We start from the raw sequence: 223,378 nt of genomic DNA, 5'->3' as shown, positions 1-223,378 counted from the left end.
CGGAGGTGGCCTGCTTGACCCGGTCGGCGCCCTGGTCGATGCGGGTGTGCGCCTTCGACGAGGTGCCCGTGTCCGTCTCCAGCGAGTCGGTCATGTGCTGATCGGCCATGGCCGGATTGGGCACGGGCGGGTTCAGGCCGGAGTCGCGCGGGGTCGATGAGCTGTGGATCGGGTTGGTCATGGCTTCGCTCCCGGTGGAGGTGACAACGATGCCGCTCAACTGGCGCGGCGGAAGAAGGCGATGATCGCAAGGATCAGGAAAATGACGAACAGGATTTTCGCAATGCCGGCGGCGGCACCAGCGATGCCGCCGAACCCGAGGATGGCAGCGATGATGGCGATGACCAAAAAGACAATGGCGTAATGCAGCATGACGGCTTCCTCATGGGTAGTTGACGATCCCCCGGGCCGGCCTGCACGGCCAGACGCGAGTCATTCATCCACAGGGGCTGCCATCTGCACGTGAAGAGGCGCGTGCCAGTGCGCCCTCCCGTTCACTTCGCATCCGGGTTGATCGCATAGGTGCCGGTCAGCGCAGCGCTCGCCAGCACGTGGCCATCCATCGCCGCGCGCAGCTGGTCGAGGCCGAAGCCGGTTGACAGGCCCAGGCTCGGGACGTCCAGTGCATGCAGTTCGAAGCGGTAGCGATGCACGCGTGCGTCGTTCCAGGGCGGGCAGGGCCCGTCGTAGCCGAGATAGGTGCCGGCCATCTGCGGATCGGAGGCGAACCAGCCGCTGTAGTCGTTCTCGCCCTGGTGGCTGCCGGCCGGACCGGTCGGCGCTCGCTTGCCATGCGGCGTGATGCCGTCGCTGCACGAGCCGTTGCCAAGCTCGCCGCAGTCGGCCGGGATGCCGGCCATCAGCCAGTGCACGAAGTCGGTGCGCGGGAGGTCGGCGCTGACGGTGCGCCCCGGCTGGTTGACGTCGTCGCCGCGGCTGGGCGCATCGCCATCGATGCAGGTGAGCACGAACGAGCGTGTGCCCGGCGGCGCGTCGCGCCAGGCCAGGTGCGGGTTGCGGTTGTCGGACAAGGCGACCGGGTCGCCCGGCTGGCCGAAGGCGCATTCGCGTGGGATCGGCTTGCCTTCTTCAAAGTCGTTGCTGCGCAGTTGCATGGGACTCTCCTCTGATCGAATTGAAGCTCCCTCTCCCCTTAAGGGGAGGGGATTGGAGTGAGGGGCCGCTGCGGCAACGCTGCCTCGCGAGCGCGTGATTTTTTTGCACGGAGATGTGGAAACCCTTGGGCAGGGTCAGCCTGTCGACGCGGCCCGGGCGGGCGCGGTGGACGGAGCCAGCAGCAGCACGAACAGCAGGCGCATGACGGCGCTCCTTGCGGCGCAATCGCCAGCGTAGCGCCAAAGCCGTGAAGCCGGAAAGGACGAGGCCGCTCCTGCTACCGTACGCGCCTCACGAGGGGGACGCATGAGCGAACTGGACGACCTGGCCACCCTGGTCCGCGCGACCACGCCGTTGCTGGTGATCGAAACCGTGGATGAGCAGCGCGTGATCGAGTGCTTCCGCCACGTGATCGCGCAATCGCTGCGGCCGCTGTGGCGCTGGACACTCACCGATGGCCTGGCACGGCTGGATTTCGCCCAGTCCGGCGATCCGGTCGCCCCGGACGCCAGCGCCACGCTGGACGCCATCCGCGCCGCGGACGAGCGCGGCGTCTACCTGCTGTTCGATTTCCATCCGTTCCTGCGCTATGCGATGAGCCTGCGCCAGTTGCGCGAGATCGTGCAGCGGCAGAAAAGCGCCGCGCACACGATCGTGCTGGTCGGCGCGAGGATCGAGTTGCCTGAGGAACTGGAAGCGCTCGCCATGCGCGTGCCGCTGGCGCTGCCGGACCTGAAGGAACTGGCCGGCATCCTGCGCGGCGAGGCGGCCGCGTGGCAGCGCGAACAGGGCCGCCGTCTGGAAGTCGACGGCGAGGCGGCGCGCACGCTGGTGCGCAACCTGGTCGGGCTGTCGGCGCCGGATGCGCGGCGGATCGTACGCAAGCTGATCTACAACGATGGCGCGCTGGGCGAGAACGACCTGCCCGAGCTGATGCGCGCGAAGTTCGACCTGCTCAACCGCTCCGGCCTGCTGCACTACGAGTACGCGACCGCGAGCTTCGCCGACGTGGCCGGGGTGGCGCGGCTCAATGCCTGGGTGCAGCGGCGGCGCGCGGTGTTCCTCGAGCCGCAGCCGGCGCTCGATCCGCCCAGGGGTGTGCTGTTGCTGGGCGTGCAGGGCTGCGGCAAGAGCCTGGCGGCCAAGGCCACCGCCGGCGGCTTTGGCGTCCCGCTGGTGCGGCTGGATTTCGGCACGCTGTACGACAAGTACCAGGGCGAGACCGAGAAAAATCTGCGCGAGGCGCTGGCCAGTATCGAACTGCTCAGTCCCTGCGTGCTGTGGATCGACGAGATCGAAAAGGGCCTGGCCAGCGGCGGCGGCGAGGACGGTGGCGTGTCGCGCCGCGTGCTCGGTTACCTGCTCACCTGGATGGCCGAACGCAAGTCCAAGGTGTTCGTGGTCGCCACCGCCAATGCGGTCGACCAGCTACCGGCCGAGCTGCTGCGTAAGGGACGCTTCGACGAGATCTTCTTCGTCGACCTGCCCTCCGCGGCGGCGCGCGCGGCGGTGTTCGAGTTGCACCTGAAGCGCCGCAAGCTCGACCCGGCGACCTTCGACCTGGCTCCCCTTGCCGTGGCCAGCGACGGCTTCTCCGGTGCCGAGATCGAGCAGGCCATCGTCAGTGCGCTGTACGACGTTCCCGGCAGCGGCACGCCACCGGACCAGGCCGCGCTGTGCCGGGCGCTGGAGCAGACCCGGCCGCTGTCGGTGCTGATGCGCGAGCCGGTGCAGGCGCTGCGCGACTGGGCGCGCGAGCGCTGCGTGCCGGCCGACTGATCGCGCGCCTCGCTCCCTCTCCCTCCGGGGAGAGGATTGGGGCGAGGGCCAGCTCCAGCGACGGGGCGGCTACAGAAGCGCGGCTCCGAACCGCTTTTTCCGCGAGCCCCGGCCCATCATCCCGGCCGTCTCCCAATCTCCCAAAGGGAAGAAGGAGCAAAGCGGCCTGCGCACTGCAAATGTTTCAGCGAAAGCGCAAATCTTGCGTCTGCGGTCATGGCGCGACCCGCACAAACCGCGCCGCCAGCAGGGGCATGGATCTTGCCGCCTTCGGGAAACTCGCGGCCGGTGCTCCCTGCCGGTCGTCTCCCTCCCCGAAGACGACACAAGGAACCAACCATGTTCGCTCACAACAAACGCCTGCAGTACACGGTGCGAGTTTCCGAATGCAATCCGGCGCTCGCCAACCTCATGCTCGAACAGTTCGGTGGCCCACAGGGCGAGCTCGCCGCGGCGATGCGCTACTTCACCCAGGCGCTGGCCGAGGACGATGCCGGCCGCAAGGACATGCTGCTGGACATCGCCACCGAGGAGCTCAGCCACCTGGAGGTGATCGGCACCATCGTCGGCATGCTCAACAAGGGCGCCAAGGGCAAGCTCGCCGAAGGCGCCGAGGAGCAGGCGCAGGCGTTCCGCGAACTGCAGGGCGCCGGCAACGATTCGCACGTGACCCAGGTGCTCTATGGCGGCGGTCCGGCGCTGACTAACTCCGGCGGCCAGCTGTGGACGGCCGGCTACGTCGACTCGATCGGCGAGCCGACCGCCGACCTGCGCTCGAACATCGCCGCCGAGGCCCGCGCCAAGATCATCTACGAACGTCTGATCAACCTCACCGCCGACGCCGGCGTGCGCGACGCGCTGGGCTTCCTGATGACGCGCGAGATCGCCCACCAGCAATCGTTCGAGAAGGCGCTGTACGCAATCCAGCCGAACTTCCCGCCGGGCAAGCTGCCGGGCAAGCCGGAGTTCGCCAACATGTACGTCAACACCTCGCAGGGCGAGGGCGACATGCGCGGCCCGTGGAACAGCGACGAGAATTTCCAGTTCGTCAGCGACCGTGAGCAGATGCTGGCGATGGGCGGTGGCAGCGGCATGCCGGAAGTTTCGATGGACGACCGGCAGCGCGCGGTGCTGATGCAGATGGCCGAGCGCACGCGCTCCAATCCCTCGATCAACCCGGAGACCGGGGCCGAGCTGGGCCGCACGGGCGGCCAGACGGAGGGCACCCGCCACTAGACCGAGACCGTGGACTTCAACCGCCGGGTTCGCGACGAACCCGGTGGGTTGAGTCCGACGGGCGGGCGTCAGCTGAACGCGGTGTCCAGCATCATCATCAGCACGAAGCCGACCATCAGCCCACCGGTGGCAAAATGCTCGTGCCCCTGCCGGTGCGACTCCGGGATGATCTCGTGGCTGACCACGAACAGCATGGCGCCGGCGGCAAAGCCGAGGCCGACGGGCAGCAGCATCGGATAGTCGATCACCACCCCGGCCCCGACCAGCGCGCCGACCGGCTCGATCAGGCCGGACGCCATGCCCACCGACACCGCCCAGCGCCGCCCGTAGCCGGCCGCCATCAGCGCGATCGCCACCACCAGCCCTTCCGGCAGATCCTGGATCGCAATGCCGGTGGCCAGCGCGATACCGTGCGCCAGGCCGGGCCCGAAGCCGACGCCGGTCGCGAGGCCTTCGGGCAGGTTGTGCAGGCAGATGGCAAACACGAACAGCCAGGCCCGCTTGAGCCGCAGCGAGGAGTGCCCTTCGGGTCCCTTGATGAAGTGCTCGTGCGGCAGCACGCGTTCGAGCAGCACCAGCGCGCCAGCCCCGAACAGGATCGCCACACCGACCCATGCACCGGCCGCCCACGGCCCCTGCCCCTGGCGCTGCGCCTCGTGGATGCCAGGCAGCGCCAGCGAGAACGCGCTGGCCGCCAGCATGACGCCGGCGCCGAAGCCGAACATGGTGTCCTGCGTGCGCTGGTCGATGTTGCGCGCGAACAGCGCCGGCAGGGTGCCCAGCGCAGTGGCAGCGGCTCCCGCGCAGCCGCCCAGGAACGCGGCAAGGACCGGCGTCAGCGCCATCGACGGGTCCTGCGCGTGGCTGGGGGCGTGGCGGGCATGCGGTCCTGCGCCTGGTCGGGCCGACAGCATGGCGCCCCGCCGGCGCCGGTGGCGTGAACGCCGTTGACCCTCCGCGCCGGGCCACCCATGCTGGACAGCCGCTCCATCTTCAGAGACCTGCATGAGCACGCCGCCGCCCTTCCACCTCGCCTTCCCGGTCACCTCGCTGGCCAGCGCGCGCGCGTTCTACGGCGGCCTGCTCGGCTGCCCCGAGGGACGCTCCAGCGAGGACTGGGTCGACTTCGATTTCCATGGCCACCAGATCGTGGCCCACCTGGCACCGGAGCAAGCCCGCCCGGCCAGCGCCCATGACGTGGACGGCGACGCCGTGCCGGTGCGTCATTTCGGCCTGGTGCTGCCGATGCCCGAATGGGAGGCACTGGCCGCGCGCCTGCGCTCGGCGGGCACGCGCTTCGTCATCGAGCCGCACGTCCGCTTCCAGGGCCAGCCAGGCGAGCAGGCGACCATGTTCCTGCTCGATCCCTGCGGCAACGCGCTGGAGTTCAAGGCGTTCGCCGATCCGGCCAGGCTGTTCGCGAAGTAGCTCGCCTGGACGATCAGGCGCGGATCGAGTTGAAGCGCGCGGCGATGTATTCGTCGGTGAAACTGGTCATGTCCGCACCGCGTATGAAGCCGCAGTGCCCGCCGTATTCGGCGATGTCCAGCTCGACGCTGGGCGGCAGCTCGAGTTGCTCGAAGGCGCCCACCGGGATCACCGGATCGTCGCGCGCGGTCAGGATGGTGGCGGGGATGGCCATGCCGGCAAGCGCATCGCGCGCCACCGAATAGCCGTCCAGATAGGCCTCCAGCGAACCGAAGTCGGTGTGCCGCAGCACCAGCGCCTCGGTCAGCCCGCGCAGGCTCTGCTTCAGCTCGGCCAGTTCGAAGTACTGCCGGTGCGGAAATGCCTGCTGCTTGGCCTTCAGCGACTGGCGCCACTTGCGCATGAAGTAGGCCTGGTAGAACCACGGCGCGCTCTGCTCGAGCGAGAACAGCCCTTCGCTTGGGTCGATGATCGGGCACACCGCCAGCGCATAGTCCAGCGGAATGGACTCCGCCGGCGCGCGCAGTGCGGCACGTAGCGCGAAGTTGCCGCCGAGCGAGAAGCCGGCCAGTACGGTCACCGGTCGCGGCCAGCGCCGCACGATGTCGCCCAGCGCATGCACGACTTCGTCGATGCGGCAGGAATGGAACAGCGCTTCGTTCAAGTGGTGGCTGGCGCCGTGGTCGCGGAAATTGAGCCGGAAAACGTCCCACCCATCGCGCAGCAGGCGGCTGCCGGTCTGCAGCACGTAGGTCGAATCGACGCTGCCCTCCCAGCCATGGAACAGCACGGCCAGGCCGCGTGACGCACGGCCGGTCCGCTGTGCGGTGAAGGCGCCGGTCAGGCGCACGCCGTTGCCGCCGTCGACCACTACGTCCTCGGCATGGTCCGCCACTTCGCGCGCGCTTTTGGGCAACAGCAAACGGCGCACGCCGCTGGAGGAAAGCATGGTCTGCACATGGCCGCTGGTCAGCGGCCAGGGGGGACGGAAATCCTTTCCGCGCGGCAGTTCGCTCATGCGTGGGCGTCTTCCAGGGCGGCGCCGATGCGCTCGCGCGAGAGGTCGGCCATGCGCCGGCGCGCGTCGGGCATCGCCGGCACCGGCGCGAGGAAATGCACCTCGGCATCCAGCGGCGCCTCGCCGAGCATGCGCAGCAGGTTGCCCATGAAGTTCTCGCCTTCACGGAAGCCGGCGTCGACCACCCGCTTGCCGTTGCGCGCGAAGCGCAGCGCCACCGGCTGCACCGGCACCCGCGCGTCCAGCGCGGCCTGGAAGATGCGCGCGTGGAACACCTTGAGCACGCCGTTGTGGCCGGTGCCGCCCTCGGGGAACACCGCCACCGAGCGGCCGCCGCGCAGCCGCTCGACCATCGCCTGCATCACCGCCGCCAGCGAATGGTTGCTGCCGCGCCGATGGAAGATCGTGCCGCCGGTGGCGGCCATCCAGCCGACCAGCGGCCAGCGCGCGATTTCGGCCTTGGCCACGAAGCAGGCGGCGCGCTGGCTGTGCAACAGTTCGATGTCAATCCAGGAGGTGTGGTTGGCGACGAACAGCACCGGGTCGGGCAACGGCGTGCCGACGCGCACCGAGCGCAGGCCGAAGATGCGCATCAAGACGGTCGACCACCAGCGGATCATGCGGTGCACGAATGGCTCGCGGCCATCGACCATCACGCGGTGCCTGTTCCAGCTCAGGACCAGCGAACACAGCAGGATGCCGAGCACGATGTGCAACAGCAGCAGCGGTACCCGCCAAAGGTAGCGCAAGGGTCGCCAGGGATCGCGTTCGGGGGTGGGGGCGGTATCCATGAGCTGGGTAGTTTAGCGTCTGCGGGGCCCTGCAAGGCGTGCACACGGGCTGTGCCGACCGGTATGTATCACCGGGCCTTTCGCCTTCGCGGCCGTCGGCGACGGCCGTGTCGGGCCCTCTCCTCGCAGGACCCATGCCCATGCCGGGAAACCCGCCCGCGGAACCGCATCCCAGCCAGCCCACGTTCCTGTCCGGCGGCGGTGGCATGGGTGAGCGCATGCGCGCGCTGGACTGGTCCGCCACGCCGCTGGGGCCGGTCGCCGGCTGGCCGGAGGCGCTGCGGTCGGCCACCAACATCATGCTCAACTCGCGCTTTCCGATCGCGCTGTACTGGGGCGAGGAACTGGCGCTGCTCTACAACGACGCCTGGAGTCCGATCCCCGGCGGCAAGCACCCCCGGGCGCTGGGCCAGCCTGGCCGCCAACGACCACCGCCAGGTCCAGCTGGCCTGGACCATCGACGCCGGCCGGTTGCGGCTCGCCTGGCACGAGCGCGGCGGCCCGCCGGTGCAGCCGCCTCCACGCCGGGGTTTCGGCTCGCGTCTGATCGAGCGTGGCCTGGCGCATGAACTGGATGGCCGGGTGCGGCTGGACTACGCCAGCGATGGCGTCGTGTGCGAGATCGACATGCCGCTGCCGCAGACCGCGCCACAGCCGGTCTGAGCAGCTGCGGTCCCGCGGTCGCCGCCGTTGCTTCGCCCGGGCTCCAGCGCATCCGCCCGATCAGCCCTCCAGCTGCCCCAGCGGCAACGACGGCGAACGCTTGACGGTGCGCAGCACGAAGCTCGAATTGGCGTCGGCCACCCCGGCGTCATTGAGCAGCCGGTCGAGCAGGAAACGCGAGAAGTGCGGCAGGTCCGCCACGTACACGTGCAGCAGGTAGTCCATGTCGCCGGTCAGCGCATGGCAGGCGACCACCTCCTCCCAGCCGTTGACCTTTTCCACGAAGCGCTCGATCGCGCCGGCCTCGTGCCGCGCCAACTGCACGCGCACGAACGCCTGCAATCCCAGCCCCACCGCCTGCGGGTCGACCTGCGCTGCGTAACCGGTCAGCACGCCCTCGGCCTCCAGCCGCTGCAGCCGCCGCAGGCAGGCCGAGGGCGACAGGCTGACCCGCTCGGCCAGCTCGGCGTTGGTGATGCGCCCCTCGCCCTGGAGCACGGCGAGCAGGCGCAGGTCGGTGCGATCGAGCTTGGGCATGGCAGCTTGCTCCGCGGTTCGTGCGTCCTGCGCAAGAATACTGCGCCGCCTCACGGGTGATTCACAACAAACGCAACCTTCGTGCGGGATGGACGGCGTATTCTTGAGACGTGAAGGCGCGTCGCGCCACCACTCCGCCACGGAGCCGCCATGCAGACCGCCACGCCGCGCAAGATCGAACACCAGCAGACCGACCGCGGCTACGTGCCGGTCTACGCCACTGGCGTGGTCGAGCAGCCCTGGTCGAGCTACACCCGTACCGACCACGAGGTGTGGGACACGCTGTTCGCGCGCCAGTGCGAGATGCTGCCGGGGCGCGCCTGCCAGGAATTCCTTGACGGCGTGGCCAAGTTTGGCCTGGGCGACGGCGGCATTCCGAAGTTTTCCGACCTGAACCAGGTGCTGGGCAAGGCGACCGGCTGGGAGCTGGTGGCGGTCGAAGGCCTGCTGCCCGACGAGGTGTTTTTCGACCACCTGGCCCATCGCCGCTTCCCGGTGAGCTGGTGGATCCGCAAGCCGGAGCAGCTCGATTACCTGTCCGAGCCGGATCTGTTCCACGACCTGTTCGGCCACGTGCCGCTGCTGCTCAACCCGGTCTTCGCCGACTACATGCAGGCCTACGGCCGCGGCGGCATGAAGGCGCACGCGATCGGCCCCGAGGCGCTGATGAACCTCACCCGCCTGTACTGGTACACGGTGGAGTTCGGCCTGATCGATACGCCCGAAGGGCTGCGCATCTACGGCGCCGGCATCGTCAGCTCCAAGGGCGAGTCGATCTACAGCCTGGATTCGGACGCGCCCAACCGGATCGGTTTCGACCTCGAGCGCGTGATGAACACGCGCTACCGCATCGATACCTACCAGCAGACCTATTTCGTGATCGACAGCTTCGAGCAGCTGTTCGAGGCCACCACGCCGGACTTCACTCCGATCTACGCGCGCCTGCGCCAGAGCACCGCGCATGCCGCCGCCGATGTGCAGGAAGCGACCGATCGCGTCTTCCATTATGGCAGCCATGAGGGCTTCGCCAGCATGGGTGATGCCTGACAACGTTCGCGCGTTGGACTGGCCGCTCTGCTTTCAGAGCAAGCCGCGCCGCGCCAGCCAGTCGCGTACCACGCCGGTCCATAGCGCGTAACCCTCGGCATTGAGGTGCAGCCCGTCGACGTCGAACCAGCGCGGGTCCGCCTCGCCATCGGCGCCAAGCATCGGCGCATGGACGTCCAGGAAGTCCACGCCACGCTCCTGCGCGCAGACCCGGATCAGCGCGTTGGCCGCGCGGATCTGCGGCAGTTGCCTGCGCCGTGCGAGATTGGGCTTGATGGAGAGGTAGGCCATCGGCACCCGCCCCGCCCAATGGTGCGCCTGGTTGACGAATGCGCCGAACGCGTCGCGCACTGTCCGGGCGATTTGCCGTCGGCAAGATCGTTGCCGCCGGCGTACATCACGATGGCCCTGGGATGGTACGGCCCGATCAACTGCTCCGCGAAGTAGGCGCTATCGGCGATTTCGGAGCCACCGAAGCCCCGGTTGATCGTGGGCAGCTCGGGAAAATCCGCCGCCAGCGTATGCCACAGCCGGATGGAGGAACTGCCGGCGAACAGCACTGCGCCGGCCGGAGCGGGGGCGAGCCTGTCGATCGCGGCGAACGCCGCGATCTCGGTCTGCCATTCGATGAATTCGGCGGCCTCGCCGCCGGAAGGGGAGGGCTGGTCAAGCATGCCGTCTCCACGGGACGCTGGTGGCCCGACCCTAGATCATGGACGATCAAGGCGGCGTGGGTGACGCCCATGCCGCGGCTTCGGCGCTGCGGGGCAAAGCCTCAGGGTGGGGCGTCCAGCGTCCTGTGCAGCCAGGCCCGTACCAGGCCCGTCCACAGGCGATAGCCCTGGCGGTTCATGTGCAGGCCATCGGGGCCGAACCACTTCGGCTGCGGCTGGCCGTTCGTCCCGAGCATGGGCGTCAAGACGTCCAAATAGCCGACACCCTTCTGGCCGTGCGCGTACTCGCGCACCAGCGCGTTGGCCTGGCGGATCTGCGACAGCAGACTTTTGCGCGCCATGCTGGGCTTGATCGCGATGAAGGCGATCGGCACGCGCGCATCCAGCGACCGCGCGCGCTGCACGAAGGCGGCGAAGGCATCGCGCACCTGTTCCGGCGTGCAGCCTTCGGCCAGGTCGTTGTCGCCGGCGTAGAGCACGATCGCGCGCGGGTGGTAGGGCGCCACCAGCCGATCGGCGTAGTAGGTGGCGTCGGCGATGCGCGAGCCGCCGAAGCCGCGGTTGATCACCGTGCGACCGCGAAAGTCGGCAGCCAGCGAGCCCCACATGCGGATCGAAGAGCTGCCCACGAACAGTACCGGGTGCGCAGGCGGCGGATGCGCGCGGTCGGCCGCGGCGAACGCGGCAATGTCGGTGCTCCATTGACCGGGCCGGTCCGCACAGGCCTGCGCCAGCGATGGCAGCAACGCGAGGGTGAGCAGCAGCCAGATGGTCTTCATCGGCCCAACCTACCACCGTGCGGGGCGACGGTGGGGCGAGCGCCCCCGCTACGGCCGCTTGAGCTCGCTCACCTGAAGCACTTGCGCGATGCGCGTACCGTCCCAGCGGTAGATGAGGTGCTGCGCCTGGACGCAGGGCGCCACCACATCCGGATAGAACGCCGCGACGCATTCGCCGCCCGCGTGCCGTGCACTGTCGTAGACGATGCCGTTGGAACCGGCCTCACGCAGCGTGCGGGCCAATGCCCTGCTCGCTGCGTAGTCGTCCGGATCATGTGCGGCCGGCCAGCCGCCGCGCAGGTCGTGCAGCTTGCAGTCGATGCTGGTGCGGTAGCAGCGCATCTGCAGCTCGCAGGCCGGCTCGGCAGTAGCGGCGAGGAAGCGCTCGCGGTGGTAGGCGGTTTCTTCTACCACCGTGGCCACGCTGTGTGCAGCGTAGAACACGCCCCAGCTGCCGTCGGAGAAGCGGCTGCCTTCCGGGTTGAGGTGGGTGAAGGCGGCCATCACCGGCGTGCTGCCCGGACCACTGATGCGTCGTCCCGGCGGCACCAGCTTCAGCGCGCCGGCCTCCTCGCGCAGGCGTGGGTTGGTCATCGCCTCGATGGCGAACAGCGCGTCCAGTTCGCCCGGATCGGCGATGCGGTCGAACACGCCCACCGGCGGGAAACGGCTGGGCACGATGCGGTAGGCGTGGCTCCAGCGGATGCGTTTGAGGGGCGGCAGCTCGGGCGACATCGGCGTTCCGGGATCATGGGCCGCCGGCGCGCTCGCGCGCGGGTGGTGGCTGCCGGACATGGTGACGAGCGCGGGTGTCGCCGTTTGCGACGCCGGTCAGTTCCAGCCGCGTTGCGCGTCGAGGTACTGGCGTACCACGTAGAGATCGCCGACGTTGCCCGACAACATGCGGTCGAGCGCCGACTGGCCGCCGAACAGCGGGGCCTGGTTGGGCTTGCGCAGCCAGGCGTCGGCCTGTGCCGGATCGGGAAACAGGATCTGCAGCGACTTCCAGATGCCCAGCAGATAGCTGATCCGCTCGACCACGTCGCGGCCGGGATTGCCGTGCTGGTCGCGCTTCCACTTGAAGAAGGTCGATTCGGCCGGGTCGCCGAGCAGGCGGCGCTGCTCTGCGATGCGCAGTTTCCAGTGCTCGGCCAGGCGGAAGAAGGAGCGCAGCGCGGGGCCGCCAAGGTCGCCTGCGGGGGCCTGTTCGGGGCGGGGATGGACCAGCATGCGGGACTCTCCTTTTGGAGTTCGCACTTAATCTACTGCAGATATGCAGTCGCCGCAAATTGCTGGAGATGGGCCTCCAGCCGGCCATTCCATCATTTGCTATCGCCGCCGTAGTCCGGTTCCGGGCCACCCTCGGCAATGAAGCGGTCGATGCGCTTCTCCAGCACCGGCAACGGCACCGAGCCCAGCTGCAACACGGTGTCGTGGAAGTGGCGCAGGTCGAACTTGCCGCCGAGCGCCTGTGCGGCCCTGGCCCGCAGCTCGCGGATCTTCAGGTAGCCCAGTTCGTAGGACAGCGCCTGCCCCGGCCAACTGATGTAACGGTCCACTTCGTTGGCGATCTCGCGGGCCGAGAGCGCGGTGTTCTGCGTGAGGTAGTCGATCGCCTGCTGGCGGGTCCAGCCCAGGTGGTGGATGCCGGTGTCGACCACCAGCCGGCAGGCGCGCCACATCTGGTAGGTGAGGTAGCCGAAGCGCTGGTAGGGCGTCTGGTAGATGCCCATCTCGTTGCCCAGGTACTCCGCGTACAGGCCCCAGCCCTCGCCATAGGCGGAGATGTAGCCCTGGCGGCGGAACTCGGGCTGGCCCTTCTGCTCGGCCGCCAGTTCCAGCTGCAGCGCGTGGCCGGGATAGGATTCGTGCAGGGTCAGCGCCGGCATGTTGAACAGCGGGCGCGACGGCAGGTCGTAGGTGTTGACCTGATACGCGTCCGCACCACCACGGCCGGAGGTGTAGTACGGCGCGATGTCTTCCGGTACCGGCACGATGGCAAAGCGCGCGCGCGGCAGGTGGCCGAAGAAGCGGCTGATCTGGCCGTCCACCTGCTTGGCCACCCAGGCGGTGCGGCGCAGCAGTTCGTCGGGCGTCCTGGCGTAGAACTGCGGGTCGGTGCGCAGAAACGCGAGAAAGGCCGGGAAGTCGCCCTTGAAGCCGCTCTCCTTCATCGTCTGGAGCATCTGCGCGTGGATCTTCGCCACCTGTTCCAGGCCGATGCGGTGGATGGTGTCCGGGTCCAGGTCCAGCGTGGTGTATTCGCGAATCTGCTGGCGGTAGAACGCCTTGCCGTCCGGCAGCGCCTCGGCCGCCAGCGTGGTGCGCGCGTGCGGCACGTAGGTCTGGCGGAAGAACGTCAGCAGCCGGGCGTAGGCGGGGATCACCTCATCGCGGATGCGCCGCAGCGCCTCGCCCTGCAATGCCTGCGCCTGGTCGGCGGGGATCGCATCGGGCATGGCCCCGAACGGCTTGTAGAAGCTGCTGGCAGTGGGATCCTTGATTTCGGCCACGGCGGCGATCGATAGGTCACGCCCGTCCAGCACGGCACGCGGCACGCTGAAGCCACGCTTCAGGCCCAACCGCATATTGGCGATCTGCTGGTCGAAATAGGCCGGGATCTGCGCCAGCCGGTCGAGGTAGCGGCGGTAGTCGTCGGCCGTGCGCAGCGGATCGCCGCCCAACTCGTAGCCGATGTCGCTCCAAAAGGCCGAGTCGCTGTTGAACGGCATCTGCCAGGTCTCGAAACGCTGATCGGCCAGCAGGTTGGCGATCTGTGCCTGGTAGACGGCGTAGTTCACCTGGTTGGCCGGCGAGAGCCGGGCCGCGTCGATTGCATCGAGCTTGGCCAGGACCTGCTGCCATTGTTCCAGTCGCCGCTGCTGGCTGGCCGCGTCGACGTTGTCCAGCCGGCCGTTGTCCGGCTGCGGCTCGCCCGAGGTGCTGATGTCGCCCTGCCCGGTACGCCAGGCCCACTCGTGGGTGTAGATCGCACGGAAGCGGTCGTCGGTGTCGTTGGCATGCACGGCCGGCGCGAGCATCAGGCCCGCGGCGAGCAGGCCGCCCAGCAAGTGGTTCATCGGGAGGCTCCTAGCGAGGGGAAAACGGTGATCATCGCAAAGAAGCCATGCCGGCGAATGCCTTTGGCGCCGAATGCGCGTGCCAGCCTGGAGACCCTTCGAGCCGGGCTCGCGGCGTGCGCGCTCGGCGACCGGTCCTCAGTCGTTCGTGCTGGGCTCAGGTGCGCAGCACCGCAGCCGAAGCACCGCCAGGAGCAGATCAGACGCCGGCGTAATAACCGCGCATGGCGTCCAGATAGGCGTCCAGGTTGCGCCCTTCGCCGGCGGAAAAGCATTCGCCGGTTTCGTCGAACTGCTCGATGCGATCGGGACGGAAGTTACGGAATGCACCGCGCAGGCGGCACCAGGTCCCGAGCGTCCACTTGCCGCCCCAGAACGCCAGGCACAACGGCTCGACGTCGCGCGTGCTGGCCAGGCCGGCCTCGTCGCGATAGACCAGCCGCAGCACGTGCTGCGATTCGATCGCCGCGTGCAGGCGGTCGATCCTTGCGGCGAAGGCGAGCTGAAACTCGTCGCGCCACACCGGCGCATAGATGCGCGTGCGCGCCGCTCGTTCGCGCAGTTCCGGCGGCAACACCGCCTCGATCTTCATCAGCGCCGCCTGCGCGCCCTCGGCCAGGCGCTCGCCGGCGAAGGCGCGCACGAAGCGCGTGCCGACCACCAGCGATTCGAGTTCCTCGGCGGTAAACATCAGCGGCGGGATGTCCGCGCCCTTGCGCAGCACATAACCCACGCCCGCCTCGCCCTCGATCGGCACGCCGGAGAGCTGCAGATCGGCGACATCGCGGTAGACCGTGCGCAGCGATACGCCCAGCGTCTCGGCCAGCGAGCGCGCCTGCAACGCCGTGCGCCGGCCGCGCAGGGCGTGGATGATGAGGAACAGGCGGTCGGCGCGGCGCATGCACGCATGATCGCCGAGGCGCGGTGCCCGAGCCAGTGCGGCACCGCCATCGACCGCTCAGGCCTGGCTGGCGAGAAACTGCGCATCCTTCGCCTCGGCCCGCTGCATCGCCGGTCGCGCGCGAACGCGGTCGATGTACTCGCGCACTGGCGGCAGCTCGGGTACCAGCTTGAACATTGTGGTCCAGTGGAGCGCCGTTCCCCACAGCACGTCGGCGGCGGTGAAGCGCTCGCCGAGCAGCCAGGGCCCGGGCGTAAGCTGGGTGACGATGGCGTCCAGCACCTCCTGCCAGGTGCCGTAGGGCGAGGTCGCATGCGGCGCCGGTTCACGCTGCATGGAATGGTCGACCAGCGCCGGCTCGAAGCAGGAGCCGTAGAACACCATCCAGCGCAGATACGGCCCACGCAGCGGATCGCCGATGGCGGGCGCCAGGCCTTTTTCCGGATAGAGGTCGGCCAGATACATCATCACCGCGGGCTGCTCGGTGACCATGGCACCCTCGTGGCGGACCGCCGGCACCTTGCCCAGCGGATTGAGCGCGAGGTAGGCCGGGTCCCGCTGCGTGCCGGCCTTCAGGTCGATCAGGTGCAGGTCGTAATCGACGCCCAGCTCCTCCAGCAGGGCCAGCGTGCCGCGCGAGCGCGACTGCGGGGCATGGAAGAAGGTCACCTTCGGTGCTTTCATGGCGTGGTCTCTGGCGGCAGATGGCAGACCGCCTCGAGGTTGTGCCCGTCCGGGCCGATCACGAAAGCGGCGTAGTAATGCGCGTGGTACTGCGGTCGCAGGCCCGGTGGGCCATTGTCCCGCGCGCCGGCGGCCAGGGCCGCGCGGTGGAAGGCATCGACCTGCGCGTGGTCGGCCGCGGCGAAGGCCAGGTGCAGCGGCGTGGGCACGTGGCCGGCGCGGCTCAGCCAGAGCTCCTGTTCGTCCTTGCGCGCCCGGCCGGCAGCGAGGCCCACGGCATCCGGAAAGGCTTTCACCACGCGGATGCCGAGCGGCTGCAACGCCTGTTCGTAGAACCGGCGCGCCTGTTCCAGGTCGGCGACGGGCAGGCCCACGTGATCGAAGATCATGGCGCGCGCTCCTAGAGGTAGCTGGTGATGGCCGGCGGGTTCATCCAGTTGTCGTGGCGTCCGTCGAAGTAGCGCACCGGCGCGTCGGCCAGTTCCTGCGGCGTGGCGTCGTCCAGGCAGGCCAGGTTGACGCTGACGAAGTCGCCGCCCAGCTGCTCCAGGTGCCCGCTGCCGAAGGGCTGGATGCCGCAGTGCCGGCAGAACCGGTAATGCATGCTGTGGGTGCCGAACTGGTAGTCGGCCAGTGCCGCTTCGCCCTCCAGCAGGCGGAAGGCGTCCGGGCTGACGATCGCGCCCCAGCGGCGCGTCTTGCTGCAGATCGAGCAGTTGCAGCGGCCGGTGCCGGCCGAGAGGTCGATATCGGCGGCAAAGCGCACCGCGCCGCAGTGGCAGCTGCCGTGGTAGGTCTTGCTCATGCGTGCCCCCGGGGCGTGGTGGATGCGGGTGCCGCATCGCGCAGCAGCGAGCGTTGCGTGGGCGCCAGGCGCAGGATCTGCGGCATGGCGTCGAGGCGGCGAATCCAGGCGCCGATGGCCGGATCGGCCGCTGCGGCGGCCTCACGCCGCGCCTGCGCTGCCGTATCACCGAACGCGGCGAACCAGACGAGCACGCATTCGCCCTCGCGCACCGGCAGGCGCGGGTAGGTGTTGCACGCCGGCTCGGTGACGAACTGTGCCAGCACCGGTGTGCCATGTGCTTCCAGTGCCGGCCGTACCTGCGCGTCGAAGCTGCGCACGAGCGCCGCGGCGTCGCCCGGCGGCAACGGGCAGATCGTGGCGGTGAGCAGGCCGGCGGGAGCCCGCTCGTCCGCGGTGGGGCGCACCAGCCCGTCGAGCGCGAAACCGTGCACCGGACGCAGCAGCAGCACGTCGTCCGAATCGAGCATGGTGGCGTTGGCCGCCTCGCGGTGTGCGCGCCAGACCGGGCCGTCATAGAAAGCGGCCAGCGCGGCGGCGCGCGCTTCCATGTCCGCGAAGCTGCGCAGCCAGACGAACCGGTCCGGATCGTCCAGGTCGCGGAACTGGCCCGGCAGACCGATGCCGAGCGCTTCCTGCGCTTCGACGAACTCGCGCTCGAACAGCTCGATCAGCAACGCGCGCTGGCCGGAGCGCAGCGTGTACTGGCGCAATTCGAAAACGCTGTGGCCGCTCATGCGCGCCGCCGGAGCAGCACGCCCAGCAACGCCACGAGCGTCATGCGGCGAGGCGGCGGCGGTGACGTCGCGGGCAGCGTGTGCGGCCCCTCGACCAGTCGGTTGCGCGAGGCGAGCGGGCCGTAGGCGCTGGCCACACGGTGCAGGATCGGATGCATGGCCGGCCTCCTCACGCCGCCACCGCTTCGCCCACGCACCACGGCGGCAGCTGGGCGTGCTTGAACAGGCGGTACCAGTGCTCGCGGTCGTTCGGGTTGTAAAGGTCCAGCGTGCGGATCACCTCGCGCGCGAACTCGACGCTGCCCAGGTGGCTGGCGGTGATGGTGCCGCCGTCGCTGACCGCCAGCGCCGAGGCATCGTACTGCGCACTGCCGGCATAGCCGGGCACCTGCGCATCGATGTGGCCGGACCAGTTGCCGGTGTGGCGGCAGCGGTCGAGCAGGCCTGCCCGGGCCAGCGCCAGCACGCCGCTGTCGATGCCGGCGACCACCGAACCGGCCCCGTGCAGCTGGCGCAGCGCCGCCACCGCAGCGACGCCCTCGCCGCGCTGCCACAGGTGCCCGCCGGGCACGATGGCGAGCGCGGCGCGGGCGAAGTCCAGCTCGGCCAGGCTCAGTTCCGGCTGCACCGTGAGGCCGCCCATCGAGCGCACCGGCGCGCGGGTAAACCCCACCGTGGCCACCTGCCAGTCGCCCGGCCGGCGCACCTCGCACAGCGCCAGCGCCGCCTGCCAATCCGCAAAGCCATCGAACACCAGGAAGTAGATCGTGTCGCGCATTGCCTTCGCCTCCTTTGCAAGGTGTGCAGGATGGGGCGGGGCTGCTGCCAGCGTGATGTCAGCAGTGGGGCGAATGGCAGGCCCGTTCGCTTCTGGACGCCGGCATGGCTGCGGACGGCCGCGGGGTTTGTTCGCCCGGGACGACCGCCGGACGCGGAGGTGGCATTCACGCGCACGCCGTAGAATGCGCGTTCCTCCTGCCACGGACCCGCCATGAAGCCTGTCTCGCTGATCCAGTTCCTGATCGAGGAACGCCGCGCCGGCCGCATCAACGCCGAGCTCTCGCTGTTGATCGAGGTCGTCGCGCGCGCCTGCAAGCGCATTGCGGTGGCCACCAGCAAGGGGGCGCTGGGCGGCGTGCTGGGCAATGCCGGCAGCCCGGGGTCATTGAGCATGAACGTGCAGGGCGAGGCGCAGAAGAAGCTGGACGTCATCTCCAACGAGATCCTGCTGGAAGCCAATGCCTGGGGCGGCCACCTCGCCGCCTGCGCTTCGGAGGAGATGGAGGATCCGCAGCCGATCCCGGACATGTATCCGAAAGGCAACCACCTGCTGCTGTTCGATCCGCTGGACGGATCGTCGAACATCGACGTCAACATTTCCGTCGGCACCATCTTTTCGGTGCTGCGCTGCCCCGAGCACGTCACCGAACCGAAGGTCGAGGACTTCCTGCAGCCGGGCACGCAGCAGCTGGCCGCCGGCTACGTGGTTTACGGCCCGGCGACGCTGCTGGTGCTGACCTTCGGCCACGGCACGCACGAGTTCACGCTGGACCGCGAGGTCGGCAGCTTCATGCTCAGCCGGCGTGACATCCGCATCCCGGTCGACACCGCCGAGTTCGCCATCAACATGTCCAACCAGCGCCACTGGGAGGCACCGATGCAGCGCTACGTCGGCGAGCTGCTGGCCGGCAAGGAGGGTCCCCGCGGCAAGGACTTCAACATGCGCTGGGTGGCCTCGATGGTGGCCGACGTGCATCGCATCATCACCCGCGGCGGCGTGTTCTTCTATCCGCTGGATGCCAAGATCAAGGCCAAGGGCGGCAAGCTGCGGCTGATGTATGAGGCCAACCCGATGGCCTTCATCATCGAGCAGGCCGGCGGCGCCGCGACCACCGGGCGCGAGCGCATCATGGAGCTCCAGCCGACCGGCCTGCACCAGCGCGTGCCGGTATTCCTCGGCTCCAGGGGCGAGGTCGAGGTGGCCACCCGCTACCACCGCGAGGCGGATGTCGCCTACGCCTGAGCGGTACGGGCAGGCGCCCGTGCGCCTGCCCCGCCGCGCCCCGGTTTCGCCATCGTCCTGACCCACGCTTCCCGCCGACTCCCCACGAACTGCCGACGATGGCCCGATGCCTGCGCCTCCTGTTGCTGCTCGCCGTGGCCCTGGCCGGTTGCGCGCCCGTGCGCACGCCGCCGCCAGCCGACCCTCCGCTGACGCGCAGGCTGGTCGTCGGACTGGCGCTCGGCGGCGGTGCGGCCAAAGGCTTTGCGCACATCGGCGTGATCAAGATGCTGGAAGCCAGCGGCATCCACGTGGACGTGGTCGCCGGCACCAGCGCCGGCAGCGTGGTCGGTGCGCTCTATGCCAGCGGCATGGATGCCTTCGCGATGCAACAGTCAGCCATTTCGCTGGACGAGGCTTCGCTCCGCGACGTGCGGCTGTTCAGTGGCGGCCTGGTGCAGGGACGCAAGCTGCAGGATTACGTCGACGGTCTGGTCCGCCAGCGCCCGATCGAGCGGCTGAAGCTGCCCTTCGCCGCGGTCGCCACCGAGCTGGAGACCGGCCAGCGCACCGTGTTCCGCCACGGCGACACCGGAGCGGCCGTGCGCGCGTCCTGCAGCGTGCCTGGCGTGTTCGAGCCGGCGGCGATCGACGGCCGGCATTACGTCGATGGCGGCGTGGTCAGCCCGGTGCCGGTCGATGCCGCGCGCGAGCTGGGTGCCGATTTCGTCATCGCGGTGGACATCTCCGCGCGCAGCGACGGCAGCCTGCCAACGGACATGTTCGGCATCGTCGGCCGCTCGGTGGTCATCATGGGCCAGCACCTGGGTGCACAGGAGCTGGCGCGCGCCGACGTGGTGATCCGTCCGCAGGTGAACGGCCTCGGCGCCGCCGACTTCACGCAAAAGGACCGCGCCATCATGGAAGGCGAGAAGGCCGCGCTGGGAGCTATCCCGCTGATCCGCGCGCGCCTGGCGGCGGCGCGCCAGATCCCATCGGCCGTCGCCTCGCACTGACCGCCGGCTCCGCGGGAGCCGCGCGCGTGCCCTCGCAGATCGGCACGACGTGACCGGCCGCACTGGAGGGATGGCCGGCGCACTGCTAGCGTGGCGGTTTTCCCCGCCAGAGCAGCCCATGCCCCCTTCCCTGCGCCTCCTGCCCCTGCTTGCCCTGGCCTTTGTCCCGCTGGCGTCCGCCACGCCCGGCAAGGTCGACCCGCGCATCGACCAGCTGCTCGACCAGCTCGGCAAGGTCCGCGCGATCCACGCCGTGCAGCTGTCGCCCGATGGCCAGCGGCTGGCCTGGGTGGTCGATACGGACGGCAAGCCGAAGATCCAGGTCGCCCATGCCGACGGCAGCGACGCGCATGGGCTGGCAATGGGCAACGCTTCGTGCCGGCAGGAGGAAATCGCCTGGGCGCCCGACTCGCGCCATCTCGCCTTCCTGACCGATTGCGGCGGCAAGCCTGGCGACATGGACGTCTATGCGGCCGATGCCGGTGGCCAAGCTGCGCCGCGACGACTGGCAGACCTGCACGGCTACGCCCACGACCTGGCCTGGTCCGCCGACGGCCGTGCGCTGGGTTTCCTCTACGTCGAAGGCGCCACCCGCCGCGCCAGCGCGGTGGCCGCGGCCAAACCGCAGGTCGGCGAGGTCGGCATCGACGGGCTGGAAATCCAGCGCGTGGCGACGCTGCCCGCTGCTGGCGGCACGCCGACGCTGGTCACCCCGGCGGCCACCTACGTCTACGAGTTCAGCTGGTCGCCCGACGCGCGCCAGCTGGCCTATGTCGGCGCGCCCGCACCGGGCGACAACAACTGGTGGATCGCCAGGCTCTATGCCCAGGATGCCCGCGCCGGCGCCACGCCGCGGGTGCTGGTCGATCCCGTGCACGAGACCGGCCCGCTGCACCGGATGCAGCTGGCGCTGCCTCGCTGGTCGCCCGACGGCAAGCGGCTGGTCTTCGTCGGTGGCCTGATGAGCGACCAGGGTGCCACCGGAGGCGACCTGTATGCGGTGCCGGCCGCCGGTGGCGCGACGGTGGATCTCACGCCGGGCATCCGCGTGACGCCGTCGTGGTTCGCCTGGACCTCGCCTCGCACGCTGCTGGTCAGCCAGGTCAGCAACGGCCAGAGCCAGCTGGCCGACTACGCGGTCGACAACCACCGCGCCACCCAGCAGCGCGTGCGCTTCACGCTGCCGGCCAGCGTCGGCGACGGCAGCGCTTCGATGGGCATGTCGCTGTCGGCCGACCACAGCCGCATCGCCTTCGTGCAGAGCTCCTATGCCGCCGCGCCGGAAGTCCATGCCGGTCCGTTCGGCGGCAGTGCACCCCGCGCGGTAACTGCAATCAATGCCGCGCTCAAGCCGAGCTGGGGCAAGGCCGAGTCGGTCGAGTGGGACCACGACGGCCGCCACGTGCAGGGCTGGCTGCTCTACCCGGCACAATACGACGCCACCCGGCGCTATCCGATGATCGTCAGCGTGCACGGTGGCCCGGCCAGCGCCGTGATCCCGCGCTGGCCCGGTGTGGGCTACGGCAGCGTGCCGTTCTCCGAACTGGGCTACTTCGTTTTCATGCCCAACCCGCGAGGCAGCTTCGGCCAGGGCGAGGCCTACGTGCAGGCCAACCGCAAGGATTTCGGCTACGGCGATCTGTCGGACATCCTGGCCGGCATCGACGCGATCGAGAAGAAGCTGCCCGTGGACGACAAGCGACTGGGCCTGACCGGCTGGAGCTACGGCGGCTTCATGAGCATGTTCGTGCCCACGCAGACCCAGCGCTTCCATGCCGTGGTGGCCGGCGCGGGCATTTCGAACTGGCAGAGCTACTACGGCGAGAACCTGATTGACCAGTGGATGATCCCGTACTTTGGCGCGTCGGTGTACGACGACCCGGCGGTGTATGCCAAGAGCTCGGCGATCGATTTCATCAAGCGCGTGAAGACGCCCACGCTGATCGTGGTCGGCGACCGCGACGCGGAGTGCCCGGCGCCGCAGTCGTTCGAGTACTGGCACGCGCTGCGTGCGCAGGGCGTGCCGACCTCGCTGGTGGTGTACCCGAACGAGGGCCACCACTTCGTCGACCCGGGGCACCAGCGTGACGTGCTGCAGCGTGCGCTGGAGTGGTTCGCGAAGTACCTGCCGGCCAGCTGAGCCGATCCAATCGCGACCCGGCCGGGAAGCAAGCTTCCCGGCCTACTTCGGCGGATCGCGCCGCTGGGTGTGCTTGACCGCGCCGAGGATGCCCAGTCCGAACACCACGATCACGCCCGCGCCGATCCATTGCAGCGGCACGTGCACCAGCCAGGCGATGTACGCCAGGCCGGCGATCAGCACGATGATGCCGACCAGATAGAGCGAGAACGAGGACATCGCGCGGCCTCCGCCTAGGGTTCCCCGGCAAGCAGAGCGGCTCGGCGATCACTGGCGCGTGAAGCGCGCATCTTCCCGGAGCGCGGCAGCATCCCCCTCCACTTCGACCTGCGCTGCGCTCAGGGCGACGGTGTGGGCGTTTCGGCATAGCAGCCCGATGGCCCTTTTTAGGGGTGGCGCGAAGCCCCGTTGTAGGCCGCAGGGCCGACGTCGAAGCCGCCGGCCACGGCCCGCACCGTGCGGAAGCATGCCCCGTCGGGCGGTTATATCCGAACTGGGACGCCGCTTTTGCATGCCGCAGAGCCCATCCCTTCCTGTCCAACCGGCGTTGGGGTGATGGCATCCGTGGCTGAGCAACGGGCGGGTTGCCCATCGGTCCGGGCGAGCGGGCTGTCGCTTGCATGAGAGGACGACGGCATGGCCGTGATTCCACGCTTCATCACCGTCAACCGGCTCATGCGCGACTTCGGCCTGCCGTGGCAGCGTGCCGAAGCGATCATCCGCGAGCAGACCATCCGCAACCGGCGTTATCCGATCTTGGTGTCGTGCTACCTGGTGGCTTCCTGATAGGTGGCATTGGCGTGCCAATGCTGGTGCCGCCGACGCGTGGCGCGCTGGCGATGATGCTGCGGCTGGGCTGCCTGGCGGCGATGGTATCGGGGTTGCTGCTGGTGCGCGTGCTGGCCCGCCAGGCGATCCTGGATGCGGCGACCGCCGGGCGGTGCCGCGGCGGATGAACATCCCGGGCGGGCTGCTGGCGCAGGTCGTCGCGGCCGCCACGCAGCGATGGCCGGCCGTCGCACGAAGGCGCATCGCCGCCAGATCGCGCGGCCCCGTTGACGCCCTGTTGCCGCCGCCCGCTCCACGCTGCATGAAGTCGCTGTGTCCGAGCGTGGAGCCCAAAGGCGTGAACGAAGCCACCCGTCTGTCCCGCTATGCCCGGATCGGCGCGTTCCTGCTGCGCTACCGCAAGGCCGGCTTGTTCAGCGGGCTGGAGCTGGATATCCAGGAAGCGGCGCTGGCCGACGAAGACGAAGCGGTCAAGCCGGGGCAGCCCAGGCAATTCGTGGACGACCTGGAAGCGCTGGGGCCGACCTTCATCAAGGTGGGCCAGGCGCTTTCCACCAGGCCGGACATGGTGCCGGCACCCTACATCGCCGAGCTCGAACGCATGCAGGACGACGTCGCGCCGGTGCCGGTGGCGGAGATCCGCACGATCGTCGAGGCCGAGCTGGGCGCGCGCATCGGCACGCTGTTCGCCACCTTCGACGACGTGCCGCTGGCCGCCGGGTCGGTCGCGCAGGTGCACGCGGCGACGCTGCACGACGGTCGCGAAGTGGTGCTCAAGGTGCAGCGGCCGCACATCGCGCAGACCCTTCGCGAGGACCTGGCGATCCTGGAACGGCTGGCCGGCGCCGCCGACCGCATGACCGACGTCGGCCGCCGCTACGGCTTCGTCGGGCTGGTCACCGAGCTGCGCCACAGCCTGGCCAATGAGATCAACTTCGAGCTGGAGGCGGAGAACCTGCGCCGCTTCGCCGAGAACCTTCGCGGCTACGACACGCTGTACGTGCCGCTGCCGCTGGCCGACCTCACCACCACCCGCGTGCTGACCATGCAGCGCGTGCGCGGCATCAAGGTCACGCATATCCCGCCGCTGCGTCGCATCGAGCATCCGCTGCACGAGCAGGCGCGCGAGCTGCTGCGTGCCTACCTCGACCAGGTTTTCCTGCACGGCCTGGTCCATGCCGACCCGCACCCGGGCAACGTGCTGCTGATGGAAGACCACCGGCTGGCGCTGTTCGACTTAGGGATGGTGGTGCGACTGGTGCCGCGCACGCGGCATCAACTGCTCAAGCTAATGTTGGGTGCCATCTCCGGCAACGGCGACCAGGTGGCGGACATCAGCGAAACCATGGGCATGGCGCTGGAGGATTTCCGCCGCAACCTCTATCGCCGCCAGGTCGAGCAGCTGGTAGCCAGCTACGTCGGCCTGCACAACTCCAGCCGGCAATTCTCCGAGGGCCGGCTGGTGCTCGAGCTGGCGCGCGTGGGAGCATCCTGCGGCCTGCGCCCGCCGCCCGAGCTCAGCATCCTGGGCAAGACGCTGCTCAACCTGGAGGCGGTCACCAGCGCACTCGATCCGACCATCGACACCCGCCGCGTGGTCGAGCAGCACCTGCAGAAGGTGCTGCGGCGGCAGGCGCTTGGCACGCTCTCCCCGGCCAACCTGGCCAGCGAATGGCTGGACCTGCAGGACCTGGCGCGGCACACGCCGCAGCACGTGGCGGCGATCCTGCGCACGCTCGCGCAGAACCGCCTGCGCGTGCGCGTGGACGGGCTGGAAGAGTCGCACATGATGGAAAGCCTGCAGAAGATCGCCAATCGGATCAGCACCGGCGTGATCGTCGCGGCGCTGGTCATCGGCGGCGCGCTGACCGCACGCATGCAGACCGGGCCGACGCTGTTCGGGCTGCCGGTTCTGTCGATGTTGTTCATCATCGTGGCGGGCGTGCTTGGCTTGAGCCTGATCCTCAGCGCCTTGCGGCGGGACGGCAAGGTGGAGCGGGCGGCAAACCGGCCGCCGGACTAGGCAGCAGCGCGCTGCGTCAGAACAACGAACCTTGCGGCGAAGCTTCCCGCGGCGGCACGAAACGCGAGGTGTCCAGCTGCAGTTCGCGCGCACGCCCGAAGCCATGCTTGCGGCAGGCCACCTCGAAGCGACGCTCCAGCAGTTGTGCGAACACGCCCTGCCCGCGCATGCGGGTGGCAAAGTCGCTGTCGTAGTCGCGCCCGCCGTTCATCTGCCGGATCAGGCTCATCACGTGCTCGGCGCGCTGCGGCGCGTGCAGCGCCAGCCATTCGCGGAACAGCGCCTTCAACTCGTAGGGCAGGCGAACCACAGTGTAGCCGGCGCAACGCGCACCGGCGGCGTGTGCCTGCTCCAGTACGGCCTCCATGTCGCGGTCGTTGAGTGCCGGGATGATCGGCGCCACCAGTACGCCCACCGGTACGCCGGCCGAGGCCAGGGCCCCGATCGCCTTGAGCCGCCGGTGCGGCGCGCTGGCGCGGGGTTCGAGTTTGGCCGCCAGGTGGTTGTCCAGCGAGTTGACCGAGACCAGTACCTGCACCAGCCGCTCGCGCGCCATCGCCGCGAGCAGGTCCAGATCGCGTTCGACCAGTGCATTCTTGGTGACGATGGTGCAGGGATGGTGGCAATCGGCCAGCAGCTCGAGCGCCGCGCGGGTCAGCCGCCAGCGCTTCTCTACCGGCTGATAGGGATCGGTATTGCTGCCGATGTTGATCGGCTTGGGCATGTAGCCGCGCCTGCCCAGCTCCGCGCGCAGCACTTCGGCCAGGTTGGTCTTGGCACGCAGGCGGGTTTCGAAGTCCAGCCCGGGCGAGAGGTTGAGGTAACCGTGTGAGGGTCGCGCATAGCAGTAGATGCAGCCGTGCTCGCAGCCCCGGTAGGGATTGATCGCCTGCGTGAAGGCGATGTCGGGTGAATCGTTGCGGCTGATCACGCTGCGCGCGCGTTCCTCGGTCACTTCGGTGCGCGGCCGCGGTGCGGTTTCGTCGAGCAGCGCGCTCTGCCAGCCGTCGTCCTCGGCCTGGTGGCGCAGGGTCTCGAAACGCCCCTCCGGATTGGAGGCGGCGCCGCGACCCTTGATGGCAGGCGACGGTGGTTGCGACATCGGGCGAATCTAGCGCGCCAGCGTCTCACTCCGCGCGACCGGCGCACCGCCGCGGCGGCGACGCTACACTTGGACGTCCAAACCGCGCTACCGAGGAGATGTCCCCATGTCCACGCTCCATCCGGTCCAACCCGCGTTCGCCGCCAGGGCGCGCATCGGCGAGGCGGACTACGAACGGCTGTACGCCGAGTCGGTGCGCGATCCGGAAGGCTTCTGGGGCCGCGTGGGCACGCGTCTGGACTGGGCGAAGGCGCCGACGCAGATCAAGGACGTTTCCTTCGATCCAGCCAGCCTGCACATCCGCTGGTATGCCGACGGCACGCTCAACGTGGCGGCCAACTGCCTGGACCGGCACCTGGCCGAGCGCGGCGAAAAGACGGCCATCATCTTCGAGGGCGACGATCCCGGCGAGTCGCGGCGCATCAGCTACCGCGAGCTGCATGTCGAAGTCTGCAAGTTCGCCAACACGCTCAAGCACCTGGGCGTGGCCAAGGGCGACCGCGTGGCGATCTACCTGCCGATGATCCCGGAGGCGGCCGTGGCGATGCTGGCCTGCGCACGCATCGGGGCCATCCACTCGGTGGTGTTCGGCGGGTTCTCTCCCGATTCGCTGGCCGGACGCATTGCCGATTCGCAGTGCAAGCTGGTGGTGACCGCCGACGAGGGCATGCGCGGCGGCAAGCACATCGCGCTCAAGGCGAATGTGGACGCCGCGCTGGAGCGCCCTGGCACCAACAGCGTGGAGACCGTGGTGGTGGTCCGTCGCACCGGTGCGGCGGTGCCGATGCAGTCGCCGCGCGACCGCTACTGGCACGTGCTGATGGAGGGCCAGAGCGCCGACTGCCCGGCCGAACCAGTGGAGGCCGAGCACCCGCTGTTCATCCTCTATACCTCCGGTTCCACCGGCAAGCCCAAGGGCGTGCTGCACACCTCCGGTGGCTACCTGGTTTTCGTCAGCTACACCCACGAATGCGTGTTCGACCTGCGCGAGGACGACGTCTACTGGTGCACCGCGGACGTCGGCTGGGTCACCGGCCACAGCTACGTGGTGTACGGCCCGCTGGCCAACGGCGCGACCACGGTCATGTTCGACGGCGTGCCGAGCTACCCCGACAGCAGCCGTTTCTGGCGGGTGATCGACAAGCACCAGGTGACCCTGTTCTACACCGCGCCCACCGCCATCCGCGCTTTGATGCGCGAGGGGGAGGCGCCGGTGAAGGCGACCTCGCGCGCATCGCTGCGCCTGCTGGGCACGGTCGGCGAACCGATCAACCCGGAGGCCTGGGAGTGGTACTGGCGCGTGGTCGGCGAGGAGCGCTGCCCGGTGGTCGACACCTGGTGGCAGACCGAAACCGGCGGCATCCTGATCACCCCGCTGCCGGGCGCCACCGCCGCCAAGCCGGGCTCGGCCACGCTGCCGTTCTTCGGGATCAAGCCGGCCATCGTCGATGCCATGGGCCAGGTGCTGGAAGGGGCGGCCGAGGGCAACCTTCTGCTCACCGATTCCTGGCCCGGGCAGATGCGCACGGTCTACGGCGACCACCAGCGCTTCATCGACACCTATTTCAGCGCCTACCCCGGTAACTACTTCACCGGCGACGGGGCACGACGCGACGGGGACGGTTATTACTGGATCACCGGCCGCGTCGATGACGTGATCAACGTCTCCGGTCACCGCATCGGCACCGCCGAGGTGGAAAGCGCGCTGGTGGCGCACCCGAAAGTGGCCGAGGCGGCCGTGGTCGGCTGCCCGCACGAGATCAAGGGCCAGGGCATCTATGCCTACGTCACCCTGGTCGCCGGGGAGGAAGGCAGCGACGCGTTGCGCAAGGAGCTGGTCGCCTGGGTGCGCAAGGAGATCGGCCCGATCGCCACGCCCGACTACCTGCAGTGGGCACCCTCGCTGCCCAAGACGCGCTCGGGCAAGATCATGCGGCGCATCCTGCGCAAGATCGGCGAGAACCAGCCTGACCAGCTGGGCGATATTTCCACGCTGGCCGATCCGGGCGTGGTGCAGAAGCTGGTCGACGAGCGGCTGGTGAGATAATCATCCGTCCCGAACGCGCTCCGGCCTCGCCCGCAGCACGTGGGGCAAACGGCGGATGCTACCGTTTGCCCATGCCAATCCCGCTCACCGACGTCCCCGCCATCGCCGCCCGACTGGATGACGCGGCACTGCACGTATGGCGGCTGCGCTATGACCCGCGCCAGGGGCGCGCGCCGCTGCGCGCCTTGCTGGGCGCTTACCTCGGCTTGCCGGCCGATGCGGTCGAGCTGGTGGCGGGCTCCCATGGCCGCCCGCAACTCGCTGGGGCGCAGCAAGGCGACACGCTGGATTTCAACTGGACACACAGCGGCGATTGCGCACTGGTCGCGCTCGGGCGACACGCCAGGCCGGGCATCGACGTGGAGCGCCGTCGCGCACGCCCGCGCGGGCTGGAGATCGCACGGCGCTACTTCGCTCCCGGGGAGGCCGACTGGCTCGCTCGGCAGCCACCGGACCGACAGGACGAGGCGTTCCTGGTCTTGTGGACGGCCAAGGAGGCCGTGCTGAAAGCGTTGGGGCGCGGACTGGCGTTTGGCCTGCACCGGCTCGAAATCGACACATCCGGGGCAGCGCCACGCCTGCTCCGGCTTGAACAAGAGGACCCGGCCGCCTGGCAACTACAACCGCTGGAGGTCGACCGCGAGCACGTGGCGGCGCTGGCGTGGCGGGGCACGCCGCGGTGCATCTGGCAATGGGTACTTGCCGGGGACGACTGATCGGCGCAGTGTTGCCGGTCCCGTTCTTCCCCTGGGGCGTCCATGACCCTGCTCAGCGTCAACCTCAACAAGATCGCCGTACTGCGCAACTCGCGCGGCGGCAACGAACCGGACATCCTGCACGCCGCGCATACCTGCCTCGACGCCGGATGCGGCGGCATTACCGTGCACCCGCGGCCCGACCAGCGCCACGTGCGGCCGGACGACGTGCGCGCGTTGGCCGCCGTGCTGCGGGGCAAAGCCGAGTACAACATCGAGGGCAACCCGTTCGCACCTCCCCGCGGCACCTACCCCGGACTGGTCGAGCTGGCCCGCGAGGTGCGCCCGACGCAGGTCACGCTGGTGCCGGACAGCGATGGCCAGATCACCTCCGACCACGGCTTCGATCTGGCCGCCGACTGCGAGCGCCTGCGTCCGCTGGTCGCCGAGCTGCGCGAACTCGGTTGCCGCGTCAGCCTTTTTGTGGATGCCGGTGCGCACGGCTTCGAGCAGGCGCTGGCGATCGGCGTGGAACGGATCGAGATCTACACCGGCCCCTACGCACAGGCCTTTGCCGAAGGTGATGCGCGCGCGGTGCTGGCGGCCTGCGCGGATACCGCGCGGCGCGCCCAGCAGGCGGGCCTTGCGGTCAATGCCGGACACGATCTCAACCAGGCGAACCTGGGGGGGTTCAAGGCCGCCATTCCCGGGCTGGCCGAGGTATCAATCGGCCATGCCCTGATCTGCGAGGCGCTCTATGACGGCCTGGCGCCCACGGTGCGCCGCTATCTGCAGATCCTGCGCTGATGATCCCCCAGCATTTCGTAGCGCGCGTTTCATTCCACCGTAGCTCACGAAACAAGAGGCGGTGGGCTGAAGTCCACCCCATGGCCGTCACAGGGCAAAGCCCGCAAAGCAAAACCCCCGCTTGCGCGGGGGTTTGCCGGTAGCGTTGATCCGCCTGAGATCATTGCCCTTCGGTGAAGCCGATCTTGGTCAATCCGTAGCTTTTGGCATCGGCCAGCACGCGTGCCACCGCCTCGTAGGCCACGCCGTCGTCCGCGTTGATCTGCAGCTCCGGCTGGTTGGTCTGCTGGGCGACGACCGCGATCTGCGCCTTCAGGCCCAGCTCGTCGACCGGCGTGTCGTTCCAGTACAGCGCGCCGGAGCGGTCGATCTTCAGACGGATCGGCTCGAGCGGGTTTTCCGGCTGGACGATGTTCGGGTTCGGCTGCGGAAGGTCGATCTTCACCTTGTGGGTGAGCATCGGCGCCGTGATCATGAAGATGATCAGCAGCACCAGCATCACGTCGACCAGCGGCGTGACGTTGATGTCGGCCATCGGGCCGCTGGTATTTCCGGAACTGAAAGCCATCGTCTTACTCCTTGCCGGTCGTCATGAAACCGACATGGACCATGCCTGCCGCCTTGGCATCGGCGAGGATCTTGCGGACGTACCGATATTCGGTGTCCTTGTCGGCGCGGAGCTGGATCTCCGGCTGCGGCGTCTTGGACGCCGCCACCGCGAACTGCGCCTTCAACTCGGCCTCGGTCACCTCGGCGTCGTTGAGATACATGCTGCCGTCCTGCTTCAGTGCCACGTCCATCGGCTCGACATATCCGGTGTCAGGCGTCTTGGGGTTGGCATTGGGCAACGGCACCGTAATGCGGTGCGACATCAGGGGCGCCGTAATCATGAAGATGATCAGCAGCACCAGCATCACGTCGACCAGCGGCGTGACGTTGATCTCCGACATCGGGCCGCCGGAATTGCCTCCGGTACTCATCGCCATGGCTTGAACCTCACTTCTGGGTCGGCGCCACGCCTTCGACACGCGAACCGGTGGCGAAGAAGTCGTGCAGGTCGTGCGCAAACTCGTCGAACTGCGCGTAGGTCATGCGGTTCGAGCGGTTGAAGAAGTTGTACGCGAGCACGGCCGGGATCGCGGTGAACAGACCGAAGGCGGTCATGATCAGCGCCTCGCCGACCGGGCCGGCGACCGCTTCCATCGAGGCGTTGCCGGAGGCGGAGATCTTGATCAGCGCGTGGTAGATGCCCCACACGGTACCGAGCAGACCGATGAACGGCGCGGACGAACCGACCGTCGCCAGCAGGGTCATGCCGGTTTCCAGGCGCAGGCTCTCGCGGGCCACGGCCTGGCGCAGGGCGCGGTCGATGAACTCCGAGCGGCTCAGCGACTCGGCCAGGCGACCGCCGCCAGCTGCGGCCGCGGTGGCCTGCTGGTGGTGGGCCACCGCGGAGGCGGCGTCCAGTGCGATCTTCGAGAACGGTTCGCCCTTGGGCTGGGCTTCCAGCTCACGGATCGCTTCCTGGGTCGAGGTGGTGCTCCAGAAGCCCTGGATCACCTTCTCGGCGCGCGAACGGACCATCGCATTGCGGATCGCATTGGCGATGATGAAGTACCAGGAGGCGAACGACATCACCACGAGGGTGACGAAGACGATCCAGCCGAGCGGGTCGAAGTTGTGGATCAGGTCCCCGAAGCCCATGTGCTTCATGGCTTCGGCGTTGGAGGTGCCGCCCTGGGTCGGTGCAGTTTGTAGGAACATCATGACGCTACCTTTAGAGATGTCAGGCGTGAACTGGTGGACTGTAACCTCGGGTTACAGCTGGTTGAGATTCCAGGCGACGGGAACGCGGACGTAGCCTTCGGTCTTCTGACCATTCTTGATGGCCGGATTGAAGCGCCATTTCCTGGCCGCTTCAATGGCTGCGCGATCCAGCTCGCGGTAGCCACTGGAGGTCTCGACCTTGATGTCCTTCGGCGTGCCGTCCGCGGCCACCAGGATCAACAGGGTCGTCGTGCCCTCGTGACGCTGGCGGATCGCCTGCGGCGGGTAACGGGGCTGGATGCGACTGTTGTAGCTGATGTCCTGGCTCGCCGTGATGTCCGACGGCGGCGCAGGCGGAGCCGGCGGTGCCGGCGGCGGCGCCGGGATCGCGTTGGTCGACTGCTCCTCCACGGCCGGCGGCGGCGCCGGCGGCGGCGGGGTCGGCGGCGGCGTCACCTGTTGGATGATCTTCGGCGGCGGCTGCTTCGGCGGTTCCGGCGGCGGCGGCGGCGGCGGCGGCGGCGGCGGCGGCGGGTCGATGAAGTTCACCTGGACGATGCGCTCCTTCTTCGCCTGTTCCTGCTTCGGCGGCGCCGGGGGCGCGATCAGCAGCAGGAATGCAAACGAATGCAGCGCGATGGCAACAGCCAACGCCCAGGTGCGCCTCCAACTGAACGGCGCGCGGCCGGTTTCTTCGTTACTCGAGGCCATCTGTCACTTTCTGGAGCTAGTCAATCGGGAAAGACGGGGTCGCAGCATGAACCGGCAAATCTCGCCCCTGGGGGTGACATCTGCCACTGGACATGCGCGGGAAAAGGGTTCTCAACGGTACAACAGGCCATGGCGTTTGTATAGCACCCGTGAGACCGCCAAATGGACGTCCATCCGGCCTCGCGGGCGCCTGCGCCAAAGCTTCTTACTTGCCGGCTCCTGCCTGCTTGAGCCACGCCTTGGCCTTGGCCGCGGTGTCGGGGTCCTGGGCCGCCTGCTTCATGGCGGCGACGGCGCCGGGCTTGTTCTTCAGGCCACGCTCGGCTTCGGCGAGCAGCATGTAGGCGGTGCCCTTGTGCTGCACGCCCTTGTCGATGCCCTGCTTGATCAGCGTCTTCGCCTCGCTGTACTTCTGCTGGCCGAGCAGCAGCTGGCCGGCGCGGATCGCCGCCTCGCCATCCTTGGCCATCGGCATGGCCTTCTTGTAGCTGGCGATGGCCTTGCTTTCGTCGCCCGCGATGTAGGCCGCGTCGCCGGCCAGCTTGAGGTTGTCGTAGCTGGAGGACACGACGCCCTTGGCCATGCCGTCATCGAGCACGGCCTCGGCCTTCTTCGCGTTCGGCTTGGGGTCGTCGCTGTTCTGGCCGGTGATCAGGTAGAGCTTGGCCAGGTTCACGTATTCCTTTTCGTCCTTCAGGCCGCCGCTGGCGCGCGCCTTCTCCATCAGCTGGATCGCCTCCGGATACTTCTGCGCCTGCATCATGACCGCGACGGCATTGCTGAGCGCCGTGGTGTCGTTCGGGTTGGCGGCGAGCTGCTGCTGGGCGAGCTGCGCGGCCTGGTCGGCCTGGCCCGACTCCGAATAGGCCGCCATCAGAATCTGGTTCCACGAGGCCTGCGGCTTGTCGGTCATCGACATGGCCTTCTTCATCGCGGTGATCGTCTCGGGATATTTCTCCAGGCGATAGTAGGCATTGCCTTCCAGGGCGTAGGACTCGGCGGTTTCACGCTTGCCCTCGGCACGCCACTTCTCGATGGTATCGATCGACTGCTGGTACTGCTGGTCGGCCAGATAGAACTGGGCCAGTTCGTACTCCAGCTGGAAGTACGTGTCGTTGGGCATCACGCCGATGTCGAGCGACTGCTTCAGCGTGGCGATGGCGCCCTTGAGGTCGCCGTCGTTGTACTTGAGGTTGGCGATGCCCTGCAGCGCAAGCGACTTGGCGTACTTGCTGCTGTCGTTGTCCTGGGCGATCGCCTGCAGCAGCTGCATCGCCTTGTCCTTGTCACCCGAGTTGACCGCCTCCAGACCCTCGTTGAGCTTCTTCTGCTCCTTGTCGCTGGTGAGGTCGAGCTTGGGTTCCTTACGCGTGGCGTTCGGATAGAGCGCCTGCTTGGCGTCCTTGGATCCGTGGTCGCCATGCCGGTCGCGGGCGATCGCCGGGCTGCTCACCAGGGCGAGCGCAAGCGTTGCGCCGCTCAACAGCTTGAGGAAGGGAGCATGCTTCATGGCAGTCCTCATGTAAGGTTTTTCGCACAAGCAGTGCGGGGGATCGCTGAGCGTACCGCGAGCAGGCAGGCGATAACAAGTCGCACTGCCGCATGGAAGCGTTATGCAAATCAATGGCTTGCAGGCAAGCTGCCACGCACGCTGCGAATTTTCCGGCAAATCCATGTCATGACGGGCAAACGCCCACTCTGCGGCCAGCTTGTCATCGCCAGTCGCATCTCGTATCAACGCGCTAGTGCGTTAGATCAGATCGCACAAGAAAACGCTGCCGCCCGTCGAGGACGGCAGCGCATCGTTCAGATGTCCAGGTTGGCGACCTTGAGCGCGTTGGCCTCGATGAAGTCGCGGCGTGGTTCGACGGCTTCGCCCATCAACATGGAGAACATCTGATCGGCGGCGATCGCGTCCTCGACGCCCACCTGCAACATGCGGCGGGTTTCCGGGTTGACCGTGGTCTCCCACAGCTGCTCCGGGTTCATTTCGCCCAGGCCCTTGAAGCGCTGGATGCTGCGGCCCTTCTTGGCCTCGTCCAGCAACCAGCTGCGCGCTTCGGCAAAGGTGGTAACGCCACGCGAGGCGTTGCCCCGGCGCGCCACCGCGTCCGGCTGCATGAGGCCGGCCAGTTGCTGGCTGACGGCCAGGATCGGACGGAACTCGGCGCTGCTGAAGAACGGTTGCGGCAGCAGCCAGGTATGCGACAGGCCGTGCTGCTCGCGCACCACCTCCATCGCTGCCGGCTGCTGTTCATGTGCCGGGCGCAGGGCTAGCCGATAGCGTGGCTTGCCCAGGCCACTGGCAGCCAGGCGCCCGGCCAGGATATCGAGCCAGCCTTGCATGGCGGCCTGGTCAGCCCAAAGCTGCGGCGCCAACGGCGGATGCTCGAGCATCGCCGACAGCACGTTGGCATCGAAACGGTGGCTCAGGCGCTCGATCTGGTCGAGTGCGGTCTGGTAATCGCGCAGCAGCTTCTCCAGCGCCTCGCCGGAGATGGCCGGTGCCTCCGGCGCGTACTCGAGCGCCGCACCGTCCACCGCACTGGAAATGAGGTAGGCGTTGAGCGCCGCATCGTCCTTCAGGTACAGCTCCTGCTTTCCCTGCTTGAGCTTGTACAGCGGCGGCAAGCCGATATAGACGTGGCCGCGCTCGATCAACTCGGGCATCTGCCGGTAGAAGAAGGTCAACAGCAGCGTGCGGATGTGCGAGCCGTCCACGTCCGCATCGGTCATGATGATGATGTGGTGGTAGCGCAGCTTGTCCGGGTTGTACTCCTCCTTGCCGATGCCGGTGCCCAGGGCGGTGATCAGGGTGCCGACCTCGGCCGAGGACAGCATCTTGTCGAAGCGCGCCTTCTCGACGTTGAGGATCTTGCCCTTGAGCGGCAGCACCGCCTGGGTCTTGCGGTTGCGGCCCTGCTTGGCCGAGCCGCCGGCCGAGTCGCCCTCGACCAGGAACAGTTCGCACAGCGCCGGGTCCTTCTCCTGGCAATCGGCAAGCTTCCCGGGAAGCCCGGCGATGTCAAGCGCGCCCTTGCGGCGGGTCATCTCGCGCGCCTTGCGCGCGGCCTCGCGGGCACGGGCGGCGTCGACCACCTTGGAGGCGATGGCCTTGGCCTCGTTGGGGTGCTCCAGCAGGAACTCGCCCAGCTTCTCGTTGACCGCCTGTTCGACCGCGGTCTTGACCTCAGAGGAAACCAGCTTGTCCTTGGTCTGCGAGGAGAACTTCGGATCCGGCACCTTCACCGACAATACCGCGATCAGGCCTTCGCGCATGTCGTCGCCGGACAGCGCAACCTTGGCGTTCTTGGCCAGGCCTTCCTTCTCGATGTAGTTTTGCAGCGAGCGGGTCAGTGCCGCGCGGAAGCCGGTCAGGTGAGTACCGCCGTCGCGCTGCGGAATGTTGTTGGTGAAGCAGAACATCGTCTCCTGGTAGGAGTCGGTCCACTGCATCGCCAGCTCGACCGTGATGCCGTCCTGCTCGGCGGACAGGCTGATCACGTTTGGATGCAGCGCCGTCTTCAGCTGCGCCAGGTGTTGCACGAAGGAGCGGATGCCACCCTCGTAGGCGTACGTGTCATGCCGGCCCTCGCCACGCTCGTCCTTCAGGTCGATCGTGACACCCGAATTGAGGAACGCCAACTCACGTAGCCGCTTGGCCAGAATGTCGTAGTGGAACTCGATGTTGGTGAACGTGTCGGGGCTGGGCAGGAAGCGCACCGTGGTACCCCGGCGCGTGGACTCGCCGACTTCCTTCAGCGGGTACAGCGGTTCGCCCAGCGAGTACTCCTGCTGGTATTCCTTGCCATCGCGATAAATGGTGAGCCACAGGTGCGAGGACAACGCATTGACTACCGACACGCCCACGCCATGCAGGCCGCCGGACACCTTGTAGGAATTTGCGTCGAACTTGCCGCCGGCGTGCAACACGGTCATCACCACCTCGGCGGTGGAACGGCCCTCTTCCGGATGGATATCGACCGGAATGCCTCGGCCGTTGTCGCTGACGCTGACCGAGCCGTCATCGAGGATAGTCACGGTGACGTGGTCGCAGTAACCGGCCAAGGCCTCGTCGATGGCGTTGTCGACCACCTCGAACACCATGTGGTGCAAGCCGGTGCCGTCATCCGTGTCGCCGATGTACATGCCCGGGCGCTTGCGCACCGCTTCCAGGCCTTTCAGAACCTTGATGTTGCTCGAATCGTAGGATGCGTTCATGCCCTGCCCGTCGCCGCGCCAACCCGCCTCCGGCAACACCGGAGCGGATAAAGCTATTTATTAATTATAGCAGAGGGCGGATTTGCCCCTGTTCCACGTGGAACAACCGGTGCGGGCGCGACTGCAAGGGCAGCGGGCACTCGGTACCCGTCACCAGCACCTGGGCCCCCACGGCCCCCAACCGCTCAACGACCGCGGTCTGGTGTGCCAGGTCCAGCTCCGAGGCCAGGTCGTCCAGGCAGACGACCGGCCATTCACCACGGCACTCCGCGTGCAGATCCGCCTGCGCCAGCAAGCAGGAAAGGGCCGTCAGCTTTTCCTGCCCACGTGACAGATGCTCCCGCAAAGGTGCGTGCTCGAACGAAAGCGACCAGTCCGCCCGATGGGCACCCGCCGTGGTGTGGCCCCGGGCCAAGTCCCTGCCCCGCTGGTCTGCCAGCAGCTCGGACAAACCCTGACCTTCCGCCCAGCCGCGCTTGTAACGCAGGGTGAGAGGGCCGAGTTCGGGGAGCAGAAATTGTGCGCTTGCCGAGAGTGCGGGGATCAATCGATCGAGGTAGGTCCGACGGTAGTCGTCAATCGCCGTGGCCATCTCGTCGAGTTCATGCTCCCAGGGCGCATAGAGCGCCTCGGGGCCCACGACACCGGTTCGAAGCAGGGCGTTGCGCTGTTTGAGCGCGCGCTGGTACCGACGCCACGCGCCAAGGAACCCATGTTCCACGTGGAACACGCCCCAGTCGAGAAAGCGTCGTCGTTCCTCGGCGGATCCGGCAATCAGCGCGTGAGATCCCGGCTCAAAGCACACCACGGCGCAGGCCTGAACAAGTTGACCGAGCGGCACGTCCTGCCCGTCCAACCGTGCGTCCCATCGCGTCCCCTCGCGACCCAGCCCCAACCGCGTTCTCGCGTCACCTACCCGCATCTCCGCGAAAACGGACAACGCTCGGGCTCCTCGCTGGAGCAGCGCTTCGCGCGCACCGCTGCGGAACGATCGCCCATGCGACAGCAGATAGGCCGCCTCCAGCACACTCGTCTTGCCGGCCCCATTGGGACCGACAAACACGTGGATGCCCTCGGCCAGCTCCACTGCCACGTCATCGAGGCAGCGCAGGCCCTGGATGCGCAGGCGCTCAAATCTCATGCGTTTGTCCGAACGAACAACGCCGGAGCGTCTCGCGACGGCTCCGGCGTCTCATGGGCGACTTCGCGTCGTCCGAACGTCACGCGATCAGAGTCGCAACGGCATGATCACGTGCCGCGATTGCTCGCTGTCGTCTTCCTGCACCAGGCAACTCGATTGGGCGTCACGCAGATTGAGCCGTGCGCGCTCGCCCTTCAGGGCGGCCAGGGCATCGAGCAGGTAACCCACGTTGAATCCCACGGCCAGGTCGGAAACCGAGGTATCGGCCTCGACCTCTTCGACCGCCTCTTCCTGTTCGGGGTTGTGCGCCACGATGCGAAGCTTGCCGGGCGACAGCTCAAGCTTCACGCCGCGATACTTCTCGTTGGACAGGATCGCGGCGCGCTGCAGCGCACCGCGCAACACCTCGCGGTCGAGCGTGGCACGTTTGTCCGCGCCCAACGGAATGACCGCTTCGTAGTCCGGAAAGCGGCCATCGATCAGCTTGGACGTGAACACGACATCGCCGCGTCGCACGCGCAGGTGATTGCGACCGAATTCCAGTTCGACCTGGCCATCGCCGGTTTCGAACAAGCCCACCAATTCGTTGACACCCTTGCGCGGAATGATGATCTGCCGGCGTGCGGCGACCTTGCTTTCCAGTTGGGTTTCCTTGAGCGCAAGACGATGGCCGTCGGTCGCGACACAGCGCAGCGTGTGTTCCTGCAAGTCCAGCAGCATGCCGTTCAAGTAGTACCGCACGTCCTGGTTGGCCATGGCAAAGGCAGTGCGCTCCATCAGGTCGCGCAGCACTTCTTCCGGCAAGCTCACGCGCTCGACCAGCTCGATCTCGTCAATCGTCGGGAATTCACTGGCCGGCAGCGTGGCGAGCGTGAAGCGGCTGCGGCCTGCCGTCATCGCGACGCGATCACCATTGAGCTTGAGGTCGATGCGTACGCCGTCCGGCAGCGCGCGCACGATGTCGAAAAGTTTGCGCGCCGGAATAGTGACCTCGCCGTCGGTGGTCTTCTCAGCGGCCGTCGTAGCCACCATTTCGACTTCGAGGTCGGTGCCGGTCAGCGAAAGACGGCCATCGCCCACCTTGACCAGCAGGTTGGCCAGCACCGGCAGGGTCTGCCGTCGTTCGACCACGCCCACGACCTGCTGCAGTGGTTTGAGCAAGGCTTCTCGTTGGATGCTGAATTGCATTGTCGGCTTCCCCTAACTGCTGTTCTGTTTTTTTAAAAAGAAGTACGGTAGTAGTGGTAGGAGCGGTGGATATCTCGATTTCGCCGTTTTTATGTTTGTAATCAAAATGTTGCCTAGATTTCCGGCTGTGCCCAACTGCACTGGTCGGCTGTGGGTCGATTGTGGATAAAGTCGGGCGCCGAGTCATCCACCTATTATCCACAGCTTGGCAAGCCGCTTTTCAAGCGGTTCCACCCGGAGCGTCAGCCGGTCAGCACGCGGATCAGCTGCTCCCAGTCCTGCCGCATGCGGGCATCGGTTTCGCACAGCTTGCGGATGGTGCGACAGGCATGCAGCACCGTCGTGTGGTCGCGGCCACCGAAGGCCTCGCCGATCTCCGGCAGGCTGTGCTCGGTCAGTTCCTTCGACAGCGCCATGGCGATCTGCCGCGGCCTGGCCAGCGAACGCACGCGCCGCTTGGACAGAAGATCCTGCAGGCGCACGTTGAAGTACTCGGCGGTGATCTTCTGGATGTTGGGCACCGTCACCGCCTGCGCGTGGGTCGCCAGCAGGTCGCGCAGGGTTTCCTCGGCGAAATCGGTGGTGATCGGCTTGCCATAGAAGTTGGCCCGCGCCGCCAGCGTGTTGAGCGCCCCTTCCAGGTCGCGCACGTTGGAACGGATGCGCTTGGCCAGCAGCATCGCCACGTTTTCGCTCACCGCCACGCCCTTGTCCTGTGCCTTGGACAAGAGGATCGCCGCGCGCGTCTCGAAGTCCGGGGGCTCGATCGCCACCGACAAGCCCCAGCCCAGGCGGGACTTGAGGCGCGGCTCGAGCTTGTCCACTTCCTTGGGATAGCGGTCGCAGGTCAGGATGATCTGCTGCTTGGATTCGAACAACGCATTGAAGGTATGGAAAAACTCTTCCTGCGTGGTGTCCTTGCCGGCGAAGAACTGGATGTCGTCGATCAGCAGGGCATCGACCGAGCGGAAGCGCTGCTTGAACTGGTCCATGTTCTTGGTGCGCAACGCCTCGATCATCGCGCCAACGAACTGCTCCGAGCGCAGGTACATCACCTTGCAACCGGCATTGCGCTCGCGCATAAGGTTGCCCGCCGCGTGCATGAGGTGGGTCTTGCCCAGGCCGGTGCCGCCGTAGAGCAGCAGCGGGTTGTAGGCGCGGCCAGGGTTCATTGCTACCTGCATTGCGGCGGCCTTGCCCAGCTGGTTGGATTTGCCCTCGACGAATGTCTCGAAGGTGTAGTGCGGATCGAGATTGTGCGGGAACGCCGGCGCAGGGGCTGCGTTTTCAACGGCAACGGACTTGGTTGCGACCGCCGGCCGCGCCGCACGTGGCGCGCTGGAGCCCACTTCCAGCCGCACCGGGCAATCACGCCCGGCCAGCTGCCCCAGCACCACCTCTATCCGCGGCAGGTAACGCTCGCGCACCGTGTCCAGCGTGTACGGGTTGGGCGCGAACAACTGCACGCCGATAGCGTCCTCGCGCGCCTGCAGCGGCATCAGCCAGGTGTGCAGCTCCTCGGCGCTCAGCTCGCTTTCCAGACGCTCAAGGCAGCGCCGCCACAAATCACTCATGGGATAGTTCTTGACCAACGCAGGGGCGCCTGAAGGCGCAGGGTGGACCGGCAAGTCTAGCAGCCAACCCCCAGCATATCCCCAGCGATGTCCACAGGCCGCATTAGGCCCGGTTTGACAGCCCGTGCACGCAAGCACCATAATTTCCAACCTTTTTATCGACTTTCTTCTGGAGCAACAGCCATGAAGCGGACCTTCCAGCCGAGCAAGCTCAAGCGCGCCCGCACCCACGGCTTCCGTGCCCGCATGGCGACCGCCGACGGCCGCAAGGTGCTCAACGCCCGTCGTGCCAAGGGTCGCAAGCGCCTGATCCCGTAAGCGGCGCAGCAGTCATGCCTGCCGCCGGCCTGCCGCGCGACGCGCGGGTTCGCCGTGCCGGTGACTTCGTCGCTCTGCGTCAAGCCAGCGGCCGCCTCGGCGGCCGCTGTTTTTCTGTGCGCTGGCGTCCCAACGGCCTGGATCACGCGCGGCTGGGCCTGGCCATTTCCAAGCGGGTGTCCAAGCGCGCGGTCGAGCGCAACCGGATCAAGCGGCTGGTGCGCGAATCGTTCCGCCGCGCCCGTCATGGATTGCCGCCGATCGATCTGGTCGTGATGGCGCGCGAAGCGGCCGCCGGCGTGCCCGGCACCGAATTGCTGGTCGAGCTCGACGCGCTGTGGCGCCGGCTGCCGCCGTTGAAGCCCATCGAAGGCACCGGCACAATCGCGTGTTGACCTCCCTTCTCTCCCGTCCCTCCGCGGCTCAGGCTCGCGGTGCCACCGGAATTGCCCCGCGATGAACCAGACGCGTACGTTTCTCCTTTTTGCCCTGCTGGCCGTGGCCTACCTGCTGTGGATGGCCTGGGAGAAGGACTACGCGCCGGTGCCGGCCCAGAACGCTCCGGTCGTTGCGGCCAGCTCGAATGCGCCGGCGGACAACGCGGTGCCGGGCGCAGGCAATGCGGCCACGCCGGCCATCGCCAGCGGAACTCCGCCGACCGTGACGGCGGCGGCGGGCCAGCTGATCACCATCAGCAACGACGTGCTGCGCCTGACCGTCGATACCCGCGGCGGCAGCGTGGTGCGTGCCGACCTGCTCGGCTATCCGGCCGAACCGGTCACCCGCAAGCATCCCAATCCGCCGCCGGTACGCCTGCTCGACGACGCGCAGAGCGATTATTTCGTGGCGCAGAGCGGCCTGGTCAGCGCCGGCAGCCCGGCACCGGACCATCGCGCACTGTTCCAGTCCGCGCAGGCCCACTATGAGCTGAGCAGCGGCATGCCCGAGCTCAAGGTCGACCTGACCTGGCAGCAGGGCGGCATCAAGGTCACCAAGACCTATACGCTCAAGCGCGGCCAGTACGTGGTCGGGCTGGACCAGCGCATCGACAATGCCAGTGCCACGCCATGGCAGGGCAATGCCTACGAACAGCTGCAACGCGCCCCGCGGCCGGCGCATACCAGCTGGCTGCAGAACATGACCGATCCGTCTTCGGCCAGCTTCTTCGGCGCCGGTTGGTACAGCCCGGACGACCATTTCCAGTCGCTCAGGTTCGACAAGTTCCAGAAGGACCCGCTGCAGCAGTCCTTCGCCGGCGGCTGGGCCGCCATGCTTCAGCATTACTTCTTCGCCGCCTGGATCCCGCCGGCGCAGCAGAAGGCCAGCTACAGCACCGACGTCGTCAACGCCAGCGGCGAGCACCCGACCTACCTCATCCGCACGGTCAGCCCCGGGATGACCGTGGCACCGGGCCAGAGCGCGAGCACCGGTGCACGGCTGTACATCGGGCCGAAGCTGGTCAGCACGCTCGACACGGTTGCGCCGGGCCTGGCGCTGGCGACCAACTACGGCGTGTTCACCGTGATCGCGCAGCCGATGCACGCGCTCCTGTCGTGGCTGGAGAAGGTCAGCGGCAACTGGGGCGTGGCGATCATCCTGCTGGTGCTGATCATCAAGGGCCTGACCTGGAAACTCACCGCCGCGCAATACCGCTCCAGCGCCAAGATGCGCAAGTTGCAGCCGCGCGTGAGCGCGCTCAAGGAGCGCTACGGCGACGACAAGCAGAAGATGCAGATGGCGATGATGGAGCTGTACAAGAAGGAGAAGGTCAATCCGATGACCGGCTGCTTCCCGGTACTGATCACCATCCCGATCTTCTATGGCCTGTACGAGGTGCTGCGCGAGAGCGTGGAGTTGCGCCAGGCGCCGTTCGTCGGGTGGATCCACGACCTGTCCGCACCCGATCCCTACTTCGTGCTGCCGGCGCTCTACACGCTGGTGATGCTCGGCCAGCAGTACCTGATGCCGGCCACCGGCATGGATCCGACCCAGGCGAAGATGATGAAGTTCATGCCGCTGATCTTCGCGGTGTTGTTCGCCTTCTTCCCGGCCGGCCTGTGCCTGTACTACGTGGTCAACGGCATGGTCAGCCTGGGCCAGCAGTGGTACATCACGCACAAGGTGGAAAACGGCGACGCCAAGGCGAAGGCAGCCTGACCACAAGTCGCCGGGCGGCCTGACCCGGCCCTTCGCTCGTTTGTCCGCACCGAGCTCGTTGCCCGGTTGCGGTGCACCTCGAGGTTTCGTCCATGGCCGATACCCAGACCATCGCCGCGATCGCCAGCGCCCAGGGCGCCGCCGGCATCGGTGTGGTGCGCGTGTCGGGACCGCACGTGCCGGCCATCGCGCAGGCATTGCTCGGCCGTGAAGCGCAGCCGCGACACGCGCACCTTGCCGCCTTCCGCCATGCCGATGGCGCGCTGATCGACCGTGGCCTGCTGCTGTACTTCCCTGCACCAAACTCCTACACCGGCGAGCACGTCCTCGAACTGCAGGGGCATGGCAGCGCAGTGCTGCTCGACCAGCTGCTGGGGCGGGTCTGTGCACTCGGCGCTCGCCTGGCGCGGCCGGGCGAGTTCACCGAACGGGCGTTCCTGAACGGCAAGCTGGACCTGGCCCAGGCCGAGGCGGTCGCCGATCTCATCGCCGCACGCTCCGAAGCCAGCGCCCGCGCCGCGCTGCGTTCGCTCGAGGGCGCCTTCTCGCAGCGCGTGCACGCGCTGCTGGAAGCGCTGATCGCGTTGCGCGTGCACGTCGAGGCGGCCATCGACTTCCCCGAAGAAGAGATCGACTTCCTCGCCGACCCGGCCGTCGCTCGCCAGCTGGAAGCGCTGCGCGCGCAGTTGATCGAACTGCTGGCCGAAACCCGCCGTGGCGTGCGCCTTACCGATGGCCTCAAGGTCGCCATCGTCGGCCGGCCGAACGCCGGCAAGTCCAGCCTGCTCAACGCGCTGGCGCAGAGCGAGCGCGCCATCGTCACGCCCATCGCCGGCACCACCCGCGATGTATTGCGGGAGACGGTACGCCTGGACGGCGTGGTACTCGACCTGGCCGATACCGCGGGCCTGCGCCACACCGAGGACGAGATCGAACGCGAAGGCGTGCGCCGCGCGCACGGCGAACTGGCGCGTGCCGACCTCGCCCTGCTGGTCACCGACGCGGCGCATGCCGACGCCGACCTCGTCCTGCTCGCCGGGTTGCCGACGTCCGTGGCGCGCCTGGTGCTGGTCAACAAGATCGACCTCGATGCCACACCCGCACGCGAGGAGACCCGTGCGGGCCTGCTTCACTTGTGGGTTTCCGCGCGCACGGGCGAGGGCCTCGATCGGTTGCGTTCCGAGCTCGGTGCCCGCGCTGGTGCGGGCAGCGGAGAAGGCGCGTTCAGCGCGCGCCGTCGCCACGTACAGGCGCTCGAACGCGTGCAGGGCGACCTCGACCAGGCCGCTTGCGCCCTCGCCGAACGCGCCGGCGAACTGGCTGCCGAAGACCTGCGCCAGGCCCAGCACGCGCTGGGGGAAATCACCGGGAACTACACCAGCGACGACCTGCTCGGCGCGATTTTCGGCAGCTTCTGCATCGGCAAGTAGCCGCCAGGCCAACGCTGCGCTGGAGCAGCCTTGCGCGGCCTTTGCTCGCTCGTTGCACCGGGTTCCCACGGTCGGGTTCATCCAGTGGCGGCGCGCCACACCTTGCGTGCCGGCCGCTGGAGGAGCCAAGAGCATCGAGACTGTCCCCAGCGTGCCTGCGAGGCTGCCGCACGCTACCGGGCGAGGAACGCGTCCAGTTCCTGCGCCCGCGGCATTCCCTGTTGCGCTCCCAGTCGCGTGACCGCCAGCGCGGCGGCAGCGCAGGCCTTGCGGACCGCTGCGGGCAGGCCTTCATGCAGGAATACCGCCAACGCGCCGTTGAAGGTGTCGCCTGCGCCGGTGCTATCGACCGCCTCGACGGCAAAGCCTGGCTGGTGCACCGGGTCGCCCTCCTCGCGGTACCAGGCGCCTTCGCTGCCGCGAGTGAGAACAATCGGGCCAGGCGCCTGGCGCATCAGCGCATGAAAGTCCTCGCCAGGGTCGGCGCCGAGCAGAGTCGCCAGCTCGTGCTGGTTGGGTGTGACGTAGCGGGCCAGGGCAAGGCATTCGGCAGGGAGGGGGCGGGCCGGGGCCGGGTTGAGGATCACCGGCACGCCCAGCCGCCGGCCCAGGCGCAGGGTCGCCTCGACCGTGTCCAGCGGAATTTCCATCTGCACCAGCACGGCATCGGCGCGCGAGAAGGCCTCGCGCGCGCCTTCCACGTGCGCCGGCGCAACGCGGCTATTGGCGGCGGGCACGACGATGATCTGGTTCTCGCCCGCGGCGACGGTAATCGAAGCGGTACCGCTGGCCTGCTGCTCCAGCCGTTGCACGTGCTGCAGGTCGACACCTTCGGCAAGCAGTCCCGCGTGCAGCCGATCACCGAAAGCATCGCGACCGAGCGCACCGACCAGCGCCACCTCGGCGCCCAGCCGCGCTGCCGCCACCGCCTGGTTGGCGCCCTTGCCGCCCGGCACGCTGACGAAGCTGTCGCCCAGCAAGGTCTCGCCCGGTTGCGGAAATCGCGGCGCCTGGGTGACCAGGTCCATGTTGATGCTGCCGACGACGACGATGCGGCGGGTCATGCGGGCTCCTTGCTTGGGGTCATCGGCAAGCATAGCGGCGCAATGACATCACCTGGCGCCGGGTGTCGGCATGCAAGGATGTCTGCGTCCCCTCTCGGAGTCGGCCATGTCCCCGCTTTCCGGCCCGGCCACCACCCTGCACCGCACCGTGCGGCTGGTTGCCTTGCTCAACCTGGCCTACTTTGGTGTCGAGTTCGCGGTGGCGCTGGGCATCGGTTCGGTATCGCTGTTCGCCGACAGCATCGATTTCTTGGAGGACGCCTCGGTCAACCTGCTGATCTTCCTGGCGCTCGGTTGGTCGCCCGGGGCACGGGCGCGGGTGGGCATGGCGCTGGCCGGGATCCTGATGTTGCCTGCGCTGGCCCTCCTGGGGGCGTTGTGGCGAAAGCTGCAAATGCCGGTCCCGCCGGCGCCCCTGCCGCTCTCGGCGACCGGGCTGGGCGCGCTGGGCGTGAACCTGTTTTGCGCAGGGTTGCTGGTGCGCTTCCGGCGACATGCCGGCAGCCTCACCCGCGCAGCGTTCCTGTCAGCGCGCAACGACGCGTTCGCCAATGTGGCGATTGTCCTGGCTGGCGGCCTGACGGCGTGGACCGGGTCGGTGTGGCCGGACGTCATCGTCGGCCTGGGCATTGCGGCGATGAACGCGGACGCGGCACGCGAGGTCTGGCACGCCGCGCGCGACGAGCACCGCACGTTGAAGGAAGCAGGTTAGGCAGACCTCGGTTCGACCCGGGACGGCCGAGCCGTGCGTCGTCCGATCAGTGCGCGCGGCCGATGCCCGAGTCGCCCTGCTCCAGCGGCGGCGGGGTGCCGGCCACGGCAAGCAGGGACTGCGCGTAGCCGTCTTCCATGCTGATCGTGGAAACCTCGTCCCAGCCGAAGAACGACGCCTCGCGCAGCCATTCGGCATCGGGGCTGATTTCCTGCAGGGTGAAACCGTCCTCTTCCACGCCGACCAGCCGGCCGATGTAGCAGACCTCGGCCTCTTCCTCGCTGTCCACGTGGACGCCGATCACCGGCGCAATGCGACCAGCCGCCTGCACCACCTCGCGGATGGAATCGAGCGGGAACCCGCGCGGGGTGCGCGGCAGCAGTTGCTTGAGCTTGAGTGCCTTCTCCATGAACTCGTGGTGCTTGTCCGGTGCTTCCAGCTCGGAAACGTCACGGTGGCGCATCACGTACATGCCGTCGTAGGTAATGCCGTCGCCGACCACCCACAGCAGGAAGAACTCGCGGCCCACGCCGCCGACGTAGCCGCAGAAGCTGCCGTGCTCGAGTTCGGCGCGCCACAGCCGGATCAGCTGCTGGTCCTGCTGCGCCTCGCGCAGCTGTGCCCGCTGACCGGTGGTTTTGAGTTCGATGACCTTGCCCATGACAGTAATTTTACCAGAGGGGTCTGTGTTGCTTGTTCAGAGGATGTAACGGCTGAGGTCCTGGTCCTTCACCAGCGAACCCAGGTTCTTGTCCACCTGTTCGGCGTCGATCAGGTATTTTTCGCCGGATTTGTCCGCTGCCTCGAATGAGATCTTTTCAAGCAGGCGCTCCATTACCGTGTGCAGGCGGCGTGCACCGATGTTCTCGGTGCGCTCGTTTACCTGACAGGCGACCTCGGCCAGACGGTCGACGCCCGAATCGGTGAACTCGATCGCCACGCCCTCGGTGCCCAGCAGTGCCACGTACTGCTTGGTGAGTGCGTTGTGGGGCTCGCGAAGGATGCGTTTGAAATCGTCGATGGACAGCGCCGACAACTCCACGCGGATGGGCAAGCGGCCCTGCAACTCAGGGATCAGGTCCGACGGCTTGGACAGCGAGAACGCGCCCGAGGCGATGAACAGCATGTGGTCGGTCTTGATCGGGCCGTACTTGGTCGCCACGGTGGAGCCCTCGACCAGCGGCAGCAGGTCGCGCTGCACGCCCTCGCGGCTGACACCGGCGCCGCCCCATTCGGAGCGTTGCGCCACCTTGTCGATCTCATCGATGAAGACGATGCCGTTCTGTTCTGCGGCCTCGACCGCCTGGGCGCGCACCTCCTCGTCGTTGAGCAGCTTGCCGGCCTCCTCGTCGACCAGCAGCGGACGCGCGGTCTTGATCGGCAGCTTGCGCGACTGCGTGCGCGCGCCGCCGATGTTCTGGAACATCTGGCGCAATTGCTGGCCCATCTCTTCCATGCCGGGCGGCGACATGATCTCCACGCCCACGTTCATGGCGAAGTCGAGCTCGATCTCGCGGTCGTCCAGCGCGCCCTCGCGCAGCTGCTTGCGCAGCTTCTGCCGGGTCTCGCTGTCGGCGGGCGCCACGGTGAGGTCGTGCGACCAGTCCGTGGCGGCCTGCCGGCGCGGCAGCAGCGCGTCGAGGATGCGGTCCTCGGCACGGTCCTCGGCCTGCGAGCGCACGCGCCGGGCGGCCTGCTCGCGGGTGAGCTTGTAGGACACGTCCGCCAGGTCACGGATGATCGATTCGACGTCCTTGCCGACGTAGCCCACCTCGGTGAACTTGGTCGCCTCGACCTTCACGAACGGTGCGTTGGCCAGCGTGGCCAGGCGCCGCGCGATCTCGGTCTTGCCCACGCCGGTGGGGCCGATCATCAGGATGTTCTTCGGCGTCACCTCGTTGCGCATTTCCGGATCCAGCTGCATGCGCCGCCAGCGGTTGCGCAGCGCGATCGCCACGGCGCGCTTGGCGTCGTTCTGGCCGATGATGTAGCGGTCGAGTTCGTTGACGATTTCGCGGGGAGTAAGTTCGGACATGGGCTAGCCGGATGGGGGAACAGGGAACAGGAAACCGGGAACGTCGAAGGCAGGGCGAGCGGAAGGCTTCACGTTTCCTGTTGCCCGTTACCCGCTCCCGCTTCGAGCTCCTCGATGGTGGTGCTGTGGTTGGTGTAGATGCAGATGTCGCCAGCGATCTTGAGCGCCTTTTCCACGATCTGGCGCGCATCCATGTCGGTGTTTTCCAGCAACGACAGTGCGGCTGCCTGGGCGTAGGGGCCACCCGAACCGATCGCGATCAGGCCGTGCTCGGGCTCGAGCACGTCACCGTTGCCCGAGATCAGCAGCGAGGCATCCTTGTCGGCCACTGCCAGCATCGCCTCGAGCTTGCCGAAGCGGCGGTCGGTGCGCCATTCCTTGGCCATCTCCACCGCTGCGCGGGTGAGGTTGTTGCCGTGTTTGTCCAGCTTCTGCTCGAACAGCTCGAACAGCGTGAAGGCATCGGCGGTGGCGCCGGCGAACCCGGCAAGCACGTCGCCCTTGCCGAGCCGACGGATCTTGCGCGCGTTCGACTTCATCACCGTGTTGCCGAGAGTGACCTGGCCGTCGCCACCCAGCACGACGCGTCCGCCACGGCGGACCGAGAGGATGGTGGTGGCGTGGAACGATTCCATGCGCTGATGCCTGTGGCTGCGGGAATCACCGGATGTGGGGCGCGGCGGCGGCGAACCCAAGGGAGAGGGAGGCAGAACGGCGGGCCTGCGGTTGACAAGCGCCGGCCCGTAAGTTGCTATTTCGAGCGAGGGCCCGGCGCAGCACATGCGCCCCGGGCCGGCGCCTCCCAGGGAGGTGTTCCAGCAGGAACACGAGGCGCCAGCACCCATTGGAGCAATCGACGGAACACCGCAGGAGCGCCCGATGGCGCGGAGTTCGGATCGATTTAAACGATTCCAATTTAGATCGATCCAAGCAACTGTAGATGTTCCTCGACGCCCCGGCCCTCGCCAGTGGCACTGCACGTGCAGTTTGCCAACCGCCGTTCGGGCACTGAGGGGAGATCCGAAAGCATCTCGAGCAGTAGCAAGTCGAAAAGGTCACCACTGTCCCGTCCGCTGCACCTGAGCGCCCTGGCGCTCGCGCTTGGCGGCATTCTCGGCACCGGTGCAGCGCTGGCGCAGTCCAATGCCTCCGGCGCCATCTTCGGTCACGCCGACGCGGCACCGGGCGCGACCGTGCGCACATCGAAAGCGCCGCCACCGGGTTCAGCCGCGACGTGCCGGTCGGCCAGGACGGGCGCTACCGCGCCGCCGCGTTGCCGGTGGGCAACTATCGCGTGACCCTGCAGCAGGGCGGACAGACCGTGCAGACGCGCGACAGCGTGCAGGTCAACGTGGGCAGCAGTACCGATGTCTCGTTCGACGGCACGGCCGATGCGGCCACGCGACCAACCTGGGCGGCATCAACGTGGTCGCCAGCGCAATCCCGGCGATCGATGTGTCCTCGGTGGACACGCGCACCGTGCTCACCGCCGCGCAGCTGCAGCGCCTGCCGCTGCCGCAGAGCGTCAACGCGGCCGTACTGCTGGCTCCCGGTTCGGTCAACGCCGACTCGCGCTACGGCAACGCGGTATCGCTGGGCGGCTCGTCGGCCGCCTAGAACCAGTACTACGTCAACGGCTTCCCTGTGACCAATCCGCTCACCGGCCTGGGCGCGACCACCCTGCCGTTCAATTCGATCGAGCAGGAACAGGTGTTCACCGGCGGCTCCGGGCCGAGTACGGTCGCTCCACCGGTGGACGTGGTGAACCTGGTGACCAAGCGTGGCACCAACCGCTGGCAGGGGGGCGTGCAGGTGCTGTACACGCCCGCAGGCCTGCGCGAAACGGAGCGCCCGACCTACCGTCCCGCCGACGGCGAGCAGATCACCGGCCGCGACAAGCACTCGGCCAAGCTGTGGGAGACCCAGTACAGCGCCTACGTCGGCGGCCCGCTGATCAAGGACAAGCTGTTTTTCTTCGGCTCGGCCGAGACCATCAAGTCGCAGAACAACACCTACTCGCTTGGCAAGAACGTCACCCGTTCCTACAACACCAACAAGACCGACCGTTGGCTGGCCAAGGTGGACTGGAACATCACCGACAGCAACATCCTCGAATTCACCGGGCTGAGCGACACCGCCTCCACCTACGCCACCCAGTTCAACTACGACGGCGTCGACGACATCCAGGGTTCGATGAAAGGCTGGCGCAGCCAGAAGAACCAGGGCACCGCCGGCACCTCGCCCGGCGGACAGGTCTACATCGCGCACTACACCGGCTACGTCACCGACAATCTCACCGTCGACGCGCTTTATGGCAAGGAGCACACCGACCATGTCGACCTGACCTCCGGCTCCAACTGCGTGTTCTTCGCCGACGACCGCGACAGCGTGCCGCCGTCGCAGCGTCTGCAGGGTTGCAACATCAGCAGCGGCATCGCCGCGCCGGGCGCCTATGACGAAACGCGTGGCTGGCACCTCAACCTGGACTACCGCCTGGATGACCACGACCTGCGCGCCGGCGTGGATCGGTATGAAGTGCAGTCGCTCAACGGTTCGGACACCTCCGGCGGGTTCGGCTGGTTCTACTACGACAATCCGGCCAGCGGCGTCATCGAGACGCGGGGCAACCTGCCGGTACCGCCCGGCCACACCGGCATCGTCGAGCGCTACGTGTTCCGCGCCATCGGCAAGGCGCGCGTGCAGCAGGAAGCGCAGTACCTCGAAGACCACTGGCAGGTCACCGACCGCTGGCTGGCCTACCTCGGCCTGCGCAACGAACAGTTCTCCAACCTCAACTCGGTCGGCGAGGTGTTCGCCAAGCAGCGCCACCAGCTGGCGCCGCGCCTGGGCGTGACCTGGGACGTGATGGGCGACTCCAGCCTCAAGATCTACGCCAACGCCGGCCGCTACCTCTGGATTCCCAACAACGTGGCGGTGCGCGGCGCGTCGGGCTCGCTCTATGAAACCCAGTGGGGCACCTACGACGGCGCGCCCAACACCAACGGCACGCCGCCGAACTGGACGCCGCTCGAGAACACCGTCTACGCCAATGGTGCCGACGGCACGCCGCCGGACCCGCGCTCGATCTGCGCGCGCAACCTGAAGGCCTACTACCAGGACGAGTTCATCGTCGGCTTCGACAAGCAGCTGGCGAGTGACTGGACCTGGGGGGCCAAGGTTCGCTACCGCAAACTGCGCAGCATCATCGACGACTGGTGCGACTCGCGCCCGTTCGTGGCGTGGGCCGCGGCCAACGGCGTGGCCTACCCGATCCATCGCCGACCTGCTACATCATCAACCCCGGCCAGTCCAACCGGTTCCTGGTCGACCTCAACGGCGACGGCACGCTCGAGGACATCAAGCTGAGCGCCGCCGACATCGGCCTGCCCAAGGCCAAGCGCGCCTGCTACGCGCTCGATGCCTACCTCGAGCACACCTTCGACGAGCACGGGTTCGGCCGGCTGGACTACACCTTCCCGCGCAGCTACGGCAATTCCGAAGGTCTGCTCAAGTCCGACATCGGCCCGCTCGATCCCTCGGTCACCCAGGATTGGGACCACAAGGAACTGATGATCGGCTCCAACGGGCCGGAGGCGAACGACCGCACGCACCAGGTCCGCGCCTATGGCTACTACCAGCTCAACCCGGAGTGGCTGTTCAGCGCCAACGTGCTGGTCGAATCGGGCCGTCCGAAGAACTGCATCGGCGTGTATCCGGGCGACTTCCCGCCGGATATCAACTACGGCAACTCGTACTTCTACTGCGGCGGCCAGCTCACCCCGCGCGGCAGCAAGGGCCGCCTGCCGTGGACCTATCGCCTGGACCTGGGTGCGCAATACCGGCCGGCGTTCGCCGACCACAAGCTCGCCTTCACCGCCACGGTCGTGAACGTATTCGACAAGCAGACGGTGATGAGCATCAACGAGCTTGGCGAAACCGGCAGTGGCGCGCCCAACCTGAGCTACCAGCAGCCGTTGTCCTACCAGACGCCGCGCTACTTCCAGTTCGGCGCGCGCTACGACTTCGACCTGTAACGGCAATCCACGGCGGCAGGGAAGCCGCCTCAACAACTCCCCGTTCGCCACCGACGCATCCTGCCCGGTGGCGTTTTTTTTCAGCCCTTGCGCCGGGCGCGCGGGTGCGCCGCGTCGTAGACCTTGGCCAGGTGCTGGAAATCCAGGTGGGTGTAGATCTGCGTGGTGGCGATGTCGGCGTGGCCGAGCAGTTCCTGCACCGCGCGCAGGTCGCCGGAGGACTCGAGCATGTGGCTGGCGAAGGTGTGCCGCAGCAGGTGCGGATGCACGCGCTTGGCGAAGCCCTGCGCCAGCGCCAGCTGCTTCAGCCGCGCCTGCACGGTGCGTGGACTGACCGCCGCGCTGGCGCGGCCACGGAACACCGGCGCCGCCGGCGTCATAGCCTCGGCACGACCGAGCGCGCGCAACGCGGCCACCGCATGGCTGCCCACCGGCACGATGCGCGTTTTCGAGCCCTTGCCGAGTACGCGCACCTCGCCCTCGTCCAGGCTCAGGTCGCCCCAGCGCAGGCCGGTCAGTTCCGACAGGCGCAGGCCGGAGGAATAGAACAGCTCGAGCATCGCGCGGTCGCGCAGCCCCAGGGTACCGTCGCCGGTGCTCTCCACCAGCGCGCTGGCCTCGTCCACATCCAGCACCTGCGGCAGCTTGCGGTGCACCTTGGGACCGCGCACGCCGGCGGCCGGGTCGTGCGCCAGCAGGCCTTCGCGGCTGAGCTGGCGGAACAGGCTGCGGCAGGAAGAGAGCAGCCGCTGCAGGCTCTTCGGCGACAACCCTGCGCGGTGCTCGGCGGCGACGAAGGCGCGCAGCCGGTGCGGGCCCAGGGCGGCGAAGTCGGCAACGCCCTGCGCTTCCATCCAGCGCAGCAACTTGTCCAGGTCGCGCCGGTAGGCGGCGACGGTGTGCGCGGAGGACTGGCGCTCGACGGCAAGCCGGCCAAGCCAGGCCTCGACCTGCGCGCGCGGACTGCCGTTCAGGCCAGGTCCTGCGAGCGGGTCAGCGCCGCACTCACGGTGGCGGCGAGCATCTTCAGGAACAGCGTGCCCATGCCTGGCTGGAAGTGGCCGGCGTCCGCACTGCCCAGCGCCAGCAGGCCCAGTTCGCCCAACGGCATCACCGCCGCGGAGTGGACCTCCGGGGCGTGGTCGCCGAACAGGCGGTACAACCGCTCGGCGGAAAGTCGCCCGACCAGCGGCTCGTGGTTCGCCTGGAAACCGGCGAACTCGGCCAGCGCGGCGCGACCGCCCGGCTCGACCACCAGCCACTCGGCCTGCGGCAGCCCGTAGGCATGGCCGAACAGCAGCAGTCGCACCTGCTCGATGCGGAAGTCGCTGGCCAGCCGGCTGATCACGCTGCGCGCCGCCAGCGCCGGCGTGGCCGCGCGCAGCATGGTCACGTTGAGCTCGTGCACGCGCTGCATCAGACGCTCGTTCTCTGCCGCGATGGTGATCAGTTCGGCGAGCCGGCGCTCCAGCTCGGCGTTCTTCTCGCGCAGCTGCTGCAGCTGGTACATCGCCAGCGAGGCGACCGGCCCTTCGCTGCGCGGCAGCGTGAGCTGCGCGGCGAGGTCGGGGTAATCGGCGAGGAAGTGCGGGTGGCGCTTGAGGTACGCCGCCACCGCGGTGGCGCCGGGGATCTCATCGAGCAGGGTGTCGGACATGGAACGACCTAGGGAAACGTCAGGCGGCGGATCGGCCTGGCCTGAGTGTGCGACGGCGGCGCGCGCGCATCAATGCACTACGGCCATCATTCGCTAGGCAGGCCACTGGCCCTCGAAGGCAAAGGCAGCCGGGCCGGTCATCCACAGCGTGTGGCCGGGACCGCTCCAGTCGACCTGCAGGCGGCCGCCGGGCAGGTCCACCTGCACGCTCTCGTCGACCTGGCCGCGGCGGCGCAGCACGGCCATGGCGGCGCACGCGCCGGTGCCGCAGGCCCGGGTCCAGCCTGCGCCGCGCTCGTGCACGCGCAGGCGCAGGTGACCGCGGTCGATGATCTGCACGAAGCCGGCGTTGGCGTTCTGCGCGAAGCGGGGGTGGCCGGTGATCTGCGGACCCAGCCGTTCCAGCGCAGGATCGGTCAGGTCCGCGACCACCAGCACCGCATGCGGGTTGCCCATCGACACCGCACCGACCTCGACGCTGCGAGTACCGAGCTCGAGCGGATAAGTGGTGCCGGAAACGTCCGCCTGGAACGGGATCCGCGCCGGTTCGAACACCGGCTCGCCCATGTCCACGGTGACCCGCTGCGGATCGAGCACGCGTACGCCGACCGGACCGGACGGGCTTTCGATGCGTACGGGCGCATCCAGCGCCAGCGCGCCGGCGCGGTGGAGCCACGCGGCCACACAGCGCACGCCGTTGCCGCACTGGCCGGAGGGGCTGCCGTCGGCGTTCCAGATGCCGTAATAGAACGCGCACGAGGGATCGCGCGGCGCCTCCACGCTCAGCAGCTGGTCGCAGCCGATGCCAGTGTGGCGATCGGCCAGCGCGCGGATCCGCTCCGGCGCAAGCGCCAGCGGCGACTGCCGCGCATCGACCACGACGAAGTCGTTGCCGATGCCGTGCATCTTCGAGAAGCGCATGGCGTCAACCGGGCAGCGAAGTGCTCGTGGCCGGGGCCGGCGCGGAGGCCGCCGGCGCCGCCGTGCTGCCCGCCTGGCCCGGCGGCAGCACCAGCGGTCCCTTGTTGCCGCAACCGGCGAGCAGGCACGCGGCCAGCAGCAGGACAGTGCACAGGATGGGTCGGCGCATCGGGCTTCCTCGGTGGGGCGGCGGCTATGATGGGCGCATCATAACGTCGCGGACTTGCCTTCGATGGACTGGGCCACGTTGCTGCAGCTGCCGAGCAGCCTGTTGTGGATCCTCGCCGCGCTGGCGCTGCTGTTCGCGCTGGTGCAGCTGGTGGCGCTGCGCCAGCGCCTGCACGCGCGACGCCCGCTGGCGGCGCTGCTGCGCACGCTGTTTCTGCTGGTTGGCGTGGGCCTCGCGCTGCTGCTTGCTGGCGCCGGCTGGAGCCTGCGTGGCTACCGCCTGCTCGGCGAGGAGGCGCCGGTGGTGGCGCTGGACGCGCGCATCCTCTCGCCGCAGCGCTGGGTGCTCACGCTGACCTGGCCCGACGGCCAGCGCCGCGAGGTGGACCTGGCGGGCGACGCCTGGCGCGTCGAGGCGCTGGTGCTCAAGTGGAAGCTGCCTGCCCTGCTCGCCGGGCTGCCACCGCTGTATCGGCTCGACCGCTTGTCCGGCCGGTATGACGACGCGGCCGACGAGATGAACGCGCCCCGCACGGTGATCGACTTCCGCCAGCCCGGCTGCTGCGACCTGGTCACGCTGGCACGCCGGCATCCCGACTGGCTGCCGATGGTCGACACGGTCTACGGCAGCGGCACCTACCTGCCGCTGGTCGACGGCGGCCACTACACGGTGAGCCTGATGCGTACCGGCGCCCTGGTGGCGCGGCCGGACGAGGAGACCGGCGAGCGGATCGCCCATCCGCTGTAGCGCCTGGGCGGCTTGCAAACGGCCGGCGCCAGGCATCCAATCGGCCGACCTGCCTGCCGGAGTGGAGCCATGCGCCTGTCGTGCCTGCTGCTCAGCCTGCTGCCCGCCGTCACCCTGGCCGCGACGCCCGCGGGCGGCCTCGATGCGATAGCCGTCTACGCGGGTTCCTGGCAAACCCAGATGCACCATCTGGACACGCCCTACAGCAAGGCCGGCAGCGAACGCACCCGCCTGCACAACCAGTGCTGGCGCGGCCAGGCCTTCTATGCCTGCGAGCAGGTCGTCGACGGCAAGCCGGTGGCGCTGGTGGTGTTCCTGCAGGACAAGGGCCATGGCGGGTACGTTACCCACGCGATTCCCGCCGACGGTGGTCGCGCCAGCGACGGCACGCTCGAGATCCGGGGCAACCGCTGGACATTCCCCTGGCAGTTCGACGATCACGGCAAGACCATCCACGCCCGTGTGGTCAACGTGTTCCACGGGCGCGACGCGATCGATTTCCGGCAGGAGTATTCGGCCGATGGCGAGCACTGGACCGCGATGGCGACTGGCCACGAGACCCGCGTGCGCTGAGCGCCTACGGCACCGCCAGCGGCTTCTCGTAGCGCCAGGCGTCGGCGCCGTCCTGGTAATAGCCTGCATAGAGGCCGATGCGCCGGTAGCCGGCGCGCTCGTACAGGCCGATCGCGGCGGCGTTGTCCACTCGCACCTCCAGCCGCAGCGCGCGGCTGCCGCGTCGCCGCGCCGCCTGTTCGGCAGCGGCCAGCAGATCCGCGCCGATACCGCGTCCGCGCGCGGCCGGTGCCGTTGCGATCGAGTAGAGCCGCGCCAGCGTGCTGCCCTTGCGAAAAAACACCAGCGCGCTGCCAAGCAGGCCCTCGTCCGCCGCGTCGGCGACCAGCACAGCCGCGTGGGGACTGACAAGGTGGCGGCGATATTGCGCACGGCTCAAGCGGTCGCCGGTGAAGGCGCGCAGCTCCAGCGCAACCAGGGCATCGAGATCGGCCGGCACGGCTGTGCGCACGGGCATGGAGGACGAATTGGGGGCCAAGCGATGCTCCGGTGGGGCGCATTCCGTAGGGTGGGCTTGAGCTCGCCGCCGCGCAATGGTGGACTCGGGCAAAGCGTCTCGCTGAACCGCCTCTTAGGCCTGCCCCGGCGCGCCGTTGCGCGCCGCGCCGCCTATGCCAAACTGCGCGCTTTGCGTCCCCCTGCCGCCTCGTTCCGCGCCGCGACGGCATTCCCTCCTGCGTGTAGCGAGGTGCCATGACCCGCCTGGTGATCGTCGTCGAGAAAGCCTCCGACTGGAGCGCCTACTACCCGTCCGTGGACGTCATGAGCGCAATGGACTACTTGCGCGAACCGGTCGGCGGCGACGACGAACGCACCCATGTGATCAACCTGTGCCGCAGCTACAAGTACCTGGGCACCGGTTACTACGTGTCGCTGCTGGCCGAGGCGCGCGGGCACAAGGTGCTGCCCTCGGTTCGCACCGTCAACGACCTGCGCCGCCGCTCGCTGTACGGCCTGGACATCGAGGACCTCAACAGCAAGCTGACCCACTTCCTGCCGGCCGGCGGTCGCGACACCACCGACTTCGGCATCCTCGTGTACTTCGGCGAGACCGCCTACCCCGCGTTGCAGGACCTTGCACGGCAGCTGTTCGAGATGTTCCCCTGCCCGCTGCTGCGCATCGAGTTCGAGCGCGAGCGGGTGTGGCAGGTCGCCTCGATCAAGCCAGTCGGCCTGCACACGCTGGACGATGCGCAGGAAGATGCCTTCGCCGCGGAGCTCGACCGCTTCTCGCGCAAGCTCTGGCGCAAGCCGCGCACGCGCAAGCTCTACCGCTACGACATCGCCATGCTGGTCGATCCCAACGAGGCGATGCCGCCGTCGAACAAAAAAGCGCTCAAGACCTTCATCGCCGCCGGCAAGGAATTGGGCATCGAGGTCGATCCGATCGGCAAGAACGACTACCCGCGCCTGGCCGAATACGACGGGTTGTTCATCCGCGAGACCACGGCTTCGGACAACCACACGTACCGCTTCGCCCATCGCGCGGAGAAGGAAGGCATGGTGGTGATCGACGATCCCACCTCGATCCTGCGTTGCACCAACAAGATCTTCCTCAACGACCTGATGGTTTCACGCAAGCTGGCCGTGCCGCGCACCGAAATCCTCTACCGCGACAACGCCAAGGCCTGGAAGGAAACGGCCGCCAAGCTCGGCTTCCCGCTCGTGCTGAAGATTCCCGACGGCTCGTTCTCGCGCGGCGTAGTCAAGGTGGAGAACGCCGAGGCGCTGGAGAAGGCCGCCGGCGAGCTGTTCTCGCACAGCGCGCTGCTGCTGGCGCAGGAGTTCGTCTACACCGAGTTCGACTGGCGCATCGGCGTGCTCAACCGCGAGCCGTTGTACGCGTGCAAGTACTACATGTCGCGTGGGCATTGGCAGATCTACAACCACGGCGCCAAAGGCACGGCCAAGTCCGGCGGCTTCGAGACGGTAGCCGTGCGCGATGCGCCGGCCGAGGTGGTCAAGCTCGCGCTCAAGGCCACCCAGGCCGTCGGCGACGGCCTTTACGGCGTGGATCTGAAGCAGGTCGGCAACAAGCCGGTGGTGATCGAGGTCAACGACAACCCGTCGATCGATGCCGGCGTGGAGGATGCCTACCTGGGCGTGGACCTCTACCGGCGCATCATGCAGGAGTTCCTGCGCCGCATGGAACACAAGCGGCTGGGCATCGGCCGTTAGGACCCTGGGCCGCAGAAGCCGCCCGGACTGCAAAGCCCGCTGTACGGGCCCATCTCCCCGCCGCTTCTTGACCCATAGCACCACTATGGGTCGGCGAATCGTCGGGAAGCTGGACCCGCACATCGGACTTTTCGCCTCGAGCGCTTCTACGCCCCAGGCCCCTAGCCGCTGGCGGCCTCGTTCGGTACGCGGATGGCCGCGCGCAGCAGCAACGCAGGCACCTGCTCCGGCGGCAGCGGCGGCACGAACAGGAAGCCCTGACCGACGTCGCAGCCGGCCTCGTGCAGCCACTTCGCCTGCGCCTCGGTCTCGATGCCCTCGGCCACGGTGGTCAGCCGCAGCTTGCGCGCCAGCGCGATGATCGCCTCGGTGATGTCGCGGTCGGCCGGATTGCGCCCGGCTCCCTGCACGAAGCTCTGGTCGATCTTGATCGTCTGCGTGGGCAGCTGGCGCAGGTGGCTCAGGCTGGAGAAGCCGGTGCCGAAATCGTCGATCGCCATGCGGAAGCCGATCGCCTCGAGTTGGCGCAACTGGCGCAGCGTGTGTTCGGCGTTCTTCATCGCCGCCGATTCGGTGATCTCGAACTCGATCAGGCTCGGGTGCAGGCCGAATTCGCGCAGCGTGCCGAGCAGCCCGCTGACGAACTGACCGTCCTGGATCTCCTGCAGCGACACGTTGATGGCCACCGGCACCAACGGCAGGCCGCGCGTGCGCCACTGCGCCAGCTGGCGCGCCACCTGGCGCAGCACCACCTCGCCCAGCCGGCCGATCAGTCCGCTGCCCTCGGCCAGCGCCACGAAGCTCTTCGGCAGCAGCAGGCCACGCTCCGGATGCGGCCAGCGCGCGAGCGCCTCCAGCCCGACCACGCGCCGACTTTCCAGCTCCACCTTCGGCTGGTAGTAGACGATGAGCTCCTCGCGCTGCAGCGACTCGCGCAGCTCGGCCGAAAGCAGCAGCCGGTCGCGCGCCTGCTCGCTCATGCGCGGCTGGTAGAAGCAGTAGCCGGCCTTGCCGTGTTCCTTGGCGCTGTACATCGCCAGGTCCGCATGGCGCAGCAGGCTGGCCGAGTCCTCACCGTCGCGCGGGAACATCGCTACGCCAATGCTGGGCGTGGCGCTCACGCCGTGCCCGGCGACCATCACCGGCCGGCTGACCAGGCTCAGGATCTTCTGGCAGATCGCCGCGAGATTGGCCTCGTTGCGAAAGCGCTCGAGCACGACCACGAACTCGTCGCCGCCGAAACGCGCCACGGTGTCGCGGCTCCGCACGCTGGCGCGCAGCGCGTCGGCGACCGAGCGCAGGAATTCATCGCCTACCTCGTGGCCGAGCGTGTCGTTGATCGACTTGAACCCGTCCAGGTCGATGAACATCACCGCGACCTCGAAGCGCTCCTCACGCGCCAGCGGCAGCAGCCGATCGAGCAGATCGAGCACGTTGGCTCGGTTGGGCAGGGCGGTGAGTTCGTCGTGGTAAGCCAGCCAGCTGAGCGCGTCGCGTGCCTGGCCCAGCTCGCGCGCGATCGCCTCGGTGTGCCGCTGCAGCTGTCGATGGGCCAGGCTCACGCCCAGCGTCAACAGCAGCAGCACGCCGGAAACCAGGCTGATCGCCAGGCCCAGGCCCAGCCCGTGCAGTCCGTCGTGTGCCTCAAGGCTTACCGCACCGGGCGCGAAACGCATCGCCGCCATGCCCAGGTAGTGCACGCCGGCGGCGGTGCCGCCCATGACCAGCGCGGCGAGCACGCGCAGCCACCAGCGGTGGCGACGCTCGCTGCGCCAGATCAGTCTGTGCAGGCGCAGCGCTGCGATCGAACCGCCGACGCCGAACAGCAGCGAGGCGACCGTCCAGGGCAGGCGCCAGGCGATCGCTGGCTGCATCTGGAGCGCATGCACGCCCAGGTAATGCATGGCGACCATGCCCAGGCCCAGGATGCAGCCGGCCATCACCGCACCGGCATGGGTCGCACGGCGCGCCAGCAACCATAGCGTGGCGCCGGTCGCCAGCACCACAGGCACCGCCGAAAGGGTGGTCAGCCGGCCCTCGTAGCCCAGTGGGATCGGCACCTCCAGCGCGAGCATGCCGATGAAATGCATGGCCCACACGCCCGAGCCCATCGCCAGTGCGCCGAAAGCCGTCCACAGCATGGCCGCCGGACCGCGCGAGCGCGCGATGCGGCCGACCACGCTGAAGGCGACGTAGGCGTCCAGCGCAGCCAGCGCGACCGACAAGATCACCAGCCACGCGTTGTAACCCACGGCCATCATGCTTGGCTTGCCGGCCCCCTGCCGCCAGACGCCCGCGTGTCGCGAGACGAGCGCGCGTTGTAGCACAACGAACGACCATGGCGGTGCCCGGCTGCCGCGAACGGCGCGCGGCTACCAGCACTTCGGTGAGCCGCGAGGCGCCCCCGCCATGGCCGAAGTCAGCCAGGCTGCACAGCCGCGGCATGGTCCGCCTGTTCAGGCCATCCCGCAGGCCAACCGACGCAGCCGCAGGCTGGCCAGCACGCACAGCGGTGCCAGCAGCAACCAGTACAGCGGTCCCCAGCCGAGCGCCTCGGTGTGCGCCGGCAGCGGTGTGAGGGCCAGCAGCAAACCGCCCAGCAACAGCCAGAGGCCGGCGCCGGCAGCAAGCTGAAAGGCGAACACGGGCATAGGGCGAACGATCATGGCAAGGCTCGGCAGGTCGACGATGCAGACAGCCTGATAGAGCCCCATCTCAGCGCCTGCGACGCGCCATCCGCCCGCCGGCAAAGGCCCCTAGAATGCGCGGACGCCGCCCACGACCGGACCGCCCATGCCCCACGGTACCGCCCTTCCCGCCCGCTACGCGGTCTTCGGTCATCCGATCGCCCATTCGCTCTCGCCGACCATCCACCGGCTGTTCGGCGAGCAATGCGGCATCGCGCTCGAATACGTGGCGATCGATGCCGTGCCGGAGAGCTTCGCCGACGCGGTGCATCGCTTCCTCGCCGCCGCGCACGGCGCCAACGTCACCTTGCCGCACAAGGCCGCCGCCTTCGCCCTGGCCGATGAACGCAGCGCCGCCGCCACCCGCGCCGGTAGCGCCAACGTGCTGACCCGTCGCGCCGATGGCCGCCTCGCGGCGCACAACACCGACGGCGCCGGCCTGGTGCGCGACCTCGTCGAGCGCCAGCAATGCGCGCTGCAAGGTCGCCGCGTGTTGCTGCTGGGTGCCGGCGGCGCCGCACGCGGCGTGGCCTGGGACCTGCTCGATGCCGGCGTGGAAGAGCTCACCATCGCCAACCGCACCGCCGATACCGCCGCCGCACTGGCCGGCGCGCTGGGCGTGACGCGCGCACGCGCACGCTACTGGCAGGACCTGGCCGAACTGGGCAGCTTCGACCTGGTCGTGCATGCCACCTCCGCCGGTGTGCTGGGCCAGCCGCTGCAACTGCCGGGCACGCTGGTCAACCCGCAGACGGTGGGCTACGACCTTTCCTACGGCGGCGGCGCGCAGAGCTTCCTGCGTTGGGCGCGCGAAGCCGGCGCCCGGGCCGCCTGCGACGGCCTGGGCATGCTGGTCGAGCAGGCCGCCGATGCGTTCGCGCTATGGCACGGCCCGCGTCCGCTGACCGATCCGGTCTACGCCACCATGCGTGCCGCACTGGCCTGACACACATCTGCCGCTGGCATCGCGCGCCGCCCCTGCGGCGGCTCGTTGCCGAGGTTGCCCGCCGCAACCAACGGCCCGCCCGAACAACGATCGCACGCGCCGCGTTGTGACGCGCGCACCTCACATCCAGCGCACGGGTGCGTGCTAGCCTCGCCGGCGCAGGGGGGTACTCGCACAGCGGGAGTCACCCATGGCGCAGAAAGGGAGGGTTGGTCGCGGCCTTTGCGGGCTCGGCCTGGTCTGGTTGCTGGCCGGCGTCACGCAGGCTGCGGCAGCGGATGCACGGTTCACCATCGGTTCGCCGGACGTGGCGGTCGCCGACCCGGGTGTGCCCACGCCGCCGGGCAAGGCCTGCGTGGTCGAGCTGTTCAACGACGTCACCTTCGACGACTTCGGCACGCGTCCCTACAGCTACGCGCCGCCGACCGGTTGCGGCCATGGCCACTGGAAGAAGGTGGTGCTGCAGGCGGACTTCTCGGTCACCGCCGGGCGCCAGTACGACCGCACCGCGACCTTCTGGCTGGGCGGCGTGAACGTCTATTTCGGCACCACGCAGGAGCCCTCCGCCGCCGTCTCGCCGCACTGGCGCGTCGAACGCGACCTGACCGACTACAGCTCGCTGCTGCGCCAGCCGGGGCAGGGCCAGGCGATCATCGGCAACCTGGTCAACGACACCTACACCGGGGTGATCCACGGCAGCGCGCGCTTGCTGTTCTATCCCGGTGGCGGCGCCGCGGACGTGCCCGACGAGGTCTATCCGCTGGGTGCCGATCCGGTCGGCAACACCTCCGTGCTCAACAGCGGCACCGACCAGCTGGCCAAGACACTCACCCTGCCGCGCAACGTGGTGCGCGCCTACCTGGACGTGTTCACGCAAAGCCAGGGCGGTGACGAGTTCTGGTACACCTGCGTGCCTGACCAGTACGCGGCACAGACGTTCGAATGCGGCGGCGGCAATTTCCGCGAGGCGCAGATCAGCATCGACGGCCAGCCCGCCGGTGTGGCGCCGGTGATGCCGTGGATCTACACCGGCGGCATCGATCCCTACCTGTGGCGTCCCACGCCCAGCGTGCAGACGCTCAACTTCATGCCCTACCGCGTCGACCTCACGCCGTTCGCCGGCCTGCTCAGCGACGGCGCGCCGCACCAGGTGGCGCTCAGCGTGGCCGGGGCGCACGGCTATTTCGCGGCTACCGCGGCGTTGCTGGTCTACCGCGATCCGCACGCGGCGCAGGTGACCGGCCATATCGTGCGCAACACGCTCGCCGGCCAGCCGCCCATACCGACCATCGGCAGTACACTGGCGACCGACGCCGGCGGCAACCTCAGCGGCGACATCACCACCCGGCTCAGCCGCCAATTCACCATCGAGGGCTACGCCGACACCTCGCGCGGACGCGTGCACAGCACGGTCAGCCAGACGGTGGGCTTCGACGACACCCAGGGCTTCCTGATCGACGCCTCCACCTACGACCAGCACACCCGGCAGCTGACACGCGTGGACAGCGTCAGCACGCAGCGGCGCGGCCCGCTGGTCGAGTCCTACACCCAGCACGTGCGCTACCCGCTGGACCTGGATTACCGCCAGGTGGTGGCCGACGACGGCAGCTTCAGTGCGGCCACCACGCTCAGCCAGGGTATCGACCAGCGCACGGCGCGTGGCCTGGAAGGCGTCACGCTCTATGCCACGCGCCTTTCCAACCAGATCGATGCGGCCGACACGCTGCTGTTCGACGCCAGTGGCGCGTTCACCGGCCATACCGGCCAGCAGAATACTCAGCACTACCGCTTCGACGACACCCGCGGCAGCTGCTACGAGGCTTCGGTGAGCAGCACCGGCGGCGTGCTATCGGCCTACACCCAGGGCCAGGGCTGCCCGGGCGGGCGCAACCATCTGAATGCCTACAGCCGTCCGGACGGCGCGCCAGATTCGCGTCAATTGGCACCGTTCTGATCGACCGCCAGGGGCGAAGGAGCGTCCCCTGACGCCGGCCGGTCACGCCACTGCAACAGGCCTTGGCTACGGTGCGCGCGCCGCGCCGGAGCGCGGGCCACTGGCGATGCCTGCATGTCGACGATATTTGCTCCCAGCCGCCGCACCTGGACGGTGGCAGGCGCCGCTCTGGTCCTGGTCCTGGTGCTGGTGCTGGTGCTGGCATGGCTGGGCCTGCGTGCCTGGCGTTCGGTCGCCGTGGCCGGACCGGCTGTAGCGGCCGATGACAGCGGGCGCGTCATCCTGCTGAACCTCGCCGACCAGGCCGTGCGTGACCATCGCCTGGTATCCCCGCAGGGGCGTAACGCCTGGGAGTTCTACCTCAGCGTGCTCGAACTGGAGCCCGACGATGCGGCCACGCGCGAGACGCTGCAGCGGCTGTTTCCCGCTGCCACAAGGGCGGTCGAACAGGCCATCGACCAGGGCGAGCTGGACCAGGCAGAACGCGAACTGCGCCTGCTGCATGAATTCGACAGCGGCAATTACATTGCGCTCCTGCTGGCCGGCAAGCTCGACGCGCAGCGGCAGCTGCGGGTGCGCCAGCACGAGGCGCGCGCGGCGATGCTCCAGGGTCGGCAGGCGCGCGATGCGGTTCAGCCGGCGAGATAGGTGTCCTTCAGCCGCACGTAGTGCTCGGCCGAATAGTGCAGCTGCTCGACCTGGCTGTCGCTGAGCAGGCGCACGCACCTGGCCGGATTGCCCAGCCAAAGCTCACGCTCGCCCACCACCTTGCCCGGCGGGATCACCGCACCGGCGCCGACGAAGCCGTGCTTCTTCACCACCGCGCCATCGAGCACGGTCGCGTGCATGCCGATCAGGCAGTAGTCCTCCAGCGTGCAGGCGTGCACCACCGCGGCGTGGCCGATCGTCACGCCCTCGCCGATCAGGCAGGGGAAGCCCGGGCCGAAGCGCGACTCGTGGCTGACGTGCACGATGGTGCCGTCCTGGATGTTGGTGTGCGCGCCGACGCGGATGTAGTGCACGTCGCCGCGCAAGACCACGCCGGGCCATACCGACACGTCGTCAGCCAGCACCACGTCGCCGATCACGCTGGCGGCGGGGTCGACGTACACGCGCTGGCCGAGGGTAGGCGTGATGCCTTTGTAGATACGCAGACGGTTCATCCCTGCGATTGTAGGCGAGCACGCATCGACGGTGCTGGAGCGGCTTGAATTCGCCCAGTCCGGTCGCCACGCTGGAAGCATCCCAAGGGAGTGTTTCATGGACCAAGAGAACCCGCTGCTGGCCGACCAGCCGCTGCCCGCCTTCTCGCAGATCAGGCCCGAGCACGTGGAGCCGGCGATCGACGCGATCCTGGCTGACTACCGCGCCGGCATCGACGCGCTGACCGCGCCCGGCGCAGCAAAGGACTTCGCCACGGTGATGCTCACCCAGGAGCGGCTGGAGCAACGCCTGGCGCACGCCTGGGCGCCGGTCGGCCACCTGCACGCGGTGGCCGACAGCGAGGCGTTGCGCGCGGTCTATGGGCCGGCCGAGGAAAAGCTCACCGAGCACGCCATCGAATTGGGACAGAACCGCGCGCTGTATGGCGCCGTGCAGGCGCTGGCCGATGCGCCAGGCTTCGCCACGCTGCCGCGTCCGGAGCAGGCGCTGGTCGAACACGCGCTGCGCGACTTCAGGCTCTCAGGCGTGGCGCTGGAGGAACCGGCGCGTTCGCGCTACCGCGAGATCGGCGTGACCCTCTCGCGCCTGTCCACCGAGTTTTCCAACGCCGTGCTGGATGCCAGCGAAGCCTGGCACGAACACATCACCGACGAGCGCGACCTGGCCGGCGTGCCCGAATCCGGACGCGCGGTGCTGCGCCAGTACGCCGCCGAGCAGGAGCTGGAAGGTTTCCTGGTCACGCTCAAGCAGCCCAGCGTGCAGGCGGTACTCACCTACGCCGACAACCGCAGCCTGCGCGAGCGCGTCTATTGGGCCTACCAGACCCGCGCCTCCGACCAGGGACCCGATGCGGGCAAGTTCGACAACAGCGAACGCATCGAACGGATCATGCGATTGCGCCATGAGGCCGCGCAGCTGCTCGGCTTCGCCAACGCCGCAGAGGAATCGCTGGCCACCAAGATGGCCGCCTCGCCCACCGAGGTGATGGAGTTCCTGCACGACCTCGCCGCGCGCGCGCGGCCGGTCGCGCAGCAGGAACTCGACGAACTGCGCGCCTGGGCGCAGGCCGAGCTCGGTCTGGACAACCTGGAGCCGTGGGACGTCGCCTACGCCGCGGAGAAGTTGCGCGTCCAGCGCTATGCGCTGGACGAGGAACAGCTGAAACCCTATTTCCCGCTGCCGGCGGTGATCGAGGGCTTGTTCGGGTTGACCGGCAAGCTCTACGGCATCACGCTCGCGCAGCGCGACGATGTCGACGTATGGCATCCGGACGTGTGCTACTACGACGTGCGCGATGCCGACGGCCGCGTGTTCGCCGGCGCCTACGTCGACCTCTACGCGCGCAACGGCAAGCGCGGTGGCGCCTGGATGGACGTCTGCCGCGCCCGCTTCGACGACACCGCGCAACACCAGTTGCCGATCGCCTTCCTCACCTGCAACTTCGCGCCGCCCACCGAGGGCAGGCCGGCGCTGCTCAAGCACGACGACGTGCTGACGCTGTTCCACGAGTTCGGCCATGGTCTGCATCACCTGCTCACCGAGATCGCGCTGCCCTCGATCGGCGGCATCGACGGGGTGGAGTGGGACGCAGTGGAACTGCCCAGCCAGTTCATGGAGAACTTCGGCTGGAACCGCGAGGCGCTGGATCTGTTCGCGCGCCATTGGCAGACCGGCGAGGCGCTGCCGGAGGAGCTCTACCAGCGCATGCTCGCCGCACGGCACTACCACGCCGGCCTGTTCCTGGTGCGCCAGCTCGAGTTCGCGCTGTTCGACTTTCGCCTGCACCTCGAATACGACCCGGCGCGCGGCGCGCGCACGATGGAAGTGCTCGAAGAGGTGCGCCAGCAGGTCGCGGTGCTGCATCCACCGGCGTGGCAGCGCTTCCCACATGCATTCACGCACATCTTTGCCGGCGGCTACGCGGCGGGCTACTACAGCTACCTGTGGGCCGAACTGCTTTCGGCCGACGCCTTCGGCGCGTTCGAGGAACTTACCGAGCATGGCGGCAGCGCGATCGACCGCGCCACCGGCGAACGCTTTCGCCGCGAGATCCTGGCCGTCGGCGCAAGCCGTCCGGCGCTGGAAAGCTTCGTCGCCTTCCGCGGCCGCAAGCCCGAACCGGAGGCGCTGCTGCGCAGCCACGGGCTGGCCTGAGCCGGCGTAACGCGCAGGCCCGTTTCATCCGCTCTGAATGCCCCGCCCGCGACTCTAGGGCGGTTTCCGCAGAAGGAAGACGAGATGGGCTTTCTGGGTTGGATGGCTGCTGCCGGCGTGCTGCTGCTCGGCATGTCGCTGGCCGCCGGGTGGATCCGCCCGCTGCCGCTCTCGCAGTTCGCGCTGTACCTGGCGGTCGGGGTGGTCATCGGGCCCTGGGGACTGCACCTGCTGGACGTCGACTTCCTGACTGACGGGGGCTGGTTGCTGCGGCTGACCGAGGTGGCGCTGATCATCTCGCTGTTCTCGGGTGGATTGAAGCTGCGCGTGCCCTGGCGCGCGCGGCCGTGGCGGGTGGCACGTCGGCTGGCATTCCCGGCGATGGCGCTGTCCATCGGTGGCACCGCGCTGGCGGCACATGCGCTGCTGGGACTCGATTGGCCGCTGGCATTGCTGCTGGCGGCGATGCTGGCGCCGACCGATCCGGTGCTGGCGAGCACGCTGGCGGTCGACAGCGCGGCTGACCATGATGGCCTGCGCGTCGCCCTGTCGGGCGAAGCGGGCATGAACGACGGCAGCGCGATGCCGTTCCTGCTGCTCGGCCTGGCCTGGCTGCACGGTGCGTTGTCATGGGACGCACTCGGCCACTGGGCGCTGGTCGAACTGCTATGGGGCGTCTTCGCCGGCATCGCCATCGGGTTCGCGTTTGGCTGGCTGGTCGGCAAGCTCAGCACGCGCCTGGTGACCATGGCGCGCGACCCGGGACCCGGGGCACTGCTCACCGCCGGACTGATCGCCGTCACCTATGCCGCCGCCGAGGCCGTCGGAGCGCTCGGTTTCCTGGCCGTGTTTGCCGCGGGCGTGGGTATGCGCAAGCTCGAAATCGGAGTGATGCAGGAGCATCCCCACCCGAGCCTGCCGGAGGTGCACGACCTGACCCGCATGCCACCGGCGGAATTCGTCGTACGTCCCGCGCTCGCCGGCGGGCCGGACCGCAACGAGCCGGTGGAGGCCGTCGGCCAGGTGGTTGCCGAGGCGCTCACCTTCGGCAGCGTGATGGAACACCTGCTCGGGCCATTGCTGGTACTGCTGCTCGGCATCGCGCTGGCGCGGCACTGGGAGCCGCAGGCGATGTGGCTGGCGGCCGTGTTGTTCGTGCTCATCCGGCCGCTCGCTACCTGGCTCACCACCATCGGCATGGGACTCCACTGGCGGCGCCGGCTGCTGCTCGGCTGGCTGGGCATCCGCGGCATCGGCGGACTGAACTACCTGGCCTATGCGCTGGTGCATGGCCTGGACGGTGGCGCCGCACGGCTGGTGGCCGGCGTGGTGGTGACCACCATTACCTTGAGCGTGGTGGTGCACGGCTTCAGCGCGCAGCCCCTGCTGGCCTGGCGGCGCCGGCGCCTGGCCACCGCGCGCAGGGCGGGCACGGACTGACCGTCGCCCGCGGTGCATCCCCTACAATGCGCCGATGAAAATCGCCTCATGGAACGTGAACTCGCTGAAGGTGCGGCTGCCGCAGCTGACCCAGTGGATGGCCGACGCGCAGCCGGACATCGTGGCGCTGCAGGAAACCAAGCTGGAGGACGGCAAGTTTCCCGTCGACGAGCTGGCCGCGGCCGGTTATCGCGCGGTGTTCTCCGGCCAGAAGACCTACAACGGCGTGGCCATCCTCGCGCGTGGCCACACGCCCACCGACGTAGTCACCGACATTCCCGGGCTGGACGACCCGCAGCGGCGCATCCTGGCCGCCACCGTTGGCGACCTGCGCGTGATCGATCTGTACGTGGTCAACGGCAAGGCGGTGGGTGATCCCAAGTACGGCTACAAGCTCGACTGGCTGGCCAAGGTGCGCGAATTCCTGGCCCGCGAGCATGAGCGCCATCCCCACCTGGTGGTGCTCGGCGACTTCAACATCGCACCGGAAGACCGCGACGTGCACGACCCGGTTGCATGGCACGACTCGGTGCTGTGCTCGGTGCCCGAGCGCGAGGCGCTCGGCGCGATCACCGGGCTCGGCCTGCACGACAGTTTCCGCCTGTTCGAACAGGACGCCGGACACCACAGCTGGTGGGACTACCGGCAGGCCGCCTTCCGCCGCAACCTTGGCCTGCGCATCGACCTGATCCTGCTCGGTGACGCACTGAAGGGCACCGCTCGCGCGGCCGCGATCGACCGTGTGCCGCGCACGTGGGAACGCCCCTCCGATCACACCCCGGTGACGCTTGATCTGGATATCTGAGGAACGATGAACAGCCCTTCCACCGAATGGCCCAGCTCCCTCACCGATGAGGAACTGGACGAGCTCGATCGCTACCTGCGCGGTCACGCCGACGAGGGCCGCCTGCTGCTCGACGGCGTGCACGGCATGCTCTCGGCGATCGCGGTCGGCCCGCTCGAAGTGCTGCCGGACGAATGGCTGCCCGAGGTGCTGCACGATCCCTTCGCCGATGAAGCCGAAGGCAACCGCGTGCTGGAACTGCTGGCCAAGTTGAACGACTCCATCCGCGTCGAACTGGACGTCGATGCCTACGAGCCGATCCTGGGCGAGGTCGATACGGACACCGGCCCGACGTTGTCCGCCGCCGGCTGGTGCGAGGGTTTCAGCCGCGGCATCGACCTGCGCGCGGCGTTGTGGGAAAAGCGCCTGGCCGATGATCCGCAGCTGATGGAGATGCTTGGTCCGGTGATGGCGCTGGCAGTCGACGAAGGCATCCTCAGCGCCGAGGCCGAGTTCGAGAAGCTCACCGACGAGGAATACGACGAGTGCCTGGCACAGGTCGCGCCGGTGCTTGGCGCGGTCGACCATTACTGGCACGAGCACCCGGCCACCGAGGCCGAGTTGTCGGCGCTCGCCCGCGCCCCGGCGCCCGAGGGCGAGGAAGCGCCGCCACCGCCACGCCAGCGCAGCGGCCACTGGGTGCACTGAACGGGCGTGGGCACCGCGGCGCTCTACGAGCCCATCAACACGCTCAAGCCGGTCGCGCCGGCGCTGTGGATCGTCGACGGCCCGATCGTGCACATGGCCGCGCCGCTGGGCATGAGTGCGCCGTTCCCGACCCGCATGACGCTGGTGCGTCTGCCCGATGGCGGGCTGTGGTGCCACTCGCCGGTCGAACCGGACGCGGGCCTGTTCGATGCGATCGACGCGCTCGGCCCGGTCCGCCACCTGGTCTCGCCGAACAAGCTGCACTACGCGCACATCGCCGCATGGAAACGGCGCTACCCCGAAGCGGTCGCCTGGGCCTCACCTGGCGTGCGCCAACGTGCCGCCAGTCAGCGCATCGAGGTGGCCTTCGATGCGGAACTGGAGGATGCGCCGCCCGCGGCCTGGGCCGGCACGCTCGACCAGCTGCGCTTCAAGGGCAGCCGTGCGATCGAGGAGGTGGTGTTCCTGCACCGGCCCAGCGCCACGCTGGTGCTGGCCGACCTGATCGAGAACTTCGAGGCGGACCGGCTCGACACGCCGATGCGCTGGATCGCGCGCTTCGGCGGCGTACTGGCACCCGACGGCAAGACGCCGCTGGACATGCGCCTGACCTACCTGGGCCACAAGGCCGCGGCGCGTGCCTGTTTCGAGCGCATGCTGGCCTGGCAGCCACGGCGGATCATCCTCGCCCACGGGCGCTGCTTCATGCACGACGGCCAAGCCGAACTGCGCCGTGCCTTGGCCTGGCTGGCGTAGCGATGGCAGCGATTCCCGGCTTGTGCGGCATCCGGCGAACGATCCGTTCACGCCGCCGCGCTTGGCCGCGTTCCTGGCCGGCCTCATGCTGAGCGACATCTTCCGCCGGAGGCGCTTCCATGAGCCAACGCACCATCACCCGCCGCGTGCGCGGCATCGACACCAACGACGGCGCCGGGGTGAAGCTCAAGCGCATCATCGGCCAGCCCAACCTGGACATGCTCGATCCGTTCCTGCTGCTGGACGAGTTCCGCTCCGACCAGGCCGGCGACTACCTCGCCGGTTTCCCCGAGCACCCGCACCGCGGCTTCGAGACGGTCACCTACATGCTCGCCGGGCACATGCGCCACGGCGACAACCACGGCAACCAGGGTGATCTCGGTCCCGGCAGCGTGCAATGGATGACCGCCGGGCGCGGCATCCTGCACTCGGAGATGCCGCAGCAGGAAAATGGCCTGATGTGGGGCTTCCAGCTGTGGGTGAACCTGCCTGCCGCGGACAAGATGACCGCGCCGCGCTACCAGGACATCGCGCCCGATCGCATCCCGCGCGCCGAGCCGGCGCCCGGCGTGGAGGCACGGGTGATCGCCGGCCGGCTGGGCGACGCGATCGGCCCGGTGCAGGGGATCGCCACCGAGCCGCTGTACCTGGACATCGCGCTGGGCGCCGGCGCGCGCTTCGAACTCGACCTGCCGCCCGGGCACCACGCGTTTGCCTACGTGTTCGAGGGCGAATCGGCTGAGGTCGGCGGCGCACCGCTGGCGCGCAGCGAACTGGCGGTGCTGTCCGACGGCGATCGCCTGACCCTGGGCGCCGGCACCAGCGCCGCGCGCCTGCTGGTGGTCGCCGGGCGACCGCTGAAGGAGAGCGTCGCGCGCTACGGGCCGTTCGTGATGAACACGCCCGAGCAGATCCACGAAGCGATCGCCGACTTCCGCGCCGGCCGCTTCTGACGTCCTTGGCGCCCCCTCTCCCCGCGGAGGGGGGCTGAGCGGTCGCTCTGGCGACAGGCCGTGGCGGTGGCAGAAGCCCGCCTCAACCTCGACGCTGAACCCCTCCGCCCACCGGCGCACCCGGCGGACCCTGCCGCTCCAGCCGCCGCAGTACTCGCGCGACCACTTCGTCGACCGGCCCGTTCGCCTCCACCGTGAGCGCGGACTCCTCGACGCCCGGTTCCTCCAGCGTCGCCAGCTGGCTGCCCAGCAACTCCGGCGGCATGAAGTGCTCGCGCCCGCGCATGCGCCGCGCCAGTTCCTGGTGGCCCACCCGCAGGTAGACGAAACACACCGCCGGTCCGGCTTGCCGCAGGCGCTCGCGATACGCGCGCTTCAGTGCCGAGCAGGCCACCACCACACTGCGCCCGGATGCCTGCTGCGCTTCCATCCAGCCCGCGATCCCTTCCAGCCAGGCCACGCGGTCGGCATCGTCCAGCGGCACGCCGGCGCTCATTCGGGCGATGTTGGCCGGAGGGTGCATGTCGTCGCCCTCGAGGAACGCATAGCCGAGCGCATCCGCCAGCCGGCGCCCAATGGTGGACTTGCCGGAGCCGGATACGCCCATCACGACGATGGCTGTCGGGTTCTCGCTCACTGCCGCTCCTCGCGTGGTTCCCGCCGACCTTAGCGGCTTGCCGCAGCCCATGCGATCTCTGGGACGATCAGTGGCCGAGCACACGCCGGCGTCGATAAAAGACGGCACACGCTCAACACGTCACGCTGCCCAGCAGCAACCCTGCAGGCAGTGCCGCTGCAGAACCGGGGACAGCGCCAGCACCGCAGCACGGTGACCGCCGAGCCGGCCATCATCAGTTCGGTGTCCTGTGCGTGCTCGCGTGATAGCGAGGCCCAGTGCGATCGGCAGCCCGTAGTGCTCGCGTCCGGACAGCACGATCAGCGGCCACATGAAGCTGTTCCACGCGGCGAGGAAGGTGAAGATCGTCAGCGTCGCCCTGACCCGCTTGAGCAGCGGCAGCACGATCATCACGAAGATGCGCGCCGCGCCGGCGCCATCGATGCACGCCCCAGCAGCTCGTCGGGAATGCCACACGCGCAACGGCGCACCAGGCTGGCCGGCAGCCATCGGCGCCCGCGCGGGCTTATGGCTTGCGCGGCGCCTCGTCCAGCCAGCCGCCGGTGAAACCGGCCCGCTGCAGCCCCTTGCGCACGTAGGGATTGCGGCGCATCACCTTCCACACCAGTCCGCTGCGCCAGTTCTCGATCATCAGCACGATCGGGCCCTGGTCGATACCCAGCTGCACGGTGTCGACCCAGCCCAGTGAAGGCACCAGCCTGCCGGTGCGCAGCACGGCAGCGGCATCGTGGAAGCTCGGGTTGAAGGCATCGACGAAGCCGTAGCGGTTGTAGATGGATTGGCCGTAGCGCTGTTTCATGGTCGCGAGCGCCGGGATCACGATCTCCGGGGCGAAGGCGACCGAACCGCCAGCCGCGGTGGGCGCGATCGTGCCGTCGTCCTCGACATAGTCCAGGCCGGCGCCGCGCGCCGAATAGCCCTTGAATGCATGTCCGCCATCCACGATGTCGCCCGGGCCGTTGCTGGCGGTCAGGCCCCACACGTTGGCCCCGTAGCCGGTCCACTTGCCCGGGTTGGCGATGGCGTAGTTGCGCTGGCTGTAGGTGGCGCGGCGGCTGTTCTGGAAGTAGTCCAGGTCGTGTTCGCGGTTCCAGTCGTCGCGGATGCCGCGGAAGTCGACCCAGGCCTGGCTGTACTGGTGGCCGAACAGCGGCGCGAAGGTGAGAAAGGTCTGGCCGTAAAAGCTGCCCCAGGTCTTGTCGTTGGTCGAGGTCCAGGCCTTCCATGCCGCCGGTGTCACCGGGTGGGTCGGCGAGCCCAACGCCAGGATGTAGACCAGCATGCCCTCGCAGTAGCCCTTCCAGTCGGATGGGATGAACTTGCCGCCGGGCGTCCAGCCCATGCTGATCAGCGGCGGCCGCGCCTGCATCCAGGTCCAGTCCACCGCGCGGTAGATCGCGTCGGCGAGCTGGCGGATTTCCTTCTCCCTGGGTGTGTCGCGGTCGTAGTAGGACTGCGCGAACAACACACCGCCGAGCAACAGCGTGGTGTCCACGCTGGACAGCTCGACGGCGCGGTCGAATCGCCGGCCGGTCTTCATGTCCAGGAAGTGGTAATAGAAGCCGTGGTAGCCGGTGGCGTTGTCCTCGCTGGCGTTCTGCGGCGCATCCTTGAAGAAGCGCAGCGTGGCCAGCGTGCGCTCGATCGCCTGGTCGCGCGTGATGTATCCGCGCTCCGCGCCGATGCCGTAGGCGGTCAGCCCGAAGCCCACCGCGGCGATGCTGGAGAACGACTCGCCCGGATAGTGGTCCGGTACCAGCCCGGTCTTCGCATCGGCGCTGTCCCAGAACCACTCGAAGGTGCGCCGCTCCAGGTCGTCGATCAGCCGTTGCTGCGCAGCTGGCACCGTGCCGTAGGTGGTGGCCTTCACAGGCGCGGCAGGCGCAGCCGGGGCGGCAGCGACGTTGAGGGTCGCCGCCAGGAGCGCGGCACTCAGGGTGAATCGAAAGGCCATGAGGGGGACTTCGTGCGTAGGGAAGGAAAAGGACCGTTGCCGATGCAACGCGGCCGAAGGCGTGCGCGCCTCACGCGGGCACCGGCACGGCCGCGCAACAGCGCTCGATGAAAGCGGCGTGGCTGGGCATCGCTTGCACGCAGTTTGCGATCACCTTGCCGACGCTGGCGAGGTAGCCCTCCATGTCTGATTGGGCGACCTGGTCCACCAGCGGGTGGTAGCTCTCGGGCACGATGCCCTGCCCGAGCATCACCTGCACCCAGCTCACCAGCGCGAACATTTCCTCGCCCTGGCGGAAGAACCGGCCGCTGTCGCGGAACAGGCGGATGGTCTGGGCCAGCTGCGGTGGAATGGACATGCGCCGGCAGGCGTCCCAGAACGGGGTGTCGCTGCGCTCGGTGGCGTGGTAGTGCAGGATCAGGAAGTCGCGGATGCGTTCGTATTCGAAGATCGACTGCTCGTTGTAGCGCTCGGTCAGGACAGGATCGAAGTCGCCCCATGGGAACAGGTTGAGAAACTTGGCGATGCCCGATTGCACCAGGTAGATGCTGGTCGATTCCAGCGGCTCCATGAAACCGCTGGCCAGGCCGAGCGCCACCACGTTCCTGTTCCAGAACTTGCGCCGCATGCCGGCGGTGAAGCGCAACAGGCGCGGCTCGCCCAGCGGCCGCCCGTCAAGGTTCGACAGCAGTGTCGCGGCTGCCTCGTCGTCGCTGATGTGCGCGCTGGAATACACGTAGCCGTTGCCCGTGCGGTGCTGCAGCGGGATGCGCCATTGCCACCCGGCACCGCGCGCGATCGAATGGGTGTAGGGCGTGGGCGGACCGACCTTTTCGCAGGCCACCGCCACTGCGCGATCGCACGGCAGCCAGCGGCTGAAATCGTCGTAGCCGGTGCGCAGCGCCTGTTCGATCAGCAAACCGCGGAAACCGGAGCAGTCGACGAAGAGATCGCCAGCGACACGCACGCCCGAAGCCAGCGTCACGGCCTCGACGAAGCCGGAATCCGGGTGCAGCGCGACGTCGACGATCCTGCCTTCCAGTCGGCGAACGCCAAGGCGCTCTGCGTACTCGCGCAGGAACCGCGCGTACAGGCCGGCGTCGAAGTGGTAGGCATAGGCGATGTTGGCCAGTGGCGAGGTCGGCGCCACGTCGCTTGCCGATACCATGAACTTGCCCTGGGCGGCGGCCACCGCGTTGAGCGAATAGGCGCCGATGTCGGCCGCCGCCTTTCCCTGGCGGCGGGCCTTCAGCCAGTACTGGTGGAACGGCAGCAGGCCCAGGTCATGGCCGATCGCACCGAAACTGTGGAAGTAGCGGCTGCCGATGCGGCCCCAGTCGTCGAACTGGATGCCCAGCTTGAAACTGCCCTGGGTGCGGCGTACGAACTCGGCCTCGTCGATGCCCAGCAGGTTGTTGAACAGCTTCAGGTGGGGCACGGTCGCCTCGCCCACGCCGACGATGCCGATCTCGTCCGATTCGATCAGCTGGATCGCATAGCGGCCGCCGAGCACCTTGGCAAAGGCGGCGGCGGCCATCCAGCCGGCCGTGCCGCCGCCGACGATGACGATGTTTTTGATGGACGAATCGGTCATCGAAGGTGTCCGACTGCCGGCAGAGGAACCAGGCCCGCGCGTTAGACGGGCCTTGCGAGGGCTCCGGTCAGAACCGCATGCCGACCGTGAGCTTGACCGTGCGGGGCACGAAAACGATGTTGCCCGTGCGGTTGTAGGCGGCCGTCGTGTGAACCACGCTGCCATCGGGAATGGCGTAGATCGCATCCGCCGTGTCGTAGTTTTTCCAATTGAACAGGTTCAGCACGTCGAAGCGGCCGTAGAGCTCGATGCCGTGGCCCATGTAGAAGTTCTTGGTCGCCTGCAGGTCGATGTCGCGGTAGCCGAACACCTTGCCACCGACCAGGAAGCGGCCGCTGCCGCCGGGGATCACCCCGGTGGGTGTGCAATTGCTGCCGGTGGGGAACTCCACCGCCGCCGGGTCATAGCAGGACAAAGTGTTGCCCGGGATCGGCGTGGCCAGGGTCAGCTTGGCCGACAAGGTGATGCCCCACGGCACGTCGACCACGCCGGTGGCGACGAAGCGATGACGCGCCGCGGCATTGGAAATGATGAACGGGTACTGGTTGATCGTTTCCTCATCGAACGAGTAGTGCTCGTTGATGTCGCGATTCTGGGTGGCGCGGGTATAGGTGTAGGCGAACGTCGCGCCCCAGCCGGATTCCTTGGTGTAGGGCTTCTCCGCGGACAGCAGGACCTGGGTGGTACGCGTCTCGATGCCGTTGTTGCCGATGATCAGGCTGCCGAAGCCCGGCACGCCATTGCCCCAAGGCTGGCTGTTGCTCTTGAAGAAGCTGCCGTCGGGATAGCGGTTGCCCAGGGTGAACACGAAGCCGTCGTGGCTGAGGATGCGCGACACCGTGGCGCTGGTGTTCCAGTCGCCGAGCTGGTTGCGCATGCCGAGGCTGAACTGGTCCGAGTACGGGGCACGCAGGTTGTTGTTGATCATGTCCACTTCGTTGCCGGCGTTGGTCGTCGACAACAGCGCCTGCAGATTGGACAGGCCGCTCATGAACGCCGGGTCGTAGGCGATGCAAGGCGTGGGATTGACGCCGTGGCAGGCGCCGGTGACCGGGTCCTGGAAGTACACGGTGGACTGCGGCAGCGCGGCCTTGGTCTGCTCCACCTGCAGGTAGTCGTACAGGTCGCGGTCGTAGGCGCGTCCAGCACCGCCGAAGATCACGTGCTGTTCGTCGCCGTTGAGGTCGTAGGAGAAGCCCAGGCGCGGCTGCACCTCGCCCTTGTACGCCTTGCGGTTGTGGCCGGTGCTGATGTAGTCGTTGACGTTGACGCCGCCCAGCGCCAGCGTCTGCGCATAGGTCTGTCCGGCCGCCGCGTTTGGATCCTGGCTGTTGAGCGCGGCCACCACGTTCGCCGGGGTGACGTAGTTGAGGTACGAGGGATTCTTCTCGTAGTCCCAGCGCACGCCCAGGTTCAGGGTCAGCTTGTCGTTGACCGCCCAGTCGTCCTGGATGTAGACGCCGAACTGCTTGTCGCTGGACTTGGCCACCGGGTTCAGGCCCGGCACCGGGTTGGGGAAGAACACCTTCCACGGCTGGGCCTGCGTGCCGGTGCCCGGCTCGACGTCGTAGAAGAACTGCGGATTGACGTCGCCGGCGTCCTGCGCGTTCAGATCCACCATCTTGTACTTGGCGCCCAGCTTGATCACGTGGTCGCCGTGCCAGGAAAGGTCGTTGAAGGTCAGGTCGTCCTGCAGCGCCGGTCCTTTCTGGCCCTTCTTCTGCGTGGCCAGCGTGTTGGCCGGTCCGGTCACCAGGATAGTGGCGTCCTGCTGCGGCCCGTAGGTGTAGACCGCGCCGTTGCCGAAGTTCAGCGGCGTCGGATTGTTGTAGGCCTTTTCGTGGGTGAACAGCAGCTCGTTGAAATAGATCTCGCCGCTGTGCTGCCAGCGCAGGTCCAGCCGCGTGTCGTTGTTGATCGCGTCGATGCCTGCGGAGGCCGCGTTCTGGTCGCCGATGTTGTCGTACTGGTCCTCCTTGCGGACCTGGCCGCTCAGCTCGAAGCGGTCGCGGTCGGTCGGCTCCCAGTCGATCTTGCCGAAATACAGGTCCTCCTTGAACGGCAGGTTCGCCGGGCCCAGCTGGGCGACGACATCGGCGGGCAGCAGCGCGGCCGCGTCCGGAACCTGGCCATTGGTGGTCACGGTCTTCGGCGTGACGAACTTCTTCGCCTCGTAGGTGAAGAAGAAATGCATCTTGTCCTGGATGATCGGACCGCCGATCGCGAAGCCGTATTCCTTTTCGTGCGACGGCGTCTTCTTGTTGGCCGCGTCTTCGGACGGCGTGCGCGCGCGGAAGGCATCGTGGGTGTAGGTGCCGAACACCTCGCCGTGGAACTGGTTGGTGCCGGACTTGGTCTGCGCGGTCACCGCCGCGCTGGATATCTGGTCGTACTCAGCCTTGTAGTTGGACGTGATGACCTTGTACTCACCGATGGCCAGCTGCGGGAACGGGTTGCCCTGGCTGGCGAACTGGCCGCTGATGCCACCTTCCTTGACGTAGCTCTTCTGGCCCACGCCGTCGATGTAGACGTTGACCGAGCTGTTGTTCTGCGCCCCGCCACGCAGCGAGGTGTGGCCGGCGGAGTCGACGTTGAACACCATGCCCGGGACGGTGTCGGCGAATTCCAGGAAGTTTCGCGACACCTGCGGGATCGTCTGGATCTGGTGCAGCGAGATGGTGTTGCCCACCTCGGAGGTCTTCACTTCCTGCAACGTGGTGGCGGTCACCGAGACGCCGCCGAGAGTGGTGGCGTTCGCGGCCGACGGCGCACTGGGCGGCGCGGCGGCGGGCTGGGCGAGATTCAGCGTGGACGTCGAGGCCACCGTCAGGGTCACCGTGCGCTCGGTGCCCGGACCGGCATCGATCTGGTAGGTGCCCGGCGGCAGGCCGACCATCGCATAGCTGCCGTCGGCGGCCGTGCGGGTGCGCCGCACCGCGCCGGTCGCCACGTTGCGCGCGGTCACGTCGGTGTTGGCCGGGCCGCTGCCGCGCAGCGCCGCGGTGGAGGTCTGTGCCCATACCAGGCTCGGCGCCGCGGCCAGCGCTACCACCGAGCTGGCGATCAGGCTGGCCAGTAGTGTCTTCTTCAAACGCATCGTCGTGTTCATGGATCCCCTCCCTCGAGGGCCTTTTGTTAGATAGTTGAATCAAGCCGGTGAGGTTGTCGTGAGCGCCGCGCGGCAACTGCCGCGAACCATCACGGCGCAATCGAGCCTGTCCGCAGGCGCAACCGGTGCGTCGCGCTCGAGCCGATCGGCCAGCCGCTCCAGCGCCAGCCTGCCGAGTTCGGTGACGCCCACGTGCACGGTGGTCAGCGGCGGCCTCAGGTAGCGCGTGATCGGGATGTCGTCGAAGCCGGTCAGCGCGATGGCCTGCGGGACGCGCAGGCGGGCCTCCTTTAAGGCATACAGGCAGGTCAGTCGCGGCGGACCGTAAACGTTTTCATCCGGGAAAGTGAAGGTGCGGCGAAGCGAACGTTTTCACGGGCCTCCAGCGCGGATGAGACCAGCCGATAGCCACTCGAGGGGGAGCCTTCCGGCCTGTGCGCCAGTTCCCGGTTCGCTCGTTAAAACGCCATTAACGTGCGTTACGCCAAGATGTTGCACGTACTCTCGTTCCTGCGCCCGAACAAGTATCGGTAAACGGTTGATTTGACGATGATCGCCTTGCTCACCGCCGTCTTCTGCCTGGCCCTGCTGGCCGGAGCCGTCCGACGTGTGCCGGACGGCCAGGTGCTCAGCCTCTACCGTGGTGGCAAGCGGCGTCGGCTGTTGCAGCCGGGCGTGCACTTCGTGCTGCCAGGGCTGGACCGCGTTGGCCACCGCATCGACCTGGCCGGGCAGGTGCTGCATTTCCGGGAACCGCTGGCCAGCGCGCGCGACGTGCGTGGCACGGTGTATTGGCAGGTGCTGGAGCCTGAGCGTGCCGACGCGGTCTTCGATCAGGCCGAGCAGCTGATCCGCGGTGGCGCGCTGGATGCGCTCAAGGATGAACCGGCCGTGGCACAGGAGAACCGCCGCGACCTCGGCGGGCGGCTCAAGCAGCGCCTCAACACTGCGCTGCGCGAGCGCGGCATGATGGTCACCCGGGTCGACCTCGACTTCGCCTGACCTGCGTGCCCTGGCTTCGGCCGCGTGCGCACCCGATACTGGGCAGCTCCCGCATGCGAGCGCGCCGATGAACCCCTCCAGCCTGCACGAACGCCTCGAACACGGCATCGCCGCGCTTGGCCTCGCGTTGCCGGCCGGCGCGGCGGACCGGCTGCTGACCTACCAGGCGCTGCTGCAGCGCTGGAACGGCACCTACAACCTCACCGCGGTGCGCGACCCGGCCGAGATGGTGACCCGCCACCTGCTCGACTCGCTGGCGATCCTGCCCTACGTGCAGGGCGAGTCGCTGGCCGATCTCGGCACCGGCCCCGGGCTGCCCGGCATCGTGCTGGCGATCGCCGCGCCGGGGCGGCACATCCTGCTGGTCGACTCCAACGGCAAGAAGGTGCGCTTCCTGCGCGAGGCGATCCGTACGCTCGGGCTGGAGGGCGTGCGCGCGGTGCAGTCGCGGGTGGAGGAGGTCGAAGGCTCGTTCGACTGCATCACCGCGCGCGCCTTCGCCAGCCTGGCCGACATGCTCGGCTGGGGTGGCCACCTGCTGGCGCCGCACGGCGTCTGGCTGGCGATGAAGGGCAAGCCGGCGGACGAGGAGCTGCCCGGCATTCCGGCAGGCTTCGAGCTGCGCGCCCGGCATGCCCTGCACGTGCCGGGGCTGGAAGCTGAGCGGCATCTGCTGGTACTCGGCCGGGCCTAGCCGCAGCGGCTCGTTGCGCGCGATGTCGACAGGGCTATGCTCCACCCACGGTATGCCGCAGGAGTGAAGTCGTGAAACATCTGACCAGCCTGGCCCTTGTCGCAGCCGCGACCGTGGCCTATGCCGCTGGCTACGGACCCCTGTTCTTCGGTGCACCAATGCTGGGCGCGCTGTTGTTGCTGGGGGGCGTGGCGCTGGAAGTGAGCTTCTGTCGGCGGCTTCTGCGCGTTCGCGCCAGCACCCGTTAGGCGCACTGCTCGTCCAGCACCGCGCCGTTGCTGGCGATCACCCGGGCATACAGCTCGCGCTGGCCTTCGGCGTGCGCTTCTGCATAGCGAAGTCGGCGTGGTCCAGCCCGAAGTGCTTGGAATAGCCCAGCGACCATTCCAGGTTGTCCAGCAACGACCAGGCGTAGTAACCCGTGAGGTTCACCCCGGCCTCGATTGCCGCGTGCAACGCGCGACGAGGTCGAGGCGATGGCGCTGGGCCAGCGGATCGTGGTGCTCGCTGGGCCTGCGCCTGCGCCCGGAGGATCTGCAGCCGGCCGACGTCCGGCGCCCGGCCCGCCTGGAAGCCCGGCTGGAACTGCCCGAACCGGTCGGCAACCGAAATCTTCCTCAACCTGCGCCATGGGCTCCTGGCGCTGGTCTCGCGGGTGCCGCCGTCGCTGCCGGGAGCCGGAACCACGCTGGCACTAGGCTTCGTCCCGAGCGGCTGCATTTCTTCGAGGCAGACGGCGGGGCGCGGATCGCGTGACCGCGGTCGGGGTCGCCCCGGACGCCGGACCCACTACACTAGGTCCCCTTTCCGCGTCACCGGAAGCTATCGACCCATGGCCCGCATCATCGCTGTCGCCAACCAGAAGGGCGGCGTCGGCAAGACCACGACGGCAGTCAATCTCGCGGCGGCACTCGCGGCCGCCAAGCGCAAGGTGCTGCTGGTCGACCTCGACCCGCAAGGCAACGCGACCATGGCCTCGGGCGTGGACAAGCGCGAGGCCAAACCCAACGGCTGCGAGGTGCTGCTGGATGAAGCGCCGATCGAGCGCGCTATCGTCGGCACCGAGGCTCACTACGACCTGTTGCCCGGCAACGGTGACCTCACCGCAGCCGAGCTCAAGCTGATGGACGCGATCGCCCGCGAGAGCCGGCTCAAGGAACAGCTGGCGAAGATCTCGGACAGGTACCAGACCATCCTGATCGACTGCCCGCCTTCGCTGCACCTGCTCACGCTCAACGCGCTGGCTGCGGCCGATGGCGTGCTGGTTCCGGTGCAGTGCGAGTACTTCGCGCTGGAAGGCCTCTCCAGCCTGCTGGAAACGGTCAAGGCGGTGCGCCAGCGGCTCAATCCGAAGCTGGAGATCGAGGGCCTGCTGCGCACCATGTACGACGTGCGCAACAACCTCGGCAACGAAGTCTCCGCGCAGCTGACCCAGCACTTCGGCGACAAGGTGCTGCGCTCGATCATCCCGCGCAACGTGCGCCTGGCCGAGGCGCCAAGCCACGGCCAGCCGATCCACCTGTACGATCGCAGCTCGCGCGGCGCGATCGCCTACATCGGCCTGGCCGGCGAAATCATCCGCCGCGAACGCGGCGCGCAGGCCGCCGTGGCCGCGCTCAACGACATGCACGACACCGGCGCGGCGCTCGACGCGGCCGCCGACATCCATCAGGAGTAACCATGGCCGCCGCGAAGAAACGGGGACTCGGCCGCGGGCTGGACGCGCTGCTCGGCGGCGACGGCGCCGGCACCGCATCGCCGCTGGAGCAGGAAGGCGAGCTGCGCAGCGTGCCGATCCAGCAGATCCAGCCGGGCAAGTACCAGCCGCGCCGGCACTGGAACCAGGAGGCGCTGGAGGAACTGGCCGCCTCGATCCGGGCGCAGGGGCTGATCCAGCCGGTAGTGGTGCGCGCGCTCGGCAAGAACAGCTACGAGCTGATCGCCGGCGAACGCCGCTGGCGCGCCGCGCAGCTGGCGCAGATGGGCGAGATCCCGGCGCTGGTCAAGACGGTCGACGAGGCCGCCGTGCCGGCCATGGCGCTGATCGAGAACATCCAGCGACAGGACCTGACGCCGCTGGAAGAAGCCGATGCGCTCAAACGGCTGATCGACGACTTCGAGCTCACCCACCAGCAGGCGGCCGATGCCGTGGGCCGCTCGCGCGCGGCGGTGTCGAACCTGCTGCGCCTGATCGACCTGCCCGCATCAATCAAGAAATTGCTGGACGAGGGCAAGCTGGAGATGGGCCACGCGCGTTGCCTGCTGACGCTGGACGAGGGCATCGCCGTGCCGCTGGCGCGCCAGGCCTCGACCCTGGGCTGGAGCGTGCGCGAGCTGGAAGATGCGGCACGTCGCGCGCAGGCCGCGCCCAAGGGCAAGGCCAAGACCGGCGCGCGCGACCCGAACGTCGACGCGCTGGAGCGCGAGCTGGCCGAGCGCTTCGCTACCCGCGTGGAATTGGCGCAGGGCCGCGGCGGTGGCGGCAAGCTGGTGATCCACTACCACAGCAACGACGAACTCGACGGCATCCTCGGCAAGCTGCGCTAGATCGTCCCTTCCCCTTCGGGAGAAGGGGCGCGCAGGGCGGATGAGGGTACGGCCGGAGCGCGGTGACGAAGCCTTCCGCGCAAGTCCCGCACCCTCGCCCCGGCCCTTCCCCGGACGGAGAGGGAGCAAGGTCGCCTGCGCCAGCTGCGCGCATCAGCGATAATCCCCGCCCAATCGTTCCCCGGACTGGCCCCATGCCCGAGCTTTCCGTCGTCGTGCCCGTGTTCAACGAGCGCGACAACATCCCGCCGTTGCTTGCCGAAATCGCCACCGCGCTGCGCGGCAAGGTCGACTTCGAGATCGTTTACGTCGACGACGATTCCAGCGACGACAGCCGCGCCGTGCTGGCCGCGCAGAAGGCAAGCTACCCGGAGCTGCGCGTGCTGCACCACGTGACCCGCAGTGGCCAGAGCACCGCGGTGTCCAATGGCGTGCGCGCCGCGCGCGGCGCCTGGATCGCCACCCTGGACGGCGACGGCCAGAACGACCCTGCCGACATTCCCAAGCTGCTCGCCGCGCGTGCCGCCGCGGCGCCGCAGATCAAGCTGTTCGCCGGCTGGCGCACCACGCGCCGCGACAGCTTCAACAAGCGCATCTCCTCCAAGATCGCCAACGCGGTGCGCTCGCGCATGCTCAAGGACGCTACCCCCGACACCGGTTGCGGGTTGAAGCTGTTCGAGCGCGAAACGTTCCTGCGCCTGCCCTACTTCGACCACATGCACCGCTACCTGCCGGCGCTGGTGCGTCGTGCGGGCTATGCCAGCCAGAGCGTGCCGGTGGGCCATCGCCCACGCACCGCCGGCACTTCCAAGTACGGCATGCTCGATCGCCTGTGGGTCGGCCTGGCCGACCTGCGCGGCGTGGCCTGGCTGATGCGCCGGGCCAAGATCACCGGCGTCGAGGAAGATTGAGTCGGCGACCCCGTGGTGGGCCGGAATCCGCCCTACGATGTGTTCACCCGGCGGGGGTAAGCTTGGGCGTGGTTCCTTCGAGCGGGACGCCATGAGCCTGGCCGTCAAACGCGTCTACGACCCGCCGTCATCGAAGGATGGCTACCGTGTGCTGGTCGATCGCCTGTGGCCGCGCGGCCTGAAGAAGGACGCTGCCGCGTTGGACCTGTGGGTGAAGGACGTCGGCCCCTCGCGCGAATTGCGCCAGTGGTTCGGCCACGAACCCACGCGCTGGGAGGGCTTTCGCCATCGCTACGCAGGCGAGCTCGATGCCGTCCCGGAGAGCTGGCAGGCACTGGCCGAAAAGGCCCGGCGCGGCCATGTCACGCTGCTGTTCGGCGCTCGCGACGAGGAACACAACAACGCGGTGGCACTGAAGGCCTACCTGGAAGGCTACCTGGCGGTACACTGTCCGCATTGATCGCGCACCCGCCTAGTCGCGCTTGGCGTCGAGCCGCTCCAAAGCTTCGCGTGTGCGCGTGCGGCCCAGCTCGATCAGCTCACGCGCACGATAGAACTCGTAGGTCGCCGCGGCATCGCGCGGAATCTCGATCAGCAGGTCGGGCTCGTAGGCAGCAAGGCGCAGCCGCGAGAGATTGGACTGCATCAGGTCCATCGCCTGGGTCAGCAGCGCCAGCGCGCCGGGTTCGTGGACGTGCGGCGACCGGTCCTCGCCATGCCCGAACAACCGCCCCAGCCAGCCCGGCGGGGACGACGGGCTGGCCTCGGCATCCTGCTTGGGGCTGAGGCGCTCGGTCGGCCCGTCCAGGCTGATCGCGAACAGGAAATCCGCCCGCTCGCGGATCAACGGCGTCACCGGTACCGGGTTGAGCAGCGCGCCATCGACCAGCCGGCGCCCGTCGATCGTATGCGGCCGGAACACGGTGGGGATGGCGATCGAGGCACGGATCGCATCGAACAGCTGGCCGCGGGTCAACCACACTTCGCGTTCGCGGTCGATGTCGGTGGCGACCGCGGTGTAGGCCAGCGGGAGCTCCTCGATGCGCGCGTCGCCGATCAGTGCGCGCAAGGTCTCGATGATCTTCTCGCCCTTGATCAGGCCGCCGCGGAAGGTCCAGTCGACCAGCCGCAACACGTCGAAGCGCGCCAGCTTGCAGACCCAGTCGCGATAGACCTCCAGCTTTCCCATGGCATAGACGCCGCCGATCAGCGCGCCCATCGACGCGCCCGCGATGGCGCTGATGGCATAGCCCTGATGCTCGAGCTCTTCGATCACGCCGATGTGCGCCAGCCCTTTCGCCCCACCCGCGCCCAGCGCCAGGGCGACGGTCGGTTGGCGCGGCACATCCGCAGCCGGGGCGGGGTGGCTCATGCGATCGGCCTGCGATGGCGGGCCCTCACGATACGTTAGCGCGGTCCTGTGGTGAAGTCTGATTCCGGCGACCAGCGGCCACGGCCGTTATGATGGCCCGTCGGCGTCCGCGCCATTGACGAGGCAGCCGTAAGGAAACCATGCCAGCCGAAACCCGCCTGAACATCCCGCCCCGCACGCCGTCGGGCTGTCCTTTGTGTCGCGGAGTGTGCGCATGAGCTGGCAGGCGTGGGCGACGGTAGCCATCATCGTCGGTGCCATGGCGTTGTTCGCCAGCGAGAAGGTGCGCATCGACCTGGTCGCGTTGCTGGTGCTGGCCACGCTGGTGGTGCTGCACATCGTCACGCCCGAGGAGGCCCTGTCCGGTTTCAGCAACGAGGCCACCGTGACGGTGGCGGCGATGTTCGCGCTCAGCCTGGGGATCGAGCGCTCCGGCGCGCTGGAGCCGCTCACGCGCCTGCTGATGCGCATCCGCAAGCCATGGTTGATGACGCTGGCGATGATGCTGGCGATCGCCCCGCTGGGAGCGTTCGTGAAGAACATCGCACTGGTGGCGACCTTCCTGCCGCTGGCGCTACGCGTATGCCAGCGCACCGGTACCTCGCCGGCGCGTGTGCTGATGCCGATGGCCTACGCGGCACAGATGGGCGGCGTGTGCACGCTGATCGGCACCTCATCCAACCTGCTCGCCGACAGCCTGGCGCAGAAGCACGGGCTGCCGCCGTTCGGCGTGTTCGAATTCACCAAGATGGGCGCGCTGCTGGCGGTGGCCGGCATGGCCTACCTGATGCTGATCGGGCGCCGGTTGCTGCCCAAGCACATCGATGCGGCGCTGCCGGAGGGTGGCGAGGTCGGCAAGTACGTCACCGAGCTGGTGGTGGGCGAGGACTCACCGCTGCTGGGCACGCGCATCGCCGATGCGCAGCTGGGCGACAAGTACGGCGTCTATCCCCTGGAACTGCTGCGCGGCGAGCGGCGCATGTGGTCGCCACGCGAACAGCAGCTGGCGCTCGGCGACGTGCTGCTGGTACGCGGCGACTGGGAAAAGATCGAGGACTTCCAGCGCCGCGCGCGTCTGCGCAACGCGCCCGAGCAGCACTATGCACGCGAGGACGATCACCCCCGCGTGCTGGCCGAGCTGATGGTCGCGCCGGGCAGCCCGGCCGAGGGCCGGCGCCTGGCCGAACTGGGCCTGGACTGGCGTTACCGCGCCACCGTGCTTGCGGTGCATCGGCGCGGCCAGGTGCTGCGCGACAAGCTCAGCAATATCGACCTGACGGTCGGCGACGTGCTGCTGGCGCTGGTCGACGAGGGCGGCATGCCGAAGCTGCGCACGGACGACGCCTTCATCGTGTTGTCGGAGCGCGATGACGCCCGCGGCAGCATGCGCAAGGCCTGGGTGGCAGCGGCGATCATGGCGGCGGTGGTGATCGCCTCGGGGCTGCACTGGCTGCCGATCCCGATCGCCGCACTGTGCGGTGCCACGGCGATGGCGCTGACCGGCTGCTTCGGCCGCAAGGACATCTACGAGGGGATGGATTGGAAGATCATCATCCTGCTCGGCGCGATCCTGCCGCTGGGGCTGGCGATCGAGAAGACCGGGCTGTCCACCGTGGTGGTGCAGGGGGCAATGGGGCTGGTCGGCAACCACGGGCCGCTGGCCGCACTGCTGATGGTGTACCTGCTGACCGCGCTGCTCACCGAGCTCATGGGGCACAACCCGTCGGTGGTGTTGATGGTGAGCATCGCGGTGACCGTCGCGCACGCGGCGCACGCCGATCCGCGGCCGTTCGTGGTGGCGGTGGCCTTTGCCGCGGCCACCTCGTTCGCCACGCCGGTGGGTTATCCGACCAATACGATGGTCTATTACGCGGGCGGCTATCGCTTCACCGACTTCATGAAGGTCGGCATCCCGCTCATCGCACTGTTCTGCGCCCTTTCCATGTGGTTGATCCCGCAGCTCTGGCCGTTCCATCCGTAGCGGGCGGGAAGCTGCGGTTTCGAAGCCAACGGGAACTGCGTTTCGGGACCCGCACGTCTGCCGATACGGCAAGGCGCAATGCCATTCCGTTGCTCGTTTTCCCGGTCCCCACTCTACTGGTAGCCGCCCAGCGCCATGTGCAGCAGGCTTTTCATTTCCTCGCGCAGCGGCAGCGGCGCCACCACTTCGGCATCCGGGCCGTACTTGAGCACGTCCATCAGCAGCTCGCGTGATTTCGAATACGGCACCTTCAGTTCGTAGCGTCCGTCCGGCAGCCAGTCGCCCTTCTGCTGCGAGTGCCAGTGCTCGTCGGCGACCCAGCGCGCGGCGTGGGCGGAGAAGCGGATCGTCGCCCAGGCCTTGGGCTTGCCGGCGAAGATGCCGTAGCTGGAGGCGAGCCACTCGTTGAGGTCCGTCTCGGGCACGTCGATGGCCGGCTCGTCCAGGGCATGCGCGTCACGGATGCGATCCACCGCAAAGCTGCGCAGCGCCTCGCGGTCGTGATCCCACACGTCCAGGTACCAGTTGTCTCGGTAATGGGTCAGGCGCTGCGGCGAAACGGTGCGCTTGCTGTCCGAATCGGTGGTGCGCGCGCGGTAGGAAAAGCGCAGGCGGCTGCGCTCGAGCACGGCGCCGGCCACCACGCGGAACACCTGCTGGTCGAGCTTGCGCTCGCCCCACGGAATCACCCGGATGCGCTCGATCGGCAGCGACTTTTCCTTGTCCTGGCCGGTGAGCAGCCGCTCGATGCGGGCCTTGAACGGTGCCAGCGCACCGGCGAGCACGCCGGGGCCGGAGCGGCCGATCAGTTCATTCAACGCCAGCAGCGCGGCCAGTTCGTCGGAGGTCAGCCACAGGCCCGGCAGCTCGAAGCGCTCGCCCTCGCCCACTTCGTACCGGAATGCCGCCTGGTCGCTGGCGGCGCTTTCGATCGGTGCGCCCAGGCCATCGCGCAGGAAGGCGATGTCGCGGTACAGCGTGGCCCGCGAGCATTCCAGCTCATCCATCAGCCGCGCCAGCGGGACCGGGTAGTGTGCCGATTTGAGAACTCGGTGCAGGGTCAGAATGCGTTCGTAGCGATCCATGGCATACCGCAGGGATGGGAGCTTTGTGTAGCATGGGTACGGCCCGCGGCGGCCGCAAGTCCGCTGCACGGCCCGGCGCGTGCGTCGGGTCGCGGTTCTTCCCCAACCGCCGAGCCTTTTCGATGTGATGCATCCATCCAGCGACATGCAGGCCTGCGTCCCGACCGCCGCGTCGGGCGAGCGGGCCTATCCGCTGCCTCCGGCCTATCCGGCCGCACTGCTGCGCATGCTGGCGCTGTCCGGCTACGGCCTGTGGATGTTGCTGGGACTGGCGCTGGCGCTGGGCATCTACCGCGGCGGCCGCAGCGAGGCGCTGGTACCGCTGGCCGTGGGCGCGGTATTCGTCAGCACCGGACTGCTGGCCGCCTGCCTGCACTTGCCGGGCCTGTCCGACTGGCATGGCTGGTTCCCTGCCCGACGCATCCGGCCCACGCGCGAGGCGCTGCTGGCGCTGGCGGCCTACCTGCCGATGATGGCGGTGGGCGGGCTGGTGCGTGGCGACAATGCGTTCTGGGCGACCCGCGTCGCTGGCGCTGCGTTGGCGCTGTGCAGCGCCGCCAGCCTGGTCTACACGGTGCACAGCTACCGCCGGCGCCTGCCCGAGGGCGTGTTGCGCCGCTCGGCACAGCTGCCGGTGAGCCGGGTAGTGGCCGCTTGGTATGCCGGCGGGCTATGGCTGTGGCTTTGCCTGGTCGCGCAGGATGGCGCCGTGCATGCGGCCGGCTCGCGCCCCTGGATCATGGTGCTGCTGGCGCTGGCACTCCTGCTGGGCCTGATCGAAGGCCTGCGCTGGCAGGCGCTCAACCCGCCGGAGGGGTGGGCGCCCGGCCATCGCGTGCGCGGCCGCACCGCGCGATTCATCGCAGCGTTGCTCACCTACGCGGTGCCCAGCCTGGCGCTTTTGGTGGTGGACCTGTCCGAGGCCGGCGTGGCGCTGGTGGCACTGGCGGCGGTCAGTTGCCTGCTCGGCCGCACCATCGAGCAGCGCGCCTATGAGGCTGCGCTTGCGCGGCTATGCCGAGCCGACCACCCGGCAAGCCCGGGCGGCTAGGCGCCCGCCCGGTCGTGTTCACTGCGAGTTCAATCCGCCGCATTAAGGTGGCGGCCTTCCTGACCACCCCCCATCCATGGATTGCCTGATGAACAAAACCCTGATCGCTGCCGCGTGCCTGCTGGCCTTTGCCGGCGTGGCGCAGGCGCAGGACGCCGGCGCGTCGACCGGCAACTCCGCTACCGACAACGGCGGCTGGACCGGCTCGGGCGAGTTCGGTTTTGCCTCGGCGCGCGGCAACTCGCGCACCGAGAACGTCAACGCCAAGCTCGGCCTGAACCAGGAGAACGAGTACTGGAAGAACAATTTCTTCCTGAACGGCATGCGCTCCAAGGGCGAGGTTTCCGTCGTGGATGCCAATACCGGCCAGACGGTCGACCGCTTCAGCACCACCGCCAACCGCTACGACGCCGGCGCCTCGGTCGGCTACAAGCTCGATCCGCGCAGCTACATCGTCGGCGCCGGCCGCTACGAGCATGACGATTTCGGCGCCAACCTGTGGCAGGGCATCGTCTCGCTCGGCTATGGGTACATCGCACTGAAGAACGAACGCACCGAGCTCTCCTTCGAAATCGGTCCCGGTTACAAGCGCTACCGTCCGGCCAACACCACGCTGCTGGTGAACGGGGAAACGGTCGAGGTCCGCCGGCCAACCGAGAGCGAGGTGGTCGGTCGCGGCCTGATCAACTTCAAGTACCGCCTGACCGACAACACCGCCTTCGAAGACACGCTGCTGGTCGAAGCCGGCTCGAAGAACAAGTACTACCAGAACGACGCCGGCCTGTCGGTCAGCATGACCAAGAAGATGGCGCTCAAGCTCGGCTTCCAGGTGCGCTACAACTCCGACACGCAGCCGGGCACGCAGAGCACCGACACGCTGACGACCACCAATCTGGTCTACAACTTCTGAGGTTTTGGGACTCGCCGGAACAGGCTACCTCTCCCCGCTGGGGAGGGGGTTGGGCCGAGGGGTCATCGCCCTCGCGTTGAACCAGCAACAGCACAAGGCTACGTTGCGATATCCCGGCCTTCTTCCCCGGAGAGAAAAAGGAGCAGCGCAGTTCAGCCCAGCATCTGGCTCGCACCCTGCACCAGCAGCGCATCGGCCACCGCCCGGCCGAGCATCTCGGGCTGGTCGACCGGGCCACTCGCCTCCGCCCGTACCAGCCGCCCGCTCGCCGCATCGCCGACCAGCCCGCGCAGGTGCAGGCTGCGTTCGGTCAGCACGCACCAGGCCGCCACCGGCACCGTGCAACTGCCGCCCAGCGCGTGGTTCATCGCACGCTCGGCGCCCACCGTGACCCGTGTGTCGGGATCGTCCAGCGCCGCCAGCAGCGCAAGCACCGCCGGCTGGTCCGCGCGCGCCTCGATCGCGATCGCCGCCTGTCCCGGCGCGGGTAGCCATTCCGGCGCGGCCAGCCGCTGGCGGATCCGCTCGGCCAGACCCAGTCGTTCCAGTCCGGCGCAGGCCAGCACGATGGCCTCGTAGTCGCCGGCGTCGAGCTTGGCCAGCCGAGTATTGACGTTGCCGCGCAGGTCGAGCAGCTCCAGATCCGGCCGCGCGGCGCGCAGCTGCGACTGCCGGCGCAGCGAGGAGGTGCCCACGCGCGCGCCCTCGGGCAGCGCATCCAGCGTGGCGTGGTCGTTGCTGACGAAGGCGTCGGCGGCATCCGCGCGCGGCAGCATCGCCGGCAGCACGAAGCCGGGCTCCAGCTCGGCCGGCACGTCCTTGAGCGAATGCACCGCGAGGTCCGCGCGGCCCTCCAGCATCGCCACCTCCAGCTCCTTGAGGAACAGCCCCTTGCCGCCGATGGTGGCCAGCGGACGGTCGGCGATCTCGTCGCCGCGGGTGGTCATCGGCACCAGTTCGACATGCAGGCCCGGGTGCACCGCACGCAGGCGCGCGGCGACGTGCTCGGCCTGCCACAGCGCGAGCGCGCTCTTGCGGGTGGCGATGCGCAGGATGGACGGCGGCATGGGAACTCCAGCGTGTTGCAGGCCGGCCATTGTCGCCGCAATCGCGCCGGCGCGCGTGCGGCGTGGCGCCTCAGCCGGTGCGCAGCAGCTTGCGCAGCGCCGGCAGGTTGCGCCGGCTCACTTCGGGGCTGAATCCAGTGCCGGCCAGGCGTGCCAGCACGCGGCCGTCGGCGAGCGTCTTCAGGCCCAGCAGGCGCGGTGCCGGCACCAGGCAGTTGCGGTGCAGGCGCACCAGCTGGGTCGGATAGGCCTCCTCCAGCTGGCGCAGCGATTCCTCCACCAGCAGCTCGCCGCCGGCGTGGTGTACCACCACGTACTTCTCCTCGGCCAGCAGGCAGACCACTTCGGTCAGCGCGATGCGCACCTGCTCGCCGCGCAGCCGTCCGCGCAGGTAGCCGACCGGCTCGGCGGGCGCCGCGGCCAGGCGCTGGCGGGCCCGCTGCAGGGCTTCGCGCAGGCGCTCCGGGCGCACCGGCTTGAGCAGATAGTCCACCGCACCCAGCTCGAAGGCCGTGAGTGCGTGGTTTTCGTAGGCGGTGCAGAAGATCACCTGCGGCCGCCCGGGCCCGGCCAGCCGCGCAGCCAGCGCGGCGCCGTCGAGGCCGGGCATGTTGATGTCCAGCAGCAACAGGTCCGGCTGCAGCTCGCCGATCGCTGCCAGCGCGGCCTCGCCGTCGGCCACGCTGCCGGTCACCGCCACGCCCTCGCATTCGCCCAGCAGGGCGGCCAGACGGGCGCGGGCCAGCGGTTCGTCGTCGACGATCAGCACGCGCATCAGGGCTGCTCCGCAGGCGGGGGATCGAGTGGCAGGCGCAGGCGGACCAGAAAGCGGCCATCCCGCGGTCCGGCGTCGACCACGGCGCGTGCGCCATAGCGATAGGCCACGCGCTGGCGCACGTTGGTCAGTCCATGGCCGTGTCCCGGCGTCGACGGCATGGGCGGCAGCGGATTGCTGATGTCGATGGTCAGCGCGCGTCCATCGACTACGCCGCGCAGCACGATCTCGCCGCCCTCGCGCAGCGGCTGGATGCCGTGGCGCACGGCGTTCTCCACCAGCGGCTGCAGCAGCAGCCGCGGCAGCGGGTAGTCCGCCGGCAGGCCCTCGAGCTCGCGCCGGATGCGCAGGCGCTCGCCCAGGCGCAGCTGCTCGATCGCCAGGTAGCGCTCGATGAGCTCAAGCTCGTCGGCCAGCGTGCCGTCACGGCCGCCCGCTTGGCTCATCTGCGATTGACCCAGCGCCGCGCGGAACAGTTCGCACAGATCCTCGATGGTGCGTTCGGCCGCCGCCGGGTCGACGCGCACCAGCGCCGCCACCGTGTTCATGCTGTTGAACAGGAAATGCGGGCGGATGCGGGCCTGCAACGCGTCGACCTGCGCGTGCGCCACCGCCGCCAGCCGCGCCTGCCACTGCGCCAGCACGTAGAAGTAACGCAGCATCGCGGCGCCAAGCAGCGCCGCGATCAGCAGGTTGTCGCGCACGAAGGCCATCGGCGTGGTGTGCACCAGGTCCAGTTGCAGGGCCAGATCCATCCAGCGCGCCACTGCGCTGGCGAGGGCGACGACCAGTTCGATCAGCAGCCACACGCCGGCATACGGCATCCAGCCGCCGAGCCGCTGCAGCCATGGCCGCGCGTAGCACAACGCCAACGCCACCAGCACCGAAAGCCAGGAAACGAACAACATGCCCACGCTGTAGCCGCGCCAGCCGCGCGGATTGTCCGGTGCCAGCCACATCAGCGTGACGGTGAGCGCGCCCACCGCGAACAACGCGGCGACCGCCGGCAGCCGGCAGAAGTCCGGCAACGGCGTAGCGGGGCGGGCAGGGCGGACGCTCATGCGCTTCAGTATGCCGGCATCCGGTCACCCGCCGCTGTCTTCCCGGGCACGGTCCAAGGAGGACGTCGGCACCCCGTGCCCGCCCCCGCAGGAACGGTTCATTGGAAGCGGTCGGAGAGCCAGCGGCGCAGGTCGGCGATTTCCTCGGCGCAGACCGAATGCGGCATCGGGTAGGTATGCCAGTGGACGGTATAGCCCAATCCTTCCAGCAACAGCCGCGAATCGAGCCCGCGCTGCAGCGCCACCACCGGATCGGCGCTGCCGTGGCCCCAGAAGATCGGCACGCGGGCATTGGCGGCGCTGCGCTCGGGCGCCAGCGTGGCGCTGATCGGCAAGTAGGTGGACAGCGCCACGATGCCGGCCAGCGGCTGGGCGTGGCGCAGGCCGGCGGCCAGCGCGATGGCGCCGCCTTGCGAGAAGCCCGCCAGCACGATCCGCTCGCTGGGCACGCCGCGTTCATGCTCGCGCGCGATCAGCGCTGCCACCGCATCGATGGCGCGGCGGATGCCGGCCTCGTCCTGCGGCGCGCGGGCGTCGAAGCCGAAGATGTCGTACCAGGCACGCATCGGCATGCCGCCGTTGATGCTCACCGGCTGCACCGGCGCGTGCGGGAACACGAAGCGCAGTGCCGGCCAGGCCGGGTCGACCAGTTCGGGCACGATCGGCACGAAGTCGTTGCCGTCGGCACCCAGGCCATGCAGCCAGATCACGCTGTGGCGGGGATCCGGACCGGTTTCGCGCTCGACGCTGGGAAGCAGGTTCATGGGTGTTCCGATGGGTTCGGCAGATCGACCAGTCTCGCCCATGCGTCGCGCGGTCGCCAGCCAGAGCGGCGGCTGCACGACTTCCGGCGCTTGCGGCACAGGCCGGCTTGGCTATGCTCGGGTGTTTTGCCACTAGCGGAGCACTGCATGCGTCGACTTCTCCTGGCGGGCTTGGCCGCCTTCACCGCGCTGCCGGCGCTGGCGGCCACACCGGCCGCGACGCTGGATCTGGAAACCATCATGGCCAACCCCGACTGGATCGGGCAGGCGGTGGAGTCGCCCTACTGGAGCGCCGACGGGCAGGCGATCTACTACCAGCTCAAGCGCGATGGCAGCCAGGTGCGCGACCTGTACCGCGTGGACCTGGCCAGCGGGCGCAGCGAGAAGCTCGACCCGGCCGCGGTGGCGAAGGCCGATGGTCCGTCGGTGTACGACCGCACGCATCGTTACGCGGCGTTCGTGCGCCACGGCGACGTGTTCCTGCGTACTCTTGCCGATGGCCGTACCGTGCAGGTCACGCAGACGGTCGAGGACGAATCGGCGCCGCAGTTCTCCGCCGACAGCCGCGCGCTGCAGTACCGCTCCGGCGACGACTGGTACAGCTACGACCTGGCGCGCGGCGTCAGCGCGCCGGTGGCGGTGCTCAAGTTCGCCGACGACCCCGAGCAGGCCAAGACCGGCGCGCTGGAAGCCGAGCAGCTGAAGCTGTTCTCCACCCTGCGCCAGCTCAAGGCCGACAAGGACGCCGAACAGGCCAACGCCAGGGCGCTGGCTGCCGCCGACCCGGGCCGCGCGCCGCAGCCGTTCTGGCTCGGCGACAAGATCGTCGCGATGGATACCGAGCTGTCGCCAGACGGGCGCTGGCTGCTGGTGGTCACGCGGCCGAAGAGCTATGAGGCGGGCCGCCATCCCAAGGTGACCCATTACGTAAGCGACTCGGGGTACGCCGAGGACGAGGACGCGCGCGTCTACGTCGGCCGCAACGAGCCGGCGCCGCAGTCGCTGCTGTTGCTGGACCTGCGCGCGCACCAGCAGTACCCGCTCTCGACCGACGGCCTGCCCGGCGTCAAGGACGATCCGCTCGCCGCGATCCGCGCGCAGACCGTCGCGGCGCTGGAGCGGGCCGGCAAGGACGACCAGGCCAAGGCGCTGAAGGCGCCCGACCTGCGTTCGGTCCGCATCATCTCCAGCGCCGAGGACGGCGGTGGCGGCGGCATCGCGTGGAGCGCGGACGGCAGCAACCTGGCCATCCAGCTGCGCGCGATCGACAACAAGGACCGCTGGATCGCCAGCGTCGATTTCGTCCGCCACGCGCTGGTCAACCAGCACCGCCTGCATGACGAGGCTTGGATCAACTGGAACTTCAACGATTTCGGCTGGCTCAAGGACGGCCGTACGTTGTGGTACCTGTCCGAGGAGACGGGCTACTCCCAGCTCTACGTCAAGTCGTTGGGCGGCAAGGCGGAGGCGCTGACCAGCGGCCGGTTCGAGGTCAGTCACCCGCAGCTGTCCGAGGATGGCCGGTGGTTCTACCTGCGCACCAACAAGGTCGCGCCCTACAGCTACGACGTCTACCGCGTGCCCAGCGCGGGTGGCGAGCTCACGCGCATCACGCATTACCAAGGCATGGATGGCTTCGAGCTGTCGCCGGACGGCAGCCGCCTGGCGGTGTTGCACTCCTCTCCCTACGTGCTCGACCAGTTGGCGGTGCAGTCGGCGGCAGGTGGCGCGCCGGGTGACCTGACCCGCACCATGAAGCCCGCATTCACCGCCCGCGACTGGATCGCACCGAAGATCGTCCAGGTGCCCTCCAGCCATGGCGCCGGCAGCATCTACGCCAAGTACTACGGCCCGGCCGATGAGAACGCGACGACGAGGCCCGCGGTGATCTTCGTCCATGGTGCCGGCTACACGCAGGATGTCACGCTCGGATGGTCCTACTACTTCCGCGAGCAGATGTTCCACAACCTGCTGGTGCACAAGGGCTACGTCGTGCTGGACATGGATTACCGCGCCTCCGAAGGCTACGGCCGTGACTGGCGCGACGCGATCTACCGCCAGATGGGCCACCCGGAGCTGCAGGACCTGCTCGACGGCAAGGCCTGGCTGGTGAAGAACCACCACGTCGACCCCAGGCGGGTGGGCATCTACGGCGGCAGCTACGGCGGCTTCATGACCGAGATGGCGCTACTGCGCGCGCCGGGCCAGTTCGCTGCCGGCGCTGCGCTGCGGCCGGTCAGCGACTGGCGGCTGTACAACCACGAGTACACGTCCGACATCCTCAACTCGCCCGAACTGGACCCGCACGCCTACGACATCAGTTCGCCGATCAGCTACGCCGACCAGCTTGCCGATCCCCTGCTGATCGAGCATGGCCTGATCGACGACAACGTCATGGCCGCCGACTCGATCCGCCTGTACCAGCGCTTCATCGAACTGCACAAGAAGGATTTCTGGATGTCGCTGTACCCGATGGAACGGCACGGCTTCATGCATCCGGATTCGTGGCACGACGAGTACCGCCGCATCGACGAGCTGTTCGACACGTACGTCAAGCCGGCCAAGTGACCTGGGCCCGGCCCCTCTCCCTGCGGGAGAGGGGTTGGGGACAGGGTCCGCTATCGCCGGATGGCTCGCTGCGCCCGAACCCTCATCCGCCTGTCGGCACCCGCAGGGAGAGTGGGAACAGCCGCGCCTACGGCCAGGCCGCGATCAGCAGCAGCACGAAGCCGGCCACCGCGATCAGCGCATGCACCACCACCAGCCACTTGGGCAGCGCCAAACGCTTCCAGTGGTAACCCAGGTTCATCGCAATGCCGCCGGCGGCGGCAAGCAGGAACAGCAGCAGGCCCAGCTGCGCCATTCCCGGCAAGCCCACGATGAAGTAGTCGTAGACCAGCAGGGTGACTGCGGCGCCGGCGATGAAGCCGTGCCCCATCGCCAGCCAGGTCGGCGGATGCGGCTTGCCGGCGAAGCGGATGCCGGCCATCAGCAGGCCGCCCAGCGCGGTCAGTGCCAGCAGTACCAACGCGGTACGCATGCTCAACATGGGTTCCATGGCCTGCCCTCCTTGCCCGTCCCGAAGAGGATCGTCGAAACGCCCTCGTGATGCGCGCGTCAGGCCGAGAGCGGCGTGCGCTCGAAATAGCGCCCGGGCGATTGCCCGAAGCTGCGCCGGAACATCGCCACGAAGGCACTGACGCTGGCGTAGCCCAGTGCATCGGCGACCTGGCCAACCGCGGTGCCGTCGGCCAGCAGTTCCAGCGCGTGGCCCAGCCGCGCCTGTCGCCGCCACTGCGCGAAGCTGGTGCCGGTCTCGCGGCGGAACAGGCGGCTCAGGTTGCGTGCGGACAGGCCGGCCCAGGCGGCCCAGTCCTCCAGGCTGCGGTCTTCCTGCGGACGCTCCAGTACCGCATGCGCGATGCGCAGTACGCGCCGATCGCTGGGCAGGTTCAGTTGCGGCGGCAGTTGCGGTGCGCGGCGCAGCTCGTCCAGCAACACCATCAGCAGGCGCTCCTGCCGTTCGTCCAGTTCGTCGCGCATGGTCCATTCGGAGGCACGCAGCACCAACGCGCGCATCAGGTCGTTGGCGCCCAGCACGCAGGTGTGGTCGGGCAGGCCGGCGGCCGCCTGCGGTGCCACGAATACGCCCCAGCCGCACAGCGCCGAGGACATGCGCACGGTGTGCGGTTCGCCCGGCGGCATCCAGCCGACCCGCTGCGGCGGCAACGCCCAGGCGCCCTCGCGCGTGCGGATACTGACCATGCCGCGCTCGACGTAGAAGAACTGCCCGCGCACGTGGGTGTGCCAGTCGCTTTCCTCGACATGCGGCTGGTGGCCGCCGGAGCCGTCGACCAGGAAGGCGATCAAGGGCGGGCCACCGGCGTTCTCGATGCGCTCGAACATGGCATCGGCGTGGGACATGGCAGCTTCTCGATAAAACTTGACCGAATGACGATAACGCGCCACTGCGGTCGATACTAGCCTGATCTCCCCGACGTCCTGGATGCGCACGTCCGCGCATCACGAGGAGAACCCCAATGTCCCGTCCGACCAGGAACCTGCCCACCGAGCAGGCACTGCCGCGTTTCGTCGAGTGCGCCCGGCGCATGCTCGATCCGGTCACGCCCGAACCACTGCGCCGCGAGCTGGAGCCGCAACTGCTGCAGCTGCTGCCGGTGGTGCAGGCGCTCGGCCTGTTCGAGCTGTTCGAGGTGCGCGACCGTGCGCTGGCTGCGCTGCTGCGCGACGAGATGGCGGCGCGCCGTGGGCTCTACGCGGCTGCTTGAGGAACGCCGGTCAGGCAGGTACGGCTACCGGCTCCAGTTCCGCCGCGACGCGCGCGAAGCTGGCCGCGGTGGCGGCGTCCTGCGGCACGAAGAAGAACCCGGTAGCGCCGTCCGCACGGCCATCGCGCAGCGGCATGCGCACCGAATGCGCGCGCACGTCGCCGAATCGCGGATGGAAGAAGTGCGCGGTCCAGGTGCTCAACGGCGCCACCTGCTGGCGCTGCCACAACTCAACGAATTCCTGGCTTGCCCGGGTGAGCGCCTCGATCAGCTGGTCGAAGCGCGGATCGTCCGGATGCGCCGCGTGGTTGACGCGGAAGATGCCCAGCAGGTTGAGCATGCCCGGCTCGAAGCAGGGTGCGTACAACCGCCGCCGCGCCGGGTTCATGAACGCGTTCCACAAGTGGTTGTGCGCCAGCGGCCCGTTGAACTCGCCGAAGTCGTACAACTGCTGCGCCATGCGGTTCCAGGCGAGCACGTCGAACACCGGGTCGATCACGAAGGCGGGCGCGCGGTACAGCTCGAGCATGTCCTGCATGGCTGTGGGCAGCACCGGCTGTGCGGCCGACGGCTCGGTCCGCGGCACGCCGGCCAGGGCGAACAGGTAGGCCTCGTCGGTGGCGTCCAGCGCCAGTGCGCGGGCGATGCGGCTCAGCGCGGCGGCCGAGACGTTGATGGCCCGGCCTTGCTCCAGCCAGGTGTACCAGGTGACGCCGACCGCGGCGAGCGTGGCGACCTCTTCGCGGCGAAGGCCTGGCGTGAGGCGCCGCCCGCGCGGCAGCCCGGCCGCTTCCGGTGCCAGCGCCGCACGCCGCGCACGCAGGAAGGCCTTCAGCTCGGAGCGCTGCCGGGTCGGTTCCATGGACGGTCTCAGCAGGAAAGTGGTCGGAATGCCCGAGGCCAGCGGACCCAGGGCAATCTCGTTCGGGGTGGTAGTGAGAGTACCAGCAGTACCGGCTGCCTTCCGCCAGCACGTGCTGGCGGCGTACGGTTGACGCTCCCCCCGTACCGTACCGCGCGCAATGCGTGGATCGATGCCGGCCACGCGAAGCCGGCATGTCACGCCGAGGCCTTGCCCGGCGTCCTCGCCTATGCAGACAAGACCAAGGAGCATGCCGATGCCGTTGCTTCCCGTTTCCGTCCCGGTGCCCGATACCGACGCGCTCACCGACTTCGTGGTGCATGCGCAGCTGATGCTGGACCCGGCCACCCCCGAGCCGTTGAGGTGCGAGGCCGAGCCGCGCCTGCTTGCACAACTGCCGACCCTGCATGCATTGGGTGTGTTCGAACTGTTCTCGATCCGCGATCCGGCGTTGGCCGCGCTGGTGCGCGACGAGCTGGCCACGCTGCGGGCCGCCTAAACCTTTGCCGAGTCAATGATGGCTATCGCGATATTTGCCTTGACAAATATTCGCTCGGCAATAGAATGCGCGGCATGGTTACCGACCCCCTCGCTACTGCCAGTCCGCAGGAAAGCCTCGGCGTCCTGCTCGGCCTGGTGCGCTCGGAGATCGTGCGCGCGATGGAGGCCGAGCTGGCGGCCCTGGGCGTCGACCTGCGCTTTACCCAGTTCCTGATCCTCAAGCGGCTGGCCCGGCTCGGCCCGATGACGGCTTCGGAGCTCGCCCGCGGGGTCGAGCTCGATGGTGGCGCCATGACCCGCCAGCTCGACCAGCTCGAAGGCAAGGGCTACCTGCGACGCTGCCCGCACGAACAGGACCGGCGCGCGCTGCGCATCGAACTGACCGACCAGGGCACGTCGTTGTGGCAGCAGCTGACCGACTGCAACGAGCGCGTGCTGGAGGCGGCACAGCGTTCGCTCAGCGAGGCCGAGCGCAAGCGGCTGCACGACTACCTGACGCGTGTACTGCACGCGTTGCGCGACAAAGACTGACCCTCACCCGGAACCCGAACACCATGCGTCTGCAATCCCTTGCGGCGGCTACCGCACTGACCCTCGTTCTGGCCGGCTGCGCCAGCAGCGGTGGCCTGCATCCGGACGGCAAGCTGCTCGATCCGTCCGCGCTCAAGGCCCAGCGCGGCATCGTCGAAGGCACGCCCACGCCGGCCACCTGGCCCAGCCAGGCGTGGTGGAGCGGCCTGGGCGATCCGCAGCTCGATGCACTCATCCAGGAAGCGCTGGCCGGCAATCCCGGCCTGGCCGCGGCCGACGCGCGCGCCCGCGGGGCACAGGCGGCGGCCGGTTATGCCGATGCCGCGCGCAAGCCGCAGCTGGGCCTTGGCGCCAGCGTGGCCGGCGCCAAGCCGCCGGCGGGCCTGCTCGGTGACAACGCGCACTTCTCGATCGCCAAGTTCGGCTACCTCAGCTTCAACTGGGGCCTGGACCTGTGGGGCGGCCAGCGCGCCGCGTGGGAAGCCGCGCTGGGCCAGGCGCGCGCCGCCGAGGTCGAAGCGCGCGCGGCGCGCATCGAATTGTCGGGCAACGTCGCCCGCGCCTACGCGCAGTTGGGCTATGCCTTCGACCAGCACGACCTGGCGCAGGCCGAGCTCGATCGCGCCGGCAAGGCGCGCGAACTCACCGCGCAGCGCGTGCGCGCCGGCCTCGACAGCCAGCTGCAGCTCAAGCAGGGCGACGGCGAAGTGGCCAGCGCCGAACAGCAGCTGGCTGTCGCCCAGCGCGCCATCGATGCTGCGCGCTCGGCGCTCTCGGTGCTGCTCGGCAAGGGTCCGGATCGCGGCCTGGACATCGCACGGCCGCAGCCGCTGGCGCCCGAAGCGCTCGCCGTACCGTCGGACCTGCCGGTCGAACTGCTCGGCCACCGCGCCGACCTGGTCGCCGCGCGCTGGCGCGTCGAAGCAAGCAGCCACGACATTGCCGCGGCCAAGACCGAGTTCCTGCCCAACGTGAAGCTTGGCGCCATGGCTGGCCTGCTGAGCATGGGCGGCAATCCGCTGCTGCGCGCGTCCTCGCTGTTCTACCAGGTCGGTCCCTCGCTCAGCCTGCCGATCTTCGACGGCGGCCGCCTGCGCGCCAACCTCGCCGGCAAGGACGCGCAGTACGACCTGGCCGTGGCGCAGTACAACCAGACGCTGGTCGGCGCGCTCAACGAGGTCGCCGACGACTACGCCGCGCAGCAGTCGCTGACCGACCAGGTCGCCGCGCAACAGCGCGCGCTGGATGCTGCCAGCGATGCCTGGCGCCTGGCCGAGCAGCGCTACCGCGCCGGCGTGGGCAGCTACCTGGAGGCACTCAGCGTGCGTCAGCAGCTGCTCGTCGCCGAACAGCGCATGGCCGCGCTCAAGGCACAACAGGTCGACCTTTCCATCCAGCTGATCCAGGCCCTCGGCGGTGGTTATCGCCCGGACGCCATGCATCAGACCGCTTCGAAACCCTCCATCCCCGCTCATTCCTGAAGGCTCCCTATGTCCAGCCAGCCTGCTTCCCAACCGAACGGCGCACCGGCGCCCGCCGCGAAAAACAAGCGCGGTTTCCTGCTGCGCGCGCTCGGCGTGGTGGTGCTGCTCGCCCTGATCGGCTGGGGCCTGTGGTACTACTTCGACGGCCGCTGGTACGAAGGCACCGATGACGCCTACGTGTCCGGCAATATCGTGCAGATCACCCCGCAGATCCCCGGCACCGTGGTTTCGATCGGCGCGGACGACGGCGATCGCGTCAGGGCCGGCCAGGTGTTGATCAAGCTCGACCAGAGCAACGCCGACGTGGCGCTGGCCGAGGCCAAGGCGAACCTCGCGGGCACCGTGCGCAAGGTGCGCGGCCTGTACAGCACCGTCAGCGGTGCACAGGCCGACGTGGCCGCCCGCAAGGTGGCGGTGGCCAAGGCGCAGGCCGACTACAACCGTCGCCGCGACCTGGCCAAGTCCGGCGCCATCTCCGCCGAGGAACTGGCGCACGCTCGCGACGAGCTGACCGCCGCGCAGAGCGCGCTGACCGCCGCCACGCAGCAGTACCAGACCAGCAAGGTGCTGGTCGACGATACCGTGGTCGCCTCGCATCCGGACGTCCAGACGGCCGCGGCGAAGCTGCGTGCCGCCTTCCTTGACGACCTGCGCACCACCATCGTTGCGCCGGTCGATGGCTACGTCGCCAAGCGCGCGGTCCAGCTGGGCCAGCGCGTCGCCCCGGGCACGCCGCTGATGGCGGTGGTGCCGCTGCACGAGGCGTGGATCGACGCCAACTTCAAGGAAACCCAGCTCACCCACATGCGGATCGGCCAGCCGGTGGAGATCCATGCCGACGTCTACGGCGGCGACGTGACCTACAAGGGCATGGTCGAGAGCCTGGGCGTGGGCACCGGCAGCGCGTTCTCGCTGTTGCCGGCGCAGAATGCCACCGGCAACTGGATCAAGATCGTGCAGCGCGTACCGGTGCGAGTCGTGTTCACTGACCCGGGCCAGCTGGACAAGCATCCGCTGCGCATCGGCCTGTCCACCGACGTCACCGTCGACCTGCACAACCAGCAGGGCGCGATGCTGGCGCCCGAGCCACCGACCAAGCCGGCCTTCAGCACCGAGGTGTACCAGAAGCAGCTCGAGCGGGCCGATGGCCTGATCGCACAGATCATCCACGCGAACATGGCCGGCAACGGCAAGGCCGACAGCGGCAAGTAAGCGACAGCTCCCTCCCTCGCGCACGGGGGAGGGTTGGGTGGGGTCGGCGTCGCGCGATCCGTCCAGCCCCCTCCAGCCTTCCCTGCCTGCAGGGGAGGCGCCAACCACAGATACCGACGCAGCCCATGAGCAGCCAATACCGTCCACCCAGCATGGCGATCACCACGGTCGGCATCTCGCTGGCCACCTTCATGCAGGTGCTGGACACCACCATCGCCAATGTGTCGCTGCCGACCATCGCCGGCAACCTCGGCGTGAGCGTCAATCAGAGCACCTGGGTGATCACCTCGTTCGCCGTGAGCATGGCGATCTCGCTGCCGCTGACCGGCTTCCTCACCCGCCGCTTCGGCGAGGTGAAGCTGTTCATCTGGTCGACCCTGCTGTTCGCGCTGACCTCGTTCCTGTGCGGCGTGTCGCAGAGCATGGGCATGCTGATCGCGTTCCGCGCGATCCAGGGCGCGGTGGCAGGCCCTATGTACCCGATCACGCAGAGCCTGCTGATCTCGATCTACCCGCCGGCCAAGCGCGGCATGGCGCTGGCGCTGCTGGCGATGGTCACGGTGGTGGCGCCGATCGCCGGCCCGATCCTGGGCGGCTGGATCACCGACAACTACTCATGGCCGTGGATCTTCTTCATCAACGTGCCCATCGGCATCTTCGCCAGCATGGTGGTGGGCAACCAGATGCGCGGTCGCGTGGACAAGACCGAGCGGCCCAAGATCGACTACGTGGGCCTGATCACGCTGATCATCGGCGTGGGCGCGCTGCAGGTGGTGCTCGACAAGGGCAACGACGAGGACTGGTTCAATTCGACCTTCATCATCGTCACCAGCATCGTCTCGGCGATCGCCATCGCGATCTTCCTGATCTGGGAATTGACCGACAAGGATCCGATCGTCGACCTGAAGCTGTTCCGCCACCGCAACTTCACCTACGGCACGATCGCGCTGGTCCTGGCCTACGCGGCGTTCTTCGCGATGAGCCTGCTGATGCCGCTGTGGCTGCAGCGCAACCTCGGCTACACCTCGACCTGGGCCGGCTTTGCCACGGCGCCGATCGGCGTGCTGCCGGTGATGCTGACCTTCTTCGTGGGCAAGTTCGCACCCAAGTTCGACCTGCGCGCGGTGGCATCGATCGCCTTCATCGTGCTGGGCGTGACCTGCTTCATGCGCTCGGATTTCTACATCGGCGTCGACTTCTACCACGTGGCGCTGGTGCAGCTGATCCAGGGCCTGGGCGTGGCGTTGTTCTTCATGCCGATCCTGACCATCCTGCTGTCGGACCTGCAGCAGAACGAGATCGCCTCCGGCTCGGGCCTGGCCACCTTTCTGCGCACGCTGGGCGGCAGCTTCTCCGCCTCGATCACCACGCTGTTCTGGGAACGCCGCGCAGTAGCCCACCATGAGCAGCTGGTCGAGCACGTGACCGCATACGATCCGACGACCCGCGCGGCGATGGGATCGATGGGCGATCCGCAGACCGCCGCGGCGATGATCAACCAGATGGCCACCCAGCAGGGCTACCAGATCTCCTTCAACGAGGTCTTCCACGTGCTCGGCTGGGTCTTCTGCAGCCTGGTTCTGGTGATATGGCTGACCCGGCCGCCGTTCCTTGCCAAGGCCGGCCCGGCAGCGAGCGGCGGACACTGAAAGAGAAGGCGCCCTCGGGCGCCTTCCTGTCTATCAGAGGTCGAAACCCACGCCGACCAGCGCCATCGTTTCGCCGCGGTTGGGCCCATTGAGGCCGCCGTTGGAAACGTGGCGGATCTGCAGGCTCAGGTGCTCGCCCTGCCAGCCCACCGTGCTGACGAACTGGTAATGGCTCGACAGCGCCTGGGTGGTGTGGTTGATGCCGGCCAGCTGGAAGCTGAAGAACAGCGCGCGGTACCAGGCATCCGGTGCGCCGTAGTGGAACCGTGCGCCGGCGGCCAGCAGCGCCACCGATTGGCTGGTGCCGTATTCCGATGGGCGATAGCGGTTGAGGTCGCGGCGGTCGATCCAGCCGGCCGAAACGTCGGGCGACCAGTCCAGCCGGCTCTGGCCGATGGCGTGCGGCGCGAAGGTGGCTTCGACGAAGGCGGCATTGGCGCCATGGGCGTCCATGTAGCTGCGTCCGCCCTGCAGTTCCAGGTGCGCGGCGGCGGCGGGCAGGGCGGTGGTGGCAAGCAGCAGTGCCAGCGCACTGCGCAGACGCGAAAAGGCATGAGGCATGGGGAAGCCTTCCAGGGGGGAGTTTGTGTACTCGATAGTTTACTTTATCTCGTGGCGACGTGAGTGCTCATTGCATGGTGGCGAACGCAGTGTCGCGCGCATGGCAAAAAACCCGGCCGGAGCCAGGTTTCTTCGTGCACCGTTGCACCGTGGGGTCAGTCAGGTTTTCTGCCGGTGCCGAGCGTCGGGCTGTCCAGGTTGAGCGAAGCGGCCTCCAGCCGCACCGCCTGCGGATGGGCCCTGCGCAGCGCCGCGTCGAACTGGGCCGCGTCGCCGACCACGACCACGTGGCTCGAGTCCGGATCCAGGTGGGCGCGGGCGTAGGTCTGCACCTGCGCTGGCGTTACCGCCTGCACGCGGTCGATGTAGCGGCCGATCTCGGCCAGGTCCACGCCATAGGTGGCCAGCTCTTCCAGCTGGCCGGCCAGACCGGCGGTGGTTTCCAGGCTGCGGCCGTAGCCGCCGATCAGGGTCGCCTTGCGTGCCGCCAGCTCGTCGGGCGGCACCGGCACCTGGCCCAGGCGCGCGAATTCACCCAACATGAGGTCGACCACCTGCGCCGCGGAGGGGTTCTTGGTCTGCGCCGACGCGAGCCAGAGGCCGGTGCCACGGCGGCCGTCAAGGTCGCTGCCGGCACCGTAGGAAAGCCCGCGCTTGATGCGAATCTCCTCGTTCAGCCGCGACGAATAGGAGCCGCCCAGCACGGCGTTGGCGACCGTGCCGACGTAGAACTCCGCGTCCTTGCGCGGCGGTGCCGCATGCGCGGCCACCACGCCGGCCTGGCCGGCACCGGGCTGGTCGACCAGCAGCACCGGCGGCAACACGCCCTTGCCCTTGCCGGGCGGCAGCGGGGCCAGCGGCGCCGGAGGGCGGGCCCAGTTGCCGAAGCTCTGCCGCGCCAGCTCGCGCGCCTGTGCCGGCGCGATGTCGCCGGTGAGGATCAGCACGGCATCGTCAGGCCGGTAGATGGCCGCGTGCATGCGTTGCACGTCGACGCGTCCGATCGCCTTGAGCGACGCGGGCGTGCCGGCGGAGGCATGGCCGTAGGCGCCCTCGCCGAACACGGCGCGGCTGGCGGCCAGCGCAGCCAGCCGGGTCGGCCGGCTGAGGACCAGGTGCAGGTCGTCCAGCGCCTGGGCGCGTGCGCGCTCGAGTTCCGGTGCGGCGAAGTCGGGCTGGCGCGTCACCTGCGCCAGCAGTGCCAGCGCGGCCGGCAGCCTGGGCGTGGTCACGGTGATGCCGACGTTGCTGTGATCCCAGCCGGCCTCGGCGTCCAGCGAGCCGCCCAGTGCTTCGGCTGCTGCGGCGATCTGCGGCGCGCTGCGGCCGGCCGCACCACGGGTGAGCAGGGTCGCGGTGAGCTGGGCCAGCCCTGCCTTGCCCTGCGGATCCATGGCGCTGCCCTGGCGGAGCAACAGCTCGGCGGTGACCAGGGGCAGGCCGTCGCGCTGGATGCTGATCACCTCCAGGCCGTTGGGCAGGAGCTGGCTCGACGGCGTGGGCAGCGACAGCGTGGGCGCAGGCCCCGGGGGCGGCGGCGCAGTAGGGAAATCGACGGCGGCCGCGGTTCCGGCGCAAAACAAGGCGGCCGTAAAGACGGCCAGGCGCGTACGGGTCAGGCGGTTCATCGGGCAACTCCCTGGAGTTCGCCGGCGGCCTTGGCCTGCGGCAGGTAGTCGATGGTGACGCTGTGTGCGCCGGTCACGTATCGCCTGAGCACGCGCTGCACGTCGGCCGCGCTGACACGCTGGAGTGCGACCAGGTCGCCGTTGATGCGCGCCGGATCGCCCTCGATCAGCGCCGCCTGACCCAGTCCGAACGCCTTGCCCTGGGCCGTCTGGCGACCCTTGATCTCGCTGGTGAGCAGCTGCGTCTTGACCTTGTCCAGTTCGGCGGCCGGGATCGGCTGGCTGGCGAGCCTGGCGATTTCGGCGAGCAGCAGCTTCTCCGCCTCGGCCGGCTTGTGGCCGCTGGCGAGGATGGCGTAGGCGACGAACAATCCCGGCCCGACCCGCGCATCGACCTGGGCGCCCGCCTGTTGTGCGACCTGCGCGCGGTACACCAGCGCCTGGTAGAGGCGCGAGGACTCGCCCTGCGAGAGCAGCGCCGACGCCACCTGCAGGGGTACCGTGTCGGCGTCGCGCGCGGGCGGGATCAGCCAGCTGATCGCCAGCGCCGGCAGCGGCGCGCTGGCGCTGGTCTCGGTGTAACGCTTGTCCTGCGTGCGTACCGGCTCCTGCACGGTCACCTGCGGGACCGGCGCGGCCGGCTTGGGGATCCAGCCGAAGTAGCGGTCGACCCAGGCATCGAGCTGCCTGGGGTCAAAGTCGCCGGCGACGATCAGGGTGGCGTTGTCCGGCCGGTAGAAGGTGCGGTGGAAGTCGATCACGTTCTGCAGCGACGCCGCTTCCAGGTTCTCGATGCTGCCGATGGTCGGGCGCTTGTACGGGTGCACCGTGAACGAGTGCGGGTCGATCGAGTTGAACAGCTTGCCGTACGGGTTGGCCAGCACGCTCTGGCGGTATTCCTCCTCCACCACGGCGCGCTCGGACCTGAAGTTCTTCTCGTCCACGTTGAGGTTCGAGAGCCGCTCGGCTTCGGCCCACAGCAGCGTCTGCAGGTAGTTGCTGGGGATCACCTCGTAGTAGTTGGTGATGTCGTCGCCGGTGGACGCATTGTTGGCCCCGCCGACGTCCTCGGTGAGCCGGTCCATCTGCTCGGCGTGCATGTGCGCGGTGCTCTTGAACATCAGGTGTTCGAACAGGTGGGCGAAGCCAGAGCGGCCCTGCGGATCGTCCTTGGAGCCGACGTGGTACCAGACCTGCACGGTCACGGTGGGGCTGGCATGGTCTTCGATGCTGAGCACTTCCAGTCCGTTGGGCAGCGTGCGCTGGTGGTACTGCACCGGCGGCACCGCCAGTTCGGCCGCCTTCAGCGGCATGCCTGCCGCGAGGGCGAGCAGGGGAATGGCGGCCAGCCAGCTGGCCCGGCGCATGCGCATGGGTCGATCCCTCCCTTGGAAAGAGATCGCACCATAGCAAGGGGTTCGCGGCTTCGGATGCAGGACTGATGGGCCAGGGCGGCCCCGCTGCTTGACGGCCAGTTTAATCCGGGTAAATTACGCGCCCGCCCATTCGGTTTTCAGCATGCATCCGCACGCCAGCATGGCCTGCACCGCTTTCGACGGCCACCACCTGCTCGCCTCCGGCACCTGCGTCGAGGTGGCGCTGGCGGTCAAGCGCGCGCTCGACGCCGGCGCCGCCGGCCCCGTGCAGGTGTTCGACGACCGCAGCGGCCGCCCGGTCGAATTCGACCTGCGCGGCGACGAGGCCGAAGTGCTCGCCCGCCTGCAGCCCCCGCCCGCCGCGCCGCGCGGGCCCGGCCGCCCACGGCTGGGCGTGATGCCGCGCGAGGTGACCCTGCTGCCGCGCCATTGGGATTGGCTGGCCGGACAACCCGGCGGCGCCTCGGCGGTGCTGCGTCGGCTGGTCGAGCAGGCGATCCGCGAGGGCGGCTCTGCGCAGCGTGCGCAAGAAGCGTCCGAGGCGGTCGACCATTTCATGCGGGCGATGACCGGCCACCTGCCCGGCCACGAGGAAGCCAGTCGTGCCTTCTGGCGCGGCGAACGCAAGCATTTCACCCGGCTCACCGGCAGCTGGCCGGGGGACGTGCGCGACCACCTGCGCCGCCTGGCCGCCATCGCATGGGACGAGGCCGGCGGCACCCGGCCTGGCTCACCACACACCCCCTGACACCCACCGCGACCGGCGCCGCCACGAGGAACGAGCCATGCAGCCCCCGACGACCAACCACCCGGCAGCGGCGGCGCTCCGCGCCAACCGTGATTTCCGTCTGCTGTTCGCCGGCAGCGCGGTATCGGCGCTGGGCGATCAGTTCACTCTGGTCGCGCTGCCGTGGCTGGTGTTGCGGCTGACCGGCAGCGCGGCAGCGCTGGGCCTGGTGCTGGCCGCGATGGCACTGCCGCGGGCGATCCTGATGCTCGTCGGCGGTGCGCTGGTGGACCGGATGTCGGCGCGGTGCATCCTGCTGCTGGCGCGCGGCGTGAACGCGGTACTGGTCGCGCTGCTGGCCGGCCTGGTGCTGGCTGGCGGCATCGGCATGCCGGCGGTGTACACCATCGCACTGGGCATCGGCGTGGCCACCGCCTTCGCCTACCCCGCCGGCTCGGCCCTGCTGCCGCAAGTGGTGGTGCCGGCACAGTTGTCCTCGGCCAACGCGCTCTTCATGGGGATGCGCCAGCTGAGTCTGTTCGTGGGCCCGGCGCTCGCCGGTCTGGTCATCGGCACGCATGCGGGCCATGGCACCGACGAGGCGCGGCGGCTAGGTCTGGCGTTCGCCATCGACGCGGCCAGCTTTCTCGTTTCGCTGGGTTCGCTGTGGCTGATCCGCGGTGCCGCCCAGGGCCAGTCGCGCCCACGCATGAACGGCGTGCTGGCCGACGTGGCCGCGGGCGTGCGCCACGTCTGGGCCGACCTGCCGCTGCGGGCGTTCATGCTCTATGCGGCGGTGGTCACCGCGTTCGTCGGCGGGCCGATCCAGGTCGGCCTGCCGGTGCTGGCCAATAGCCGGCTGGATCTGGGCGCCGCCTCGCTCGGCCTGCTGATGACCGCCAACGGCGGTGGCATGCTGGTCGGCGGCTTCCTCTCGCGCGTGGTGGCGCGTGCGGCGAGCGGGCGATTGGGCGTGCTGGTGCTGTGCATGGACACGCTCGCCGGCCTGGCCCTGGCAGCGCTCGCGCTGGTGCACAGCACGCTGCACGGCGCGTGGTTGCTGGCTGGCGTGGGCGTACTGGCCGGTATCGCGCAGATTGCTGTCGTCAGCTGGATCCAGCAGCGCGTGCCACCGGTCCTGATGGGCCGCACCATGAGCCTGTTGATGTTCACCTTCATGGGCATCGGGCCGATGTCCGCAGCCGTGGCCGGCAGCTTGCTCAAGGTGGTATCGCTCGGCACGCTGTTCGCCGGCGCGGGCCTGAGCCTGAGCGCGATCGCCCTCGGTTGCCTGGCCAGTCCGGCGCTGCGGGCGATCGGCTCGGCGCGCGCGGACGGCGCGCCGGCCTGAATCCTCAGCTGGCGGTCTGCTGCCTGCCCAGCGCCTTGAGCCGCTTCTTCTCCTCGCGGCGCTGGCGCCGGGCGGCTTTGCGGATATTGCGGTCATAGCCCCACAGGTAGATCGCCGGCGTGCTGAGCAGGGTCAGCAGCTGCGACACCAGTAGGCCACCGACGATCGCGATGCCCAGCGGCTGGCGCATCTCCGAACCGATGCCGAAGCCGATCGCCAGCGGCAGCGCCGCGCCCATCGCCACCAGCGTGGTCATGGTGATCGGGCGGAAGCGCACCAGCGCGGCCTCGCGGATCGCGTCGGGCGGTGGGAGGCTGCGCTCGCGCTGGGCGACCAGCGCGAAGTCGACCATCAGGATCGCGTTCTTCTTGACGATGCCGATCAGCATCAGGATCGCGATGATCGCCATCAGCGAGAGCTGCGTCTGCGTCACCAGCATGGCCAGGAACGCGCCCATGCCGGCCGCCGGCAAGGTCGAGAGGATGGTCAGCGGATGGCCCAGGCTCTCGTAGAGGATGCCCAGCACGATGTACATGGCCACGATCGAGGCCAGCAGCAGGATCATGCCGTTGGACTTGGCCTGCTGCAGCTGCTGGTTGGTGCCGGTGAAGTCCACCCGCATGCCGTCGGGCAGGTGCACCGCAAAGGCCGCCTGCTCAACCAGCTTGACCCCCGTCTGCTGGTCCACGCCCTTGGCCAGGTTGTAGGTGACCGTCGCCGCCTCGAGCTGGTTGTGGTGGCGGATGCGCATCGGCGCGATGTTCGGCTCGATCTTCGCCAGCGCCGAGAGCGGGATCATCTGGCCCTTGCTGTTGCGCACGCGGATGTTCAGCAGTGATTGCGGGCTGATGGTTTCGGCACGCGCCGAAGTCAGCACGACGCGATACTGGTTGATGTCCGAATAGATCACCGACACCGGGTTCTGCCCGAACGAGTTGTACAGCGCCGAGTCGACGTCGCCCAGGCTTACGTGAAGGCGGCCGGCGGCCTCGCGGTCGACTTTCAGGAGCTGCTGCTTGCCGGCCTGGTCAAAGTCGCTGCCGACGTCGCGGAACTCTTTCATGTCGCGCAGCCGGTGAACCATCCTGAGCGTCCACGGCTGCAGATCCTCACCGTTGTCGCTGACCAGCTGGAATTCGTACTGGCCGCCCTTGTCGCCGCTGCCGCCGCCGCCGAGGAACTGCGCGACGCTGAGTTCGACCTCGACGCCGGACAGCTTGTCCAGCCGCTTGGACAGGCGCTCGACCACTTCCTTGGCACCGGTCTGGCGGTCGCCCGGCTGGTCGCCGCGCGGCTTGAGATCCATGAACATCTGCCCGGAATTGCCGACCGCGCCGGTACCGGCCCCCTGTCCGCCGAGCATGACGAGCATGTCCTCGACGGCCGGGTCTTCCTTGATGATCCGGGCTACCTGCATCACGCGATCGGTAAGCAGCGCGGGCGAGATGTTGGAGTCGGTGGTGACCTGGGCCTGCAGCTGGCCGGTGTCCTCGTCGGGCATGAAGGTGCCGCCGGCGGTCTTGCCTACGGCCACTCCCAGGAGCACGGTCAGGATCAGCAGGATCAGCGGCTGCCAGCGCATCAGCCGGCGATGATGCATCGCCCAGTCCAGCGCGCGCTCGTAGCGGTGCAGCAAGGCACGGTCGAAGTTCTCCACCGCGCGCTCGATCCGCCCTGGCGGCGGCGGGTTGGCCGGCTCGGGCTTGAGCAGGCGCCCGCACAGCGCCGGCGTAAGCGTGAGCGAGACGATCGCCGAAATCACCACCGCGGCCGTCAGCGTCACCGAGAACTCGCGCAGCAGCATCACCAGCATGTTGTTGCCGAACAGCAGCGGCGCGAACACCGCCACCAGCGACAGCGTGATCGACACCACCGTGAAACCGATCTCGCGCACGCCGGTCAGCGCGGCCTGCAGCGGCGGCATGCCGTGCTCCATGTGGCGCACGATGTTCTCGATCACCACGATCGCATCGTCCACCACGAAACCGATGCACAGCACCAGCGCGACCAGTGACAGCGTGTTGAGCGTGTAGCCCAGCGCCCACATCGCCACGAACGCGCCGGCCAGCGACAGCGGCACGCTCAGCGTGGCGATCAGCGTCGGCCGCAGCCGGCGCAGGAACACCAGCATCACCAGCACCACCATCGCGATCGAGATCAGCAGCGCGACCTCGACTTCGTGCAAGGCGGACTTGGTGGTCTGGGTGAGGTCGAACACGGCATTCATCTGCACGTCGGCCGGGATCACCCCGCGCAGCTGCGGCAGCTTGGCGCGGATCGCCTCGACCGTGGCCACCGCATTGGCTTCCGGCCGCTTGCTGATCTGCAGGCCGACCGTGCGCGCGCTGCCGCTGGCATCGGCGAACCAGGCGGCCTGGTATTTGTCCTGCTGGCCGCCGTAGACCTTGGCCACGTCGGACAGGCGCACGGGCACGCCGTGCTTCATGGCGATCAGCAGGCGGGCGAATTCTTCCGGCGTGTGCAGGCCGTCGCTGGCGGTGACGGTCATCTGCGTGCGGCCGTCGCTGAGCGTGCCCTGCGGCGAAGTGACGTTGGCCGCGCGCAAGGCGTTGGCCACGTCGTTGGCGGTCAGGCCCTTCGCGGCCAGCGCATCGGTGTCCAGCTCGATGCGCACCGCGTGCGGCGTGCCGCCGAACACCTGCACCTGGGCCACGCCGGGGATCTGCGCCACCGTCGGCTTGAGCAGGGTGTCGGCGAGGTCGAACAGCTGGTCCTGCGGCATGCCGGAGGAGGTCAGCGTGATGAACAGGATCGGGATCTGCGAGGTGTCGAACTTGAAGTACTGCGGCGGGCCCGGCATGCCCGAGGGCAGGTCCGGCGCCGCCGCGTTGATCGCCGACTGCACGTCGCGCGCGGCGCTGTCGGCCGTACGGTCGAAGGTGAAGCGAACCATCACCGAGGCTTCGCCTTCGCGGGCGTTGCCGTACATCTCGTCTACCCCGGGGATGCGTCCCAGGTGTCGTTCGAGCGGCGCCAGGATGGTGCTGGCCATGGTCTGCGCGCTGGCGCCGGGTTGGCTGGCCACCACGTAGACGCCGGGGAAATCCAGCGACGGCAGCGCCGCCACGCCCAGCAGCAGGTAGGCCCAGAAGCCGGCCAGGGTCAGGCCCAGAGCGAGCAGCGAGGTGCCGATCGGGCGACGGATCAGGGGAGCGAAGATGTTCACGGGGCGTCCGTACCGCGGGGAAGCTGCGCGGCAAGCGCCGCGTCGGGGTGGCTAGCGTAGCGCGTGGTCGCAGCGAGGTTTGTGGGCCAGAGGATGGGCAGGGTCATGCCGCACGTTATGCCCCGCCCGTGCAATCGAGGATGTGCCTGAAGTCCGGCCCCTGCCGAAAGGCAGGGCCGGAAAAGCGGCCGATCGGCGTGGCAGTGGCTGAGCGGGAACTCATCCCCCGGGCGTGTAACGCACCGTCAGGTACCAGCTGCGTCCCGGCTGGTTGAAGTAGTACACCGTCTCGTAGCGGCGGTCGAACACGTTGGCCAGGCGGGCCTCGAGCTGCCAGTCGCGTGCGAAGGCGTAGCTGGCACGCAGGTCGGTGGTCGCGTAGCCGCCCAGGCGGTGCAGGTTGGCCAGGTCGTCGTAGCGCGCTCCGGCCGCAAGCACGGTGGTGCCCAGGCCGAAGGCACCGAAGCGCCGGTCCAGTTCAACCCGCGCGGTGCGCTCGGGGCGGCGCGGCAACAGGTGGCCGTCGTTGGTGCTGCCATCGTGGTTCCTCGGGCGTTGCAGGGTCAGGTAACCCTCCACCCGCCAGCCGCCGAGCGTCGTACCGGCCTGCGCCTCCAGCCCGCGGATGCGGGCGCGGCTGATGTTGCGCGGGAAGTAGTTGGCATCCAGCGAGATCAGCTGGTCGATGGTGGTCTGGTAGGCGTTGAGCGCCCAATGCCAGCCGGCCTGCTGCTGCGAAAGGCCCAGCTCGGCGCTGCGCGAGGTTTCCGGCTTGAGATCCGGGTTGCCGCTGCCGTAGGGGTAATACAGGTCGTTGAAGGTCGGCGCGTGGAAGGCGCTGCCCCAACTGGCCGACAGTTTCAGGCCGTGGTCGAACGCATAGCCCCACGCGGCGGCGCCGGTGGTATGGCCACCGAACTGCTGGTTGTCGTCGCGGCGCAGCGACAGCTGCATCTGCTGGCGGCCGAAGCTGCCTTGATACTGCACGTAGCCGCCGGTGTCGTCGCGGCTGTCGGCGAGGTAGCCGGTGTCGCTGGACAGGTGCTCCTGTTGCCAGTCGACGCCGAGCGTGAACAGCTGGTTGTCCGCCAGCGCCAGGTCGTTCTGCCAGGAAGCCTCGTTGCGCCGCGAGTTGCCGTAGCGCACGAACGTGCCGTCATTGTAGGTGCGTTGCTGGTCCAGGCTTTGTCCGGCCGCCAGGGTCACCTTCCAGGCCGACAGCGGGTCGAAAACCAACCGCGCGCCGGCGACCTGCTGCAGGTTGTGGTGCTGGTTGCCGTACGGGGCGCCGTCGAACTCGACCCGGCTGTCGCTGCGTAGCCAGCTGGCGGCGAGTTCCGTGCCGTCGTCCCAGCGGTAGCCGGCATTGGCCAGCGCATTGCGGTTGCGGTAGGCGTCCGCATCCGGCTCGTCTGCGAAGCAGCCGGCGAAGGCCTCAGCCGCGCCGACCCGGCAGGCGTTGATGCCGCGGGTGTACTGGCCGCCCAGGCTCAGGTTGTACCAGGCATGTGCATCGCCACCTGCCAGACCGACCTGGCCGTCGGCGTAGCCACGACTACCCGTGCCCAGCCGCAGCGAGGGCGCCAAGCCACCGTTGCGCGGCCCATGCCGCGTGAAGATCTGGATCACGCCACCGATGGCGTCGGCGCCATACAGGCTTGAGCGAGGCCCGCGCACTACTTCGATGCGCTCGATCTGGTCGAGCGGCAACTGGTCGAAGGCCGGAATGCCCGCGCTCACCGTGCCGACCCGTACGCCATCGATCAGCAGCAACGTGTGCGAGGAATTGGTGCCGCGCAGGAACAGCGAGCTCTGCTGGCCCAGCCCGCCGGACTGGACGAAGCTCACCCCGGGCAGGCCCTGCAGCAGGTCGATCAACGACACCGGCTGCAGGCGGTCGATGTCCTCGCGGGTGATCACGGTGACGGACGACAGCGCGTCGTCCACCGTTATTGCCGTACGCGTTGCGGTGACGATCACCGGGGCCAGCGCGGCCGTGTCGGTCGCGTCCGCCGCCAGTGCGGCGAACGTGCTGCCGCACAGTGCGGCGGCGAGCAGGGTCTTCTTCATATGTGTGCGTTCCTCGGCCGCGCGCCCACGCACGGCCATGCGATGGATGAACTGGCCGATCGCGGCGAAAGGAAGGGGGAACGACGGGCAGGCGCGGGCCATGCACGAGGTCCGGCCCGCCCACCGCAGGTCCACCAGGCAACGCTTCGGGCCGGTCTCCGGGCTCGCGGGCGCAGGCCGGGGCCTGCCGGGGCGGTGCCTTCCCATGCGCGTGGCACAGTGGCTTGGGGCCGTCCCTTGACTCGCTTACCGTTGCGGGGGCAGCGCCGGCCTGGTCGTGCATCGCACAACGCACCGGCTTCCCGTTTCATCCCTCCGGCTGAACGCCGTGGGACACCCGAAACGTCGCGGATCTTACCTAAAAGCTGGCCGCGTTTGGTTTTTTTCTGCAGATCCGTCCTTGCGGAGCGCAAGATTTTTCTTTGCTGCAATTGCTAAGAAAAAGTTGACATTGCGTTACGCATGGCGGTAGGTTGCCTCAGCGAATCATCGTGATTGCGTGGTTTGCGGGCGACGAATGGAACGCTTGGGGCGAGACCGGCGAACGGTACTGACCGTATCCCGGGGTAACAGGAAAGCGTCTTTCGTTGGTATCCGGTGTGCTGGCCGTCGTGCCCTGCCACTTGGTTTTTACATGACTCGTCTAATGGGTCGATCTGGGGAGATCTTTCGATGAATAAGCGTTACATGTCGCGCGGGGCCCTGCCTCGTCGCACTGCACTGACGGTGGCGATGGCCATGGGCCTCGGCTTTACCGGCCTCGCCCTCGGCCAGGCCACCACCGGCAGCATCTTCGGTACCGCGCCGGTGGCTGCCGGCGAAACCGTCGTGGTCCAGGGCGCCAGTGGCGCCACCCGCGAAGTGACCGTCGACGCCAGTGGCCGTTATTCGGTCAACGGGCTGCCGGTCGGTCGCTACACGGTCAGCCTTCGCAAGGATGGCCAGGTGCTCGCCACGCAGGACAACGTCACCGTTTCGCCGGGTGGCGGTACCAACGTGCCCTTCGCCGCCGCCGCGAGCGCGGAAAATGCACAGAACCTCGGCGCCGTGCAGGTCGTGGCCAGCGCGCTGCCCGCCATCGACGTGACCAGCGTCAACTCCAGCACTATCATCACCGCGGCCGACCTGGCCAAGCTGCCGGTGCAGCGCAGCGCCGAGTCGATTGCGCTGCTGGCTCCCAGCACGGTCCGTGGTAGCGGTTACTTCGCCAATGGCGGCAATGCGATCGCCTTCGGCGGTTCGAGCGTGTCCGAGAACGCTTACTACGTGAACGGCTACAACACGGGCGAGCCGTACAAGAACATCGGCGGTTTCCAGCTGCCTTATGGCGCGATCGACCAGCAGGAAACGCTGACCGGTGGCTACAGCGCCAAGTACGGCCGTTCCGATGGTGGCGTGATCAACCAGATCGGCAAGCGCGGCACCAACGAGTGGCATTTCGGTGGCCAGGTCGTCTGGCAGCCGCGCTACCTCGAAGCCAGCCCGCGGAACAACTACTACGGACATCCGGCTATCCCGGCGCCGGTGGGTGGCGCACCGTTCCAGCTGCAGAGTCCTGATCTCCCGGGCACGTTGCGCCAGTACCGCAACGACAACAAGGAGTGGGAGACCGTCTACTCCGCCTACATCGGTGGTCCGCTGATCAAGGACAAGCTGTTCATGTTCTTGGCGGCTGAGACCAGCAAGACGCAGAGCACGGACGTCCAGAACACCGATACCAGCAAGGTCGCCTACAACACCGACAAGAACACGAAGTTCTACGGCAAGTTGGACTGGAACATCACCGACAACAACGTGCTCGAGCTGACCGCGTTGAAGAACCGCCAGAGCTACGGTACCGGCCGGACCTACGACTTCGACTATGACACTCTGCAGTCGGGGGCTTTCGTCACCAACAATGACGTAAGCAAGGACAACGCGCAGTTCTACGTTGGCCACTTCACCAGCTACATCACCGATAACGCCACGCTGAGCATCCTGTACGGCAAGGCGAAGTTCCAGGATCCGACGATCTACGGCAACACCAGCCCGTTGCCGTTCATTTCGCGTCCGTACAACGAGAACCCGGCCTTCCTGCCCCCCGGTACCAGCGACCTCGGTATCAACAACAATCAGACCAATACGACCTGGTCGTCGAACGCGGCGACGAACAACACTCATGGTCTGCGCGTTGACTTTGATTACAAGCTTGGCGACCACGACCTGTCGGTCGGTATCGACAATATGTCCTACGGTGCCAAGAACCAGGGTCCGTCGTTCGTCAATCCGAGCAACCCTGCGCAGAACTTCTACTGGCGCTACCTGATCAGCAAGACGGGCGAGCACTATGTGCAGACACGTCAGGTTGGCTGGCAGACCAGCATGACCATGACGCAGAAGGCCTACTACCTGCAGGACGCCTGGCAGATCAGCCCCACGTTCCTGCTGAACGTCGGCATCCGCAACGACCACTTCACCAACAACAACGACCAGGGCATCGCCTTCGTCGACGAAAAGAACCAGTGGGAACCGCGTATCGGCGCCAGCTGGGACGTCAACGGCGACTCGAGCTTCAAGATCTATGGCAACGTGGGCCGCTACTACCTCGCGCTGCCGGACAACGCAGCCGAGCGTGCGGCCAACGTCTCGACCTACCTTACCCAGAACTTCGACTACACCGGCATCGACCCGGCCACCGGCGAACCGACCGGTCTGACCCCGCGCAACGACAGCACCGGTGGTGCGATTGTCTCGCCGGACGGCGAGCAGGGCCTGCCCAAGGACCCGCAGCAAGTCACCGCTCGCAACCTCAAGCCCGAGTACGTGGACGAGTTCATCCTGGGCTTCGACAAGCAGCTGAACGAGCAGTGGAACTACGGTGCCAAGGCGATGTGGCGTGATCTGAAGGCCGCCATCGACGACGAGTGCTCGCCGGGCCGCATCGACGCCAAGATGACCAGCATGGGCATCGATACCACCAACTACTATGATTCGCTGTACGGTGCGTCCTACTGCCGCCTGTTCAATCCCGGTCAGACCAACACCATGTTGGTCAGGGGCAATGCCGGCAGCGGCGCGCCCGACCAGCTCGTTTCGATGAGCACGAAGGACTGGGGCTTCGATCGCGGTGCGGTTCGCAAGATCGGTTCGTTGAACCTGTACATGGAGCATCCGTTCGACGGCAAGTGGCAGGCTCGCATCGACTACACCTGGAGCCGCGGCTTCGGCAACACGGAAGGCCAGGTGCGTTCCGACTTCGGCCAGGGCGACGTGTCCAAGACCGAAGATTGGGATTCGGCCGAGCTGATGCAGGGCCAGTACGGCGAACTGTTCAACGTCCGCAAGCACCAGATCCGCCTCCGCGGCAACTACCAGGTCACGCCGGAATGGCTGGTGTCCGCCACCATGCTGGCCCAGTCCGGTGTTGCCAAGGAGTGCCTGGGCTATTACGGCCCGGATGCCAGCGGCGACCCGACCGGCTATAACAACGGCGGTTCGGGCAACTATCACTGGTGCGCGGGCAAGATTGTCCATCCGGGCGATCCGGGCCATACGCCGTGGACCTTCCCGCTCAACCTCGGCATCCATTACACGCCGGCGTTTGCGGACCACAAGCTGGCCTTCAACATGGACATCTTCAACGCGTTCAACCAGCAGCGTGGCATCCAGTATGACCCGGCCGGTGAGGCGGGCGACCACGTGATCAACAACACCTACAACCAGCCGATCTTCTATGAAGAACCGCGCATGGTGCGTCTGTCGGTGTCTTACGACTACTGATAGTTCGGGCTGACCTCAGCCATGAAGCCACCGGTCGAAAGGCCGGTGGTTTTTTCTTTGGAGCGAGCCAATCTGGCCAGGCCAGGCTTTCCCGCATTGGGGGCAAGGGTCATGCCATCCCTTGGTCTCTAGTCGAGTCGACTCAGCAGAAATCGGTATCGTCTAGCGAGGTAACTGAGCAGCCGCCTGCGGCGAGCGCCTCACGCAAGGGTTCCAACTGCAGGGCGTAATCGCGCCAACGGCCGAGCCCCTTCATGTGAATTGACTCCCGCACCTGCGCACTACTGCGGGTTGCGACGGGATCTGCATTCCGCTCCGGGCGCAGGCAAGCTTCCTCGACCTCCAGCCCGCAGTGAGACAGCACTTGCCTTACGACCGTCTCGGGACTGCGAACCAGTGAGGCATAAGACACGTCCAGCATGGCGCCTGGCAGCGTCTCGTGCCAATGCTTCACCAAGCGGGTGTACAGGAGGTAATAGTGGGCCAACGCCTTGAGATCGTAGCTGTAGGGCGAAATGTTGCCGAACATGGCCTTGAAGTTAGAAAAGCACGTGTCCATGGGATCCCGAACCATATGCAGGACCGGTGCATGGGGCAATGCGCGGCGGATAAAAGCGACGAGCTGGATGTTTCCCGGCAGCTTGTCGACATAGAACCGTCGTCCGCGTGCCATCCATTGGGTCTGCTTTAAATAGCGCAGGCCGAGTTGCTCGAAATCAATGTCATCACCTTGCCTCGCAATGCGCAACAGGCTGCCGTCATTTGCAGGGACGACATCTGCAACCCAATGCAACTGCCGCCAGAAGTCGACGATTTCGCCCGCAGAAGCCACTTGAGAATGGCTGGAGAGAATTCGGTCCAGCAGGGTAGTGCCGGAGCGAGGCATGCCAACAATGAAGATGGGCGTAGGACCTTCTGGGCGCACGGGTTCGGCGGTTCCCTGTCGAGGGAGCGTCATGTGGACCAGCGCATCCACTGTCGCCTCCTCCATATCTGCACGATAGGGATTGAGCCTATGCATCAAGGCATTGCACCGTGATAACGCCTGCCAGGCCTGCTCAGGGCGATCGAGGTCGTCCAGCGTCTTGAAGACGGCGTATTCGAATTCAGCGCGAACAAGCGCTTGGCCGGGATCTTCCGGCCGCTCGGGCAATAGCTGCAGCTGCTCCAACAGCTGCGGCAGGCGATGTACATCGGGTCGCTGCTTGCGCAGGTCGACGAGGGTTGCGGCTGCCTCGCCGTATTGGGGCCATCGTCGGAGACACTCTTCCAACACGGAGCATGCGGCCTCGGAGCGACCATTGAAATGGAGCAGCATGCCGTGCAGTCGCATTTCACCGGGCCCGTCCGCTCCTGCTTCAACCGCTTTCTCGATCAATGCAAGCGCTTCTCGAAACTGACCAAGCATGAGACGCAGATTTGCCTGGACCACCCGCAATGGGGCTGGGGGGTTCGGCGCCTGCTCGAGCATGTCGAGACAGGCGCGGGCCGCATTGGTTTGACCGCGCGCGATCAAGTGCTGCGTAAGGTCGGTGATGAGGGGCGCATCCCGCGGGAGGCACCTCATCGCCTGCAGCAGCGGCCGTGTCGAGGCTTGTAATTGGCCCTGTCTGAACAACGTGTCGGCAAGCCTGATACTCGAAGCCAAATCATTTGGTGCCTGCCGTACGATGGCTTCGAGCACCGTTTGCGCGCCCTGCCAATCCTGGTCGTCCATATGAGCCTTTGCACGTTGGCGAAGGCCATCGAGAAGTATTGAATCGCGCGAAATGGTCATGAGGCGATGATACCCGTGACCAGGCCGCGCCCTCAGTCCGTGTGCAGCTCCGCCACGAAATCGTAGATGTCGCCGCGATACCAAGAGCTGGTGAACTCCACCACGCGGCCGTCGTCGAGAAAGCTGCGTCGCTCGATGCTCAGGCCGGCGCTGCCGGTGGCCACGTGCAGCAGGCGGGCGTGCTGGGCGCCCAGGGACACGGCGCGCAGACGCTGCAGCGCGCGGCGGGGACGGCAGTTGCGTCGTTCCAGCGCCTCGTAGAGCGAATCGCGCACCAGCATCGGGTCGGGCAGCACGCTCGCCGGCACCACGCTGCGCTCGATCGCAAGCGGCTCGTCGCCAGCGTAGCGCACGCGGTGCAGGCGCACCACCGCCGCACCGGGCGACAGGTTCATCGCCATCGCTTCTTCCGGCGTCACCTCGCCGATGCCGCGCTCGAAGAACTCCGAACGCGGGTTCAGGCCACGCGCGCGCAGGTCCTCGGTGAAGCTGGTCAGCCGCGACATCGGCTTGACGATGCGCTCGGCGACAAAAGTGCCGGCACCGTGGCGCTGCGTGAGCAAGCCTTCCTCGACGAGGCCGGCGATCGCCTTGCGCACGGTGACGCGCGACAGGCCGAGCGCCTGCGAAAGGTCCCGCTCGCTCGGCAGCGCCTGGCCAGGTTCGATATCGCGGTGCTCCACCACGGTGCGGATCGCCCGGCGCAGGCGCAGGTAGGCTAGCGGCTGGCGCGTCTGCGGGCTTTCGCAAAGGCGGCGGTATTCGGCGGCGAGCGCGGTTTCCATACCGAAGACGATACCAATCACAAACCATTTACGGCAAGCAGCCATGCAAACGTATGCATGGTCTCTATCCGGGGCTGCACCATCTGGTATTTCACTGGTACCATCGTGCCGACCACGGCGGATGGCTCCCTCCGCCACCCCAAAAGCGCAATCGAGGTGAACCGTGACGGCTTCCCCCCTGCCCGTCGACCCGTTCGACCTGGTGATCTTCGGCGGCACCGGCGACCTGGCGCTGCGCAAGCTGCTGCCGGCGATGTTCCATCGTTTCGTCGACGGCCAGGTGCCTGCGGCCAGCCGCATCATCGGCGTGGCGCGCGAAGGGCTGGACGATGCCGGCTACCGCAGCCTGGTGCGCGACGTGCTCGCCGATGGCGGCGGTGCGAGCGACCGCATCGAGGCGTTCCTGCCGCTGCTGCGCTACCTGCCGCTGGATGCGCGCAAGGACGAGGGCTGGGAAGCTTTCGCCGCGCTGGTGGACGAGCAGCCCGAACACATCCGCGTGTTCTATCTCTCGACCTCGCCGGAGCTTTTCGTCGACATCTGCAACCGACTCGGCTCGCACGGCCTCAACGGACCGAACTCCCGGGTCGTGCTGGAAAAGCCGATCGGCCGCGACCTGGCCAGCGCCATGTGCATCATCGAGGCGGTCGGGCGCGTGTTCTCCGAGACGCAGACCTTCCGCATCGACCACTACCTCGGCAAGGAGACGGTACAGAACCTGCTGGCGCTGCGCTTCGGCAACGCGCTTTTCGAACCGTTGTGGAACGCCGGCCACATCGACCACGTGCAGATCACCGTGGCCGAAACGCTCGGCCTGGGCCGCCGCGCCGGCTACTACGATCGCGCCGGCGCGTTGCGCGACATGGTGCAGAACCACATGCTGCAGCTGTTGTGCATGGTCGCGATGGAACCGCCGGCCTCGCTCGCGCCCGACGCCGTGCGCGACGAAAAGCTCAAGGTGCTGCATGCGCTCAAACCGGTCGACATGCGCAACGTCGCGCAACTGACGGTGCGTGGCCAGTACAAGGCGGGCGCGATCGACGGCGAGCGCGTGCCGGGCTACCTGGAGGAGCTGGACGATGGCCACTCCAACACCGAGACCTTCGTCGCGCTGAAGGCGGAAATCGCCAACTGGCGCTGGGCCGGCGTGCCGTTCTACCTGCGCACCGGCAAGCGGCTGGCCACACGGCTGTCGGAGATCGTGGTGGCGTTCAAGTCCGTACCGCATTCGATCTTCGACGCTTCCGCCGGCCCTCTGGCGCACAACCGGCTGGTGCTGCGGCTGCAGCCGGACGAGGGCGTCAAGCTGTGGCTGACGATCAAGCACCCCGGCCCCGGCGGCCTGCGCCTGCGCCACGTGCCGCTGGACATGAGCTTCGCCGAAGCCTTCGGCGTGCAACAGCCGGACGCCTATGAGCGCCTGCTGCTGGACGTGGTGCGCGGCAACCCGACGTTGTTCATGCGTCGGGACGAAGTCGAGGCCGCCTGGCGCTGGATCGACCCGATCCTGGCCGCCTGGGGCGCCGCTGGCGAGCCGCCACGTCCGTACGCAGCGGGCAGCTGGGGCCCGAGCGCGGCGGTGGCGCTGATCGAGCGCGATGGCCGCACCTGGAACGAGGACAGCGAGTAGACGCGGCGCTTCACCCGGTGCCGGCAGCGATCTCCCGACACTGTCGAACCCAGCCACCGCCAGCGCGCCCATGACCACCTCGCTCAACCTGACCATCTACGATTTCACCGACAGCCACGCGCTCGCCACCGCGTTGGCCGCGCGTGTCGCCGACCGCCTGCGGGCGGGCCTGCTCGAGCGCGGCTTCGCAGTGCTGGCGGTGTCCGGCGGGCGCACCCCGCTGCAGTTCTTCGACCTGCTTGCGCGGGCGACGCTGGACTGGTCCAAGGTGCAGGTCACGCTGGTCGACGAGCGCTGGGTGGATGAGCGCGATCCGCGCTCGAACGCGCGCATGGTGCGCGAACATCTGCTGCAGGCCGCCGCGGCGTCCGCGCGGTTCGCGCCGTTGTACACGGGCGCCGCCACGCCCGAGGAAGGCCAGGCCGAAGCCGCCCGGCGCGTGCACGCGCTGCCGTTGCCGTTCGATGCGGTGATGCTTGGCATGGGCCCGGATGGCCACACCGCCTCGTTCTTCCCCGGTGGCGACCAACTCGCGGCCGCGCTGGATCCGAATCTGCCCACTGGCGTGCTGCCGATGCGCGCGCCCGGCGCGGGCGAGCCGCGCATCACGCTGACCCTGCCCACCCTGCTCCAGACACGCCACCTGTTCCTGCACATCGAGGGCGAGGACAAGCGCGAAGTGCTGGCCCGGGCCCGGCTGGGTCTGGGCGAGGCCGCGCACTATCCGGTGCGCGCCGTGCTGGAACGTTCGCCGGTGCCGGTGGACGTGTACTGGTGTCCCTAGATTTGCCGTTGATCGGCTGCCCCGCGCCTGCGTGGCCGGCACCCTGGAGGTTTTTGCAATGAATCCGCTGCACCCCGTCCTCGCCGAAGTCACTGCGCGCATCATCGAGCGCAGCCGTGACAGTCGCGCGGCCTACCTGGCACGGATCGACGCCGCCGCGGGCGGCGAGGGTCCGCACCGCGCGCAGCTCTCCTGCGGCAACCTCGCTCACGGCTTCGCCGGCTGCAGCGCGCCGGACAAGGCCGCGCTGCGTGAAGGGCGCGCGGCCAACCTGGGCATCGTCACCGCCTACAACGACATGCTCTCGGCGCATCGGCCCTACGAGCGCTACCCGGCACTGATCCGCGACATTGCGCGCGAGCTGGGTGCCACCGCGCAGGTCGCCGGCGGCGTGCCGGCGATGTGCGACGGCATCACCCAGGGCCGCGCGGGCATGGAGCTGTCGCTGTTCTCGCGCGACGTGATCGCAATGGCCACCGCGGTGGCGCTCTCGCACGACATGTTCGACGGCGGCCTTTACCTGGGCATCTGCGACAAAATCGTGCCCGGCCTGCTGATCGGTGCGCTGAGCTTCGGCCACCTGCCCGGCGCCTTCGTGCCGTCCGGGCCGATGCCCAGCGGCATCCCCAACGAGCAGAAGTCGAAAGTGCGCCAGGCCTATGCCGAGGGCAAGGCGACGCGCGAGGAGCTGCTCGAAGCCGAGGCTGCCTCCTACCACAGCCCAGGCACCTGCACGTTCTACGGCACCGCCAACTCCAACCAGATGCTGATGGAGATCATGGGCCTGCAGCTGCCGGGATCGAGCTTCGTCACGCCCGATACGCCGCTGCGCGACGCGTTGACCCGCGCAGCCGTAGAGGCGGTAATCGCCAACGCCGCGCCCGCCACCCGCCTGCCGCTGGGCCACATCGTCGACGAGCGGGCCATCGTCAACGGCGTGGTCGGCCTGCACGCGACCGGTGGTTCGACCAACCACCTGCTGCACCTGGTTGCGATGGCGCGTGCCGCGGGCATCGTGTTGAGCTGGGACGACTTCGACGCACTGTCGTCGGTGGTGCCGCTGCTGGCGCGCGTGTACCCCAACGGCTACGCCGACGTGAACCAGTTCCACCAGGCCGGCGGCATGGCTTTCCTGATCGACCAGCTGCTCGATGCCGGCTTGCTGCACGCGGATGTGCAGACGCTCGCCGGCAAGGGGCTGGCCGCGTACACCCTCGTGCCGGAGCTCAATGACGCAGGCCATCTCGCGTGGCGGCCGGTCGGCAAGGAGAGCGGCAACCGCGGCGTACTGCGCGGCGCGGACGAGCCGTTCCGCGCCGACGGTGGCCTGCGCCTGCTCGACGGCAACCTGGGCCGCGCAGTGATCAAGGTGTCCGCGGTGCCCGACGACCGGCTGGTGATCGAAGCGCCCGCGGTCGTGTTCGACGATCAGGACGCGGTGCGCGTCGCTTTCGAGCGCGGCGAACTCAATCGCGATTTCGTCGCGGTGGTGCGTTTCCAGGGCCCGCAGGCGATCGGCATGCCGGAACTGCACAAGCTCACCCCGACGCTCGCCGTGTTGCAGGATCGTGGCCACCGCATCGCGCTGGTCACCGACGGGCGCATGTCCGGCGCCTCCGGCCGCGTGCCGGCGGCGATCCACGTCACGCCGGAAGCGGCCGCCGGCGGTCCGCTGGCACGCGTGCGCGATGGCGACATGCTCCGCCTGGACTGCACCAGCGGCCGCCTCGAGGTGCTGGTGGACGCCGCCGAGTTCGCCACCCGCGTGCCAGAGGCAGGGAGCCAGGAGACCCACCAGGCCGGTACCGGCCGCGACCTCTTTGCGCTGTTCCGCCACAACGCCATGAACGCCGACCTCGGCGCCGGAGTGCTCTGATGAACCAGGCCGACAGGCAGCAACAGATCGAGCGTGCGATGTGCCTGGCGCCGGTGATTCCGGTGGTGGTCATCGAGGACGCGCGCGCCGCGGTGCCGATGGCGCGCGCGCTGGTCGCCGGCGGCGTGCCGGCGATCGAGGTCACCCTGCGCACGGCGGCGGCGCTCGAGGCCGTGCGCGCGATTGCCGCGGAGGTGGAAGGCGCGGTGGTCGGCGTCGGCACGGTACTGGGCGAGGCGGACCTGCTCACGGCATACGATGCCGGTGCCCGCTTCGCGGTGTCGCCCGGCGCGACCGCGCGGTTGCTCGATGCGGCCGAGCAGATCCCGCTGCCATTGCTGCCCGGCGCGGCTACCGCCAGCGAGGCGATGGCGCTGCTCGAACGCGGCTACCGCCACCTGAAGTTCTTTCCGGCCGTGCCGGCCGGCGGCGCCAGGCTGCTTGCCGCCTGGGCCGGCCCGTTGCCGCAGTTGCGTTTCTGCCCCACCGGCGGCATCAGCGTGGCCAGCGCCGTCGATTTCCTGGCGCTGCCCAACGTGTTGTGCGTGGGCGGGTCCTGGCTGACGCCGGCAGACAGGTTGGCCACCGGTGACTGGGCCGGCATCGAGCAACTCGCCCGCGCGGCCGCAAGCCTTCGGCCCTGAGTCCAGCCCGAAGCCCTCTCCCGGGAATGAGGTGAGGGTTCGGGCTACTGGTATACAAGTCGCGGAACGCGAGCTGCCCCCGCCCTTGCGTTCACCGTTCGTGCGGCGGCAACGCCCCGACACGTGCGACCAGTTCCCGCTGGGCCGCCCGTTCCACCGGCTTGTACGTGACTGTCGTCGTTGCCGGATGGCGCCCGAGGCAGTTGCCGTTGTTCCAGTCGCGCGCCGGCCGAACCGGTCGCGGCACGAAGCCGCCGCCACAATTCGGGCAGACGCCTTCCAGCACCCGCTCCACGCAGTCGCGACAGAAGGTGCATTCGAACGAACAGATGCAGGCCTCGGTCGATGCCGGCGGCAAGGGCATGTTGCAGTGTTCGCAGGTCGGGCGCAGTTCGAGCATCGGGAAGCTCCCTGGAAGGCGCCATCATCCAATGAAGCAGGCCGGCCGGGCTTGCTCCTCTGGTTACCGCCATGCGGAGGGTCGCACCCTCGCGCGACTCGCAGCCAGCTGCGAGCGTGCCGGTATCCTTGTCGTTTTTCATCCGGATCCCATCATGCCCTTTCTCCTGGCCGCGGCGCTGTGCAGCGTGCTGGTCTCGGTCCTGCTCAAGCTGGCCCGTCGCCTGGATGTCGACATAGGCCAGGCGATCGCGTGGAACTACGTGGTCGCCGTGGCGGCGAGCACCCTGGCCTTTGCGCCTGCGCCAGCGACCCTGCGGGCGGCGACGGCCGCGTGGCCGGCGCTGCTGGGCCTGGGCCTGCTGCTGCCGACCATCTTCCTGGCACTGGCCGGTTCGGTACGCCATGCCGGCATCGTGCGCTCGGAGGTAGCCCAGCGGCTGTCGCTGCTCATCTCGTTGCTGGCGGCCTTCGCACTGTTCGGCGAGCCGCTGAGCATGGCCAAGGGCGGGGGCATCGCCGCCGGCTTTGCGGCGCTGGTCGGCCTGGTGTGGCGGCCCTCCGCCAGCGCTGGCGAGATGGATGCCGGTGCCGCTCGCTGGGTCTATCCGTTGCTGGTGTTCATCGGCTTCGGCGTGATCGACGTGCTGTTCAAGCGCGTGGCCCAGGCCGGCGTGCCACTGGGCGCCGCATTGTTGGCGATGTTCGTGCTGGCGCTGCTGGTCTCGCTGGTCCTGCAGGGTTGGCGGCTGGCGCGTGGCCAGGCGCGCCTGGGTGGACGAAGCCTCGCGGCCGGCCTGCTGCTGGGGATGCTCAACTTCGGCAACATCCTGTTCTACCTGCGGGCGCACCAGGCGCTGCCCGGGCGGCCGACACTGGTGTTCGCAGGCATGAACCTGGGTGTGGTGGCGCTGGGCGCGCTGGCGGGCATGGCGGTGTTCCGCGAGCGGCTTTCACGCTTCAACGTGGCGGGCCTGGCCCTGGCGATACTGGCGATCGCGTTGCTGGCGCGGGGTTAGCCCGGCGGCGGCAGGCGGCACGCAACCCATCCGGTCATCGTCGCCTTGCGGGCAGGATCGCACGGCGCGTGACTTCTGGGGTATGAACGACCGCCAGGGCGCGCCTATGCTGGGCGCTTCCATGTGCTCCGTGAGGTCTTTCCATGCGCAAGCTCTCCCTGGTCGCGGCGCTCACCGCGTTGCTGCTCGCCCCCGGCGCGTTCGCCGCGGACAAGGCCAAGCCGGCTTCCGACGAGGCCAAGCCCGAGGCCACGCTGGTGCAGCCGCACAGTGCCCAGAGCAGCGGTTCGGTGAGCGTCGAGGGCAAGCGCATCGACTACAAGGCCGTCGCCGGCACGCTGGTACTGCACGAGCACGGCGACGACAGCGACGAGCCGACCGTGAGCATGTTCTACGCCGCCTATTTCAAGCAGGGGGCGGACCCGGCCAAGCGGCCGATCACCTTCATCTACAACGGCGGCCCGGGCTCGGCCACGGTGTGGCTGCACATGGGCGCCTTCGGCCCCCGGCGCGTGGTCACCAGCGACGACAGTCATACGCCGGCGGCGCCCTACGGCCTGGTCAACAACGACTACAGCCTGCTCGATGCTTCGGACCTGGTGTTCATCGATGCACCGGGCGCGGGCTTCTCGCGGCTGATCGCCGACGAGAAGGACAAGGCCAAGCGCGACGAGCAGATGGACAAGCGCAAGAAGGCCATCTACGGCGTCGATGGCGACGGCCACGCCTTCGCGCAGTTCGTCACCCGGTTCCTGTCCAGATACGACCGCTGGAATTCGCCCAAGTACCTGTTCGGCGAGAGCTACGGCACCACCCGTTCGGCGGTGCTGGCGAACATCCTGGAGAACGACGACAGCGTCGATCTCAACGGTGTCATCCTGCTTTCGCAGATCCTCTCCTTCGACACCAGCATCGATGGCCCCGAATTCAACCCGGGCGTCGACATGCCCTACGCCCTGGCGCTGCCGACGTTCGCCGCCACCGCGTACTACCACCACAAGCTGCCGCAGCCGCCGGCGCAGCTCGAGCCGTTCCTGCACGAGGTCGAGCAGTACGCGCTGGGCGAGTACGCCAGCGCGCTGATGCAGGGCGCGCGCCTCGATGACGCGCGCAAGCGGGCGGTTGCCGAGAAGCTGCACCAGTACACCGGCCTGCCGGTCGACTACCTGCTCAAGGCCAACCTGCGCGTTACCGGCGGCATGTTCGAGCACGAGTTGCAGTTCGACGGCGGGCTCACCACCGGCCGCCTGGACAGCCGCTTCTCGGGTCCTGCGATCGATCCGCTGGCCAAGGATTCGGAGTACGACCCGCAGTCCTCGGCGATCAGCTCGGCGTACGTGGCGGTCTTCAACGACTACGTGCGGCGGCAACTGAAGTTCGGTGACGGCATGCGCTACCGGCTGTATGCCGACATCGACCACTGGGACTTCTCGCACAAGGCGCCGGGCGCGCACGGCGAGGCCCTGCAGCAGTCGACCAACGTCATGCCCGACCTCGCGATGGCGATGAAGACCAACCCGGAACTCAAGGTCTTCCTCAATGGTGGCTACTACGACCTGGCCACACCCTATTTCGCGGCGCAGTACGAGATGAACCACCTGCCGATCCCGGCGACGCTGGAAAAGAACATCTCCTACGCCTGGTATCCCTCCGGGCATATGGTCTACGCGCACGAGGACTCCCTGAAGAAGCTGCACGACAACGTGGCGCGCTTCATCGAGCAGACCGACAACGTGAAGTGAATCCTTCCCTCTGCCTCGGGTAGAGGAGGGCGCAAGGGGGAGAGGATCCGGGCAAGGGCGGGCATCCCGCGCCGGCCCAGCCCTCCCCGGTCCCTCTCCCGAGGCGGCGAGGCTTTGCGTTGCACGCTTGCTATGCTCCCGACGACCGGACCCGAGCGAAGAAGCATGCGCGCCCTGATCGACCGCTACATCGACGCCTACAACCGCCTGGACGTGGAAGGCATGCTGTCCACGCTGCATCCGCAGGTGACCTTCCAGAACATCACCGCCGGCGTCACCACGGTACGCACGCAGGGCATCGAGGAATTCCGGCAACTGGCGCAGAGCACGCTGCCGCTGTTCGCCCGGCGCCGCCAGACGGTCACCCGCTACAGCGAGAAGAACGGCGTGGCCGACGTGGGCATCGCGTTCGAAGGCGTCTTCGCGCTGGACCTGCCCAACGGCGCGCGCGCCGGGCAGGCGATCGCGCTGGACGGGCGCAGCGAATTCCGCATGCACGACGGTTTGCTGACCCACGTCGCCGACATCAGCGACTGACGCCGCCGCTTCTCACATCGCCAGGCCGACGCGGTGCGGCTCGCTGCCGGCGCGCCGCAGCAAGGCGTTGCGCCAGCGCTGCTGGGTGGCGCCCTCGGCCTGCTGCAGGAACTGCGGCTTGTTCGCCACCAGCGCGGCCACCGGCACGCCGTCCTCGTACAGCACGCGGGTACCAGCCAGCGCAGGCAGCTTGTCGCCGGCGAGCACGGTACCGACCAGGTTGAGCGGATCGCTGCCGCTGACGCAGACCAGCTGCTGCGCGGGCTCTCGCTGACGTACCCCGCGCAGGCCGCCGATTGCTTCGGGCAACGCGAACTGTTCGCCGACCAGACCCTCCACGAACCGCCCGCCGCGGATCTCGCCGCGGGCCTCCAGCCGGTGGTACACGCGCAGCAGCTCGCGCCAGGAGGGCAGCCACGGGGCTTCGCGCTCGAGCAGCTTCCAGAACACGACCCCGTAGCGGCGAAGCAGAACGCGTGCCACGTGTTCTGCTTCAGCTGGATCGGAGCGGCGCGAAGCGCCTGCTTTGCTTCCTCTTCCCTCCGGGACGAGGATTGAGGCAAGGGGCCGGCCTTGCGCGGAGTTCCCGACGAAGCTGCCGGCAAGCCCCTCCCCCTCGCCCGACCCCTTCAAGGCCGCCTTCCCCCCGGAGGGGAGAAGGAAGGGGCGCGCCAGCGACCAGCGCCCGGCGTCCTCGATCTCGCTCAACGCGTGCCGCCGCGCGCGGCGGTGCGGGCGCGACTCGCGCTTGGCCGCAGGCAGAAGCAGCGCACGCAGGCCGGCGAAGCTGTCGGCGGTGACACAGCCGGCGGCGACCAATTCACCGAGCGCATTCTCGAGCTCGGTGCGCAGCAAGTGCGTGGCGTCGAGCAACTCGTCGAAGAACAGCGCGCCATGGCTGGCCAGCGTATCGGCGACCGCCTGGGCTCGCGATGAAAGCAACTGCTCCTGCGTCTGCTCCCCCGCGGCAACGGACGACCAGAGGGGCATCTGGCGGCGCGGCAGCAGCACGATCGGCGTGGCGCGCACGGGCCCGGCGCTGCCGCCGCCGGCGCGCAGCCGGTTCCAGCCGAACCGGCCGGCGCGGCACAGCTCATCCAGCCAGCGGCTGGCGTAGTCGCCCACGCGCGAGGGCAGCAGTTCGGACTCCCAGGCACCGGCGGCAGCCTCGTAGCCTTCGAGCTGGTGCAGCGTGGCGATCAGGCCGTCGGGGCCTTCCAGTCGCGTGTCGGGCGTGAGGTGTTGCCAGTCGGCCAGGAAGCGCATCAGGTCGCGGCGGCTGACCGGTTCGATCTCGCGGCGCAGGCGCCCGATGGTGTAGCGATGGATGCGCGCGAGCAGGTGGCGTTCGCACCACTCGATGGCCGGCGCGTCCGGGGTGAAGCGGCCCTGCATGACATAGCCTTCCGACTGCAGGCGCAGCAGGGCCGGCTCGACGTCCGCTGGATCGACGGCGAGCGAGGCGGCCAGCGCCGCGGGCGTGATCGGGCCCAGGCCGCCCAGGCGGCGGCGGACCAGTTCGAGCAGGGCGTCTTCGCGGGTCCACGGCTGGGCGGCGTAGTCGGGCGGGGCGCTGATCGGTGGATGCAGCGTGGCGTTTGCGTGGATGACCTGCCACAGGGGCAGCACCTCCGCGGCGACCCACACGCTCTCGACCCGTCTCCCCTCTGGGCAGAAGGTGGCCACGAAAGGGTCGGATGAGGGGCCGGGGCTCGCGGGGAGGCCTGCCGTTTCTTTTGGGGGGGTGCCCGGCAAGCGCGATCCCTCAGCCCAACCCTCTGCCCGGGGGGGAGCGGGAGCTGAGTCCGAGGCGATCGCGAAACGCGTGGCGCGGTGATGCTTGGCGAGCGCGTCCAGGCGTTCCCGCCATCCAGCGTTGCCGGCCACTTCGTCGTCCGTGACGAACCCCAGCAATGTCAGCGCCTCGTGCATCTCGTCGCCACTGCGCACCTGCGGCCAGGCCTCCTCGCGCACGGCGGCGATCGCATCAGGGTCGAGCCGGCCCAGGTCGTCGGCGTCCTCTGCGTTCCAGCGACGGTTCTGCACCGCCTGCGTGCGGCGCTCCTCCAGCGGTGCGTCGTCGAGGTAGGCGTACGGCGCGGCCGAGAGCACTTCGGAGGCGAGCGGGCTGGGGCCGGTGAGGTCGCGCGCGACCACCTGGATCGCGCCCGTCTCGAAGCCGCGCAGGATGCGCAGCAGGCCGTCGACGTCCATCGCCTCACGCAGGCAGTCGTGCAGGGTCTGACTGACCAGCGGGTGGTCCGGGATCTGGCGCTCGCCGACGATGTTCTCCAGGCAGGCGACCTGGTCGGGAAAGACGGTGGCGAGCAGGTCCTCGCTCTTCATGCGCTGGATCTGCGGCGGCGTCTTCTTGCCGCCGGTGTAGCGTGGCAGCGCCAGCGCGGTGACCGCGTTCCAGCGCCAGCGCGCGGGGAACAGCGGTGCATCCAGCAGCGCCTGGACCAGCACGTGCTCGGCGGAGTTCGAGTGCAGGTAGCGGGCGACCTCCTCCAGCGGAAAGCTGTGGCTGGTCGAGAGCGACAGCACGATCGCGTCCTCGGTCGCCGCCGCCTGCAGTTCGAAATTGAACTGGCGGCAGAAACGCTTGCGCAGCGCCAGGCCCCAGGCGCGGTTGATGCGGCTGCCGAACGGGGTATGGATCACCAGCTGGGTGCCGCCCGATTCGTCGAAGAACCGCTCGAACACGATCGTGTGCTGGGTGGGCAGCACGCCGAGCGCGACCTTGGCGCGGTGCAGGTAGTCGGCCAGCTGCTGCGCGGCCGCCTCGCTCATGCCGAGCGTCGCGCGCAGCCACGCCACTGCTGCGGCGACACCTCCGGCATCCAGGAGATTCGCGATCTCCTCCCGCAGGCGCGCCACGCCGAAGGAAAGCTCGTCGCTGCGCCCGGGCGCCTCGCCCAGCCAGAACGGGATGCTCGGCGGTGCGCCGTGCGCGTCTTCCACGCGCAGGCGGTCGCGCTCCACGCGCTGGATGCGGTAGCTGGTGTTGCCCAGCTGGAACACGTCCCCGGCCAGGCTCTCGACGGCGAAATCCTCGTTGACCGAACCGACGATCGTCGATTGCGGCTCCAGTACCACCAGGTAATCGGCCGTGTCCGGGATGGTGCCGCCGGAGGTCACTGCGGTCAGCCGCGCGTTGCGCCGTGCGCGCAGCTGACGATGCACGGCGTCGCGGTGGATATACGCCGCACGTGGCCCGCGACGTGTGCTGAAGCCCTCGGAGAGCATGCGCACGATGGCGTCGAACTGCTCGCGTGGCAGCTCGCGGTAAGGATGCGCACCGCGCACCAGCGCATACAGCGCGTCCTCGTCCCACTCCTGGCAGGCGACTTCGGCGACGATCTGCTGGGCCAGCACGTCGAGCGGCTGCACCGGCTGCACCAGCGCATCGAGTTCGCCGCGGCGCACGCAATCGAGCAACGCGGCGCATTCGAGCAGGTCGTCGCGGCTGGTCGGGAACAATCGCGCCTTGGGCGTGCCGCTGACCGCGTGGCCCGAGCGGCCGGCACGCTGCAGGAAAGCGGCGATGGAACGCGGCGAGGCGAGCTGGCAGACCAGGTCGACGTCGCCGATGTCGATGCCCAGTTCCAGCGACGCGGTGGCGACCAGCAGCTTGAGCTCGCCGCGCTTGAGGCGTTGTTCGGCATCCAGCCGCAATTCCTTGGCCAGGCTGCCATGGTGTGCGGCGACCGCCTCCCGGCCCAGCCGCTCGGCGAGGTGGCGCGCGGCGCGCTCGGCCATGCGGCGGGTGTTGACGAAGACCAGCGTGGTGCGGTGTTCGCGGGCGAGCTCGGCGAGGCGATCGTAGACGGTGCCCCAGGTGTCGTTGGACATCACCGCTTCGAGCGGGACCGGCGGGACTTCGATGGCCAGATCGCGGCGGCGGGTGTGGCCCACGTCGACGATTGCGCAGCGCGATGGATCCTTCTCCTCCGTACTTGATGAGAGCCCGGGGAGACGGTGGCCCGAAGGGTCGGATGAGGGGCCGGGGCTCGCGCGGGAGCCGGCTGCAGTTTGCTCTTGGGTGGATCTGGGCAAGCGCGGCCCCTCACCCCCAGCCTCTCCCCGAAGGGGAGCAGAAGCGCGCGCTCCGACCAGGAAGCGCGCTACTTCCCCGATCGGCTTCTGCGTCGCCGACAAGCCGATCCGCTGCAGCGGCCGCTGGCACAGCGACTCCAGCCGCTCCAGCGACAAGGCCAGGTGCGTGCCGCGCTTGGAATTGGCCAGCGCATGGATCTCGTCGACGATCACCGCGCGCGTGCTCCTGAGCATCGCCCGTCCCGAGGCCGAACCGAGCAGCACGTACAGCGACTCGGGCGTGGTGACCAGGATGTGCGGGCTGACCTTGCGCATCAGCGCGCGCTCGGCCTGCGGCGTGTCGCCGGTGCGCACGGCCGTGCGGATGGCCACGTCGGGCAGGCCTTCGGCGGCGAGCTCGGCACGAATGCCCTCCAGCGGCGCCTCCAGGTTGATGTGGATGTCGTTGGACAAAGCCTTCAGCGGCGAGACGTAGACCACGCGCGTTTCATCCGGCAGCTCACCGCCGTGGGCCACGCCTTCGCGCACCAATACGTCGATCGCTGCGAGAAAGGCGGTCAGCGTCTTGCCCGAACCGGTCGGTGCCGCCACCAGCGTATGGCGGCCCGCGCGGATGTTCGGCCACGCGCCGGCCTGCGCCGCGGTGGGCGCGGGGAAGCTGCGCTGGAACCAGCGGGCGACGGCGGGATGGAAGTGTTCGAGCGGCATGGCGGCTTCCGGCGATGGCGGCGGCGCTAAGCCCATAATATGGGGACGGCCGTCTCATCCTTCGAGCCTGGTCAGGATGCCGCCGGCCGGCTAGGTTAGCGGCTGGCGGGTGGCAAGGCAGGCGCGTGGACGCAAGGCAGGCAAGCGGGGGCAAGCTCGATTGGCTGATCGCGGCCGACGGCCGGCGGCTATGCCTGCACGACTGGCCGCTGGCCGGCGCGCAGGCGGGCGTGCTGTTCGTGCATGGCCTGGGCGAGCACGCCGGCCGCTACGGTGCGCTGGCGGCATGGTTCAACGCACGCGGCTATGCGGTGCGCAGCTACGACCAGCGCGGCCACGGCCGGTCACCCGGCCAGCGCGGCGCACTGTCGAGACCGCTGGAGCTGCTGGAAGACCTTGCGCAGGTGTACGGGCGCTTCGCCGCCATGCTGGAGGCACCAACGCTGGTGCTGGGCCACAGCATGGGCGGGCTGGTCGCGCTTCGCGCCGTGCTGGATGGTTATGTGGTTCCCCGCGCGCTGGTGCTGTCCTCGCCGGCGTTGCGCACCTGGACGCCGGCCTGGGAGCAGGTCATGGCCAGGCGGCTGGCCCGGATACTGCCGAACCTTCCGCTGCGCAGCGGCCTGCCGTTCGAAGCGCTCTCGCAAGAGGCGGCGGTGGTCGCGGCGTACCGGCACGATCCGCTGCGCTCGGGCTGGATCACCCCGCGGCTGGCCCGCTTCATTTTCGAGAGCGGGCCGCACTGCATCGCACGGGCGGCGCAACTGGCGGTGCCGACGTTGTTGCTGGCGGCGGGCGCGGACCGCCTGGTCGATGTCGCCGGCAGCCGTGCGTTCGCCACTGCCGCCGAGGCTGGCGGCTGGCTGACCACGCGGCTGTTCGACGGGCTGTTCCACGAATTGTTCAACGAAGCCCAACCGGCACGCGGCGAAGTGCTCGCGCAGCTGTCGTGGTGGCTGCAGGTACAAGGTTTGCCCTGAAGCCCCCTTCCGGAGGAGGACTTCAGGGGCGCCGTGCCGCTGCTGCAACGATCGGTCGGCTCAGGCCCCGGGCTTGCGGCCGTCCTTGTCCTTGGGCTCGCAGGGCGAATGGCCACAGCCGCAGGGTCCGTCGGCCGGCTCGTTCACTGTCTGGCGGCAATGGTCCGAGCAGTAGGTGTCGCCGACGGGCACGGTGCAGCGACAGGCCGGATGGGCGCAGCGCTGATTGGCGGTGGCGTTCATGGCATCAGTGCGCGTCGCTGCGCTTTTTGCCGCCCATGCCGGCGATCTGCTCGGCCATCTGCAAGTGCTCCTTGAGCGCCGGCAGGGTGGCGCTGGCGAACTGCTTGAGATCCGGGTCGGTGCCGTTCTGGCTCTCCATGCGGAACATCTTGATCGCCTTGCGGTGGTCCTTGACCATCGCTTTCGCATACGCCTTGTCGAAGCTCGCGCCGCTCAGGGTCTTCAGGTGGTCGGCCTCCTGCTTCTGCATCGGCATCGGCGCGCTGGGCAGGGTGACCTGCTTGCGCTGGGCGATGCTGGTCAGCTGGTCGTTGGCCTTGGTGTGGTCGTCGATGATGCGCTGGGCCAGCTGCTTGACCTGGGCGGAGGACGTCTTGTCGAGCGCGATCCGGCCCGCCTGGATCTCTGCCAGGTTGGCGGTGGCGGCGTGGCGCATGAACATCGTGTCGTGGTTGCCCTTGGCCATGTGGTGGCTGGTGCTGTGGCCGGTGTCCCGGCTGCTGGCCGCGCTGGTACTGCTTTGCGCGAACGCCGTGCCGGCCAGGCCGCCCAGCAGCACTGCGCCCAGCAGCAGGCTGATGCGTCGCAGGGTCATGTCGTTCTCCTGGTGGATGGTGTGCGGCGTCCGCGCGTGGCGGCGGGCCGATCAGTCGTCTTCCTCGCTCTTTCGTTCCTGGCGGCCGGCCTTGGCCTGCTGTGCGCTGTCATTGCGCCGGCCGTGACTGGCTTCACCGCCCTTGCGGCCGATCGTGGCCATGTGCTCGCGATTGGAGCTCACCGCCTCGCCGCCTTTCTGGCCGGCGCGGCGTGCTTCCTCGGACGTGAACTGGTGGGCGTGGCCGCTGGCATGCGCGGCACGGCCACCCTCGCTGGCGATCTCGCGCTGGCGCTCCTCATCCATGCTGGCGAAGCCGCGCTTGCTGGTGCCGCTGCCTGGATTCTTGCTGGACATGTCGGTGCTCTCTTCTTCCGTTCGGGGGGGGACGTCGAGCAGTGGCCCGACGGCGCACCGCGTTGCGCGGCGGCTGCCGTGTGGTCGCAACATCCGTGCCATTGATGAAATGCGCCGAACGCCGCTATTACGTCTGCAACGTCGTCGACAGGCCGGATGCTGTCGTGCCTGCTCGGAAGCGGTCGCGGCAAAACTACAAAGCCGCTTGGAAAAAATGCCGCGACGGGCAGCTAGGGGCGGTGATGAACGCGTGGAGTGAGACTAGACGTTTGCCGCGGAAGCATCAGGCGAAAGGCGTCGATGGACGCACGGGTTTCGCCAGGGGAATCCACGCCTGACGCGGTGGATCGGCGCGGCGTGCCTGCCGCGGGGAGCCGGGGCTAGTTGAGCTCGGAGCGGCGCAGGGTCGGCTGCTCGGCAAGCAGGCCGCGGGCGAGCTCGGCGCAGCGCAGGCAGCCACTGCCGATCTGGTTGAGCACGGCCAGTACCTTGGCGTGGTCCTTGCGCTCGAGCATCAGCGCGGCAAGGTCGGTGCGCATCAGGATGACGTTGAGCGCGTTGTTGATCGCATCGACCACCGGTACGGGGTCGGCTCCCTGCACCTGCTCGACGGCCTCGCGTCGCTCGCGCTGCAGCAACACGGCGATCCAGGCGCCGACGTGTGCCAGCGCGGCACGCTCATCGGCCTTGAGCATGCGTGGACGGTACAGTGCCAGCCCCAGCGCCGCAGCGGGACGGCGGGCGCGCCGGCACGGCAGGGCAATGGCGCGCAGGTGTGCGCTGCCGCTGCGCTCGCGCGCATCGCTGCGTTCCACGGTGAGCGCCGAGCGCAGCGACTGCGCGGCCACGTGGCCGGCCAGCGCACGCGCCTCGCGCCGCGTGGGCGGCGGCGGCGGCAGCTGCCAGCAGTAGCGGCCCTGCCCGCTGGGCCGGTGTGGCGCCACCAGCAGGCAGACTTCGGCGTGCCATTGCAGGCTCACGTGCTGCAACAGGCGATCGATCGCCTGTCCCGCGGAGGAGGCGTCCAGCGCTTGCAACGTGGTCGGCAGCGGCAGGGGGATGGGGGTGATGGCGGAGCTGGCCGGTCGGGCGTTCATTTCATTCGCGGTCTTCATGCTGGTAACGCGACAGCTTGTTGTAGATCGTCTTGAGGCTGACCCCCAGCGCCTCGGCTGTCCGCGTCTTGTCGTTGTCGAAATGCGCAAGCGTGCGCAGGAGCATCTGTCTTTCCATTTCCTCGATGGTCATGCCAATGCGAAAGGGCATGCTGCCGTGCTCGTGGGCCTGGTGCAGCGGATGCTGCGGCGGCTGTGCGATCTGCATGTCCAGTTCGTCGCCGGACATCACCCAGGCGCGTTGCACCGCGTGCTTCAGCTCGCGCGCGTTGCCGGGCCAGTCGTAGTCAAGCAGCCGGCGGATCGCGTCCGGGGCAAAGCGGCGCTCGGTGCCGTAGCGCTGGTTGAGCCGGTCCAGGAAATGCTGGGCCAGCAGCGCGATGTCGCTGGGGTGTTCGCGCAACGGCGGCATCATCAGCGGAAAATCCATCAGGCGGTAATACAGGTCCGCGCGCAGCACGCCGTCGCGAACGGCCTGCAGCGGGTCGCGGTTGGTCGCCGCGATCACGCGTACGTCGACCGGTTTGCTGGCGCTGGCGCCCACCCGTGTGACGTCGCGCTCTTCCAGAACGCGCAGCAGGTGCGTCTGCAACTGCAGCGGCATCTCGGTGCATTCGTCCAGGAACAGCGTGCCGCCCTGCGCCTGCTCGAAGAACCCGGCGTGGTCCTTCACTGCCCCGGTGAAGCTGCCGCGTTCGTGGCCGAACAGCTGGCTGGTCAGCAGGTCCGGTGCGATGGCACCGCAGTTGACCGCGACGAAGCGGCCGCCGCGTTCGCTGTACTGGTGCAAGGCGCGCGCGGCCAGTTCCTTGCCGGTGCCGCTCTCGCCATGGATGAGCACGGTGACGTCCAGCGGGGCGACGCGGTGGATCTTTTCGAACAACCGTGCCATCACCGCGCTGGCGCCGATCAGCTCGCCGCAACGCTCGGTTGCAGCGTCCGACGCAGTGCGCAGTCGGGCGGCCGCGACGGCCTGGTCGAGCAGGCGGTTGAGCTGGGCGCCCTCGACCGGTTTGATCAGGTAATCGAGTACGGGAAGCTGCAGCGCTCGCACAGCGGTCTCCACCGTCGGATGTCCGGTCACCACCACGACCTGGCCCGTCTGCTGCGGATCCAGCCGGCCGATCAACTGCAGGCCGTCACCGTCGGGCAGCGACAGGTCCAGCAGCAACAGGTCGAAGCGTTCCTCGGCGGTCAGCTTGAGCGCGTGCGCGAGGGAGGCGGCGCCGGTCACGGTGCAGTCTTTGGTTTCGGCGAAAGCGGTTACCACGTCTAGGAATTGGGAATCGTCGTCAACAAGCAGTATGGAAGCGGTCTTCGGCACAATTTCACCGGAAGGGGGGTCAGCGACCCCGAGCTGTCGCGTGGAAGGATCGGTCGCGTCTGCGCGTCCGCGTATCCACGGCGACAGCCGCAGCTGTGCAGCGCTTGCCAGGTCGGCGTGGACAACACCGACGATGCCGCAAGCGAAGTGCAAGCTGCGTCGAAGAGATGTTCCCGGTTGTAAGGCTTGACTGACATGCGCCTGGCGTACGCCCCACGCGCGTAGCCGCGTAGCCGCTGCACCGCGCCTGCCGGCGTGCCGGGCAGGCAGGCGCGTGCAAGGCGTCAATGTCTGCTGCGTCCGCCGACGTCGCCGGTGCTGGGCGGCGTCGTGCCGGTGGTGCCCGTGCCGCCGACGGATGGCGGCGAAGCGGGGGTACCCGGCGATGCCTGCGCGCCACCCGAACTGCCGCGTCCCACGCGCAGATGGTTCTGGATGTCCTTGACACCGCCGAGGTCGTCGACGAGGTCCTCCGCTGCATGCTTCATCCAGCGCACGGGCACGCTGCCTTCCAGTGTGACCGTGCCCTGGCTCACCCTGACCTCGATGTCGCCGGCGTCGATGTCTGCATCGGTCAGGGTTTCGCAGGCCAGCTCGCGCAGGCGGTCGTCGCTGCGCTCGTAGCCGCGCGGCTGGGTGCCGCGGTACTGGCCGCGCTGGTCGCCCTCGTCGAACCAGTAGCGCTTGCCCTGCTGGCGGAAGCCGGCGCCGCCGTAGGTGTCGGTGTGGGCGTGCTGGCTGCCGCTGTCGCCACGGCCGGGCGAGTCGCGGCGTGCGCCGTAGCGTGGGCCGTCGTAGTCGTGTTCCTGTGTCCAGCTGGCGCGCCTGGCGTCGTTGCGGGCATCGTCGTGGTCGCTGCCCTGGCCGTAGGCGCGCTCGCTGTCGTAGCCGCTGTTGCTCTGGCCGTGCCGGCCGCGGCCGTAGTCGGGCTCGCTCCGCCACGCGCCGGCGTTGCGGCCGTAGCCGTGTGCGCGGCGGCGGTTGTCCTCGTCCTGGTAGCCCTCGACGAAGTGGCGTTCGGCGTGGGTGTCCAGGCCGTAGCGTGCATCGCCACGGGCGTCACGCGGGCGCGACTGCCGTTCCTCGTCGCCGCGGTAGCCGCCGCCGTAGCGGGCAGGCTGCTCGTCCCAGCGCGGTTCGCGCCCGCCTTCGTCATCCCGGCGCGGATGGGCGGCTCGCCAGGGATGCTTGGCGGCGTAATCGTCATCGTCGCCGTACGCACGCACCGGACGCTGCGCCTCGTAGGGGTCGCGTAGATTGCGCTCGCGGATGCGGTCGTCGCGGGTGCGGTAGCGGGAGCGTTCGTCGTCTTGGCTGTCGTCGTTGCGACTCATATCCTCTCCAGTGTCAGCAGGCGAAAAAATTGCAGCGGGCATGTCAACTTTTGCGTCAGTTGAGCCAGCAGCGCATGGGCGTGCCGGGGTCGCCGATGCGCGGTACCGGCACGCCGGGCTCGTGCGGATCGATCGCCGGCATATCCGGCTCGCGCGGCCTGGGCGCGCGCACCGGGTCGCCCGGGTCGTAGGGCTGCGGCGGCGTGGGATCCGGCGGCAGCGATTCGGGATCGCCGACCGGCTTGGACGGCACCATGCTGCCGGGCGGCATGCGCGGCACGCGGATCGGATTGACGAGCGGCGGGCAGGGCAGGAAGTGGTGCATGGGATGCCTCGTGAAGGAGGAACACCCCATGCCATACAAGCCACGTGCCAACCCTGAGCAGGCAGCGCCGGCGGGCCCGGCCGTGGGCGAGACGCTTGCAGCTTTTACCGGACGCGGCAGTTTTTACAGGCGTACGGCAGTGGTGCGCCTGGCTGCTTCTATGGCGTCTGCGCCTGCCTGAGCGGACTCGGCAGCAGGGCGCGCATGTGATGGACCAGCGCGTCGAATTCGAACGGCTTGGTCAGCAGGTCGGTGTCGGCATCGAGGGCCCAATCCTCGGGCATGGTCTCGGCGTAGCCGGTGACGAACAGCACCTTCAGGTCCGGCCGGTGGCGCCGTCCGATGTCGACCATCTGCAGGCCGGTGAGTCCGGGCAGGCCGATGTCGGTGACCAGCAGGTCGATATGTTCGTCCGATTCGAGGATCGCCAGTCCGGCGTGGCCGTCGCGTGCCTCCAGCACGCGGTAGTGCAGCTCGCGCAGCTTGCCGGCGACCACGTCGCGCACCATGTCCTCGTCCTCGACCAGCAGAAGGGTTTCGCCGGCCGCCGGCTCCCAGCGCGTAACCGTGCTGCGCCCTTCGAGCGTGCGCATGCTGCGCCGCTCGCCGCTGGGCAGGTAGATCGAGACGGTCGTGCCGTGGCCGGGCTCGCTTTCCAGCTCGATGGCGCCGCGCGACTGGGTCACGAAGCCGTGGATCATCGACAGGCCCAGGCCGGTGCCGCGGCCCTTGGGCTTGGTGGTGAAGAACGGGTCGAAGGCGCGCGCGCGCACTTCGGGCGTCATGCCTGCGCCGGTGTCGCTGACCTGCAGCAGCAGGGTCGGCGCATCGCGCAGGCTGTGCGGCCGGCGCAGCGGTCCCTCGCCCGGCGGCACCGAGCCGGTGCGGATGGTCAGGCAGCCGCCCTCGGGCATCGCGTCGCGAGCATTGATCGACAGGTTGAGGATCGCGCTCTCCAGCAGGTTCGGATCGCACAGCACCGGCACCAGCGCGGGCGCCAGGTCGAGCTTCAGGGTTATGCGCTCGCCCAGCGTAGCCGGCAGCAGTTCGGCGATCTGCGCGACCAGGTCGTTGAGGTTGACGCTCTTGGGCGCCAGCGGCTGGCGGCGAGCGAAGGCCAGCAGGCGGTGGGTCAGCGTGGCCGCGCGCTTGGCCGAGTCGATCGCGTTGCCGAGGAAACGGTCGACGTCCTGGCGGCCGGCCGCCAGGCGCATCTCGACGACCTCGAGCGAACCGATGATGCCCTGCAGGAGATTGTTGAAGTCGTGCGCGATGCCGCCAGTGAGTTGGCCCAGCGCCTCGATCTTCTGTGACTGGAACAGCTGCGCGCGGGTTTCCTCCAGGTGCCGCTCGGCTTCCATGCGCTCGGTGATGTCGCGGGTGATCTTGGCAAAACCCAGCAGTTGGCCGTCGCCGTCGCGGATCGCGTCCACGGCGATCTCGGCCATGAAGCGCGAACCGTCCTTGCGCACCTGCCAGTCGACCACGACGTAGCGGCCCTCCTCGCTGGCTACCGTCATGGCGGTCTGCGCGACCTGCGGGTTGACGAAGAAACGCGCCAGCGGGCGACCGATGATCTCGGCCGCGGCGTAGCCCTTGATGCGCTCGGCACCGGCGTTCCAGTCGGTAACGATACCGTTGGCGTCGAGCATGCAGATGGCGCAGTCGGTAACACCGTCGACGAACAGGCGGAAGCGCCGCTCCACCTCGCGCAGGCGCTGTTCGGTCATGCGCCGCTCGGTGATGTCGCGGGTGACCATGGCAAAGCCGAGCAGGTGGCCGTGCTCGTCGCGCACGGCGTCGCATACCACGTGCGCCCAGAAACGGCTGCCATCGCGCCGCAGCCGCTGGGCTTCCTCCTGGAAGCGGCCATGCGCCGCGGCCATGTGCAGGATCAGTTCGGGGCGGCCGCCGGCGCGCTCCTCTTCGGTGTGCAACAGGGCGAAGGCGCGACCGACGATGTCGGCGGCGCGATGGCCGTGGATCTGTTCGGCGCCGGCGTTCCAGCTGCGGATCCGGCCCTGCGGATCGACCATGAAAATGGCGTAGTCCAGGATGGACTGCACCAGCAATTGATAAGACTGGGTCCCGCTCGTGTCCACGCCACCGTCCTTGCACAGCAAGCACCGCGCCACGGCCGTCCATGACGGTGTCATCGGCATATCGTTCCCCGGGCAGAGGGGTGCAGTCGCGACGCGACCGCGTTCCGCTTGGCCGGCGTCAACCGAACCTACCTCATGTGGCTAGTGGGATAAACCGGAATAGGGCGGCTTGCCCTCGTCGGCGACGGTGCAGGCCCGGGCATTCCTGGCGCGTGCATCGGCGATGGCGGCCAGCAGAGCCTTGCGATCGTACGGCTTGGGCAGGAAGGTCGCGGTCGGGCCAAGGCGGTCGCTGGAGGCCTCCGGGTCGCCGGAGATCACCACCACGGCGGCATTGGAGCCGCGCCGGCGAAGTTCCTCGGCCATGCTGATGCCGTCCTGCCCGCCACCGATGTTGACGTCGGTGACGATCACGTCGATCTCCGGCTGTTCGTCCATGAGCCGGATGCCGGCCTTGGCGTCGCGCGCGGACAGTACCTGGTAGCCGGCAGCATCGAGCAGCAGCGCCATGACTTCGCGCGTGTCCGCATCGTCCTCCACCAGCAACACAAGGTTGTCCTTCGCCATGACCCCTCCAAGCGCTTGCGCGGCCAGAACCGTGAATGTTGGCCATACGGAAGTGACGGAAGCGTGCAGGCCAAAGCGTTGCTGCGTCAAGCATTAAGCATGCGATCTTCCGCTTGCGGTTCACAAATATTCACGCCGGCGGGCAAGCCACGCGTTCGAGGCTGCGATCGGGCGCCTTAAGAACCCATGAGCGCAGGGTCAACGGACTCCTTGATACGTCGATCGATCGCAAACTATTGAGCGGACACGCAAAAATTTGCGCCGATAACCACTTTGCCTTCACCTTGATGACTCCGCGTTTTCACCGTCGCCTGCCTAGGCTTGTTTTTTCCAGCGGGAAGGGAGCGGCAGACGTGAACCACGATCCGGCACGCCGGGATTTCCTCAGATTGGTCGGGGTAGCCGTCCCCGCCAGCATGCTGCTATGTGCCTGCGGCGGTCACGACACGGGCAGCGCCGCGCGCGGTGTGCGGTCGACGGCCTACTTCGAATCCGGGGAGATGGACTTCATCCGTGCAGCGACCGCGCGCCTGATTCCCGAGGACGCGCTCGGGCCGGGGGCCGACAAGGCCGGCGTGCCCGCCTTCATCGACCTGCAACTGGCCGGTCCGTATGGCCGGGCCGAGCGCTGGTACATGCAGGGACCCTGGCCCAGCGGCACCGACAGCCAGGGCTACCAGCTGCGCTACACGCCCGCACAGATCTACCGCCAGGCGATCGCCGGCATAGACAAGCACTGCCGCGCCAAATACCAGCAGTCCTTCGCCGGACTCAAGACCGACCAGCAGGACGAAGTGCTGCACGCGCTCGAAGGCGGCAAGGTGGATCTCGGCGACCTGCCTTCGAAGACCTTCTTCAACCTGCTCTGGCAGAACACCCAAGAAGGCTTCCTGGCCGATCCGGCCTACGGCGGCAACCGTGACTTCGCCGGCTGGAAGCTGATCGGCTTCCCCGGCCCCCGCTACAACTACGTGCGCGAGATCGGCGAGTACGGCAAACCCTACGGACAGCCGTACGTCAGCCTGATCGGCCGCGTGCCGGGCGAGGCGCTGACGCATGCCGGCGGTGCCGCCTGATGGCCCGGCGGCTGCCGCCGGTGGACGTAGTGCTGGTCGGCTTCGGCTGGACCGCCTCGATCATCGCGCAGGAACTGACCGACGCCGGCGTGCAGGTGCTCGCGCTCGAGCGCGGCGCCTGGCGCGACACCGTGCCCGACTTCGCTACCGACCACATCCAGGACGAGCTGCGCTACGCGGTGCGCAAGCAGATCTTCGAGTCGCCCGAGCGCGAAACGATGACCTTCCGCAACAACACCAGCCAGACCGCGCTGCCGATGCGCCATCTGGGCTCGTTCCTGCCGGCCGCCGGCGTCGGCGGCGCCGGCGTTCACTGGAACGGGCAGTGCTGGCGCTTCCTGCCGCAGGATTTCGTCATCCGCACGCATACCGAGCAGCGATACGGCAAGGGTTTCATCCCTGCCGACATGAACCTGCAGGATTGGGGTGTCACCTACGAGGAGCTGGAGCCGCACTACGACCGCTTCGAGTACCTCTGCGGCGTCTCCGGCCAGGCGGGCAACGTCGGCGGGCAGCTGGTCGCCGGCGGCAATCCGTTCGAGGGTGCGCGGGCGCGCGGCTATCCATTGCCGCCCTTGGAGCGTTGTGCGTCCACCGTGCTGTTCGACAAGGCCGCGCGCGAGGTCGGCTTCAAGCCCTTCCCGTGCCCGGCGGCCAACGCATCGCGTCCCTATCGCAACCCGCTGGGCGTGCAGATGGGCCAGTGCACCTACTGCGGCTACTGCGAGTGGTTCGGTTGCGGCAACTACTCCAAGGCCAGCCCGCAGACGACCATCCTCCCGGTGCTGCTGAAGAAGGACAATTTCCGCTTCAAGACCCATTGCGCGGTCACCCGCGTCAACACCGACAACACCGGCAAGCGCGCCACCGGCGTCACCTACGTCGACGTCGACGGCAACGAATGGGAGCAGCCGGCGCAGATGGTGGTGCTGTGCGCGTTTGCCCACCACAACGTGCACCTGCTGCTGGTCTCGAAGATCGGCCAGCCCTACGACCCGGTGTCCAACACCGGCGTGGTCGGGCGCAACTACGCCTACCAGATCACCTCCTCGGTCGACGTGTTCCAGAAGGAGCGGTTGAACCCGTTCATGGGAGCCGGTGCGCTGGGCCAGGCGGTCGACGAATTCAACGGCGACAATTTCGACCACGGCCCGCAAGGTTTCGTCGGCGGCGGCTACATCGCACTGTGGAACACCGGCGGCCGGCCGATCCTGCAGCACTACCTGCCGGAGAAGGCGCCCAAGTGGGGCGCCGGCTGGAAGAAGGCGATGCACGAGAACTACCTCACCGCCTGCTCTATCGCCACCCACGGCAGCGTGATGAGCTACCGCTCCAGCTACCTCGATCTCGATCCGACCTGGCGCGACGCCTACGGCAACCCGCTGCTGCGGCTGACCTTCGACTTCCAGCCCAACGAGCTGAAGATGTCCGGCTTCCTCACCGACAAGGCCGCGCAGATCGGCCGCGCGATTCCGGGCGCCACCGTGCACGAAAAAAAGCGCGGAGGACCCTACTCGATCGTCCCCTACCAGACCACGCACAACACCGGCGGCGCGGTCATGGGCAACGATCCGAAGACCTCGGTGGTCAACCGCTACCTGCAGAGCTGGGACGTGCCCAATCTATGGGTGATGGGCTCGAGCGTGTTCCCGCAGAACGCCGGCTACAACCCGACCGGCACGGTCGGCGCGCTGACCTACTGGTCGGCCGCGGCGATGAAGCGCTATCTGAAGAACCCTGGCCCGCTGGTGACGACATGAGCGCCGCAAGACTGTTCGGCTTCGGTTGCCTGCTGGCGCTGCTGGCAGTGTGCGCGGCCTGCAGCCACGACCGCGATGAAGCGGCACCATCGACCGTCAAACTCGGCGAGCGCATGAGTCCGGGCCCCTGGGGCCAGATCTCGCGTGGCCGCTACCTGGTGCGTGCGGGCGATTGTGCGGCCTGCCACACCGCCGAAGGCGGCGCACCGTTTGCCGGCGACCGCGCCATCCCGACGCCGTTCGGCACCATCTACTCGAGCAACATCACCCCGGACCCGGACACCGGCATCGGGCGCTGGACCGACGAGGACTTCTACCGCGCGATGCACGAAGGCATCGACCGCGAGGGCGACCACCTGTATCCGGCTTTCCCCTACCCCTGGTACACGCGCCTGAGCCGCGATGACGTGCTGGCGATCAAGGCCTATCTCGACACGCTCACACCGGTGCGCCAGGCCCACCGCCCCGACGAGCTGCCGTGGCCGCTCGACCAGCGTGGCGTCATGGCGGTGTGGAACGGCATGTACTTCGACGCGGGCACCTTCCAGCCCGACCCGAAGCGCTCGCCGCAGTGGAACCGCGGCGCCTACCTGGTAAAGGGTCTCGGCCATTGCGGTGCCTGCCATAGCGACAAGAACTTTGCCGGCGCCACCGACAAGGACGACCCGCTCACCGGCGGCTTCGCCGAGAACGCGTTTGCACCGAGCCTTGCCGGCGGCACCCGTGACGGCCTCGGCAGCTGGCCCGAGCAGGACATCGTGCAGTACCTGGGCACCGGCCGGAACGGCCGCACGTCGGCCGCCGGACCGATGGCCGAGGTGGTGGAAGACTCCACCCAATACCTCAGCAAGCCTGACCTGCAGGCCATCGCGGTTTACCTCAAGAGCCTGCCGGCGCGGAAGGACTCGGCGGTGGCCAGCGTGGACAAGGACACCCTCGACCGTGGCGCAGCGCTGTACGTGGACAACTGCGAGGGCTGCCACCTGAAGCAGGGCCAGGGCGAGCCTGGCGCCTTCCCCCCGCTGCGCCAGAGCTCGGCCGTGCAGGCCAAGAGTGCCGACACGCTGATCAACGTGATCCTCAACGGCTCGCGCATCCCCAGGACCGCCGCTGAACCGACCGGGCTGGCGATGCAGGGCTTTGCCGACCACCTGGACGACGCGCAGATCGCCGATCTCACCACCTACATCCGCAACGCCTGGGGCAACCGGGGCGAGGCAGTGGATGCCGGGCACGTGGAAGACCTGCGCAAGTCGCTGCGCCAGTCGCCGGGTGGCTAGCTCGTTGCTCCCTCTGCCCTCCGGGGAGAGGGCTGGGGTGAGGGGTCGGTGCTCGCGGGGAAGCTCCCGGTGAGAGCGCGTACTGAGGGGTCTTTCGCAAGATTGACCCCTCACCTCAATCCTCTCCCATCCCTGATAGGAGCCGGGGGAGAGGAGGCGAAGGTTGGCGCTTCGCGCCGCCGTTATTGGAGAAGAGCGCGGCCGCGCGCACTTCACACGCGACCTGCGATGGTAGCCGGCGAACGCTCGCTTGAAGGGACCACAACGAGAGGTCGATGACCCAGATCTTCCATCCACGCTTCGGCCTGTTCGCCAAGCTCACCCTGATCGCCTTGCTGGTGCTGGTCAGCGCTGCGGTGCTGGCCTGGCGCGGGCTTACCAACGAACCGCACCGCATCGGCGAGGCCGTGGAGCAACCCGTTCCCTTCAGCCACAAGCACCACGTCGGCGATGACGGCATCGACTGCCGCTATTGCCACGACACGGTGGAGACCTCTTCCTTCGCCGGTATGCCGCCGATCTCCACCTGCATGACCTGCCACTCGCAGCTCTACACCGACCAGGCGGTGCTCAAGCCGGTGGTCGACAGCTGGCAACGCGGCGTCGCGCTGCACTGGCAGCGCGTGCACCAGCTGCCCGACTTCGTCTACTTCAACCACTCCATCCACGTCGCCAAGGGCGTCGGCTGCGAGAGCTGCCACGGCCGCGTCGACCGCATGCCGCTGACCATGCGCACGCAACCCTTGTCGATGCAGTGGTGCCTGGACTGCCACCGCGCACCGCAGAAATACCTGCGCCCGCGCGCGCAGGAATTCGCCATGGGCTGGAAGGCAAAGGACCAGGACACGCTCGGCCTGGCGCTGCTCAAGCGCTACCACATCGACACGCGTCGGCTGACGGACTGCTCGGTATGCCACCGCTGAGCCGCCGGCCCGCAGGAGACGCAGCGTGACCGGGCCCCGCTCCGCCATGGACGCCTTGCGCGGGCAGCTTGCCGATGCCCGCGGCCCGCGTTACTGGCGCGCGCTGGAGGAACTGATCGAGCAACCTGCCTGGCGCAGCCGCCTGCAGGAGGCCTTCCCGCAACTCTCGCGTCTCGAACCGAAGCTCGACCGCCGCGGCTTCCTCAAGCTGCTCGGCGCCTCGCTCGCGCTGGCCGGCCTGGGCGCCTGCAGCCGCCCGCCGCAGGAACAGATCGTGCCGTGGGTACGCCGCCCCGACCAGCTGCCGCCGGCCCTGCCGCGCTTCTACGCCAGCACGCTGGCCTGCGCCGGCGACGTCGCCGGCGTGCTGGTGGAAACCCATCAGGGCCGGCCGACCAAGATCGAGGGCAACCCCGCGCACCCGATGAGCCTGGGCGCCACCACGCCGGCCATGCAGGCGGCGGTACTGGAGCTGTGGGATCCGGACCGTTCGCAAGGCCCGGTGCACGAGGGCGTCGCTTCCAGCTGGGATGCCTTTGGCGACGAGGTGCGCGGGCTCGCCGCGCGCTTCGCCCGCGACGGTCGCGGCCTGCACGTGCTCAGCGGCCGCCTCGACTCGCCCACGCTGGCCGCGCAACGCGACGCGTGGCTGGCGCGCTTCCCGGGCGCGCAATGGCACGCATACGAAGCGATCGACGAGGACAACGCGCTGGCCGGCGCGCAGCTGGCCTTCGGCAAGCCGTTGTGCGCGCGCCACCACCTCGATCGCGCGCAGGTGATCGTGTCGCTGGAAGCCGACTTTCTCGCCTCGATGCCAGGCAGCCTGCGCCACGGCCGCGATTTCATCACCGGTCGTGATCCGGCATCGGACCATTTCAACCGCCTCTACGTGGTCGAGGCCTCGCCCACGCTCACCGGCGCCAAGGCCGACCATCGCTGGCCGCTGGCCAGTGCGCAGGTCGGTACGTTCGCACTGGAGCTGGGCGAGCTGCTGGGCCTGCCCGGTGTGCGTGCCGGGCAGTCCAGCGGCATCCCGCAGCGTCGCCTGCGCGCGCTGGCGCAGGACCTGGACAGCCGCCATGGCGGCTCGCTGGTGCTGGCCGGGCGCACGCAGCCGCCCTGGGTGCACGCGCTCGCGCACCTGCTGAACGAGGCGCTCGGCAATGTCGGCCGCACCGTCGAGTACTACGCGCCGGTCGAGCCCTGGACCTCCTCCGCGACAAGCCTGCACGAGCTCACCGAGGCGATGGCCGACGGCCGGGTCGATACCCTGCTGATCCTCGACGGCAACCCGGCCTATGCCACGCCGGTCGATGCGCACTTTGCGACGCATCTGGCCAAGGTGCGCAACCGCATCCATCTGGGCCTCTACCGCGACGAAACGGCCGTCGCCTGCCAATGGCACCTGCCGTGCGCGCATCCGCTGGAGAGCTGGTCCGACCTGCGTGCCGCCGATGGCACCGCCAGTGCGGTCCAGCCGGTGATCGCGCCGCTGTACGACGCCCGCAGCGCACACGAACTGCTGGCCATGTTCCTGGGCGACGGGCAGAGCCCGCGTGCGCGCGTGCAGGCGACCTGGCGCGCCCAGGCCGGCACCGACCCGGAAGCGTTCTGGACCGCCAGCCTGCAGCAAGGCGTGATCGCGCGCAGCGCGCCGCCGGCGCAGGCGGTGCAGGTGGACCATGGCTTCCTTGCACGGATTCCCGCGCCCGCCGACCAGCCCGGCCTGGAGCTGCTGTTCGCACCCGACCCGACCGTGTGGGACGGGCGCTACGCCAACAACGGCTGGCTGCAGGAATGCCCCAAGCCGTTGACTACGCTCACCTGGAGCAACGTCGCGCTGGTCAGTCCGGAGCTCGCGCTGGCGCATGACATCAAGAACGGCGACGCCATCGAGCTGCGCATCGATGGCCGCCACACGCAGGCGCCGGCGTGGATCATGCCGGGGCAGGCCGCGCGCAGCATCACCGTGCTGCTGGGCTACGGCCGTCGCCACGCCGGACGCCTGGGCGAACAGCTCGGCTTCGACGCCTACGCCCTGCGCAGCACGGACGCGCCGTGGCGCACCGATGGCCTGCGCATCAATCGCACCGGCGCGCATTACGCGCTCGCCACCACCCAACGGCACCACACGATGGAAGGCCGCGCCCCGGTGCGCAACGCCACGCTCGACGCATTCCGCACCGATCCTGCCGTTGCGCAGGCACACGCATCGGTGCCGCCCAGCCTCTACCCCGATCGCCCGCACGGCGAGTACGCCTGGGGCATGAGCGTGGACCTCAACGCCTGCATCGGTTGCGGCGCCTGCACGATCGCCTGCCAGGCGGAGAACAACATTCCCGTGGTGGGCGCCGAGGAGGTCGAGCGCGGGCGTGAAATGCACTGGATCCGCATCGACCGCTATTACGAGGGCGACGCGCGCGCCCCGCGCATCCACCACCAGCCGGTGCCTTGCATGCACTGCGAGCATGCGCCGTGCGAGGTGGTCTGCCCGGTCGGCGCCACCGTGCACGATTCGGAAGGCCTCAACGTGCAGGTCTACAACCGCTGCGTGGGTACCCGCTTCTGCTCCAACAACTGCCCGTACAAGGTGCGCCGCTTCAACTTCCTGCAGTACAGCGACCTGCACACCGAAACGCTGAAGGCGCAGCGCAACCCGGACGTCTCCGTGCGCAATCGCGGTGTCATGGAGAAATGCACCTACTGCATCCAGCGCATCGAGACGGCGCACGTCGCCGCCGACAGGGAAGGCCGGCGCATCGCCGACGGCGAAGTGCTGACCGCCTGCCAGGCGGTGTGTCCCACGCAGGCGATCGTCTTCGGTGACCAGCAGGACCCGGCCAGCGCGGTGAGCCGGCAGAAGGCCTCGCCGCGCAACTACGCACTGCTGGAGGAACTCAACACCCGTCCGCACACGACTTATCTGGCCGCCATCCGCAACCCGCATCCGGCGCTGGAGGACGACGCATGAGCGTCCGCATGCCCCGCACTTGCGCAATGCCCGCAAGGGGAGAGGCAGCCGCATCAGCCAGTGCGTGGTTTCATCGCCCGGCACCCGGCCCCAGCCGGCGGGCCGCATACAGCACCCATCAGGCGAGGCTTCGCACCGGCTGGTCGGCAGCAGGCGGGGGGCCTTTCGCATGAGCGCGCCGCCGATCTCCCTGCGCGAGACCAACGCCTCGATCACCGACCGGGTCAGCGACATCACGCTGGAGCGCCCGACCGGCCGCCTGTGGATGTGCGCCTTCGCACTGTCGTTCGTGCTCACCGCCTGGCTCGGCGCCGGCATCGTGTGGCTGCTCGCCAGGGGCGTGGGCATCTGGGGCCTGGACATCCCGGTGGCATGGTCCTTCGCCATCGCCGACTACGTGTGGTGGATCGCCATCGGCATGGCCGGCACCTTCATCTCCGGCGGCCTGTACCTGGCGCGGCAGGGCTGGCGCAACGCACTCAACCGCTACGCCGAGGCAATGACCGTGTTCGCCGTGTCGGTGTCGGGCATTTTCCCGATCCTCCACCTGGGGCGGCCGTGGTTCTTCTACTGGCTGGCGCCCTACCCGGACCGCATGGGCGTATGGCCGCAATGGCGCAGCTCGCTGTTCTGGGATTTCTCGGCAATCGTCGCCTACCTGATCGTGTCGGTGCTGTACTTCTACATCGGCCTGATCCCGGACCTCGCCTCGCTGCGCGACCGCGCACGCACGCGCGGCAAGCAGGTCTTCTACGGTCTGCTCGCGATCGGCTGGCGCGGCGAGGCGCGGCACTGGCAGCGCTTCGAGACGCTCAACCTGCTGCTGGCGGCGATGGCGGTGCCGCTGGTGTTCTCGGTGCACTCGATGGTGGCGCTGGATTTCTCCGAGGGCCTGCTGCCCGGCTGGCATTCGACCATCTTCCCTCCGTTCTTCGTCGCCGGCGCGCTGTTCTCCGGTTTCGGCATGGTGCTGGTGCTGGGCATCCCGCTGCGTCGCTTCTTCGGCCTGGGCGACTTCATCACCGACCGGCACATTGCCAACCTGGCCAAGCTGATGCTGGCGGCCGGCCTGTTCGTCGACTACAGCTACGCCTCGGAGCTGTTCAACGCGTTCTACAGCGGCGACCGCTACGAGATCGCGCACGCCATGCAGGAGCTGACCGGCGCCTACGCCTGGGTGTACTGGACGATCATCGGCTGCAACGTGGTGGCGATCCAGGCGATCTGGTTCGAGCGCGTGCGGCACAGCCACGCGGCGCTGTTCGTGATCGCGCTGCTCGTGCTCGCCGGCATGTGGTTCGAGCGATTCCTGTTGATCGTGAGCAGCCTGTACCACGACTTCCTGCCCTCCAGCTGGGGCATGTTCTATCCCACCTTCTGGGATATCGCCTTCCTGGCCGGCTCGATCGGGCTGTTCTTCCTGCTGTTCCTGTTGTTCGTACGGCTGCTGCCGCTGCTGCCGATGTTCGAGCTGCGCAAGCTGCGCGCGCGGCTGGACCGGGAGGCTGCATGAGCGCACCGCGTGAACAGGGCTGGCTGGCACGCTTCGACGATGCCAATGCGCTGCTGCTGGCCGTGCGCGAACTGCGGGCTCTGGGCTACACGCAGCTGGAGGCCTACGCACCCTACCCGGTCGAAGGCCTGGCCGAGGCGCTTGGCCCGGTGCGCAACCGTATCCCGCTGCTGGTGCTGCTGGGCGGCCTGTTCGGTGGCTTCGGTACCCTGTGGCTGGAGTGGTACGCCTCGGTGGTCGACTATCCGATCGACGTCGGCGGCCGGCCCGATGCCAGCTGGCCGGCCTTCGTCCCGGCGGCGCTGGAGATGACCATCCTGTTCGCTGCGCTGTTCGGCATCGCCGGCATGCTGTTCGCCAACGGTCTGCCGCGGCTCAACCACCCGCTGTTCGGCGTGCCGCGCTTCGACGCGGCCAGCCGCGACGGTTTCTTCGTGTGGTTGCGTGCGGACGATCCCCGCTTCGACGTGCATCAGTCGCACGCCGACCTCGCACGGCTGGCGCCGCTGGCGATCGACGAGGTGGGGCCATGAAGCGCCGACACGTGCTCGCGTTCTGCCTGCAGGAAAAGCGTTCACGCCTGATCGTGCTGGTGGCCGCCCTGTTCGCGCTCACCGGTTGCGAGCAGGCGATGCACGACATGTACGCCCAGCCCAAGTACAAGCCGCTGGAACCCAGCCCGCTGTTCGCCGACGGCACCAGCGCCCGCACGCCGCCGCCGGGCAGCGTGCCGATGGCGCAGGGCGCCGCCGCGGACACCGCCAGCGGCCGGCGCGGGCACATCACGCTGCCACCCGAACCCGGTCCGGCCCTGCCGCTGGATGGGCAAGGCCGCAGTCTGGCCCAGGGCGAGGCCGGCGAGCGCCGCTACGCCAATCCGCTGCCGGTCACGCTGGCGCTGTTGCAGCGCGGGCAGCAACGCTTCGACATCTACTGCGCGCCCTGCCACGGGCGCAGCGGCGATGGCGACGGCATGATTGCGCGCCGCGGTTTTCCGGCACCGCCGAGCTACCACACCGATCGCCTGCGCAACGCGCCGGACAGCCACTTCTACCAGGTGATCAGCAACGGCTACGGCGTGATGTACCCGTACGCCGACCGTATCGATCCGCACGACCGCTGGGCCATCGTCGCCTATATCCGTGCCCTGCAGCTCAGCCAGCACGCGCCGCGCGGCCGGCTGACGCCGCAGGACCTGGCGCGGCTGTCGGACGCCCTGTCGGCACGGCCGGAGGTGCATCGATGAGCCGCCGGTGGCCGCGCGTGTCGCGCAACGAAGGCATCGCTGCGGCGATCGGCCTGCTGGCGCTGATCGCCTGCCTGCTGCTGGGCCTGCACGCGCCGCGCGAGGTATTGCTGTCGTACCTGTTCGCCTGGCTGTTCTGGCTGGCGCCGGCGCTGGGCAGCGTGGGCCTGCTGATGATCCATGCGCTGACCGGCGGCGATTGGGGCCTGGCAATGCGTCCCGCGCTGTTCGCCGCCAGTCGGCGGCTGCTGCTGATGGCGCTGTTGCTGCTGCCGGTGCTCGTCGGCGTGGCGGTGCTCTTTCCGTGGGCCGGTGCGCAGGCAGCGGCCGATCCGGGCCTGGATGCGCAGCGCTGGTGGCTGAACGCGCCGTTCTTCGTCGTGCGTGCGGTGATCGTGTTCGGACTGTGGCTGTGGCTGGCCCGCGGCATGCGCCGCCGGCTGGCCACGCCCGCCGCCGGGCGATTCGCCGCCGCCGGACTGGTCCTCTACGCGTTGACCGTATCGGTGGCGGCGATCGACTGGGTGGTATCGCTGGTGCCGCGTTGGCACTCGACGGTGTTCGGCATCCTGCTCGGCACCGCGCAATTGCTGTCCGCTGCCGCGCTGGCAGTGTGGCTCAGCGTGTCAGGTCGCGACCCAGCCTCGGGATGGTGGACGCCCAGACGGCTGAATGACCTGGGCAGTATCCTGATGGTGCTGGTGCTGGCCTGGGGCTACCTGGCCTTCATGGACTACCTGACGGTGTGGATTGCCGACCTGCCGTCGGAAACGGTCTGGTACCTGCCGCGGGTGAAGACCGGCTGGCGCTGGCTGGGCGCCTTCCTGCTGCTGTTCCACCTGGCGTTGCCGTTCGCCGTGCTGCTGTCGCGTCAGGCCAAGCAGCGCGTGGCGTGGCTCGCCGGCTTGGCGCTGTGGCTGTTCCTCGCGCAGATCGGCTACGTCGCGTGGCTGGTGCTGCCGGGCCTGCGCGAGCACGCGCTGGCGTGGAGCGATCCGCTGGCCTTGATCGGTATCGGCGGACTGTGGTGGCTGGGCTTCGGCGCACAGCGACGCGCGGCGCTGGAGGTGCAGGCATGAGCCGCCAGCCGGACTCGCACGAATCCTACGCGGTGGCCGCCGGCGCGCTGCACTGGGCGGCGGCGATCCTGGCGCTGAGCCTGCTGGCGATCGTGCTGCTGGTGTACATGTGGGCGCGCCCGGTGCTGACCGCCGGAGCGGCGCCGGCCAGGCCGATCCCGCCGCAGCCGCGGCTGCAGCCCGATCCTGCAGCCGACATCGCCGCCGAGCGGGCGCTGCAGCGCTCGCGCCTGCATGGCTACGCGTGGCTCGACGACGGGCATACGGTGGCCCGGATACCGATCGGACGGGCGATGGCACTGCTGGCATCAGGAAAGACCGCGCCGGCGCCCGCGTCGTCCACGGAGCCCACGCCATGAAGGGGCGGCTGCACCTTGGCAGGAGCACACCTGCTGCGCGGCCCCGTGGCCGGGTCATGGGTCGCGATCGCGCACTGGGCGCGCTCCTGCAGGCCGTGATGCTGCTCGCCGCGTCATTGCCGGCTGCATGGGCCACACGGGCGCCGGCGCCCCCGGCCGACCTCGCGCAGCGCGTCGGCTTCGACCAGCGCCTGGGGGCGCAAGTCCCGGCGGACGCGCGCTTCGAGGACGCCGCCGGCCACCCGGTAGAGCTGCGCACGCTCGCCGGCGGCAAGCCGCTGCTGCTCGCGCTCGGCTACTACCGCTGCCCGAACCTGTGCGGTGTGGTGTTGAATGCCATGGCGCACACGCTGGCCAGGCTGGACCTCAAGCCCGGCCGCGACTTCGAGGTGGCCTTCGTCAGCATCGATCCGGGCGAGACCGTCGCCGATGCGCGCCACGCGCAGGCCATGCTCGCGCGCATGCATCCGGATGCGCAGGTGCCACGCTGGCATTTCCTTGCCGGCGACCAGGCCTCGATCACCGCGCTCGCCCGGGCCATCGGCTTCCGCTACTTCTATGACCAGCGCCTGCACCAGTACGCGCACGCCGCCGGGCTGGTGGCGATCACGCCCGGCGGCAAGGTGGCGCAGTATTTCTTCGGCGTGTCCTGGCCGCCGTCCTCGTTGCGGCTGGCGCTGGTGGGCGCCTCGCAGGGCCGGCTGGGCAGCCTGGCCGATCGACTGGTGCTGCTGTGCTGTGGCTACGACCCGACCACCGGCCGCTACAGCCTGGCGATCGGCCGCGTCATGCAGGTGCTCGGCGTGGCCTTCGTGCTGGCGCTGGCGTTCTGGCTGCTGTGGCTGAGGCGGAGGGCGCGCGCATGACGTTGCCGCAGGCTTCCAGCTTCGCCCCGAACGTCGACCACCTGTTCGACACGCTGCTCGCGCTGTGCACGCTGGTGGTGGTCGGCGTGTTCACGGTGATGATCGTGTTCTGCGTGAAGTACCGACGCGGCACTTCGGCCGAGCGCACGCCGGCGCGGTCGCACCTGGGCGTGGAGCTGACCTGGACGCTCGTACCCTTCGTGCTGTTCATGGGCATCTTCGGCTGGAGCGTGCACCTGTGGATTCGGCTGCGTACGCCGCCGAAGGACGCCCAACCCATCTACGTGGTCGCCAAGCAGTGGATGTGGAAGGTGCAGCATCCCGGCGGCCAGCGCGAGATCGACCAGCTGCACGTGCCGGTGGGCCAGCCGATCCGCCTGGTGATGACCTCGCAGGACGTGATCCACAGCTTCTACGTGCCGGCCTTCCGCGTGAAGCAGGACGTGCTGCCGGACCGCTACACGGAACTGTGGTTCACCGCCACCCAGGCGGGCACCTACCATCTGTTCTGCGCCGAGTTCTGTGGCACCGACCACTCGCGCATGCGCGGCGAGGTGGTGGTGATGGCGCCCGCCGACTACGCGCGCTGGCTGCAGGCGCACGCGGGCATCGGCCTGGCCGCGCAGGGCGCGGCGCTGTTCCGGCGGCTGGGCTGCAGCGGCTGCCATGACCCGCAATCGGGGGTGCATGCACCGAGCCTGGAGAACCTCTACGGCAGCACCGTGCCGCTGTCCGACGGCTCGCAGGTGCTGGCCGACGAGCGCTACCTGCACGACTCGATCCTGCTGCCGAAGAAGCAGGTCGCCGCCGGCTACGCGCCGATCATGCCCAGCTTCGAGGGTCGCCTCGGCGAGGAGGACGTGCTGGCCCTGGTGGCCTACCTGAAGACCCGCGGCACGCAGACGGAGAAACCCGAATGAGCACCGTTGAGCTCGCGTCGCCGGCGCGCAGCTACCTGGAGGAAGGCTACGGCCTGCGCTCGTGGCTGACCACGCACGACCACAAGCGCATCGCGGTGCTGTACGGCATCGGCATCACCTTCTTCTTCTTCCTCGGCGGGCTGGCGGCGGCGCTGATCCGCTGGGAACTGGTCACGCCCGCCGGCGACCTGGTGAGCGCGGAAACCTACAACAAGGCGTTCACCTTCCACGGCGTGGTGATGGTGTGGTTCTTCCTGATCCCCTCGATCCCCGCCACGCTCGGCAACTTCCTGCTGCCGTTGATGATCGGCGCGCGCGACGTGGCGTTCCCCCGGCTGAACCTCTTCAGCTGGTACCTGTACGTCGTGGGCGGCATCTTCACCCTCGGCTGCCTGCTGCTGGGCGGCGTGGATACCGGCTGGACGTTCTACACGCCGTTCTCGACGATGTTCTCCAACTCGCACGTGCTGATGGCCGTGGTCGGTGTGTTCATCGTCGGCTTCTCCTCGATCTTCACCGGGCTCAACTTCATCGTGACGGTGCACACCATGCGCGCGCCGGGCATGACCTGGATGCGCCTGCCGCTGTTCGTGTGGTCGATGTACGCGGTGGCGCTGGTGATGATCCTGGCCACGCCGGTGCTGGCCATGACGCTGTCGCTGATCGGGCTGGAGCGGCTGTTCGGCGTGGGCATCTTCGATCCCGCGCTGGGCGGCGACCCGGTGCTGTTCCAGCACTTCTTCTGGTTCTACTCGCACCCGGCCGTGTACATCATGATCCTGCCGGCAATGGGCGTGGTCAGCGAGCTGATCACCCACGGCGCGCGCCGGCGCATCTTCGGCTACAGGTTCATGGTCTACGCGATCATCGGCATCGCGGTGGTCGGCTTCCTGGTGTGGGGCCACCACATGTTCGTGGCCGGGCAGTCGATGTACGCGAGCATCGTGTTCTCGATCCTTTCCTTCATCATCGCCGTGCCCTCGGCGATCAAGGTCTTCAACTGGACCGCCACGCTGTACAAGGGCGACATCTCCTTCGACGCGCCGATGCTGTACGCGCTGGGCTTCGTCGGCCTGTTCATGCTGGGCGGGTTGACCGGCCTGTTCCTGGCCGCCACCGCGCTGGACGTCAACCTCACCGACACCTACTTCGTGGTGGCGCACTTCCACTACATCATGGTCGGCGGCGCCGTGATGGCGTACCTGGGCGGCATCCACTACTGGTGGCCGAAGATCACCGGGCGGTTGTACTCCGAGGCCTGGGCGCGCTTCGCCGCGATCCTGATGTTCTTCGGCTTCAACCTGACCTTCTTCCCGCAGTACATCCTCGGCTGGGAGGGCATGCCGCGGCGCTATCACGAATACCTGCCGCAGTTCCAGGTGTGGAACGTGCTGTCCTCGGCGGGCGCGACCATCCTGGGCGTGGCCTACGTGCTGCCGCTGGTCTACCTGGCCTGGTCGCTGCGCTACGGCGCGCGCGCCGGCGCCAACCCGTGGGATGCCACCGGGCTGGAATGGCAGACCTCTTCGCCGCCGCCGCCACACAATTTCGAACAGGTCCCCGTGGTCCACGAGGGCCCGTACGCCTACCGCCGATGAACGCCCGCCTCCATACCGTACCCGAGCAGTTCGACGACCCCGTGCAGCAGCGCGAGGCCGCGACGCTGGGCATGTGGGCATTCCTGGCCACCGAGATCCTGTTCTTCGGCGTGCTGTTCGCCGGCTACACGCTGTGCCGCGTGCGCTTCCCGGACGCGTTCGCCGCCGCCAGCCGGCACACCGACATGCTGCTGGGCACGATCGAGACCGCGGTGCTGCTCACCAGCAGCTGTGCCGTGGCGCTGTCCGTGCGCGAGGTGCAACTCGGCGGCCGCCGCCTGGCCACGGCACTGCTGGCGCTCACCGCGGCGCTGGGCATCAGCTTCCTGGTGATGCACGGCTTCGAGTACTACGCCGAGTACGAGGAAGGACTGATCCCGGCCATCCACTACACCCAGCACGGCGTGTACGCGCACGGCATCGAGATCTTCTACTGCCTGTACTACTTCATCACCGGCTTCCACAGCCTGCACGTGACCATCGGCGTGGTGCTGCTGCTGGTGATGGCCTGGCGCACCTGGCACCGCGCATACGACGCCGACTACCACACGCCGCTGGAACTCACCGCGCTGTACTGGCACCTGGTCGACATCGTGTGGATCTTCGTCTACCCGCTGATCTACCTGGTCGGGCGGGCCGGATGAACGCCCGCGCCGCCCGTCCCCAGCGCACCCACCGCAGCGGCCCGCGGCCGCCGTCGCTGGGCAGCAACCTGTGGACGCTGGCCGCGCTGCTGGCGCTGCTGGCGCTGAGCGCCGGCAGCGCGCTGCTCAAGCTCGGTGCATTCAACGAGGTGGCCAACCTCGGCATCGCGATCGTCAAGGCGCTGCTGGTGCTGACCATCTTCATGCGCCTGAAAACCGACAATGCGCTGCTGCGCATCGTGGCCAGCGCGGGCTTCGCCTGGCTGGCGGTACTGATCGCCCTGTCGCTGGCCGATGCGCTGACGCGGGTGTCGTTGCTGCCACCCTGGTAGCCGCTGCGATGGCGCGAAGCAGTGGCATGGAACCTGCTTCGGAGGGCGCAGGGGCGATTCATCGGCATGCTGGCACCATCGTGGCAGGCACACGAAGCCCGCTATCGTTCAGGTCCCCGCTGTCGTTGCACCCATGAGCTCGCCGCCCGAAACCCCGCCGACCCTTCCGCTGCCCGCCTTCGGCGGTTTCCGCGAGGCCGCCCAGGCCTGCCTGTCCATGCTGCGCGCACGCACCGGCATCGGTGCATGGTTCTTCACCCGCGTCGATGGCGGGGACTGGCTGGTGCTGGCCGCCGCCGACGACTGCTATGGCGTGCGCAGCGGCGACGCGCTCAAGTGGGCGGACTCGATCTGCTCGCGCATGGTGCGCGGCGGCCCGTGCGTGGTGGCGGACGTCAGCGCGCACGCGCCCTACGCCACCGCGCCGATCGTCCGGCACGGCATCGGCGCCTATCTGGGCGTGCCGGTGCAGCTCGACCATGGCGCCATAGGCACGCTGTGCGGCATCGACCCGCAGATGGTGCCGGTGGACGTGGAGCGCTGGCTGCCGGTCGTGCAGCTGTGCGCACAGATGCTGGCCACGCTGTGGTGCCATGACGTGCATCTGAAGGAAACCCAGCGCCGCGCGGAGCGCGCCGAACTGGAGGCGACCACCGATGCGATGACCGGCATCTTCAACCGCCGCGGCTGGCGCGAGCTGCTGGCGCTGGAGGAACAGCGCTGCCGCGACGAGCACACCACCGCCGGCGTCGTGGTGGTCGACCTGGACCACCTCAAGCGGACCAACGACAGCCAGGGCCACAGCGCCGGCGACGCGCTGATCCAGCGCGCGGCGAAGGAGATCTGCACCACGGTGCGCGCGTCGGACGTGGTCGCGCGTCTGGGCGGCGACGAGTTCGTGGTGCTGATCCTGGATGTCGGCCCTACCGAACTGGCCCGCCAGGCCGCGCGCATCGAGCAGGCCCTGCGCACCGCCGGCGTCGCCGCCACTCTGGGCTACAGCTGGCGTGGGCCCGACCGCGACCTGGGCGAGGCGTATCGCGAGGCGGACCTGCTGATGCTGGATGCCAAGCGTGGCCGGCATCGCGTCGCGCCGTAGCGCCGTCGCAGTGCCGGCGATCCGTCGCCGCGTCCGCCTGCCCTAGCTGCCGGCGGCCGCCCCCGGACGCCGGACGACCCTCAGCTTGCCGCTGTTGCCGCCGCCGCAGAAGAACTGCCCGTGGCCGTCGGACTCGAGCCCGGATACGCCCACGTCCGGCGGCATCTGCAGGCTTTCCAGCACCTCGCCCGTGCGCGGATCGACATGCCGCAGCTCGCTCTGCTCGCCCTCCCAGGTGCCGTGCCAGAGCTCGCCCTCGACCCAGGTGACGCCGGTGACGAAGCGGTTCGACTCGATCGTGCCCAGCACCGCGCCGGTATGCGGATCGACCTGGTGGATGCGGCGCTCACGGTACTCGCCGACCCACAGCGTGCCCTCGGCCCATGCCAGTCCCGAGTCGCCGCCGTTGCCGGGCGCGGGGATGGTGGCGAGCACGCGGCCGGTGTGCGGATCGATGCGATGGATCCGGCGTTCGGCGATCTGGTACAGGTGCGTGCCGTCGAAGGCGGTGCCGGCGTGCGCGGCGACCTCGATCGAGCGCAGCATCCGGCCGCTGGCCGGATCGAGTGCGTTCAGGCGGTCGCCGGAGGCGAACCAGACGCGTTCGCCGTCGTAGGTCACGCCGTGGACGCCTTCGACGGCCGGGAAGGGGCCAAGTTCCTGCACGATGTCTGCGTCGGCTCGTTTCATGGCGCTGATGCTAGTCGCCCGACGGCGGCACGGGGAGTAACAAGGCGGTCGCGAATCCGGGCAGGGCCGGCGTCATCCAGCGCCGTGCACGCCCGCCACCGACCGCCTGGACCTTGCCCGTCGCCGCGAGTGCATCGAGGGCGCGCTGCACGCTGCGCTGGCTGGCCCCGAGCGCCAACGCCAGCGCCGAGCTCGACCACGACTCGCCGTCGGCGAGCAGGGCCAGCACCGCGGCGTGCCGCTCCTCGACCGGGCGCGCCAGTACCACGACGTTGCGCGCGCGTTGCGGCACCAGCTCGAAGCCGCGCCCGGTCGCGCGTACCTCGGCGGCGCCGCGCAACAGTGTGCGCAGCCGGCCGATCTCGACCCGCAGGCGCGCGCGGTGCGATGCGTCCGCGTAGCGCGTGCGGAACGCCACCGTGATGAGCGCATCGCGCGGCACGTCGCCTGGCCATGCCTCGCCGAGCGCCCGCGCCACCGTGAACAACACCGGGCGGCTGGCCAACGGCACCCTGATGCACGCATCGCCGACAAGGTGGCGGCAGCCATCCACGACCAACGCGTCGGATGCCAGCAAGGCTTCCACCTCGTCGAGCCGCAGCAGGCGCTCACCGCCGTGCCCGACCTGCCGCGCTGCCGGCGCATCCAGCGCGCGCAGCGCGCTTTCGACCTCCGCCGCCAGCGCCGGGATGCCGGCCTGGCGCGATGCCTGCGTGGCCTGTGCCAGCGCCGCCCGCGCCGGCCGCGTCTGCAGCCGGCGCAGCGCGATACCGGCGAGGGTCAGCGCGTGCGCGGTGCGCAGCGCGGGCGGGAAGGGCGCCGGGTCGAGCCGGTCGAGCGCGCGCTCGGCATCCTCCAGACGTCCGATCAGCAACAGCCGGCGCGCCTGCAGGCAGCACGCATGCGCGGCGTTCAGCCGGTCGCCATGCGACGCCAGCGTCGTGCGCGCGGCCTCCAGCGCGCGTGTCGGCCAGCCGAGGTCCCGCGAGACCAGCGCAATCTCGGCCTCGGCAAGCACGCAGCGCGCACGTGCCACCGACTCGCGCGGCCCGAAGGCCCGCGCCGCACGGCGCAACAGCACCTTTGCGCGGCCCAGGTCGCCCAGTTGCGCCATGGCCGTCCCGCGCAGCGCCAGGGCAGGCGCGTCTTCACGCAGCGCGACGCGATTGAGGGCGCCCAGCGGATCGCCGGACGCCAGTGCATGGGCTGCGGCGGTGATCAACGAGTCCATCGGAACGTGCCGTCCAATCGCGCCACAGTTGTCACTCCCCGCCGTGCCGGACCCAGGCCTAGCGTATCCCACACCAACCACCGGACGTCGCCGCGCGAGAGCGGCGGCGTCACTCATGGGAGCACGCAAATGACGCAGGCAACGATTGGAACACGCGAGGAATGGCTGGCGGCGCGCCTGGCGCTGCTCGATGCGGAGAAGGCGCTGACGCGCCGCAGCGACGAGCTTGCAAGGCAGCGACAGGCGCTGCCCTGGGTGCGCGTGGACAAGGCCTACCGTTTCGATACCGCGCGCGGCGAGGCCACGCTGGCCGAGCTCTTCCAGGGCCGTTCGCAGCTGCTGGTCTACCATTTCATGTTCGGTCCGGATTACCAGGCCGGCTGCCCGTCCTGCTCGGCGATCGCCGATGGCTTCAATGGCATCGTCACCCACCTGACCAACCACGACGTCACGCTGTGTGCCGTGTCGCGCGCACCGCTGGCCAAGCTGCAGGCGTACCAGCGGCGGATGGGCTGGACCTTCCCGTGGGCGTCGTCGCATGGAGGCGACTTCAACTACGACTTCAACGTCTCGATCACCCCGGCACAGCAGCAGGCCGGCGAGGTCGAATACAACTACCGCCGCGGCGGCCACCCGATCGCCGCGGCACGGTACCCCGAACCGGTACACCAGTTCGCCGCGACCTGCGGCACCGATGCGCCCACCTATGTCCGGGATCGGCCGGGCATGAGCACCTTCGTGCACCGCGACGGCGTGGTCTACCACACCTACTCGACCTACGCGCGCGGCCTGGACGGTTTGTGGAACATGTACCAATGGCTCGACCGCGCGCCGCTGGGGCGCAACGAGCAGGACATCTGGTGGCGTCGCCACGACGAGTACGGCGAGGGCTGAACATGGCCGCTGACGTGCAAACGGCCGCGGCGGCCGAGGTTCCCCCGCGTGGCGACGGTGGACAGGCCGCCCGCCGGATCTTCTTCGCCACCGGTGCCCTGCTCTTCGCGGCCGCCGCATGGCTGACGATCGCGCGAAGCAACGGCATGTCCATGGCCGGCATGCCGATGCCCGGCGGCTGGACCATGTCCATGGCGTGGATGCGCATGCCAGGGCAGAACTGGCTTGCCGCCACCGCCACGTTCCTTGGCATGTGGAGCCCGATGATGGTCGCGATGATGCTGCCGTCCCTGCTGCCGACGCTATGGCGCTTCCACCAGGCGGTCGGTCACGCCGGGGGCATGCGCCAGGCCGGCCTGGTCGCGCGGGTGGCCATCGCCTACTTCCTCGTGTGGAGCGCACTGGGGTTGGTCATCTTTCCGGCCGGCGCGGCGCTGGCCGCGATGCTGATGCACTGGCCGGCGCTGTCGCGCGCCGCGCCGGCCGCCGCCACCGTCATCGTCCTTGCCGCCGCGACGCTCCAGTTCACTCCGTGGAAGGCACGCCGCCTTGCCAGCTGTTGCGGTATGCCGAAAAACCTGGCGGCTGACACAGCCTCCGCCTGGCGTCACGGCCTGCGCCTGGGCGCCCGTTGCGTCCATTGCTGTGCCGGCCTGGCCGCCGCGCAACTGTCGATCGGCGTGATGGACCTCGGCGTGATGGCGGTCGTGGCCGCCATCATCACGGCCGAGCGGCTCTCGCTCCCCGGCAAAGGTCCGGCGCGCTTCAGCACCGGCCCGCACCATACGTCCCGATCGCGGACGGACCAGGCATCCGGCTCATGAAGCCCGTGGAGCAATTGTGTTCGTTTGAGCAAAAATTGGCCAAACGGACACTTTTTGCTTCAGTTTCAGCAAAACTTGTCCAAGCCACTCGGTGGAACGCAGTCCGCTGTAGGTACATCCCCACTGGTCAGCCAACCCCACCAATGGCGAACAAGCGCCTGGGACCGGCAGACCATCTCGAGGCCGGCTCTATCCACCTCCCAAGATCCCCACCAGACGTCCAAACCTGCGCCCGGTGGTCAAACCACGCTTGATCAAGGCTGGACTACGTTTTGGCGGAGGTGCTTAACAAGATCTTGGACGGTCACTCAGCGGCAAAGGGCCGGCGGGAGCTTGCGATTCCCGACTTCCCGTCGCACCATCGGGAAGCCACGGGAGCGTCAGGGGGACGCATGGCACCGGTTCGATTTCTCATGGATGCCAGTTTGTTCCCCGCCGATGTGCTCGCGCGGACCGCTCACCGCTACACCGGTGATTTCTTTGTGGACCTCGCATGCTCGGACAACGGGCATACGGTCGCGCTCACTCCTAAGCACCAGGATGTCGGAATAACCGACATCGAAGGCCGCTTCCGCAACGACGCCTTAGACGAGCGTCTGCGCGAGCGCATCAGGGCTGAAACCACAGATCTCCACGTATCGCTGGCTCAGGCGGCCTTACGCCAGGCCTCGCCTCGCGGTCCGAGCCGGTGAAGTTCGCACCACGCTCAGCATTCGTGGGCCAGCCTGGCTACCGACTGCTCCCCATGCGCTTTCGGCGCCTTCCATGGGATGAAAGCCGAGTGCTCGTGTCCTCCATGGCCGGAGATTGGATGGTCATGCCGCGCGCGGAATTTGAGCGCGTGGTGGAAGGAACGGTGGCAAGGGAAGAGGCTCTCTTTGCGGATCTCGAAGCCCGGCACCTCGTTATGGCCGATCCCGCCATCTCCACCTTGGCGCCCTTGCTCTCGCAATACCGCACGCGCAAGGCATACATCGAGCGCGGTCCATGCCTGCACATCTTTGTAGTCTCGCTCCGCTGCCATCACACCTGCGCCTATTGCCAGGTCTCGCGCCAGCCGGTCGGTGAAACCACCTTCGACCTCACACCGGAGGACGCCCGACATGCGGTCGACCGCTTGTTTGAGTGGCCGGCCCCGGATCTTACGGTCGAATTCCAAGGAGGTGAGCCGCTGCTTCATTTCGAGCGTGTCCGCACGTTGACCAAGGCGATCACCGAGCGCAATCGCAGCGAGAAGCGGAACCTGCGGTTCGTCATCGCCTCAACGCTGCACGATCTGACCGATGACCAACTCGCTTTCATGCGAGATCATCGGTTCGAGCTCTCCACCTCGCTCGACGGCCCCGAGTGGCTGCACAACGCCAATCGTCCGCGTCCCGAGCGCGACAGCTACCGGCGCACCATCGAAGGCATTGAGCGCGGCCGCAAGATGCTCGGGGAGCATGCTGTCTCAGCGCTCACCACACTCACCCGACGAAGCCTCGACGCACCGGTAGAGATTGTCGACGAGTACCGAAAGCTCGGCTTCCACTCGATTTCCCTGCGCCCGCTCAGCCCCTACGGCTTTGCGCGAAAGACGGAAGCACGGACGGGCTATTCGATCGACGACTTTTTGCGCTTTTACCGCAGCGCCCTTGACCACCTGTTGGCCGTAAACCGAGACGGATACTTCATGGAGGAAACCTACGGGCGCCTCCTCTTATCCCAGCTCTTTACTCCCTTCGCACACGGGTACGTGGATCTGCGTTCGCCGACGGGCGCCGGTTTAGGTGCGGTCGTCTACGACTACGATGGCCTCGTCTATCCCTCGGACGAAGCGCGCATGCTCGCCTCCATGGGAGACCGATCGTTTGCCTTAGGGCACGTCGATGAGACTGTTGCTACCTGGCTAGCGAGTCCAGTGATGCAAAAGGTTTTAGAGGCCGGCGTCGCCGAGGCCCTGCCCACGTGCGCCGATTGTGCCTACGTGCCATTTTGTGGAGCAGACCCTATCGACCACTACGCTCGTCAGGGCGACACCATAGGCCACAGGCCGACGAGTGATTTCTGCCGCAAGCAGATGGGGTTGTTTGATCTTCTGCTGCGTCGTTGGGAACAAGGAACGCAGGAAGAACGCGAGATCCTCGAAGGCTGGGCCATTCGGTCCACCCGCCGCGAGCCGGTAGGGGAAGCCGCGTAATGGCCACCTTGGACGCCAAGTTTGCTTTCCAAGGTTGGGCTGCTCCGGCCCTGGTCAAGGTGGCAGGTCTCACCGAGTTTGCCTCTGGAACCTACCCGCTCGAGCGAATGGTTCTCGACCTTCGGGAACCCAAAACACGCCAAGCCTCAAGCACGCTTGCTCGTCTGCCTTGGGCCGGGTTCCTCGTGGACTCTCCCGAGGATGCACCTGCCGGCCGACCGTGGATTGCCGCCAACGATCAGGCCTTGGCTCTCGGCTCAGGCGATGTCATCGAAGTCATTCCCGCCAACGGCAAAGTGGCACGGCGCTACCGGCGAGGCGCCAACAACAACATTTTCTTTGCGACTGAGCGCTGCAACAGTTTCTGCCTGATGTGCTCTCAGCCGCCCCGGCAAATCGAAGACGACTGGCGCGTGGAACACCTCTGCGACCTCGCCGCGCTAATTGACCGAGATACTCCTTCTCTGACCGTTACAGGTGGCGAACCAACGCTCCTCGGCGAGGGCCTCAACCGCGTGGTGGCCCGTTGCGCGAGCGTTCTTCCCAACACTGCACTGCACATCCTCTCGAACGGTCGAAACTTCGAAAGGCCTGGTTTGGCCCAAAGCTTCGATGGTCTTCATCCTGCGTTGACCTGGGGCATCCCTCTGTATGGGGACACCTACGAGCTGCACGACTACATCGTCCAAAGCCAGGGCGCCTATGCGCAAACCCTCCGGGGTCTTTACGCGCTCGAAGCAGCTCACCAGCGGATTGAGATCCGCGTGGTCTTGGTCCGCCCGGTAGTCGAGCGCCTACCCGCCCTAGCACGCTTTATCTACCGCAACCTGCCCTTTGTGAGCCATGTCGCGCTGATGGGAACCGAGCCGACCGGCTTTGCGCGCGCACATCAGGACACGCTTTGGATTGACCCCGCAGACATGAGCAGCCCGTTGACCGAAGCGGTCGACAAGCTCGCGCGGCGGGACATTCCGGTATCGCTCTACAACTTCCCACTTTGCACCTTGCCGAAGGCTCTTTGGCCGCATGCGCAACGGAGCATTTCCGATTGGAAGCAGCACTACCTTCCCGCATGCGAGACCTGCCAGGTGCGGAACCGTTGCGGCGGTTTCTTTGCGTGGGTAACAGACCCTTGGACAAGTCGTGCCATTAAGCCCATTCGGGATGAGGAGACAACATGCGTAAGGCCCTGACCATAGCGGGTGCAACCCTCTCTGTGTTCCATGGCGTGGCCCATGGGTCTGACCATCCAGAAAGGAACGCGCGACTTACTGACCTCGCAGCTCGCGACGGTGACTACACGGTCACGCTCGCCGCGCCTTTGAATGGCGACGTCCGCAATATGTATGCGAGCCACGCGTCTCACAGCTCCCATGCGTCTCACAGTTCGCACAGCTCGGGCAGCGGTGGCTCTTACAGGTACCCAAGTTACACGCCGGCTTACTCTGCCCCGGCCCCGGCCCCGGCACCGGCACCGGCACCCGCCCCTAACACCAGCTACTCGTCTGGGGTCCAGCCCCTGATGTCGACCACCGCGCGCCCGACGGCTGACCAGCTAAAGCTCATGATCATGCGCGTTCAAGCGGCGCTCTATGCGCGTGGCTACGATCCCGGTGCGATTGATGGGGAACTGTCGGATCAGACCAAAAGCGCGCTCGGCTCCTTTCAAACCGCGCACGGCATGAAGGCCACGGCCAAGATGACCACTGAGACCTTGAACGCCTTGGGCGTGGCACTGGGGCCATAGAAGGCCTTACGAGCTCATCTGAGGGCCCCTTTCCCTGCGGCGAGCGCAGATTCCTCTGACATCCGCGGATTTGCAGCACTCTTGGCGCTGGCAGCTCGCCCATGTATGACCTACCCCATAGGTCCGCACAGTCAATAGTTATCTGATGAAGGGGAGATCCTAGCCAGTGAAGATCAAATCAGTAACGGTGAATCGCTTTCGTGGCTATTCGGAGCCGGTCTTTATCGCGATCGACGATCTTTGCGTGCTGGTAGGACGAAATGACATTGGAAAGTCCACAATTCTCGAAGCGCTAGACGTCTTCTTCAACGAAGGCAAGGGGTGCATCAAGATCGACAAGGAAGACTTGAACAAATCCTGCTCCGCACGAGGCGAAGATCAGATTGAGATCAGCGTTGAATTTGCGGAACTCCCGCCCGAGATCGTGATTGATTCCACAAACAGGACGACTTTGGCGAGTGAGTACTTGACCACCGCCCAAGGGACATTACTCGTGGTCAAGCGCTTTGCCCCTTCTGGAAAAGAACGGGTCTTTATCCGCGCCAATCATCCCACCGCTGCCGGCTGTTGTGACCTCCATAAAGAGAAGATAGCCGACCTCCGTAAGGTCGTGGAAGAGAATGGCTTCTCCTGTTCGGACAAGACCCGGAGCGCAGAGCTTCGAAAGGCGATTTGGGCTGGCCACACTGACTTAGCCCTTAGCGAACGTGAAATTGAAATAGCCAAGGAGGATACCAAGGCGATCTGGGATCAACTCAAGACGAACATGCCACTGTTCACTTTGTTCCAGTCTGACCGAAAAAACGCTGACTCGGATGACGAGGTACAGGATCCAATGCGCGTGGCAGTTCGGGAAATACTAGGAGATCCAACCATACGCAAGAGCCTTCGTATGGTTGCCGACAAGGTACGTGCGCGCTTGGAGGATGTCGCGGGCCGAACTCTCGAAAAACTACGTGAGCTGAATCCGCAACTCGCTGCTTCACTGGATCCGCAACTGCCTGATTCCGAGGCGCTAAAATGGCCAGACGTTTTCAAGGGCGTCGGAATATCAGGGGACCAGGGCATTCCCATCAACAAGAGAGGCAGCGGGGTTAAGCGACTTGTATTGATAAGTTTCTTCCGCGCTGAAGCTGAGCGAAGACTAGCTGAGGCAGGTGGTCGACACGTCGTCTACGCCATTGAGGAGCCAGAAACCTCGCAGCATCCCGAGCACCAGCGTGGTCTAACGGCGGCTCTGAAAGCACTTTCAACGGCACAAGCTACCCAGGTCCTGTTTACGACGCACAGCCCAGAAATCGTCAAGCACCTGAGTTTCGACTGCCTCCGACTGGTGTCTAATGCCCCTCACGCGCGCGTGTCGCGTGTTTTGCCCAATGAATTGCCCTACCCCAGCCTCAACGAGGTCAGCTTCTCGGCATTCGGCGAACCGACTGCCGAGTACCATGACGAGCTTTATGCACACATCGAGTCGTCGGGTGACCTCGATACGTTCCGAGCGACGAGGCCACTCGTGAACTACACCAAGCTTCTCAAAAATGGCTCAACGCGAACGGAGCAAATCAGCAGGACGGATTTTATTCGTCATCAAATACATCATCCTGAGAATTCGCACAATCCGCGGTTTTCCTCCACTGACCTCTATGACTCCATTTCGGATATGCGCGCTTTCATCAATGCTCAGCGGAGCGCGGTCATCGGCTAACAATTCGTCCACGCCGACGCCGCTTCGCGCCGCGGCCTAACTCACTTCCAACGTTCGAGATCCGCTCCGATCGAGAGTGGACATGCGCCTTTGCCGCGACGCCCCTGGCAGCCAATCACCCCTTGGACCGACCTCTTGCATCGCTCGCCTGTAAAAAGGCGAAGTCGATCGTCTGTTTGACCATGCAAACTGTAGCTTCGTAGCACATTACGCCGATGCCGAAGAACAAGAAGATCAGAAGCCCGCCGAGTACGCGCACCATCGCTTGCTGCCGCAATGCATCGGACACATCGGCCGTGAACACCCAGTGGGACGCAACCCAAACGAGACCAGCCCAACATATGCCAAGGAGCCAGTTGATGCGGGTGATCCGCGCGCTGGCTACAGAACCCAGTGCTGCCACCCCCGATTGGAGCAACTTAATAGTGGCTTCATCTGGAGCGACGGACCTGATGTGCTCTGCAAGGCTAACGACTTGTTGAGACCGAACTCGCAGCCGGGCAGACCGACTTGGAAGGGGGAAAAGTAACGAACCGGTAGCCATCAGTCCGGCGATGACCCAGCTGGACGGCGCGTGAAGATTTGCCGCCGAACCTCCGGGAGTCACCCACACGATGGCAACGAGGATGCACCACCAGGCGGGAACTAGGAGCAGCCCGAGCCCAAAGGTGGCCAGGCGTTCTCGGGCGCCTGCGAGGAGGAACCAAGGCACTTGCACCACGGCATCAATCATAGGTTCGACCGATTTCCAACTTGGTTTAAGGCGAGCTCCTATGACTAGGCACTCGGCCTCCCTAACGATCGACACCGCTTCGTCGAAGATGGTCATCCCTTTCCCCGTGATCGGCCGTTGTCCGCGCGGCACACGATCAGGCGAAAGGCCTTCACTGTGCTCACTGCCTTCGTACCTACCCCTGGCAACGTTCCCAAATTACCTTGCCCCGACGTCTGCTCTCGGCCAAGAGCGGCCATGCAACCGGAGTTAGGCCGGGCCCGACGTTCCGCCGCTTTCAGTAGCGGTCGGGTATAGAGTCCCGGGTTGATCGTAGCTGTGTTTGCCAAGTGTTGTGCATAGATCGCTGGCGTCATCCCGAATGGCCTGGGATGCTGCTGCCAATATCGAAAGACTGCTGCAAGCGCCGCACTTCACGGAAGTTGAAGTTGTTCCTAATGCGATCCACACTCAGGGCATTCGGTTGACTGTGAACAACAGCAGGGGGAATTTCGTGACACGTCGTGTTTTTTTCAGCTTTCACTTTGATAACGATTACTGGCGCACGCAGCAGATAAGGAACATAGGGGCTCTGGAGGGGCAGTCTCTGTGTACTCCCAACGCATGGGAGGAAGTGAAGCGGAAGGGCGACTCCGCTATCGAGAAATGGATCGCCGACAACATGCACGGTAAGAGCTGCGTGGTCGTGCTGGTTGGCTCCGAAACCGCGAGCCGCCGTTGGGTCCGACATGAGATCGTCAAGGCTTGGAACGACAAGCGAGGTGTCGTCGGCATTCGCGTTGATAGGCTGCTCGATCGAAACAGTCAGACTTCCGTTGCCGGCGCAAACCCGTTCGATGCGATCACCTTTGGCGATTCGGGCCCTAAGCTCTCGTCGGTCGTGCAGCTGATCACTCCCACAGGCAACGATAGCAAAGGCGTCTACGCCTCAATTTCGAACAACATCGAAAGGTGGATCGAGGAAGCAATCGCCATCCGCAGCCGCAACTAACGACAGGGAGGCAGCGCGATGACCGCTGCGACGACGAAGCGATTTCTGAAGGACTATCCCGAGGCTCTCATTGCCGGGGTCGGCGCAGTATTCGTCGGCGCTGGAGTGTCCATGGCGGCTGGCTATCCGTCCTGGGCCTCGCTCCTGACCGAGGTAGGTGAGGAGCTCGGTGTAAACTCAGGCGAATTGCACGATCTGGCAGCGCTGGCCCAGTGGAGCATCCAGGAGAATGGATCCGCTACACGGGTTCGCAACGTTATCAAGCAGCAGATCGGCGTCGAACGCCCGATTCCTCCATCGCTAGAGATCATTTCAAGGCTGCCCGTCAAGTATATCTGGACGACGAACTACGACCGGCTGGTCGAACGCGCGTTCGGCGCGGTGAACCGGCCGATCGACACCATCTCTGGGGCGGCCGACCTTGCCCTGCGCCCGACGCCCGGAGCTTCTCGCCTTTTCAAGATGCACGGCTCGGTCGAGCGCCTAGACGACGTCGTCATTTCAACGGACGACTACGAACTATATCGTTCGAAGCGCGGGGCATTCCTTCCGCTCCTGCAAGCGCACCTCTCGAGCATGTCGATGCTCTTCCTCGGAATTAGCTTCACGGATCCCAACATCCGACACGTGCTGTCATTGATCCGCGAGAGCTTCGCGTCCGCGCCGCCGGAACACTTTGCCATCGTGCGCCCACCACAGCGAGGCGAGTACAAATCGGAAGCTGAATTCAAGGCACGTAGCACCCAGCACAGGCTCTGGAGCCGAGACTTGAAGCGCTACGGCCTAATGGTGGTCGAGATCGACGACTACGCGGAGGTGCCCGCACTCCTGCATCAGGTCGAACGAAGTGTGGCGGGACGACGGGTATGGGTAAGCGGTAGCTGGCCCCCTGAGGCCGGCGCCGACATCGCCAGGGCCTATGGCGTCGCGCACGCCATTGGTCAGCTTGTAGGTGAGCGTGGCCGCGATCTCGTCAGCGGGGCAGGTGTTGTCGTCGGGTCCGCCTCTATCGCGGGCTTCCTCGACGCGCTCCGTGCAAACGGCGGATGGGATCTTCAGCGCCGGCTGATCGCCCGCCCCTTCCCCCAGCCAATTCCTGGAGCGTCACCTGACCGTGCCCAATGGGCCGCCTTGCGTTCGGAGCTGGCTCGAGTAGCCGGCGTAGTGATATTCGTTGGTGGGATGAAGATTGATCCCAACACTGGCGCCACGGTGGTGGCAGGTGGCGTTCTCGACGAGTTCGAGGCCGCGAAGGCGGCAAGCAGTTTTGTTATTCCTATCGGTTCGACCGGTGGCGCTGCCGCTCAAATATCGGATAGCCTCATCGGTTCGAAAATCGACGTGTCGGGGCTTAATGCAATGCGCCCCACGGATGAAGAACTCAAGGCGTTAGCGCGCCCTGGCATCTCGATCGAAGAGATCGTGAAAATGGTGTCCGAGATTCTCGCGCGCATCGACAATAGAGCCTGAAAGTCAATGGCGCGATACATTACCCGGGACCAACTCCGCAGCTTCGCTACGGAGCTGGGGCTGGTCGAGGCGACGAGAATACGTCGGGCGGCAGCTTCGAGGGCGCTGGCGGGCTCCACCTTCTTGTCCCATTCCAGCAAGGATGACGAACTCGTCGCCGGTGCGATTCGAGTGCTAGAAAATCACGGCGCAAAGGTCTACGTCGACGAAATTGATCCGGAGATGCCTCCCTATACGAGCGAGGAGACGGCGGCCCTATTAAAAGCGCGAATCCGAGATAGCAGCCGTTTTGTGCTGCTCGCGAGCAAGAACAGTAAGGAAAGTAAGTGGGTGCCGTGGGAACTCGGCATCGCCGATGGTGCAAAGACTCCATCCAAGATTGCGCTGTTTCCAGCATCAGATTCCAGCTTCGACCAATCGTGGGCTTCGTGGGAATATCTCGGGCTCTACAACCGCATCGCTTGGGGGAAGCTCGAGGGATATCAGAGGGAGGTTTGGATGGTCATCGACGAAAACCGCAATATTGGCGTTGAACTGAGTAAGTGGCTGAGTGGGTATTAGATCCAGGCTTGCCGCGCTAACCGTTACGTTGACCAGGAGCATATCAATTGCCAGCTTCAGATCTGCTCGTCTCTTGAGCAGGCTCCCATCTTTCGCTGACTCAAGTCCGCTTTGGGTCGGAAGCGGACGCGCTAATCTGGTCGAAGACAACCTGAGCGCGGTGCGATGGACACAAAAGCGGTTGTGCGGCGGCTGGGTCGGGGAGCCGAGCGTGGCTTTGACTTCAACGAAGAGTCTCGTGCGTTTAATTTGCTGGCACATTTTCAGCTGGTGGAGCTTTCACTGAAGGTCTACATCGGCACCGCGCACAGGCTGATCGCCGCGCGGGTAGATGGACTTATGCCCTATAACTTCGACGAGCGTTCGCTGGAAAGAGCCCCTCTTGAGCGCTTACTGAGCATGTTCAAGGTTGTTAACAGCAACGGGCCGCTGCAGAAGCGCTTGGCCGGTCTAGTCGACAAACGCAACGATGTAGCACATCAGATGCTCTTGCCGCACTTCGGAGTGCCAAGGCGCCATGCGGACATCCGGCGCTGTCACGATGAGCTCAAGGCAGTCCAAGAGTCACTCGATCGGGCCATGAAATTCTTGGCCCGCGAGATCGTCAGCCTCAAGGAGGCCCCAGGGCGAGCTAGTGGTCCCTGACGTCCGAATTCGGCCGGAAGCGGACGTTCAACGCTTGAGCTTGAGCGAATTGTTGGCGAGATGCCGCTATTGCGCTGGGCTACTCCGTCCAGACTTTGCCTGCAAAGCCGATTAGTGCGGCCGTGAGGCCGACCGCCATTGCGGCGACGCCGAACGAAACCAAGCCCGTCTGCCAGTCGAGCCAGCTCGAATACGTTTCATGCAAGAACGGTTTGACTACCAAGTCGGCCAAACCGGCGGCTCCAACGAAGCCGAACACGGCAGCCAACCACCGATCCACGCGAGATCGCCGCTTCTCATTTCTATAACGGCGTTCGTCCAGGTGCCAGCGTGCCTGTTCCTTCGCGGACTCAACGAGCGATCGTGTGCCCGCAGCGCTCATCAAAAACCCAAGGGCGTCCGTAATCTCCCCCGCTTGGCTCGATTGATGAATCACGGCATCCGCCATCGCAAGCGTCTCGTACGCCTGGACCAAATGTTCGTCTGATAGGGGTGCGCTCGCCATGGCACACGCTCGCGCGACGCGCATGTTGTGGTATTCGAAGTGTTCTGCTCTCGCCTGGTTTTCAAGAACTCGTGCTTTGGTGTTCGGATCTTGCCACGCGTCCTCGGGTGAGGAGTCCTGCCTCAACCATGTCCAAAGTAGGAGCCCTCTGTTGCCGTGGAACGAATAGTCTTCAAAGGGACGGAGGTCACATGGCAGCGGTGGGTTGTCGATCGTAGCGGAGCGCATAAGGACCCGAGCAAGCGAGGGTCCGTTCTTACTGAACAATTCTTCCTTGGTTTTCGGTTGGTCGGCAAAGCGCATCAATGAGATCGACGGGCGACCCTGCCACAAATGGGCGCCTGTCTTCGCGCGGGTTTTGCTACGAGCGACTACTTCAGAGACGAGGGCGCTCGTGTACATGGATCGGCATAGGTCAATTGTTGCTTCCCATGTCGTTAGATTCTCAGAGCCAACAACTTGGTGAAGCTCCCATGCTTCGCTACCCAAATCAAAGATCCTTCCGTCCTGGGCAAGTGACCTATCAAGCAGGGACCTTGCTTCTTGGCGCATTTTCTTCACAAGCTTGCGCGTCTTTCGCCCCTCGATTGCGTGGCCGCCGAGTGAAATCTCTGCCTCGAAGGATCGAGGAAGCAATTCTTCAGCGTCAAGCCGTTGAATGTCCGCATGGACCCAGACGCGGTCAAAATAGCGTTGGAACAGATTGACCACATCACGGATGAACTCATGCTCCCCAAGATCGTCCCAGATCGTGTCCAACTGGAAGCTGATGCACATGATTCCGTCCGCGTGCAGCTTGAGCCACGGGTAAACGGGAAGCGACATATCCGCATCCTCAAGAACGACGGGCGGGAGAGCGGCTCGCAAATACGGGGGTACATGCTTTACCTCGGGGGCTTCTATTCGCCGCTCAAGGAACGACAACTCAAGGCAGAAGGCGAGGTCGCCGACGGTCTGCTGTGGCAGGGTGTCGCTGAACTTGACGCTGCATTGGTTATCCCAAGCACGCCCTTCGGGTCGAAGCCATTCAAGCCGAACGGCTCCATCCTCATCCAAGTAGACCGCCTTCAAATCCGAAAAGCAGACAGTTCTTGCAAGGCCGGATTTCAGCAGCTTGCCAGCGGTTTTGGTGAGATCCACGTTCGTGACATCAAGCCCGACCGTGTAGTTGTAGAACGCATTGACCTGCTGAACTCGCAACGTCTGTGGAGGTGGAGTCATCGCAGCCCCCTCTTAGAGATGAGTCGCCACGCTAAGCCTGGTGATAGCGTGCGATAACCGTTCGCCGAAGTAGCGCAGCAGCGGAGGGAGCCCGCAGGCGTGCAGCTTGCAGGCGGCCGTGTTGCCAGAGAGATTAGTGTTACTGGACTGCCCACCCTTCATGCAACAGCGGAAAGTACAGAGGACGCCCGTCTTGGTTAGCTTCTTCCAATAGCATTTTTACTTCGTCTAGAGCCAACGTTTTTGCAAGATGATCGGCGATCTCTTCTTTCGGAAAGGCTTGTTTAGTTACAAATACTGCAAACCCCATCTTCCTCCATATTTCGTGCTCCGCCTCTACAAAGTAGAGCCAGTAGTTGTGAGCTGGAGTAAGTTGTTTCTTCCGCAATGTCAAATTGAAACTTTCGCCCTTAGAGTTTCTATGCTGTTCGGTAGGCAGCATTTGCGTAACAGTTTGCACAGTTGCTCCTTTCTTGAGCGCTCTAACCGGTATTCAGCATCATGGTGAGGCGTTGCACCCCAGTATCCCTCGCCCTCTCGCTAGGGACAATCGGCGGACTCCTGTATGAATCTAGTGGCTGCCTGTCTCAACGCATCCCTGCCCGTTGAAGCGGTCAGGCCGGTATACCGCTCGGCTCTGGGGAATGCTGCCGGCAAGACTGACAACTTCCCAGCGGTCGATGACGTCTGTTATCGGCCACGAGCGGACGTCAAGAACAGGTCCACTCGACACGCATCTCTTTAACCCTCACGGACGGCCGAGCCTTGACACATGCAGGAGAACACCCGCCAAGCTGCGGAGGTCCTGCGCATTGTGGTGAGCTACGCGACGCAGATTGGTGGCCGGACCGCCTCGGAGATATGTCAGCCAGGCCGCTGGCGCTTCCGATCCTGGGAGATCATCGTCCCGGACGACGCCAAGAATCTGCCGTTCGGCGGTCGCGAGGCGACAGTTCTCCCACACACTCTTCCAGCGCCGACGGACGGGATGGAGCAGGTCAAGGTGACCGAGGCCGGTGAGCGGGTTGGGCAGCCGCGCTAGGCGATAGCGGGTAGCGAGCAGGGGCGCGTCGTAGCACTTGCCGTTATAGCTGACGAGTACAGTGTCGCCGCGAAGCCACCCGGCAAAGGCCTGCAACATAGCGGTCTCGGCGGCCATGGTGGTGATCGTCAGCTGGCGCATCCGGAACCGGCCGTCCGCCTCCCAATGAGCCGCGCCGATCATGAACGCACGCGTGCCGGTGCCGCCGGCGAGCCCTGTGGTTTCTGTATCGAAATGCATCAACCGGCCGCTGTCGACGGGCTCACTCCAGCGGGCGAACGCCGTGTCGATCACGGGCGGCGGCGGGAGCCAGTCCACCACTGCTTCGGTGAGGAACAGTCCACTTGCGATCTCGTCGCCGGGCACGAAGCGATCCATGGACGATGCACGGGCTTCCGCGCGCTGCAGCCGCGAACGGCCCTGGATCAGGCGCAGCACATCGGCGGACAAGGTGGGTTTCGGCGGCGCCGTCTGAGCCGCGGGGACCGACAGCCCAGATTGCGCGCGCAGGTGACGCAGCCGGTCGGCAAGCGCGCTCACAGGGCCACCAGCAGGCCCAGAACCCGCAAAGCCAGGGCCTTGGGCGTGTGCGTGGCCTCCTCGTCCGCGGCCAGGATCGGGCCGACGCACGCCGGGCAGCCGGCCGCGCAATCGCAGCGCTCGACCAGCGTAATCGCCAGGCGGACCAGATCCTCGCGGCGCTCGAACAAGGGGGCGCTCAGGCCCACGCCGCCGGGAAACGCGTCGTAGAGATAGACCGTCGGTGTGAAGGGCGCATCGGGCGCCAGCGCCGTTGGCTGCCCATCCATCCCGCGCAGCTGGCCGCGGCCTGCGATGTCCGAGGCGACGAACCACGCTCCGTCAGCGCTGCCCACCGACTTCTGCAGGTCGCGCGATTCAGCCATCACGGCGACCGTGGCGACGATGTGCAGCGCATAGGCGGCCCCGAGGAAACCGTCCAGCGCCTGCTGTCGGCCATCGAAGGCCTGTTCGAGTTCGCGCTGGGCAAGCTGCCACCAGACGGCGGTCGTGTGCAGCTCCTGGTCGGGCAGGTTGACCGGCCCGTAGCCGATGTTCTCGTGGGTGTAGTAGCGGATCTTCTTGTAGCCGGCCACGCGTCGGACCACGTGCACCTCGCCGTGGTGGGCGTCGCCGCGTCCCGCGCTGGAGCTGCCGAAACAATCGAGCACCTTGAGCTTGGTGTAGTCGATGGCGTCGGTGTAGTAGTCCACGTGGGTGCGGGTCACGAACGCCTTGCGGCCCTCCCAGTCGAGTCGCTCCACCTGGTAGGGCACCGACTGGATCATGTGGATCGCCCCTTCGTAGAGCGTCACCGGCGCGGCGGTGTAATCAGCCTCGGCAATGATGGTCTGTTTGCCGCCGGTGCGATCGACGACCACGAAGTTACCCTCAGCCACGCTGCGCAGGGAGACGGCGTTGGCCGGGTAGCTGTCGGCAATCCATTCCCAGCGGTCGCCCTCGCGATGCAGCACGCCCTCCTCGCCGAGCACTTCCAACCAGGGTGTGGCCGCACCTGGCCCGAATACCTCGTCCCCCACGAACGGAAGCTCGAAGGCAGCGCAGCGTATATGGTCGAGCAGGATCAGCGGCTGGTCCGCCGCGATGCGCGCATGCTCGGGTGGGGAGCCTTCGAAGAACTCCGGATGGCGCACGAGGTACTGGTCCAGTGGATCGCTGCTGGCTACCAGCACGCCCAGCGCTGGCTGCTGACGCCGGCCCGCCCGGCCGAAACGCTGCCATGTCGCCGCCATGGAGCCCGGATAGCCGTTGAGCACCACGACATCCAGACTGCCGATGTCCACGCCCAGCTCAAGCGCGGAAGTGCTCACGATGCCGTCGATGCTGCCGGCGCGCATCGCCCGTTCGGCGGCCCGTCGCTCGGTCGGCAGGTAGCCACCACGGTAGGCGCGGATGCGCGGTGGCTTGCGTGGGTCGTGATCGAAGACGTCCTTCAGGTATTTGGTCAGCACCTCGACCATGGTGCGGCTCTGCGCGAACACCAGCGTCTTCATGCCGGCCTTGATGGCCAGTCGGGCGATCCTGTTGGTCTGCGAGCGCGCCGAGGCGCGTAGACCAAGATCGGTGTTGACCACGGGTGGATTCCACAGCAACACGTGCTTGTCGCCCGAGGGCGCGCCACTCTGGGTGATGGCGGTAACCCGATGCTCGATCAGCGCCTCGGCGTGCTCCCTGGGGTTGCCAATGGTCGCCGAGCACAGGATGAACTGCGGGGTGACGCCGTAGAAAGCGCACACGCGCTTGAGCCGGCGGATTACGTTAGCCACGTGCGAGCCGAACACGCCGCGATAGGTATGCACCTCGTCGATCACCACGTAGCGCAGGTTCTCGAAAAACTGCGCCCACTTGGTGTGATGCGGCAGGATCGCCTGGTGCAGCATGTCTGGATTGCTAACCACGATGTCACCGCGCAGGCGGATCGCCTGGCGGGCATCGCCCGGCGTGTCGCCGTCGAAGGTGAAGGCCTTGACCCCAAGCTCGCCCGCCTTGTTGAGCTCCAGCAGCTCGGCGACCTGATCCTGGGCCAGCGCCTTAGTCGGGAACAGGTACAGCGCCTTGGCGCCCTGCTGCATGACGGCGCTGATGACCGGCAGGGTGTAGCAGAGCGACTTGCCCGAGGCCGTCGGGGTCACGATCGCTACCTGGTCGCCGCGCTGCGTCGCCGTCCAGGCCTCGGCCTGATGGCTGTAGAGCGCATCGATGCCGCGCGATCGCAGTGCCTGGGCAAGCGCCGACGGAAGATCCGCGGGCAAGGTCGCGAACGAGCCCTCGCGGCCGGGCACAACGAAGGCACCGGTAATGCGTTCGGCATACCGCTTGGAAAGGCGCTGGGCGAGCGCACGGCCGTCACTGGGGCCGCGTAGTACCAGATCGTCAGAGGCCTGGTATCGGTCTGGAAGAGCGTTCAATGGAGGAGCCGCCTGTGTTCTTTGGCGGCAGTACATGGGCAGGGCGTCTCGCCACGTGAGACTGTCAGGCTCTCGGGTGCATGAAGCTCAGAGGAAGTGCCATTGTCCGCGCGCCTTCGACATGCGGTCGGTATGCTGGTTTTCCCGCGCCGGAGCCTTCGCCATGTGTTACTCCGCCCAGATCAAGGCCGACTACGTCCGCTACGTGCGCCACTTTGGCGCAACAATCAGTCTGCAGCGCTTTACCGAAATCTTCTGGGAGCGCCGCCGCGATGGTACGTGGACGAAAATTCCAAAGGCCTTGCGCGAGAGCTTCCGGCATCCTGATAGCGAAGCCGGGTTTGAGCTAGCCAAGCTGGTGGCGGAAGGGGATCGCGAGTTGGAGCAGCGCTACCGTGAGGACATGGTGGCCCAGCGGGAGCGCCTGACCAAGGCGGAGGCGGTATTGGCTGGCCCAAAGCCGACCAAGAAGGCGGCTGAGGACAAACGCATCGCGACCAACAAGATCGCGGCGACAGAGACCAACCTCGCCTCACTCAACCGGCGCGAGCTGGTCGACGACGATGCCCGTATCTACCCAGGCTCGTATGCGCCGGTGCTGATTGAGCGCGATGGGCAGAGGTTCGTGGTGCCCATGCGCTACCAGTGCCGCATGCCCGGCTGGAATGCCGCTGTGGAGCGCAAATATCCCGGCACTTACAACGCCAGGCGCGACAAGCTGGAGGAATCCTGGGGCCAGCTCTTCGGCTACCGCCACGGCATCCTGGTGATCACCCGCTTCTATGAGAACGTGGCGCGCCACCGGCTGGAGGGCAGAGAGTTGGCGCCGGGCGAAAAGGAGGAGAACGCAGTACTCGCCTTCGACCCGCAGCCGCCTCAGGACATGCTGGTGGCCTGCCTGTGGAACGTGTCCAAGGGGGCAGACAACGGCTCCGATCTCTTCACCTTTGCCGCCGTCACTGACGAGCCTCCGCCTGAAGTCGCGGCCGCTGGGCACGACCGCTGCATTGTCCCCATCAAGCCCGAACATGTGGATGCCTGGCTGAATCCGGCAGTGGCGCCGCGCGAGGCGCTGTACGCCATCCTGGATGATCGAGCGCGGCCGTACTACCAGCACCGGCTCGCGGCTTAGCCTGCCCGCATTTGGGTAGACGGCGTAAAATTGATCCATGAACGAGCCCACCGCCGAAGGCCGCCGCCGCTATCCGCACACGCACGGGTATTTCCCCGACCCGGAGCAGATTGAGGCTGCTCCGGACCGAGAGTTGCCCTGCACCTGCACAAATGGCTGCCCGAGCCGCTGCGCCGGTGAGTGCGGCTGCAAAGCGTGCGAACAGGCCTTTGCCGAGTTTTGTGATGTGGCGGGCTTCTACGGCCCCGGCGAGTTCGATGAGGCCGCCGCGCTGTCGGCCTACCGGGAGGTGCACGTGCATGGCGGCGTTCCTGGCGGTACTGACGCCTGAAGCCGACGCTGTAGTCGGTCATCTGCGCGAGCGTTGGGATCCTGCAGTGCAGCGCGGGCTCGGCGCGCACATCACCCTTCGCTACCCCTTCCTCCCGCTCCGCGCGCTGAGTTCGCGCGACCGAGAGCTTTTGGCGGACGCGGTCACCTCGGTGCCGAGCTTCCACTACACACTTGCACGTGTTTCCCACTTTCCGTCGACAGTCTTTCTCGACCCAGAGCCGGCGTCACCGTTTGCCGCCCTACGCACTACAGTGGACCAGGTGTTCGAGCAGCGTCTGCCGGAGGATCCGTTTCCTCGGTATGCGCCGCACTTGTCGGTCGCACGCCATGTGCGAGGATCTCGCGCAGAGGTGTTGGCGGCGCTGGACTCAGCATTGGCCGGAAGCGGCGGTGCAATTCGCGCTGCATGCAAGGCGGTCGTGCTGCTTGACCGAACGGGGGGTGGCCCATGGCAGGTGCACATGCACCTGCCGCTCGGCCAGTCGCGCCCTTTCTGAGGGACACGGTCCAGCCATCACCATGCACCGGCACCATCGGGCTTTGCGATAGAGAGAAGGTCGCTGCCTGGCAGCGCACTAAGGCTATCGGTGTTGCCCTACAAAACGGGAAGTGGGCGCCTGATAGGCGGGCAAATCATCAATCAACAAGCTATGGCTACCCCGCGAGTCAGGCCCAAGGCGACAGGGAGTCAGGCGCAAGCCGACGACGGATGTCCAGGCGCGGACCGATGACCGGGGTTCCCTCCTTTTCCCAGGCATGATCCCATGCGGTTTGTCGTTTCCGTTGAAGAAGGCGCCGTGGGCTGGCGCGTGCGTGAAGGTGCGACCGGCCTCGCCGAAGGGCTCACACTGGCCAAAGCCATCAAGCGTGCACGACAGCTGGGCAGCGAGCATCACGAGCGCACGGGACTCGCAGTCACCGTCGAGCTCGTGATCCCCGAGAAGTCGTTGCTGCTGGCGCAGCACCCGCATCGTTCGCTCGAAGCGGCGGCCACTGCCTAGAGCTTGCGTGCCGCTGCCCAAGGCAGGGCGGTCAACGGGCCCGCGTCCGTCGTCAGCTAAGGAGGCGGTTGAGCACCGCTGCCAGCCGCAATCCCGCCTGCTCCAAGCGCTGCTCGACCACGGGGCGCCATGTCCGTACGTAATCCGCCTCGATCTTCCGAGGCGGGTAGAAACCCGGTGAGCCGACCAGCGCGCCGCTCTCGTGGACCCAATCCTCGACATCCCCACCGGCCGCCGGATGCGGCACGTCTGCCTCGATGCGACGAGCCAGTTCGGTCGGTGCCAGCCCGAAAGTCTCGATCAGCCCTGTGTCCCATACGTGGTGCAGGTTTGATCCGCGCCCCCGCCAACGCACCTGATACGTATTGCCGCCCTTGTCGTCACCGTACCCCGCATGCAAAGGCTGGTGGGCATCACCAACCAGATGAACCACGTAGCGAAGTGCCTTTGCCCGATCCTCGTCTGAGGCGTGGCGATTGCCCAGCACTAGCTCCTGGCGTTTCAGCGCAGCGACTAGGCATTGATCGCCGCCCGGACATAGCTCAGGCGTGTAGTGGAAGTCCGAACCGCGTGGAAAATTGACGTAGTGCCACTTGCCGGTGGCGGGGTTGCGATGCTCGTCGGCCCAGGAAGCGATAGATTCCAACGTGGCACCCGGTTCCAAGGCGAGCAATCGCTGAACTTCCGCACGGGCGGCGGGCGTCAGGTGGTCGTCGGCAATCTGAGCAACGACGGCATGGCCGTCATGGCCCCACGCGTACAGATGGGTGACAGGCAAGAGCAGGGCGAGAGCAAGGAGGAGGCGTGTTTTCATCACCCATGATAACGGTCGGTCGTGCGGACTCGTGGGGTTCAGCCGACGCAATGCGTCCGCGTCCAGAACTACCGCGTGCGCGCCGCGATGAGCTGCTGTAGGTAGGCGATTCCTTCCTCCTCCGGAAAGAAGGTCACAACGTCCGCGACCGTCAGGCCGTAACGCTTCTTGAGGGCGAGGAACTCTTCTTTCGCCTGTTCCATGGGTGTTTTAGGTGGGCGGCTCTTGGCATCGAGAGCCGCCAGCTCCGCCTGAAAGCGGCGAAAAGCGTCGGTAGGTGGGGTCATTCGTTGATTCTCCCACGGGGCCGGATGGTGATCATCCAATCGAGGACGTGGGTGAAGGGCCAGACCGGCCTCGGGCGCAAGACCCCGAGGCCTAAGCTCGTGGCGGGTCGAGCGCCCGGTCTCGCTCGATGAGCCAAGTAATACTCCGCACTAGCGTGTTGTAGCTTGCGCTTACTTGAGAAAGGACGGATCTAATGGCCGCCCATTGAGCGCGGCGACCAAGCCGTCCGAACCTAACTCAAGACGAAATATCTGCTGCCTGTCTTCTGGTGACAAAGCGCCGCTCCCACGATCAAGTTCTCTTACTGTGAATTTCAATTCATTAGACGTTTCACGCCAAATGATGTCTTCGTTGCAGTTGCCAAATTGGTAAGCGTTGACTTCGTCCTGAAAAAACGTGAGAACTATCCAGTTTTCCGGACAAACCTCCCCTCCCCCCGATCGCGCCAACAATATTACGTCGAATAACCCGAGGCGCTTTACGCCAAAGTCATCGTCGTAACTCAGGCTTTCGCCGGGGTCGGTTGGGGTGTGGGTAAGTATACGGCCATGGTAGGCTAATATCGGGTCAAAAAACTCTCCCTGCTGCCCAATGATGAAGTTGCCGTAACGCAGCGTAACCTTATCGTTTACCCGGATCTTTCTTGCCGCCTCGATGTATGCACGCGCACCTTCAATGTCTCCTTCATTCAAAGCTTCTTTCGCCTTATTTGCCGCTGAGGAATCGTAAGTACGCACGCGCTCGAGTTGATCGGATACCTCCTTAAGCCTACTGGCGAGCTGCATGGCAGACTGGACGTCACGATTACCTGATGCGTCCACGGTCTGAAGCACTTCCACAAACTTTTTCGTGATTGCCGCGCTCGCCTTTTCCTGCGCCAGAATTTCATTGATCGCATTTAGCTGGTCTTGCGGCACGCCTTGGCAGTTGATAGTGACGGGCCCTGTCGGGTTCTGCACGACCGGGCTGCACGTAATAGAGCTCTCGCGAGCTTTACTATCAAAATAGTTCGCGACCGATGGGCTTATATAGCCAAGGAAGCCGAGCAGTACTGCGACCAATGCCAGCACAAACATGCGGTCAACAATCTTGTTGAGCAGCTTAGAGCTTAACGTAGGGCTGAGTTTGGGAAAGACATCGAGCGCAACAACGGCTTTGACGATACCGAAGAGTACGGCCAGAGCAAGCCCGGCAAGCCCAAGGGGCGTCCCAACAGAGGAGGCGACGTCGACCAGATGATCCATATGCCCTCAAATTGGCGCTTATGGAGCGCAGAGATGAGTTCGCTTGGGCGCAGACGCTGTTGTGGTGAACGTACTCCCCGCGCCCACCTGCGGCAACTCAGTAGAAATCTTTGGAGCCTCAGACGGCCTCCTTGGTCTCTCTGACCCGGCGGCTGCCCGCTTTTGGCCGAAAGCCCACTTGTCTTAGCCGGTTTGAGCGCCCTCGCCCCGGGGCCGCCGGTTGATCGTACCGATTGACCAAGATGCGTCGCGAGCCCCAGCCAATCGGCGTCGCGGTGCGTGGTCACCTTTCGGTAATCAGTACCGCGATCACGCGCTTCACGCTATAGACATTTACCGTCGTCCGGCAGTTCAATTTGCAGGTACGCGATATCTAAATTGAAGTCCGCGCGCAAGCGGTCAAGATAGCGGCGGGTAACTTCGTCCAAGCTCGGCTCACCCACCGCGAACAGCTTGACCGGTTCAAGTCCGCCTCTCCGGTAGCTGTATTCCAATAGCTGCCCCATGGCTTCCCGCACAACTTGCGCAGCTGTGTCGGCGATCTTGATCTCGTAGACATTGCAGCGCATGTCGGGGAGCCGGACGTAGGCGTCGGCAAATCCGCCCGTGCCAGTGGGGTATTCCGTCCAGACGTTACCTGCACCGAATTCCGCCTCCAAGTGCGCGAACAGGGCGCTTTGCACAAGGTTGTGCCGCAACTCGATATCGCGGCGAGATGCTGGAATATCGGCGAAGGCTGAGGCCGGGCGTGGCGAATGTCCGGGCTTAAGCTCGGACGAGGCATCTCGAGCTCGCAATTGTTCGAGGACGAACCAAGGGAAGATGTTTCGGGCCAGCTCATCGCCACCGAACATGTCGGCCCGATCAAGGTGGCTCACCAGCGCCTGGGCCCGGTGGGCCCACCCGGTCGAGCGGGGTGGAACGAACCCTGTGTGTTCGGCGAACCAGTCTAGGATCTGATCCTGGCTTCTGGCGTCCACGGTGGTGTGGTAGCGGTGCGGGTGAACCCCAGCGAACGCCCGCGCGATCAGAAGGCGGGGTACCTTTTCTATGCGGCCTTCGTTCTTCCAGCCTTCAAAGCGCTCTACAATGCGCTCGAAGTTTGCGGGGCTGCCGTCTCGACATATCTCGCGAAGAACCTGGATGAAGTCATCCCGCATGGCATCGACGGTGTTGTACTTGACCACACCCTGTCCGGCATTGCTGATGTCGTTGTGGGCGCGCTTCCAAAGAATGTCGAACGGTTCGCTCAGGCGGTTGTTGGCGACATCCCGCGCGATAGCCTGAGTCTGGGCCCGGTATCGCGGAAGCCAAGTCGCTCGGAACCAGATGCCGGGATCGCTGAAGCCCTCCAGAAAGGCGCGACCTTCATCATCGAATACAACTGGCGACGTAGGGTTATCTTCAAGGCCATCATCATCGTCCAATGGAGCCCAAGTTGTTGGCGGCTGCCCATCCAGTCGGGCTTGCGCGGCTTTGACCGCCCGCTCGGAGAACTCATCGGGGAAGCGGACAATGATGGCCTCGAAGCTCAGTTCTTGGAGTCCGGCCTCTTCGAGCACCTCGTAGCCCTGGGAGGGTTTCCGGTTGAGCACCATGCGCTCGGCGGCATCTAAGGCTCCTCGGTTGGTGATCATCTGGCGCGTGCGGTTTGCCCGGAACGTGCGCCCTTTGATCCGACTCTGCTCCTCTTCATACGCGTAGAGGGCGATGGCGATCGCCTGCTGTGCCGGGCTGGCGTGGCCAGCCTCGATGGCCTGTAGCTCGCGGGCGCGCTCCAGGGCTTGGGCCTCCAAGTCAGGATGCCCTCGCTCCCGCGCGTTTTTGGCGAATGTGCGGGCGTCTCTCGAGGTTTTGAGCCGAACAATGCGCTCGTCCATGAAGTTCCCTGCGAGCGAAAACGGGTTGAGCGCTCGAAAGTGCGCCCAGACCAAGCCACAGTTGGGTTCCGGCCAAAGCCGACACACTGCGCGCCGCTTCAGGGCGGAAGCAGACTCGAGGCCTACACAGCACCGGCCAAAGAAATCCCGCAGGAGCCTGAGGGGTTATGGGGGGACACAGCCTTTCGGCTACTTCCTCGCCGGCTTGGCGGGGGCCTTCTTGGTGGCCTTCGGAGCAACCTTCTTGGCAGGCGCGGACTTCGCCGGTGCGCGACCGATAAGCATGCTGTCCGCCGTCACCCCCTTCTTCTTCAGAGCCTCCGAGAACCACAGCGGACGCTTGCCCCGTCCCGACCACGTTTGGGCAGTGTTCTCCGGGTTGCGGTACTTCGGCGCCACCGCAGCCTTCGGTCCCTTGCTCCTTTGCCCCCCGCGCCGGGGGTAAACCTCGTCGATGGTCAGGCCCGCGCCCTTGAGAAGGGCCTCAATCTTGGTACGGACTTCCTGAGCATGACTCTTTCGAGCGGATTGCATCTGCGCTTCCGCGCTCTTGATGAGAGCCTGAAGTTCCGCTGGGGAAAGTGAATCGAGATTGATAGCCATGGTCATCCTCGTGTTGGGTCGACCCAATTAGACAACGAATTCCAACACCAGGCCATGCCTCCACCCATACCATCAGGTGCAGCCTTTGCAAGTTGACGTGCCTAGACCTTGGTCGCGTCAGGACGATGCAGATTCCTTCGGCGTTCTGCACACATGACTTTCCTCACTACGCAAATGGACGCACCCGTCTTCTCCGCCAGCCACTTATGCCTTGCTTTGTCCGTCGGAAGTGCTCGCACGGCCGAGGAGGTTTTTGCTAAGCGGATGATTCTCCGCGCTAGCATTTTACGGACGCTCGCTGCATGTTCTCGGCGCAGTGCGCCATAAGCTGCAAAAGCATCTTTACGGCGATAAAACGCTGACCACCGGCCAATATCGGCCAAAGCAATAATTGACGCCAACGTAGGATACGGCGGCCCTCTTGTCGTTGCTTCTTCCAATAACTCCAAAGCTCGCTTTCGCTTTTCCTTATCTGAACGCGGCCGCAGTACAGAATCTCTACGTGCAGGCAGATCGAACGGGATCGCCATCTGACTTGCTGCGCGACTACCATCCGTCAATATATCAACTATTGATGTATTCAACTTTGCCGCTAAGTCAAGGAGCGTCCCCAGCTGAAGACGCAACGTATAGTACCGCTTATGGAATAGCTCGCCGAAGTGTTCAACAAGTACTCGACGGGGATATAGCGTCAAAAGCGTGTTCGTAAACTCGCCAAGCTGCGCCAGCCTGAATCTAGAGCTTGGGGATGAAGATGTATAGGCAAGGAGAGCTTCCGCCTGGGGGCCCACGGCATCGTGCTTGATGACCGGCGCGAAACGGCCGAAGTCAACCGCCAGGCTCTCGCCACATCGCTCACAGAGAGATAGCGCCGTTTTCCCAGAGTTGTTTCTTTGTGCCGCTCCGCACGCACCACATCTCTGAGATAGCTCCAAAGAATGGATGGCGCACCGGCTTATTCCCTGGATCTGCCAATATAGCCGGTCATAGACAACATCCGAATGACGTTCAGCTTGGCGGTAACACGCTGTGCACCATGCACGGGTTCCCTTGAGGGCCCCAACTGCATTGCCTGCACAAACATCCCTAAGTGCGATTAGGGTGCAACCTGCAAGATTAGCCAAGCCAGTTCCTGCCTGGAGAGTCTCAATTAGAGGAGCAACCTCGCGGCTGTAGCCGTTGTATCGAATGCTGTCGTGCCGAGACAAAGGTCGCCCTAGCGTGGATAGCCGCCAGTGCCTAAGGTGCTCCATGAATTGGTGGTAGGAAGCACCGTGGGCGTGCGCAAGGCGGTGCAAATATGAGCTGAGACACTCGACCTGCGCGGTCCCCATCCCCTGCGGCTGAACTTGGAAGTAGAAGCTCATGAGTCCGAACCGCCCCCTACCGGGTCCCTTTTAGGTCGTCGCTGGAAGGGACGACGGGCACGTTTCCCTGTTGGTCGCGCTTCGTCCGGCGCACGCGGGGAGGGTGGCAACCCAGCCAACATCCGTTTTCCCTCCTCAATATCTTGCCTGATCACATCGACCTGGACTTCTTTCCGCGTCTCCAAGAAGTGGCTCTTGCGTAAAGCAGACTCACCCCTGGCGGCCATCTCTGCAAGTGCACCTAATGTCCAGTGCACCAGTTGTCCGTAACAGCCAGAAGTTCCGCGGTAGATCATCTCTCGGTGAGCAAGCAATGTTTGCCCACGTGCCCAAGGGAGCATGGCGTCTACCGTCGCGAGAAGCCGCGAGAAGAGCTCGTACCCTTCCTCGTCTACCCCGTAGTTTGAAAATTCCACCGTGAGGAGACGCCCGTTAAGGTGCGCGGATCGGAACTGGTGACGGAGTATCTCGTAGCCGCCAATAAATACCACGACACACTTGGCTTCATTACCGAGACATTTCATCGAGTCGAGAACGCCTTCTGCTTTGTGGTTGCTTTTAGTCCTCAGTAAGTGGTGCGCTTCATCGATTACAATGAACTTTGTACCTCTGTACTCAAGCCCGGAGACCAACTGCCGTCGGATATGACTCTCTGAGTCTTTGGCGCGAATTTCGTATGAACCCATTCCGTGGAAGGGGTGACCAACGGCAGTCAACATTTGAAGCGTCATGTAGCGGCTCGAGATGAAGCCGCCGTCGGTGGCGGCCGCTTCGACCCGAATAAGCGGTCGCTGCTCTGGATGTACATCCTCGCCAATCAGCGCTTTGGCCAGCTTGTGCGACAACATGGTCTTGCCTACCCGGGTCGGGCCGACCAAGGTAATTGCGGTGCCGGGCTGTGCTATTCCGCAGTGGTTGAAGATCCGGCGAAATGTTAGGTTGTAATAGGGGTGCGATACGATCGTTTGCCGGATACGCTTAGCGATCTCATTGATATCCATCTAAGTCACCCTCTGCTGTATCAAATGGCGTAGGCGCCTCAGTAGCAGCGCGATGAAAGCTTTCGAGCGTCGGCCGGCTAGATGGTGCTTTATTTTGGTTTCGTAGTTTTCTTCTTACTTCGCTTTCAGCGATGCCTTCGATAATGCGGTTTTCTGCCGCCTGTTGCTCTAGCGCCATGTACTGCTCGCGCTTGATCTCCCCAGTTAGACTCCGGTTTTCCAGATAAACGATTGACTCAAGCATTCGAGCTTCGGACAGACCGGCCGCCACATGATCTGGCCCCGAGAAGCAAGGTACCCAGCGACCGTTTACCGACGCATAGATGCACCTGTCGTTCCATGGCTCCTCAAGGGCATCGACCCTTTCGAGGCCTGGCGTCAGCAGCGCGGGATGGAAATACCAGCGATCTAAGTGCCGTACCCCTCGACACGCGTCAATGCGAAGGGGCCTATCCAGTGGAATGGCTGTAGCGATGAGGAAGGTCTGATCGGGCGAAATGGGGATTCCGGAGCAGCCGAATGTCCCCTCGAGCCCGCTGAACTTCTGGTCGGCCGAGACGTAGGTTCCAGGCCTCACCTTGAGGTTGTAATGCTTAAGAAAGTAGCGCTGATAGGCGTCGTAGATCGCCCGAAGGCTCCAACATGCGTGCTGCTCGCCGCGGTGGGTTCGGGAGACAGCGCGTCCTCGTTGGTCGTTGGCCGTACTGCCTCGGAGCGAAAGAACCAACTCCTCTTTGATCCCATGGAAGACTGCTTCAATTTGTCCACCGAACCTCGGTGCACCCGGTGGCCGGTCTTGTTTAGAGACGCCGTACCTCGCTAAGAGAACTTCGAAGTACACAGACTGGAAGTCAGATCCGTTGTCTACAACCACTGTTTCCGGAAGGCGGCCATGTCGGATCACGCAATCCCGCATCACCGTGGCACACGCTCTCCGGCTTGGATCCCTAAATGAGACCGACATGGCCAACACGACCTGGGTGGTTTGATCGACCATCACCGTGAGCCACGCACGCTTGGATTTCCGCTTGTTTGCGAAGATGCCAACGAGGACGTGTTGATCAATGAGGTAGTGATCGATGTGAGCGCGCTCCCAAACACGCAGGGGCGTTAGCGAGCGATCCCGCGGGGCGATAGGCGCAGCCATGGCCGTAGCGCTCCTGTGCCCGCCCTGGGCCAAGGCTCGCTCCTCGGCGGGAATCCGAGAGAACTCCTTCAAGAAGGTGTTGAGCGATACTGGCTTTGGTCCCGGCTGGTGGCCGCCGGGACCAGTGGCAGCGCTCTCCGCGGACAGTCGCACGTAGGCGTAGTAGCCGTGGATCGCTTTGGGCGGATTCGGCACGAGGAGGACCGTTCTGATTGCCTCGCGCATCAGCGTGAGATCTAACTCCGACACCCGCCGTTCTCTGTTTCCGCGTTTGTGGGTTTGAGGGACGAGCGCCAGCAAGCAGCCTCCCACCTCGCTCAAGCGCTGCCGCCATCGTCGTAGTGTTCTATCGGAAACGGGCGATGCTGCGCCGGCCAGTAGGTCCCGTCGCTCAATGACCGCCGTGAGCTGACGCACGGTCGGAGCGTCTTCGTGCCTCACGCCCTCATGCGAGACACGCAGGAGCGCTCCCCACCTTAGATCTGCAACCTCCTTGAGCGTAGATAGGCACATGCCCACAAGAGCGTCATCTGGCTCCGCGAGACGTTGCCGGTCGAGCAAAGCTGCGATCCGTTGCTGATCTATGAGGCGCAAGATTGGGGTTGCGTCAGCTAAGGCCGCCTTGCGGAGCAGCTCGCCAAGGGTGAGCACCTTCTCCGCAGCCAGTATGTGCAAGGCAGAGGTGGCGATTGAGGGCTCTGGTTCGACTGGACACCTACGGGCCTGCAAAAGAAGCGCGAAGTTTTCACACGCTATTGGGTTGATAGCGTCTTCAGTGACGACCTTATGAGCAATGCCAAGCGCTTTGAACGCCTCGGCGGCGGCGAAATCTTCGAAGCCCGCTTCACTCTTCTGCCACCGCCCCGGTCTTTGCTTTGTTAGCCTGTCGCACTCGTGCCGAGGCTTAACCTGGAACGCAACGAGCTCATCTTGGCGGAGCACTAAGAAATCGGCGGTGTAACTTGTTCGGTGGACTCTTCCGTTCGCCGCCACAAAAGTGACGCTCACGCTTTCGGGTTGATCCCACATCTCGAGCACAGCCGGGCTGTACTCACACATGAGAAGAAAGTCGCGCTCTAGCGTGCTTTCCCCCTGGATAGTGCAAGCCATCTTGTGGCTCGCGTAACGCCATGGCGTATTACGCACCGCACGTGACGCTACCGCTCTCGACGGTTCGCTGGCACGTACCCGGCGTACGTAGGCTTGGCCTGCAGCAGGCAGGTTATAGGCGATGAGCAGATCGGATAGTTCTGACGCTGTAAGCATGCGGTGACCTCCAGAAGCTCGTTAGCAATGACGCCGAAAGGGGCGCACGACGACGGCTCCGCGAGGCGCAGCCGCTTGACAAACGGTCTGAGGGCTCACATGCTGGTGCTGCGGAAGAGACAAACCGCGCACAACCAAGAAACCCTGCGTGCCAGCGCGGGGTTTTCTTTTTTAGAGAGCCCAAGGTGCTATCAAGTCATGGGCTACTCCTCCTTGCTGGTGCGGTGCGCCGAAGGGGCGAAGGAAGCCTCAAGCCATGCCTTTACCGATGGCGTGGCGGCGAACCACCCGCGCCTACCCGGTAATCTGAACATCTCTATAGGCAAGCGCCCCGCCTGCCGGGCCTTGTATAGCGCGTCGGTGGTTGGATAACCCATGACCCGGGCGGTCTCCGCACCGGTGAGGACAGGTGTCCTCGGCAGGTAGAGATCAAGGTTCAGCCCGGGCGCAAGTTCTTTTGGCACGGCTCGCTCTCTGGTCCGGCCCAGTCCGGAACAACCAGGGTGGGCATGTACGGGGACGACGGGTGGGGCCCCGAGGATGACGCACCAGAGACTGCGCCGATCAGCCAGTCTTGTCAAGCTAACATGCTGTTTTATAAGGCGTTTTGTTCGTATAGGGCACACGATACGAAAACCGCCTGATCAATGGCCCGCGGATGCGAACGCGCTTGATGGAAAGACCGGGTAAGCCCGCGTCGGGGCGTCAGCCACAGCCACCGCTTGTCGTGCGGGCAGCAGTTCGGCTAGCGCCACAGGCTGACAGCAATAGATCTCGCAGTTAACCGCTCTGGCTCAGCGCGCTGGCGGCGGGAGGATCAGGCCTAACCGCTTTCTTGAGGACCCAACATCGTGCCGGAACTTGTAGTGCTCTTGGATCCGCGCCTCGAGCATTCGCACTTCATTGGGATCGCTCGTTTCGTTCCGCTCGCCCCGCAGTTGAGCAAGGCGCTCTGCCCACCAAGCCTGATGCAGCTCCGCGAGAAACATTTCAGATAGCTTCCGCTTAGTTTCCTCGGAGACGGTTTTTTTGCTCATGCCGAGATCCGTGATCACCGCAGCAAGCTCACCGAATCACGCGCTGCTGCCGGGCGTGTGATCGAGGCCTAATCTTGTTCTTGTCAGCGCGATGTCATGCTGCGTCTCATAGTGCTCTCGGATCCGCCTTTCGAGGGCTCGTACTTGGGACGGATCGGTGCATACGTCCTGTTGGTCCTGCAGTTGCGCGAGGTACTCTGCCCACCAAGCCTGGTGCAGTTCCGGGAGGAACATCTCGTCCAGTTGGCGTTTGGTTTTTTCGCTGACCTTTGGCTTGCTCATTGAGGAATCGTTCAAGGAACGCCTTTCGCGCAGCTCTATATCTCCGAGCTTAAAGTTTACTCCCACGTTAGAATCGGTCGTGGCCACTTTATGCTTCATCTACTCGGCCGATAATTGCTTTAACGAACAATTGCTCGGCTTTCGTGCGGCTGGTGGGCCCACCAGGACTCGAACCTGGAACCAAGGGATTATGAGTCCCCTGCTCTAACCATTGAGCTATAGGCCCGGAAAGGAACGCCGTACCGCGCGGGCGGACGTGCATGGTAGCGGCGGCCCGCGGCGGCGCCAACGCAGGCAGCCATGCCGCTCGCCCGAAAAACGGCGACGCCCGCGCGAGGCGGGCGTCGTCATGGCGCGTGAGGCTTGCGCTTACTCCAGGTCGAGGAACGAGCGCAGCTGTTCCGAACGGCTGGGGTGACGCAGCTTGCGCAGCGCCTTGGCTTCGATCTGGCGGATGCGCTCGCGGGTGACGTCGAACTGCTTGCCCACTTCCTCGAGGGTGTGGTCGGTGTTCATGTCGATGCCGAAGCGCATGCGCAGCACCTTCGCTTCCCGCGGCGTGAGGCCGGCGAGCACGTCGCGCACGGTCTCCATCAGGCCGGTCTCGGTCGCCGACTCGATCGGCGAGGAGGCGTTGGTGTCCTCGATGAAGTCGCCCAGATGCGAGTCCTCGTCGTCGCCGATCGGGGTCTCCATCGAGATGGGTTCCTTGGCGATCTTGAGTACCTTGCGGATCTTGTCCTCGGGCATCTCCATCTCCTTGGCCAGCTCCTCCGGCGTCGGCTCGCGGCCGAACTGCTGGAGCATCTGGCGGGAGATGCGGTTCAACTTGTTGATCGTCTCGATCATGTGCACCGGGATGCGGATGGTGCGCGCCTGGTCGGCGATCGAGCGGGTGATCGCCTGGCGGATCCACCAGGTGGCGTAGGTCGAGAACTTGTAGCCGCGGCGGTATTCGAACTTGTCGACCGCCTTCATCAGGCCGATGTTGCCTTCCTGGATCAGGTCCAGGAACTGCAGGCCGCGGTTGGTGTACTTCTTGGCGATGGAGATCACCAGGCGCAGGTTCGCCTCGACCATCTCCTTCTTGGCGCGGCGGGCCTTGGCCTCGCCGATCGACATGGCGCGGTTGATTTCCTTGATGTCGGTCAGCGGCAGGAACAGCTTCTTCTCGATCGCGGCGAGCTTGTCCTGCTCGGCATCGATCGGCTCGCGGTAGGTCTTGATGTTGGGCGACCACTTCTGCCGCTTGCGCGACAGCTCGGCGGCCCACTCGACGTTGCCTTCGTTGCTCGGGAAGGTCTTCAGGAACTCGGCCTTGGGCATCTTCACCTGCTTGACGAAGATGTCCATCAGCACGCGCTCGTGGTGGCGGATGTCGCCCACCACTTCGCGCAGCTTGCGCACGAAGCTGTCGATCAGCGCGGACGGCAGCTTGAGCTTGAGGAACTCCTCGGCCATCTGGTCGCGCAGCTTGACGATCTTCTTGTCGGTGATGCCGGTGGCCTTGGGTGCGGCCTTCTGGAACTTGCCGTAGTAGTCGCGCAGCAGCTCCATGCGGCGCTTGACCTCTTCCGGGTCCGGACCGGTCGGGCCGGCCTCTTCCTCTTCGGCGGTCTCGTCCTCTTCCTCTTCCTCGTCGTCGGCCTCGACCACTTCGCCGTTGGCGGCGGCCTCCTCGGCCTCGGCCAGGGCGGCGTCGGCAGCCTGCTCCAGGTCGGCGAAGCCGGCCAGGATCTCGGACAGGCGGCGCTTGCCGTCCAGGTGCTGGTCGTACTCTTCCAGCAGCAGCTCGATGGTCAGCGGGAAGCTGGCCAGCGCCGTCTGCACCTGCGCCAGGCCTTCCTCGATGCGCTTGGCGATGGCGATCTCGCCCTCGCGGGTAAGCAGTTCGACCGTGCCCATCTCGCGCATGTACATGCGCACCGGGTCGGTGGTGCGGCCGACCTCGGCGTCGACGGCCGAGAGCAGGGCGACCGCTTCCTCGGCGGCGGCCTCGTCGTCGTTGCCGGAACCGGGCGCGTTGTCGGCCAGCGGGTCGGCGTCCGGCGCGGCGTCGTGCACCTCGATGCCGACGCCCTTGAGCACCGCCATGATGTCTTCGATCTGCTCCGGATCGACGATGTCGTCAGGCAGGTGGTCATTGATCTCGGCGTACGTCAGGTAGCCCTGTTCGAGGCCCTTGGAGATGAGCGCCTTGATTTCGGACTGTTGCTCGGGAGCTTTGTTGTTCATACCTACCGCCGGGATGCAGGAACCGATCAGTATAGCGATATGGCGCTTTTTTGACCAGTTCAAGGGAGAAAAAATTCACCGCGCCCACACGCAAAAATCGCGCCAGATGGGCGTTTGCGTGGGTGCGCCGCGTGTCGTGTGCCATCGAACCGCAGAGTCCCGGTCAGGGCACTTCCAGCCAGAAGGTGACCGGGCCGTCGTTGACCAGCCGAACCTCCATATGGGCACCGAAGCGCCCGATTTCCACCCCGCCCCCGTGCGTCGCGCGGGCCAGTTCCACCAGGCGCTCGAACCAGCGCCGGCCATGCTCGGGCGGGGCGGCCGAGGTGAAGCTCGGGCGCATGCCCGATCGGGTGTCCGCCGCCAGGGTGAACTGGCTGACCAGCAACAGGCCGCCGCCGGTGTCGGTGAGCGAGCGGTTCATCTTCCCGCCCTCATCGGCGAACACGCGGTAGCCGAGCAGCCGCTCCAGCATCCGCCGAGCCTGCGCCTCGCCGTCGTCCGGCTGTACCGCGACCAGCGCGAGCAGGCCCGGGCCGATGGCGCCCACGGTCGTGCCCTCGACGTCGACGCTGGCGGACAGCACGCGCTGGATCAGGCTGATCATGGGAGGTAACGGAAGGCAGGGCGTCCCTGCGAGAATAGAGGATCGTCCTGCCATAACGGCAGGGCGGTCGTTCCCTTTATCCCTGCGCCCGAGGCAGGCAAGCGACGGACCTGGATGCGCCCCGACATCTACCTGCTCTACCTCCTGCTGCGCCTGTTCGGCCTGTTGCCGCTGCGCCTGCTCCATGCCATGGGCGCAGCGCTGGGCCGGCTGGCGCTGTGGTGGCACGGAGGCACCGCGCGGGATACCGCGGTGAACCTGTCCATCGCGCGGCCGGGTCTGGACGAGGCAGTGCGGGCGGCGCTGCTGCGCCAGGCGATGGCCGAGGGTGGCAAGTCGATCACCGAGATCATCAAGGTGTGGGGCGCCGGCGCGACGCGCGCGCTCGGGCTGGTGCGCGAGGTGCGAGGTATCGAGTTGCTGGAAGCGGCGCAGGCGGCTGGAAAGGGGGTGATCATCGCCGCACCGCACCTGGGTTGCTGGGAGCTCCTCAACTACTGGCTGTGCAGTCGCATGCCGATGGCGATTCTCTACCGGCCGCCGCGGCTCGCGTCGATCGAGCCGCTGCTGCGCCGGGTGCGCGGCGCGCTGGCGCCCGAGCAGGTGCGTGCCGAGGGCGCGGGCGTGCGGGCGCTGTACAAACGGTTGGCTGCTGGCGGCACGATCGGCATCTTGCCCGATCAGAAGCCGCGCGAAGGCGAGGGCGAGCCGGCGCCGTTCTTCGGCCGCGATGCGCTGACGATGGTGCTGCTGCCGCGACTGGCGGCACGCACGGGGGCCACCGTGTTGTTCGCCTTTGCCGAACGGCTGCCACGCGGGACGGGTTTCCGCATCCACCTGCTCCCGGCGCCCGAGGGGCTGGACGATGCCGACCCGCATCGCGCCTGCGCCGCGCTGAACCGTGGCGTGGAAGCCTGCGTGGCGCGTGCGTTCGTGCAGTACCAGTGGCATTACCGGCGCTGGTCGGGGCACGGCTTGCCCAATCCGTACCGGCGGACCCGGTAGCGAGGCTGCAGTCATCACGCTGCGCGTGGGACGGGTTGTCGCTGGCTGTCGTCTATGCGAGGCGCCGGAGGAAGACGGCCATCTCCTTTTCCGCCTGCTTGTCCCCGCGCTGGCTGGCCACCGCGATGCCCTGGCGCCAGGCCGCGGCAGCACCGTCACGATCGCCCAGCGCCAGGCAGGCCTTGCCGAGCAGCTTCCACGCTGCCGAATAGGCCGGGTCCAAGTCCAGCGCGCGGCGCAATTCGTCCGCGGCTTCGTCCGCCAGTCCCTCGCCCAGCAGCGCGTTGCCCAGCGAGAAACGCAGCAGCGCGCCGTCGCGCGGGCCACCGCATTGCGCGCGCAGGCCGGCGATCAGCGCCGCGTTCACGGAAGCTGTCGCGAGCGACCGTCCGGATTGGGAAAGATCCGCGTCGGTTGGGGCGGCTCGGGCGGTCGCAGGCCCGCGCGCAGGTCGGCCAGCGCCGTCGCCGGCCATACCACCACCCAGGAGGAACGGAACGGCTGCACCAGCAGTGGGTAACGCAGGGCGGCAGCGTCGAGCTGGCCCGGATGGGTCACGACCAGACCGTCGGGATGGGCGCGCGCGAAAGCCTCGATCTCCTTGTCTCCGTGCAGCTCGGCGATCGGATGCTCGAGCCGGCCGGCGAAATGGAACTGGCCCTCGTACACGCCGGTGAAACCGATCGCGCGGCCCTGCGCGTCGGCTGCGCCCAGCAGACGGGTCGCGGGCGTCAGGTCGTAGCGGGGCCACAGGGTCAGGGTGAACAACGTATTGATCGCCAGCGTGCCAAGCAGCCCGGCGAACGCCAGCCGGCGCATCTCGCCGCGGCCGCGCAGCAGCAGCAGCGCACCCAGCAGCAGGAACACCACCGCGAAGAAGCGGCTGTAGGCGGCGGTGGTGTCAAACCACTCGCCATGCAGGCGCCCGCTCGCCACCAGCCAGGGCAGTACGAAAAGGAACACGCCGAAGGCGATGCCGCCGACCGCCAGCGGCCAGGTGCCCAGCCAGCCGTTGCGGGCCAGTTCGGGCCGCCGCTCGCGCAGCAGCGCGATGGCGCCGGCGAGCAGCAGCACGGCGCCGGCGAACTCGGGCAGCGGGTAGTACAGCTGCTTGCCACTGATCAGGGAAAAGGTGATGAATACCGGCACCACCCAGCACAGCGCGAAGCGCACGCCGGCGCCCAAAGGCCGGCGCAGCAAGGCCAGCGCCACCCAGGCGCGCGGCCAGCCGCTGAACGGGAACATCAGCAGTGGCAGCGCCAGCACGTACCACCACACCGGGCGGGCATGGTCGAACGCGTGCACCACGCGGCCGGCGGTCTGGGTGAAGAACAAGCGCTGCCGGTACGCCTCGCCGCCGCTGAAGCCGGCCGGCAGCGCCCATGCCAGCAACATGGCGAAGCCGAGCAGGAAGGCGAGCAGTCCACGGCCGTACCAGCGCGCGCGGTGCTGGTTGGCCCAGTCGTTCCACAGGGGACCGAGCAGCCACGGGAATACCACGTGCAGCGCCATCACCGGACCCTTGGTCAGCAGTCCGAGACCGAGGCAGATGCCGAACAGCCACCAGCGCGGCTCGTCGCGCGAGGGCGTGCGCGTGAGGCACAGCAGCGCGGCCAGCGCCCATACCGCGAGCAGCACGTCGTACATGACCTGCAGGCCGAACAGGAAAGCGTAGGACAGCGCCAGCAGCATCCACGGCGCCGCCCGGCCGACCCATGGGCGGTCCGGGAACAGCCGCCGTGCCAGCGCCGCCACCAGCACCAGCTGGCTGCCGCCGAAGATCACTTCCAGCACGCGCGGCCACACGTCATTGACGCCGAAGGCGAACCAGCCGGCGTGGATCATCCAGAACAGCAGTGGTGCCTTCTCGCTGTAGGGCGCCCCGTTGTTGTAGGGCACCAGCCAGTGGCCGTGCGTCCACATCTCCCAGGCCACCGCCAGCGTGCGGGTGGAATACAACGGCATCGGCCCGTGCGAGAAGATCGCCAGCAACGCCGCCGCCACCCACAACGGCAGCCAGGGCCAGAGGGCCCGCAGGTGTTCGGTTCGACGGTAGGCGTTGGGTAGCACGGGCGGCAGTCGCTGGAAGGGATGGCCTCGAGTTTAGCCTGTTCACCGTCACGGCCCGCGTGCGGCGGGCGCGTCAGTCGGGCAGCAGGAGGCGCACGTCACGCGACGCCTGCCAGCGTCGCCACAGATTCAGGGGCTTGCGCGCGAGCGGGCCGTAGCCGCCGGCGAGCAAGCGGTCGGTGGCGGCCAGCACGCGCTCGCTGGAGCGGCCGTCGCGATAGGGATGGATCGCCGCTGCATGGTCGGCCAGCGCCTGCACCAACGCCGGCGGGTGGGACAGCGCGGTGTCGATTGCCGCGTCTACCTGCGCCGGCTCGGCGACGTCGAGCATGAACGGCTTGGGCCGGCGGTTGCGCAGCGTCACCACCGGCTTGAGCTGCACCGCGAACTCGTCGATCACCGAGGAGGTGTCGCAGACCAGCACGTCGGCGGCGCGCAGCATGTCCAGCAGCCGGTCGGATTCGAAGAATCGGGCGAACGGGCCCTCCAGCGCACGGTAACGGGCGATCAGCTCCGGTTCGCATTTGGGGTGCAGGGTCAGCAGCCAGTGGCGGTCGCCGCGCGCGGTGAGCGTGCGCAGCACGTCGAGCGTGGCGCGCGCGGAGCTCAGCGATTCGGTGAAGGTGGCCGCGTACATCGCCACCGGCTTGCCGTCGGCGGGGCGCAGCGAGGACGCGTCCAGCGGCGGCGCGAACAGCGGATCGAGCTTGGGCCAGCCGGTCTCGGCGACGGCGAAATAGCGATGCTCGCGCGCCAGCGCCTCGAACGGCGCGGTGGTCGCCGGCCCCTGCGTGCAGTACAGGTCGAAGAAGCCGCGCAGGCGGAAATGGCCGCGGTCAGGCTCGCGCTTCTCCGCGTTGAAGCCGTGGAACACCTGCACCTTGGCGCCCGGGAACGCGGGCGGCACCCAGTTGGACGCGCAGAACACCGCTCGCGGTGCCAACGCACGCACCGCGCGCGACGAGCGCAGGCGGGTTTCGCCCTGGTGCAGGTAGCGCGCTACCGACTCGGGCACCACCCAGCCCACGCGCTGGCCTTCGCGCTGCGCCGCCGCGGCCAGCGGGCGCAGGATCGGCAGCGCATAGAGCTCGGTGGCGAACAGCAGGCATGCATCCATCGAGGGCCTCACGCAGGAACAAACTGGCATTATGCCGCCACCTCCCTTGCACCGGTTTCCGGATGAGCCGCGTTCCGATCTCCGCCTGCATCATCACCTTCAATGAGGCCGACCGTATCGACGATTGCCTGGCCTCGCTCGCCTTCTGCGACGAGGTGGTGGTGGTCGACTCCGGTTCCACCGACGACACCCGCGCGCGTGCCGAAGGGCGTGGCGCACGCGTGCTGCAGCGGCCGTTCGACGGCTTTCGCAGCCAGAAGGCGTTCGCGGTGGCGCAGGCGCAGCACGACTGGGTGCTCTGCCTGGACGCGGACGAGCGGGTCGACGCGACCTTGCGCGGGCGCATCGAGGCCGCCCGCGAGCACGGCTTCGACGACGCGGCGGGCTATCGCTTCGCGCGCCTGTCCGAGTACTTCGGAGCGTTCCTGCGCCACGGCAACGCCTACCCGGACCGCGTGCTGCGCCTGTTCGACCGCCGCCGCGGCGGTTGGCGCGGCGAGCGGGAGATCCACGAGGCGGTCAGTATCGACGGGCCGGTGCGCACGCTCGAGGGCAACCTGGAGCACCATCCCTACCGCTCGCTCTCCGAGCAGCTTGCCAAACAGGAGCGCTATGCGCAGATGATGGCCGAGTACCAGTACGCGCGCGGCAAGCGCGCCGGGCTGCGGCACATCCTGCTCAACCCGTGGTGGCGCTTCGTGCGCGGCTACGTGCTGCGCGGCGGCTTCCTGGATGGCTGGCGCGGGCTGCTCTATGCGCTGGTGCGCGTCGAATACGTGCGCCGCAAGTTTCTCAAGCTCTGGTTGCTGGAGCGGGGGTATCGCCCCTGAGACGGGCGAGGTAGCCCACCCGCAGCGCCAGCCCGAGCACCAGGAAGAAGAAGAACGACTGCGACATTACGCGGTAGAACACGCTCTCGCCCATGGCGCAGAACAGGTACAGCACGACGATCGCCAGGCCCGCCGTGGCGGTAGTGGCCAGTGTGTCGTCGGCGTCGCGCAGCCAGCGGGCGAAATAGCGCAGCGGCAGCACGAACACCGCCAACAACGCAAGCAGCAGCAGCACGCCGCCAGTCGCCAGCGCGCGCAGGTATTCGTTGTGCGGCTGGTTGTAGGGGGCGATCGACGGGTCGCTGCGGCCGGCGGCGATTTCTGCGCGAGTGTAGGTAGCGTACTGGTCGATGCCTATGCCGGTCAGCGGGTGCTCGCCTGCGGCACGCAGCGCCGTGCGCCACATCTCCAGCCGCGCCCCTACCGATCCGTCCGGATCGCCCTGGTCGAAGCCGTTGACCTCCTTCTGGATGGTGGTGAAGCGGTTGAGCATCGCGCCATGCAGCGTGGCCGTGGCAACCGCACCGCCCAGGCACACCGCCACGCCCAGCGCCAGGTTCAAGCGCCAGCGCCCGCTGCGCCGCGCATGCAGCAGCAGCACTATCAGGAACGCCGGTACGAACGCCAGCAGCGGCCCGCGGCTTTGCGTCAGCAGCGCGCCGTACATGCCGAACACCATGCCGGCGCCATGCAGCCACCAGCGCCAGTTGCCGATGCGCGCCTGCAACAGCTGCACCAGTGCCAGCAGGGCGAGCCCCAGCAGCAGCGTGGCACACTCGATCGCGGCCGAGTCGCCGCCATTCAAGCCATGCGCGCGCAGGACGTCCAGCACGTAGTGCTGCACCAGGCAGACTGCGCCCAGGCCGATCGCGGTCAGGCTGAAGCCAGCCCACACCAGGCCCATGCGCAGGTGCCGGCCGAACACCGCTGCCACCACCACGTACAGCAGCACGTGTGCGGCGTGGTCGAGTGGACGCCAGCCCAGCCCGTGCCAGAGCACGTTGGCGATATCGAGCGCAACCAGCAGCATCGCCGCGGCGACGACGGGCGCCGCCACGCGGTAGGCCTGGCGCACCGGCACCTGCCGCAACAGGGCCAGGCTGCAGAAGAACAACAGTGCCACCGGCAGCGCCTTGATGCCCGGTTCGATCGAGAACGACAGCGGCATCAGCGCGACCAGCGCGGACAGCGTCCAGGTCGGCCAGGCGCGCCAGGTGCGTGCGGTTTCGCGATCGGGCACGGCCACGCCGTGGCTGGGCGCGTTCATTCGGGCACCTTGGCGTCGGCCGCTTCGGCGGACGGATCGGGCACGCAACCGGGGATCACGGCATTGGCCTTGAACATCCACCATTCGCGGCGGTTGGCGTGGCCCAGATCGATCGCGCGGTCACGGCGCACGCACGCGCCCATTGCCGGTTCCTGCACGAACAACCAGCGGTGTGCCGGGTCCCTTGCCTGCCAGGCGACGGCATTGGCGTACTGTTGTGTCCACTGCCGGGTAAAGCCAAAATCCGTCGCGGGATGGTCGAGCATCAACAGGTTCTGTTCCTTCCAGGCGACCAGGCCGATCTGGTCGCCTGGGCCGAGCTGCGCGGCCGCCTTGGCCATCAGGCCCGCGGCAGAGCTCGAATCGTTCAGTTGCGGCGCGATGCCGATGCTCCAGCCGAGCCATAGCGCGGCCATGCCGCCACTCACCGCCCATACGGCACCACGCAGGCGTAACGCAGCGACCAGTACCAGCTGCACGGCGCCGATGGCAGCCAGCCAGCCGAACAGGGCCTGCGTGCCGCCATCGAAGCCGCGTTGCGCCGCCCACCGCGCGGCAGCCGGCGGATGCGCGAGAAGCGCGTAGGCACCCGCCGCCAGCAGGAGGGTGCCGAACAGCCCCATGAAGATCAGCCCTGCCGCGCGCAGCCAGCGCGTGCGCAGCAGCTCGTCCATGAACGGCGCGCTCGCCAATGCCACCATCGGCAGCACCGGCAGGATGTAGACGTCACGCTTGCCGGCCGGGATCGAGAAGAACACCAGCACCAACGCTGCCCAGGCCAGCGGCAGCAGCACGCGGGCATCCCTCGCCTTGAGCGCGCGCCACCAGCGCGGCAGCGTGCCGGGATAGGTGAGCGAGAGCGGCAGCCAGCTGAACAGCACGATGGGTACGTAATAGAACGGTGAGTGGAGGTGTCCCCACGACTTGGCGTAGCGGTCGGCGGTCTGGTGGAACAGGATGTCCCGCACGTAGGCGGCATAGGCCGGGTTGTCGGAGTGCGCCCGCGCGGCCAGCAGCATCGGCACCAGCCATAGCGCGATCGCCGCCAGCACGGCGAGCAGGCCCAGCCACCAGCGCATCGCCTGGCCCTTGCCGATCCGCGCCACGCCGTCCCAGCCGCGGCGTGCTGCAAAGGCGTAGGGCACCAACAGCAGCAACGGCAGGAAGCCGACGCCCTTGGTGATCACGCCCAACCCCGCGCAGAAACAGCCCAGCCAGTACGCGCGCCAGTGCGGGCCCAGCAACATGTGCCTGAGCAGGCCCCAGTTGCCGGCGGTGATCAGGAACATCACCAGCGGATCGATCTGCGCGCGCTTGACCTGGTAGACGAACTGGAACGCCAGCAGCAGCCCGGCCGCCGCATACAGGCCGACCTGTCGGTTCCACAGCCGGCGGCCCAGGTCGTAGATGAGCACCAGCGTGCCCAGCGCGGCCAGCAGCGACGGCAGCAGGAAGGCGATGCGCCAGTTGCGCATCAGCTCGTAACTCGCCGCTTCGGTCCACATCAGCACCGGCGGCTTGTCGGCGTACAGCTCGCTGCCCCGATGCGGAAACAGCCAGTCGCCGCCCTCGACCATCTGCTTGGCGGCCAGGGTGAAGCGCGGTTCGTCGGAAGGCCACGGATCGCGCATGCCCATGCCCGCGCCGATCACCACCAGGGCGACCAGCATCAGCAGCCAGAAACGTCGGCGGTCCTGTGGGCTGGTGTGGAGAGGGAACATGGAGCAATCCGTGCGGAGCAGCAAACGTTGTAACCGGGCTGGGCTTACCCGGTGCTGAGCCGCTGCTGCTTTTCGAGGACGGCATAGTACATGCCGTCCAGGTCGCCATCGCCTGGCAGGATCTGCCAGCCGACCGCAGCAGCGTGGCCTGCCGGCAGGGTGAACGGCAGCGGATGGGCGTCGGTGGCATTGGCGAGCAGCGATTGCACCGCCGCCTCGTTCTCCGCGCGCAACAGCGAGCAGGTCGCGTAGAGCAGCTTGCCGCCCGGCTTGAGCAGCGGCCACAGCGCACCGAGGATGCGCTGCTGCAGCGTGGCGAGCGTGGGAATGTCGCTCTCGCGCCGGTGCAACCGGACGTCCGGGCGTCGGCGCAGCACGCCGGTGGCCGAACAGGGGGCATCGATCAGGATGCGGTCGTATGGCTGGCCATCCCACCATGCGTCCGGCATGCCGGCGTCGCCGACGCGCAGGTCGGCACGCAGGCCGAGGCGATCGAGGTTCTGGCCGATGCGGCGCAGGCGGGCAGGGTCCGAATCCAGCGCGGTGAGCGCGAGATCGGTTCGTTCGAGCAGGTGGCAGGCCTTGCCGCCGGGCGCGGCGCACGCATCGAGCACGCGTTGGCCCGGGCCGATATCGAGCAGGTCGGCGGCGACCTGGGCGGCGCCGTCCTGCACCGCGAACAGGCCCTCGGCAAATCCCGGCAGGCGGGTGACGTCGCCGCTGTGCGGCAGCACGACGGCATCGACGAGCCACGGGTGGGGTGCGGCCGCCTGGCCGTCCAGTCGAAGGCGTTCCACCAGCGCTTCGCGCGTGGTGCGGCGGCGGTTGGCGCGGAGCATCAACGGCGGTTCGCGATTGTCGGCAGACAGCACTGCATCGGCCTGGTCCGGCCAGTCGCGGGCGAGGGCGTCGGCCAGCCAGGCCGGGTGCGCATGGCGGGTCGGCGGGGCACCGTCGAGAGCCGCCAGCCGCTCGTTGCGCTCGCGCTGCCAACGGCGCAGCACGGCATTGACCAGCCCGGCCAGGTGCGGTCGCTTGAGTGTGCGGGTGGCCTCGACCGTGGCCGCCACTGCCGCGTAGTCGCTCAGTCCGAGGATTTCCAGCTGCACCAGGCCCAGCACCAGCAGCGCGTGCACGGCCGGTTCCTTGCGCCGCAGCGGCTGGGCCAGCAGGCGATCGAGCGCCGGATCGAACCGCAGCCACCAGCGCGCTCCCTCGCTGAGCAGGGCCATCAGCAGGGCACGATCCCTGGGGTCGGGAAGCCTTGGGGCATGCCGTTCCATCGCTTCGCGCAGCGAGGTGCCACGCAGGGCGATGTCGGCCAGGGCAGTGGCGGCGAGGGCGCGGGTGTCGGTCATCGCCGCGAACTGCACCTTCTCGCCGCGGCGCGGAGAGAGTGTGGCGTCAGCTTCACTTGGGCGCTCCACGCAGCTCGGGGCGCGCGTTGAGGTAGTCGGCCGCGCTGATGCGCTTGCCGCCGGGCCGTTGCAACGCGGTCACCCGCAGCGCGCCGTTGCCGCAGGCCAGCTCGATGCCGTTGCGGCTGGCGGAGAGCACGGAGCCGGGCGTGGCGTCGTGGTGCCGATCGATCGCCTGCGCAGACCAGATCCGCACGCTTTCGCCGCCGATTTCGCCTTCGGCCACCGGCCATGGGTCGAACGCGCGCACCGTGCGCTCCAGCTCGATCGCCGGCCGGCCGAAGTCCAGCCTCGCCTCGGCTTTATCCAGCTTGTGTGCGTAGGTCACGCCTTCGGCCGGCTGCGGCGTCGCCGCCAGCACTTGACCGGCCAGCGTGCGACGCAGGCCCTCGGCGAGCACCTCGGCGCCCAGCAGCGACAGGCGGTCATGCAGCGTGCCGCCGGTGTCGTCCGGCCCGATCGGCGTGCGCTTTTCGAGCAGTACCGGGCCGGTATCCAGGCCCGCTTCCATGCGCATCAGGTCCACCCCGCTCTCGGCATCGCCGGCGAGGATCGCCCGCTGGATCGGCGCGGCACCACGCCAGCGCGGCAACAGGCTGGCGTGCACGTTCCAGCAACCCAGCGGCGGGATGGCCAGTACCTTGCGCGGAAGGAGCAGTCCGTAGGCGACCACCACCAGCAGGTCCGGTGCATGACCGGCGAGCCTGGCCCGGGCTTCGGGCGACTTCAGCGACTCCGGCTGCTCGACGGCCAGGCCGGCGGCCAGGGCGGCCTGCTTCACCGGGCTGGGAGCGAGCTTGCGGCCACGGCCGGCGGGACGGTCAGGCTGGGTGTAGACGGCAACCACCTGCGCCCCGCTGGCGCGGCAGGCTTGCAGGCAGGGAACGGCAAACTCCGGCGTGCCGGCGAAGACGATCCTCAAGCGCTCGCCGCCTGCTTGCGCTGCTTCTCAAGGCGCTTGAGCAGCATGTTGCGCTTGAGCGGGGAGAGGTAGTCGACGAATACCTTGCCTGCCAGGTGGTCGAGCTCGTGCTGGATGCACACCGCCAGCGGCCCCTCGGCGTCCACGGTGAACGTCTTGCCGTCCACGTCCTGCGCCTTGACCGTGACCTTCAGTGCACGGGTGACGTCGGCATAGATACCGGGGAAGGACAGGCAGCCCTCCTGGTAAACCTGGGTGCCGTCCCTCGCGATGATCTCGGCATTGACGAGCGCCAGCGGCTGGTTGCGATCCTCGCTCATGTCGGCCACCAGCACGCGCTTGTGCACATTGACCTGGGTCGCGGCCAGGCCCACGCCGTTGGCCGCGTACATGGTCTCGAACATGTCGGCGACGAACTGCTTCAGCTCGGCATCGAAAACGGTCACCGGCGCGGCCTGCGTGCGCAGTCGCGGGTCAGGAAATTCAAGGATGGTCAGTACGGACATTTTCGGTCACCTCGGGCGCCTCCAGGATGCGGGCGAATCGGCCTAACGGAAGCCCGGGCGCAAATCTAGAATGGGCCTTATTGTACGGCGGCAAGCTCCCGTGCGGCAGGCGATTTTGCCAACTGCTGCCGGTTGCGGGCCTTCACCGTTCGGTTACACTCGCCCGAGCCTCGGGGGCTAGGGGAATCGACGCATATGATCAAGAAGTCCATCGGGCTGCTGGCCGGCATGCTGGTCACGGTTGCCGTGTACGCCGCCGGCGCCCAGCTGCGCGCCGATCATCCCGATACCTACACCGTCCGACGCGGCGATACGCTGTGGGACATCTCGGCCAAGTTCCTCTCCAAGCCGTGGCTGTGGCCGGAGATCTGGCAGGCCAACCCGCAGGTGCGCAATCCGCATCTGATCTACCCGGGCGACGTACTCAACCTGTCCTTCATCAACGGCCCCCGGCTCAAGCTGGAGCCGAGCGCGCATCGCGAAGGCGAGGCCGTGCCGGCGATCCCGCTGGACCAGCTGCGCATGTTCCTCAAGGACATGCGGGTGATGGACTCCAACGAAGTGAGCGCTGCGCCGTACGTGGTCGGTTTCGAGGAAGCGCGGCTGCGTGGTGCGGTGGGGCAGAATCTTTACGTGCGCGGCCTGAAGAGCGCGCCCGGGCAGCGTTGGGCGATCGTGCGCCCGACCCATGTGTACCGCGGCTTCGAGCAGGACGACCCGAACGACGCCGAGAATGGCATCGTCGGCCATGAGCTCGACACCAATGTAGCGATGGTGCGTACCCCCTGGGCGGAAGATTTTCGCGGCGACGGCCACTATGGCCGCGGCGAGGACCTGGGCGTCGAAGTCAGCGTGATCGGCACCGCCGAGACCCTGCGCGAGGGCGATCCGTCCACCCTGCTGCTGCTGGACGCCACCCAGGAGATCCGCGCCGGTGACCGCGTGCTGCCACTGGACGGCCCGGCCTACGATCCCTACTACTACCCGCACGCGCCGCAGTCGGTGCCGGCCAATGCCCGCGTCATCGCCTTTGCCGACGCGATGGATGCGGCCGGCCCGCGCCAGGTCGTGGCGCTCTCGATCGGCGCGAAAGATGGCGTCGACAACGGCCAGACGTATGCGATGTTCCAGCCGGGCGAGCGCATCCACGACGACGTCGCCAGCAACAGCTGGAGCCGCGGTTCGGGCGAGAAGGTCACGCTGCCTGAGGAATTCGTCGGCCACGTGATGGTCTTCCGCACCTTCGACCGCGTCAGCTACGGCCTGGTGATGGATGGCCTGCGACCGGTGCACCGCGGCGACCGCCTGGCGATGCCCGAATAAGCTCGTCGCGGTTTTCCCCGACATGACGGCGCGGCCATGGCCGCGCCGTTTTTTGTTGGCGTCTGCCTACACTGGCCCGATGAGTGACACGGATGTACTGCGCGCCTGGCTGGTCCTGCTGAGGACGCCCGGGCTGGGCTGGGCGGCGTTGCGCGAGCGGCTGCGCGCGGGCGACATTCTCGCCGCGCTGCAGGGCCTGCGCCGGTCGCCGGACGGTCTGGGCGAGGATGCACGCACCTGGCTTCGGCACCCCAATGAGGCGCGCCTGGCCGAAGACCTCGCCTGGCTCGCCGTGCCCGGGCATCGACTGCTCTGCTGCACCGACGCCGATTTTCCGCCGCTGCTGGAGCACGTCGCGCAACCGCCGGCAGCCCTGTTCGTCGCTGGCGACGCGGCGCTGCTGTTGCATCCGCAGGTGGCCATCGTCGGTGCGCGTGGCGCCACCGCGGGCGGGCTGGCGCAGGCGCGTCGCTTCGCCGGTGCGCTGGTGCAGGCAGGCTTCGTGGTCACCAGCGGCCTGGCCGACGGCGTGGACGGTGCAGCGCACGCCGCGGCGCTGCATGCAGGCGGGTCGACCGTCGCGGTGGTCGGCACCGGTCCGGACCGGGTCTACCCGCGCAAGCACCAGGCGCTGGCGCAGGCGATCGCCTCGGACGGCGCGTTGGTGAGTGAATTCCCGCCGGGCACCCCGCCACGAGCGGACCACTTCCCGCGCCGTAACCGGCTCATCGCGGGACTGTCGCTGGGCGCGCTGGTGATCGAGGCGGGGCTCAAGTCCGGCTCGCTGATCACCGCAAGGCTGGCCGGCGAGCAGGGCCGCGAAGTGTTCGCCCTGCCCGGCTCGGTGCACAATCCGCTGGCGCGCGGCTGCCACCGGCTGATCCGCGAAGGCGTGCGGCTGGTCGAGGAGCCCGCCGAGTTGGTCGAGGTACTGGCGCCGGCGGCGCGTGCGCTCGGCGTGGAGCTCGCCGCGCGGCTGGCCGACGCGTCATCGCACGACATTGCGTCGCCGACCGGCACCAGCCAGGCCGATCCAGACCGCGAATGCCTGCGTGAAGCGCTCGGTCATGACCCGGCTACGCTCGATGAACTGGCGACCCGTACCGGACTGGCGCCAGCCGCGCTGGCCTCGATGTTGCTGATGTTGGAACTGGAAGGCCAGGTCGAAAGTCTGCCGGGCAATCGCTACCAGCGTCTGGTGATGGTCTGACCGGCACTTTCGCAGTGCGGTTGGAATGGGCTTTGCCCTGGATCCGGGCCCTCGCGGCATCCCCGGCCGGCTCCGGCAGGGTGATCGGGCACCGCCGCCAAGCCGCGCCACGTCGCGGTTTCACGCGATCCGGCTTGACAGTCGCTGCGAGCGCATGGCTCAACTAATAAAGAGTGTGCCCGCCAACCGGCGGCACGGACCGCTTCCGGAAACCCCCTGCCCCATGGCCAAGAACCTACTTATCGTCGAGTCGCCCGCCAAGGCCAAGACGATCAACAAATACCTCGGCAAGGACTTCCAGGTCCTCGCCTCCTATGGCCACGTGCGCGACCTCAAGCCGAAGGAGGGCGCGGTCGACCCGGACCATGGCTTCGCCATGAAATACGAGGTGATCGAGCGCAACGAGAAGCACGTCGATGCCATCGCCAAGGCGGCCAAGGTGGCCGACGACATCTACCTCGCGACCGACTTGGATCGCGAGGGCGAGGCGATTTCCTGGCATATCAGCGAGATCCTCAAGGAGCGTGGCCTGACCGAAGGCAAACGCATGCACCGGGTGGTGTTCTCCGAGATCACGCCCAAGGCGATCAAGGCTGCGGTGGCGCAGCCGCGCGGGCTTTCGTACGACATGGTCGACGCGCAGCAGGCCCGCCGCGCGCTGGACTACCTGGTCGGCTTCAATCTGTCGCCGGTGCTGTGGCGCAAGGTGCAGCGCGGTCTTTCGGCCGGCCGCGTGCAGAGCCCGGCGCTGCGCATGATCGTCGAGCGCGAGGAGGAGATCGAAGCCTTCGTGGCGCGCGAATACTGGACGGTCGAGGCCAAACTGAAACATGCCGAGGGTGATTTCGGCGCGCGCCTGACCAAGCTCAACGGCAAGAAGTTCGAGCAGTTCGACCTCACCAACGAGCGAGACGCGTTGGCCGCACGCGCGGCCCTCACGGAGGCGGCGCACGGCCGCCTGACGGTGAGCGAGGTCAGCTCCAAGGAGCGCAAGCGCCGGCCGGCGCCACCATTCACCACGTCCACGTTGCAACAGGAGGCCGCGCGCAAGCTCGGCTTCGGCACCAGCCGCACGATGAAGATCGCCCAGGGCCTCTACGAGGGCGTCAGCCTCGGCAGCGAGGGCAACGTCGGACTGATCACCTACATGCGTACCGACTCCACCGCCCTTTCCACCGAGGCGACCGACGAGCTGCGTGCGCTGATCGCCCGCGACTTCGGCCGCAACGCGCTGCCCGAGGGCGTGCAGGTCTACCGCACCAAGTCCAAGAACGCGCAGGAGGCGCACGAGGCGATCCGGCCGACCTCGGCCATGCGCACGCCGCGCCAGGTTGCCGCCTTCCTCAATGACGAACAGCGCAAGCTCTACGAACTGATCTGGAAGCGCACGGTGGCTTGCCAGATGATCCACGCCACGCTCAACACCGTCTCGGTGGATTTCGAGCTGCCGCAGGTCGCCGGCGGCCCGGCCGCATTCCGCGCAACCGGCACCACCGTGGTCGATCCGGGCTTCCTGGCCGTGTACGAGGAAGGCCGCGACCAGAAGAGCGCCGAGGACGAGGAGGAAGGCCGCCGGCTGCCGCGCCTGGCCAGGGGCGAGCAGGTCGCGGTAGCGGACATCCTGGCCGACCAGCACTTCACCGAGCCGCCGCCGCGCTACTCCGAGGCCAGCCTGGTCAAGGCGCTGGAGGAATACGGCATCGGCCGCCCGTCCACTTACGCCAGCATCATCCAGGTGCTGCAGAACCGCGAATACGTGTTCCTCGACAGCCGCCGCTTCAAGCCGACCGACGTCGGCCGCGCGGTGGGCAAGTTCCTCACCCAGCACTTCAACCAGTACGTCGATTACGACTTCACGGCCAAACTGGAAGACGAGCTCGATGCGGTCAGCCGCGGCGAGGAAGCCTGGGTGCCGCTGATGGAGCGTTTCTGGCAGCCGTTCAAGACCCAGGTCGAGGAGAAGACCGAATCGGTGGACCGCAGCGAAGCCACCGGCGCGCGCGAACTGGGCATCGACCCGAAGAGCGGCAAGCCGGTGTCCGTGCGCCTGGGTCGCTACGGGCCCTACGCGCAGATCGGCGACAAGGACACCGACGAGAAGCTGCAGTTCGCCTCCCTGCGTCCCGGGCAGAGCATGCACACCATTACCCTCGAGCAGGCGATGGAGCTGTTCAAGCTGCCGCGCATGCTCGGCACCAGCCAAAGCGGCGAGGAAGTAAGCGTAGGCATCGGCCGCTTCGGCCCCTTCGTCAAGCAGGGCAGCACCTATGCCTCGCTCAAGCCCGAGGACGACCCGTACACCATCGAGCTGCCGCGCGCGCTGCAGATCGTGCACGAAAAGCTGGAGATGCTGGCCAACCGCGTGATCGCCGACTTCGGCAACGGCGTGCAGGTGCTCAACGGCCGCTACGGGCCGTACATCACCGACGGCGAGAAGAACGCGCGCATCCCCAAGGAGACCGAGCCGAAGGACCTCACCGAGGCGCAGTGCCTGGAGCTGCTCGCCGCCGCGCCGGCCAAGAAGGGTCGCTTCGGGCGCAAGACGACCACCAAGCAAGCCGCCGCGAAGAAGGCACCGCCGGCGAAAAAAGCGGCGGCAAAGAAGGCTCCGGCGAAAAAGGCTGCGACCAAGAAGACCACCGCCACGAAGGCGGCCAAGAAAAGCGCCACCAAGAAGGCGGCGGCGAAAAAGGCAGGCAAGGCCGGCGCTCCGACGTGACCGCGCGCTACGCCCTGGCCGACTGCGACGCCGCTGCAGCGCTGCTGCGCCGTGGCGGCGTGCTGGCCTACCCTACCGAGGCGGTTTACGGCCTCGGCTGCGATCCGCACGACCAGGCCGCCTTCGAGCGCCTGTTCGCCCTCAAGCAGCGCCCACCGACGCAGGGCGTGCTGCTGATTGCGGCTGATTTCGCCCAGGTCGAGCACTACGTCGATCTGGCCAAGGTCCCGGCCGAAGTGCTCGCGCAGGTCAAGGCCAGCTGGCCGGGGCCGAACACCTGGATCTTCCCCCGCACTGCGGCGGTACCAGCCTGGGTCGCCGGTGCGCACGCGGGCATCGCGCTACGGGTGACGGCGCACGCGCCAGCTGCTGCGCTCTGCCGCGCCTACGGCGGCGCGCTGGTCTCGACCAGCGCCAACCCGCACGGCTCGCCCGCGGCGCGCAGTGCGGCGATGGTGCTGGACTACTTCGGTGAGGCGCTCGACGGTGTGCTCGACGCGCCGCTTGGGGGGCAGGAGCGCCCGACGGTGATCCGCGATGCGCTCTCCGGCGCTATCATCCGCGCCTGAGCGTCCAGGGGACGCCACCGGCCCGATGGATGGCCTGCGGTGGGACGGCAGCACACACGCACTTCACGCCGGCTTGCAGCGGTCGGCGGCCATGCTGTGTGCGTCTGGCGCATGGCGAACTTGGAGATAGCGGCTTGGCCATCGTTTACGACACCTTCCAGCGCGAGGCCCCGCAACGCCTGGCGCTGCTGCACGCGGACACGCCCACACGCGTGCTGGCCTGGCGCGACGGGCAGAGCGTCAGTGCCGCGCAGTTCCTGGCCCACGTGCGCCAGGCCGCCGCCACGCTGCCCGGCGCCGGCGCCGCGGTGAACCTGTGCGAAGACCGTTATGCCTTCCTGGTTGCCTTTTGCGCCATCGCACTGCGCGGGCAGACCAATCTGCTGCCCTCCTCGCGTGCACCCCAGGCGGTGGACGAAGTGATGGCCGCGCATCCGGGCTGCTACGCACTGGGAGAGCTGGCGCTGGATCCGGCGCCGACCGGTTACCACCGGCTGCCGGCGTTGACGGCACTGCCCTGCGATGACGAGGCGGAAGGCTGGCCGCAGATCCCGGCCGGCCAGGTGGTGGCGATCGGCTATACCTCCGGCTCGACCGGGACACCCAGCGCCAACCTGAAGACCTGGCGCAGTTTCCACGCCAGCAACGCCGGCAACCTGGCGATGCTGCGTGCGGTGGTCGGCGAGCGGTTCAGCGTCGTTGCCACGGTGCCGCCGCAGCACATGTACGGCATGGAGATGAGCGTGCTGCTGCCGCTGCTGGGCGGCGTCGGCGTGCATGCGGGACGGCCCTTCTTCCCCGCCGACGTCGCCGCCGCACTGGCCGACCTGCCGGCGCCGCGCGTGCTTGTGACCACTCCGGTACACCTGCGTGCGCTGGTCGAATCGGGCATCGTGTTGCCGCCGCTGGCGGCGATGGTCTCGGCCACCGCGCCGATGCCGCCGGAGCTGGCGCAGGCGGCGGAGGAGCGTTTCGGCGCGCCGCTGCAGGAAGTCTTCGGTTCGACCGAAACCTGTGTATTTGCCAGCCGCCGGACCACCCAGGAAGACGACTGGTCGCTCTACCCGGACGTCCAGTTGCACCCCCAGCCCGACGGCACCCAGGTCGAGGCTCCGCAACTGGATGCGCCGCGGCTGCTGGCCGACATCGTGAGCCTGTCCGCCGACGGTCGCCGCTTCCGTCTGCGCGGGCGCCAGGCCGACATGCTGGAGATCGCCGGCAAGCGTGCCTCGCTGGGCGATCTCACGCGCCGCCTGCTGGCCATTCCGGGCGTACGCGATGGCGTGGTATTCCAGCTTGACGACGGCGACGCGCTGGGCGTGCACCGCATCGCCGCACTGGCGGTGGCGCCGGAGCTGGACGAGCACGCCATACTCGACACGTTGCGCCGGGCGATCGATCCGGTATTCCTGCCGCGCCCCCTGCTCAGGGTAGCCGCGCTGCCACGCAACGAGACCGGCAAGCTGCCGCGCGCCGCGCTCCTCGAAGTGCTCGCCCGCCACCACTCGCACTCGTAACTTTGCCCCAAAGGCGGGTTGAAGCCGGCCCTGCCGCTCCAACGCGTTGCGGCGGCACCGCTACAATGCGCGCCTGCGCCCGCGGGCGCACCACACGCTTGGGAGAGTGCATGAAGGTCCTGGTCATCGGCAGCGGCGGGCGCGAGCACGCATTGGCGTGGAAGCTCAAGCAGTCGCCGCGGGTCAGCGAAGTGATCGTCGCCCCGGGCAATGCCGGCACCGCGCGTGAGCGTGGCGTGCGCAACGCCGAAGTGGCGATGAACGACCTGGACGGCTTGCTCAAGCTGGCCAAGGCTGAAAAGGTCGAGCTGACCGTGGTCGGCCCGGAGGTACCGCTGGTTGCCGGCGTGGTCGACCGTTTCCGCGGCGCCGGACTGCGCATTTTCGGGCCGCGCGCGGTTGCGGCGCAGCTGGAGGGTTCCAAGGCGTTCGCCAAGGACTTTCTGCTCCGCCACAACATCCCCACCGCGCGCTATGCCGTCTTCAACGAGCTTGGTGGTGCGCTTGCCTACGTGCGCCAGCATGGGGCGCCGATTGTGATCAAGGCCGACGGCCTGGCCGCAGGCAAGGGCGTGGTGGTGGCGCTGACCCTGGCCGATGCCGAGCAGGCGCTGCACGACATGTTGGGCGGGCACGCCTTCGGCAATGCCTCGGCACGCGTGGTGATCGAGGAATTCCTCGATGGCGAGGAGGCCAGCTACATCGTGATGAGCGACGGCAGCCACGCGCTGCCGATGGCCTCCAGCCAGGACCACAAGCGGCGCGACGAGGGTGACCTCGGCCCCAACACCGGCGGCATGGGCGCCTACTCGCCGGCGCCGGTGGTCACCGGCGCGGTCGAGCAGCGCATCCTGAAGGAAGTGATCGAGCCGACCCTGCGCGGCATGGCGGCCGAGGGCGCGCCGTTCATAGGGTTCCTCTACGCCGGCCTGATGATCGACAAGTCGGGCGCACCCAAGGTGATCGAGTTCAACGTGCGCTTCGGCGACCCGGAAACCCAGCCCATCATGCTGCGCCTGAAGTCCGACCTGGTCGAACTGATCGAGGCGGCGCTCGACGGCGAACTGCGCCACACCCGCGCACAGTGGGACAGCCGCCCGTCCATCGGCGTGGTGGTGGCAGCCGAAGGCTACCCCGGCCGGGTGCGCAGTGGCGACCCGATCGGCGGCCTGGACGGCGCATTCGACCCGACCGTAAAAGTGTTCCATGCCGGCACGCGGCTCGATGAGCAGGGCCGCGTGACCACCGCGGGCGGGCGCGTACTGACCGTCTGTGCGCTGGGCAGCGACCTCGCCGCCGCGCGCGAACACGCCTACGAGGCTGTCTCGAAGATCCATTTCAACGGCGCGTTCTGCAGGCGCGACATCGCGCACCGGGCGTTGCGGCGCGGGACCTGATGCCGTCGCTGCGGCTGTGTCCGACCAACGCTGGCGGCCGGCTTCGCCTGTGGCGCCGCGCGCCGCGTGCCTGGGTCCTGGTGTCGTCGTGCTGACCGTCCTCATGGCTCCAGGTCCTCGAACGCAGCGGACGCGACGGGCCACATGGCTATCAACCCATTGTTGACTGGACCGGTCCGGTCCAGGGTCTGGATCGGGATCGCGTTTCTGGGCGCTTCCGTGCTGCTCATGTGGCTGCCGGCCCTGCGCACGCCTTTCTGGGGCGACGATTACCTCTACATCTACGCAGCCCATACGACCAACCTTTCGTCGGCCCCCTGGTGGTCCGACTTCGTGCCGACGACGCTCTCGCAGTTCTGGCGGCCGCTCTCCCAGGAGGGCTATTGGCGCTTGATCGACGCGTTCCTGCACGACAACGCGTTCGCCACCCACATCGTGAGCTTGTGCCTTCATCTGCTGGCAAGCATGGGGGTGGCCCTACTGGCGCTCACCATTGGCCGCGCGTGCAAGTGGCCGATGCCTGGAGCGACCGCCGGGCTTGCCGGGCTCATGTATGCCGGCCTGGCCATGCACATGCTTCCGGTTCATTGGGCCGCCGCGGCGAACAACTCCTTCCTCACCTTGTTCACCGCGCTCTGCCTGGCCGCCTGGATCGGCGCCGCCGAAGCCCAGGGCCTGCGTCGCGTCCTGTTGCTGGCGAGCATCCCGATGACGCTGTCGCTGGCGCTGCTGAGCAAGGAATCGGCCGTGTTGACGGTCGTCCTGATGATCATCCTCCGGCTGTTCACCGGACAACTACGCGCACGAACGGGCGAGGTGGCCACCATCCTTGTCTGTGGCGCCCTCACCGCGACCTGGCTGGTGCTGCATGCGCACTTCACCACCCGCACGGACGCTGCCTATCAGCTGGTGTTCGGGAGTAACCTCATCCGCAACGCTCTTGCGTTCGCAGCATGGATGTCGGGCGTCCCGCGCGAGGCGTTGCGCATGGCCGCGCCAGGGGAGCGGCTACACGCTCTGGCCTGGATAGCTCTTACGGCCCTGCCCATGCTGGGTGCGTTCGTGATGGCCTTCTGGCCGGGCCGTTCGCTCCTGACGCCACGTCAATGGCTTTCCATGGTTCTCTTCGCCGGAGCCGCCTACGGCCCGTACTTCCTGCTGTCGTGGAACAGCTACGCGTATTACGCCGCTATCGCGGCGATATTGCCGACGATTTCGTTGGCGTATTGCGCGGTCAACCAGCCGAGGCTATGGGTCATCCTTGGGTTGATTGCCTTCTCCTCCTGGACAGCCGTTGGGATAACGCGCCAGCTGGATCACCCCGGCCTCATCGGGCGGGCCCGCTGGGCAGAGGGCATGCTGCAGGAGCTCGAACACCGGCAGGTGGGCTACCCCTTGTGGGTGGCCGTCCACGACAACCATCGCTTCTATGCCGTCGGAGCGTTCGGCCTGGCCTGGCGCCTGAAACTTCCGGTGGACGGCATCCATGTGGCCGAGCGGTGCCCCGCCGCCGCCAGGCAGTGCCTGTGGATCGGCGACGGGGGGTCCTGGCATCTCAAGTAGCCATGAGCCGGGGCGACGGCCGCCCCGGGGGTGACGAGGCGAGATGCGCTCAGAAGGCGGCCTTGTCCGTAGGAGAGGTCTGGATGGCCGGCGCGGTGCCCGGACGCAGCACCATGTACAGCATCAGCAGCATGCCCAGCAGCACGCCGCTCGAACCGATGCCCAGCAGCGGCGCAAGCGTCGCCTCGCTCGCCTTGCCGCCGTAGAGCAGGAACAGCCCGGTCAGCATCGCGATGGCTGCAGCCTGGTGCAGCACGAACTGGGTCAGGGCGATCGCGCGGCGCGGCGCCTCCAGCCACAACCGGTGGATGATCCCGTAGACGAGCGACAGCACGAAGCCGACCAGCAACACGTGGGCGTGCGTCACCAGCTCCCCATGGTTGTGCGAGGCAGCCATGTAGATGCCCAGCGCCATGCCGGCGGCGGCATAGCACAGGGCCCAGACCAGATATCTCCGGCTCATGTCCATCGTGTTCCCCTCTCGAAACGCAGGCGCCAGGTTGGCGGGCGCCTTGAGCGCCACGGAAGGCTGCACTGGCATGCACGACAGCGCTCCGCCCCCCGGCGGTACCTTCCCCGGCGCAAGGTATGCCTAACCGGCCGCGCCCGCAACGGAAGGATCGGCCGGCGGCTTTCACGCTAGGCTTGCCCCAGCCCCCCGCTCAGGACCCGCATGAGCCAATTCGACCTGCTCGGCCAACGCCGCTTCGCGCCGTTTTTCTGGACCCAGGCGCTGGCCGCGTTCAACGACAACGCCTTCCGCAACGCGCTGGTAATGCTGGTGGCGTTCCAGATGGGGCTGGACGATCGCAGCGTGTCGCTCTACACCAACCTGGCGCCGGCGCTGTTCATCCTGCCGTTCTTCCTGTTTTCGGCGACCGCCGGGCAGTTGGCGGAGAAATACGAGAAGACGCGCATCATCCGCGCGGTAAAGCTGTTCGAGATCGCTGCCATGGCGCTGGCTGCGATCGGCTTCCACACGCACGACACCACGCTGTTGCTGGTGGTGCTGTTCCTGATGGGGGTGCACTCGACCACCTTCGGACCGATCAAGTACGCCATCCTGCCGCAAGCACTCGAGCCCGGCGAACTGGTCGGCGGCAACGGACTGGTGGAGATGGGCACGCAGCTGGCCATGCTGGTCGGCATGATCGCCGGCAACTCGCTGATGCTGGTGGCCGGCATCGGACCTTGGCTGGCTTCGTCGGCAACCATCGCCGTCGCAGTAGCCGGCTACCTGGCCAGCCGGCGCATTCCGCCGGCACCGGCGACAGCGCCCGGACTGAAGTTCAACTGGAACCCTTTCAGCGAAACCGCGCGCGTGCTTGGCATCGTGCGGCGCGACCGCGCGGTGTTCAACGCGGTGCTCGGCATTTCCTGGTTCTGGTTCTTCGGCACGGTGTTGATCGCGCAGTTGCCCAACTACACGCGCGAGACACTGGGCGGCGACGGCTCGGTCAACACGCTGGTGCTCACCCTGTTCTCGATCGGCACCGGCGTGGGCGCGTTGTTGTGCGAGCGCATGTCCGGCAGGCGCGTGGAGATCGGCCTGGTGCCGCTGGGCGCGTTCGGGCTGACCGTGTTCGGTGTGGACCTGTACCTCGCGCGGCACGGAGTGGCGCAGGCGCATGGCCTGGACTGGCGCGCTTTCCTGCATGGCGCTGGCAGCTGGCGGGTGGCGCTGGACCTGACCCTGATCGGCGTGTTCGCCGGCTTCTACGTGGTGCCGTTGTTCGCTTTCGTGCAGGCACGCACGCCGCGCGAGCAGCTCTCGCGCGTGATTGCCGGCAACAATATCGTCAACGCACTGCTGATCGTGCTGGCGGCGGGCTTCGGGCTGGGACTGGGCGCACTGGGCTTCGATGCCGTGGAGACTTTCCTGGCCGCGTCGCTGCTCAACGTGGCGGTGGCGGCGTATATCTTCACACTGGTGCCCGAGTTCCCGATGCGCTTCATCACCTGGGTGCTGGTGAACACGCTCTACCGCGTGCGCGTGGAGGGCATGCGCCACGTGCCGGAAGAGGGACCGGCGCTGCTGGTGTGCAACCACGTCAGCCTCATGGACCCGTTGCTGCTGATGGCCAACCTGCGACGTCCGGCGCGCTTCGTCATGTACTACCGCATCTTCGACATGCCGCTGCTGCGTTTCGTCTTCCGCACGGCCAGGGCCATTCCGATCGCCGGGCAGAAGGAGGACCCTGCGGTGCTGGCAGCGGCCTACGAGGCGATCGACGAGGCGCTTGCTGCCGGCGAGCTGGTATGCATCTTTCCGGAAGGCGCACTGACGCGCGACGGTGACATTGCTCCCTTCCGGCCGGGCTTGCTGCGTGTCCTCGAACGCCGCCAGGTCCCGGTGCTGCCGATGGCGCTGCGCGGCCTGTGGGGCAGCGTGTGGAGCCGGCGTGATACGCGGCTGGGGCGCGCGCGGTTGCCGCGGCGGTTCCGTGCGCGGGTGGAACTGGTGATCGACGCACCGGTGTCGCCGGGGCGGCTGCAGCTGGATGCGCTGGAAACACGCGTGCGTGAATTGCGCGGCACCCTGGCCTGACCCAAACGACCTCCTTGCCGCCCTCTAGCAGATCAGGTGAGCCAGCCTCCCAGCACGATGAGCGCAACGACGCTCAACCACGCCAGCAGCGCGCGCAGGAAGGCACTGCGCATGCGCGCCAGCTCGAGCAGCGGGTCGGTGCGCTCCTCGGCATAGCCGTCGCCCGCCTCGATCTCGACCGAAATGTCGGCGCAGGCGGCGGCCGCGAGGAAGTCGGGATCGTCGGTGTACCAACTGGTCGGGGCGGCGTGCTGGCGCCAGCGCCGCCAGGCGGCCATCACCGCATCCCAATGGCCGACCAGGGCCAGGGTGAAGACCAGCAACTGCGCCGGGAGCCAATCCAGCGCATTGGCGACGTAGCGTGCGTGGATACGGCTGGCGGCATCGAGCGCCAGCGTCTGGTCGCGGCCCAGGGTCTGCGCCAGCCGATAGAGCAGGGCCCCGGCGGGGCCAAGCAGGAAGAACCACAACAGCACGCCGAATCGCCGCCGCAGCGCGGCCATGGCCACCGCTTCGCCCAACGCATGCGCACTCCAGACGACTTGCCCGCCCGGTTCGGCCAGGCGCTGCGCGGCCTTCTGCCGGGCGACCGGATCGGGTGCGTGCAGGATCGCTTCCAGGTCCGCCTCGAACGCGTGCGGCCCCAGTCCATAGAGCAGCACGAGCACGGCGAAAGCCAGCTGCAGGAAGCCGCCCAGCGGCAGGCGACCGAACAGGTCGGCCAGCAGCAGGCAGAGCACCGTCGGCACGATGAGTGTCAGCAGCACGCGGCCGCGGCCGTCGGTGTCATCCAGCTGCCGCACCCAGGCACGGAACACGCCGTCGCCGCGCCACTGTGCAAGCTGCGGCAGCAGATGCAGCAGGCCGAGGGCGATGAGGGCAGCGAGCAGGCTTGAGGCCATCGGGGAAAGCTCCTGGAAGTGCCCGGCCATTGTAGGGCAAGCACTTCGTGCGCCCTGTGGCGGCGCCAGTGATGCTTCTAGGGCGAGACGAGGGCGTCGAGTTCCAGGCCGGCACGCGCGCGCAACCAGTGCGCCAGCAACTGGTAGGACACCGACAGCCGCGTCGGCGCGGCGAAGCTGCCGTCCGCCAGGCCAGCCACGATCTGCTCGGGAGTGAACCAGCGCGCGTCTTCCAGTTCGCCGTCGCGCAGGTCGATGGCAGGGTCCAGCGCGCCGGCGATGAAGCCGACCATCAGCGAAGCCGGCAGCGGCCAGGGTTGCGAGGAGTGGTAGTGCACCTCGCCCACACGCACGCCGGCCTCCTCGGCCACCTCACGCCGTACGGCATCCTCCAGCGACTCGCCCGGCTCGACGAAGCCTGCCAAAGCGGACCAACGGCCCCTGGGCCAGCTGGCCTGTCGCCCGAGCAGGCAGGCCCCGTCGTGTTCGACGACCGTGATGATCGCGGCATCGGTGCGCGGGAAATGCAGCCGGCCGCAGGCCGCGCCGGTGCACTGCATGCGATGGCCTGCGGCGACTCGCCTGAGCGGCGCGCCGCAGCTGCTGCAGAAACGTGTTTCGCGCTGCCAGTGCGCCAGCCCCTTGGCATAGGCGAACAACCCCGCCTCCGCGGCGGGCAGGCGCAGGCCGGCCTCGCGCAGGCCGATGCGACGCGCGGCCAGGCGTTCTTCCAGCGCATCGACCGGGTGGGTCTCGTCCAGCGCGAGCAGGAAGTGCGGACATCCGTCCGCGACCCCCAGCAAGCTGATGGGAACCTCGCCGAACCATTCGCGCCGCTCGCCT

General features: G+C 67.5%; 206 protein-coding genes, 1 tRNA gene, 4 pseudogenes and 1 riboswitch (2 of these 212 running past the window's edge). Of the genes and pseudogenes, 103 read left to right on the top strand and 108 right to left on the bottom strand.

What is annotated here, in order from left to right; all coding sequences use genetic code 11:
* From BMZ38_RS06375 to BMZ38_RS06365, 3 genes are all read right to left on the bottom strand, one after another.
* Nucleotides 1-181 carry the 5' portion of an ElaB/YgaM/YqjD family protein gene (locus BMZ38_RS06375; protein ID WP_425431862.1) on the bottom strand. The gene continues 278 nt to the left of window position 1, outside the view, so only the first 181 of its 459 coding nucleotides appear in the window; it begins with the start codon at nucleotides 179-181; the stop codon falls past the left edge of the window.
* A 35-nt stretch (nucleotides 182-216) separates the two neighbouring features.
* Nucleotides 217-372, bottom strand: a complete 156-nt coding sequence (locus BMZ38_RS06370) for a DUF1328 domain-containing protein (RefSeq protein ID WP_091335435.1) — start codon at nucleotides 370-372, stop codon at nucleotides 217-219.
* 122 nt (nucleotides 373-494) lie between these two features.
* Complete coding sequence (locus BMZ38_RS06365; protein WP_091335433.1) at nucleotides 495-1,115, bottom strand: YbhB/YbcL family Raf kinase inhibitor-like protein; 621 nt, start codon at nucleotides 1,113-1,115, stop codon at nucleotides 495-497.
* A 307-nt stretch (nucleotides 1,116-1,422) separates the two neighbouring features.
* Between BMZ38_RS06365 and BMZ38_RS06360 the strand changes: the two genes are divergently transcribed.
* Together BMZ38_RS06360 and BMZ38_RS06355 are read left to right on the top strand one after the other, a co-directional pair.
* Nucleotides 1,423-2,895 carry an AAA family ATPase gene (locus BMZ38_RS06360; RefSeq protein ID WP_091335431.1) on the top strand — a complete coding sequence of 491 codons (1,473 nt, stop codon included), beginning with the start codon at nucleotides 1,423-1,425 and terminating at the stop codon, nucleotides 2,893-2,895.
* A 339-nt stretch (nucleotides 2,896-3,234) separates the two neighbouring features.
* Complete coding sequence (locus BMZ38_RS06355; protein ID WP_091335429.1) at nucleotides 3,235-4,131, top strand: manganese catalase family protein; 897 nt, start codon at nucleotides 3,235-3,237, stop codon at nucleotides 4,129-4,131.
* Between the two features lie 68 nt (nucleotides 4,132-4,199).
* Here the strand turns inward: BMZ38_RS06355 and BMZ38_RS06350 are convergent, their stop codons facing one another.
* Nucleotides 4,200-4,976 carry a ZIP family metal transporter gene (locus BMZ38_RS06350; RefSeq protein ID WP_217638728.1) on the bottom strand — a complete coding sequence of 259 codons (777 nt, stop codon included), beginning with the start codon at nucleotides 4,974-4,976 and terminating at the stop codon, nucleotides 4,200-4,202.
* 160 nt (nucleotides 4,977-5,136) lie between these two features.
* Between BMZ38_RS06350 and BMZ38_RS06345 the strand changes: the two genes are divergently transcribed.
* The gene (locus tag BMZ38_RS06345) at nucleotides 5,137-5,559 is read left to right on the top strand and encodes a VOC family protein (protein WP_091335419.1); all 423 of its coding nucleotides are present in this window, start codon (nucleotides 5,137-5,139) and stop codon (nucleotides 5,557-5,559) included.
* 13 nt (nucleotides 5,560-5,572) lie between these two features.
* Here BMZ38_RS06345 and BMZ38_RS06340 read toward each other — a convergent pair whose 3' ends face one another.
* Both BMZ38_RS06340 and BMZ38_RS06335 read right to left on the bottom strand, forming a co-directional pair.
* Nucleotides 5,573-6,577, bottom strand: a complete 1,005-nt coding sequence (locus tag BMZ38_RS06340) for a YheT family hydrolase (RefSeq protein ID WP_091335415.1) — start codon at nucleotides 6,575-6,577, stop codon at nucleotides 5,573-5,575.
* Complete coding sequence (locus BMZ38_RS06335) at nucleotides 6,574-7,368, bottom strand: lysophospholipid acyltransferase family protein (protein WP_091335414.1); 795 nt, start codon at nucleotides 7,366-7,368, stop codon at nucleotides 6,574-6,576. The genes BMZ38_RS06340 and BMZ38_RS06335 overlap by 4 nt, the downstream gene beginning before the upstream one ends.
* Nucleotides 7,369-7,875: 507 nt before the next feature.
* Here BMZ38_RS06335 and BMZ38_RS17495 point away from each other — a divergent pair.
* Nucleotides 7,876-8,031 (top strand): sensor histidine kinase, encoded by a 156-nt coding sequence (locus BMZ38_RS17495; protein ID WP_139202390.1) that lies wholly within the window; start codon nucleotides 7,876-7,878, stop codon nucleotides 8,029-8,031.
* 60 nt (nucleotides 8,032-8,091) lie between these two features.
* On the opposite strand, the gene BMZ38_RS06325 is transcribed toward BMZ38_RS17495, so the two are convergent.
* Nucleotides 8,092-8,568, bottom strand: coding sequence for an Lrp/AsnC family transcriptional regulator (locus BMZ38_RS06325; protein ID WP_091335412.1), 477 nt, complete (start codon nucleotides 8,566-8,568; stop codon nucleotides 8,092-8,094).
* A 150-nt stretch (nucleotides 8,569-8,718) separates the two neighbouring features.
* Here BMZ38_RS06325 and phhA point away from each other — a divergent pair, with 150 nt between their 5' ends.
* Entirely contained in the window at nucleotides 8,719-9,615 is an 897-nt protein-coding gene (gene phhA, locus BMZ38_RS06320) for a phenylalanine 4-monooxygenase (RefSeq protein WP_091335410.1), read from the top strand.
* Nucleotides 9,616-9,648: 33 nt separating this feature from the next.
* Here the strand turns inward: phhA and BMZ38_RS06315 are convergent, their stop codons facing one another.
* From BMZ38_RS06315 to BMZ38_RS06265, 12 genes are all read right to left on the bottom strand, one after another.
* Nucleotides 9,649-9,966: a GDSL-type esterase/lipase family protein gene (locus tag BMZ38_RS06315; RefSeq protein ID WP_175483690.1), complete on the bottom strand. Its 318-nt coding sequence runs from the start codon at nucleotides 9,964-9,966 to the stop codon at nucleotides 9,649-9,651.
* 424 nt (nucleotides 9,967-10,390) lie between these two features.
* Nucleotides 10,391-11,068 carry an SGNH/GDSL hydrolase family protein gene (locus BMZ38_RS06310; RefSeq protein WP_091335407.1) on the bottom strand — a complete coding sequence of 226 codons (678 nt, stop codon included), beginning with the start codon at nucleotides 11,066-11,068 and terminating at the stop codon, nucleotides 10,391-10,393.
* A gap of 48 nt (nucleotides 11,069-11,116) precedes the next feature.
* Complete coding sequence (locus BMZ38_RS06305; RefSeq protein WP_091335405.1) at nucleotides 11,117-11,803, bottom strand: RES family NAD+ phosphorylase; 687 nt, start codon at nucleotides 11,801-11,803, stop codon at nucleotides 11,117-11,119.
* 96 nt (nucleotides 11,804-11,899) lie between these two features.
* Entirely contained in the window at nucleotides 11,900-12,298 is a 399-nt protein-coding gene (locus tag BMZ38_RS06300; protein ID WP_091335404.1) for an MbcA/ParS/Xre antitoxin family protein, read from the bottom strand.
* A gap of 92 nt (nucleotides 12,299-12,390) precedes the next feature.
* Nucleotides 12,391-14,148, bottom strand: a complete 1,758-nt coding sequence (locus tag BMZ38_RS06295) for a DUF885 domain-containing protein (RefSeq protein ID WP_091335402.1) — start codon at nucleotides 14,146-14,148, stop codon at nucleotides 12,391-12,393.
* Between the two features lie 199 nt (nucleotides 14,149-14,347).
* Entirely contained in the window at nucleotides 14,348-15,049 is a 702-nt protein-coding gene (locus BMZ38_RS06290; RefSeq protein WP_091335400.1) for a helix-turn-helix transcriptional regulator, read from the bottom strand.
* Between the two features lie 57 nt (nucleotides 15,050-15,106).
* A complete protein-coding gene (locus BMZ38_RS06285; protein ID WP_091335398.1) occupies nucleotides 15,107-15,733 on the bottom strand; it encodes a glutathione S-transferase family protein in 627 nt (208 codons plus the stop codon).
* The gene (locus BMZ38_RS06280; RefSeq protein WP_217638727.1) at nucleotides 15,730-16,122 is read right to left on the bottom strand and encodes a VOC family protein; all 393 of its coding nucleotides are present in this window, start codon (nucleotides 16,120-16,122) and stop codon (nucleotides 15,730-15,732) included. The genes BMZ38_RS06285 and BMZ38_RS06280 overlap by 4 nt, the downstream gene beginning before the upstream one ends.
* 11 nt (nucleotides 16,123-16,133) lie before the next feature.
* Entirely contained in the window at nucleotides 16,134-16,538 is a 405-nt protein-coding gene (locus tag BMZ38_RS06275; protein WP_091335396.1) for a GFA family protein, read from the bottom strand.
* On the bottom strand, nucleotides 16,535-17,275 hold the full coding sequence (locus BMZ38_RS06270; protein ID WP_091335395.1) for an NIPSNAP family protein: 741 nt from the start codon (nucleotides 17,273-17,275) through the stop codon (nucleotides 16,535-16,537). The genes BMZ38_RS06275 and BMZ38_RS06270 overlap by 4 nt, the downstream gene beginning before the upstream one ends.
* On the bottom strand, nucleotides 17,272-17,433 hold the full coding sequence (locus tag BMZ38_RS17730; RefSeq protein WP_175483689.1) for a hypothetical protein: 162 nt from the start codon (nucleotides 17,431-17,433) through the stop codon (nucleotides 17,272-17,274). Before BMZ38_RS17730 ends, BMZ38_RS06270 begins: the two co-directional genes overlap by 4 nt.
* Nucleotides 17,434-17,444: 11 nt before the next feature.
* Nucleotides 17,445-18,053 carry a DJ-1/PfpI family protein gene (locus BMZ38_RS06265; protein ID WP_091335393.1) on the bottom strand — a complete coding sequence of 203 codons (609 nt, stop codon included), beginning with the start codon at nucleotides 18,051-18,053 and terminating at the stop codon, nucleotides 17,445-17,447.
* A 213-nt stretch (nucleotides 18,054-18,266) separates the two neighbouring features.
* On the opposite strand from BMZ38_RS06265, the gene BMZ38_RS06260 reads away from it, so the two are divergent.
* The 3 genes from BMZ38_RS06260 to BMZ38_RS06250 all read left to right on the top strand — a co-directional run bounded on the left by BMZ38_RS06260 (nucleotide 18,267) and on the right by BMZ38_RS06250 (nucleotide 22,433).
* Nucleotides 18,267-19,298: a class 1 fructose-bisphosphatase gene (locus BMZ38_RS06260; RefSeq protein ID WP_091335391.1), complete on the top strand. Its 1,032-nt coding sequence runs from the start codon at nucleotides 18,267-18,269 to the stop codon at nucleotides 19,296-19,298.
* A 98-nt stretch (nucleotides 19,299-19,396) separates the two neighbouring features.
* Entirely contained in the window at nucleotides 19,397-20,293 is an 897-nt protein-coding gene (locus BMZ38_RS06255; RefSeq protein ID WP_091335390.1) for a patatin-like phospholipase family protein, read from the top strand.
* Between the two features lie 118 nt (nucleotides 20,294-20,411).
* Nucleotides 20,412-22,433 carry a S9 family peptidase gene (locus BMZ38_RS06250; RefSeq protein WP_091335388.1) on the top strand — a complete coding sequence of 674 codons (2,022 nt, stop codon included), beginning with the start codon at nucleotides 20,412-20,414 and terminating at the stop codon, nucleotides 22,431-22,433.
* Between the two features lie 42 nt (nucleotides 22,434-22,475).
* Here BMZ38_RS06250 and BMZ38_RS17725 read toward each other — a convergent pair whose 3' ends face one another.
* Nucleotides 22,476-22,652 (bottom strand): hypothetical protein, encoded by a 177-nt coding sequence (locus BMZ38_RS17725; RefSeq protein WP_175483688.1) that lies wholly within the window; start codon nucleotides 22,650-22,652, stop codon nucleotides 22,476-22,478.
* A 417-nt stretch (nucleotides 22,653-23,069) separates the two neighbouring features.
* On the opposite strand from BMZ38_RS17725, the gene BMZ38_RS17720 reads away from it, so the two are divergent.
* The 3 genes from BMZ38_RS17720 to BMZ38_RS06245 all read left to right on the top strand — a co-directional run bounded on the left by BMZ38_RS17720 (nucleotide 23,070) and on the right by BMZ38_RS06245 (nucleotide 25,245).
* Entirely contained in the window at nucleotides 23,070-23,219 is a 150-nt protein-coding gene (locus tag BMZ38_RS17720) for a hypothetical protein (protein ID WP_175483687.1), read from the top strand.
* A gap of 14 nt (nucleotides 23,220-23,233) precedes the next feature.
* Nucleotides 23,234-23,389 (top strand): hypothetical protein, encoded by a 156-nt coding sequence (locus BMZ38_RS17715; RefSeq protein WP_175483686.1) that lies wholly within the window; start codon nucleotides 23,234-23,236, stop codon nucleotides 23,387-23,389.
* 170 nt (nucleotides 23,390-23,559) lie between these two features.
* On the top strand, nucleotides 23,560-25,245 hold the full coding sequence (locus BMZ38_RS06245; RefSeq protein WP_245747197.1) for an ABC1 kinase family protein: 1,686 nt from the start codon (nucleotides 23,560-23,562) through the stop codon (nucleotides 25,243-25,245).
* Between the two features lie 16 nt (nucleotides 25,246-25,261).
* Here BMZ38_RS06245 and BMZ38_RS06240 read toward each other — a convergent pair whose 3' ends face one another.
* Nucleotides 25,262-26,347: a PA0069 family radical SAM protein gene (locus BMZ38_RS06240; protein ID WP_091335387.1), complete on the bottom strand. Its 1,086-nt coding sequence runs from the start codon at nucleotides 26,345-26,347 to the stop codon at nucleotides 25,262-25,264.
* A 106-nt stretch (nucleotides 26,348-26,453) separates the two neighbouring features.
* Here BMZ38_RS06240 and acs point away from each other — a divergent pair, with 106 nt between their 5' ends.
* The 3 genes from acs to BMZ38_RS06225 all read left to right on the top strand — a co-directional run bounded on the left by acs (nucleotide 26,454) and on the right by BMZ38_RS06225 (nucleotide 29,896).
* A complete protein-coding gene (gene acs, locus BMZ38_RS06235) occupies nucleotides 26,454-28,394 on the top strand; it encodes an acetate--CoA ligase (protein WP_091335385.1) in 1,941 nt (646 codons plus the stop codon).
* A 71-nt stretch (nucleotides 28,395-28,465) separates the two neighbouring features.
* Nucleotides 28,466-29,110: a 4'-phosphopantetheinyl transferase family protein gene (locus BMZ38_RS06230; RefSeq protein WP_091335383.1), complete on the top strand. Its 645-nt coding sequence runs from the start codon at nucleotides 28,466-28,468 to the stop codon at nucleotides 29,108-29,110.
* A gap of 42 nt (nucleotides 29,111-29,152) precedes the next feature.
* Complete coding sequence (locus BMZ38_RS06225; protein WP_091335382.1) at nucleotides 29,153-29,896, top strand: pyridoxine 5'-phosphate synthase; 744 nt, start codon at nucleotides 29,153-29,155, stop codon at nucleotides 29,894-29,896.
* A 160-nt stretch (nucleotides 29,897-30,056) separates the two neighbouring features.
* On the opposite strand, the gene BMZ38_RS06220 is transcribed toward BMZ38_RS06225, so the two are convergent.
* From BMZ38_RS06220 to dnaA, 9 genes are all read right to left on the bottom strand, one after another.
* The gene (locus tag BMZ38_RS06220; RefSeq protein WP_091335380.1) at nucleotides 30,057-30,464 is read right to left on the bottom strand and encodes an ExbD/TolR family protein; all 408 of its coding nucleotides are present in this window, start codon (nucleotides 30,462-30,464) and stop codon (nucleotides 30,057-30,059) included.
* Nucleotides 30,465-30,468: 4 nt separating this feature from the next.
* Nucleotides 30,469-30,882, bottom strand: coding sequence for an ExbD/TolR family protein (locus BMZ38_RS06215; protein WP_091335378.1), 414 nt, complete (start codon nucleotides 30,880-30,882; stop codon nucleotides 30,469-30,471).
* A gap of 10 nt (nucleotides 30,883-30,892) precedes the next feature.
* On the bottom strand, nucleotides 30,893-31,660 hold the full coding sequence (locus BMZ38_RS06210) for a MotA/TolQ/ExbB proton channel family protein (RefSeq protein ID WP_091335680.1): 768 nt from the start codon (nucleotides 31,658-31,660) through the stop codon (nucleotides 30,893-30,895).
* A gap of 54 nt (nucleotides 31,661-31,714) precedes the next feature.
* Nucleotides 31,715-32,374: an energy transducer TonB gene (locus tag BMZ38_RS06205; protein ID WP_091335377.1), complete on the bottom strand. Its 660-nt coding sequence runs from the start codon at nucleotides 32,372-32,374 to the stop codon at nucleotides 31,715-31,717.
* A 205-nt stretch (nucleotides 32,375-32,579) separates the two neighbouring features.
* Nucleotides 32,580-33,884 carry a tetratricopeptide repeat protein gene (locus tag BMZ38_RS06200; RefSeq protein WP_175483685.1) on the bottom strand — a complete coding sequence of 435 codons (1,305 nt, stop codon included), beginning with the start codon at nucleotides 33,882-33,884 and terminating at the stop codon, nucleotides 32,580-32,582.
* Between the two features lie 296 nt (nucleotides 33,885-34,180).
* Nucleotides 34,181-36,595 carry a DNA topoisomerase (ATP-hydrolyzing) subunit B gene (gene gyrB / locus BMZ38_RS06195; RefSeq protein WP_091335375.1) on the bottom strand — a complete coding sequence of 805 codons (2,415 nt, stop codon included), beginning with the start codon at nucleotides 36,593-36,595 and terminating at the stop codon, nucleotides 34,181-34,183.
* Nucleotides 36,596-36,659: 64 nt separating this feature from the next.
* The gene (gene recF, locus BMZ38_RS06190; protein WP_091335373.1) at nucleotides 36,660-37,736 is read right to left on the bottom strand and encodes a DNA replication/repair protein RecF; all 1,077 of its coding nucleotides are present in this window, start codon (nucleotides 37,734-37,736) and stop codon (nucleotides 36,660-36,662) included.
* A gap of 87 nt (nucleotides 37,737-37,823) precedes the next feature.
* Nucleotides 37,824-38,924 carry a DNA polymerase III subunit beta gene (gene dnaN, locus BMZ38_RS06185; RefSeq protein ID WP_091335372.1) on the bottom strand — a complete coding sequence of 367 codons (1,101 nt, stop codon included), beginning with the start codon at nucleotides 38,922-38,924 and terminating at the stop codon, nucleotides 37,824-37,826.
* Between the two features lie 242 nt (nucleotides 38,925-39,166).
* Entirely contained in the window at nucleotides 39,167-40,498 is a 1,332-nt protein-coding gene (gene dnaA / locus BMZ38_RS06180) for a chromosomal replication initiator protein DnaA (protein ID WP_091335676.1), read from the bottom strand.
* A 183-nt stretch (nucleotides 40,499-40,681) separates the two neighbouring features.
* Here dnaA and rpmH point away from each other — a divergent pair, with 183 nt between their 5' ends.
* The 4 genes from rpmH (at nucleotide 40,682) to mnmE (ending at nucleotide 44,403) form a co-directional block, all read left to right on the top strand.
* A complete protein-coding gene (gene rpmH / locus BMZ38_RS06175) occupies nucleotides 40,682-40,816 on the top strand; it encodes a 50S ribosomal protein L34 (protein WP_007510029.1) in 135 nt (44 codons plus the stop codon).
* A gap of 14 nt (nucleotides 40,817-40,830) precedes the next feature.
* A complete protein-coding gene (gene rnpA / locus BMZ38_RS06170; protein ID WP_091335370.1) occupies nucleotides 40,831-41,211 on the top strand; it encodes a ribonuclease P protein component in 381 nt (126 codons plus the stop codon).
* A 61-nt stretch (nucleotides 41,212-41,272) separates the two neighbouring features.
* Entirely contained in the window at nucleotides 41,273-42,973 is a 1,701-nt protein-coding gene (gene yidC / locus BMZ38_RS06165) for a membrane protein insertase YidC (RefSeq protein ID WP_091335369.1), read from the top strand.
* 92 nt (nucleotides 42,974-43,065) lie between these two features.
* Complete coding sequence (gene mnmE / locus BMZ38_RS06160) at nucleotides 43,066-44,403, top strand: tRNA uridine-5-carboxymethylaminomethyl(34) synthesis GTPase MnmE (RefSeq protein ID WP_091335367.1); 1,338 nt, start codon at nucleotides 43,066-43,068, stop codon at nucleotides 44,401-44,403.
* Between the two features lie 173 nt (nucleotides 44,404-44,576).
* Here mnmE and rbsK read toward each other — a convergent pair whose 3' ends face one another.
* Nucleotides 44,577-45,467, bottom strand: coding sequence for a ribokinase (gene rbsK / locus BMZ38_RS06155; RefSeq protein WP_091335365.1), 891 nt, complete (start codon nucleotides 45,465-45,467; stop codon nucleotides 44,577-44,579).
* 106 nt (nucleotides 45,468-45,573) lie between these two features.
* On the opposite strand from rbsK, the gene BMZ38_RS06150 reads away from it, so the two are divergent.
* Nucleotides 45,574-46,179, top strand: a complete 606-nt coding sequence (locus tag BMZ38_RS06150) for a cation efflux transmembrane domain-containing protein (protein WP_091335364.1) — start codon at nucleotides 45,574-45,576, stop codon at nucleotides 46,177-46,179.
* Between the two features lie 46 nt (nucleotides 46,180-46,225).
* Here the strand turns inward: BMZ38_RS06150 and BMZ38_RS06145 are convergent, their stop codons facing one another.
* The 3 genes from BMZ38_RS06145 to hslV all read right to left on the bottom strand — a co-directional run bounded on the left by BMZ38_RS06145 (nucleotide 46,226) and on the right by hslV (nucleotide 48,849).
* Nucleotides 46,226-46,840, bottom strand: a complete 615-nt coding sequence (locus tag BMZ38_RS06145) for a hypothetical protein (protein ID WP_091335362.1) — start codon at nucleotides 46,838-46,840, stop codon at nucleotides 46,226-46,228.
* Nucleotides 46,841-46,876: 36 nt separating this feature from the next.
* Complete coding sequence (gene hslU, locus BMZ38_RS06140) at nucleotides 46,877-48,214, bottom strand: ATP-dependent protease ATPase subunit HslU (RefSeq protein ID WP_091335360.1); 1,338 nt, start codon at nucleotides 48,212-48,214, stop codon at nucleotides 46,877-46,879.
* A gap of 68 nt (nucleotides 48,215-48,282) precedes the next feature.
* Entirely contained in the window at nucleotides 48,283-48,849 is a 567-nt protein-coding gene (hslV, locus tag BMZ38_RS06135) for an ATP-dependent protease subunit HslV (protein WP_091335359.1), read from the bottom strand.
* 566 nt (nucleotides 48,850-49,415) lie between these two features.
* Here hslV and BMZ38_RS18185 point away from each other — a divergent pair.
* The 3 genes and pseudogenes from BMZ38_RS18185 to BMZ38_RS06125 form a co-directional block, all read left to right on the top strand.
* A pseudogene (locus BMZ38_RS18185) lies at nucleotides 49,416-49,580 on the top strand (carboxypeptidase-like regulatory domain-containing protein); the annotation flags it as partial.
* Nucleotides 49,581-49,639: 59 nt separating this feature from the next.
* Nucleotides 49,640-49,831: a hypothetical protein gene (locus BMZ38_RS17935; protein WP_091335357.1), complete on the top strand. Its 192-nt coding sequence runs from the start codon at nucleotides 49,640-49,642 to the stop codon at nucleotides 49,829-49,831.
* 27 nt (nucleotides 49,832-49,858) lie between these two features.
* The gene (locus BMZ38_RS06125) at nucleotides 49,859-51,580 is read left to right on the top strand and encodes an outer membrane beta-barrel protein (RefSeq protein ID WP_091335356.1); all 1,722 of its coding nucleotides are present in this window, start codon (nucleotides 49,859-49,861) and stop codon (nucleotides 51,578-51,580) included.
* 748 nt (nucleotides 51,581-52,328) lie between these two features.
* Here the strand turns inward: BMZ38_RS06125 and xerC are convergent.
* From xerC to lptM, 4 genes are all read right to left on the bottom strand, one after another.
* Complete coding sequence (gene xerC, locus BMZ38_RS06120) at nucleotides 52,329-53,222, bottom strand: tyrosine recombinase XerC (protein WP_091335674.1); 894 nt, start codon at nucleotides 53,220-53,222, stop codon at nucleotides 52,329-52,331.
* Entirely contained in the window at nucleotides 53,219-53,905 is a 687-nt protein-coding gene (locus BMZ38_RS06115; protein ID WP_091335354.1) for a DUF484 family protein, read from the bottom strand. The genes xerC and BMZ38_RS06115 overlap by 4 nt, the downstream gene beginning before the upstream one ends.
* A gap of 93 nt (nucleotides 53,906-53,998) precedes the next feature.
* A complete protein-coding gene (dapF, locus tag BMZ38_RS06110) occupies nucleotides 53,999-54,826 on the bottom strand; it encodes a diaminopimelate epimerase (RefSeq protein ID WP_091335352.1) in 828 nt (275 codons plus the stop codon).
* A 4-nt stretch (nucleotides 54,827-54,830) separates the two neighbouring features.
* Entirely contained in the window at nucleotides 54,831-54,995 is a 165-nt protein-coding gene (gene lptM / locus BMZ38_RS17485) for an LPS translocon maturation chaperone LptM (RefSeq protein ID WP_139202389.1), read from the bottom strand.
* Nucleotides 54,996-55,058: 63 nt separating this feature from the next.
* On the opposite strand from lptM, the gene BMZ38_RS06105 reads away from it, so the two are divergent.
* A complete protein-coding gene (locus BMZ38_RS06105; RefSeq protein ID WP_091335351.1) occupies nucleotides 55,059-55,742 on the top strand; it encodes a hypothetical protein in 684 nt (227 codons plus the stop codon).
* A 69-nt stretch (nucleotides 55,743-55,811) separates the two neighbouring features.
* Nucleotides 55,812-56,315: a hypothetical protein gene (locus BMZ38_RS06100; RefSeq protein WP_091335349.1), complete on the top strand. Its 504-nt coding sequence runs from the start codon at nucleotides 55,812-55,814 to the stop codon at nucleotides 56,313-56,315.
* A gap of 4 nt (nucleotides 56,316-56,319) precedes the next feature.
* Here the strand turns inward: BMZ38_RS06100 and BMZ38_RS06095 are convergent, their stop codons facing one another.
* On the bottom strand, nucleotides 56,320-56,772 hold the full coding sequence (locus tag BMZ38_RS06095) for a GNAT family N-acetyltransferase (protein ID WP_091335347.1): 453 nt from the start codon (nucleotides 56,770-56,772) through the stop codon (nucleotides 56,320-56,322).
* 236 nt (nucleotides 56,773-57,008) lie between these two features.
* Between BMZ38_RS06095 and BMZ38_RS06090 the strand changes: the two genes are divergently transcribed.
* Entirely contained in the window at nucleotides 57,009-58,493 is a 1,485-nt protein-coding gene (locus BMZ38_RS06090; protein ID WP_091335345.1) for a RimK family protein, read from the top strand.
* A gap of 161 nt (nucleotides 58,494-58,654) precedes the next feature.
* On the opposite strand, the gene BMZ38_RS06085 is transcribed toward BMZ38_RS06090, so the two are convergent.
* Both BMZ38_RS06085 and BMZ38_RS06080 read right to left on the bottom strand, forming a co-directional pair.
* Entirely contained in the window at nucleotides 58,655-60,754 is a 2,100-nt protein-coding gene (locus BMZ38_RS06085; protein ID WP_091335343.1) for a putative bifunctional diguanylate cyclase/phosphodiesterase, read from the bottom strand.
* A gap of 195 nt (nucleotides 60,755-60,949) precedes the next feature.
* Nucleotides 60,950-61,159, bottom strand: coding sequence for a hypothetical protein (locus BMZ38_RS06080; protein ID WP_139202388.1), 210 nt, complete (start codon nucleotides 61,157-61,159; stop codon nucleotides 60,950-60,952).
* Between the two features lie 127 nt (nucleotides 61,160-61,286).
* Here BMZ38_RS06080 and aroE point away from each other — a divergent pair, with 127 nt between their 5' ends.
* The 3 genes from aroE (at nucleotide 61,287) to BMZ38_RS06065 (ending at nucleotide 64,728) form a co-directional block, all read left to right on the top strand.
* Nucleotides 61,287-62,126, top strand: coding sequence for a shikimate dehydrogenase (gene aroE / locus BMZ38_RS06075; RefSeq protein WP_091335339.1), 840 nt, complete (start codon nucleotides 61,287-61,289; stop codon nucleotides 62,124-62,126).
* A gap of 190 nt (nucleotides 62,127-62,316) precedes the next feature.
* Nucleotides 62,317-64,080 (top strand): peptide-N4-asparagine amidase, encoded by a 1,764-nt coding sequence (locus BMZ38_RS06070; protein WP_091335337.1) that lies wholly within the window; start codon nucleotides 62,317-62,319, stop codon nucleotides 64,078-64,080.
* Between the two features lie 114 nt (nucleotides 64,081-64,194).
* The gene (locus tag BMZ38_RS06065; protein ID WP_245747196.1) at nucleotides 64,195-64,728 is read left to right on the top strand and encodes a hypothetical protein; all 534 of its coding nucleotides are present in this window, start codon (nucleotides 64,195-64,197) and stop codon (nucleotides 64,726-64,728) included.
* Here BMZ38_RS06065 and BMZ38_RS06060 read toward each other — a convergent pair.
* A complete protein-coding gene (locus tag BMZ38_RS06060) occupies nucleotides 64,713-65,243 on the bottom strand; it encodes a gamma carbonic anhydrase family protein (RefSeq protein WP_091335335.1) in 531 nt (176 codons plus the stop codon). The genes BMZ38_RS06065 and BMZ38_RS06060 overlap by 16 nt on opposite strands.
* Before the next feature lie 97 nt (nucleotides 65,244-65,340).
* Here BMZ38_RS06060 and BMZ38_RS06055 point away from each other — a divergent pair, with 97 nt between their 5' ends.
* From BMZ38_RS06055 to BMZ38_RS06030, 6 genes are all read left to right on the top strand, one after another.
* Nucleotides 65,341-67,398, top strand: coding sequence for a M3 family metallopeptidase (locus BMZ38_RS06055; protein WP_091335333.1), 2,058 nt, complete (start codon nucleotides 65,341-65,343; stop codon nucleotides 67,396-67,398).
* A gap of 84 nt (nucleotides 67,399-67,482) precedes the next feature.
* Nucleotides 67,483-68,838, top strand: coding sequence for a cation:proton antiporter (locus tag BMZ38_RS06050; protein WP_091335331.1), 1,356 nt, complete (start codon nucleotides 67,483-67,485; stop codon nucleotides 68,836-68,838).
* Between the two features lie 34 nt (nucleotides 68,839-68,872).
* Nucleotides 68,873-69,643: an exodeoxyribonuclease III gene (gene xth / locus BMZ38_RS06045; protein ID WP_091335330.1), complete on the top strand. Its 771-nt coding sequence runs from the start codon at nucleotides 68,873-68,875 to the stop codon at nucleotides 69,641-69,643.
* A gap of 6 nt (nucleotides 69,644-69,649) precedes the next feature.
* Nucleotides 69,650-70,330 carry a YecA/YgfB family protein gene (locus tag BMZ38_RS06040; protein ID WP_091335328.1) on the top strand — a complete coding sequence of 227 codons (681 nt, stop codon included), beginning with the start codon at nucleotides 69,650-69,652 and terminating at the stop codon, nucleotides 70,328-70,330.
* 6 nt (nucleotides 70,331-70,336) lie between these two features.
* Nucleotides 70,337-71,086: a DUF4336 domain-containing protein gene (locus tag BMZ38_RS06035; RefSeq protein WP_245747195.1), complete on the top strand. Its 750-nt coding sequence runs from the start codon at nucleotides 70,337-70,339 to the stop codon at nucleotides 71,084-71,086.
* A gap of 119 nt (nucleotides 71,087-71,205) precedes the next feature.
* Nucleotides 71,206-72,039 carry a pirin family protein gene (locus BMZ38_RS06030; protein ID WP_091335326.1) on the top strand — a complete coding sequence of 278 codons (834 nt, stop codon included), beginning with the start codon at nucleotides 71,206-71,208 and terminating at the stop codon, nucleotides 72,037-72,039.
* An 82-nt stretch (nucleotides 72,040-72,121) separates the two neighbouring features.
* On the opposite strand, the gene BMZ38_RS06025 is transcribed toward BMZ38_RS06030, so the two are convergent.
* The 6 genes and pseudogenes from BMZ38_RS06025 to BMZ38_RS06000 all read right to left on the bottom strand — a co-directional run bounded on the left by BMZ38_RS06025 (nucleotide 72,122) and on the right by BMZ38_RS06000 (nucleotide 79,588).
* The gene (locus BMZ38_RS06025; protein ID WP_245747194.1) at nucleotides 72,122-72,676 is read right to left on the bottom strand and encodes a gluconokinase; all 555 of its coding nucleotides are present in this window, start codon (nucleotides 72,674-72,676) and stop codon (nucleotides 72,122-72,124) included.
* A 120-nt stretch (nucleotides 72,677-72,796) separates the two neighbouring features.
* Nucleotides 72,797-73,149 (bottom strand): annotated as a pseudogene (locus tag BMZ38_RS06020) (ABC transporter permease subunit); the annotation flags it as partial.
* 32 nt (nucleotides 73,150-73,181) lie between these two features.
* Nucleotides 73,182-74,630: a glucoamylase family protein gene (locus BMZ38_RS06015; protein WP_091335324.1), complete on the bottom strand. Its 1,449-nt coding sequence runs from the start codon at nucleotides 74,628-74,630 to the stop codon at nucleotides 73,182-73,184.
* Nucleotides 74,631-74,700: 70 nt separating this feature from the next.
* On the bottom strand, nucleotides 74,701-76,224 hold the full coding sequence (locus tag BMZ38_RS06010; protein ID WP_091335322.1) for a tryptophan halogenase family protein: 1,524 nt from the start codon (nucleotides 76,222-76,224) through the stop codon (nucleotides 74,701-74,703).
* A gap of 67 nt (nucleotides 76,225-76,291) precedes the next feature.
* Complete coding sequence (locus BMZ38_RS06005) at nucleotides 76,292-79,333, bottom strand: TonB-dependent receptor (protein ID WP_091335320.1); 3,042 nt, start codon at nucleotides 79,331-79,333, stop codon at nucleotides 76,292-76,294.
* 39 nt (nucleotides 79,334-79,372) lie between these two features.
* Nucleotides 79,373-79,588: a substrate-binding domain-containing protein gene (locus BMZ38_RS06000; protein ID WP_245747203.1), complete on the bottom strand. Its 216-nt coding sequence runs from the start codon at nucleotides 79,586-79,588 to the stop codon at nucleotides 79,373-79,375.
* 294 nt (nucleotides 79,589-79,882) lie between these two features.
* Here BMZ38_RS06000 and BMZ38_RS05995 point away from each other — a divergent pair, with 294 nt between their 5' ends.
* The 3 genes from BMZ38_RS05995 to BMZ38_RS17480 all read left to right on the top strand — a co-directional run bounded on the left by BMZ38_RS05995 (nucleotide 79,883) and on the right by BMZ38_RS17480 (nucleotide 81,277).
* Entirely contained in the window at nucleotides 79,883-80,335 is a 453-nt protein-coding gene (locus BMZ38_RS05995) for an SPFH domain-containing protein (protein ID WP_091335317.1), read from the top strand.
* A gap of 67 nt (nucleotides 80,336-80,402) precedes the next feature.
* Nucleotides 80,403-81,029 carry a 16S rRNA (guanine(527)-N(7))-methyltransferase RsmG gene (rsmG, locus tag BMZ38_RS05990; RefSeq protein WP_091335316.1) on the top strand — a complete coding sequence of 209 codons (627 nt, stop codon included), beginning with the start codon at nucleotides 80,403-80,405 and terminating at the stop codon, nucleotides 81,027-81,029.
* A gap of 71 nt (nucleotides 81,030-81,100) precedes the next feature.
* Nucleotides 81,101-81,277, top strand: coding sequence for a glycosyl transferase family 39 (locus tag BMZ38_RS17480; RefSeq protein WP_139202387.1), 177 nt, complete (start codon nucleotides 81,101-81,103; stop codon nucleotides 81,275-81,277).
* Nucleotides 81,278-81,314: 37 nt separating this feature from the next.
* Here the strand turns inward: BMZ38_RS17480 and BMZ38_RS05985 are convergent, their stop codons facing one another.
* Nucleotides 81,315-81,461: a family 1 glycosylhydrolase gene (locus BMZ38_RS05985; protein ID WP_425431861.1), complete on the bottom strand. Its 147-nt coding sequence runs from the start codon at nucleotides 81,459-81,461 to the stop codon at nucleotides 81,315-81,317.
* Nucleotides 81,462-81,861: 400 nt separating this feature from the next.
* Here BMZ38_RS05985 and BMZ38_RS05980 point away from each other — a divergent pair, with 400 nt between their 5' ends.
* From BMZ38_RS05980 to BMZ38_RS05965, 4 genes are all read left to right on the top strand, one after another.
* Complete coding sequence (locus tag BMZ38_RS05980) at nucleotides 81,862-82,707, top strand: ParA family protein (protein WP_091335314.1); 846 nt, start codon at nucleotides 81,862-81,864, stop codon at nucleotides 82,705-82,707.
* 2 nt (nucleotides 82,708-82,709) lie between these two features.
* Nucleotides 82,710-83,576, top strand: a complete 867-nt coding sequence (locus BMZ38_RS05975) for a ParB/RepB/Spo0J family partition protein (protein WP_091335312.1) — start codon at nucleotides 82,710-82,712, stop codon at nucleotides 83,574-83,576.
* Nucleotides 83,577-83,770: 194 nt separating this feature from the next.
* Nucleotides 83,771-84,487 carry a glycosyltransferase gene (locus BMZ38_RS05970; RefSeq protein WP_091335310.1) on the top strand — a complete coding sequence of 239 codons (717 nt, stop codon included), beginning with the start codon at nucleotides 83,771-83,773 and terminating at the stop codon, nucleotides 84,485-84,487.
* A gap of 91 nt (nucleotides 84,488-84,578) precedes the next feature.
* Nucleotides 84,579-84,947 carry a DUF488 domain-containing protein gene (locus BMZ38_RS05965; RefSeq protein WP_091335308.1) on the top strand — a complete coding sequence of 123 codons (369 nt, stop codon included), beginning with the start codon at nucleotides 84,579-84,581 and terminating at the stop codon, nucleotides 84,945-84,947.
* Nucleotides 84,948-84,959: 12 nt separating this feature from the next.
* On the opposite strand, the gene BMZ38_RS05960 is transcribed toward BMZ38_RS05965, so the two are convergent.
* Complete coding sequence (locus tag BMZ38_RS05960) at nucleotides 84,960-85,859, bottom strand: patatin-like phospholipase family protein (RefSeq protein ID WP_091335306.1); 900 nt, start codon at nucleotides 85,857-85,859, stop codon at nucleotides 84,960-84,962.
* Nucleotides 85,860-86,073: 214 nt separating this feature from the next.
* Between BMZ38_RS05960 and BMZ38_RS05955 the strand changes: the two genes are divergently transcribed.
* A complete protein-coding gene (locus tag BMZ38_RS05955) occupies nucleotides 86,074-87,840 on the top strand; it encodes an SLC13 family permease (RefSeq protein ID WP_091335304.1) in 1,767 nt (588 codons plus the stop codon).
* Between the two features lie 113 nt (nucleotides 87,841-87,953).
* On the opposite strand, the gene BMZ38_RS05950 is transcribed toward BMZ38_RS05955, so the two are convergent.
* Entirely contained in the window at nucleotides 87,954-88,925 is a 972-nt protein-coding gene (locus BMZ38_RS05950) for a helix-turn-helix transcriptional regulator (protein WP_091335302.1), read from the bottom strand.
* 127 nt (nucleotides 88,926-89,052) lie between these two features.
* Here BMZ38_RS05950 and BMZ38_RS05945 point away from each other — a divergent pair, with 127 nt between their 5' ends.
* Nucleotides 89,053-89,976: a hypothetical protein gene (locus BMZ38_RS05945; protein WP_091335301.1), complete on the top strand. Its 924-nt coding sequence runs from the start codon at nucleotides 89,053-89,055 to the stop codon at nucleotides 89,974-89,976.
* Between the two features lie 88 nt (nucleotides 89,977-90,064).
* Nucleotides 90,065-90,886, top strand: coding sequence for a DUF481 domain-containing protein (locus tag BMZ38_RS05940; RefSeq protein ID WP_091335299.1), 822 nt, complete (start codon nucleotides 90,065-90,067; stop codon nucleotides 90,884-90,886).
* A gap of 152 nt (nucleotides 90,887-91,038) precedes the next feature.
* On the opposite strand, the gene hemC is transcribed toward BMZ38_RS05940, so the two are convergent.
* From hemC to BMZ38_RS05920, 4 genes are all read right to left on the bottom strand, one after another.
* On the bottom strand, nucleotides 91,039-91,953 hold the full coding sequence (gene hemC, locus BMZ38_RS05935; RefSeq protein ID WP_091335297.1) for a hydroxymethylbilane synthase: 915 nt from the start codon (nucleotides 91,951-91,953) through the stop codon (nucleotides 91,039-91,041).
* A 70-nt stretch (nucleotides 91,954-92,023) separates the two neighbouring features.
* On the bottom strand, nucleotides 92,024-92,728 hold the full coding sequence (locus tag BMZ38_RS05930) for a LytR/AlgR family response regulator transcription factor (RefSeq protein WP_091335295.1): 705 nt from the start codon (nucleotides 92,726-92,728) through the stop codon (nucleotides 92,024-92,026).
* The gene (locus tag BMZ38_RS05925; RefSeq protein ID WP_091335293.1) at nucleotides 92,728-93,789 is read right to left on the bottom strand and encodes a sensor histidine kinase; all 1,062 of its coding nucleotides are present in this window, start codon (nucleotides 93,787-93,789) and stop codon (nucleotides 92,728-92,730) included. The genes BMZ38_RS05930 and BMZ38_RS05925 overlap by 1 nt, the downstream gene beginning before the upstream one ends.
* Nucleotides 93,790-93,887: 98 nt before the next feature.
* Nucleotides 93,888-94,553, bottom strand: a complete 666-nt coding sequence (locus BMZ38_RS05920; RefSeq protein WP_091335291.1) for an alpha/beta hydrolase — start codon at nucleotides 94,551-94,553, stop codon at nucleotides 93,888-93,890.
* 147 nt (nucleotides 94,554-94,700) lie between these two features.
* Between BMZ38_RS05920 and BMZ38_RS05915 the strand changes: the two genes are divergently transcribed.
* Nucleotides 94,701-97,121, top strand: coding sequence for a S9 family peptidase (locus BMZ38_RS05915; RefSeq protein ID WP_091335290.1), 2,421 nt, complete (start codon nucleotides 94,701-94,703; stop codon nucleotides 97,119-97,121).
* A gap of 127 nt (nucleotides 97,122-97,248) precedes the next feature.
* Here BMZ38_RS05915 and BMZ38_RS05910 read toward each other — a convergent pair whose 3' ends face one another.
* Both BMZ38_RS05910 and BMZ38_RS05905 read right to left on the bottom strand, forming a co-directional pair.
* Nucleotides 97,249-97,611: a hypothetical protein gene (locus BMZ38_RS05910; protein ID WP_091335287.1), complete on the bottom strand. Its 363-nt coding sequence runs from the start codon at nucleotides 97,609-97,611 to the stop codon at nucleotides 97,249-97,251.
* 59 nt (nucleotides 97,612-97,670) lie between these two features.
* Nucleotides 97,671-98,477 (bottom strand): AraC family transcriptional regulator, encoded by an 807-nt coding sequence (locus BMZ38_RS05905; RefSeq protein WP_091335285.1) that lies wholly within the window; start codon nucleotides 98,475-98,477, stop codon nucleotides 97,671-97,673.
* Between the two features lie 116 nt (nucleotides 98,478-98,593).
* Here BMZ38_RS05905 and BMZ38_RS05900 point away from each other — a divergent pair, with 116 nt between their 5' ends.
* On the top strand, nucleotides 98,594-98,842 hold the full coding sequence (locus BMZ38_RS05900) for a hypothetical protein (RefSeq protein ID WP_091335284.1): 249 nt from the start codon (nucleotides 98,594-98,596) through the stop codon (nucleotides 98,840-98,842).
* A gap of 10 nt (nucleotides 98,843-98,852) precedes the next feature.
* On the opposite strand, the gene BMZ38_RS05895 is transcribed toward BMZ38_RS05900, so the two are convergent.
* Nucleotides 98,853-99,704 carry a helix-turn-helix transcriptional regulator gene (locus tag BMZ38_RS05895; RefSeq protein ID WP_091335282.1) on the bottom strand — a complete coding sequence of 284 codons (852 nt, stop codon included), beginning with the start codon at nucleotides 99,702-99,704 and terminating at the stop codon, nucleotides 98,853-98,855.
* Between the two features lie 256 nt (nucleotides 99,705-99,960).
* On the opposite strand from BMZ38_RS05895, the gene BMZ38_RS05890 reads away from it, so the two are divergent.
* From BMZ38_RS05890 to BMZ38_RS05870, 5 genes are all read left to right on the top strand, one after another.
* The gene (locus tag BMZ38_RS05890) at nucleotides 99,961-100,203 is read left to right on the top strand and encodes a hypothetical protein (RefSeq protein ID WP_091335280.1); all 243 of its coding nucleotides are present in this window, start codon (nucleotides 99,961-99,963) and stop codon (nucleotides 100,201-100,203) included.
* 74 nt (nucleotides 100,204-100,277) lie between these two features.
* A complete protein-coding gene (locus BMZ38_RS05885) occupies nucleotides 100,278-100,736 on the top strand; it encodes a MarR family winged helix-turn-helix transcriptional regulator (RefSeq protein WP_091335665.1) in 459 nt (152 codons plus the stop codon).
* A 23-nt stretch (nucleotides 100,737-100,759) separates the two neighbouring features.
* Nucleotides 100,760-102,217 carry an efflux transporter outer membrane subunit gene (locus tag BMZ38_RS05880; protein WP_091335278.1) on the top strand — a complete coding sequence of 486 codons (1,458 nt, stop codon included), beginning with the start codon at nucleotides 100,760-100,762 and terminating at the stop codon, nucleotides 102,215-102,217.
* Nucleotides 102,218-102,226: 9 nt separating this feature from the next.
* Nucleotides 102,227-103,432 (top strand): HlyD/EmrA/EmrK family protein, encoded by a 1,206-nt coding sequence (locus BMZ38_RS05875; protein ID WP_091335276.1) that lies wholly within the window; start codon nucleotides 102,227-102,229, stop codon nucleotides 103,430-103,432.
* 125 nt (nucleotides 103,433-103,557) lie between these two features.
* Nucleotides 103,558-105,081 carry a DHA2 family efflux MFS transporter permease subunit gene (locus BMZ38_RS05870; protein WP_091335274.1) on the top strand — a complete coding sequence of 508 codons (1,524 nt, stop codon included), beginning with the start codon at nucleotides 103,558-103,560 and terminating at the stop codon, nucleotides 105,079-105,081.
* A gap of 33 nt (nucleotides 105,082-105,114) precedes the next feature.
* On the opposite strand, the gene BMZ38_RS05865 is transcribed toward BMZ38_RS05870, so the two are convergent.
* The 3 genes from BMZ38_RS05865 to BMZ38_RS05855 form a co-directional block, all read right to left on the bottom strand.
* Nucleotides 105,115-105,642 (bottom strand): acyloxyacyl hydrolase, encoded by a 528-nt coding sequence (locus BMZ38_RS05865; protein ID WP_245747193.1) that lies wholly within the window; start codon nucleotides 105,640-105,642, stop codon nucleotides 105,115-105,117.
* Nucleotides 105,643-105,797: 155 nt separating this feature from the next.
* Nucleotides 105,798-107,270, bottom strand: coding sequence for a M16 family metallopeptidase (locus BMZ38_RS05860; RefSeq protein WP_091335272.1), 1,473 nt, complete (start codon nucleotides 107,268-107,270; stop codon nucleotides 105,798-105,800).
* Entirely contained in the window at nucleotides 107,267-108,643 is a 1,377-nt protein-coding gene (locus tag BMZ38_RS05855; protein ID WP_091335271.1) for a M16 family metallopeptidase, read from the bottom strand. Before BMZ38_RS05855 ends, BMZ38_RS05860 begins: the two co-directional genes overlap by 4 nt.
* A 145-nt stretch (nucleotides 108,644-108,788) precedes the next feature.
* Between BMZ38_RS05855 and BMZ38_RS05850 the strand changes: the two genes are divergently transcribed.
* Nucleotides 108,789-109,394: a DUF2239 family protein gene (locus BMZ38_RS05850; RefSeq protein ID WP_091335269.1), complete on the top strand. Its 606-nt coding sequence runs from the start codon at nucleotides 108,789-108,791 to the stop codon at nucleotides 109,392-109,394.
* A 37-nt stretch (nucleotides 109,395-109,431) separates the two neighbouring features.
* The gene (locus tag BMZ38_RS05845; protein ID WP_091335267.1) at nucleotides 109,432-110,724 is read left to right on the top strand and encodes an MFS transporter; all 1,293 of its coding nucleotides are present in this window, start codon (nucleotides 109,432-109,434) and stop codon (nucleotides 110,722-110,724) included.
* Nucleotides 110,725-110,728: 4 nt separating this feature from the next.
* On the opposite strand, the gene BMZ38_RS05840 is transcribed toward BMZ38_RS05845, so the two are convergent.
* Nucleotides 110,729-113,911: an efflux RND transporter permease subunit gene (locus tag BMZ38_RS05840; protein WP_091335266.1), complete on the bottom strand. Its 3,183-nt coding sequence runs from the start codon at nucleotides 113,909-113,911 to the stop codon at nucleotides 110,729-110,731.
* A 219-nt stretch (nucleotides 113,912-114,130) separates the two neighbouring features.
* Complete coding sequence (gene btuB, locus BMZ38_RS05835) at nucleotides 114,131-115,981, bottom strand: TonB-dependent vitamin B12 receptor (RefSeq protein WP_091335662.1); 1,851 nt, start codon at nucleotides 115,979-115,981, stop codon at nucleotides 114,131-114,133.
* 132 nt (nucleotides 115,982-116,113) lie between these two features.
* A riboswitch (cobalamin riboswitch) is annotated at nucleotides 116,114-116,337 on the bottom strand.
* A 316-nt stretch (nucleotides 116,338-116,653) separates the two neighbouring features.
* On the opposite strand from btuB, the gene BMZ38_RS05830 reads away from it, so the two are divergent.
* Nucleotides 116,654-119,740, top strand: a complete 3,087-nt coding sequence (locus BMZ38_RS05830; RefSeq protein ID WP_091335264.1) for a TonB-dependent receptor — start codon at nucleotides 116,654-116,656, stop codon at nucleotides 119,738-119,740.
* 142 nt (nucleotides 119,741-119,882) lie between these two features.
* On the opposite strand, the gene BMZ38_RS05825 is transcribed toward BMZ38_RS05830, so the two are convergent.
* Nucleotides 119,883-121,517 (bottom strand): tetratricopeptide repeat-containing sulfotransferase family protein, encoded by a 1,635-nt coding sequence (locus BMZ38_RS05825; RefSeq protein ID WP_245747192.1) that lies wholly within the window; start codon nucleotides 121,515-121,517, stop codon nucleotides 119,883-119,885.
* A 32-nt stretch (nucleotides 121,518-121,549) separates the two neighbouring features.
* Nucleotides 121,550-122,302, bottom strand: a complete 753-nt coding sequence (locus tag BMZ38_RS05820) for a GntR family transcriptional regulator (RefSeq protein ID WP_091335260.1) — start codon at nucleotides 122,300-122,302, stop codon at nucleotides 121,550-121,552.
* A gap of 163 nt (nucleotides 122,303-122,465) precedes the next feature.
* On the opposite strand from BMZ38_RS05820, the gene zwf reads away from it, so the two are divergent.
* The 4 genes from zwf (at nucleotide 122,466) to eda (ending at nucleotide 127,236) form a co-directional block, all read left to right on the top strand.
* A complete protein-coding gene (gene zwf / locus BMZ38_RS05815; protein ID WP_091335259.1) occupies nucleotides 122,466-123,932 on the top strand; it encodes a glucose-6-phosphate dehydrogenase in 1,467 nt (488 codons plus the stop codon).
* A gap of 70 nt (nucleotides 123,933-124,002) precedes the next feature.
* Nucleotides 124,003-124,716: a 6-phosphogluconolactonase gene (gene pgl, locus BMZ38_RS05810; RefSeq protein ID WP_091335257.1), complete on the top strand. Its 714-nt coding sequence runs from the start codon at nucleotides 124,003-124,005 to the stop codon at nucleotides 124,714-124,716.
* 58 nt (nucleotides 124,717-124,774) lie between these two features.
* Nucleotides 124,775-126,592, top strand: coding sequence for a phosphogluconate dehydratase (gene edd / locus BMZ38_RS05805; RefSeq protein WP_091335255.1), 1,818 nt, complete (start codon nucleotides 124,775-124,777; stop codon nucleotides 126,590-126,592).
* Nucleotides 126,592-127,236 (top strand): bifunctional 4-hydroxy-2-oxoglutarate aldolase/2-dehydro-3-deoxy-phosphogluconate aldolase, encoded by a 645-nt coding sequence (gene eda, locus BMZ38_RS05800; RefSeq protein WP_091335253.1) that lies wholly within the window; start codon nucleotides 126,592-126,594, stop codon nucleotides 127,234-127,236. The genes edd and eda overlap by 1 nt, the downstream gene beginning before the upstream one ends.
* Nucleotides 127,237-127,327: 91 nt before the next feature.
* On the opposite strand, the gene BMZ38_RS05795 is transcribed toward eda, so the two are convergent.
* Nucleotides 127,328-127,636 (bottom strand): DUF1272 domain-containing protein, encoded by a 309-nt coding sequence (locus tag BMZ38_RS05795; protein ID WP_091335252.1) that lies wholly within the window; start codon nucleotides 127,634-127,636, stop codon nucleotides 127,328-127,330.
* A 154-nt stretch (nucleotides 127,637-127,790) separates the two neighbouring features.
* Between BMZ38_RS05795 and BMZ38_RS05790 the strand changes: the two genes are divergently transcribed.
* From BMZ38_RS05790 to BMZ38_RS05780, 3 genes are all read left to right on the top strand, one after another.
* Entirely contained in the window at nucleotides 127,791-128,654 is an 864-nt protein-coding gene (locus tag BMZ38_RS05790; RefSeq protein ID WP_091335249.1) for a hypothetical protein, read from the top strand.
* 143 nt (nucleotides 128,655-128,797) lie between these two features.
* Nucleotides 128,798-130,396, top strand: coding sequence for a S10 family peptidase (locus BMZ38_RS05785; protein WP_091335246.1), 1,599 nt, complete (start codon nucleotides 128,798-128,800; stop codon nucleotides 130,394-130,396).
* A gap of 165 nt (nucleotides 130,397-130,561) precedes the next feature.
* Nucleotides 130,562-130,933 carry a nuclear transport factor 2 family protein gene (locus BMZ38_RS05780; protein WP_091335244.1) on the top strand — a complete coding sequence of 124 codons (372 nt, stop codon included), beginning with the start codon at nucleotides 130,562-130,564 and terminating at the stop codon, nucleotides 130,931-130,933.
* A 12-nt stretch (nucleotides 130,934-130,945) separates the two neighbouring features.
* On the opposite strand, the pseudogene BMZ38_RS18180 reads toward BMZ38_RS05780, so the two are convergent.
* A pseudogene (locus BMZ38_RS18180) lies at nucleotides 130,946-132,577 on the bottom strand (Lhr family helicase); the annotation flags it as partial.
* A 180-nt stretch (nucleotides 132,578-132,757) separates the two neighbouring features.
* Nucleotides 132,758-135,700, bottom strand: a pseudogene (locus BMZ38_RS18175) (DEAD/DEAH box helicase); the annotation flags it as partial.
* A gap of 125 nt (nucleotides 135,701-135,825) precedes the next feature.
* Here BMZ38_RS18175 and BMZ38_RS05770 point away from each other — a divergent pair.
* Nucleotides 135,826-136,680, top strand: a complete 855-nt coding sequence (locus BMZ38_RS05770; protein WP_091335240.1) for an alpha/beta hydrolase — start codon at nucleotides 135,826-135,828, stop codon at nucleotides 136,678-136,680.
* A 60-nt stretch (nucleotides 136,681-136,740) separates the two neighbouring features.
* Here the strand turns inward: BMZ38_RS05770 and BMZ38_RS05765 are convergent, their stop codons facing one another.
* The 9 genes from BMZ38_RS05765 to BMZ38_RS05730 form a co-directional block, all read right to left on the bottom strand.
* Nucleotides 136,741-136,923 (bottom strand): hypothetical protein, encoded by a 183-nt coding sequence (locus BMZ38_RS05765; RefSeq protein ID WP_091335239.1) that lies wholly within the window; start codon nucleotides 136,921-136,923, stop codon nucleotides 136,741-136,743.
* Nucleotides 136,924-136,927: 4 nt separating this feature from the next.
* Nucleotides 136,928-137,518, bottom strand: coding sequence for a DUF4142 domain-containing protein (locus tag BMZ38_RS05760; protein WP_091335235.1), 591 nt, complete (start codon nucleotides 137,516-137,518; stop codon nucleotides 136,928-136,930).
* A gap of 51 nt (nucleotides 137,519-137,569) precedes the next feature.
* Nucleotides 137,570-137,875 (bottom strand): KGG domain-containing protein, encoded by a 306-nt coding sequence (locus BMZ38_RS05755; protein ID WP_091335232.1) that lies wholly within the window; start codon nucleotides 137,873-137,875, stop codon nucleotides 137,570-137,572.
* Between the two features lie 380 nt (nucleotides 137,876-138,255).
* Nucleotides 138,256-138,990 (bottom strand): hypothetical protein, encoded by a 735-nt coding sequence (locus BMZ38_RS05750; RefSeq protein WP_139202386.1) that lies wholly within the window; start codon nucleotides 138,988-138,990, stop codon nucleotides 138,256-138,258.
* On the bottom strand, nucleotides 138,974-140,314 hold the full coding sequence (locus BMZ38_RS05745; protein WP_281243880.1) for a sigma-54-dependent transcriptional regulator: 1,341 nt from the start codon (nucleotides 140,312-140,314) through the stop codon (nucleotides 138,974-138,976). The genes BMZ38_RS05750 and BMZ38_RS05745 overlap by 17 nt, the downstream gene beginning before the upstream one ends.
* Before the next feature lie 284 nt (nucleotides 140,315-140,598).
* On the bottom strand, nucleotides 140,599-141,648 hold the full coding sequence (locus BMZ38_RS05740) for a BON domain-containing protein (protein ID WP_175483683.1): 1,050 nt from the start codon (nucleotides 141,646-141,648) through the stop codon (nucleotides 140,599-140,601).
* A 55-nt stretch (nucleotides 141,649-141,703) separates the two neighbouring features.
* A complete protein-coding gene (locus tag BMZ38_RS17710) occupies nucleotides 141,704-141,973 on the bottom strand; it encodes a hypothetical protein (protein WP_175483682.1) in 270 nt (89 codons plus the stop codon).
* Nucleotides 141,974-142,131: 158 nt separating this feature from the next.
* Nucleotides 142,132-144,075 (bottom strand): hybrid sensor histidine kinase/response regulator, encoded by a 1,944-nt coding sequence (locus BMZ38_RS05735; protein WP_175483681.1) that lies wholly within the window; start codon nucleotides 144,073-144,075, stop codon nucleotides 142,132-142,134.
* 141 nt (nucleotides 144,076-144,216) lie between these two features.
* Nucleotides 144,217-144,642, bottom strand: a complete 426-nt coding sequence (locus tag BMZ38_RS05730; protein WP_091335220.1) for a response regulator — start codon at nucleotides 144,640-144,642, stop codon at nucleotides 144,217-144,219.
* Between the two features lie 353 nt (nucleotides 144,643-144,995).
* On the opposite strand from BMZ38_RS05730, the gene BMZ38_RS05725 reads away from it, so the two are divergent.
* The 16 genes from BMZ38_RS05725 to BMZ38_RS05650 all read left to right on the top strand — a co-directional run bounded on the left by BMZ38_RS05725 (nucleotide 144,996) and on the right by BMZ38_RS05650 (nucleotide 162,308).
* Nucleotides 144,996-145,718, top strand: a complete 723-nt coding sequence (locus BMZ38_RS05725) for a gluconate 2-dehydrogenase subunit 3 family protein (RefSeq protein WP_245747191.1) — start codon at nucleotides 144,996-144,998, stop codon at nucleotides 145,716-145,718.
* Nucleotides 145,718-147,478, top strand: a complete 1,761-nt coding sequence (locus tag BMZ38_RS05720) for a GMC family oxidoreductase (protein WP_091335217.1) — start codon at nucleotides 145,718-145,720, stop codon at nucleotides 147,476-147,478. Before BMZ38_RS05725 ends, BMZ38_RS05720 begins: the two co-directional genes overlap by 1 nt.
* Nucleotides 147,475-148,758: a c-type cytochrome gene (locus BMZ38_RS05715; RefSeq protein ID WP_091335214.1), complete on the top strand. Its 1,284-nt coding sequence runs from the start codon at nucleotides 147,475-147,477 to the stop codon at nucleotides 148,756-148,758. Before BMZ38_RS05720 ends, BMZ38_RS05715 begins: the two co-directional genes overlap by 4 nt.
* Before the next feature lie 275 nt (nucleotides 148,759-149,033).
* Nucleotides 149,034-149,681 (top strand): cytochrome c3 family protein, encoded by a 648-nt coding sequence (locus BMZ38_RS05710; RefSeq protein ID WP_091335211.1) that lies wholly within the window; start codon nucleotides 149,034-149,036, stop codon nucleotides 149,679-149,681.
* Between the two features lie 25 nt (nucleotides 149,682-149,706).
* Nucleotides 149,707-152,652: a TAT-variant-translocated molybdopterin oxidoreductase gene (locus tag BMZ38_RS05705; protein ID WP_245747190.1), complete on the top strand. Its 2,946-nt coding sequence runs from the start codon at nucleotides 149,707-149,709 to the stop codon at nucleotides 152,650-152,652.
* A gap of 169 nt (nucleotides 152,653-152,821) precedes the next feature.
* Nucleotides 152,822-154,165, top strand: a complete 1,344-nt coding sequence (gene nrfD / locus BMZ38_RS05700; RefSeq protein ID WP_091335207.1) for an NrfD/PsrC family molybdoenzyme membrane anchor subunit — start codon at nucleotides 152,822-152,824, stop codon at nucleotides 154,163-154,165.
* Complete coding sequence (locus BMZ38_RS05695; RefSeq protein WP_091335204.1) at nucleotides 154,162-154,698, top strand: DUF3341 domain-containing protein; 537 nt, start codon at nucleotides 154,162-154,164, stop codon at nucleotides 154,696-154,698. The genes nrfD and BMZ38_RS05695 overlap by 4 nt, the downstream gene beginning before the upstream one ends.
* Entirely contained in the window at nucleotides 154,695-155,411 is a 717-nt protein-coding gene (locus BMZ38_RS05690; protein WP_217638724.1) for a c-type cytochrome, read from the top strand. Before BMZ38_RS05695 ends, BMZ38_RS05690 begins: the two co-directional genes overlap by 4 nt.
* Nucleotides 155,408-156,490, top strand: a complete 1,083-nt coding sequence (locus tag BMZ38_RS05685; protein WP_091335202.1) for a hypothetical protein — start codon at nucleotides 155,408-155,410, stop codon at nucleotides 156,488-156,490. The genes BMZ38_RS05690 and BMZ38_RS05685 overlap by 4 nt, the downstream gene beginning before the upstream one ends.
* Complete coding sequence (locus tag BMZ38_RS05680) at nucleotides 156,487-156,849, top strand: hypothetical protein (protein WP_091335200.1); 363 nt, start codon at nucleotides 156,487-156,489, stop codon at nucleotides 156,847-156,849. Before BMZ38_RS05685 ends, BMZ38_RS05680 begins: the two co-directional genes overlap by 4 nt.
* 56 nt (nucleotides 156,850-156,905) lie before the next feature.
* A complete protein-coding gene (locus tag BMZ38_RS05675) occupies nucleotides 156,906-157,715 on the top strand; it encodes an SCO family protein (RefSeq protein WP_091335198.1) in 810 nt (269 codons plus the stop codon).
* Nucleotides 157,712-158,635, top strand: coding sequence for a cytochrome c oxidase subunit II (gene coxB, locus BMZ38_RS05670; protein WP_091335196.1), 924 nt, complete (start codon nucleotides 157,712-157,714; stop codon nucleotides 158,633-158,635). The genes BMZ38_RS05675 and coxB overlap by 4 nt, the downstream gene beginning before the upstream one ends.
* The gene (gene ctaD / locus BMZ38_RS05665) at nucleotides 158,632-160,233 is read left to right on the top strand and encodes a cytochrome c oxidase subunit I (RefSeq protein ID WP_091335194.1); all 1,602 of its coding nucleotides are present in this window, start codon (nucleotides 158,632-158,634) and stop codon (nucleotides 160,231-160,233) included. Before coxB ends, ctaD begins: the two co-directional genes overlap by 4 nt.
* Nucleotides 160,230-160,877 (top strand): cytochrome c oxidase subunit 3 family protein, encoded by a 648-nt coding sequence (locus BMZ38_RS05660; RefSeq protein ID WP_091335192.1) that lies wholly within the window; start codon nucleotides 160,230-160,232, stop codon nucleotides 160,875-160,877. The genes ctaD and BMZ38_RS05660 overlap by 4 nt, the downstream gene beginning before the upstream one ends.
* Nucleotides 160,874-161,209: a cytochrome C oxidase subunit IV family protein gene (locus BMZ38_RS05655; RefSeq protein ID WP_091335190.1), complete on the top strand. Its 336-nt coding sequence runs from the start codon at nucleotides 160,874-160,876 to the stop codon at nucleotides 161,207-161,209. The genes BMZ38_RS05660 and BMZ38_RS05655 overlap by 4 nt, the downstream gene beginning before the upstream one ends.
* Before the next feature lie 133 nt (nucleotides 161,210-161,342).
* Complete coding sequence (locus BMZ38_RS05650; protein WP_091335188.1) at nucleotides 161,343-162,308, top strand: sensor domain-containing diguanylate cyclase; 966 nt, start codon at nucleotides 161,343-161,345, stop codon at nucleotides 162,306-162,308.
* A gap of 42 nt (nucleotides 162,309-162,350) precedes the next feature.
* On the opposite strand, the gene BMZ38_RS05645 is transcribed toward BMZ38_RS05650, so the two are convergent.
* The gene (locus BMZ38_RS05645) at nucleotides 162,351-162,998 is read right to left on the bottom strand and encodes a Vgb family protein (protein ID WP_091335186.1); all 648 of its coding nucleotides are present in this window, start codon (nucleotides 162,996-162,998) and stop codon (nucleotides 162,351-162,353) included.
* 10 nt (nucleotides 162,999-163,008) lie between these two features.
* Nucleotides 163,009-164,229, bottom strand: coding sequence for a helix-turn-helix domain-containing protein (locus tag BMZ38_RS05640; protein WP_091335184.1), 1,221 nt, complete (start codon nucleotides 164,227-164,229; stop codon nucleotides 163,009-163,011).
* 129 nt (nucleotides 164,230-164,358) lie between these two features.
* On the opposite strand from BMZ38_RS05640, the gene BMZ38_RS05635 reads away from it, so the two are divergent.
* From BMZ38_RS05635 to BMZ38_RS05605, 7 genes are all read left to right on the top strand, one after another.
* Nucleotides 164,359-165,123: a DUF899 domain-containing protein gene (locus tag BMZ38_RS05635; protein ID WP_091335181.1), complete on the top strand. Its 765-nt coding sequence runs from the start codon at nucleotides 164,359-164,361 to the stop codon at nucleotides 165,121-165,123.
* Nucleotides 165,045-165,947, top strand: a complete 903-nt coding sequence (locus tag BMZ38_RS05630) for a DUF2182 domain-containing protein (protein ID WP_217638723.1) — start codon at nucleotides 165,045-165,047, stop codon at nucleotides 165,945-165,947. The genes BMZ38_RS05635 and BMZ38_RS05630 overlap by 79 nt, the downstream gene beginning before the upstream one ends.
* A gap of 413 nt (nucleotides 165,948-166,360) precedes the next feature.
* Nucleotides 166,361-166,639 (top strand): hypothetical protein, encoded by a 279-nt coding sequence (locus BMZ38_RS05625; protein ID WP_091461997.1) that lies wholly within the window; start codon nucleotides 166,361-166,363, stop codon nucleotides 166,637-166,639.
* Nucleotides 166,640-166,692: 53 nt separating this feature from the next.
* Entirely contained in the window at nucleotides 166,693-168,126 is a 1,434-nt protein-coding gene (gene hxsB, locus BMZ38_RS05620; RefSeq protein ID WP_091335176.1) for a His-Xaa-Ser system radical SAM maturase HxsB, read from the top strand.
* A complete protein-coding gene (gene hxsC / locus BMZ38_RS05615) occupies nucleotides 168,126-169,319 on the top strand; it encodes a His-Xaa-Ser system radical SAM maturase HxsC (protein WP_091335174.1) in 1,194 nt (397 codons plus the stop codon). Before hxsB ends, hxsC begins: the two co-directional genes overlap by 1 nt.
* A complete protein-coding gene (gene hxsA / locus BMZ38_RS05610; RefSeq protein ID WP_091335172.1) occupies nucleotides 169,304-169,873 on the top strand; it encodes a His-Xaa-Ser repeat protein HxsA in 570 nt (189 codons plus the stop codon). The genes hxsC and hxsA overlap by 16 nt, the downstream gene beginning before the upstream one ends.
* A 166-nt stretch (nucleotides 169,874-170,039) precedes the next feature.
* The gene (locus tag BMZ38_RS05605) at nucleotides 170,040-171,578 is read left to right on the top strand and encodes an ATP-binding protein (RefSeq protein ID WP_091335170.1); all 1,539 of its coding nucleotides are present in this window, start codon (nucleotides 170,040-170,042) and stop codon (nucleotides 171,576-171,578) included.
* A 115-nt stretch (nucleotides 171,579-171,693) separates the two neighbouring features.
* On the opposite strand, the gene BMZ38_RS05600 is transcribed toward BMZ38_RS05605, so the two are convergent.
* Nucleotides 171,694-172,407, bottom strand: coding sequence for a hypothetical protein (locus BMZ38_RS05600; protein WP_091335168.1), 714 nt, complete (start codon nucleotides 172,405-172,407; stop codon nucleotides 171,694-171,696).
* A 265-nt stretch (nucleotides 172,408-172,672) separates the two neighbouring features.
* On the opposite strand from BMZ38_RS05600, the gene BMZ38_RS05595 reads away from it, so the two are divergent.
* The 4 genes from BMZ38_RS05595 to BMZ38_RS05580 all read left to right on the top strand — a co-directional run bounded on the left by BMZ38_RS05595 (nucleotide 172,673) and on the right by BMZ38_RS05580 (nucleotide 175,978).
* Nucleotides 172,673-173,302 (top strand): TIR domain-containing protein, encoded by a 630-nt coding sequence (locus BMZ38_RS05595; RefSeq protein WP_245747189.1) that lies wholly within the window; start codon nucleotides 172,673-172,675, stop codon nucleotides 173,300-173,302.
* A gap of 18 nt (nucleotides 173,303-173,320) precedes the next feature.
* Nucleotides 173,321-174,772: an SIR2 family protein gene (locus BMZ38_RS05590; RefSeq protein WP_091335166.1), complete on the top strand. Its 1,452-nt coding sequence runs from the start codon at nucleotides 173,321-173,323 to the stop codon at nucleotides 174,770-174,772.
* A gap of 6 nt (nucleotides 174,773-174,778) precedes the next feature.
* Complete coding sequence (locus BMZ38_RS05585; protein ID WP_091335164.1) at nucleotides 174,779-175,333, top strand: toll/interleukin-1 receptor domain-containing protein; 555 nt, start codon at nucleotides 174,779-174,781, stop codon at nucleotides 175,331-175,333.
* Nucleotides 175,334-175,498: 165 nt separating this feature from the next.
* Nucleotides 175,499-175,978 (top strand): hypothetical protein, encoded by a 480-nt coding sequence (locus tag BMZ38_RS05580; RefSeq protein WP_091335163.1) that lies wholly within the window; start codon nucleotides 175,499-175,501, stop codon nucleotides 175,976-175,978.
* Between the two features lie 79 nt (nucleotides 175,979-176,057).
* On the opposite strand, the gene BMZ38_RS05575 is transcribed toward BMZ38_RS05580, so the two are convergent.
* The 4 genes from BMZ38_RS05575 to BMZ38_RS05565 all read right to left on the bottom strand — a co-directional run bounded on the left by BMZ38_RS05575 (nucleotide 176,058) and on the right by BMZ38_RS05565 (nucleotide 181,694).
* The gene (locus BMZ38_RS05575) at nucleotides 176,058-177,704 is read right to left on the bottom strand and encodes a hypothetical protein (RefSeq protein ID WP_091335161.1); all 1,647 of its coding nucleotides are present in this window, start codon (nucleotides 177,702-177,704) and stop codon (nucleotides 176,058-176,060) included.
* 139 nt (nucleotides 177,705-177,843) lie between these two features.
* Nucleotides 177,844-178,164: a hypothetical protein gene (locus BMZ38_RS17475; protein ID WP_139202385.1), complete on the bottom strand. Its 321-nt coding sequence runs from the start codon at nucleotides 178,162-178,164 to the stop codon at nucleotides 177,844-177,846.
* Nucleotides 178,165-178,452: 288 nt separating this feature from the next.
* Complete coding sequence (locus BMZ38_RS05570) at nucleotides 178,453-179,286, bottom strand: ribonuclease H-like domain-containing protein (protein ID WP_175483680.1); 834 nt, start codon at nucleotides 179,284-179,286, stop codon at nucleotides 178,453-178,455.
* Nucleotides 179,283-181,694: a DEAD/DEAH box helicase gene (locus tag BMZ38_RS05565; RefSeq protein WP_245747188.1), complete on the bottom strand. Its 2,412-nt coding sequence runs from the start codon at nucleotides 181,692-181,694 to the stop codon at nucleotides 179,283-179,285. Before BMZ38_RS05565 ends, BMZ38_RS05570 begins: the two co-directional genes overlap by 4 nt.
* Nucleotides 181,695-181,857: 163 nt before the next feature.
* On the opposite strand from BMZ38_RS05565, the gene BMZ38_RS05560 reads away from it, so the two are divergent.
* The 4 genes from BMZ38_RS05560 to BMZ38_RS05545 all read left to right on the top strand — a co-directional run bounded on the left by BMZ38_RS05560 (nucleotide 181,858) and on the right by BMZ38_RS05545 (nucleotide 184,160).
* Nucleotides 181,858-182,826 (top strand): SOS response-associated peptidase family protein, encoded by a 969-nt coding sequence (locus BMZ38_RS05560; protein ID WP_091335158.1) that lies wholly within the window; start codon nucleotides 181,858-181,860, stop codon nucleotides 182,824-182,826.
* A gap of 37 nt (nucleotides 182,827-182,863) precedes the next feature.
* Nucleotides 182,864-183,157 carry a hypothetical protein gene (locus tag BMZ38_RS05555; protein ID WP_007508486.1) on the top strand — a complete coding sequence of 98 codons (294 nt, stop codon included), beginning with the start codon at nucleotides 182,864-182,866 and terminating at the stop codon, nucleotides 183,155-183,157.
* Complete coding sequence (locus BMZ38_RS05550; RefSeq protein ID WP_175483679.1) at nucleotides 183,126-183,656, top strand: 2'-5' RNA ligase family protein; 531 nt, start codon at nucleotides 183,126-183,128, stop codon at nucleotides 183,654-183,656. Before BMZ38_RS05555 ends, BMZ38_RS05550 begins: the two co-directional genes overlap by 32 nt.
* A gap of 267 nt (nucleotides 183,657-183,923) precedes the next feature.
* Nucleotides 183,924-184,160 (top strand): hypothetical protein, encoded by a 237-nt coding sequence (locus BMZ38_RS05545; protein ID WP_091335154.1) that lies wholly within the window; start codon nucleotides 183,924-183,926, stop codon nucleotides 184,158-184,160.
* A 52-nt stretch (nucleotides 184,161-184,212) separates the two neighbouring features.
* Here the strand turns inward: BMZ38_RS05545 and BMZ38_RS05540 are convergent, their stop codons facing one another.
* From BMZ38_RS05540 to dtd, 13 genes are all read right to left on the bottom strand, one after another.
* On the bottom strand, nucleotides 184,213-184,974 hold the full coding sequence (locus tag BMZ38_RS05540; protein WP_091335152.1) for a S1/P1 nuclease: 762 nt from the start codon (nucleotides 184,972-184,974) through the stop codon (nucleotides 184,213-184,215).
* Nucleotides 184,975-185,042: 68 nt separating this feature from the next.
* Complete coding sequence (locus tag BMZ38_RS05535) at nucleotides 185,043-185,261, bottom strand: hypothetical protein (protein ID WP_091335150.1); 219 nt, start codon at nucleotides 185,259-185,261, stop codon at nucleotides 185,043-185,045.
* 171 nt (nucleotides 185,262-185,432) lie between these two features.
* Nucleotides 185,433-186,506, bottom strand: coding sequence for a hypothetical protein (locus tag BMZ38_RS05530; protein WP_091335148.1), 1,074 nt, complete (start codon nucleotides 186,504-186,506; stop codon nucleotides 185,433-185,435).
* 323 nt (nucleotides 186,507-186,829) lie between these two features.
* Nucleotides 186,830-188,386 (bottom strand): hypothetical protein, encoded by a 1,557-nt coding sequence (locus BMZ38_RS05525; RefSeq protein WP_091335146.1) that lies wholly within the window; start codon nucleotides 188,384-188,386, stop codon nucleotides 186,830-186,832.
* A 189-nt stretch (nucleotides 188,387-188,575) separates the two neighbouring features.
* Nucleotides 188,576-188,989 carry an H-NS histone family protein gene (locus BMZ38_RS05520; RefSeq protein ID WP_091335144.1) on the bottom strand — a complete coding sequence of 138 codons (414 nt, stop codon included), beginning with the start codon at nucleotides 188,987-188,989 and terminating at the stop codon, nucleotides 188,576-188,578.
* A 101-nt stretch (nucleotides 188,990-189,090) separates the two neighbouring features.
* Nucleotides 189,091-190,323: a TniQ family protein gene (locus BMZ38_RS18170; protein WP_425431864.1), complete on the bottom strand. Its 1,233-nt coding sequence runs from the start codon at nucleotides 190,321-190,323 to the stop codon at nucleotides 189,091-189,093.
* A 29-nt stretch (nucleotides 190,324-190,352) separates the two neighbouring features.
* Nucleotides 190,353-191,357, bottom strand: coding sequence for a TniB family NTP-binding protein (locus BMZ38_RS05510; protein WP_091335138.1), 1,005 nt, complete (start codon nucleotides 191,355-191,357; stop codon nucleotides 190,353-190,355).
* Complete coding sequence (locus tag BMZ38_RS05505) at nucleotides 191,344-193,770, bottom strand: DDE-type integrase/transposase/recombinase (protein ID WP_091335136.1); 2,427 nt, start codon at nucleotides 193,768-193,770, stop codon at nucleotides 191,344-191,346. Before BMZ38_RS05505 ends, BMZ38_RS05510 begins: the two co-directional genes overlap by 14 nt.
* A 794-nt stretch (nucleotides 193,771-194,564) precedes the next feature.
* Nucleotides 194,565-194,807, bottom strand: a complete 243-nt coding sequence (locus BMZ38_RS05500) for a hypothetical protein (RefSeq protein ID WP_091335133.1) — start codon at nucleotides 194,805-194,807, stop codon at nucleotides 194,565-194,567.
* 36 nt (nucleotides 194,808-194,843) lie between these two features.
* Nucleotides 194,844-195,089: a hypothetical protein gene (locus tag BMZ38_RS17470; protein ID WP_139202384.1), complete on the bottom strand. Its 246-nt coding sequence runs from the start codon at nucleotides 195,087-195,089 to the stop codon at nucleotides 194,844-194,846.
* A gap of 150 nt (nucleotides 195,090-195,239) precedes the next feature.
* Nucleotides 195,240-195,315 (bottom strand) — tRNA-Ile (locus BMZ38_RS05490).
* 143 nt (nucleotides 195,316-195,458) lie between these two features.
* Nucleotides 195,459-197,324: an RNA polymerase sigma factor RpoD gene (rpoD, locus tag BMZ38_RS05485; protein ID WP_091335128.1), complete on the bottom strand. Its 1,866-nt coding sequence runs from the start codon at nucleotides 197,322-197,324 to the stop codon at nucleotides 195,459-195,461.
* Between the two features lie 163 nt (nucleotides 197,325-197,487).
* Entirely contained in the window at nucleotides 197,488-197,931 is a 444-nt protein-coding gene (gene dtd / locus BMZ38_RS05480; RefSeq protein WP_091335125.1) for a D-aminoacyl-tRNA deacylase, read from the bottom strand.
* Nucleotides 197,932-198,045: 114 nt separating this feature from the next.
* Here dtd and BMZ38_RS05475 point away from each other — a divergent pair, with 114 nt between their 5' ends.
* A complete protein-coding gene (locus BMZ38_RS05475) occupies nucleotides 198,046-198,936 on the top strand; it encodes a lysophospholipid acyltransferase family protein (protein ID WP_091335122.1) in 891 nt (296 codons plus the stop codon).
* A 52-nt stretch (nucleotides 198,937-198,988) separates the two neighbouring features.
* Here the strand turns inward: BMZ38_RS05475 and BMZ38_RS05470 are convergent, their stop codons facing one another.
* The 3 genes from BMZ38_RS05470 to BMZ38_RS05460 form a co-directional block, all read right to left on the bottom strand.
* A complete protein-coding gene (locus BMZ38_RS05470; protein ID WP_091335119.1) occupies nucleotides 198,989-199,303 on the bottom strand; it encodes a tetratricopeptide repeat protein in 315 nt (104 codons plus the stop codon).
* The gene (locus BMZ38_RS05465) at nucleotides 199,300-201,006 is read right to left on the bottom strand and encodes an ArnT family glycosyltransferase (RefSeq protein WP_091335117.1); all 1,707 of its coding nucleotides are present in this window, start codon (nucleotides 201,004-201,006) and stop codon (nucleotides 199,300-199,302) included. The genes BMZ38_RS05470 and BMZ38_RS05465 overlap by 4 nt, the downstream gene beginning before the upstream one ends.
* A gap of 73 nt (nucleotides 201,007-201,079) precedes the next feature.
* Complete coding sequence (locus BMZ38_RS05460) at nucleotides 201,080-202,123, bottom strand: CDP-glycerol glycerophosphotransferase family protein (protein WP_091335115.1); 1,044 nt, start codon at nucleotides 202,121-202,123, stop codon at nucleotides 201,080-201,082.
* A 62-nt stretch (nucleotides 202,124-202,185) separates the two neighbouring features.
* Here BMZ38_RS05460 and BMZ38_RS05455 point away from each other — a divergent pair, with 62 nt between their 5' ends.
* The gene (locus tag BMZ38_RS05455; RefSeq protein WP_091335113.1) at nucleotides 202,186-202,953 is read left to right on the top strand and encodes a glycosyltransferase family 2 protein; all 768 of its coding nucleotides are present in this window, start codon (nucleotides 202,186-202,188) and stop codon (nucleotides 202,951-202,953) included.
* On the opposite strand, the gene BMZ38_RS05450 is transcribed toward BMZ38_RS05455, so the two are convergent.
* From BMZ38_RS05450 to def, 5 genes are read right to left on the bottom strand one after another with little or no spacing between them, the layout of a single operon-like run.
* Complete coding sequence (locus BMZ38_RS05450) at nucleotides 202,916-204,220, bottom strand: O-antigen ligase family protein (protein ID WP_175483678.1); 1,305 nt, start codon at nucleotides 204,218-204,220, stop codon at nucleotides 202,916-202,918. The two genes, BMZ38_RS05455 and BMZ38_RS05450, sit on opposite strands and share 38 nt — an antisense overlap.
* Nucleotides 204,217-205,941 (bottom strand): ArnT family glycosyltransferase, encoded by a 1,725-nt coding sequence (locus BMZ38_RS05445; RefSeq protein ID WP_091335111.1) that lies wholly within the window; start codon nucleotides 205,939-205,941, stop codon nucleotides 204,217-204,219. Before BMZ38_RS05445 ends, BMZ38_RS05450 begins: the two co-directional genes overlap by 4 nt.
* A 44-nt stretch (nucleotides 205,942-205,985) precedes the next feature.
* Nucleotides 205,986-207,299 (bottom strand): 16S rRNA (cytosine(967)-C(5))-methyltransferase RsmB, encoded by a 1,314-nt coding sequence (gene rsmB, locus BMZ38_RS05440; protein WP_091335109.1) that lies wholly within the window; start codon nucleotides 207,297-207,299, stop codon nucleotides 205,986-205,988.
* Between the two features lie 52 nt (nucleotides 207,300-207,351).
* Complete coding sequence (gene fmt, locus BMZ38_RS05435) at nucleotides 207,352-208,281, bottom strand: methionyl-tRNA formyltransferase (RefSeq protein WP_091335107.1); 930 nt, start codon at nucleotides 208,279-208,281, stop codon at nucleotides 207,352-207,354.
* Nucleotides 208,278-208,787: a peptide deformylase gene (def, locus tag BMZ38_RS05430; protein ID WP_091335105.1), complete on the bottom strand. Its 510-nt coding sequence runs from the start codon at nucleotides 208,785-208,787 to the stop codon at nucleotides 208,278-208,280. The genes fmt and def overlap by 4 nt, the downstream gene beginning before the upstream one ends.
* 195 nt (nucleotides 208,788-208,982) lie before the next feature.
* Between def and BMZ38_RS05425 the strand changes: the two genes are divergently transcribed.
* The 7 genes from BMZ38_RS05425 (at nucleotide 208,983) to BMZ38_RS05395 (ending at nucleotide 219,085) form a co-directional block, all read left to right on the top strand.
* Complete coding sequence (locus BMZ38_RS05425) at nucleotides 208,983-210,110, top strand: LysM peptidoglycan-binding domain-containing protein (protein WP_091335103.1); 1,128 nt, start codon at nucleotides 208,983-208,985, stop codon at nucleotides 210,108-210,110.
* 79 nt (nucleotides 210,111-210,189) lie between these two features.
* Entirely contained in the window at nucleotides 210,190-211,320 is a 1,131-nt protein-coding gene (dprA, locus tag BMZ38_RS05420) for a DNA-processing protein DprA (protein ID WP_091335648.1), read from the top strand.
* A gap of 223 nt (nucleotides 211,321-211,543) precedes the next feature.
* A complete protein-coding gene (locus tag BMZ38_RS05415) occupies nucleotides 211,544-214,039 on the top strand; it encodes a DNA topoisomerase I (protein ID WP_091335101.1) in 2,496 nt (831 codons plus the stop codon).
* Nucleotides 214,036-214,608 carry an L-threonylcarbamoyladenylate synthase type 1 TsaC gene (gene tsaC, locus BMZ38_RS05410; protein ID WP_091335099.1) on the top strand — a complete coding sequence of 191 codons (573 nt, stop codon included), beginning with the start codon at nucleotides 214,036-214,038 and terminating at the stop codon, nucleotides 214,606-214,608. Before BMZ38_RS05415 ends, tsaC begins: the two co-directional genes overlap by 4 nt.
* 134 nt (nucleotides 214,609-214,742) lie before the next feature.
* Nucleotides 214,743-216,125 carry an AMP-binding protein gene (locus tag BMZ38_RS05405; RefSeq protein WP_091335096.1) on the top strand — a complete coding sequence of 461 codons (1,383 nt, stop codon included), beginning with the start codon at nucleotides 214,743-214,745 and terminating at the stop codon, nucleotides 216,123-216,125.
* A 110-nt stretch (nucleotides 216,126-216,235) separates the two neighbouring features.
* Nucleotides 216,236-217,522: a phosphoribosylamine--glycine ligase gene (purD, locus tag BMZ38_RS05400; RefSeq protein ID WP_091335093.1), complete on the top strand. Its 1,287-nt coding sequence runs from the start codon at nucleotides 216,236-216,238 to the stop codon at nucleotides 217,520-217,522.
* Nucleotides 217,523-217,666: 144 nt separating this feature from the next.
* Nucleotides 217,667-219,085 (top strand): hypothetical protein, encoded by a 1,419-nt coding sequence (locus BMZ38_RS05395; RefSeq protein ID WP_091335091.1) that lies wholly within the window; start codon nucleotides 217,667-217,669, stop codon nucleotides 219,083-219,085.
* A gap of 49 nt (nucleotides 219,086-219,134) precedes the next feature.
* Here BMZ38_RS05395 and BMZ38_RS05390 read toward each other — a convergent pair whose 3' ends face one another.
* On the bottom strand, nucleotides 219,135-219,548 hold the full coding sequence (locus BMZ38_RS05390; RefSeq protein WP_245747187.1) for a TonB-dependent receptor: 414 nt from the start codon (nucleotides 219,546-219,548) through the stop codon (nucleotides 219,135-219,137).
* 210 nt (nucleotides 219,549-219,758) lie between these two features.
* Here BMZ38_RS05390 and BMZ38_RS05385 point away from each other — a divergent pair, with 210 nt between their 5' ends.
* Nucleotides 219,759-221,633 (top strand): MFS transporter, encoded by a 1,875-nt coding sequence (locus BMZ38_RS05385; protein ID WP_091335089.1) that lies wholly within the window; start codon nucleotides 219,759-219,761, stop codon nucleotides 221,631-221,633.
* 32 nt (nucleotides 221,634-221,665) lie between these two features.
* Here the strand turns inward: BMZ38_RS05385 and BMZ38_RS05380 are convergent, their stop codons facing one another.
* Together BMZ38_RS05380 and nudC are read right to left on the bottom strand one after the other, a co-directional pair.
* On the bottom strand, nucleotides 221,666-222,535 hold the full coding sequence (locus tag BMZ38_RS05380) for a beta-lactamase induction protein (RefSeq protein WP_091335086.1): 870 nt from the start codon (nucleotides 222,533-222,535) through the stop codon (nucleotides 221,666-221,668).
* A 77-nt stretch (nucleotides 222,536-222,612) separates the two neighbouring features.
* Nucleotides 222,613-223,378, bottom strand: the 3' portion of a protein-coding gene (gene nudC, locus BMZ38_RS05375; RefSeq protein WP_091335084.1) for an NAD(+) diphosphatase. Its footprint extends 188 nt past the window's final position; 766 of the gene's 954 nt are visible here — the last part of the coding sequence; the start codon falls outside the window, past its right edge; it ends in the stop codon at nucleotides 222,613-222,615.

The organism is Frateuria terrea, assembly GCF_900115705.1.
Classification (GTDB): domain Bacteria; phylum Pseudomonadota; class Gammaproteobacteria; order Xanthomonadales; family Rhodanobacteraceae; genus Frateuria_A; species Frateuria_A terrea.
The sequence above is the reverse complement of the archived record's forward strand: the minus strand, read 5'-3'. Positions and strand labels throughout refer to the sequence as shown.

Bases quoted from the DNA above. Each gene is read 5' to 3' on its own strand.
- BMZ38_RS06370 (WP_091335435.1), bottom strand. From the start codon at position 372: ATGCTGCATTACGCCATTGTCTTTTTGGTCATCGCCATCATCGCTGCC.
- BMZ38_RS06365 (WP_091335433.1), bottom strand. From the start codon at position 1,115: ATGCAACTGCGCAGCAACGACTTTGAAGAAGGCAAGCCGATCCCACGC.
- BMZ38_RS06360 (WP_091335431.1), top strand. From the start codon at position 1,423: ATGAGCGAACTGGACGACCTGGCCACCCTGGTCCGCGCGACCACGCCG.
- BMZ38_RS06355 (WP_091335429.1), top strand. From the start codon at position 3,235: ATGTTCGCTCACAACAAACGCCTGCAGTACACGGTGCGAGTTTCCGAA.
- BMZ38_RS06350 (WP_217638728.1), bottom strand. From the start codon at position 4,976: ATGGCGCTGACGCCGGTCCTTGCCGCGTTCCTGGGCGGCTGCGCGGGA.
- BMZ38_RS06345 (WP_091335419.1), top strand. From the start codon at position 5,137: ATGAGCACGCCGCCGCCCTTCCACCTCGCCTTCCCGGTCACCTCGCTG.
- BMZ38_RS06340 (WP_091335415.1), bottom strand. From the start codon at position 6,577: ATGAGCGAACTGCCGCGCGGAAAGGATTTCCGTCCCCCCTGGCCGCTG.
- BMZ38_RS06335 (WP_091335414.1), bottom strand. From the start codon at position 7,368: ATGGATACCGCCCCCACCCCCGAACGCGATCCCTGGCGACCCTTGCGC.
- BMZ38_RS06325 (WP_091335412.1), bottom strand. From the start codon at position 8,568: ATGCCCAAGCTCGATCGCACCGACCTGCGCCTGCTCGCCGTGCTCCAG.
- phhA (WP_091335410.1), top strand. From the start codon at position 8,719: ATGCAGACCGCCACGCCGCGCAAGATCGAACACCAGCAGACCGACCGC.
- BMZ38_RS06310 (WP_091335407.1), bottom strand. From the start codon at position 11,068: ATGAAGACCATCTGGCTGCTGCTCACCCTCGCGTTGCTGCCATCGCTG.
- BMZ38_RS06305 (WP_091335405.1), bottom strand. From the start codon at position 11,803: ATGTCGCCCGAGCTGCCGCCCCTCAAACGCATCCGCTGGAGCCACGCC.
- BMZ38_RS06300 (WP_091335404.1), bottom strand. From the start codon at position 12,298: ATGCTGGTCCATCCCCGCCCCGAACAGGCCCCCGCAGGCGACCTTGGC.
- BMZ38_RS06295 (WP_091335402.1), bottom strand. From the start codon at position 14,148: ATGAACCACTTGCTGGGCGGCCTGCTCGCCGCGGGCCTGATGCTCGCG.
- BMZ38_RS06290 (WP_091335400.1), bottom strand. From the start codon at position 15,049: ATGCGCCGCGCCGACCGCCTGTTCCTCATCATCCACGCCCTGCGCGGC.
- BMZ38_RS06285 (WP_091335398.1), bottom strand. From the start codon at position 15,733: ATGAAAGCACCGAAGGTGACCTTCTTCCATGCCCCGCAGTCGCGCTCG.
- BMZ38_RS06280 (WP_217638727.1), bottom strand. From the start codon at position 16,122: ATGATCTTCGATCACGTGGGCCTGCCCGTCGCCGACCTGGAACAGGCG.
- BMZ38_RS06275 (WP_091335396.1), bottom strand. From the start codon at position 16,538: ATGAGCAAGACCTACCACGGCAGCTGCCACTGCGGCGCGGTGCGCTTT.
- BMZ38_RS06270 (WP_091335395.1), bottom strand. From the start codon at position 17,275: ATGAGCGGCCACAGCGTTTTCGAATTGCGCCAGTACACGCTGCGCTCC.
- BMZ38_RS17730 (WP_175483689.1), bottom strand. From the start codon at position 17,433: ATGCATCCGATCCTGCACCGTGTGGCCAGCGCCTACGGCCCGCTCGCC.
- BMZ38_RS06265 (WP_091335393.1), bottom strand. From the start codon at position 18,053: ATGCGCGACACGATCTACTTCCTGGTGTTCGATGGCTTTGCGGATTGG.
- BMZ38_RS06260 (WP_091335391.1), top strand. From the start codon at position 18,267: ATGAAGCCTGTCTCGCTGATCCAGTTCCTGATCGAGGAACGCCGCGCC.
- BMZ38_RS06255 (WP_091335390.1), top strand. From the start codon at position 19,397: ATGGCCCGATGCCTGCGCCTCCTGTTGCTGCTCGCCGTGGCCCTGGCC.
- BMZ38_RS06250 (WP_091335388.1), top strand. From the start codon at position 20,412: ATGCCCCCTTCCCTGCGCCTCCTGCCCCTGCTTGCCCTGGCCTTTGTC.
- BMZ38_RS17725 (WP_175483688.1), bottom strand. From the start codon at position 22,652: ATGTCCTCGTTCTCGCTCTATCTGGTCGGCATCATCGTGCTGATCGCC.
- BMZ38_RS17720 (WP_175483687.1), top strand. From the start codon at position 23,070: ATGGCCGTGATTCCACGCTTCATCACCGTCAACCGGCTCATGCGCGAC.
- BMZ38_RS06240 (WP_091335387.1), bottom strand. From the start codon at position 26,347: ATGTCGCAACCACCGTCGCCTGCCATCAAGGGTCGCGGCGCCGCCTCC.
- acs (WP_091335385.1), top strand. From the start codon at position 26,454: ATGTCCACGCTCCATCCGGTCCAACCCGCGTTCGCCGCCAGGGCGCGC.
- BMZ38_RS06230 (WP_091335383.1), top strand. From the start codon at position 28,466: ATGCCAATCCCGCTCACCGACGTCCCCGCCATCGCCGCCCGACTGGAT.
- BMZ38_RS06225 (WP_091335382.1), top strand. From the start codon at position 29,153: ATGACCCTGCTCAGCGTCAACCTCAACAAGATCGCCGTACTGCGCAAC.
- BMZ38_RS06220 (WP_091335380.1), bottom strand. From the start codon at position 30,464: ATGGCTTTCAGTTCCGGAAATACCAGCGGCCCGATGGCCGACATCAAC.
- BMZ38_RS06215 (WP_091335378.1), bottom strand. From the start codon at position 30,882: ATGGCGATGAGTACCGGAGGCAATTCCGGCGGCCCGATGTCGGAGATC.
- BMZ38_RS06210 (WP_091335680.1), bottom strand. From the start codon at position 31,660: ATGTTCCTACAAACTGCACCGACCCAGGGCGGCACCTCCAACGCCGAA.
- BMZ38_RS06205 (WP_091335377.1), bottom strand. From the start codon at position 32,374: ATGGCCTCGAGTAACGAAGAAACCGGCCGCGCGCCGTTCAGTTGGAGG.
- BMZ38_RS06200 (WP_175483685.1), bottom strand. From the start codon at position 33,884: ATGAAGCATGCTCCCTTCCTCAAGCTGTTGAGCGGCGCAACGCTTGCG.
- gyrB (WP_091335375.1), bottom strand. From the start codon at position 36,595: ATGAACGCATCCTACGATTCGAGCAACATCAAGGTTCTGAAAGGCCTG.
- recF (WP_091335373.1), bottom strand. From the start codon at position 37,736: ATGAGATTTGAGCGCCTGCGCATCCAGGGCCTGCGCTGCCTCGATGAC.
- dnaN (WP_091335372.1), bottom strand. From the start codon at position 38,924: ATGCAATTCAGCATCCAACGAGAAGCCTTGCTCAAACCACTGCAGCAG.
- dnaA (WP_091335676.1), bottom strand. From the start codon at position 40,498: ATGAGTGATTTGTGGCGGCGCTGCCTTGAGCGTCTGGAAAGCGAGCTG.
- rpmH (WP_007510029.1), top strand. From the start codon at position 40,682: ATGAAGCGGACCTTCCAGCCGAGCAAGCTCAAGCGCGCCCGCACCCAC.
- rnpA (WP_091335370.1), top strand. From the start codon at position 40,831: ATGCCTGCCGCCGGCCTGCCGCGCGACGCGCGGGTTCGCCGTGCCGGT.
- yidC (WP_091335369.1), top strand. From the start codon at position 41,273: ATGAACCAGACGCGTACGTTTCTCCTTTTTGCCCTGCTGGCCGTGGCC.
- mnmE (WP_091335367.1), top strand. From the start codon at position 43,066: ATGGCCGATACCCAGACCATCGCCGCGATCGCCAGCGCCCAGGGCGCC.
- rbsK (WP_091335365.1), bottom strand. From the start codon at position 45,467: ATGACCCGCCGCATCGTCGTCGTCGGCAGCATCAACATGGACCTGGTC.
- BMZ38_RS06150 (WP_091335364.1), top strand. From the start codon at position 45,574: ATGTCCCCGCTTTCCGGCCCGGCCACCACCCTGCACCGCACCGTGCGG.
- BMZ38_RS06145 (WP_091335362.1), bottom strand. From the start codon at position 46,840: ATGGGCAAGGTCATCGAACTCAAAACCACCGGTCAGCGGGCACAGCTG.
- hslU (WP_091335360.1), bottom strand. From the start codon at position 48,214: ATGTCCGAACTTACTCCCCGCGAAATCGTCAACGAACTCGACCGCTAC.
- hslV (WP_091335359.1), bottom strand. From the start codon at position 48,849: ATGGAATCGTTCCACGCCACCACCATCCTCTCGGTCCGCCGTGGCGGA.
- BMZ38_RS06115 (WP_091335354.1), bottom strand. From the start codon at position 53,905: ATGTCCGACACCCTGCTCGATGAGATCCCCGGCGCCACCGCGGTGGCG.
- dapF (WP_091335352.1), bottom strand. From the start codon at position 54,826: ATGCGCTTCTCGAAGATGCACGGCATCGGCAACGACTTCGTCGTGGTC.
- lptM (WP_139202389.1), bottom strand. From the start codon at position 54,995: ATGCGCCGACCCATCCTGTGCACTGTCCTGCTGCTGGCCGCGTGCCTG.
- BMZ38_RS06105 (WP_091335351.1), top strand. From the start codon at position 55,059: ATGGACTGGGCCACGTTGCTGCAGCTGCCGAGCAGCCTGTTGTGGATC.
- BMZ38_RS06100 (WP_091335349.1), top strand. From the start codon at position 55,812: ATGCGCCTGTCGTGCCTGCTGCTCAGCCTGCTGCCCGCCGTCACCCTG.
- BMZ38_RS06095 (WP_091335347.1), bottom strand. From the start codon at position 56,772: ATGCCCGTGCGCACAGCCGTGCCGGCCGATCTCGATGCCCTGGTTGCG.
- BMZ38_RS06090 (WP_091335345.1), top strand. From the start codon at position 57,009: ATGACCCGCCTGGTGATCGTCGTCGAGAAAGCCTCCGACTGGAGCGCC.
- BMZ38_RS06085 (WP_091335343.1), bottom strand. From the start codon at position 60,754: ATGATGGCCGTGGGTTACAACGCGTGGCTGGTGATCTTGTCGGTCGCG.
- BMZ38_RS06080 (WP_139202388.1), bottom strand. From the start codon at position 61,159: ATGATCGTTCGCCCTATGCCCGTGTTCGCCTTTCAGCTTGCTGCCGGC.
- aroE (WP_091335339.1), top strand. From the start codon at position 61,287: ATGCCCCACGGTACCGCCCTTCCCGCCCGCTACGCGGTCTTCGGTCAT.
- BMZ38_RS06070 (WP_091335337.1), top strand. From the start codon at position 62,317: ATGGCGCAGAAAGGGAGGGTTGGTCGCGGCCTTTGCGGGCTCGGCCTG.
- BMZ38_RS06065 (WP_245747196.1), top strand. From the start codon at position 64,195: ATGTCGACGATATTTGCTCCCAGCCGCCGCACCTGGACGGTGGCAGGC.
- BMZ38_RS06060 (WP_091335335.1), bottom strand. From the start codon at position 65,243: ATGAACCGTCTGCGTATCTACAAAGGCATCACGCCTACCCTCGGCCAG.
- BMZ38_RS06055 (WP_091335333.1), top strand. From the start codon at position 65,341: ATGGACCAAGAGAACCCGCTGCTGGCCGACCAGCCGCTGCCCGCCTTC.
- BMZ38_RS06050 (WP_091335331.1), top strand. From the start codon at position 67,483: ATGGGCTTTCTGGGTTGGATGGCTGCTGCCGGCGTGCTGCTGCTCGGC.
- xth (WP_091335330.1), top strand. From the start codon at position 68,873: ATGAAAATCGCCTCATGGAACGTGAACTCGCTGAAGGTGCGGCTGCCG.
- BMZ38_RS06040 (WP_091335328.1), top strand. From the start codon at position 69,650: ATGAACAGCCCTTCCACCGAATGGCCCAGCTCCCTCACCGATGAGGAA.
- BMZ38_RS06030 (WP_091335326.1), top strand. From the start codon at position 71,206: ATGAGCCAACGCACCATCACCCGCCGCGTGCGCGGCATCGACACCAAC.
- BMZ38_RS06015 (WP_091335324.1), bottom strand. From the start codon at position 74,630: ATGGCCTTTCGATTCACCCTGAGTGCCGCGCTCCTGGCGGCGACCCTC.
- BMZ38_RS06010 (WP_091335322.1), bottom strand. From the start codon at position 76,224: ATGACCGATTCGTCCATCAAAAACATCGTCATCGTCGGCGGCGGCACG.
- BMZ38_RS06005 (WP_091335320.1), bottom strand. From the start codon at position 79,333: ATGAACACGACGATGCGTTTGAAGAAGACACTACTGGCCAGCCTGATC.
- BMZ38_RS05995 (WP_091335317.1), top strand. From the start codon at position 79,883: ATGATCGCCTTGCTCACCGCCGTCTTCTGCCTGGCCCTGCTGGCCGGA.
- rsmG (WP_091335316.1), top strand. From the start codon at position 80,403: ATGAACCCCTCCAGCCTGCACGAACGCCTCGAACACGGCATCGCCGCG.
- BMZ38_RS05980 (WP_091335314.1), top strand. From the start codon at position 81,862: ATGGCCCGCATCATCGCTGTCGCCAACCAGAAGGGCGGCGTCGGCAAG.
- BMZ38_RS05975 (WP_091335312.1), top strand. From the start codon at position 82,710: ATGGCCGCCGCGAAGAAACGGGGACTCGGCCGCGGGCTGGACGCGCTG.
- BMZ38_RS05970 (WP_091335310.1), top strand. From the start codon at position 83,771: ATGCCCGAGCTTTCCGTCGTCGTGCCCGTGTTCAACGAGCGCGACAAC.
- BMZ38_RS05965 (WP_091335308.1), top strand. From the start codon at position 84,579: ATGAGCCTGGCCGTCAAACGCGTCTACGACCCGCCGTCATCGAAGGAT.
- BMZ38_RS05960 (WP_091335306.1), bottom strand. From the start codon at position 85,859: ATGAGCCACCCCGCCCCGGCTGCGGATGTGCCGCGCCAACCGACCGTC.
- BMZ38_RS05955 (WP_091335304.1), top strand. From the start codon at position 86,074: ATGAGCTGGCAGGCGTGGGCGACGGTAGCCATCATCGTCGGTGCCATG.
- BMZ38_RS05950 (WP_091335302.1), bottom strand. From the start codon at position 88,925: ATGGATCGCTACGAACGCATTCTGACCCTGCACCGAGTTCTCAAATCG.
- BMZ38_RS05945 (WP_091335301.1), top strand. From the start codon at position 89,053: ATGCATCCATCCAGCGACATGCAGGCCTGCGTCCCGACCGCCGCGTCG.
- BMZ38_RS05940 (WP_091335299.1), top strand. From the start codon at position 90,065: ATGAACAAAACCCTGATCGCTGCCGCGTGCCTGCTGGCCTTTGCCGGC.
- hemC (WP_091335297.1), bottom strand. From the start codon at position 91,953: ATGCCGCCGTCCATCCTGCGCATCGCCACCCGCAAGAGCGCGCTCGCG.
- BMZ38_RS05930 (WP_091335295.1), bottom strand. From the start codon at position 92,728: ATGCGCGTGCTGATCGTCGACGACGAACCGCTGGCCCGCGCCCGTCTG.
- BMZ38_RS05925 (WP_091335293.1), bottom strand. From the start codon at position 93,789: ATGAGCGTCCGCCCTGCCCGCCCCGCTACGCCGTTGCCGGACTTCTGC.
- BMZ38_RS05920 (WP_091335291.1), bottom strand. From the start codon at position 94,553: ATGAACCTGCTTCCCAGCGTCGAGCGCGAAACCGGTCCGGATCCCCGC.
- BMZ38_RS05915 (WP_091335290.1), top strand. From the start codon at position 94,701: ATGCGTCGACTTCTCCTGGCGGGCTTGGCCGCCTTCACCGCGCTGCCG.
- BMZ38_RS05910 (WP_091335287.1), bottom strand. From the start codon at position 97,611: ATGGAACCCATGTTGAGCATGCGTACCGCGTTGGTACTGCTGGCACTG.
- BMZ38_RS05905 (WP_091335285.1), bottom strand. From the start codon at position 98,477: ATGTCCCACGCCGATGCCATGTTCGAGCGCATCGAGAACGCCGGTGGC.
- BMZ38_RS05900 (WP_091335284.1), top strand. From the start codon at position 98,594: ATGTCCCGTCCGACCAGGAACCTGCCCACCGAGCAGGCACTGCCGCGT.
- BMZ38_RS05895 (WP_091335282.1), bottom strand. From the start codon at position 99,704: ATGGAACCGACCCGGCAGCGCTCCGAGCTGAAGGCCTTCCTGCGTGCG.
- BMZ38_RS05890 (WP_091335280.1), top strand. From the start codon at position 99,961: ATGCCGTTGCTTCCCGTTTCCGTCCCGGTGCCCGATACCGACGCGCTC.
- BMZ38_RS05885 (WP_091335665.1), top strand. From the start codon at position 100,278: ATGGTTACCGACCCCCTCGCTACTGCCAGTCCGCAGGAAAGCCTCGGC.
- BMZ38_RS05880 (WP_091335278.1), top strand. From the start codon at position 100,760: ATGCGTCTGCAATCCCTTGCGGCGGCTACCGCACTGACCCTCGTTCTG.
- BMZ38_RS05875 (WP_091335276.1), top strand. From the start codon at position 102,227: ATGTCCAGCCAGCCTGCTTCCCAACCGAACGGCGCACCGGCGCCCGCC.
- BMZ38_RS05870 (WP_091335274.1), top strand. From the start codon at position 103,558: ATGAGCAGCCAATACCGTCCACCCAGCATGGCGATCACCACGGTCGGC.
- BMZ38_RS05865 (WP_245747193.1), bottom strand. From the start codon at position 105,642: ATGCCTCATGCCTTTTCGCGTCTGCGCAGTGCGCTGGCACTGCTGCTT.
- BMZ38_RS05860 (WP_091335272.1), bottom strand. From the start codon at position 107,270: ATGAACCGCCTGACCCGTACGCGCCTGGCCGTCTTTACGGCCGCCTTG.
- BMZ38_RS05855 (WP_091335271.1), bottom strand. From the start codon at position 108,643: ATGCGCATGCGCCGGGCCAGCTGGCTGGCCGCCATTCCCCTGCTCGCC.
- BMZ38_RS05850 (WP_091335269.1), top strand. From the start codon at position 108,789: ATGCATCCGCACGCCAGCATGGCCTGCACCGCTTTCGACGGCCACCAC.
- BMZ38_RS05845 (WP_091335267.1), top strand. From the start codon at position 109,432: ATGCAGCCCCCGACGACCAACCACCCGGCAGCGGCGGCGCTCCGCGCC.
- btuB (WP_091335662.1), bottom strand. From the start codon at position 115,981: ATGAAGAAGACCCTGCTCGCCGCCGCACTGTGCGGCAGCACGTTCGCC.
- BMZ38_RS05830 (WP_091335264.1), top strand. From the start codon at position 116,654: ATGAATAAGCGTTACATGTCGCGCGGGGCCCTGCCTCGTCGCACTGCA.
- BMZ38_RS05825 (WP_245747192.1), bottom strand. From the start codon at position 121,517: ATGACCATTTCGCGCGATTCAATACTTCTCGATGGCCTTCGCCAACGT.
- BMZ38_RS05820 (WP_091335260.1), bottom strand. From the start codon at position 122,302: ATGGAAACCGCGCTCGCCGCCGAATACCGCCGCCTTTGCGAAAGCCCG.
- pgl (WP_091335257.1), top strand. From the start codon at position 124,003: ATGACCACCTCGCTCAACCTGACCATCTACGATTTCACCGACAGCCAC.
- edd (WP_091335255.1), top strand. From the start codon at position 124,775: ATGAATCCGCTGCACCCCGTCCTCGCCGAAGTCACTGCGCGCATCATC.
- eda (WP_091335253.1), top strand. From the start codon at position 126,592: ATGAACCAGGCCGACAGGCAGCAACAGATCGAGCGTGCGATGTGCCTG.
- BMZ38_RS05795 (WP_091335252.1), bottom strand. From the start codon at position 127,636: ATGCTCGAACTGCGCCCGACCTGCGAACACTGCAACATGCCCTTGCCG.
- BMZ38_RS05790 (WP_091335249.1), top strand. From the start codon at position 127,791: ATGCCCTTTCTCCTGGCCGCGGCGCTGTGCAGCGTGCTGGTCTCGGTC.
- BMZ38_RS05785 (WP_091335246.1), top strand. From the start codon at position 128,798: ATGCGCAAGCTCTCCCTGGTCGCGGCGCTCACCGCGTTGCTGCTCGCC.
- BMZ38_RS05780 (WP_091335244.1), top strand. From the start codon at position 130,562: ATGCGCGCCCTGATCGACCGCTACATCGACGCCTACAACCGCCTGGAC.
- BMZ38_RS05765 (WP_091335239.1), bottom strand. From the start codon at position 136,923: ATGAACGCCACCGCCAATCAGCGCTGCGCCCATCCGGCCTGTCGCTGC.
- BMZ38_RS05760 (WP_091335235.1), bottom strand. From the start codon at position 137,518: ATGACCCTGCGACGCATCAGCCTGCTGCTGGGCGCAGTGCTGCTGGGC.
- BMZ38_RS05755 (WP_091335232.1), bottom strand. From the start codon at position 137,875: ATGTCCAGCAAGAATCCAGGCAGCGGCACCAGCAAGCGCGGCTTCGCC.
- BMZ38_RS05750 (WP_139202386.1), bottom strand. From the start codon at position 138,990: ATGAAGACCGCGAATGAAATGAACGCCCGACCGGCCAGCTCCGCCATC.
- BMZ38_RS05740 (WP_175483683.1), bottom strand. From the start codon at position 141,648: ATGAGTCGCAACGACGACAGCCAAGACGACGAACGCTCCCGCTACCGC.
- BMZ38_RS17710 (WP_175483682.1), bottom strand. From the start codon at position 141,973: ATGCACCACTTCCTGCCCTGCCCGCCGCTCGTCAATCCGATCCGCGTG.
- BMZ38_RS05730 (WP_091335220.1), bottom strand. From the start codon at position 144,642: ATGGCGAAGGACAACCTTGTGTTGCTGGTGGAGGACGATGCGGACACG.
- BMZ38_RS05720 (WP_091335217.1), top strand. From the start codon at position 145,718: ATGGCCCGGCGGCTGCCGCCGGTGGACGTAGTGCTGGTCGGCTTCGGC.
- BMZ38_RS05715 (WP_091335214.1), top strand. From the start codon at position 147,475: ATGAGCGCCGCAAGACTGTTCGGCTTCGGTTGCCTGCTGGCGCTGCTG.
- BMZ38_RS05710 (WP_091335211.1), top strand. From the start codon at position 149,034: ATGACCCAGATCTTCCATCCACGCTTCGGCCTGTTCGCCAAGCTCACC.
- nrfD (WP_091335207.1), top strand. From the start codon at position 152,822: ATGAGCGCGCCGCCGATCTCCCTGCGCGAGACCAACGCCTCGATCACC.
- BMZ38_RS05695 (WP_091335204.1), top strand. From the start codon at position 154,162: ATGAGCGCACCGCGTGAACAGGGCTGGCTGGCACGCTTCGACGATGCC.
- BMZ38_RS05690 (WP_217638724.1), top strand. From the start codon at position 154,695: ATGAAGCGCCGACACGTGCTCGCGTTCTGCCTGCAGGAAAAGCGTTCA.
- BMZ38_RS05685 (WP_091335202.1), top strand. From the start codon at position 155,408: ATGAGCCGCCGGTGGCCGCGCGTGTCGCGCAACGAAGGCATCGCTGCG.
- BMZ38_RS05680 (WP_091335200.1), top strand. From the start codon at position 156,487: ATGAGCCGCCAGCCGGACTCGCACGAATCCTACGCGGTGGCCGCCGGC.
- BMZ38_RS05675 (WP_091335198.1), top strand. From the start codon at position 156,906: ATGGGTCGCGATCGCGCACTGGGCGCGCTCCTGCAGGCCGTGATGCTG.
- coxB (WP_091335196.1), top strand. From the start codon at position 157,712: ATGACGTTGCCGCAGGCTTCCAGCTTCGCCCCGAACGTCGACCACCTG.
- ctaD (WP_091335194.1), top strand. From the start codon at position 158,632: ATGAGCACCGTTGAGCTCGCGTCGCCGGCGCGCAGCTACCTGGAGGAA.
- BMZ38_RS05660 (WP_091335192.1), top strand. From the start codon at position 160,230: ATGAACGCCCGCCTCCATACCGTACCCGAGCAGTTCGACGACCCCGTG.
- BMZ38_RS05655 (WP_091335190.1), top strand. From the start codon at position 160,874: ATGAACGCCCGCGCCGCCCGTCCCCAGCGCACCCACCGCAGCGGCCCG.
- BMZ38_RS05650 (WP_091335188.1), top strand. From the start codon at position 161,343: ATGAGCTCGCCGCCCGAAACCCCGCCGACCCTTCCGCTGCCCGCCTTC.
- BMZ38_RS05645 (WP_091335186.1), bottom strand. From the start codon at position 162,998: ATGAAACGAGCCGACGCAGACATCGTGCAGGAACTTGGCCCCTTCCCG.
- BMZ38_RS05640 (WP_091335184.1), bottom strand. From the start codon at position 164,229: ATGGACTCGTTGATCACCGCCGCAGCCCATGCACTGGCGTCCGGCGAT.
- BMZ38_RS05635 (WP_091335181.1), top strand. From the start codon at position 164,359: ATGACGCAGGCAACGATTGGAACACGCGAGGAATGGCTGGCGGCGCGC.
- BMZ38_RS05630 (WP_217638723.1), top strand. From the start codon at position 165,045: ATGGCTCGACCGCGCGCCGCTGGGGCGCAACGAGCAGGACATCTGGTG.
- BMZ38_RS05625 (WP_091461997.1), top strand. From the start codon at position 166,361: ATGGATGCCAGTTTGTTCCCCGCCGATGTGCTCGCGCGGACCGCTCAC.
- hxsB (WP_091335176.1), top strand. From the start codon at position 166,693: ATGCGCTTTCGGCGCCTTCCATGGGATGAAAGCCGAGTGCTCGTGTCC.
- hxsC (WP_091335174.1), top strand. From the start codon at position 168,126: ATGGCCACCTTGGACGCCAAGTTTGCTTTCCAAGGTTGGGCTGCTCCG.
- hxsA (WP_091335172.1), top strand. From the start codon at position 169,304: ATGCGTAAGGCCCTGACCATAGCGGGTGCAACCCTCTCTGTGTTCCAT.
- BMZ38_RS05600 (WP_091335168.1), bottom strand. From the start codon at position 172,407: ATGACCATCTTCGACGAAGCGGTGTCGATCGTTAGGGAGGCCGAGTGC.
- BMZ38_RS05595 (WP_245747189.1), top strand. From the start codon at position 172,673: ATGGCCTGGGATGCTGCTGCCAATATCGAAAGACTGCTGCAAGCGCCG.
- BMZ38_RS05590 (WP_091335166.1), top strand. From the start codon at position 173,321: ATGACCGCTGCGACGACGAAGCGATTTCTGAAGGACTATCCCGAGGCT.
- BMZ38_RS05585 (WP_091335164.1), top strand. From the start codon at position 174,779: ATGGCGCGATACATTACCCGGGACCAACTCCGCAGCTTCGCTACGGAG.
- BMZ38_RS05580 (WP_091335163.1), top strand. From the start codon at position 175,499: ATGGACACAAAAGCGGTTGTGCGGCGGCTGGGTCGGGGAGCCGAGCGT.
- BMZ38_RS05575 (WP_091335161.1), bottom strand. From the start codon at position 177,704: ATGACTCCACCTCCACAGACGTTGCGAGTTCAGCAGGTCAATGCGTTC.
- BMZ38_RS05560 (WP_091335158.1), top strand. From the start codon at position 181,858: ATGTGTTACTCCGCCCAGATCAAGGCCGACTACGTCCGCTACGTGCGC.
- BMZ38_RS05555 (WP_007508486.1), top strand. From the start codon at position 182,864: ATGAACGAGCCCACCGCCGAAGGCCGCCGCCGCTATCCGCACACGCAC.
- BMZ38_RS05550 (WP_175483679.1), top strand. From the start codon at position 183,126: ATGGCGGCGTTCCTGGCGGTACTGACGCCTGAAGCCGACGCTGTAGTC.
- BMZ38_RS05545 (WP_091335154.1), top strand. From the start codon at position 183,924: ATGCGGTTTGTCGTTTCCGTTGAAGAAGGCGCCGTGGGCTGGCGCGTG.
- BMZ38_RS05540 (WP_091335152.1), bottom strand. From the start codon at position 184,974: ATGAAAACACGCCTCCTCCTTGCTCTCGCCCTGCTCTTGCCTGTCACC.
- BMZ38_RS05535 (WP_091335150.1), bottom strand. From the start codon at position 185,261: ATGACCCCACCTACCGACGCTTTTCGCCGCTTTCAGGCGGAGCTGGCG.
- BMZ38_RS05530 (WP_091335148.1), bottom strand. From the start codon at position 186,506: ATGGATCATCTGGTCGACGTCGCCTCCTCTGTTGGGACGCCCCTTGGG.
- BMZ38_RS05525 (WP_091335146.1), bottom strand. From the start codon at position 188,386: ATGGACGAGCGCATTGTTCGGCTCAAAACCTCGAGAGACGCCCGCACA.
- BMZ38_RS05520 (WP_091335144.1), bottom strand. From the start codon at position 188,989: ATGGCTATCAATCTCGATTCACTTTCCCCAGCGGAACTTCAGGCTCTC.
- BMZ38_RS18170 (WP_425431864.1), bottom strand. From the start codon at position 190,323: ATGGGGACCGCGCAGGTCGAGTGTCTCAGCTCATATTTGCACCGCCTT.
- BMZ38_RS05510 (WP_091335138.1), bottom strand. From the start codon at position 191,357: ATGGATATCAATGAGATCGCTAAGCGTATCCGGCAAACGATCGTATCG.
- BMZ38_RS05505 (WP_091335136.1), bottom strand. From the start codon at position 193,770: ATGCTTACAGCGTCAGAACTATCCGATCTGCTCATCGCCTATAACCTG.
- BMZ38_RS05500 (WP_091335133.1), bottom strand. From the start codon at position 194,807: ATGAGCAAAAAAACCGTCTCCGAGGAAACTAAGCGGAAGCTATCTGAA.
- BMZ38_RS17470 (WP_139202384.1), bottom strand. From the start codon at position 195,089: ATGAGCAAGCCAAAGGTCAGCGAAAAAACCAAACGCCAACTGGACGAG.
- rpoD (WP_091335128.1), bottom strand. From the start codon at position 197,324: ATGAACAACAAAGCTCCCGAGCAACAGTCCGAAATCAAGGCGCTCATC.
- dtd (WP_091335125.1), bottom strand. From the start codon at position 197,931: ATGATCAGCCTGATCCAGCGCGTGCTGTCCGCCAGCGTCGACGTCGAG.
- BMZ38_RS05475 (WP_091335122.1), top strand. From the start codon at position 198,046: ATGCGCCCCGACATCTACCTGCTCTACCTCCTGCTGCGCCTGTTCGGC.
- BMZ38_RS05460 (WP_091335115.1), bottom strand. From the start codon at position 202,123: ATGGATGCATGCCTGCTGTTCGCCACCGAGCTCTATGCGCTGCCGATC.
- BMZ38_RS05455 (WP_091335113.1), top strand. From the start codon at position 202,186: ATGAGCCGCGTTCCGATCTCCGCCTGCATCATCACCTTCAATGAGGCC.
- BMZ38_RS05450 (WP_175483678.1), bottom strand. From the start codon at position 204,220: ATGAACGCGCCCAGCCACGGCGTGGCCGTGCCCGATCGCGAAACCGCA.
- BMZ38_RS05445 (WP_091335111.1), bottom strand. From the start codon at position 205,941: ATGTTCCCTCTCCACACCAGCCCACAGGACCGCCGACGTTTCTGGCTG.
- rsmB (WP_091335109.1), bottom strand. From the start codon at position 207,299: ATGACCGACACCCGCGCCCTCGCCGCCACTGCCCTGGCCGACATCGCC.
- def (WP_091335105.1), bottom strand. From the start codon at position 208,787: ATGTCCGTACTGACCATCCTTGAATTTCCTGACCCGCGACTGCGCACG.
- BMZ38_RS05425 (WP_091335103.1), top strand. From the start codon at position 208,983: ATGATCAAGAAGTCCATCGGGCTGCTGGCCGGCATGCTGGTCACGGTT.
- dprA (WP_091335648.1), top strand. From the start codon at position 210,190: ATGAGTGACACGGATGTACTGCGCGCCTGGCTGGTCCTGCTGAGGACG.
- BMZ38_RS05415 (WP_091335101.1), top strand. From the start codon at position 211,544: ATGGCCAAGAACCTACTTATCGTCGAGTCGCCCGCCAAGGCCAAGACG.
- purD (WP_091335093.1), top strand. From the start codon at position 216,236: ATGAAGGTCCTGGTCATCGGCAGCGGCGGGCGCGAGCACGCATTGGCG.
- BMZ38_RS05395 (WP_091335091.1), top strand. From the start codon at position 217,667: ATGGCTATCAACCCATTGTTGACTGGACCGGTCCGGTCCAGGGTCTGG.
- BMZ38_RS05390 (WP_245747187.1), bottom strand. From the start codon at position 219,548: ATGAGCCGGAGATATCTGGTCTGGGCCCTGTGCTATGCCGCCGCCGGC.
- BMZ38_RS05385 (WP_091335089.1), top strand. From the start codon at position 219,759: ATGAGCCAATTCGACCTGCTCGGCCAACGCCGCTTCGCGCCGTTTTTC.
- BMZ38_RS05380 (WP_091335086.1), bottom strand. From the start codon at position 222,535: ATGGCCTCAAGCCTGCTCGCTGCCCTCATCGCCCTCGGCCTGCTGCAT.